Source organism: Aureimonas sp. OT7 (assembly GCF_014844055.1).
GTDB classification, from domain to species: Bacteria; Pseudomonadota; Alphaproteobacteria; order Rhizobiales; family Rhizobiaceae; genus Aureimonas; species Aureimonas altamirensis_A.
On sequence record NZ_CP062167.1, the window covers coordinates 2857412 to 3087534 of the forward strand.

A 230123-nucleotide genomic window follows, 5' to 3' on the forward strand; every position below is an offset into this window, starting at 1 on the left:
AGCGACGTGCCGAAGGCCCTGACGACGGAGCTCGTCGTCTCCACGGGACGGATCGTGGCGCGCCATCTGAAACGCGATTTCGGCATTGCCCAGCCGCGGCTGGCCGTTGCGGGTTTGAACCCCCATGCCGGCGAACAAGGGACGATGGGCCGCGAGGACATCGAGATCGTGGCACCGGCCGTCGAGCGTTTGCGCAAGGATGGGATCACGGTTCACGGGCCGCTCCCCGCCGACACGATGTTCCATGCAGAGGCACGCCGCGCCTATGACGTGGCGCTGTGCATGTATCACGACCAGGCCCTCATTCCGGTCAAGACACTCGGGTTCGACGAGTCCGTCAACGTCACGCTCGGCCTTCCGATCATCCGCACGTCTCCGGACCACGGAACGGCGGCCGCGCTGGCGGGCACCGGGCAGGCGCGGACCGCCAGCTTCATCGCCGCGCTGACGCTGGCAAGCCGCATGGCTGCTATCCGCGCGGGCGGCGACGACGCATGAGCCATATCGACATGCTGCCGCCCCTGCGCGAGGTTCTGGCCACGCACGGCCTGGAGCCTCGCAAGGCCCTCGGCCAGAACTTCCTTCTCGATCTCAACCTGACAGCGCGCATAGCGCGGCAGGCGATGCCTTTGGCCGATGCCACGATCGTCGAGATCGGCCCCGGGCCCGGCGGCCTGACCCGCGCTCTCCTGGCAGAGGGAGCGGCGCATGTGATCGCGGTGGAAAAGGACCGTCGTTGCCTGCCGGCGTTGCAGGCGATCGCCGACGCTTATCCCGGCAGGCTTACGGTCGTACCGGGCGATGCGCTGCAGGTGGACCTGCCCGCGCTGGCAGGCGGCCCCTTCAAGGTAGTGGCGAACCTGCCCTACAATGTCGGCACCCAGATCTTGCTGGATCTGGTGACCACGCAGGCCTGGCCGCCGCAATGGACGTCGCTGACGCTGATGTTCCAGCGCGAAGTCGCCCAACGCATCGTAGCCCGGGAGAACGACGATCACTACGGTCGCCTCGGCGTCCTGTGCGGCTGGCGCACCCAGGCCGAAATCCTGTTCGACGTATCGCCACAGGCTTTCACGCCGCCACCGAAGGTGACCTCGTCGGTGGTGCAGATCACGCCGCGCGCCGAGCCCCTGCCCGTCGATCCGCCGAAGCTGGAGAAGATCACCGCCCTCGCCTTCGGACAGCGGCGCAAGATGCTGCGCCAGAGCCTGAAGGCGGCGGGCGGAGAAAAACTGCTCGACCGGGCTGGCATCGATGCCCGGCGTCGGGCAGAGACCTTGAGCGTGGCGGAATTCGTCACGCTTGCCAATCTGGCCGAAGGTCTTTCGACAGGCTCCTGAGGATGGCTGGCGGTCAGCCGTCCATCAGCTTGTCGGCTTCTTCGAGCAACGCCGCCGTAAAGTCGAACAGCCCGCGCCGCCGAAGGTGACCTCGTCGGTGGTGCAGATCACGCCGCGCGCCGAGCCCCTGCCCGTCGATCTGCCGAAGCTGGAGAAGATCACCGCCCTCGCCTTCGGACAGCGGCGCAAGATGCTGCGCCAGAGCCTGAAGGCGGCGGGCGGAGAAAAACTGCTCGACCGGGCTGGCATCGATGCCCGGCGTCGGGCAGAGACCTTGAGCGTGGCGGAATTCGTCACGCTTGCCAATCTGGCCGAAGGTCTTTCGACAGGCTCCTGAGGATGGCTGGCGGTCAGCCGTCCATCAGCTTGTCGGCTTCTTCGAGCAACGCCGCCGTAAAGTCGAACAGCCCGCGCCGCCGAAGGTGACCTCGTCGGTGGTGCAGATCACGCCGCGCGCCGAGCCCCTGCCCGTCGATCTGCCGAAGCTGGAGAAGATCACCGCCCTCGCCTTCGGACAGCGGCGCAAGATGCCGCGCCAGAGCCTGAAGGCGGCGGGCGGAGAAAAACTGCTCGACCGGGCTGGCATCGATGCCCGGCGTCGGGCAGAGACCTTGAGCGTCGCGGAATTCGTCACGCTTGCCAATCTGGCCGAGGGTCTTTCGACAGGCTCCTGAGGATGGCTGGCGGTCAGCCGTCCATCAGCTTGTCGGCTTCTTCGAGCAACGCCGCCGTAAAGTCGAACAGCCCGGGCCGCCGATCCCGTCGCAGACGTTCGGCATTGACGATCGACAGGACCGCCCCGAAGGCACGGTCCAGGTCGTCGTTGATGACGACATACTCATAGTCGCGCCAACGCTCGATCTCGACCTTCGCATTCCGAAGGCGCATCTGGATCGTCTCGGCGGAATCCTCGGCGCGGCGGTTCAGGCGCGAGCGAAGCTCCGCCATGGAGGGCGGCAGGATGAAGATGGAAACGATATCCGTCTTGGCCTGCTCCTGGAGCTGCCGCGCCCCCTGCCAGTCGATGTCGAAGAGCATGTCGCGCCCCTCCCGCATCGCCTTTTCGGCTGCGTCTCTTGGCGTCCCGTAGAGGTTGCCGTGGACCTCGGCCCATTCCAGCAGCGCGTCGCCCGTCTGCAGGCGGGTAAACTCGTCGCGGCTGATGAAGTGATAATGCACACCGTCGATTTCGCTGGCGCGTCGCGTCCGGGTGGTGACGCTGACCGACAGGGAAAAGCGCGAATCCTGCTCCAGCAGGTTGCGCGCGATCGTGGACTTCCCCGCTCCAGAGGGAGAAGAGATGACGAGCATCAGTCCACGCCGCGCGATGGGCAATGGGGATTCGGTATCGATCAACGGCCTCATTCGATGTTTTGAACCTGCTCTCGGAATTGGTCCACCACGACCTTCAACTGCAATCCGATGGCAGTCAGCGAGGCCGCATTCGATTTCGCGCAGAGCGTATTCGATTCCCGGTTAAATTCCTGTGATAGAAAATCGAGGCGCCGTCCGATTGCGCCGCCTTCGGACAACAAGGCCCGCGCCGCGGCGAGGTGGGCATGCAGCCTGTCCAGTTCCTCGCGGATGTCGGCACGTGTTGCCAGCAGCGCGGCTTCCTGCGCAAGCCTGCCTTCATCCACCGCCGCCGACGCCGACAAAAGCACCTCGACCTGGCTGCGAAGGCGTGCACGGATGGCATCGGCGGTGCGGGCCGGGTCCGCTTCGGCAGCGGCCGCAAGCGCGTCCATTTCATCGAGGCGACGCAGTAGAACGGCGGCGATTTCGGCGCCTTCGGCAGCGCGGGCGGACGCCAGGTCCTTCAGGGCGCCATCCAGCGTCTGGAGCGCAGCCGAAGCCAGCTCCGTCTCGGCCTCCGGGGCCTCCTCGGGTGTCGCATCCAGAACGCCCTTCAACCCAAGCAGTCCATCGGCGGTGGGCGGAGAGGCATGGCCCTCGGTGACGAGCCAGCGTGCTTCCGCCACATAGGCCAACAGCGCCGGGCGGTTGATCGCGCGCTGCGGCGCTGCTGCACCCCGCTGCACCTGCAGCGACATCTGGATATTGCCCCTGGTCAGGTAGGCAGCCGGCTTGCGGCGCGCGTCGAGTTCCAGGCTTTCCAGCCCTGCCGGCAGACGAAGGCGGATATCGAGCGACTTGCCGTTGACGGATCTCAGTTCCGAGACGATGCGCCAGTCGCCGTGGTTCGCCTCGGCGCGGGCAAAGCCCGTCATGCTCGCAACGGGCTTGCCCATGTCGTGCCTTTCCTACTCGACCAGATCGGCGTCCGCGGCGGCGTTTTCGGCCGCGGCGCCCTGCTGGCGCATGAACTCGCGGTAGCGTGCGACGTTGCGGTTGTGATCGGCCAATGTCCGGGCGAAGGCGTGGCCGCCGGTTCCGTCCGCGACGAAATACAGATCGTCGGAGTCCAGCGGGTGCGCCACGGCCTCCAGGGCCGCGCGGCCGGGATTGGCGATCGGGCCGGGGGGCAGACCGTTGATGACGTAGGTGTTGTAGGGGGTGTTGCTCTGGATGTGAGACCGGCGCAGCGGCTCTCCGGGCGGTTTGCCCGCCCCGCCCCAGATACCGTAGATGAAGGTCGGGTCCGACTGCAGGCGCATGCCCTGGCGCAGGCGGTTGATGAACACCGAAGCGACGTGCGGACGCTCCGCGTCGACCCCCGTTTCGCGCTCCACGATGGAGGCAAGGGTTACGAATTCCTCGACCGTGTCGACGGGAAGGCCATCCTGGCGCCCCTGCCATATTTCGTTGACGAGCCGCTCCTGCGCCGCCGACATCTGCGAGATGATGTCGCTGCGGCTTGCCCCACGCGTGAACGTGTAGGTTTCCGGAAGAAGCGTTCCCTCGCCCGGCATCGGCGGCAGATTGCCAACCAGCGTTTCGTCGGCATCGAGGCGCGCGTAGATCTGCGCCACCGTCCAGCCTTCGGGGATCGTCACCGAATGCATGATGGAGCGGCCCGCCTCCAGCTTGTCCATCACGCCGCGCATCGACGTACCGGGCGCAAATGCGTATTCACCGGCCTTCAACTGCGATGCCGCACCTGAAAAACGGACACCGGCCTGGAAAATCAGCGCGTTGGAGACGACACCCGCCGACTGGAGCGAATCCGAGATACTGGAAAGCCCCCCGCCGCGCGGAACCATGACGACCTTTTCCTCGGTCAGCGGGCCCGCACGCTCGAACTGGAATTTGCCCCAGTAGAACAGCGCGGCGCCGCCGATCACCGTGATGACGGCAACGCTCAGGCAGAAATTCAGGAAGACGACGACCGCCCCGCGCGAGCGTTTGGAGCGGCCCTTGAGGCCGCGTCTGGCGTCGACAGGATCGTTCGGCGTGCCGCCCTTCGTCACATCGCTCACGGAATACAGGCCCTCGGGTCGGTGATTGCGGAGATGCGGTCGGTGCTACATCGCCAATATGGCAAAAGACGGATGCCGAAGCGGCCCCACACCCAATGGTTGCGCCGCTTCCGGGAGGCTCCGGCTCAGTCGGTCACGCGCTGCAGGACGAGCGTCGCGTTCGTGCCGCCGAACCCGAACGAATTGGACAAGGCGACATCGATCTTCCGCTCGCGCTTCACATGCGGAACCAGGTCTATCCTGGTTTCGACGGCGGGCGTATCGAGGTTCAAGGTCGGCGGCGCAACATTGTCGCGAATGGCCAGCGTGGCGAAGATGGCCTCGACGGCGCCAGCCGCGCCCAGAAGATGCCCGATGGACGACTTCGTCGACGACATCGAGACATTGGGCGCATGATCGCCCAGCACGCGCTCGACGGCCGCGAGCTCGATCGTGTCGGCCATCGTGGAGGTGCCGTGCGAGTTGATGTAGTCGATCGCGGAGGGCTCCAGCCCGGCCCGCTTGAGAGCGGCGCGCATGCAGCGCTCTGCCCCTTCGCCGTTCTCGGAGGGGGCGGTGATGTGATACGCGTCGCCGGAAAGGCCGTATCCGACCACCTCGGCATAGATCTTCGCGCCGCGCGCCCTGGCATGTTCGTACTCTTCCAGCACGACGATGCCGGCGCCTTCGCCCATGACGAACCCGTCACGGTCCGAATCATAGGGGCGCGACGCCTTTGTGGGTTCGTCGTTCCGGTCGGTGGACAGCGCCTTGCACGCAGCAAAGCCCGCAAGCGCGATGCGGCAGACGGGGGACTCGGTGCCTCCGGCAACCATGACGTCCGCATCGTCCAGGGCAATCAGCCGGGCGGCGTCGCCGATGGCATGCGCGCCCGTCGAGCAGGCGGTGACGACGGAGTGGTTCGGGCCGCGCAGATGATGGCGGATCGACACATGGCCGGACGCGAGATTGATGAGGCGGCCGGGAATGAAGAACGGCGATATGCGGCGCGGACCCTTGTCGCGCAGGGTGTACCCCGCCTCGACGATGCCTTCCAGGCCGCCGATGCCCGAGCCGATCAGAACGCCGGTGCGGACCTGGTCTTCCTCGGACTGCGGAGCCCAGTCCGCGTCCTTCAACGCCTCGTCGGCCGCCGCGACGGCATAGACGATGAAGGGATCCACCTTGCGCTGTTCCTTGGGCTCCATCACCAGATCGGCGTTGAAGGTGCCCTCGGTGCCGTCGCCCAGCGGGATCTGGCAGGCGATCTGGCAGGCCAGATCGTCGACTTCGAAGCTCGTGACGCGGCCCGCGCCGCTCTTGCCGGCCAGAAGACGGCTCCAGCTTTCCTCAACACCGTTGGCCAAGGGCGAAACCATGCCAAGACCGGTTATGACGACACGCCTCATCACGGACCCTTCGATACAGAATGCCGGCCCGGCGAGCGATCAGGCCCGCCGGAAGCCGATATGGATTGAAAAGAAATCAGCCCTGATTCTTTTCGATGAACTTCACGGCGTCGCCGACCGTCAGGATCGTCTCGGCGGCATCGTCCGGAATCTCGACGCCGAACTCTTCCTCGAAAGCCATGACGAGTTCGACCGTGTCCAGGCTGTCGGCGCCGAGGTCGTCGATGAAGCTGGCGTTCTCGGTCACCTTCTCCTGTTCGACGCCAAGATGTTCGACGACGATCTTCTTCACCCGTTCAGCGGTATCGCTCATATTCAATCCTCTAATGAGATGGGTTTCGCCGTTTTCGTTAGACGCCGCCGGACGGTTAATCAAGCGGCCTGACTGCGGAGTGCTGGCGTTTTGGCGTCTCCGGGCCCAAAAAGCTGGGGGCAACCGGGCCGTCGAACCGGCCCGTGCACCCATATCAGATCATGGCCATTCCGCCATTCACATGAATTGTCTGACCCGTAATATAGGCCGCTTCCTCGGACGCGAGGAAAAGCGCGGCCGCCGCGATGTCTTCGGGCGTGCCCATGCGCTTCATGGGAATGGCCCCCATGATCGCATCCTTCTGCTTGTCGTTGAGCTTGCCGGTCATGGCGCTCTCGATGAAGCCGGGCGCGATGCAGTTTACCGTCACGTTGCGCGAGGCGATCTCCTGCGCCAGCGACTTCGAGAAACCGATCATGCCGGCCTTGGCCGCGCAATAGTTGGTCTGGCCGGGATTGCCGGTCACGCCGACGATGGAGGTGATGTTGACGATGCGGCCGTAGCGGCGGCGCATCATCTGGTGCGTCAGGGCGCGCGTGAGTCGAAAGGTCGCGGTCAGGTCGACTTCCAGAACCGCGTCCCAGTCGGCGTCGGACATCCGGACGAAAAGCCCGTCCCGCGTGATTCCCGCATTGTTGACGAGGATATCGACGCCTTCCATCACCGCGTCGGCAACCTCGCCGAGGGCAGTCTGCCCTTCCCGTGTGCCGAGATCGGCCGGCAGCACATGGACCCGGTCGCCGAGATCGCCGGCCAGCTGGTCCAGCTTTTCGCGGCGGGTGCCGTGCAGGCCGACCGTTGCCCCGCGTGCATGCAGGACACGGGCGATCGCCTCGCCGATACCGCCGCTGGCGCCCGTCACCAGGGCCTTGCGGCCAGATAGATCGAACATCGTCACTCTCCCTGCAGCTTCGCCAGCGCCGCATCGATATCGGCCGGAGTGCCGACCGACTGCGCGGCAAGCCGCTTGTCAATTCGCTTCGCAAGGCCCGATAGCACTTTACCGGCACCGACTTCAAACAGCGTGTCGACGCCGTCCTCCGCCAGGAAGGTCATGCTTTCGCGCCAGCGCACCTGCCCGGTCACCTGCTCCACCAGCTGGCTGCGGATGCGCTCGGGGCTGGACGACGGCGCCGCGAGCACATTGGCGATCAGCGGCACACGCGGCTGCACGATCTCGACGCCCAGAAGCGCCTCGGCCATCCGGTCGGCGGCGGGTTGCATCAGTGCGCTGTGGAACGGCGCGGAAACCGCCAGCGCGATGGCCCGCCGCGCGCCGCGCTCGGACGCCAGCGCCATGGCCCGGTCCACCGCGGACTTGTCGCCCGATATGACGAGCTGCCCGCCGCCATTGTCGTTGGCCACCTGCACGCTGCCCTCGCCCGATGCCTCCCGGCAGATCGCGTCCAGCGCGTCGGCCTCCAGCCCCATGATGGCGGCCATGGCCCCCTGGCCCGCCGGCACGGCTGCCTGCATGGCCTCGCCGCGGATGCGCAGCAGGCGCGCCGTCTCGCCGATGCCGATGGAACCCGCCGCGGCCAGCGCCGAATATTCACCGAGGGAATGGCCGGCGACGTAGGATGCCGAAGACAGATCGAAGCCCCGCGCCTCGAGGGCCCGCATCGCGGCCAGCGAAACCGCCATCAGCGCGGGCTGCGCATTGGCCGTCAGCGTCAGCGTTTCCTCCGGCCCCTCGAAGATAAGCCTCGACAGGTTTTCGCCCAGCGCCTCGTCGACCTCGTCGAAGACGGCGCGCGCTTGCGGTACGCTGTCGTAGAGTTCGCGGCCCATGCCGACAGACTGGCTGCCCTGCCCCGGAAATACCAATGCGAGTTTCATGAGAATTATCGTCTCCGGCTTGTGACTGGCCCCGCCCAATCGGGGCAAGCGCGCTTCAAGTCAAGCGACGCCTTGCGGAATGCATCGAAATAGCGTAAGTCGCGGCCCGTCAATGCCCGTTCGTCAGCCGGGGGCTGAACGGAAGGGGCGGCATTCGCATGCCGCTCGGCCTTCGTGCCTACGCTTCCCGTGTCCCCGCTCTCGACCGTCTCACTCGACGCGCCTTTCCATGTTCGGCACTTCGTGGCCGCTTTCAGGGGGAGTCGCAGAGGCTTAGCCGCTGATGCCGGGCAGCGTACGAAAGAGAAACACGGAAAGGCAATCGATATGGCGCTCTACGAGCACGTATTCCTTGCCCGCCAGGATATCAGCAGCCAGCAGGTCGACGCTCTCGTCGAGCAGTATCGTGGCGTGCTGGAAGCCAATGGCGGCAAGGTCGGCAAGGTTGAGAACTGGGGTCTGAAGACCCTGTCTTACCGCATCAAGAAGAATCGCAAGGCGTATTACACGCTCGTCAACATCGACGCCCCGGCAGCCGCCGTGGAAGAGATGGAGCGTCAGATGCGCTTCAACGAAGACATCCTGCGCTACATGACCATCCGCGTCGAGGAGCACGAAGACAGCCCCTCCGCCATGATGCAGAAGCGCGACGACCGCCCCCGCCGCGGTGACCGCGACGGCCGTGACGGCCGTGATGGCGGCGACCGTGGTGGCCGCCCCCGCCGCGAGCGCAATGAGGAGGCCGCATAATGGTCGACATCGCCCAGCTTCCGACCCGTCGCCCGTTCCATCGTCGTCGCAAGTCCGATCCGTTCGCGGCGAGCGATTCGCCGAAGATCGACTACAAGGACGTCCGCCTTCTGCAGCGCTACATTTCCGAGCGCGGCAAGATCGTTCCCTCGCGGATCACGGCCGTTTCGCAGAAGAACCAGCGCGAGCTGGCCCGCGCCATCAAGCGCGCGCGCTTCCTCGGACTTCTTCCTTACGTGCTGAAGTAGGCATTTGCGGGCGGGGCGCTTCCGGCGCCCCGCTTCCCCGCCTCCCCATTCGGCAGGGGCGGCGTGACGAAAAGCCGAGTTGGGGCGCGTGCCCCTAACTGCGAAACGCAGGACAGCGACATGCAGAAACAAGCCCTCCTCGTATCCTTCGCCGCCGGCCTCGCCAGCGCGCTGCTGTTCGCCGGTCTCATCGCGCAGACCCAGGGCGGGGCATTTCTGACGTTTCTCGCACCGCTTCCCATTTTCATAGCCAGCCTGGGCTGGGGCTCGCGCGCCGGCTTCATAGCCGTGGTCGTTGCGGCCCTCGCCGTGATCCTGTCCAGCGGCTCCATGCTCGTCAGCGTACCGCTGGTGGTCGCGATGGCCGGTCCCGCGGCCTGGATCGGGCATCTGGCCGGCCTTGCCCGGCCCGCCGGCCCCGAAGACGCGCGCACCGGCGTACCGCCGCTGGACTGGTATCCCCTGTCGCGTATTCTGATGGGCATATGCCTGATGGCCATCCTGGGCTGTGTCATCCTTGGCTGGATGATCGGCTTCAATGCGCAGGACTTCGGGCCCGAACTTGCCAACGCCTTCACCGCATCGGGCACCTTCAGTACCGAGGACGAGGCCCAGCTCCGCGAGTTGACGGCCCTTGCGGTGCGCATCATCCCCTTCGTCCAGCCGGCTCTGCTGGTCGCCCTTCTAACGTTCATGCTGTATCTGGCCGCCGTCATCACCCGCGCCAGCGGCCGCCTGAACCGGCCCAGGGACGACATCCCCTCGCAGGCGGGCCTGCCGCGCGTCGCGCTGCCGATCTTTGCCGTGGCCCTGGCCGTATCCTTCTTCGGCGGCGTCGTCGGCACCGTGGCCGCCGTCGTCTGCGGCGCCTTCGGCATGGCCTTCACGATGGTCGGCCTTGCCGCCATGCACCGCCGCACACGGACCATGTCCGGCCGGGGGCTGATCCTGTTCAGCGCCTACGCGGCGATATTCCTTCTTTCCATCCCGCTTTTCGCCTTCCTGATCATCGGCCTGGTCGATGTGGCGAAAGCGGGGGCCGAAGACAGACCCTGAACCCTCATTCGACACCCGAAAGGATCATACACATGGAAGTCATCCTGCTCGAGCGCATCGCGCGCCTTGGCCAGCTCGGCGAAACCGTCCGCGTCAAGGACGGCTATGCCCGCAACTATCTTCTGCCCACCGGCCGCGCCCTGCGCTCCAACGAGGCCAACCGCGCGCGCTTCGAGGCCCAGAAGGCCCAGCTGATCGCCCGTAACGAAGAGCGCAAGACGGAAGCGCAGGCGATCGCCAAGGAGCTCGACGGCAAGCGCTTCGTCATCGTCCGCTCTGCCGGCGAGACGGGCCAGCTCTACGGTTCGGTTTCGGCCCGCGACATCGCCGAACTGGTCCGCAACGAAGGTTTCTCGATCAGCCGCAACTCGGTCGAGCTGAACCAGCCGATCAAGCTGATCGGCCTGCATAAGGTCGCGATCGCCCTTCATGCCGAGGTCGAGGCCAGCGTCGAGCTGAACATCGCCCGTTCGCAGGAAGAGGCGGAGCGTCAGGCCCGCGGTGAGACGCTCACCTCCGCCGATGCCATCTACGGTGCCGACGAAGAGGAAGAGATCCTCGAAGAGGGCGAAGAGGAAGCCGGCGAGGACGAAGAAGCCGAGGCCGAGGCCGACGAGCGCGCCTGAGGCGTCATCGCGTGTCCGATTCGGAACCGCACACGCTATCCACAGGAAAGGCCGGACGTTTGTCCGGCCTTTTCCGTATCGGGCATGGGGCTGAAACCCCGCGCCGACAGGCGGTACGCCCTGCGAGGCGGCATAATCGCCGCCATGTTCTCCACATCTGTGGAAAGAAGCTGTATCTGTCCGGTGAAGAAGGAGCATGCCTCCGGCTACGGCAATCGTCATCCCTGGCGAATGGCTTTAGTGTCTGTCCCATCATGATGGTATCGAAGGGGTCCGCGCATGGCCGATGCGGCGCGCAAGCTTGAGCAGGATGGGCTTCCCTACCGGGAGGCACCCTCGAACATCGAGGCCGAACAGGCCCTCCTGGGCGCGATCCTGGTCAACAACGACGCCTATTACATCGTCCACGACTTCCTGAAACCTGACCATTTCTTCGAGCCGCTGCACCGTGAGATCTTCGGCAAGGCGTCCGAGATGATCCGCATGGGCAAGATCGCCAATCCGGTTACGATCAAGACGTTCCTGGCGGCCAACGACAAGGTGGGCGACATTACCGTCGCACAGTATCTTGCGCGGCTGGCGGCGGAGGCCACCACCATCATCAACGCGGCCGATTACGGCCGTGGCATCTACGATCTCGCCTTGCGCCGCTCGCTGATCCGCATCGGCGAGGAGATGGTCAACGACGCATTCGACGCGCCGCTCGACATGGAGCCGAAGAAGCAGATCGAGGAATCGGAGCGCAAGCTGTTCGAGCTGGCCGAAACGGGCCGCTACGACGGCGGCTTCCAGCCGTTCTCCGACGCGATGGCGCTGGCGATCGAAATGGCCGGCGCCGCCAAGGACAGGGATGGCGGCCTTTCGGGCATATCCACCGGCATCCGCGAGATGGACCGGCGGCTGGGCGGCCTGCAGCCCTCCGACCTCGTTATCCTGGCGGGCCGTCCGGCGATGGGCAAGACGTCGCTCGTGACCAACATCGCGTTCAACATCGCCAACGCCTACGAACCCGCCGAGCAGGCGGACGGCTCCTTCAAGGCGAAGAATGGCGGCGTCGTCGCCTTCTTCTCGCTGGAAATGTCGGCCGAGCAGCTGGCCACCCGCATCATCTCCGAGCAGAGCGAGGTCTCCTCGTCCAAGATCCGGCGCGGCAACATTACCGATGCCGAATATGCCAAGCTTGTCGCGTGCACCGAGATGATGCAACGCGCGCCGCTCTACATCGACCAGACCGGCGGCATCTCCATAGCCCAGCTTGCGGCGCGCGCCCGTCGGCTCAAGCGCCAGCGCGGCCTCGACGTGATGGTGATCGACTATGTCCAGCTCATGCAGGGCTCGTCCAAGCGCGCCTCGGAAAACCGCGTGCAGGAAATCACCGAGATCACCACCGGTCTGAAGGCCCTGGCCAAGGAACTTGCGGTGCCGATCATCGCCCTGTCCCAGCTGTCGCGTCAGGTCGAATCCCGGGAAGACAAGCGGCCCCAGCTCTCCGACCTTCGCGAATCCGGTTCCATCGAGCAGGACGCCGACGTGGTGATGTTCGTCTATCGCGACGAGTATTACCTGCAGAACAAGGAGCCAAAGCCCGGCACCGAAGAACACCTGAAGTGGCAGCAGGCGATGAACGATGCGCGTGGCAAGGCGGAAGTCATCATCGCCAAGCAGCGACACGGCCCCACCGGCACCGTACCGCTGGCCTTCCAGGCCGAATTCACGCGCTTCTCGGATCTTGCCGAGGAGTCGCATATGCCCGAACGCTTCGAGTAGCGCCGGAAGACCGAAAGACCATGTCCCTTACCGATACGCCGCGCGCGCCCTTCGTCGAGATCGACTCCTGGGCCCTGAAATCCAACTGGCGCACCCTCGCCATGCTGGCGCCCGATGCGCGAACCGCCGCCGCCGTGAAGGCCGACGGATACGGCCTTGGCGGCGTCATCGCTTCCAAGGCGCTGTTCGGCGCGGGGTGCCGCGATTTCTTCGTGGCCTGGGCCGAAGAAGGCGCCGAGATCCGCGAGGCCATGCCCGGCAAGAACTGTCGCATCTTCGTTCTGCAGGGTCTGGACGGGCACGCGGCGCGGCTGTGCCGCAGCCAGAGGCTGCTGCCGATCCTGTCGACGCCCGAAGACGTCGAACTGTGGACCCGGGGTGGCCAGCCGGAAGATGGCGGGTTGCCCGGCGTCGCGGGGCTGCAACTGGAAACCGGTATGCACCGGCTGGGCCTGACCGATCTGCAAAGCCGCAAGGCCGCCGAGCTTTCCAGGCAGGGCAAGCTGGACCTGGCGCTCGTCATGAGCCACCTCGCCGCCGCGGACGAGCCCGGTTCCGGGCTGGCAGACGAGCAGCTCGACCGCTTCCGGAAACTGGCGAATCGCTTCCCCTTCGTGGCGCGCTCCCTGGCAAACTCCGCCGCCATCCTGCGCGGCCCGCAATTCCACTTCGACCTGACCCGCCCCGGCATCTGCCTCTATGGCGGCCAGACGGCGCTGCACCCGGGCGGCGCGCTGAGGCCCGTTGCCCGCCTGGTCGGGCATGTCCTGCAGGTGGCCGACGTCAAGCGTGGCGAGCATGTGGGCTATGGGGAGGTGGTCAGGCTCAAGCGCCCTGCCCGCATCGCCACGGTGGGCCTCGGCTATGCTGACGGCTATCCGCGTTCGGCCTTCGGCGACGGCGTCGACGGGCAACGCACGGCACCGGCGGTTCACGTCGCAGGGCATCGCGCGCCGATCGTCGGCCGCATTTCCATGGATATGAGCATGGTGGACATTTCCGGCCTTCCGGATGGCGCGGTGCGGCCGGGCAGCGAAGTGGAGTTTTTCGGCCCCAACATCCCGATCGACGATGTGGCGGCCCATGCCGGCACCATCGCCTACGAGCTTCTCACCGGCATCGGCTCGCGCGTGCGCCGAGCCTGGATCTGAGCGAATGGCAAAGGCGAAGATCAGCTTCATCTGCCAGAACTGCGGTGCGGTGTACAATCGCTGGCAGGGCAAGTGCGACGCCTGCGGCGAGTGGAACACCATCGTCGAGGAAAACCAGGCCGGCGGCATCGGCGGCGGCCCTGCCAAGGCAGGGCGGCGGAAAGGCCGCGTCTCGGCGCTGTTCCCCCTGTCCGGAGAGACGGAGGAAGCGCCGCGCATCATATCCGGCATCGCCGAACTGGACCGGGTCACCGGTGGCGGCATCGTGCGCGGCTCGGCGCTTCTGGTGGGCGGCGACCCGGGCATCGGCAAGTCGACCCTGTTGATGCAGGCCGCCGCGGCGCTGGCGCGGCGGGGCCATGGGGTGATCTATGTGTCGGGCGAGGAAGCCGTGGCGCAGGTCCGGCTGCGGGCGCAGCGCCTGCAGGCCGCCGATACCTCGGTGCAGCTGATGGCCGAAACCAATATCGAGGATATCCTCGCCACGCTGTCGGAGGGCGGGCGGCCCGATCTCGTCATCATCGACTCCATCCAGACCATCTGGACCGACACGGCGGATTCCGCCCCCGGCACCGTCACCCAGGTTCGGGCGGCGGCCCAGGCGCTGATCCGCTACGCCAAGTCCACCGGAACCGCGGTCATCCTGGTCGGGCATGTCACCAAGGAAGGTCAGATCGCCGGGCCGCGCGTGGTCGAGCACATGGTGGACGGCGTCCTCTATTTCGAGGGTGAAGGCGGGCATCACTATCGCATCCTGCGGACGGTCAAGAACCGCTTCGGCCCGACCGACGAGATCGGCGTCTTCGAGATGGGCGACGGTGGCCTGCGCGAAGTCCCCAACCCGTCGGAGCTGTTCCTCGGCGAGCGGAACGACAAGGCGCCAGGCGCGGCGGTCTTCGCCGCCATCGAGGGAACGCGTCCGGTGCTGGTGGAGATCCAGGCGCTGGTGGCGCCCTCGCCGCTCGGAACGCCGCGCCGCTCCGTGCTCGGCTGGGACCAGCCGCGCCTTGCCATGGTGCTGGCCGTGCTGGAGGCCCATTGCGGGGTACGCCTGGGCCAGCATGACGTGTATTTGAACGTCGCCGGCGGCTATCGCATCAACGAGCCGGCTGCCGATCTGGCCGTCGCGGCGGCGCTCGTCTCCTCGTTGTCGGGCAGCGCCCTGCCGGCCGATTGCGTGTATTTCGGCGAAGTGAGCCTTTCCGGCGCGGTCCGGCCCGTGGCCCATGCCGGGCAACGGGTCAAGGAGGCGGAAAAGCTGGGGTTCCGCGGCGCCGTGCTGCCGCAATCCGGGCAGGATCCCCAGTCGCCGCGCGGCTTCCGCGTCGCCGAAGTGTCGGCGCTGGCCGATCTTGTCGCCCGCATTGCCAGCGGGCAGGATAAAAGGAATGCTTGATTTTCGCCGCATCCCCGAGTGTAAGACACGCAATGCAACGAGATCGCCGAAAGCATCTCCAGCCGAAGCGGAATCGCTCCGGCGTCGGACAATGCGGCAAACAGAAAATAGAGCATTTCCGGTGACCCCGCATTCACCGACAATGCTTTAGCCAAGGACCGGTATGAACATCACCCTGCTCGACGTCACGCTCGTCGTCATCACCCTCCTTTCGGCGATCCTCGCGATGGTGCGTGGCTTTTCCCGCGAGGTGCTGTCCATCGTCAGCTGGGTGGTGGCCGCAGCCGCCGCATGGTTCTTCTTTCCAAAACTCACGCCCTTCACCGAGCAGTACATTTCCCAGCCGACCGTTGCGATGGGCGTCACGGCGCTGGGAATCTTCCTGATTACGCTGATCGTCGTATCGCTGATCACCATGCATATCGCGGACTTCATCATCGACAGCCGGGTCGGCGCGGTGGACCGGATCCTCGGTTTCCTGTTCGGTGCCGCGCGCGGCGTGCTCCTGATGGTGGTTGCGGTGGTATTCCTGAACTGGCTCAACCCCGATCAGCAGCATCCGCAGATCGCCGATGCGCAATCCAAGCCTTTCCTGGACGATCTCGGCAACCAACTGGTCGGCAGCATGGACGGCCTGGTCGAATACGTGAACCAGCGCCTCGGACCGCCGCCGGCGCCTGAAACGGACATCGGCGGCGCGGAAGCCCCGTCGGAGCAGGCCGAGCCCGGTTCGATCGACGACGCGATCCAGGGCCAGCAGCCACAGCCCAATTGATTTTCGGGCCGGTGTCAGGCACAAGGCTGCTCAAGCGGCTTCGCGGGGGCAGATCGAAGCCGAAGCCGACTCAATTGGAGGGGTAAGCGACCCGACTGGCGCGATGGTTTTCGCGCCGGTTTCATTTTTGTTTCGCGTTTCGCGTGATCGCCCCCATATGGAGGCCAGCCACGCGGTAGAAGCGCGGTATCGGGCCTTCCGTTCGGGAACGAGTTTGACATGGGCGAAACACCTTTCGACGACATCGACGGCGACACTCTCCACGAGGAGTGCGGCGTCTTCGGCATTCTCGGCCATCCTGACGCCGCGACCCTGACGGCGCTGGGCCTTCATGCCCTGCAGCACCGCGGGCAGGAGGCCGCCGGCCTCGTCTGCTTCGACGGCCGACAGTTTCATACCGAAAAGCGCATGGGCCTGGTGGGCGACCATTATACCGACCCCGCCGTGCTGGCGCGCCTGCCCGGCCACATGGCCATTGGCCATGTGCGCTATTCCACCACCGGCGAAACAGCCTTGCGCAACGTGCAGCCGCTGTTTGCCGAACTGGAAGTCGGTGGCATCGCCATTGCCCATAACGGCAATTTCACCAACGGGTTGACGCTGCGCCGCCAGTTGATTGCCGATGGCGCGATCTGCCAGTCCACCTCCGATACCGAAGTCGTCCTGCACCTCATCGCCCGTTCCCGGCAGGTGTCCTCCTCCGACCGGTTCATCGATGCGATCCGCCATGTGGAAGGCGGATATTCGATGCTGGCGCTGACGCGGACCAAGCTGATCGCCGCGCGCGATCCGATCGGCATTCGCCCGCTGGTCATGGGCGAGCTCGATGGAAAGCCGATCTTCTGCTCGGAAACCTGTGCGCTCGATATCATCGGCGCGCGCTACATCCGCGACGTGGAAAACGGCGAGGTCGTCATCTGCGAGATCCAGCCCGATGGCTCTATCTCGGTGGAATCCCGCAAGGCCGAGACCCCCACGCCCGAACGCCTCTGCCTGTTCGAATACGTCTATTTCGCCCGGCCGGATTCGGTCGTCGGCGGCCGCAACGTCTATACGGCGCGCAAGGCGATGGGCGTCAACCTGGCGCGGGAAGCCCCCGTCGAGGCGGATGTGGTGGTGCCGGTGCCCGATGGCGGCACTCCGGCGGCCATCGGCTTCGCGCAGGAAAGCGGCATTCCCTTCGAGCTCGGTATCATCCGGAACCACTATGTGGGCCGCACCTTCATCGAGCCGACCCAGCAGATCCGCGCCTTCGGCGTGAAGCTGAAGCATTCCGCCAACCGGGCGATGATCGAGGGCAAGCGTGTCGTGCTGGTGGACGATTCCATCGTGCGGGGCACCACCTCGGTCAAGATCGTGCAGATGATCCGCGATGCCGGCGCGACGGAAGTGCATATCCGCGTTGCCAGCCCGATGATCTTCTACCCGGATTTCTACGGCATCGACACGCCGGACGCCGAGAAGCTGCTTGCGAACCAGCATGAATCGCTCGAGGCGATGTGCCGCTTCATCGGCGCGGACTCCCTCGCCTTCCTGTCGCTGGATGGCCTCTATCGCGCGGTCGGTGGCGAGGCGCGCAACGATGCTTCCCCGCAGTTCACCGACCATTATTTCACCGGCGACTATCCCACCCGGCTGCGGGACCGCGAGGCGCCGGCCAACAATGTCCATCATCTGGCGGTGATGGCCGGCAACGGCTGACGCTGCGCGCAACCATCTTTCACAGCTTCGGGAATCCGGAATGGCAGGCAGGCTAGACGGGCGTATCGCCCTGGTAACGGGCGCGTCGCGCGGCATCGGCTATTTTCTGGCAAAGCAGCTCGCGGCGGAAGGTGCGCATGTCATCGCAGTGGCGCGCACGGTGGGTGGCCTGGAAGAGCTGGACGACGAAATCAAGTCCGCCGGCGGATCTGCGACCCTGGTTCCGCTGGACCTGACGGACATGGAAGGCATCGACCGGCTTGGGGGAGCCATCTACGACCGGTGGGGCAAGCTGGACGTGCTGGTGCTCAATGCCGGCGCATTGGGCGTGCTGGCGCCCCTCGGCCACATCGAAGCCAAGACCTTCGACAAGACCATGCGCGTCAACGTGGATGCGACATGGCGGATGATCCGCACGACCGATCCGCTCCTGCGCCAGTCCGACGCCGGGCGCGCCATCTTCCTGTCGTCCGGCGCGGCGCATTCGACCAAGGCCTATTGGGGCCTCTACGCCGCCACCAAGGCTGCCGGAGAGGCGATGATCCGCTCCTGGGCAAACGAAACGCGCAGCCTGCCGCTGCGCGTCAACTCGGTAAACCCCGGTGGCACGCGCACGGCCATGCGTGCCCTTGCGATGCCGGGCGAAGATCCCGATACGCTGCCGCGCCCGGCGGACGTGGCGGCGGCCATGCTGCACCTCGCCTTTCCGGACTTGACGCAAACCGGACTTCTGTTCGACGTTCGCCAGAACCGCTTTCTCAACTACCACATGCCCGACTGAGCGCCCTTGGGCCCAACCCGGCAAAGGAGCGCCGGATGGGCCTGCGCCGCAAACTGAAGGTCGAGCCCGGCACACGCCCGCAGCGCGTGCAGGAAAGCCTTGGCATTCGGAGTCAGCATGTGATCACGTGCGGCCGTTGCTGCCATGTTCGGAGAATACAGGCGGCTTCCGTTCGGCGCCGGGCGCCTATGACGGAGCCGTGTGCCAGCCCTACCGCGTGAGGCGGCAACTTGAAATCAATAATCTTATCAAACTACATCGAGCCACGGTTTAGCCCTAACTCGTATATACGGGTATTGCGGAACGACCCTGCAACCTGTATATACAGGTATGCGTATCGTATAGGATGAACCGAAGAGGCAGGCGAACATCGCGAAACACGCGATGGCGATTGGCAGGTTGAACGCGCCACGACGGTTGTCTTCGTCACTCTGGGCAGCGAGGCAATATCCATTGTCTCCATGCGCGCGGCGTCCATGAAGGAAAGGAAGCTCTTATGAGCGGCAAAACCTTTGATGCTAAGCACGCAGCGGAATACGGCTACACCCGCGAGGATTGGGAGTCTGTCGAAAGCCCAGAGGCGAACGACGAGCAGATTTCGCAGGCGCGGATGTTCTCGGAAGCATTTCCGGAGCTGCACAACAGCATTCCACGGAAGCGCGGCCCGTCCAGGACCAAGACGCCCGTTTCCATTCGTTTGGATGACGACCTGGTTGCCAAGCTTCGCTCTTCCGGGCCCGGCTGGCAGGCCCGAGTAAACGATGCATTGCGCAGATGGATCGATGATGCCGCCTAGGCGCATCAGGCCCTTTGCCTGTCTATGGCTACGGATAAGCACCGGATGAGTTGTGTGATGGTACCGCGCACTGCGGCAAGAAGCAGAAAACTTAGACATCATTTTGGTATGTCGTGACTTTGGAGATTGTCGTCTCCCTGCCCTTCCCGCACCTTTCCACGCCGAGAAAGCAGCCCGCAGGCAACTGGCGGACAACTCCAGGCGCCTCGGCGACCTGCCGCAGATGCTGTACGGCGAAGGCCGGCATGCCCTTCTGATCGTGTTGCAGGGCATGGACGCCACCGGCAAGGATGGCACGTGCTGGCATGTCCTGTCGGCGATGAATCCGCAGGGCACAGTCGTCAAGGGGTTCAAGAAACCAACCGCGAAAGAGTCCGGCCGAGCAATTGCGACGCTTCGAGCAGCGGCTGAACGACCCTGCGCGGCATTGGAAGATCAGCGAAGCAGACTAAGCGGAGCGCCCCTACTGGAATGCCTACCAGACGGCTTATGAGGACGCGATGGAGAAATGCTCCACCGATCACGCGCCCTGGTACGTGATCCGTCGGACCTGAAGTGGTTCCGCAACCTGGCGATCTCGCACATCATCGCCAAAACGCTGGACGGGCTGGATATGAAGCTTCCGGCCCCCAGCGTGAATATGGACAGGATCCGCGCCCTCTATCACGAAGCAGCGAAAGCGACGCCTGCGTGAAGCGCGGGCAACCCGATCGTCGCACGCTCAGGGTACCGCTTCGCCGGCGCCCTGGAGCATTTATCGTTCATATGGAACCACTCTGTTTCTCCCGGGGCCGGATGGCCCGCCAGGAAGGCGGCGCAGGCAGTACGGGCAAGTCCGGCTGACGCCGCGGACGTCCGTCCCCGGGAAACCCGAAGGGCCGGCCATTCGAGCCGCCTTCTTCGGCTTGCATCTTGGCCATACACCAGTATGGCCTTCGACACCCACCTCGATTGCGGCCCGAAGCGCCTCCGGCAGAGTGATTCCATATGTACGGGAAACGCTCTAGTGATGCTGCGCTTCCGCCTTGCGGTAGGACCGCACGCCGAAGGGCATCAGCACGTAATAGGCGACCACGGACAGCGTCAGCGTTTCCCAGAAGAAGCTGAGCAGCAGGCCGATATACAGAACCACCACCAGGACGGCCGGCACCACATACTCTCGCCGCACGGGCATTCCGATCGTCTTGCCGGAATAGGTCGGTATGCGGCTTGCCATCAGCAGGCCGACGACGACGAGGTAGACCGACGAGAACGCCGCCGTCACCTGCGGGAAGCCCGTGCCCTCGCCAGTGAAGCCGAGATAGACGGGAAACAGCGCCAGGGCCGCGCCGGCCGGGGCCGGAACGCCGGTGAAGAAGGCGCTCTTCCAGGCGGGCTTGTTCGGCTCGTCCAGCATGGTGTTGAAGCGCGCCAGGCGCAGGGCCGATCCGCTGGCATACAGGAGGGCCGCGATCCAACCCACGGCGCCGGCATCGTGCAACGTATAGGCGTAGAGCAGGAGCGCGGGCGCAACGCCGAAATTGACCACATCGGCCAGCGAGTCCATCTCCGCGCCAAATCGGCTCTGGCCGTTGACGAAACGGGCGATGCGGCCGTCGATCCCGTCCAGGAAGGCTGCGCCGAGCACCAGCACGACGGCCAGCTCGAACCGCCCTTCGAACGCGTAGCGAATGCCCGTCATGCCGGCGCAAATGGACAGGATGGTAATGACGTTGGGAACGATGTGACGGATGGGGATGCGGGAATAATAGCGCGCGCCGCCGAGCATTTCGTCCTGCTTGTCGTGGCCCTTTTGCGTCACTTGCGTCAGTCCCTCCGCGATGGCCAGGTGGCCAGCCTCTCGCCATGCTCGGCAATCACCGTTTCACCCGCGATGGCACGCTGGCCCTCCGCCACGCGCGGCACGGTGCCGTCGGGCAGGTATACATCGAGCCGCGAGCCGAAGCGTATCAGGCCGTAACGCTCGCCGGCCTCCAACGATCCGCCCGCCCGGACAAAACCGACGATGCGCCGCGCGATCGCACCGGCGATCTGCACCACGCCCACATCACCGAAGGGGCCCGCCAGCACCATGGACGAGCGCTCGTTGACCTCGCTGGCCTTGTCCAGCTCGGCATTCTTGAACTGGCCTTCGCGATAGGCGATCCGCAGGATGCCGCCGCGTACCGGCGCGCGGTTGATGTGGCAGTCGAAGACATTCATGAAGATGGAGATACGCAACATCGGCTCATCCCCGAGTTGCAACTCGGCCGGTGGGACGACATGGCCAACCAGCGATACGCGGCCGTCGGCCGGGCTGACGACGATGTGATCAGCCTGCGGCGTGACCCGCTCGGGATCGCGGAAGAAGTAGGCGCACCACACCGTCAAGACCAGGAACAGCCAGAACAGGGGTTCCCAGAGAAGGCCGAGCAGCAAGCCCACGATGAAGAAGCCTGCGATGAAGGGGTAGCCGGCCTTGTGCACCGGCACCAGCGCGTTGCGGATCGACGTCAGGAAGTCCATGGATTGCGTTTCCTTGCATGCGGCAGCGTGGGCAGGGTTTAGAGTTCTTGGCGCTCACGTTCAAGCGGGTCGGCTGGCGCCCGCCGTTCGACGATGCCGAGGGCGTCCGCCTCGCGCGCGCGGCGCAGCGTTTCCTCGGCCTCGCTGGCCTCGCGCTGCATCGTCCACATTTCGGCATAAAGGCCACCCTCGGCCAGCAATGCGCGGTGGGTGCCGCGCTCCACGATCTGCCCGGACCGCAGGACGATGATCTCGTCCGCGTCGACGATGGTGGACAGGCGGTGGGCGATCGTCAGCGTGGTCCGCTCCCGCGAAACGAGGTTCAGCGCGCTCTGGATATCCTGCTCCGTATGGGTATCCAGCGCCGAGGTCGCCTCGTCCAGCACCAGGATCGGCGGTGCCTTCAAGATGGTTCTCGCAATGGCGACACGCTGCTTTTCACCGCCCGAAAGCTTTAACCCGCGCTCTCCGACCATCGTATCGTAGCCGTCCGGCAGGCTTTCGATGAAGTGGTGGATCTGCGCAAGCTCCGCCGCGCGCCGCACCTCGGCCTCGGTGGCATCCACGCGCCCGTAGCGGATGTTGTAGGCGATCGTGTCGTTGAACAGCACCGTATCCTGCGGGACGATGCCGATGGCGGCGCGCAGGCTGTCCTGACGGACCTGTGCGATATCCTGTCCGTCGATGGTGATGCGCCCGGCCGACACGTCGTAGAAGCGAAACAGAAGCCGCGAGATGGTGGACTTGCCCGCCCCGGATGGGCCGACGATCGCGACCGAGCGTCCCGGCGGCACCTCGAAACTGATGCCCTTGAGGATTTCCCGCCCGTGGTCATAGGAAAAGTGCACGTCCTCGAAGCGGATCGCCCCGGTGGCCACCGCCAGCGGCGGCGCATCGGGATCGTCCTGGACTTCCCGGCGCACGGACAGCAGGTTGAACATTTCCTCCATGTCCGTCAGGCCCTGCCGGATTTCACGGTAGACGAAGCCGATGAAGTTGAGCGGAATGGAAAGCTGCATCAGCAGCGCATTGATGAAGACGAAATCCCCCAGCGTCTGCGTGCCGGCCTGCACCTCGCGCGCCGACATCACCATGGCCGCGCCCATGCCGAGCGAGAAGATGACCCCCTGCCCGAAATTGAGCCAGCCCAGCGAGGTCCATGTCTTGGTTGCAGCGCTCTCGTAACGCGCCATGGAGCGGTCGAAACGGTCGGCCTCCATCGTTTCGTTGCCGAAATACTTGACCGTCTCGAAGTTGAGGAGCGAATCGATGGCCTTGGTGTTGGCCTCCGTGTCGCTGTCGTTCATCTCGCGGCGGATGCCGATGCGCCAGTCGCTCGCCTTCACGGTGAACCAGGAATAGGCGACGACGGTCAGGGCGACCACGAGCACGTAGGACGCGCCGTAGGTGACGCCGAAGATGATGGCGGTCAGCAGGAATTCCAGGAGCGTCGGGACCGAATTGAGGATCGTGAAGCGCACGATCGTCTCGATACCCTTGGTGCCCCTTTCGATGATGCGCGACAGGCCGCCGGTGCGCCGCTCCAGGTGGAAGCGCAGGGACAGCGCGTGCATGTGCACGAAAGTCTGATAGGCCAGCCGCCGCACCGCATACTGGCCGACGCGGGCAAACAGGGCGTCGCGCAACTGGTTGAGGCCAACCGATACGACACGTGCCACATTATAGGCCACGACCAGCGTGATCGCGCCGGCAAGCATCAAGGGCAGCCATTCCAGCCCCTGCCGGTCGCCGTCCAGCGCGTCGGTGGCCCATTTGTAGAAGTAGGGCACCCCGACGGTCAGAAGCTTGGCCAGGACAAGGTAGAAACTTGCCCAGAGAACCCGAGCCCGCAGGTCGGGCCGCTCTGCCGGCCACATATAGGGCCAGAGGTTGCGGAGTGTTCGGAAGGTCGCGCCGCTGTCGCCGGAGACGGCAGGCTGCTGTGTATCGCTCAAGGCTGCACTTTCGGGGTCATGATCGAGGGGCGCGCGGACGCGCACCCCCTAAATGGTCTCCCACGGGGGGATTCGCCAGTCCGTCAGCCGCCGGTGGCCTGCGCAGCCTCGTGGGCCGGCATGCGGAAGACCTGCCCGGGATAGATCAGGTCGGGATTTCGGATATGGTCGCCATTGGCGAGGTAGATCACCGTGTAGCGGCTGCCCACGCCATAATTTTCGCGCGATATGCGCCAGAGCGTATCCCCCTTGCGGATGATGACGCGGCCGTCCACCTCCTGCAGCCCGCCCGCCGGCTCTCCGTTGGAGGCAAGCGTCGTATCCGCCTTTTCGGCGGCGGACATGCCCGGCAGCGCCGGCGACGCGGCAACGGCGGCGACATGTTCGCGGTCGGGCCGCTCGAATGGCACTTCGGCGCGCGCCACGACGCTGCCCGCCTTGTCGACGACGTCGGCGCGCACGACATGCGTGCCCACCGGCACGGCCTGCCGGGCGCTGGCCAGAAATTCGCGCTTGGAGCCAATCGGCGCCTCGGCCACGAAAGCGTCGTTCAGGTACAGCCGCACCTTGGAGCCCTTGGCCGCGGTACCCGCGACGTAGATCTGGTCGCCCTCGATCTCGACCGCGCCGATCGCCGGTGCGTTCGGATCGGCTGCCGGTGCTGCCGGTGCCGCGGGCGCCGTAGCGTCCGCCGTGGCCACCTGCGGCGTGGCCGAGGCGACCTGCGGTGCTGGAGCGGCGATCACCCGCGAGGGCGCGTCCGGCTGTTCCAGAAGCACCAGCAACTCGGATTCGCGGCCGGGCATGGGTATGCTGACGATGGCGCTTTCCGCCGAGGCGAGAACCGCCTCGCCTTCGCCCGTCTCCAGGTGGATCTGATGTTCCCCGACCGCAAGCGGCACATCCAGCGTCACCGCGAACTCGCCCTGCGCATTGGTGCGCGCGGTTGCGATCACCCGGCCGGCCGCCACGATCCGCACGACCGTATCCGGCGCGGCGCGGCCCGCCAGTACGGCGGAGCCATCCGGTTCGACGCGCACGACATCGAAGGAGGGAATGTTGGACGATGCCGGCGCGGCGGCTTGCGCCGGCACGCCCGGAGCCGGCGGCGTGGCTGCCGGGGCCTGGCCCGCCAAGGGGGCCGGAGCCTCCGGCGATACCTTGGCAAGGGTAACCTGGCCATTGGGCAGCGCCGCGCGCGTATTGCCGAAATGCAGATAGCCCGCCACGAGGCCGGCGACGCCAACCATGGCCGCTGTCGCGAACAGGACGCCGCTCTTCCGTTTCATAACCACTCCGAAGGCAAGTTTGCTTGCCGCTTGTGGGGAACTTCGTATCGTTCCCCTATTTCTACAAATTGTTGGCTGCCGCAACAAGGCGAATGAGTCCACATCCCTTGGGTGGATGCGACGGCGCGATCGGATGTGATGCATGAGAATGACGCCCGGATGGCTGACGATCGCGCGGTTGGCCCTCATACAGACGGCCATCGGCGCCGTCGTCGTGCTGACGACGTCGACGCTCAACCGGGTCATGGTGGTGGAACTGGCCCTCCCTGCGACGCTGCCGAGCCTGTTGATCGCCGTCTATTACGCCGTTCAGCTCACCCGGCCGCGCTTCGGCCACGGCTCCGATGTGGGCATTCGGCGCACGCCATGGATCGTCGGCGGCGTCGCCCTGCTGGCTGTCGGCGGGGTGGCTGCCGCCGCGGCCACCGGCCTTCTGGAGCATCATCGCCTGCCGGGGCTGGTCCTCGGCATCATGGCCTTCGCAGCCATCGGCGCGGGCGCCGGCGCGGCCGGGACGGCGCTTTTGACACTGACCGCATCGATCGTCTCGCCGGCTGCGCGGGGCCCGGCGGCGACGGCGATGTTCACCATGATGATCGCGGGTTTCGCCCTGACGACAGCGGCGGCGTCCCGGCTGCTGGACCCGTTCTCCACGCTGCGGCTGGTGGCGGTGACGGCCATGGTGGGCGCTCTCGCCTGGCTGGTCGCGCTCCTTTCAGCATGGCGGCTGGAGGACACCTTCCCCGAGGCACGCGCCGATGGCGCGCCATCGCCCTTCCGCCAGGCCCTCGCCGTCGTGTGGGGAGAATCCGGCACCCGGCGCTTCGCACTGTTCGTCTTCGCATCCATGCTCGGCTACAGCGGACAGGACGTCGTGCTGGAACCCTTCGGCGGCCTTGCCTTCGGCCTGACGCTCGCCGAGACCACCCGCCTGTCGGCATGGCAGAATGGCGGCATCTTCTGCGGCATGGTGCTGACGGCCATCGCGGGCGGGCTCCTCGGCCGGCGGTATCCGGGTACGCTGCGCTCCACGGCGATTGTCGGCGCGGTCCTTTCCGCCCTATGCCTTTCGCTCCTGTCGGTCGGGCCGTATGCCGGCATGACGGGGGAAACGATCTTCCCCCTTGCGGCGGTGCTGGGTATCGGCCTTGGCGCCTTCACCATTTCGGCCATCGGCGCGATGATGGCGATGGCCAATGCCGGCGCAGACGGGCGGGCCGGGCTGCGCATGGGTGTCTGGGGCGCGGCGCAGGCCCTGGCCTTCGGGCTCGGCGGCCTCTTGGCCGGCATTTGCGTCGACCTCGTCGCGCTGGCGACGGGCCGGATGGTGGTCGGCTACGGGGTCGTCTTCGCAGGCCAGGCGCTGCTTTTCGCCCTCGCCGCGGTGCAGGCCCGCAAGGCGATCCGGCTGACCGGCGCAACCGCCACCAGCGCCTTCAGGGCATCACGGAGCCGCATCGGCCAGCGACAAACGTGAAGCCCCAGGCAGAAGCGCGGGCTTGACCGCTGCGACAAAACGGTTAGCCCATCGCCATGACGCCGGCGGCGTTCTTTCGTGTTACCCGCAAGGATCCGGACCCTATGCACAAGCCCATCGCCTTCATCGACCTTGCGACCCAGCAGCAGCGCATCCGCGGCAAGATCGACGCCCGCCTTTCCAGAATCATGGATACGGGCGCCTATATTCTGGGTCCCGATGTCCGTGAGCTGGAAGAGGCCCTGTCCGCCTTCGGCGGCATGGACGCCACGCTCGGCTGTGCATCGGGCACCGACGCGCTCCTGCTGCCGCTGATGGCCTGGAACATCGGCCCCGGCGACGCTGTCTTCGTGCCAAGCTTCACATTCGCCGCCACGGCCGAGGTCGTCGCGCTTCTGGGGGCGACGCCCGTCTTCGTGGACGTGCTGCCCGACACCTACAACATGGACCCGGAAAGCCTGGACAGGGCCATCGCCGAAATCCGCGACGCGGGTTTGTTGAAGCCGCGCGCCATCATCGCCGTCGACCTGTTCGGCCAGATCGCCGACTATCCCTCCATCCGCGCGGTCGCCGACACCCACGAGTTGAAGCTCATCTCCGACGCCGCGCAGGGCTTCGGCTCGACGCTGGGCGGGCAGATGGCCGGCGCCTTCGCCGATGTCGTCGCCACCAGCTTCTACCCGGCCAAGCCGCTCGGCTGCTACGGCGATGGCGGGGCCGTGCAGACCAACGATGCGGAGTTGATGGCCGTCATGCGCTCGCTGAGCGTTCATGGCCAGGGCACCGACAGGTACGACAATGTCCGCATCGGAATTACCGGACGGCTCGACACGTTCCAGGCGGCCGTGCTGCTGGAAAAGCTGCCTCTGTTCGCGGAAGAGATCGAAGCCCGGCAGCACGTTGCCGAGCGCTACGCCGCGGGCCTGCACGATCTTGCGATCACCCCGGCGGTGCCGGACGATATCGTCTCCACCTGGGCCCAATATACCATTCGCGTCGCCGACGGCCGGCGCGAAACCTTCATGGCCCGCATGCGCCAGGCCGGCGTGCCGACGGTGATCTACTACGGCAAGCCCCTCCATCGGCAGACGGCCTACCGGCATTTTCCGGCCGAATCCGGCGCATTGCCCGTCAGCGACGCGCTCTCGCAGGACGTCGTGAGCCTGCCGATGCACCCGTATCTGGATCGTGAAACACAGGACCGGATCATCGCGGCCGCGCGCGAGGCGCTCACAACCGCCTGAATCGGCGGCGTTCCGCAGGGCAACATGCCAATTCCGTAACCATCGTCGCGGCGCAGCATCAGGAAAACGGATAAGCGACGCAGATCAGGGGTTGGAAATTTCCCAGACTGCGACATTCTCTGTCCTACCGGCCTGGATGGACAGAGGAGTCGCAGCGCATGCCATTCGACGAGATGCTGGTTGATGATGGCAAGGTGCGCAGCCCTTATGAACGGTTTCAGAAATGGTTTGCCCGGCAGGAGGCCCCCTCGCTGGCAACCAAGGCCGGAGAGGCGGAAAGCTTCTTCCGCCGGACCGGCATCACCTTCAACGTCTACGGAGCGGACGAGGCGGCGGAACGGCTGATCCCGTTCGACATGGTTCCACGGATCATCTCGGGCAGGGAATGGGCCCCCCTGGCCGACGGGATCGAGCAGCGCGTCCAGGCGCTGAACGCCTTCCTGCACGACATCTACCACGATCAGGAAATCGTAAAGGCCGGCGTGGTGCCGGCCCGCCTTATCGAGGGGAATGAAGCCTTTCTTCCGCAGATGGTCGGCTTCAGCCCGCCCGGCGGCGTCTATACCCACATCATCGGCGTCGACATCGTGCGCACCGGCGAGAACGATTTCTACGTCCTGGAGGACAACGCCCGCACCCCTTCGGGCGTGTCCTACATGATCGAGAACCGGGAAACGATGATGCAGATGTTTCCCGAGCTGTTCGCGCAGAACCGCGTGCGCCCGGTGGAAAACTATCCCCGGCATCTGCGCCGCTCTCTGGCGCGCGTCGCGCCGACCGCTTGCGAAGGCCAGGCGCGGATCGCCGTGCTGACACCCGGCATCCACAACTCGGCCTATTACGAACACGCCTTCCTGGCCGACCAGATGGGCGTCGAGCTGGTCGAGGGCGCCGACCTGAAATGCATCGACGGCCGCATCGCGATGCGCACCACCAAGGGCTATCTGCCGATCGACGTGCTGTATCGCCGCGTCGACGACGCCTTCCTGGACCCCCTCGCCTTCAATCCCGATTCGCTGCTGGGCGTGCCGGGCATCATGGACGTGTATCGTAACGGCGGCATCACCATCGCCAACGCGCCAGGCACCGGCATTGCCGACGACAAGGCGATCTACTCCTACATGCCGGATATCGTGAAATTCTATTCGGGCCGGGACGCGATCCTGCACAATGTGCCCACCTGGCGTTGCGCCGAAGAGGACAGCCTCGCCTACGTTCTCGAGCATCTGGAAGAGCTCGTCGTCAAGGAGGTGCACGGCTCGGGCGGCTACGGCATGCTGGTGGGGCCCGCCGCCTCCCGTGCGGAGCGCGAAACCTTTGCGGCCAAGCTGCGGGAGCGGCCGACCAACTATATCGCCCAGCCGACGCTGGCGCTGTCCACCGTGCCCATCCTGACGGAGGCGGGCCTTGCGCCCCGCCACGTGGACCTGCGGCCCTTCGTGCTGGTCAGCGACACGGTCAAGATCATACCCGGCGGGCTCACGCGCGTCGCATTGAAGGAAGGTTCTCTCGTGGTGAATTCCAGCCAGGGCGGCGGCACCAAGGATACCTGGGTGCTGGAGGACTGATCCGATGCCGCTATTGGGACGTACCGCGAACGGGCTCTTCTGGATGCAGCGCTATATCGAGCGCGCCGAAAACACGGCGCGGCTGATCGATGCCGGCCTCAGATTGTCGCTCACCAACCTGTCGGCCGACGCAGACGAGTGGAACTCGGTTCTGGTCACGGCGGGGGTGCTGGACGCCTATCAGGCGCGGCACGATGTGCTCGACCCCGATCTCATCGCCGAATTCATGCTGCGCGATCCGGCGAACCCCTCCAGCATCCTCAACTCGCTCGCCACCGCGCGCACCAACGGGCGCATGGTGCGCACGGCCCTGACGCGCGAGACCTGGGAGGCGCTCAACGAAAGCTGGATGCTGCTGCGCGACCGGCTGTCCCGTCCGATCACCGACCTGCCGGCCCTTCTGGAACTCATCAAGCAGCGTTGCGCGCTGATCCGTGGCTCGTTCTACGGCACGATGCTGCGCAACGAGATCTTCGACTTCTGCAACATCGGGACATTCCTGGAGCGGGCGGACAACACGGCGCGGATCCTGGACGTGAAATACTGGGTGCTGCTGCCGCAGCACTCCTATGTCGGCTCCTCGCTCGACAATTATCAATGGGGCTCGATCCTGCGGTCCGTGTCGGCGCTGCGCTCCTATGCATGGGAATACGACGCCGAATTGAAGGCCGTGGATATTGTCGACTTCCTGATTCTCAACCGGCGCATGCCGCGATCGCTCGCCTATTGCTACCGGCTGATCGAGGAAAGCCTCAGCTATCTGTCGCGCACCTACGGCGAGGCGCATGAATGCGACGAGATCGCCCGGTCCATCGCAAGGCGGCTGGAGGAAACCACCGTCGGCGACATCATCGACGCCGGCCTGCACGAATTCCTGGAATGGTTCATCCTGGAAAACAACCGCCTGTCCGACGAGATCGCCCGGACCTACCGCTTCCATAGCTGATTTTCGTTTGATAACCGTCGATTGCTGGCGTGGCAGCTCTTGTTGTCTTACAATCCGCGATTGTAAGAATTTAAAGTGGTTTGAAATGCTCCGGCCTCAGCCCTTTTAGGCTGGCGGGTCCTTTTTCGGGCTCCCGTAGGCGGATCTGTTACGGATATCCGAATGACCTATTGCGTCGGCCTGCTTCTCGATCAGGGTCTCGTCTTCATGTCGGACACGCGCACCAACGCGGGTGTCGACAACATTTCCACCGTCACCAAGATGAAGATCTGGTCCCGCCCGGGCGACCGCTTCCTGTGCCTTCTGTCCGCCGGCAATCTGGCGACGACCCAGGCGGCGATCTCCCTGCTGGAGGAGCGTGGGCTGCATCCCTCGCAGCGCAACCCGTCGCTGTTCGAGCAGCCCTCCATGTTCCAGACGGCCAAGCTGGTGGGCGAGACGCTCAAGGAGGTCATTTCCTATACGACGCCGTCCGGCCAGCAGGCCGACAGCCGCTTTGCAGGCACCTTCCTGCTGGGCGGCCAGATCAAGGGCGGAGAGCCACGCCTGTTCATGATCTATCCGGAAGGGAATTTCATCGAGGCCGGCGCCGACAACCCCTTCTTCCAGATCGGCGAACACAAATACGGACGCCCGATCATCGTGCGCACCTACGAGCATTCCATGTCGCTGGAAGAGGCCGTCAAGCTGCTTCTGGTGTCATTCGACTCGACCATCAAGTCGAACCTTTCGGTCGGGCTTCCCATCGACCTGCAGACCTACCGGTCCGGGACCCTCGAGGCCGGCTACCACCAGCGATTCGACGAGCGCGACCCCTACTACCAGGCCATATCGGACGGATGGTCCGGGGCCCTCAAGGAAGCGTTCGACCGCCTCCCCCCCTTCCTGCCGGACGAGCCCGTCAGCGGCTGAGGCCCTTGGCGGCGAGTTCGTCCAGATAGGCCTGCCACAGGCGATCCTGGTCGCGCCCGAGTTCGGCCAGATAGCTCCAGGTGAAGATCCCGGTATCGTGCCCGTCATCGAAGACGATGCGGATGGCGTAGTGGCCGACGGGCAGGATGTCCGCAATGGCGACATTGCGCTTTCCACCGACGGTAACCTTCTGTTCCGCGGAATGGCCCTGCACCTCGGCCGAAGGCGAGTGTACGCGCAGCATCTCGGCTGTGAAGGCGTGCTCGGCCCCGTCGGAGCCCGTCACCTTCAGCGTGCGGCGATCACGCGTCACCGCAATCTTCGCTGGCGCCGCAACCTTGTCGCTCATACAACTCTCCGTACCGATCTTGACCATGGGGTAGCGCCCTTCCACATTGCTGACAACAGGCAGGAGAGCAGGAAGCATCGTGACCCCAGCAGCGGCCCTTGTGCCGACCCCGCGCCAGAACGGCAGTATGATCGATCCTTTCGGACGGCAGATTTCCTATCTGCGCGTGTCGGTCACGGACAGGTGCGACCTGCGCTGCGTATACTGCATGTCCGAGCACATGGAGTTCCTGCCGCGCCGCGAGCTGCTGACGCTCGAAGAGCTGGACCGGCTGTGCACGGCCTTCGTCGAGCGCGGCGTGAAGCGACTTCGGCTGACGGGGGGCGAACCGCTGGTGCGCAAGAACGTGATGTCGCTGGTGCGCAGCCTGTCGCGGCACCTCGACAGCGGCGCCCTGTCGGAACTGACGCTGACCACCAACGGCACGCAACTCGCCGCCCATGCCGACGAACTGGCAGCCTGTGGCGTGCGCAGGCTGAACGTATCCCTCGATACGCTCGATGCGGACAAGTTCCGCATGATCACCCGGCGCGGCGACTTCGACCGCGTGATGGATGGCATCGCCGCCGCACGGCGTGCCGGCATCGACGTCAAGATCAACACCGTCGCGCTGAAGAACTTCAATCAGGGCGAGATTCCGGACATGATCCGCTGGGCCCATGGGCTCGGCCTCGGCCTGACCCTCATCGAAACGATGCCGATGGGCGACATCGGTGAGGACCGGACCGACCGGTATCTGCCCTTGTCGATGCTGCGTCACGAGCTTGGCGCCAGGCACGGATTTACCCTGACGGAGTCGAGCCACCGCACCGGTGGACCGTCCCGCTATTTCGATGTGGCCGAAACCGGCGGGCGACTTGGCTTCATAACCCCGATGACGCACAATTTCTGCGAATCCTGCAACCGCGTCCGCATCACCTGCACGGGCACGCTGTACATGTGCCTTGGCCAGGACGATGCGGCCGACCTGCGCGGTGCGCTGCGCGCATCCGAAGGGGATGAGTTGCTTCATCGCGTCATCGACGACGCGATCCTGCGCAAGCCAAAGGGCCATGATTTCGTGATCGACAGGCAGACCCGGCAACCCGCCGTGTCCCGCACCATGTCCGTCACCGGCGGTTGAAGGCACTGCGCCCAATCGCCGCATTTTGCACGCATTCCCGTTACAAGTTTACGTGTTGGAACGCGTGGGGGACACCGCCGTTCTAAAATTCGATGAACGGCCGCCACGCGCGGCTTCGGCCAAATTCCACAAGGGGTTCGTAAGCATGAAGAAGACTTGGAAGCCGGTTCTGGCGCTCGCCGCCGTCGTGATGATCACCGCTGGCTGCACCCAGACCGAACGTACGGTCAGCGGCGCGGCAATCGGCGGCGTCGGTGGCGCGGCAGTCGGCAATGCGGTCGGCGGCGGCACGGGCGCCCTGATCGGGGGCCTCGGCGGCGCAGGTGCTGGCGCGTTGATCGGCCGCAACACCTACTAAGGGTCTTTCCCCTGTCACCCGGGAATGCCGCTGCCCCGCAGCGGCATTTTTTTTGGCTGTGCCTCGTCACGGCCCGAAAAGCGAAGTAAGCCTGATTATCGCCGGGGACTCATGACCAGGGAGGGAGTTCGCGGCGCCTGCTCCATCCGCCTTCCGCGCCAGGTGAACGCGTGTCCATCGCCAGACATACCGTCGAATCGGCAAGCGCTGCGGACAATCTGCGCGCCAGCCTGATGATGATCGGCTCGACGGCGCTCTTTGTCGTCAACGACACGCTGACCAAGATCATCATGAAGGACATGTCGGCCGCCCAGGTCATCGCCATCCGCGGTGCGATGGTCTGCCTGCTTCTGTTCGCCATCGCCTGGCACCGCAAGGCCCTTCCCTCGCTGTCCGCGCTGTCCAACCCGTATCTGATCATCCGCACCCTGGCCGATGCCGGAACCACGTTCCTGTTCATGCTGGCCCTGGCCAATATGCCGATCGCCAACGCCTCGGCCATCTATCAGGCGCTGCCGCTGGTGGTGACCGTCGGTGCCGCGCTCTTTCTCGGCGAGGCCGTAGGCTGGCGGCGCTGGACCGCCACCTTTGTCGGCTTCACTGGCGTCATCATCATCGTGCGTCCCGGCATGGAAGGTTTTTCCATCTATTCCATCGCCGTTCTTTTGTCGGTCGTCACCTCTGCCGCGCGCGATCTGGCCACGCGCCGCATGCCGAAGGGCCTGTCCTCCATAACCGTCGCAGCCATCACGGCGGCAACGATCACGATGCTTGGTGCCGCCTTGACGCCATTCACCGGCGTCGCGTCCGTCACCGCAATGCATTTCGGGCTGATGGCCGCGGCAGCCGTCCTGCTGTCGGCCGGATATGTGGTGATCGTGGCGGCCATGCGCGGCGGCGATGTCGGCTTCGTCGCGCCGTTCCGCTATACGGCGCTTCTCTTCGCCATCATCCTCGGCTACCTGGTCTTCGGCGAATTGCCGGATTTCTGGTCCAGCGTCGGCTCGGTCATCGTGGTCTTGTCGGGTCTCTACACCATCTACCGCGAGCGACGCCGCCGCACGGTGAAGGCAATCAAGGCACAGGTACACTGATGGATACGAGGGCCACACAACAAACGCAGCCGACCACGGCGGCGCCTCCCTTCAAGCCGTCGGTCAGTTTCATCCTTGCGCTCGTGCTGGCCTCCGCGCTGTCGCCGCTGGCCATCAACATCTTCATTCCGTCGATGGCCTCCATTGCGGGGAATCTGAATGCGGCTCCCGGCACCGTGGCGCTGGGCCTTTCGCTGTATCTCGTAACGGTTGCGGCCGTGCAGCTGATCGCCGGCCCCTTGTCCGACCGGTACGGGCGGCGTCCGGTCATGCTGGCCGGCATGGTGCTGTTTCTAGCCGGCACCCTTGTCTGCATCGTCGCCGAAAGCGCCGCGGCCTTCCTGGCCGGCCGGGTCATCCAGGCGGGCAGCGCAACCGGCATCGCCCTGTCGCGCGCTGTCGTGCGCGATCTGTTCCCGCGCGACCGCGCCGCCAGCATGATCGGCTACGTCACGATGGGCCTTGCGGTCGCACCGCTGATCGGGCCGGCACTCGGCGGTATCATGGACAGCCTGCTCGGCTGGCATTCCGTCTTCTGGCTGCTCGTCGTCTTCGGCGTGGTGACCCTGGCGATGATCTGGGCCTACCTGCCGGAAACCGCAAAGGCGACCAGTGCGCCCGTGCGCGCGCAATTCGGCGCTTACCGACTGCTCATCGGATCGCCGGGCTTCTGGCGTTATGCCGGAACGGCGACGCTCGTTTCGGCGGTCTTCTTCACCTTCCTCGGCGGCGCGCCGTTCATCGCTTCCCATCAGCTTGGCATGAGCCCCGCGGGGTACGGCCTGTGGTTCATGGCCTGCTCCATGGGCTACATACTCGGCAACTTCCTCACGGGCCGCCTGTCGGGGCGCCTCGGTCTCGATCGGTTGATGCGGGCCGGCTCCATCATCACCTTCGTGTCGACGCTGCCGCCGCTGGCGCTGTTCCTTTCCGGTCATCTTTCGGCAGCCGCATTGTTTCTGCCGATGCTCTTCGTCGGCCTCGGCAACGGTCTCGCCGTGCCGACCTCGACCGCCGGCGGCGTATCCGTCCGGCCCGAGGCTGCCGGCGCCGCCGCCGGCCTTCTCGGCGCCGTGCAGATCGGCGGCGGCGCCGCGGCTTCCGCCATCGCCTCCAACCTCGCGCATTCGCCGACGGCCGTCGCCGTTGTCATGGCGGGCCTGGGCGCGGCCGGCGTCGTGCTGGCATCGGGGCGGATGCGGACATGACCCTTGCGGGCGCCATCCTTGCCGGCGGCGCGGGCTCACGCATGCAGCCTTCCAGCGTGCCCAAGCCGCTTCTCGAAATCGCCGGAAGGCCGCTTCTGGCTTACGTTGTCGAGCGTCTGGAGGGCCGGGTTCATCCACTGCTCATCAACAGCCCACCCCACGAAGGCTTCGAACGGTTCGGGCTTCACGTGGTACCGGATCTGCGCCTGGAAAGGCTGGGACCCCTGGCCGGGATGGAGGCCGCACATGCGCATCTGTCCACCGGTTATCCACAACCTGGACACATCCTCTTCGCGCCGGCTGACACGCCCTTTCTGCCGGACGATTTCGTAAGCCGGATGACGCGATCTTCGGGGTGCGTGCGGATCGCACGAAGTGGCGGGCGGCTCCATCCGACGGCCTCGCTGTGGCCGATGGACGCGCTGTCCGGGCTCGGCGCCTATCTGGAAACGCCCGGATGCCGCCGCTCCGTGCTCGACTATGCCCATCTGCAGGGTTTCGACGTGGAAGACTTTCCGGCCGGCCATGGCATCGATCCGTTCTTCAACGTCAACCGCCCCGCCGACCTCGATATCGCCAACGCACATCTGATGCCCCCACCGGCCCAATGACCCGGTTGCCATTTGCGACGAAACAGGCAGTATCGCGGAATTATGCGGCACGCTTACAAGTAATGCTGCTCATTGCAACGTCTTAATGAGGTTTCGGGGTATGCACCTTATTCAACGGCTACTCCTGGCCGCCGCGGCTACCGCCATCGTCGCCGGCCCCGCAAGCGCCCAGGAGTCGGATGCCGACAAGACCTGGACGGAAATCCGGATCGGCACCGAGGGCGCCTATCCCCCCTTCAACTTCCTCAACTCCGCCGGTGAACTCGAGGGATTCGACGTCGACATCACCCGCGCGCTCTGCACGCAGATGAAGGTTACCTGCACATTCGTGACGTCCGACTGGGACGGCATCATACCCGCTTTGCAGAACGGGCGCTTCGACGCCATCGTAGCGTCCATGTCGATCACGCCGGAGCGGTCGGAGCAGGTACTCTTCACCAACAAATACTATAACACGCCGGGTGCGATCGCCGTGCCCAAGGACAGCGAGCTGACGGAGGCCACGCCCGAAGCCCTTGCAGGCAAGGCCATAGGCGTGCAGGGCGGCACGACGCACTCGCAGGCGGCTGAATTCTTCTTTCCGGACGCCGATGTGCGCGTGTACCCGACCGCGGAGGAGTACAAGCTCGACATCGAGAACGGCCGAGTCGACGCGGTGATGGACGACATCGTCGTCCTTTCCGAGTGGATCAAGAGCGACGCCGGCGCCTGCTGCAAGGTGCTGGCGCAAATGCCCGTCAACGAAGAAATCTACGGCCCCGGTGCGGGGATCGCGCTGCGCAAGGGCAACGACAAGCTGAAGTCGATGTTCGACGAGGCGATCGTGGCGATCCGCGAGAATGGCGAGTACCAGAAGGTGCAGGCCAAGTATTTCGACTTCGACGTCTACGGCGACTGAGCTGCGGGGTTGCGCCGGGCATGACGTCCGGCGCGACCCTGCCGCCGACATGGTTTCTCCATGAACGACGTTCTTTCCCTGCTTGCCTACGGCGATGCCGGTTGGGGTGACGAGATCCTGTCCGGCGTCGGCATTACCGTTTCGCTGTCGCTGGCCACGCTACCGCTCGGGCTCGGGCTGGGCCTCCTGCTGGCGCTGGCGAAGCGCGCCGAGGACCCGGCCCTGCGCCTGTCGGCCGACATCTACACGACCATCTTCCGTGGCCTGCCCGAGTTGCTGACGCTGTTCCTCGTCTATTACGGCGGACAATCGCTCATTAATACCGCCTTTGGCGCTGCCGGCTTGCCGGCGCTGACAATCTCCAGCTTCGTCGCCGGCATGATCGCGCTGGGCATGGTCTTCTCGGCCTTTGCATCCGAAGTCTTCCTGTCGGCCTTCCAGGCCATACCGGCAGGCCAGGCCGAGGCAGGGCGTTCGCTTGGGCTGCATCGCTTCGCCATCTTCTACAAGATTACCTTTCCGCAGCTTGCCCGCCACGCCCTGCCCGGGCTGTCGAACTGCTGGCAGAACCTCCTCAAGGATACGGCGCTCGTCTCCGTTATCGGCCTTGCCGACATCTTGCGGCAGACCAGCATCGCCGCGCGCGTGACGCGCGAGCCATTCCTGTTCTTCGGGTTGGCCTGCGTCCTGTTCCTCATCCTCACCTTCGTTTCGGGCGCCGGCATCGCGCGGCTCGAGCGGTGGTCCAATCGCGGAGTGGTGGCCCGATGAGCGCATCGACCGTCCGGCAGCGACCGGGCCCCATCGGCATCGCGGCGCTGACGTTCTGGTTTCTGGCAGCGGCCGGCCTCGTCTGGTATCTCTATTCCGCCTACAATCCGACCTTGTTCGAGCGGTATGCCGGGCGCTATCTGGACGGGCTCTGGGTTACGATCCAGTTCGTCTTCATCTCCTTCATCTTCGGCGCGGCGCTCTCGGTACCCATTGCCTTCGGTCGCATCTCCAGAAACCGGATCACCCGCACGCTGGCCTACGGCTTCGTCAGCTTCTTTCGCGGCACCCCCTTCATCGCGCAGATCTTCCTGATCTACTACGGCTTTGCCAGTTTCCGGGGCGCCTTCGAGGCGGTCGGCCTGTGGTGGTTCTTCCGCGATGCGTGGCTCTGCGCCATCTTCGCCATGGTTCTCAACACCGCGGCCTACCAGGCGGAGATATTGCGCGGCGCCATCCGGAGCGTTCCGCATGGCCAATGGGAAGGCGCCAGCTCGCTCGGGCTGTCCAGCACCGTCACCTTTTTCAAGGTGATCCTGCCGCAGGCGCTCATGGTGGCGCTGCGGCCCTATGCCAATGAGCTGATCCTCATGGTGAAAACATCGGCGATCATCGCCATCGTCACGGTCTTCGACCTGTTCGGCGTCACGCGGCGGGCCTACAGCCAGACCTACGATTTCCAGACCTATGTGTGGGCGGCGGTAATCTACCTTCTGATCGTCGAGACGGTGCGCAACCTGACGGTGATCGTGGAAAAGCGGCTGACGCGCCACCTGAAACGCTAGATCGGGCATTAGGCCGTGAAACTGCCTGCCCGGCATGCCATGCTGGCGCAAAGCTGCGAGTCGCATGGGAAGGAACGCATGGCTAAAGTTGCATTCATCGGCCTCGGCGTCATGGGCTACCCGATGGCGGGCCATCTGGCCCAAAAAGGGGGCCACGAGACCGCCGTCTACAACCGCACTGCGGAAAAGGCCCGCAAATGGGCTGACGCCTTCGGCGGCCGCGCCGCCGAGACGCCGCGCGAAGCGGCACAGGGTGCCGATTACGTGTTCATGTGCGTCGGCAACGACGACGATGTCCGCTCCGTCGTCTACGGTCCGGATGGCATCCTTGCGGGTTTGAAAAGCGGCGCGGTCCTGATCGACAATACGACCGCCTCCGCCCATCTTGCCCGCGAGCTTGGCGATGCGGTGGAGAAGGCGGGGGGCCGCTTCCTGGATGCGCCGGTTTCAGGCGGCCAGGCCGGGGCGGAAAACGGCGTCCTGACCGTGATGGTGGGCGGCGACGAGAAGACCTTCGAAGATGCAAGGCCCGTCATCGACGCCTATGCGCGCATGGTCGGGCTGATGGGGCCAGTCGGCTCCGGCCAGCTTGCCAAGATGATGAACCAGATCTGCATTGCCGGCCTTGTCCAGGGCCTGGCCGAGGCGATCCAGTTCGGCCGTAATGCCGGCCTCGACATCGAAAAGGTCGTTTCCGTCATCTCCAAGGGTGCAGCCGGCTCGTGGCAGATGGAAAACCGCCACAAGACGATGATCGAGCAGAAGTACGATTTCGGCTTCGCCGCCGAATGGATGCGAAAGGATCTCGGTATCTGCCTGGAAGAAGCGAAGGCCAACGGCTCTTCGCTTCCGGTAACGGCGCTTATCGACCAGTTCTACGCCGAAGTCATCGGCATGGGCGGTGCGCGGTGGGATACGTCTTCCCTGCTGGCGCGGCTGGAACGGTAGCCGGCGGCGCCTCGCTAGTCGCGCTGCTCCTTGTCGAGGACGAGATAATCGAGGGGCAGTTCGGTCGTGTACTTGATCTGCTCCATCGCGAAGGACGACGACACGTCGCGGATTTCGATTTTGGAGATCAGCTTCTTGTAGAAGGTGTCGTAGGCGGCGATATCGGGCACCACCACGCGCAGCAGGTAGTCGACATCGCCGCTCATGCGATAGAACTCGGCCACCTCCGGAAACTCGGCAACCACCTCCGAGAAGCGCAGCAACCACTCATTGCTGTGCGAGGACGTGCGCACCGAAACGAAAACCGTAACGCGGGCATTCACCTTCTGAGGGTCGAGAATTGCGACGCGGCGGCGGATGACGCCCTCTTCCTCCAGCTTCTGGATGCGGCGCCAGCACGGCGTGGTAGAAAGCCCGACGCGCTTGGCGATATCGGCGACGGCAAGCGTCGCGTCCGCCTGCAGAAGCCGAAGGATTTTCTTGTCGAGCCGATCCATGTTCCGTGCCTTGTCGATGCCATTGGTTGCGTGGGGCGCAAGCCGCCGCAGCAAAGCTTGTGCATGTCCGGTCAACTTTACGCAAGTTGCAGGCGCTTGCGTTTGCACGCGGCGGTCGCGCAACCTACATCTTCAGCCGAGCGTCATGCCATCCAGGAGACCAGTTTGAGGCCGCCCCACCCGTTTGGCTTTCCGGAAACCTGCCGATGAGGAATGGCGGCGTTCTGATGGTGCTCATCGCTCTTCTGGGCATTGGGCTGGCACTTCTGCTCCTGAACACCGATGGCACGATCGCCGGCCTCGGCGAAGATGATTTTGCGCGGCTCGTCTATCTTGGCGCAATCCTGACGGCGGTGGGCGGAACGGTCATCGTGGCTTTTCGCGGACGGTTTGCCGAGGCGGTGCGCAGCGCCCTCCTGTGGGCCATAGCCTTCGTGGTGCTGATCGGCGTCTATGCCTACTCAACCGAATTCCGCTCGATCGGAGAGCGGATGCTCGGTGCCCTGATGCCCGGACGGATCGTTGCAAGCGGCAGCGGTGACAACCTCCAGGTGTCGGTCGGACGGGGCTTCGACAATCACTTCCGCGTCGACGCCACCATCAACGGGGTAGAGCTGCCCGTGCTGGTGGATACCGGTGCAAGCACCGTCGCCCTCGACCGGGATACCGCAAGGCGTGTGGGAATCGATGTCGACGGCCTGTCCTACGATGCACAGGTGCGTACCGCCAACGGCGTGGCGTCCGCCGCCATGGTGCGGCTGGACAGCGTCGCCGTGGGCCCCATCGAACGGCACAACGTGACGGCCATGGTCACCGCGAACGACGCTATCGGCGTCGGCCTGCTGGGCATGAGCTTTCTGGGCCAGCTCGCCTCTGTGGAGTTTCGCGGCGACCGCCTGATCCTGACCGACCGCTAGAGCGTTCGCGGCCAAGGCGGGCCGCCCTGGCGACGGATCGTGGCGCTTGAGCTCATCGGCGACAGACGGACATGGCCTCAGGCCGCAGCCAGTTCCACGCCGGCCATGGCCTCGAAGAGCAGGTCGGGGCCGGCATCGGGGCGAACCGACTGTTCGGACAGGATCTGCCGCCACCGCCGCGCCCCGGGAAGGCCGTTGAAGAGCCCCAGCATGTGGCGCGTGACATGCGAAAGCCGGCCGCCGGCCGCGACATGCGCCCCGGCATACTCCGCCATCTTCCCGACCACCTCGGCCAGCGACGACGAAGGCGCCGGGCTGCCGAACAGAAGCGGATCGACAGTCAGCAGGTCGGCCGGGTTCTGGTAGGCTGCCCGCCCCAGCATCACGCCATCGAGCCCGTCCAGCAGAGACCTGGCCGATGCGACCTGGCCGATGCCGCCATTGATGCCGATGAACCTGTCCGGCAGGCGAGCCTTCAGGCGTTGGACGCGGCCATAATCGAGAGGCGGGATTTCACGATTTTCCTTGGGGCTCAGCCCCTGCAGCCACGCCTTGCGGGCGTGCACCCACAGGCCGTCCGCCCCGGTGGCGAAAACGGCATCGGCCAGTGCATCCAGCGCCGGCTCCGGATCCTGGTCGTCGACGCCGATACGGCATTTGACGGTAACGGGCACGGCCACGGCGCTTTTCATCGCCGCGACGCAGGCGCCGACCAGGGCCGGTTGCAGCATCAGACAGGCGCCGAAGGCCCCGGACTGCACCCTGTCCGACGGGCAACCGACGTTCAGGTTGATTTCGTCATAGCCGAAACCCTCGCCGATCCGCGCCGCCTCAGCCAGCTTGGCCGGGTCCGAGCCGCCAAGCTGCAGCACCACCGGATGCTCCATGGCGTCGAACCCCAGCAACCGCTCACGCGGGCCGTGGATAGCGGCGTCTGCAACGACCATCTCCGTGAACAGCCGCGCATGCGCGCTCATCTGCCGGTGAAAGTACCGGCAATGTCTGTCCGTCCAGTCGATCATGGGTGCGACGGCGAATTTCATAGATATTTCAACAACCTGTTATTTCCTGGTATGCCGAAAGAGTAGGATTGTCGCCATTATTTCGGCAGCCTGGGATCTCCGGTCTCATCTACGTCATCTCAGATGCGAAAAAAGTGTCTGCCTGATGGGATAGACGATAGTTACTATCTTTCGAGGGGCATTCCAGCAAGCTTGCGCTCAGCAGCAACGCGTCATATGTAGGTACTTGCCTACATGGAGGTGCGCCTTGCCTGTTACCACCCTTTCCAGTCGCGAGTTGAATCATGACGTCAGCAGCGCCAAGAAGGCGGCGCAGAGCGGCCCGGTCGTCATCACCGATCGGGGCAAGCCCTCCCATGTCCTGATGACCTACGACGAGTTCAAGCGCCTGACCGGCAAGCGCCGCAGCCTCGTGGAAGCCCTGGCCATGCCTGGTCTGTCGGACATCGACTTCGATCCGCCGCGCGTCGAGATCATACAGCGCCGGGTCGACCTGACGTGAGCTATCTGCTCGACACCAACGTTATTTCCGAACTGCGCAAAATCGGCGACGGCAAAGCCGATGCCAACGTCGTCGCATGGATCGGCGCGGAAGACACGGCAAATTTCTTTATCTCCGCGATTACCATTCTCGAACTGGAGCGCGGACTTCTGGGTGTACAGCGCCGGGACGCCCTGCAAGGTGCGCTTCTGCGCGCTTGGCTCGACAATCATATACGACCGGAGTTTTCTGGACGCATACTGCCCGTTGACGACGAAGTCGCCACGCGCTGCGCGCATCTGCATATCCCCGATCGACGCAACGAGGCCGACGCGCTGATTGCCGCTACGGCACTGGTCCAGGGCTTGCCCGTGGTGACGCGTAATACCCGCGATTTCGAGGGTACAGGCGTTGTTTTGATCGACCCCTGGCGGGGCTGACCAACCCTTGCCCCTCGCTGATCCTTGTCCATGATCCGCAGGTATAGTGCGCAGTGATATCCGCACCGGTGTTTGCCCTCTGTCTCGGCTATTTCTGAACGCTCCCGGTCAATCGAAACCACTCCACGAAATGGCCATGGCATGCGGCCGGAACTGCGCTATCTGCTGCCGCTGGCAACCCATCGGAGCGAGTGCAACCGGCATGGCAAAAGAACAGGGGCAGCCCATCATCGTGTGGCTGCGTCACGATCTGCGGCTCGACGACAACCCGGCCCTTGCGCATGCGGCGGAATCCGGACGCCCCGTCATCCCCCTTTTCATCCTGGCCGACGCGAATGCGCCCGTACGACCCTATGGCAGTGCCCACAAATGGTGGCTGCACCACTCGCTGAAAGAGCTTTCCGCGTCGTTCGGCAAACTGGGATCGCGCCTTGTATTGCGCCGTGGCGATGCCTTCGCGGTGCTGGAGGACATCCTGTCGAAAAGTGGCGCCACCGCAGTCTACATCAACCGTCGCTATGGTCCGGAAGCATCGCGCGTCGATGGCGAGCTGGAATCGCGCTTCAATTGTGTCGACATCCAATGCTTCGAAGCTGCCCTGCTGCACGACCCCGATCAGGTCAAGACGGGAAGCGGTGGATACTACAAGGTCTATACACCCTTCATGAAGTCTGTCAGCGCCGGTCTGCATAGCTATCGGCACCCCATCGATCCGCCGTCCGGGCTGGCGGCGCCCGAACATTTCCCCCTGTCCGAAAGCCTCGATACGTGGGGGCTCCTGCCGACCAATCCGAATTGGGCGAAGGGCTTTCAGTCGGAATGGATCCCCGGCGAAACCGGGGCGCAGGAGCGGCTTTCGTATTTCTGCGATGAGCTGCTTGCCGGTTATGAGGAGGGACGAAACAAGCCGTCCGAAGACCTGACCTCCCGCCTCTCGCCGCATCTCCATTTCGGCGAGGTGTCGGCGCTTCGCGCGCTGACAACGGCCGAGGAAACCGCCCATCGCCGCAAATCCATTCCCGACAACGACCGGCAGACATTCCGCCGCGAACTGATCTGGCGCGATTTCAACCACCATCTGCTTTATCATTTTCAAAATCTTGCAACAGATAACTTCAACCATCGCTTCAACGCCTTGAAATGGCGCGAAGCGACCGGGGACTTGAAGGCGTGGCAAACCGGCCGGACAGGATATCCCATCGTGGATGCCGGCATGCGCCAGCTCTGGCAGATGGGGTGGATGCACAACCGCGTGCGGATGATCGTCGGATCGTTCCTGACGAAGGATCTGCTCATCGACTGGCGGGAGGGCGAAGCCTGGTTCTGGGATACGCTCGTCGATGGGGACGAGGCGAACAACACCTCGCAATGGCAGTGGATCGCGGGCACGGGCGCCGATGCGCAGCCCTTCTTCCGCATCTTCAACCCCATCAAGCAAAGCCAGGATTTCGACCCCGAGGGCGACTACATCCGAAGCTTCGTGCCCGAATTGTCGAAGTTGCCCGCCAAAGCCATCCACGCACCGTGGGAGGCCGATGGCGCCACGCTGGACGAGGCGGGCGTCACGCTGGGCGAAACCTATCCACGGCCGATCGTCGACCATAAGGAGGCGCGCGACCGGGCCAACGCCGCCTTCCAGGCGACCCGGTAACCGGCCGCCGGCCGATACGACGGAAGGCGTTTCGCCAACCTGTCCGATGATCTAGGCTTGCGGCGATTCGAGATACGATGCCGACACACGATCGGAAACCCAAATGGAACGAAACCTTTCCGTCATCGACGCCATCGGCAATACGCCGCTGATCCGGCTGCGGCGCGCCTCCGAGGAGACGGGGTGCGAGATCTGGGGCAAGGCCGAGTTCATGAACCCCGGCCAGTCGATCAAGGATCGGGCGGGCCTGTTCATCATCCGGGATGCCGAAGCCCGGGGCCTGATCCAGCCGGGCGGCATCATCGTGGAAGGCACGGCCGGCAATACCGGCATCGGCCTGACGCTGGTGGCGAACGCGCTTGGCTACCGGACCGTCATCGTGATCCCCGACACGCAGTCGCAGGAAAAGAAGGACGCGCTCCGCCTGATGGGTGCGGAGTTGCTGGAAGTGCCTGCGGTGCCCTACCGCAACCCCAACAACTACGTAAAGATATCCGGCCGGCTCGCCGAGCGGATCGCGCGCAGCCATCCCGATGGTGCCATCTGGGCCAACCAGTTCGACAATGTCGCCAACCGCGACGGCCATATCGTGACGACGGCTGAGGAGATCTGGCAGCAGACCGGCGGCCAGATCGACGGCTTCATCTGCTCTGTCGGAACGGGCGGCACGCTGGCCGGAACCGCGGCCGGCCTCAAGCGGCACTCCGGCCATGTGCGCATCGGCCTCGCGGACCCGATGGGCGCGGCCCTCTACAGCTTCTACAAGGATGGCGAGTTGAAGTCTGAGGGCTCGTCCATCACCGAGGGCATCGGCCAGGGACGCATCACCGCCAATCTCGATGGATTCGAGCCGGATTTCGTCTGCCAGGTGCCGGATGCGGAAGCCCTGCCGATCCTGTTCGATCTCGTGCTGGAGGAAGGGCTGTGCCTCGGCGGATCGTCGGGCATCAACATCGCGGGCGCCATCCGCATGGCGCGGGAGATGGGGCCGGGCCACACCATCGTCACCGTGCTCTGCGATTACGGAAACCGCTATCAGTCGAAGCTGTACAATCCCGACTTCCTGAAAACGAAAGATCTCCCGCAACCGGACTGGATCGACAGGGAGCCGGGCTTCGACATTCCCTTCGAAGCTGCGTGACAGGGGGCGCAAGCGTGAGCCGGTACAGTACAATCCTTTCCCCGCAAGAGTTGGCGGCGGCATCGAGCGCCGGCAAGCTGCGCATCGTCGACGCCTCCTGGTACATGCCGGCGCAGGATCGCGATGCCCGCGCCGAGTTCGAGGCCGCGCATATTCCGGGGGCGGTCTTCTTCGACCAGGATGCCGTCGTCGATCCGCAATCGAGCCTGCCCCATACCCTGCCATCCCCTTCGGTCTTTTCCAAAGCGGCCGGCGCACTGGGCCTGTCTTCCGATGACAGGATCGTCGTCTATGACGGCATCGGCCTCTTCTCCGCCGCACGCGTCTGGTGGATGCTGCGCGTGTTCGGCGCCCGTGACGTTCTCGTTCTGGATGGCGGGCTGCCGGCATGGCTGGCGGCCGGCCTGCCGACAGAGTCCGGCCCGGCCCAGCCCCAGCCGGCGCATTTCGAGGCCAGGGAACCGGGCGACGCGGTCGTCGGTCTCGAGGCGATGCGTCGCATCGTCGAATCCGGATCGCTCCAGATTGCCGATGCGCGCCCCGCCGAACGGTTTTCCGGCAGTGCGCCGGAGCCCCGGGCGGGCGTCCGGTCCGGCCACATGCCCGGCGCGTCTTCCCTGCCCTTCAGCGAGGTGCAGGCAGATGGCCGGCTGAAGGACGAGGCGGCCCTGCGCGCCGCGTTCCGCGATGCGGGCATAGATCCGGACGCGCCGGTTGTCACCACGTGCGGCTCGGGCGTCACGGCGGCCGTCATCAATCTCGCGCTGGAATCACTCGGCAACCGCGGTGCGAAGCTGTATGATGGCTCGTGGACGGAATGGGGCTCGCATTCGGATACGCCCGTGGAGACGGGCCCGGCCGTAACGAGGTGAAGGCGTGACGACAATCAAGACCGAAGTGACGCAGCTTGTGCTGCATTCGCTTCCCGATGCGGAGACCCCGATGCCCGAGCATGCCGGGCGGCTGGACCTTCTTCGCGTGCGGACCATTCCGCTTGCCTTCTACCGCTATCTCTATCGGGTCGGCAGGCCCCACCACTGGACATCGCGCTGTCTTGGCGACAGGGAACTGGCGCGCGAGGTGCATGCGCCCAATGTCCGTTTGCAGGTCCTGTATTGCGATGGAGCGCCCGCCGGCTGGTTCGAGCTCGATGTCGGCCGTGCCCCGCGCCAGACCCGCCTTGTCCACTTCGCCACGATGCCGGAGTTTCGGGGGCGCGGGCTTGCCCGGTACCTTTTGTCCAAGGCCATCACGGCCGGCTTCGAGGACGGGCCGAACGGACTGGTGGTGGAAACCAACACCCTCGACCATCCCGCCGCCCTGCCCCTGTACCGCAAGATGGGCTTCCGTCCGCTGTCGGTGCGCGAGGTTGTAACCATCGCCTTCACCGATCCGGAAGCCGACGGCGACGGCCTCTCCGAGCCGTCCGGCCGTTTCGCGCCAGGGATGGCCTGACGATCGTACGATGGCGCAGGCGGTTATCTCCGGCGATGCTGGCGCCGCACGCGCCAGGCTTCGCATCCTTGCAACGAGCGATCTTCACGCCTGCATCTATCCCTATGACTATTTCGTAGACCGGGAGACGCATTCGGTCGGTCTGGCACGTGCCGCAAGCTGCATCGCGCAGTTGCGCCGCGGCGCGCCCAATTGCCTTCTCTTCGACAATGGCGATTTCCTGCAGGGAAATCCGCTCGGCGATTTCGCCGCCAGGAGCAGCGCGGAACAGGGGTGGCGCCACCCCGTGGTCGAGGCCATGCGGCAACTCGGCTACGACGCGGCGAGCCTCGGCAATCACGAGTTCGACTGGGGCTTGCCGTTCCTTGCGCAGGCCCTGGAAGGTGCCGGGTTTCCCCTCCTGTGCGCAAACCTCCAGTCCGCCGGCACGTTCAGCCCCTTCTGGACCCCTTATGCCATCCTGCACCGGACCCTGGCGCTGGATGGCGGGGGCCATCTCCCGATCCGCATCGGCGTTCTGGGCCTGCTTCCGCCGCAGGTGACGAAGTGGAATGCGCATCACCTGGACGGCGTCGTCGTCAGCCAGGACATCGTGGCCACGGCCTTACAGGTGGTGCCGCGCATGCGGGCCGAAGGCGCCGATCTGGTGATCGCGCTGGCCCATACGGGGATCGATCCTTCGACCGATGGGTCGAGGCAGGAAAACGCGGCACTTGCGCTGGCCTGCGTGGCGGGGATCGACGCGATCATTGCCGGCCATCAGCACTTGCGCCTTCCGGGCAGGGATTTCGCCGGAATTGCCGGCGTCGACGCGGATACCGGCTTCGTCCACGCAATACCCTGCGTCATGCCCGGCTTCGGTGGCTCGGAGGTCGGCGCGATCGACCTTGCCCTGACACATGAGGGCGCCCGCTGGACGGTCGAGGCCGCAGCCGCCCGGCTGCACCCGATCAGTCGCAGGGGCGCGGATGGCGCGATACCGCTGGTGCAAAGCGACCGGGCCGTGCTCCACGCAGCGGCGGCCGCCCATGAGGGCACGCTCGCCTATATCCGCCAGCCCATCGGCAGGACACTGGCGCCGCTTCATTCGTATTTTTCGGTCCTGAAGCCGACACGCGCGCTGCAACTCGTCAGCGAAGCGCAGCTCTGGCATGCCCGAAGAATGATCGCCGGCGGTCCGCTGGACGGGCGGCCTCTGCTGTGCGCGGCATCGCTGTTCAAGGCGGGCGGGCGGGGCGGGCCGGCGAATTACACCGACATCCCAGCCGGGCCACTGGCCATCCGCAACGTGTCGGACCTCTACAGCTACCCCAACGAGTTGCAGATCGTCGATATGTCCGGCGACGAACTCGGCGAATGGCTGGAGATGTCGGCCAGCATATTCTCCACCGTGGCGGCGGACGGGATCGTTCGGCCGCTGCTGCTTCATGGTGCGGCTCCATACAATTTCGACGTCATAGATGGTCTGACCTATCGGATCGACCTGGCGATGCCAGCGCGTTACGACATCGACGGCAAGCTTGCCCCCAGCGGCGCGCGGCGCATCGGCGCGTTGCGGTACATGGACCAGAAGGTTTCGCCGGACCGGCATTTCCTGGTGGTGACGAACAGCTTCCGGGCATCGGGCGGAGGGCACTTTCCCGGACTCGGCATGGACCGCGTGGTCGCATCGTCGCACGAGGCCAACCGCGACGTTCTGGCTGCCTATATCGCCGATCGGGGAACCGTGGAGTGCCATGAGCGCCCGATATGGCGCTTTGCAGAAACCGGCGGCGCGCTCGTGGATTTCGATACCGGGCCCGGTGCCGCGCGCCATCTGCATGAGATCGCCGGCTTTGCACCGGTGGCGCAAGGAACGACAGAAGAAGGCTATGTGCGATACAGGATGACGCTGCCATGATCGCTTCGCACACCGTCAGACGCCGACTTGCCCTGGCGGCCGTTGCCGTTTCGGCAATCATCCTCGGCGCGGCCGCGTTCTGGACACTCGGCCCGCGTGAGCCGGTGGCGCGGACATCCGCGTTTGCCGCCCGGGATATCGGCCCCGACATATCGGCCTGGCTGGCGGCGGGCGAGGCCGACATACCCAACCTTCGCCCCGATGCGGCCAAGGAGATCGTCTGGGCCTATCCGGCATCGCGCGCCAGGACGCCGGTGGCCATCGTCTATATCCATGGTTTCTCAGCCAGCAAGGCCGAGCTGCGTCCCGTGCCGGACATGGTTGCACGGAAGCTCGGCGCCAACCTCTTCTATACGCGGCTGGCCGGGCACGGCCGCAACGAAGCGGCCATGGCGGAGCCGACCGTCGGCGACTGGCTGGACGATCTTTCGGAAGCCGTCGCCGTCGGCCGGCGCATCGGCGAAAAGGTGGTCATCGTCGGCACGTCCACCGGCGGCGCATTGACGACCTATGGCGCCAGCCTGCCGGGCATGCTGGACGGGGTGGCGGGCGTGGTTCTGATATCGCCCAATTTCGCCATTCGCGACTGGCGGAGCTTTCTCCTGACCATGCCGTATGCGCGGCAGATCGTACCCTTCCTGCATGGCGACACCTACGGGGAGGCTCCGCGAAGCCGGCCCGCCGACGAGGCGGCGGAAACCTATGGCTGGACGCGGGGGTTCCCCACCGTGGCACTGCTGCCCATGGCCGCGCTTGCGCAAACGGCAGCGGCCATCGACTTTTCCGCGATCCATATTCCGGCGCTCTTCGTCCTGTCGCCGGCCGACAAGGTGGTGGATGCATCGGTGACGCTGGACGCAGCCGGCCGGTGGGGCGGGCCGCACCAGGTGCTGCAGATCGACGATTCCAACGACCCTTCGCAACACCTCATCGCCGGCGACCTGCGATCGCCGCAAACCAGCCAGCGCGTGGCGGACGCCATCGCCGGCTGGATCGCCGCCCTGCCCTGATCCAACCCGTCAGATCAGGAGGTCGGCGATGACCTGGTTTTCGGTGATGTCCTGATAGCGGATGCCATTGGCCTCGAAGCGCTGCAGCAGGCCGTCGAAGTTCCTGGCGTCCTTCGTCTCGATACCCAGCAGGATCGAACCGAAATCGCGGGCCGACTTTTTCAGGTACTCGAACCTGGCGATATCGTCGTCCGGACCGAGCAGGCCGAGGAAGTCCTTCAGGGCGCCCGGCCTCTGCGCCAGCCGTAGAATGAAGTATTTCTTCAGTCCCTCGAACCGCAAGGCGCGTTCCTTGACGTCCGGCAGGCGCTCGAAATCGAAGTTCCCGCCGGAGACCACCAGGACGACCGTCTTTCCCGCGATGACGTTGCGTAAGGAGCGAAGGGCGTCGATGGACAGTGCGCCAGCCGGCTCGAGCACGATGCCCTCAAGATTGAGCATTTCCAGCATGGTCTGGCAAAGCCGCCCCTCCGGCGACAGGATCACGTGGTCGGCCGGAAAACCGCCCAGAAGTTCGAACGGGAGGGCGCCGATCTCGGCTACGGCCGCACCATCGACGAACCCGTCGATCTGCGGCATCCGCATGCGCCGCCCTTCCGTGAGGCTGGTCTTCAGGCTGGGCGCGCCAAGCGGCTCCACGAAGCGGAAGTCGGGTGCGCCAGGCCCGGCAAAGCAGGACGTCACGCCGGAGGCGAGGCCACCGCCGCCGACCGGCATGACGACCATGTCGGGCAATTCGCCCTTGAGCTGGCGCTCGATCTCCAGCGCGACGCTGGCCTGCCCCTCCACGATGTCCTCATGGTCGAAGGGCGGCACCATGGCGGCGCCGCTGTCCTGCGAGTACCGTTTCGCCGCGGCATAGCAGTCGTCGAAGAAGTCGCCGATCAGCTCGATCTCGATGGCATCGCCGCCGAAGACACGGGTCTTGTCGATCTTCTGCTGCGGCGTGGTGACCGGCATGAAGATGCGCCCCTTCAACCCGAAGTAGCGACAGGCGAAAGCGAAACCCTGCGCATGGTTGCCGGCCGACGCGCAGACGAAGCTGGCGGATGCCTCCCCTGCCTCCAGCCGCTTGCGCATGAAATTGAAGGCACCGCGAATCTTGTAGGAGCGGACCGGAGTGAGATCCTCGCGCTTCAGGTAGATCTTCGCCCCGAACTGCTTGGAAAGATGCTCGTTGCGCTGCAAAGGGGTAGCCGGGAACAGCCGACGCAATGCATCTTCCGCCCTGGCGACGCCTTCCCTGAATGATTGATTGTCCATGGATGATCCGAGTGCTGTCTTTCACTGCGGCCTGTGTACCGCCCGGTCCCTTACGCTCTAAGCCTTCGAAGCCGGACACTCAACCCGTTTCGTCATCCACGAAAAGCGGCACTTTGCGGAAGCTGTCGACATCGATCAGCCCCTGGTCGGATATCCGCAGCGAGGGGATCACGACAAGCGCCAGCAGAGAATGCTGCATGTAGGCATTGTTCAGCGTGCAGCCGGACCGGCGCATCGCTTCCAGAAGGGCGGTTGCCTTCTGGGCGACGATCTCGGCGCGTTCGTCCGACATCAGCCCGGCGATGGGCATTTCCACGAGCGCCTGTTCCTGCCCGTCGGCGTAGAAGACCACGCCGCCGCCGACAGCCCGCAGCCGGTTTGCCGCGAGCGCCATGTTCTCGCGGTCGGTGCCGACGACGATCATGTGGTGGCTGTCATGCGCGACGGTGGAGGCAAGCGCGCAACGCCCCTCGTAGCGGAAGCCGGAGACGAAGGCGTTGGTGACGCCGCCGGTCGCGCGGTGCCGCTCGACCAGGGCAATGTGGGCGACATCCTGTGCCACATCGCTTTCGACCAGTCCGGATACGACGGCAAGGCGCGCCTGTGCCTTGCGTGTCGGCGCCTGGTTTTCCACCACGCCGATGACGCGCGCCGTCACGGAATTCGCGCCGGCCGGCGCCGGTACGGCAAAGTCGTCCGCCGTCACGTCGCGTTTCATGCGCACGGTCTGCCGCGCACTCTCCGGATAGGCGTATGCCGGCAGGTCCTCTACCAGGCGTCCGGCCTCGGCGAGCTTGCGTCCGCCGGCGAACACCATGTCGATCGCCAGTTCGGCAAGGTTGGACACGATCAGGAAGTCGGCCCGGCGACCGGGCGTTATGGAGCCGATCTCACGCTCCAGCCCGAAATGCTCGGCCGTGTTCAGCGTCGCCATCTGAATGGCCGTGACTGGTTTCAACCCCTGCGCGATAGCGTGCCGCACGACGCGGTTCATGTGCCCGTCATGCACCAAGGTTCCGGAGTGGCTGTCATCGGTACACAGGATGAAGTTGCGGCTGTCGAGGCCGAGTTCGGTGATGGCCTTCACCTGCTCGGCCACATCGTACCAGGCCGAACCGAGGCGCAGCATGGCCTTCATGCCCTGCCGCACACGCGCGGCCGCATCCGCCATCCGCGTGCCTTCGTGGTCGTCCTGCGGGCCGCCGGCCACATAGCCATGGAAGGGCAATCCGAGGTCCGGCGAGGCGTAATGCCCGCCGACCGTCTTGCCGGCACGGACCGTGGCCGCGATGCCGCCGACCATGGTCGGATCGTTGGCGGCGACGCCGGGAAAGTTCATCACCTCGCCAAGGCCGATAATGCCCGGCCATGTCATCGCTTCCGCCACGTCGTCCGGCGTGATCGTTGCGCCCGCCAGTTCGAGCCCGGGGGCGGACGGCACGCAGGACGGCATCTGCACATAGACGTTCACCGGCTGGGCCAGCGCCTCGTCATGCATCAGCCGTACGCCCGCAAGGCCAAGAACATTGGCGATCTCGTGCGGGTCGATGAACATGGATGTCGTGCCGTGCGGGATCACGGCGCGGCAAAACTCCGTAACCGTGACCATGCCGCTTTCCACATGCATGTGCGCATCGCAAAGGCCCGGTACGATGTACCGCCCGCCTGCATCCACGATCAGTGTGTGAGGGCCGACGGCATGCGAGGCATCAGGACCGCAATAGGCGAAGCGCCCGCCGCTGACGGCGATATCCGTGGCGGGGATGATCTCGCCCGAATGCACGTTCACCCAGCGTGCGTTGCGCACGACGACGTCGGCGGGGCGACGGCCCATCGCGACATCGACGAGGTCGGACGCCATATCGGCAAAGCTGCGCCGCGTCGAATGGGGCTGGTTGCTGCGATTGCTCGTCATGCGCGCTCCGGATCCTCGATCGAAAGAAACTGGTGCGGGCTGCGGGACTCGAACCCGCACGGGGAGTCCCCGAGAGATTTTAAGTCTCTTGCGTCTACCATTTCGCCAAGCCCGCCGGCCCGCTCCGAGGGCGGCGGGCGAATCCCCTTTCGGAGACGCCCGTCCGACGGAGCTGGACGACAGCGGGATACACCGTCAGGCGAGGCTGTGGCAATCCGGCGTCGGCAATGAGCGCTCAGCCCTCCTGCCCGGCCCCGCGCCTTGCCGCTTCCTTGTTGACCCGGCGCACGGCCTCCGCGAGAAGGCCGGACTTCTGGCGCATGCCGGAGTTGGAGTGGTCGAAGCCGCCTCCGCCGCGCCGCGCTTCCCGCCGAGCCTTGGCCGCCAGAGATTGCGCACGATCGCGCCTTTCGCGCAGGCGCGACAGCAGATTGCGCAGGTCCGCATCCCCGAGGGATCGGATATGCGGGTGACGGGTCTCGGCCACCAACTCGCGTTCCGCAGTGTCCAGAACACGCTCTTCGTCCTTGATACGGGTGCTCAATGCCACCTCCCGTCTGTTGTTGCAGGAAGCCAACCCATGCGGGACAAGCCCGGTTCCTTCACGGCCGCGTCAGATGGAGTGATCGGTCGTTTGCGCGCTCGAACGCGGCGGAACGCTGGATCTAGCAATTAAGGTATGCCGCAAGCCAAGCTTGGTGATCAACAGCTCAGCTTTTGGAGTGCTGCAGCTGCTCGAACCCCAGCATAGGACAACCCGATGGCTAGAAACCGAACTGAAGCGCGATCCAGGTACGCGTCCGACAAAGTGGAGAGAACCGCAATTGGGGCGCTGGCGGCATTGGCTGACTGCGGCTAACGGCATGTTTCGACCCCAACTCAGACTGTACGTCATTTTTCCTAGCTTCCGAAAAGCGGATGTTCTCACCGGACCGCATGCCCGTGTCTTCACCTTCAAGGGTCATCCAGAAGTCGGGTGACGACGTCGAGCAGGATAGTCGCGCCTTTAATCAGGTCAGCGTCGTCGGTATGTTCGTTCGGATTGTGACTGATGCCGCCGCGACTCGGGACAAAGATCATAGCGGTAGGACAGACAAGAGCCATCATCTGCGCGTCGTGCCCGGCGCCAGAGGTCATGCGACGCACTGAATACCCCGATGCATGGACGGAAGCCTCGATTATCTGGACAATGTGGGGATCGAAGGAAACGGGTTCAGATCGAGCCAACCTCTCGAGCGTGATGGCGACTCCCTCTTTTGCCGCGAGCTGATCCAGGTACCCTCGCAGGACCCGCTCCTCTTCGGTGAGCCGGGCCGCGTCCGGATCGCGCAAGTCGACCGTGAACGTCGCTCTTCCGGGAACGACGTTGATAGCGTTCGGGTGAAACTCCATGCAGCCGACCGTCGCCACCGTCGAGGCATCAGCATGCTTGAAGCGATCGGAGAGGAAGGTCACGACGCGAGCGGCCGCTTGTCCCGCGTCACGGCGCATCGACATGGGCGTCGTGCCCGCGTGGTTGGCCACGCCCTCGACCGTCACCCGCTGCCAGGAGATGCCCTGTAGGTTCTCGACCGCGCCGATGGCGATGCCCTCGCGCTCCAGGATTGGCCCCTGTTCGATGTGGAGCTCGACGTAGGCCCGGGGTGTCGGGAACCTGGCCATCCCGCTACCTGCATAGCCGATGCGTGTCAGTTCCTCGCCGAGGACGGTTCCATCGGTTCCTCGCGCGGCCAGCGCCTCGTCCACGTCCATTCTGCCAGCGTAAACCAGCGATCCCATCATGTCGGGCGCGTAGCGGACGCCCTCCTCGTTGGTGAAGGCGGCCACCGCGACGGGCACGGCAGGGCGAACGCCGCTCGCCTGGATCGCCTCGATGACCGACAGCCCCGCCAGGACGCCGTAGCACCCATCTAGGATTCCCGCGTCCGTCACCGTATCGATGTGCGAACCCATCATCACGGGCGCGGAAGGTTCCCCGTTCGCGACGTGCAGGATGGCGAAGATGTTTCCGACGCGGTCGACCTCGACGTCCAACCCGGCCGCTCTTGCCCACTGCACGAACAGGTCCCGCCCGGCCTTGTCCGCGTCCGATACCGCAAGGCGGGAGAGCCTACTTTGTTCGTCGCGGCCGACCCTCCCGAGCTCCCGGAGCCGCGAGACCAAGGTCGCACCGTCGATGCGCATTCCGTCCGTTTCCAGCATGGTCGCCGTCCCCTAGATCAAAGCCGGACGAAGTCGGCGAGACGGCGGTCGCTGCCGAGATCCTGTCGCAGCCTGGACGGCGGGCCATCGAAGACGACCTTGCCGCCCTCCATGAAGATCACGCGGTCGGAGACGTCCAGGGCGAACTTCATCTCGTGCGTCACGACGATCATGGTGCGGCCCGAGCGCGCGAGTTCCGCCATGATCTTGAGGACCTCGCCCACCGTCTCGGGATCGAGCGCGGAGGTCGGCTCGTCGAAGAGAAGGATTGATGGTTGCATAGCAAGGGCGCGGGCGATGGCGACTCGCTGTTGCTGTCCGCCGGAGAGCTGGTGCGGGTATTTGTTCTCGTGCGCCAGCATCCCGACCATTCGGAGCATCGTCCGCGCCTGTGCCGCGATGTCGGCGCGATCGCCACGGCGATGGTGCAACGGTCCGAGCATGACGTTGTCTAGAACGGTCCGGTGGGGGAACAGGTTGAAGTTCTGGAAGACCATGCCGATCTCGAGCATGTCGTCGACCGTGGGACGCATGTTTGCTCCGGCTCGTTCCTCCGTTCCGGCCAGAACGGGTTTCCCGTTCAGGTGCACGATCCCCTGGTCGAGGGTCTCGAGGCCGTTCAACGATCGGATCAGCGTCGTCTTTCCCGACCCCGAGGGACCGATGATCGACACGACCTCGCCGCGGCGGAAATCGAGGTTGAGGTTGTTGAACACGACGTTCTGCCCATAGGCTTTTCCCGCCCGGTCCAGGCGGATCGCATGCCCGGCTCCGCCGCTGTCGCAGGCGGGACGGGAGAACCCGTCCTCGTCCGCGCCCGCGTCCGAGACGTGGGTGAGCGCGGTGACGCGCGACGAGAAGTCCATGCGACGCTCCACGAACTTGAGGAGCAGGTCGAAGACCGTGACGATCAAGACATAATAACAAGCGACTGCCACCATCGTCTCGATAACGAGAAAGTTCTGCGTGTAGTAGCGCTGGCCGACCAACAGAATTTCTGCCAGCGAGATTACGGATACGAGCGACGTCAGTTTGACGATCGACACGAACTCGTTGCCCAGCGCGGGCAGCGCGATCCGCAGTGCCTGGGGGATTACGACGAGTCTCTGCAAGCCTGTCCGAGACAGCCCGAGGACACGCGCGGCCTCGTACTGTCCCTTGCCGACCGAGAGGAGCGCGCCGCGGTGGATCTCGGCCATGTAGGCCGTCTCGCTCAGGACGAGGGCGATCAGCCCGGAGGCGAAGGGGACCGAGAGAAGCCCGCCGAGAGAGGGGAACGCCTGCGGGAGATTGTATACGAAGATCAGGAGGACGAGGAGGGGCAGGCTTCTGAAGAACCAGACGTACGCCGCCGCGATCCATCTCACCGGGGGAAGCGGCGAACGGTCGGCCAGCGCCAACACGAATCCCAGCGTGACCGCAAGGACCCAGGTCGAGACGCTCAGTTCGACCACCAGCAAAGTCGCGTTCCAGAAGTCCCGGCTCCAGAACAGGCCGAGCGTGTAGGTCCAATCGAATTGCATGCTCTCGTTCCCTCATGGTCGCCGTGGCGCCCTCGCGGGACGCCACGGCGGTCGTCGTCAATTGGTCTCGGCGAGGGACTGCGCGACCTCGGCGTCCGAGGGCGTGGCGAGGTTGTACTTAGCGAGGATCGCCTTGTACTCCTTCGAGCCCTTGAACGCCTCGAACTCGTCCTTCAGCCGTTGGAAGAGCGCGTCGTTCCCCTTCTTCACCGCGATGCCCATGACGACGGGGAAGAGGATCTCGCTGGACGTGATCTTGAGCCTGCCCCCGGACGCCAAGACGGCCGCCTTGCTGACGCCAGCGTCGTCGAAGACCACGTCGGCGCCGCGGGAGAGCAGCGCTTGGGCCGCCTCGGCCGAGGTCGCGTACTCTTTGACGTCGATCGGCGAGGACCCGCAGCTCGCCTGCGAGGTCTTCTGTAGTTCGGGCACCCAAGCGGCACCCTTGAGGTTCGCGACGCGCTTGCCACAAAGTTCCTCGGGACGCTGGGGCGCGAAGTCGCTGTCGGCGAGGACCATGAGCGAGCCGCCGGTCTTCGCGTATGGGATGTAGTCGACCACCTTGGCGCGGGCTGCCGTGACGTAGAGCGCGGACGCGATCACGTCGTAGCGGTTCGCCTGGAGCCCGGGGATGAGGTTCGCGAATCGGGTGTCCACGAACTGCGTCTCGACGCCGAGCTTCGGAGCGAGGGCGTCCATGACCTCGGCGTCGAAGCCCTTGGTCACGCCGTTCTCCAGGTAGTCGTAAGGCGGGTACACCTGGTCAGACCCGATCATCAGGGTACCGGAGTTGATGGTCGGCAGGTCCTGCGACTTGGCGTCGGTGATGCCCGCAAGGGACGCGGACAGGACGGAGGCGAGGACCCCCAGTCCCGATGCGGCGAACTTGGCTCTGCGCTTCATGTGTCTTCCTTTCGAGTGGGCGGATCGCCCGGTTGACTGGTTTCCTCCCGCGTTCGTCGTCATCGGATGATCGGCAGCTCCCGCGGCGCCCGCTTGGTCAGGAGACGGGGGCCGTCCCGTGTCACCGCGATGTTCTCCTCGTGGACGATCATCTTGCCCGGCGCGTACTCCATGCCCGGCTCGATGGTCAGCACCATGTCTTCCAGGATCACGGTGCCGTCGCCGAGACGGTGCGAGGGCGGCTCGGTCAGTTGCAGGCCGAGGCCGTGCCCGAGGCGTCCGACATTGTTGCCGATCGCGCCGGCGTCCTCGATGATCCGCGACATCGCGCGGAACACGTCGTCGGTTGTTGCGCCGGGAACGGCCGCGGCGATGCCTGCCTCCGTCGCCAGCCAGAGCGCCTCGTGCACCCGCTTGGCTTCGTCCGCGACGTCGCCGATGGCGTAGTTCCGGTCGAAGTCGCAGAAATAGCCGTCGAAGGTCGATCCCGTATCGATGAACAGGATGTCGCCGTTCTCGAGGGTGCGATCGTGCGGGCCGCAGACGATCTGCGGGACGCCGCCGGGGCCTGAGATGGCCGGCATGAAAGGCGTCGCATCCGCGCCACGACGGGCGATGTCAATGCGAAGCTTGCGCACGGCTTCCCGCTCGCTCTCGCCGACCGAGATCTGTGAGGCCAGCGCCTCGTAGGCGTCACTCGCGATCTGGCAGATGTAGTGGATATGCTCGATCTCCGCCGCCGTCTTCACCATTCGGATCTGCCAGAGGCAGGGCGAGCCGTCGACGATTTCCGATCCGAGACCGTCGCGGAGCTTTAGGAAATCGGAAACGGGCATGCGCAGGGCCATCTCACGCCCCATCTCGGCGCCGACCTTGCCGAACCGCTTCGGCAGGCCGTCGAGGGTGGACCGCAGGAGCGAGATCCCGTCGTCCTCCGGGACGGGTGCGGGCCAGGTGCGGATGTCCTCCATCCAAGTCAACGCCATCTCGGGCGCTCCGATCTCCGGGATCACGGCGATCGGTCGTCCCTCGGCGGGCACGACGACGAACCACGGCCGGGTCGGGCTCTCCCAGAACTGGGAATCGAACCCCGTGAAGTAGCGCACGTTCGGTGGCGAGGTGACGAAGATCGCGTCGAGGCCGCGCTCGTGCATGATGGCTTGCGCGCGTCGCGTGCGCGCCTCGAACTCAGCCGCGGAGAAGCCCCGCTTCGGAAGGATCAGCATGTGGTCGTGACTTTCGTTTGTGGGACGATGGGATAAAGGGGCGAGCCGCAGGTGCGCGTCAGGCTGCCACGAAGCTCTCGGCCGCGGCGCCAACGATGGCTTCGAAGGATGCGGGATCCGTCGCGCCCTCGGTGTTGACGAGAAGGACGCGGCTGGAGGCGTCCAGGCCGACGGAGCGGCGCGCGCCTGCGTCGGCGGCGAGGGCCAGAAGCCCGGCCAGCCCCGCCGCGCCGCTCTCTCCCGCCACGATCGCCTCGGGCGTGCGCAGGGCGAGCCTACGCATCGCCATCCTCGCGTCCTCGTCGGAAACCGTCATGAAAGCGTCCGCGGTCCTTTCCAGGACCCTCCAGGCGATGACGGACGGCGTGTAGCACTCGAGCATGGCCATGATCGTCGGCTCGGTGGGCGCAAACGAGCGCAACTCCCCCGCTCGGGCCGTCGCGAGAAGGCACGCGGCACGATCCGGCTCGACAACGACGGTGCGGACGGAACCGCGGCCGAGGCGTTCGCAGAGGTGGGCGGAGACGCTGGCGGCAAAACCGCCGACCCCGGCTTGCAGGAAGACGTGCGTGGGGGGCGGCAGGTCGTGCCCCGCCACTTGCTGGAGCACCTCGTCCGCCAGGATCGTGTAACCCTGCCCGACCAGCGCGGGGATGCGTTCGTAGCCGGGCCAGGAGGTGTCGGAAACCAGGTTCCAGCCGTTCGCCTTGCTGACCCTTTCCGCTTCCTCGACCGAACGGTCGTAGTTCCCGGAAACGCGGACCACCTCGTCGGACCCGATCGCCGACGCCCTCGCCTCCGTCACCCCTTCATGGACGAAGATCACCGACTTGCATCCAAGGATGCAGGCGCCCGCGGCGACCGACTTGCCGTGGTTGCCGTCGGTTGCGCAGCAAAAGGTGACTTGTCTTGCGAACTCGCGCGCCGTCGGGGTGACGAGCTGCGCGACGGTCACCTCGCCGCCGAGATGGCTCTCCAGCATCTCCTTGAAGATCGTCATGACGGCGTAGGCGCCGCCCAGCGCCTTGAAGCTTCCCATCCCCAGACGCCTGGACTCGTCCTTGAGGTAGACCTCGCCGACACGCGCTTCTGTCGCGATTTCGGGCAGCCGGACAAGGGGCGTGGCACCTGGTCGACGCCAGAGCGCCATGAAAGGCTGGACGGCGGCTGGAGCGTCGGAGCCGAAGAGCCCGCGATCCACGTCTTCCAGGTTTCCGCCGAACGCGTTCTTGAACTGCACTATCATCGCGCATCCCCGTTTATTGGCGAGAAAGTAGGCAATTTCTCGCTGTCTTTGTGCTCGAATTTGCTCTACGTTTTGCAAGAAACGTGCATGGCGAGGCCTCCCCACGAATGAAGAAGCTGGAACAGGCGGCCCTCGATGCGCTCGACCTTAAAATCCTTCGGGCCGATCAAGAGAACAATCTCGTGCCCCAATGGGTGATTGCCGAAGCGGTCGGCCTTTCGCCGCCCGCCGTTGCCCGCCGCTTGCAGAGCCTGCGCGAAAGCGGCGTGATCGCCAAGGACATCGCCGTGGTGGACGGGCACGCCGTCGGCCGTCCGCTGACCATCATCGCCCACGTGACGACCGAGAACGAGCGACTCGACCTTCTCGACGCCATGAAGGAGAGGTTCGCCCGCTGTCCACAGATCCAGCAATGCTACTATGTGACTGGGGAGATGGACTTCATCCTGATTCTCAACGTCACAGACATGGCAGAGTACAACGAACTGACGCGGGAGTTGTTCTTCGACGGCGGCAACGTGAAAAGCTTCCAGACCTGCGTATCAATGCAAAACGTCAAGACCTACGGGGCAATTCCACTGTAGTCTGCGCTAGCAGGTCGGCGCTCGCGTCGCGCTCATTGCGGCACTCGAAAACAATCAGAAAACGTCTGGTACCATTGAGCTGGACAAACCTACCGGCTCGTTTTGTATTGTTCGAGCTGAGTGGCATCAGGGGGCGGGCATTGGGAAACGGTTCGGGAGTGCTCGACCCGAAATCGTCCGTATCCGCCCGTCGAGAGCGTGCATGGTGCCGCCGAAAGCTGGTGGGCCAGCGTTCCCGAACTGCCATTGAAGTCGGGCGAGGTCGCCTTATGAAGGTTGCCGTAGGTGGCTCCCGATGTGCAGGAGCGTCTGCTTCTACATCCGCCGGCCCAAAACCAGACTGTCCCCTTTCCACCCCCATTTCCCCGTTGCCAAAAGTCACAAGATTGGCGCTCGATGATCGGGGCTAACTACAGACGCGGCTCCTGGCCCGGCTTGCGGCCGCGCTTGATCTCGCGCGCGCGCCGTCCGAGGCTGAGAAACGTCGACATCAGCGGCGAGCGCGCCGCTGCCACGGCCTCGCTGGACGGGCTGCGGCGCTGGACCACGCGCGGCGCCGCGGCCAGGCTGGTAAATCCCGGAAACGTCCGCCGAAAGACCTGATAGGCAGCCTCCACCGAGACGGCATCGCCCGCCTGATCGCCCGGGGGCCAGTTGCGCAGGAAAACCGCAAGCTCGATCCCGGCGGCCCGCGATAGGCCGACCACCTGGCACTGCCCGGCCGGTCCGTCCGGTGAAAGAACGCACACCGGCCCGCGCCCGGGCGTCAAACCAGGCGCCTCGCCGAAGAACAGGTCCCAGCCCTGTTGCGAAAGAGAGTGCAGAACCGCGGCGATACGTCCGCGTTCGGCACCCGGAAACACGGCATCGTCCTGGATTATCAGCAACGATCCTCGGCCGGATACCAGGAAAGCGTCCAGGACGTCGCGATGCGCCTGCAACCGGGCTCCGGGCCCCTGCGGCCGGATGCCGGACGGATGTTCAGGGGCGACGGCCTCGTGCACGAGGTCCGGAAGCACTTCCGGCGAAAGGCCCAGCCTGCGGAGCTGGGCCGAAAACTCGCGCCGACGGTCCGCATGCTGCGTCATCGCAATGACGCGGACCATGTCGAATACCCCCGAGACCGGGTTATGTGGCTGCCAGCGCACGCCCGCCGCCTCAGGCCGAGGCCGCCAGCCGCTCAGGCGGGGCACCCTCTTCCGGAAAGTCCTGCTTGAGCGCCAGCGTGGCGGATTGCAAAGCCTGCGCGCGGATGGCGACGACAGGCTCGGAGCCCAGCGCGGCCAGCCTGATGCCCATCTGCCCGCGTCCGGGATGGACCGGTGGCCAGATATCGACCGAGAAATAGCGCGCCGCACTGCGGTCGATATCGCCCCAGAACTGAATCACCATGCCGGCAGGTATCAGGTCCGGCAGCCGCGAGACATCGGCAAGATCGAGGCGATAATCCCGCGAGGGCGTCATCGCCAGAACCACCAGATCGAACGAGCCTTGCGAGACCTCGGCCAGCGAGGGCCTGATGACGACGTCCGCCCCCGCGCCCTGCAGGCCGGTTGCCAGAAGCCCCTTCATTTCGTTGTCGCACAGAAGCAGGCACCGCGCGCCCGCCAGATCGACGCCGGCCTGGGAAATCTGCAGAAGACAAAGCGGGGCAAGATAGTCGGCGACGCCGGATTCGCGGTCCGCAAGGTCGGCGCCCGCGACCTTGAGGTCGTAGGCGTCGCGCTGACGCGCGTCGAGGCCGCCTGAGACCGCCCCCCGGCAATCGAACAGCATGGCCAGAACCGACCTGGATGGCATGAGGCTCAGCAATGCCGGCTTAATGAGCGACGACTGGCGCTCGACAGCCACGATATCGACGCCGGTCGCTATATCGGCCGTCAGCCCCTGCACGAATTCTATCTCGCTGGTCAGCGTTTCCTCGGCATTGAGGCGCCGCAACATCGCTTCCACCTGGGCGCTCCGAACGGTTGCCCGGGCCGGCGCGGCCGCCACGATCCGTCGGGCCCCGGCACGCGCCGCCAGGAGGATCGTGACGAAATCCTCCTCGGTCCGCGCGTCGGTCAGAACGGTGAGGCCGGTAAGGTCAAGCCCGATCGCCGCGATACGCGCGTCGATCACCTCCAGCAGCCGGCCGCTCGTCGAATCTGCCCAGATCATGTTGCTATCGTTTAAATCCGACATTGCCGCCGCCCTGAAAAGTCATTGAAAAATCTGGATAATATTGCGTTACGCATTGATATGGCCGTGCACCGCCTCCCATTTCGGCGACGTCGTCTCGCCTTCGTTTTCCAGAAGGCCCCAGGAGCCCCATTTTCCCGGATCGTACATCGAGGTGTAGAGCACCATCAGGCCACCGCCCGCCGCCTTCCAGCCATCGAGGTAGGTGCGATACAGCTTGCCCATGCGCGGATCGCGGTTGGCCGCGATGAACAGGGCTTCCAGCCGCTCATCGTTTTCCTGGCCGGCGACACCGACGAGATGCTGCCCGGCCTCGTAGGCCGCCAATGGCAGGCCCAGCCTCTTTGCCGTCTCGCTCTGGGCGCGCATCATGTCGCGCGTCCGACCCGCCACGTCCTTCTCCAACTCGGAGAAGAGTCGGTCGAGAGACCATCGCGATACATCCTTCGCGCGTTCGGGCGTGCCGTAGCTGTAGCCGAAATACGGAGCGATCGCGATCAGGTCGGCATTGTCGCGCGCCTGCTGCGACGACAGGACGACGTCGACGGTCCAGGGGTTCTCCGCCTGCCCCGCGAATACGCCCTTGACGCGTTTGGGATCGGCGCCGAAGACGCGGCGGAAGGTGGCGATGACTTCGCTGGAGCGTTGCCCGTGATATTTGAGCTGCGCTTCGAAAGGATCGCTCGACAGGCCGAGGCGCAATCCCTCTTCCCGGGCGTGCGCGGCCTGCTTGAAGATCTCGTTCCAGACCTCGTTGGAATATTCCACATAGAGCGGCAATGCGGGATCGAGCTGGTCGCGCACCAGTTCGGCCATACGTTCCACATATCCGTCGTCGGCCAGATGCGGGATGGTGAACCAGGGCGCGATACCCGTCCGGTTTGCCAGCGCCACCATCGTTTCCACCGGAATGCCACGATCGGCAAGGTCGAACATGCCGGGCTTCGGCCGCTGGTCCCAGCTTTGGAGCGGCGAGTCGTTCGTCTGGCCCCAATCCATGAAACGCAGGGCCTGCATACCCTCCAGGCGGGCAAGGAACGCGTCGCGGAACATCTCGTCGCCGCCGTCCGCCTGCTCGACCAGGCGCAGATTGTGCAGCGGGTTGTCGGGGTCGGTCTCGTACAGGCGTGCGATGACGGGGGCATCGGTCCGGTTGATGCGGATGCGGTCGAAGCCTTCGCCACGGTCCAGCAGCACGGCGCCGCCATAATAGCCGATGCGCCCGCGACCATCGTATCGCACCGTCAGATCGGATTTGAGGTGGCTTCGGTACTTGGTATGGATCAGGAAGGATTCCAGGAACGTGCCGGGCGGGATCATTCGCGGATAGCGATCATCCGTCATGGGCGGCAGCGGGTCGTCCCAGGTAAACGGGGCGTTCACACGCTGCACGCGCCAGCGCGAAGCGCTTGCGGCCAGGTTGGTGAACGGGTGCTCCGTGGTCCAGTACGGCAGGCCGACGAGGTTCAGGCCGAGGCCCGACCCGCGCTCGGCCGCACGCGCCGAGCGCGCGACCTCCACCACGCCCGGAACGGCCAGGGAGGCGGATGCGGCTAAAAGGAAACGGCGTCGATTGAGCATCATCTAGTCTCCGCGGCTTTCCCGGCCTTCGGCCGATGACCGCAAGGCGCTGTGGCGCAGGAAATCCTTGAACAAATGCGGCGGCACATCGTCGGCGCCGCGCCGGAGCGGTCGCCTGACGCGCCGCAGCCCGAAGCCCGAAAGCCAGGCCAGATCGGCGAGCACGGCATAGGTGCGGCCATAATTGGACATGAAGAAATGGCGGCGGGATTCGAACCAGTAGCGGGGGCGGCGCGCCGGCTTCGACGTCCGCCGCGTAACGTTGGTGGATTGGCCGACCAGATGCACGACCCGGCTTTCCGGCACGTGCCAGCACTCCCATCCGGCGCGGGCCGCGCGCAGACAGAAATCCACCTCCTCGTAGTACAGGAAGTAGTCTTCGCTCATCAGGCCGATCTCGGCCAGCATCTCCTGCCGCACCATGAAGCTGGCGCCGCTGACCCAGCCGACCTGCTGTGGCGCATCGCCGGTCGGCTGCACATTGGTGAAGCGTTTCAGGATACGGCTGGCCGGACCGAAGCGGACTTCGCTTTCGAACTCGCCCAGGGGATTGGGAAACCGGAACGCGCAGGACTGCATGGTTCCGTCCGGATCTTCCAGCCGGCTGCCGGCGATGCCGGCGCGCGGATTGGCGTCCATGAAGTCCACCAGGGTGCGAGCGGCACCGGGCCGCACATACGTGTCCGGATTCAGAAGGAGCGTGTATTCCGATGGCTGGCCACTGGCGCGAAGATGCTCGATGCCCCGGTTGTTGGCATAGGCGAAACCGCCATTCACCGTAAGGGGTAGCAGCTCTACCCGGTCGGCCCATGCGCGCTCGCCGATGGCCGCCCCCAGACGGGTGACGGAATCGTCGCCGGATGCGCCATCCACGATAACGATGCGCGTCCCGGCCGGCAGACTGGCGTCATCCAGCAGAGACGTCACGCCGTCGAGGACCAGCCCGGGCGTACGGTAATTTACTATGACGACGCTGAGCTTCATACGGTGCGCCTTCTCCGGTATCGGCCGTTGCAGGAACCAGGGGCCCGATCGATCCGTCGCGAGAACCGGGACGCCGTGGAACGACGGTGGATCGGCGGGCGGAAAACGGGCCCTGTCCTCCGTTATGCAGGACGGGGAGCCCGTTGCGCGACTTGGCCAAACGGGTGAAGCCCTCCTGCCATCGGTGGAATGGCATACCCCATCGACCGTGTTGTGGTGGTGGCAGGCGGTGGCCTAACAATCATTACGACAAATTTTGTATTCGCTCCCGCGCGGGCGTCTTTTCATCAAGGAGCGGCCCGCCATGGGCGAGTCCATTTCAGCCGTCACCTACATCCTTGCCGGCACGCTCGCGATGTTCGCCATTGCGGCCCGGATCGCCACCGGCATCGTCGATCGCGAAACGATACGTGTCTGGATCGGCAGTTGGGTCGCCGCCACGGTGGCCGTCTTCCTGGTGCGCAACTTCTTTGCCTACGGAGCCTGCCTCTTCGTCATCGCCCTCGTCTCGTCCCGGCGGCTGCCGCCCGAAGAACGACCCTTTCTCTTCATCGTCCTGATGTTCACCGCGCCCAATCTGGTGATCCGGATGCCGGGCTTCGCCGGCATCAACACGCTGCTGGACCTCACGCCCCAGCGCATCCTTTCGGCAGCCATCCTGCTTCCGCTGCTGCCTGCCCTGCTGCGGAAGGCCGTTCCGCCGCGACTGAAGATCGTCGATACCCTCGTCGTCTGCTTCGTCCTTCTGATTACGGTGCTGACCTTCCGCCACAGCGAGGCGACCGCTACCGATACGGTGCGACGCCTGATCACCAATGTCCTGGAAATCGGCGTGCCCTACTTCGTCTTCAGCCGCTGCCTGATGACGGTCGGCGATATCCGCAAGGGTTACATGGCCCTCGTGTTCGGAACGCTGTCCTTTCCGGTCATCGGCGTCATCGAATTTCTCCGCCAGTGGCGGCTCTTCAATGTCGTCGCCCAGGGCTGGGGGGCGGAGATGGTGCAATTCTACCTGTTTCGCGACGGTATGCTGCGCTCGGCCGGGCCGGCGATCGAGGCGATTGCCTTCGGCTTCATCTGCATGATCGCCATGGGCTGCATGCTGTCCCTCATGACGCGGGAAAAGCGCACCATGGTCGTGATGGGCATCTTCGCGGCCTTCGCCATCGGCCTCGTCACCAGCCTGTCGCGCGGGCCGTGGGTGGGCGCGGCGATCATGCTCGTCGTCTATCTTCTGGCGCGCCCCAAGGCCGTATCGACCGGGGTGCAGGCCACCCTGCTGGGCGGGCTCGCCCTGGTCCCCGTTCTCATGTCGCCGCTTGGCGACAAGATCATCCGCTACCTGCCCTTCGTCGGCACCGTGGAAAACAACAATGTGGAATATCGCCAGCAGTTGATCGACAATTCGATGGCCATCATCGGCCGGCACCCGATCTTCGGCGCGGCCGAATTCCTGAACGAACCCGAGATGCTGGTGATGCGGCAGGGCCAGGGCATCATCGACGTGGTGAACACCTATGTCGCCCTTGCCCTCGAGTTCGGCCTGCTGACGCTTGCGATCTTCCTTCTCATCTTCGTGCTGACGGGCCTGTCCGTCCTGCCGATGGCGTTCCGCCGCGATGCGTTGGCGGAGCCCGCGCGCCAGTGGCTGGCCATCATGGCGGCGACCATGGTGACGATCGCGACCGTCAGCAGCGTCTCCTACATCCCGTTCATCTACTGGATCATGGCCGGTTTCGGTGTCGGCATGGTGCGCATGTCCACGATGGGCGAAACGGCGGTCGGCGCGATGCCCCACGCAACCGGTTCGCCCGGCATGCAGGGCATGCGCGTCATCGGTACGGGCGCTTATGCACATAGCGGCGCCGCGGCGCCTGCCACTGCCCTTTCCCGCACCAATGACGCTTGAGGCACCAGCATGACGGCAGAAGCTATGGAACGTCCGCTCCGCCGCCGGGTCTCATCCGCCGGTGCCTGGAGCATGGGCCAGTTCGGCGCCTCGCTCGGCGTGCGCATGGTCAGCAACATGATCCTGACACGGTTGCTGCTGCCGGAGGCCTTCGGCGTAATGGCGGTCGTCGGCGTGCTGACGGTCGCGCTGGCATTGTTGTCGGATCTCGGCATCGGCCAGAATGTCATCGTGCACAAGCGAGGCAGCGACCCCACTTTCCTCAACACCGCGTGGACAGTCCAGATCGCGCGTGGCTTCTTCATCTGGAGCCTCGCCATCGTGCTGGCGATCGTCATTTCGGTGCTTGCGCCGCTTGGCGTCTTCGCGCCCGACACGGTCTATGTCGATCCGCGACTGCCGCTCGTGCTGGTGGCCGGCACCTTCGCCGCCGTCCTGCAGGGGCTTGAATCCACCCGCATCCACGAGGCGCGGCGCAACCTTCAACTGCGCCGCCTGACCGAGCTCGAGTTCGGTGCGCAGATGGCGGGTTTCGTCGTTACCCTGGCGCTCGCCTATACCTGGCCGTCGATCTGGGCGCTGGTGCTGGGCGCGCTGTTCGCGGCCTTCATCCGCATGGCGGCAAGCCATCTGGTGCTGCCGGGCCACGCAAACCGCATCGGCTGGGACAGGGATTCCTGGACGGAGATTTTCGGTTTCGGGCGCTGGATCTTCGTATCCTCGCTGATCGGCGTGCTGTTCACCACCGGCGACCGGCTGATCCTCGGGGGCCTCGTGGATGCCCACGTGCTCGGCCTCTACGCCATTGCCGCGCTTCTGCTCAGCGTTTTCCAGACGGCCGTCAACACGCTGGCCGGCACCGTCGCCTTCCCCGCGCTCAGCGAACTGGCACGCACCGATACGGCGGCCTTCCGCAAGAGCTACTTCACCTTCCAGGCCGGCGCCGACGCCGTGCTGGGGCTGTGTGCCGGGGGCCTCTTCGTGACGGGGCCGCTGATCGTCTCGATTCTCTACGATCCGCGCTATGCGGAGTCCGGCACCATGCTGTCGCTTCTGGCCGTCGGCCTCGTCGGCATGAAGTTCTGCGTCACCGAGCAGTGCTACATGGCCACCAAGCGGATGGGCTATTATCTGTGCACGAACGCCATCCGCCTCGTCGTCCTGGTCGTCGGATTGCCGGTCGGCCACTCGCTGTTCGGGCTCGAAGGGGCGCTGGCGGCAATCGTTGCCGCGCAATTCTCGTCGTGGCCGATCGCCTATGCGTTCAAGATCCGTCACAATCTTTTCGACTGGCGTTTCGAAGGGGTGGTCATCCCCGCCGTCGCCCTGGGCCTGCTGCTTGGCTACCTGGTGCTGGCCGGGGCCCGGGCCCTGGGCTGGGCAGCCTGAGGGAACCCAGGCAACTCGGTTACGCACATGCAGAAGGGGCGGCCATGGGCCGCCCCTTCTGCGTTCGATGGGGACCGTGGATACCGGCAGCCAGACGTCGATCCGGTCGAAACGGAGCGCCGCTTGGGTGAAGGCGGCCAGGGCAGCAACGCGATCACGCAGGCGCAGACAAATGCAGAAGGGGCGGCCATGGGCCGCCCCTTCTGCATTCGATCGGGTTCGGGGGATGCCTAGATCGTGCCGGCGACCGGCATAGCCTCGATACGGGAGCCGAAGACGCCGTGCTGGGCGCGGTCGGCGATGACCTGGTTGACGATGCGGGGCGTCACCATGGATGCTTCCTCCGCGTAGGCGTATACGAGGCAGCGGTCGGCAAGGATGTTCATCAGGCGCGGCACGCCCTTCGAGTCCTCGTGGATCATGCGCTTCGCCTCGTTCGAGAAAAGCTCCCGCTCGCAACCCGCCACGCGCAGGCGATGATCGAAGTAGAACATCGCTTCCGTTGCCTGCAGCGCCGGCAGGTTGAAGTCGGAGGACACGCGCTGGGCGAACTGTTCCATGCCCGGCCCCTGAAGCGTGGCCCGCAATTCGGGCTGGCCCACCAGGATCAACTGCATCATCATCTCGTCCGTGTTGACGTTGGAGAGCATGCGCAGCTCTTCCAGCCGCTCGGCATCGAGGTTCTGCGCCTCGTCGACGATCAGCACGACGCGGCCATGCCGCTCGTATTCGGAGGTGACGAACTCTGAATAGCGCTTGTAAAGGCCGGCATAGGAGCCCTCCTCGAAGGGCTGGTTGAAGGCCATCAGGATCCACTGCAACATCGGGCTGTTGTTGCGCGGCGTGTGGCTGATGAGGCCCGTGCGCACATCCGGCCCGAGGCAGCCGAGAAGCTGGCGGATCAGCGTCGTCTTGCCCGAGCCGATGGCCCCGGTGACGACGGTAAAGCCGGCCTGGTTGATGATGCCGTATTCCAGCATCGAGAAGGCCATCTGGTGGTTACGGCTGAAATACAGGAAACGCGGATCCGGGAGGATTGAAAATGGCTTTTCGCGCAATCCGAAATAGGACTCATACATGAAATGGCTCCTTTGGCGGTAGCCGTTGCATTTCGGGCCGCCGGCTTACATGCCGTGCGGCCGCGCCTTGTTCATCAAAACCTGGAGCTTGGCGCCGGCCGGCAGGAACGACTTGCACGTCTCCAGCTCCGAAACGGAGGATTGCCCCACCGCGACAACCAGAAGCACGAGGTCGGCGACCGGCAGAATCTGTGCCGCCTCGTCGCCGACCAGAAGCGGCGGCGTATCCAGCAGCAGCACGTCCGGCCGCAGGTCCCGTTTGACCATGTCCACGAAGGCCGGGATATCGGCATTGTCCGGAGGCGTCAGCATGTTGACGACCGCGCCGCCGGCCCGCACCCGGCGAACCCGGTCGACGATGGTGCTGTCGGCTGCCGCCTTTACCCGTGGCAGGCTCAGCACTTCGGCAAGGCCGCCGGCCTTCGCCTTCGGCTTCAGGTCGATCACCACGATGGTCTGCTTGCGCGCCCGCGCAATGGAGAAGGCCAGATTGGCGCAGGTAACGGTCACGCCGCAGCCGGGCGTCGGCGCCGTGACGGCGACGACCTGCGGAATATCGGCCTTGACGAGGCCCAGAAGATGGTTGCGCAGGACATCGTAGGCGCGTGTCCGCGGCTCCGACTTGTCGAAGGCGATCACGTTGGCTGCGAGCAGCCGGTGCGGCGCGGGCGCATGGGGCTGCACCTCCTTCGCGCCGTCGAGCTGGGCGATACCACCGTCCAGTTGGAACAGAGAGCTGACACGCTGGGCGCGGTGGGCCCTCGCATCGCGCTGGGCGGCGGCTTGCGGCAGCGGAGCCGGTGTCATCGCCGGAAGCGAGCGCGCCCGCTGAAGTGCTTCGGTCACACGATCCATGGAAATTGTCCTCAGGCAACGACGCTGGGCGCGATGGGTTCACGGGGCTGCGGGGAAGCGGGCTGGCCGGTGGCCAGCCCCGCCGCGACGACGAAGATCATGAGAGAGGAGACAAGGCCGACACGGCGCATCAGGCCTTCGCCCCGCGGATGCAGGTCGGGAATGACGACCAGCGACTGCCCTTCCAGGGAGCGGCGCAGATCGAAGGCCCCACGGATGGACTTGTCCATCATGTCGGACAGGTACAGGCAGGCTGCACCGGCGACGCCGGCCGCGACAAGCACCAGAAGCATCATCTTGGTACGGCTGGGCGCACTGGGATAGCGGGGCACCTCGGGCGCCTCCACCACCTGGATCTGGTCGACGTTCTGGTCTTCCTCCAGGCGCAGGCCAACGCGAGCGGTGTCGAGCTTGGCGCGCATGTCTTCCAGGCTGCGCTGGGCGGCCGTGCGGTCGCGCTCCAGCGCCGCCATCTGCGACTCCACCTCCGGCGCGCGGGCGATCGTGGCCTTCAGCCAATCGATACGCGAGGCGAGTTCGCCCTGCTGCTGTACCAGCCCCGCGCGGCGCGGCTTCGACAGTTCGATACGCTCGGAGATCAGGCCCAGCTCCGGCGACAGCGTCGCAGGATCGGTGCCCGCCGTCGCGGCGGCATTGCCGGCGATCTGCGCCTCGAGGGATTCGATGCGCGAGCGCAGGCTGCGGATTTCCGGATGGGCATCCGACATGGCGGACGATTTTGCCGCAAGTTCTCCCTTGAGCTCGTCCAGCTGGCGCTGGCGGGCGGCGCTGGCCGTATCGGCCAGGGGCGCATTCCAGCGGTATTGTGCTTCCAGAAGGCTGATCTCGTCGTCGAGGGCGGCGATCTGGCGGTTCACCTCCGCCAAGTCCTGCTCGCGCGTGTTCAACTCCCCGACGAGGGCCGTGGTCCGGCTGGGCAGCGCGTCGCCGTTCTGCTCCAGGAAATTGCGCCAGGCCGTGTCGCGCTCGGCGAGGCTATCCGAAAGAGCGGCAACCTCGCGCTCCAGGAACTGCGATGTGTCGGCGGCGGTATTGGTGCGGCTCTTGCGGTTCTCGCGGATGATCATGTCCACCAGTTCCGAGGCACCCCGGGCCGACAGTTCCCTGTCGCCGTAGGAGAACCGCAGACGGAAGATCGAGCGACCGGCGAATTGCTGCGATTCCTCGGTGGCCAGCGGGATGATCGATATTTCGCGCCGCACCATCTCGGCCAGGCGTGAATCCGACATCGTCCCCCGGATGTCCGGATACAGGTTCAGGCGATTGACGAAGGCCAGCAACTGGTCACGCGCCAGGACGCGCTGCTCGATGAACTGCAGGCGCTCGGTGCCCACGGTCGAGGCGATCAGGGGGTTCGGGCCCTGGTTGGAGCGAACCTCGATGATGGCTTCCGACGTGTAGGTGCGCGGCAATTGCATGACGACGACGAGGCCGACGAGCACCACCGCGACGGCGGGCAGGATTGCTGTCAGAGGACGGCGCAGGGCCAGTTCCACATAGTATTTGATGGTATTGAGAATATTGTTTTCCATGCCACGCTCCATCGGTGGGAGGCCGCCGTAAGGATGAGAGGTTCGCCGGCGAGGCGTCAGTTACTGCCGCCCGCCTGGGTTCCGTCGATGGACGCAGACCGCTGGCCGTTGCGCTGATAGGCCACGCGCACCAGGTCGCCCGGCCGTAGCAGCGTCGTTTCGGTGGCCGGAACCTCGCTGACGTCGCCGTCCTGCGATCGCATGATCGAGTAGTGTGCCTCGATGCCGCGACGCTCCGAGATTTCGCTGTTCGTGTAGATCGACATGACCCGCTCGTCCTGGATCAGCGCGGCCTTGGCCGACTGGAGCTGGCGCTCATTGTCATGCAGTTCGGCAAGCAGGCGGGCCTGGCGCTCGTTCAGGTAGGTATCCACCCGTGTCTTCTCGGTCAGGTTGGCGCCCTCGAGTGCACTCAGATCGTTCTGTAGCTCGTCGCCCTGCTCCCTCAGCTCGGCAACTTCCGCTTCAAGCTCCAGCTTGGCGGAGGCGTGCGACAGGCCCTTGGCGACCAGCGCCGAGGTGGAGGCCAGGCGCTGGTTGGCCAGGTCGATGCGTCGGTTGACGCTTTCCATGCGTCTGCGGAGCGCTTCGATGCCGGAGTCGCCGAGGGTGCTCAGCTGCGTCTGGGCATTACGCTGCGCATTCACCTCGTCGATGTTGGCCTTGAGCACCTGCCGCTCGCGCTCCACGAGGTTCTGCCGCTCGGTCTCGGACATTTCCGGCAAGGCACCGGCCGGAAGCTCGATGTCCTGGCGCCCTGCCAGTTCGGCGTTCAGCCGCGCGATGCGCAGTGTAGTGTCCGCGATCCGCCGCCGCGTCTCGGCAAGCTGGTTTTCGACGACAAGCGCACGGTCCTGATCGCGCGCTTCCATCGGCGTGCGATAGAGGCCGCCCGCCACCGTAACGGCATGAAGCACCGTCATGGTGGGCCGGTAGGGGAAAGACCCCGGCGCGTCGACATCGCCGACCACGTAGATCATCGGCATGTGCTGGGCGCCGGGCTGCAGCATCACCGAAAGGTTCAGCTCGCCCTTGAAGAAGCCCGCGAGCTTCTGGGACAATTCCTGTTCGAGCTGGTCGACCGTCAGGTCCTGGGCTTCGATCTGGCCGACGAGCGGCAGCGACAGCGTGCCGTCGGGGCTGATGATCGCCTCGCGGTTCATCCGCTCGTCCTGGGCCACCCAGACTTCGAGCGTATCGCCGGGCTGGAGTTTGTAAGGTTCGGCCCTTGCACCGGTTGCCACAACCAGAAGGCAAAGAGACATAATGAAAAGCATCAATCGCATTGGGGCGGCTCCGGGCGAAATGAATTCCCGATGATCGGTCTTGAATGAACTTTATGCAGGCCGGTCGGCTCTTGCCCCCCGCACTGCCTAACAGCTGCGAAACTAATGGAATCGGGGCCCGTTTACCCGTACGCAATTAGCATTAGACACCCCTCCGTCCGGCGCATCCGGAGGCCCGGAACACCTCCACTGACGGACTTCTGGCGGGCGTTGGGACAGGGCATTCTTGCGGCTTGAAGAAAATTGCCGCCGCGCCGTTGCAACTTTGCCGTGCGTCGACTCACAATCCGGACTGTCCGGATAGGTTTCAGGAGACGAACATGAGCGGCCGCGATATCGGTATCGTCGTCATCGGGCGCAATGAAGGCCCGCGCCTTGCCGCCTGCCTGCGCTCGCTTGGCCCACACATCCACAGCACAGTCTATGTGGACTCCGGCTCGACGGACGGAAGCCCCGAGATGGCCGAGGGGATGGGTGCGATCGTCGAGCGGCTGGACATGACGCAGCCCTTCACCGCGGCGCGCGCCCGCAATGCCGGTTGCGCAAGGTTGGCCGCGGCGGCGCCGGGGCTTGGTTATATCCAGTTCGTGGATGGGGACTGCGAGCTTGCCAAAGGCTGGCTCGACGATGCCCGTGCGTTCCTCGACGCACACGACGATGTCGCCATCGTTGCCGGCCGCCGGCGCGAACGCCGCCCGGAAGCCTCCGTCTATAATGCGATGACCGACCGCGAGTGGGATGTGCCCGCCGGCGAGCAGCAGGAATGCGGTGGCGATTTCCTGGTGCGGTTTGAGGCATTCGACGCTGTAGGCGGATTCAACCCGGCCTTGATAGCGGGCGAAGAGCCCGAGTTGTGCGTCAGGCTGCGCGCCGCCGGCTGGCGGGTTTTCCGGATCGCATCGGAGATGACGCGGCACGACGCCGCCATGACGCGCTTTTCCCAATGGTGGCGGCGCAACGTGCGCGGCGGACACGCTTTCGCGGAAGTGGCGCGCATGCACGCAAACTCGCCGCACGGAATATGGAAACGCAGCGTCTCGCGCGCCTGCATCTGGGGTGGCGCCATACCCGCGGCGGCGCTGGCGACGGCCGCCGTGCATCCGGCCGGCCTGCTGTTGCTCGGAATCTATCCTCTGCAGGTTGCCCGCATGGCCCTGCGGCAGGGCGCGGGCCGAGCCGACAACTGGGCGCACGCAACCTTCCTCGTCCTAGGAAAATTTCCCGAGATGCAGGGCGTCGCCAGTTACGAGTGGAACCGGCTTCGCGGGCGCAGGCGGCAACTCATCGAATATAAGTGATGGCCTACGCCTTTGGGGGCACGATGATCGGCCGCCGGGCTCGATTCGACGCGGCGATGCTCGCCACGGGGGGTGCGATGCCATCGCCCGAACCGGCGAAAGCGGTGCGAGCAAGCCCCCAATTACCACCACTGGCATCTTCCGATACGTACAAAATGCAACTTTAGGTTCAATCCCGAACTGAAAGGATAGGTACGGACGGGCACGCATTGGCCCTCTTCTAATGCCGAAGGACAGCTTGTTGCAAAGCCTGCCGCTTGGGATTCTTGCCTCGTTTTCAAAGCCTTGAACAGGCAGGACCCGGGGGCTCTCTCGTGGCGCAATTGCTGAACATGTTTTTTCTGGCGTTGAACGGCGCGCTTGCCGTTCCCACCGTCGTATACGGGACGGAAATCGCCGCCGGTATTCTGGTCAAGCGGAAGCCCAACCAAGCCATCGCCGTGCGGCGTCCCAGCGTCGCGATCGTCGTGCCGGCACATAACGAGGAAGACAATATCGGCGGCACGATCGCCGCGCTTCTTCCCCAGCTCGCAGACGGTGACCGCGTCGTCGTGGTGGCCGATAATTGCGAGGATCGGACGGCCGCCATCGCACGGGCGGCCGGCGTCGAGGTGGTGGAACGATACGATACGCAGAAACGCGGCAAGGGCTATGCGCTCGACGCCGGCGTTGCTCATGTCGCCAAGAACCCCGCCGACTGCCTCGTCATCCTGGATGCGGATTGCCGCCTGTCCGACGGCTCGATCGACATGCTCGCCCGTCAGGTCGCCGAAACCGACAAGCCGGCCCAGGCCGTGTACCTGATGACCGCCCCGAAGGGCGCGCCCATCGAAACCCAGGTCGCGGCCTTCGCCTACGTCATCAAGTGCCTCGCCCGGCCGCTCGGCCTGCGTCGCATGGGACTGCCCAACCAGTTGATGGGCACCGGGATGGCGTTCCCGTGGAAGGCGATCGCAACCGTCGACCTCGCGAACGGGCATCTGACCGAGGATCTGAAGCTCGGCCTGGATCTGGCGGTGGAGGGTTATGCGCCGTTCCTGTGCGAAGACGCCTACGTGACCAGCGAATTCCCCTGCACCGAACAGGGAATACGCTCGCAACGCTCGCGCTGGGAAAACGGCCATCTCTCGATGCTGGGCCGTGCTATCGCGGGCTTCTTCAAGCCGGGCATTCTCCGCCAGCCGGGTGCGCTCGTCCTGTCGCTCGACATGATGGTGCCGCCGCTGACGCTTCTCCTGCTGCTGCTGATGATGATGTTCGGCGTGACGGCGGTGTTCGCCATGATCACCGGCTCCGTGGGCGCTTTTCTTCTGGCGGCCTTCAACCTGGCCGTCGTGTTCGGGGCCTCGCTGGTTGGATGGGCAAGGTACGGACGATCGATCCTTCCGGCACGGGCCTTCGGCCATATCGCCACCTACGCGCTCGGCAAGATCCCGCTTTACGTCAACAAGCTCATCCTGCGCCGCAATGCATCGGGCTGGGTTCGCACAGACCGCAACCGTGCCGAGAGCACGACCCAGGCCCGGCCCTGAGGCCGGACCGCAGGGCCGCGCCCGAAAGGGCGCGTCACCGCAGACCATCGAACCCTTTACCCGTTGACAGCCCCGTCCAGGCGCGAACCGCAGCCGGACGGATGGCCCTACACCGCGAGCCCGACATGGCGCTGATCGAAACCACCCACCTCAAGGTCGCCGCACGGCGGCGACAAGGCCGGACCTTGAACTACGACACCATCGCCACGGTTGCCGCCGTGCTGGATGTCGTGCTCATCGTCGGCAGCAGCATTACCGCGGGGATCGCCTACCACTGGTTGGCCTTCGGCGTCCTCATCGACCCCTCCCCCTGGATCGGCGTCGGCATCACGCTGGCCGCCGCCTTCGTGCTGACGATGAGCGCGGGCGGCCTCTACAAGCCGACCGCGCTTTTGTCTTTCGGCACCCAGTTTCGGGCCATCCTTCTAGCTGGCGTCGGCATCATGGCCTTTCTGGCCAGCGTCGCCTTCTTCCTGAAGATCGGCGAAATCTTCTCGCGCGCTTCCATGCTGGCCTTCATGTTGCTGGCGATGACGGTCCTTACCGTCAGCCGCGTCGTCTGGAGGCGTCGTCTGCACGCGGCCATGGCGCACGGCCTGTTCCAGATGAAGCGCGTGCTTCTGATCTGCGGAGAATCCTTCGACTACGACAAGATGTCTGCGGACGTGGCCCGCTACGGCCTGTCGATCCACCATGTGCTGCGCTGCCCGAACGACGATTTTTCGGCGCTCTCCGGTGCGTTCAGCGCCGGCATCGGTTTTTCGGTCGACGAGGTCATGGTCGCCACTCCTGCCGGCAACCTGCCGATGGTGGATACGCTGCTGACCGAACTGCGTGCCCTGCCCCTGCCGATCAAGCTCGTCGTCAACGACTTTGCAGCGGGGCTGGTCGCGCAGCCGGTGCGCCATATCGGCGACAATATCGCCTTCGAGATCCAGCGGCGGCCGCTGACGCTTGCCGAGCGGGCGATGAAGCGCACCTTCGACATCGTCTTCGCCTCCGCCGCGCTGGCTTTCCTGGCCCCGTTGTTCCTGGTTGTGGCGACCGCGATCAAGATCGACAGTCGCGGCCCGGTCTTCTTCCGTCAGTCCCGGCGCGGCTACAACAACGAGGCGTTCCGCATCGTCAAGTTCCGTTCGATGCGCGTCATGGAAGATGGCGAAACGGTTACGCAGGCGCGGCGCAATGACGACCGGATCACCCGCGTCGGCGCCTTCATCCGGGCCAAGAGCATCGACGAGCTGCCGCAGTTCTGGAATGTCCTGTGCGGCCACATGTCCATTGTCGGCCCCCGCCCCCACGCCGTGGCGCACGACAAGGAATACGACCAGCTCCTGAAGAAATACACGTTCCGTCGCCACGCCAAGCCGGGCCTGACGGGCTGGGCGCAGATCAACGGCTGCCGGGGCGAGACGCCGACGCTGACGCACATGGAAGAGCGGCTGACGCACGACCTTTGGTACATCCACAATTGGTCGTTCCTGCTGGACATCCGCATCATCTTCCGGACCGTCGTGGAAATGATCTCGTCCAAATCGGCCTATTGACGCGGGAGAAGCGGTCAGCGCCCGGCAGCGACCCTTTCGGGTTCCGAGCGGCGGGACACGGCGTCCGCATCGTCCCTCAGGACGAATTCGGGATATCGGTCGCTGATCGCATCCACGATCGCGAGCGTCCCTGAGAGGTGGCGCCGCATCGCCTGCTCGGCCTCGCCCGAACGGTTCCCGGCCTCCACCGCCTGGACGATGGCGCGGTGGTCCTCCAGGACGGCCTGCATCTTGCCGGGCATCGGCAGGTTCAACCGTCGCAACCTGTCGAGGTGGGTCGAGCGCGTACGCATCATGCGCCACAGGCCGAGATTGCCGCTGCGCGCGTACAGGACACGGTGGAAGTCGCGGTCCAATGCATCGAACCGGTCATGGGTCGACGGATCGGCCACCTTGTCCTGCTGCTCCAGAACCCGCGCCAGTTCGGCGGCCGTTTCGGCCGGAGACTCGGCTGCCAGCCGGCGGACCGTCTCCAGTTCCAGCGACAGCCGCAGGAATTGCGCCTGCCGGGCGTGCCCGATGTCGATCCGTGAAACGAGCGTCGCATGCTGCGGAAAGATATCGACGAGCCCCTCCTCCTGCAGCCGCAGAAGCGCATCGCGCACGGGCGTCTGGCTGACGCCGAACTCTTCCTGGATATCGCTCCGGACCAGGAGCGCGCCCGCAACCTCCTCGATATCCCGGCCGTCTTCGCCGGCCTTCTCACCGTCATCGTCATTGGCCTGATCGTCGAGAACGTCGTTTTCCAGACCATCGAACGCCATACGATCCTGAAATGGGGCATGAAGGAATGAGCGACGGACCCGCAAACAACATGACCGGCCGCAGGAAGACGTATTCGCAGTTGCGATCCAGATGGATGGTACCCGACGATCAGCGTTCCTTCGGGCACGGTCCCGCACGATGCAGATGGGCTACGACCCGGCCGACTGGGAAGGCCGGCCGATCATCGCGATCCTCAATACCTGGTCCGATGCCCAACCCTGCCACATGCATTTCAAGGACCGTGTCGAGTGGGTGAAGCGCGGCATCCTCCAGTCCGGAGGATTTCCGATGGAGCTGCCGGCATTGTCGCTGTCGGAAAACTTCGTCAAGCCCACCACCATGCTCTACCGGAACATGCTGGCCATGGAGACGGAAGAGCTCCTGCGCTCGCACCCCGTCGACGGAGCGGTGCTGATGGGCGGCTGCGACAAGACCACGCCGGGCCTCGTCATGGGCGCGGTCTCGATGGGGATACCGTTCATCTATCTTCCGGCCGGACCGATGCTGCGCGGCAAGTATCTCGGCTCCGGCACCGACGGCTTCAAATACTGAGACGAGCGTCGGGCCGGCACCATCAGCAAGGAAGAGTGGACGGGCATCGAGGGCGGGATCGCCCGGTCCTACGGTCATTGCATGACCATGGGCACGGCCTCCACCATGACGGCGATCGCCGAGGCGATGGGCCTGAGCCTGCCCGGCGCATCGTCCATCCCGGCGGCCGATGCCGGCCATCAACGCATGTGACGCAGTGCGGGCGGCGCATCGTCGACATGGTCTGGGAGGATCTGAAGCCAGGTGACATCATCACCGAGGCGGCGGTGCGCAACGCGGTCACCGTCGCGATGGCCACCGGCTGTTCCACCAACGCAATCATACACCTGATCGCCATGGCACGGCGCGCCGGCAGACCGCTGGAGCTTGACGACCTCGACCGGATCGGCCGGACGACACCGGTGATCGCCAACATAAGGCCATCCGGCACGACCTATCTGATGGAGGACTTCTATTACGCCGGGGGCCTGCGCGCGCTCATGAAACAGCTTGGCGACAGGCTGGACGCCTCGGCGATCACGGTGACGGGGCGCCCTCTGGTCGAGGGTCTCGAGACCGTCAGGATCTACAATGAGGACGTCATCCGCCCGCTGTCGAACCCGGTCTACGCGGAAGGCTCGCTCGCCGTCCTGAAAGGCAATCTCTGCCCCGACGGGGCGGTCATCAAGCCGGCAGCCTGCGACCCGAAATTCCACCGGCATTCCGGCCCGGCGCTGGTGGCAAACTCCTATGCGGAACTGAAGGCCATCATCGACGATCCGGATTATCCGATGACTCCGGATACGGTCCTGGTGCTGCGCAATGCCGGCCCGCAAGGGGGACCGGGCATGCCGGAAAGGGGCATGATCCCCATGCCGAAAGCCCTCTTGAAGCTCGGCCTGCGCGATATGGTGCGCCTGTCGGACGCTCGCATGTCGGGCACATCCTTCGGCGCCTGCGCGCTTCATATCGCGCCGGAAGCCTATGTCGGCGGACCGCTGGCGCTCTTGAGGACCGGCGATATCGTGGAGCTGGACATCCCTGCACGCAGGCTCGACATGCCGGTGCCGGACGACGAGCTGGCCCGACGCCGGGCGGCATGGACGCCGCCGGAGCCGCGATACGGCCGCGGATACGGCCTGATGTTCTCCAAGCATATCGAGCAGGCCGACAAGGGCTGCGACTTCGATTTCCTGCGGGCCGATTACGGCGGCCCGACGCCCGAACCCGCCATCAATTGAGGAACACGAGCATGACGACGATGAACCCGGCAACCCGGGAGAAGCTGATGGGCGTTTCGGTGGCGACGCTATGCTCCGCGCTGTACAAGCGCGGATTGCGCAACCAGACGATCCAGGATGTGCGCCCTGTCAAGCCGAAGGGGCGCAACATGGTGGGGCCCGCTTTCACGCTGCGCTACATGCCGGCGCGCGAAGACCGCAACCCCATGAGCGTCTTTCGAAATCCGGAGCACCCGCAACGCCTTGCCATCGAGACATGCCCCGAAGGGTGTGTTCTGGTGATGGACAGCCGCAAGGACGCAAGGGCGGCAAGCGCCGGCGACATCCTCATCACCAGCCTGATGAAGCGCGGCGGCGCCGGCGTGGTGACGGATGGCGGCTTTCGGGACGCCGCAACCATCGGCGAACTCGATATTCCGGCCTATCACAATCGGCCATCCTCCCCCACGAACCTGACCCTGCACGAGGCCATCGACATCGACGTTCCGATCGGCTGCGGCGAAGTTCCGGTCTTTCCGGGCGACATCGTCGTCGGAGACGATGACAGCGTCATTATCATCCCTGCCGAGATCGCGGACGAAGTCGCCGACGAAGCGGTGGAAATGACCGCCTATGAGGATTTCGTGACGGAGCGCGTCAAGCAGGGGCACACGATCATCGGGCTTTATCCGGCGACGGACGAAGCCAACCTGGCGCTCTTTGCGGATTGGCGCGCGAAGGCCGGCCGGTGAATCAGCCGGTTATATCGGCAAAGCCGGTGACGACATGGCCGCCCGCCACGTGCAAGCGGCCATGCCATGTCAGCCCCGCATGGAACGGGCCGACATCGCCCTGCCAGGTCGCCTGGAACGTCCCGCCCGGCATATCCAGCGCTACCTCGAACATCTCGAAGCCGAACAATATCCCGCTTGCCGGATACTGCGCCTTGTAGACGCACTCCTTGGCGCTGAAGATCACGCGGGCGGCAAGCCCGGCTTCGGCCAGCGGCATGGCCGATAGTCTTCCATTCTCCGCAGGCGTCAGAACGGTTTCCCACAGGTCTTGCGGCAGGGGCTCGGCCAATTCGATATCCAGTCCGACAAGGCGGACCCCGTCCGCCTTGCGGCCGAGCGCCACCCCGCACAGCGCGGGCGAATGGCTGATGCTGCCCACGATGCCGTCCGGCCAGCATGGGGATCGGTCCGCGCCGGCCGGAATGGCCGCGGGGGCCTCGCCCAGCGCGGCCAGCGCCCGCCGCGCCAACGCCCGCCCCGTGGCGAATTCGGCCCGGCGCCGATCCACGGCGCGGGCGATGAATGCCTCCTCCAACGGCAGAAGCCCTTCCGCCGTGTATGGCGGAAGGGCTTCTGCAGTGGCGATGGCAGGGCCCAACAGGCCCGGCAGAAAGGTCATCCCGTCTCCCGCACGCGCCCGAACCCGGCGCGCCGTTCGTTCATGGCGTTGCGGCGCATGGCAGCACGATCGGCAACCCGGTTCAAGCGCTCGTCCGCCTTGCTGTCGCCGCCGATATGGGCGGCAAGTCCCCCGGCAGTGGGGAAGCGGAACAGATCGGTGATCGTCAGGGCCGGCGCGATGCCGGCCTTCAACTCGCGGTGCGCCTGCACCGCCAGCAAGGAGTGGCCGCCAAGGGCGAAGAAACTGTCGTTCAGCCCCACGCGCTCGACGCCCAGTATGCGCTGGAAAACCTCCACCACGGCGCGCTGGATGGCATTGTCGGGCGCCTCGTAGGCCGAGGCCGGCTCTGCCGACGCCACTGCTTCCGGCTTCGGCAGCAGCTTGCGATCCACCTTGGCGTTCGGCGTCAGCGGAAATGCCGTCATGGCCACGTAGTGGGCCGGCAACATGTAATCCGGCAGATCGCGCGCAAGCTCGCTCCGCAGCGTCGCGTCCGGCACGGCCTGGCCGTCGAAACGCAGATAGGCAACCAGCCTTATGTCGTCCTTGCGGTCCTCGCGCGCGATCACCACGGCCTCGGCAACGCCCGGAAGCGCGTTCAGCCGCGTCTCGATCTCCCCAAGCTCGATGCGATAACCGCGCACCTTGACCTGATGGTCGGCCCGGCCGAGGAAGTTGAGGACGCCATCGGCCGTCAGGCAGGCGAGATCGCCCGTCCGGTACATGCGCCCCCCCGCGAATGGGTTCGGTACGAAACGCTCCGCCGTCAGGTCGGGACGGTTGAGGTAACCGCGCGTCACGCCGTCGCCGCCGATATAGAGTTCGCCCGGGGTGCCGGTCGGCACGGGTTCGCCCGCATTGTCCAGCACGTAAAGCTGTGTATTGGCGATGGGCCGGCCCAGCGGCACCACGCCGTCCTGCGCCCGCGCCGTCAGGGTGGACGACCAGATGGTGGTTTCGGTCGGCCCGTACATGTTCTCCACGGTGGCGCCGGAGATGGAGCTGAGCTCCTTCACCAGAGAGCCGTGCAGCGCCTCGCCCCCGATGAAGAGGTGGCGTACCGAAGCAAGCGCATTCCGGTTGTCGGCGGAATCCAGGAACATGCGCGCCATGGACGGCGTGCACTGCATATGGGTTACGCCATGGCGGCGGATGAGAGTGGCAAACCCCTCGCCCTCCTCGCCGGCCGGCGCGGCGATGCCGGCGCCCCCGGCCCGATTGCGGGCGACGAGTGCGGCCAACGGCTTGAGGCCCTCCAGGACGGCATCGCTCGCCACGCCGAAATCGATGAGGCAGGCGACGTCGTCGACGCCGATGGCCGAGATCTCGTCCAGCCTCCTGGCGCCGTCCTCGATGGTGCCGAACAGGCCGGAATCTTCGAAGTAGCGCTGGAAGGCGAATTCAAGGATCGCGTCCGTCTCTTCCTCGGTCAGCGAGCGCAGGTCGATATCCATCGCCTGAGCGGCGCCCGCCGGCCGCTTGAACGCCGGGAAGGCCCAGGCATATTGCTTGATCAGGGCGGCGGCGCTTTTCAGGTAGGCCTTCATCGGCCCGCGGGCCATGTCACGCACGCTTTCCCGGGTGTCGCCGATCAGCGTGTGCAGCATCAGCGTGACCTTGTGGTCGTCCGGGTTTCGGCCGCATTCCCGCAACGTATCGCGATAGATGCGGATCTTGCCGGCGAGTTCCTCGATGGACTGGCCGAGAAGATGAGTCAGCACGTTTGCTCCGGCACGCGCCGCCTCGCGGTAGGTGTCCGGGTTGCCGGCGGTGGTGATCCAGACCGGCAGTTCCTTCTGCACCGGGCGCGGCTGCGTGACATAGGAGGCCTTGCCGGCCCCGAAGTCGAACTCCACCGCTTCGCCGCGCCACAACCGGCGCACGGTGTCCACATCGCGCAGCATGGCGCTTTTGTTGTGGGGCGGTGCATTTTCCGGGCGCAGCGCGAAATCCTCGGGCATCCAGCCGGACGCGAAGGCCAGGCCGACGCGCCCGTCGCTCAGATTGTCGAGGACGGCCCATTCTTCCGCCACACGCAGCGGATGGTGCAGCGGCAGCACGCAACTGCCGGCACGGATGGCCAGGTTGCGCGTGATGGAGGCCACGGCCGCACCGGTGACCGCCGGGTTCGGGTACGGTCCGCCGAAGGCATGGAAATGGCGCTCCGGCGTCCAGATCGACTGGAAGCCGTGCTCGTCGGCAAACCGAGCGCCCTCCAGCAGCAGCCGATACTTGGCCGGGCCGACGCCATCGTCGTTGCCCCAGTAGAACAGTCCGAAATCCAGCACCTTGGAGGTGCCGGCCAGGGCCGGCGCGGATGCCTCTTCGCCCTCGCCGCGATAGACGACCACCTTGAAGCCGCGCGCCAGCGTCCAGAACAGCTCCAGCACGGAAATGTCGAAGGACAGGCTGGTGACGGCCAGCCAGACCTTCTGGCCGGCCGCGTCCATGCCCTGGATCCTGTCGTCCATGCCGACATGGAAATTGACGACGTTGCGATGCTCCACCATCACGCCCTTGGGACGGCCGGTGGAGCCGGATGTGAAGATGACATAGGCGAGGTTGTGCGGAGCCACGCCGGACGCCGGCCGCTCGGCCGGCCAGTCGCCCGCCAGCACATCCTCGATGACGAGCGTGCGGACACCGGCCAGAGCTGGCGAGTCCTGCAGCGCGCGCTCCGTCAGGACCACGGGGGCGGCGCTGTCCTCGACCATCATCGCAAGCCGCTCGGCCGGGAAATGCGGGTCCAGCGGCACATAGGCCGAACCGGCCTTGTGGATGGCGAGCGCCCCGGCAACGAGGTCCACCCCACGCTCGACATGCAGCCCGATCAGCACGTCGGGCCCGGCTCCGGCCGCGCGCAGGGCATGGGCGATACGGTTGGCCCGCTCGTCCAGCGCGCGATAGGTCAGCTCGCGGGCGCCGGCGGCGACGGCCGGCGCATCGGGCGTGCGGTCCACCTGAGCCTCGATCATGCCGTGCATCGTGGCCGTACGGTCGTACTGCCGTTCCGATTCGTTCAGCCCGTACAGGATGCGATGGCGCTCTTCCGCCGTCATCAAAGGCAGGTCCCGCATGCGCTGGGCCGCATTGAAGGAGCCGGCCAGGACCGCGACGCGGCCGGCAAGCGCATCGGCCGCCTCATCGGAGATTCGGCGGCGGTCGTAGAACAAGGCGGAGCGGCCGTTGGCGAAGGCAAAGGTAAGCGCCGCACCGGCAACCGGCTCCATGCCGTAGGACAAGGCGACGGAAAGCTCCGCATCGACGGCGCCAGGGGTGCGGGCCGGCAGATCGGCGGCACAGATGCCGCGCGCGAGCAGCGCGACGGCGCGCTGTTCGAAACGCTCGGAGAACGCCGCCGGCGATTCCTCCTCCGAAAGTTGTATGCGCAGCGGCAGGGCTTCGCGGAAGAAGCCCGGGAAGCCGCGCGCGGCCGCAAGCGCGGTTTCGGAAACATGGGCGATGTCGAAGCTCGTCTCCCCCGTCAGCCGGTACAGAAACGCGGCGACGGAGGCCGGCGTGACGCTCGGAGCCAGGGCAAGCGTGCGCACCTCCGCCGGGCCGGACGCGCGGCTGTCGCCCGGAATGTCGAGATCGACCAGCGTTGCGAAGCGATTGCGGAAGAAGCCTTCGTTGGCTGCGGCTTCCTCGCCCGTCGCCAGCAGGCGCTCGGCCTGTCCCTCGCCCATGCGCGGCAGGATCTGCCCGACCGAAAGGACGGAGGCGATCGGCAGCCCCTTGGAGCAGCGCGCCTCGACCCGGATGGGCCGGTCAGCCGTTGCGATCACGGCCGCCGTTCCCTCGATGCCCATGACCGTGCCCGGCACGCCCCGCGATGCGCCATCGACGATGTCGAGCGCGGTTACGGTGAAAATGGTCGTATCGGCAACGATCTTGGGTGTCGCGAGCGGGTTGCGGTAACCGTCTCCGAAGCTGAGGGCGCGGACCATGCGGGAGGCGGCCTCGGCCCCGTCCTCGAAGGCGATCGCGCCAAGGCGCTGCGGCCGCTTCTGCCGCATGAAGAGCTGGCGGTCGGTAAAGTCCTGCGGCACGGGCCGCAGCGATCCGTCCTCGAGGCCCGGCAGCATGTCGGCGAAAGCCGCAAGGCCCGCCTCGAAGCACTTGGTGTTCAGGGTCAGCGCCGAATCGTCGGGGGCAATGTCGAAGTCGGCACGCGCATAGATGCCGCCTTCGTCGATGCCGTCGGTAATCGAATGCCAGGTGATGCCGTGGCTTTCCTCACCGGCCAGCAACGCCCAGCTCGGCGTGTTCAGCCCGGCATATCGGGGCAGCGGACCATCGTGGAAGTTGATGGCGCCGCGGCGGGCGCGCTGCCACACGCTCTGCGGGATCATGCGCAGGTTTGCGATACTGAACAGATAGTCGAAATCCTGCGAAGCCAGCGTCTCGCTGAGGTCGTCCCCCCACTCCAGAACCTTGATGCCGCTGCCCTCGGCCCATTGGCGCACAGGCACCGAGGCGGTCACGATGGCTGCGATGGCGTGGCCGCGCGCCATCAGGCGGCGGGCACATTCGACAAGGAGGGATTCATCCCCGACAAGGACACACTGAAATACGGCCATCGCAATCGGCTCCGAATATACTTTCGAGAAATATCAGGCGGACTATGGCCAAGCTCCGACGGAAAGATCAATTTGCACTTCCGGCGACGTCGGAAGGATGGTGCCGGCGGTAGGCCCTACGCCGGAAGCGGTAGCAATATCCGCAATTTTATCCGTTCGGCATAAGCCCGATCTTTCCAAATGCTATCATGACGCGCATCGCTCGAAGGCTTACCCGTATTGCCAGCGGCGCCGTGACGTTTTCGCCGCGCAATGGATTTTCAAAACATTTGCGGGCGGAGCGACATGGCCAACGAGACGATTTCACCCAACGACATTGCCATCGTCGGCATGGCGCTGCGCGTACCCGGCGCCAGGAACGTGGGAGAGTTCTGGGACAATCTCTGCAACGGGGTGGAATCGATCCGCACCCTCAGCCATGACGAGCTGATCGAGGCAGGAGAATCGCCCGACCGGATTCACCATCCCAATTATGTGCCCCGCGCCGCCGATCTCGACGATATGGAGCAGTTCGACGCGGACTTCTTCGGGCTCAGCCCCAAGGAAGCAGCCATCATGGACCCGCAGCACCGCCAGTTCCTGGAGTGCGCGTGGGAGGCGATGGAGGATGCCGGGCGCACGCCCGACGCCACCGCCGGTCCGGTCGGCGTCTTTGCCGGCTGCGGCATGGGCAGCTACTTCTACTTCAATGTCTGCAGCAACCGGCAGCTGGTGGAAGACACCGGCATGTTCCTCCTGCGTCACACCGGCAACGACAAGGACTTCCTGTCCACCCGCGCATCCTTCACCTTCGATCTGCGCGGCCCCAGCGTGAATGTGCAGACGGCCTGCTCCACCTCGCTCGTCGGCGTACACTATGCCTGCCAGAGCCTGATGAGCGGCGAGTGCGACATGGCGCTGGCCGGCGGCGTGACGATCGAGCTGCCGCACCGGCGCGGCTATACATTCCAGGACGGCGAGATCCTGTCGCCCGATGGCCATTGCCGCGCCTTCGACCATCGCGCCGCGGGCACGGTGTTCGGCAGCGGCGTCGCCATCGTCGCGCTGCGGCGCCTGTCCGACGCCATCGCGGACGGCGACGTCATCCATGCGGTCATCAAGGCCAGCGCCATCAACAATGACGGCGGCACCAAGGCCGGCTACCTGGCCCCCAGCGTATCCGGCCAGGCCGAGGCCATTGTGGAAGCACAGGTTCTGTCGGGGCTGGATGTCGACACGATCGGCTATGTCGAATGCCATGGCACCGGCACCTATCTCGGCGATCCGATCGAGGTGGAGGCGCTGACGCAGGCCTTCCGCCAGGGCACCGACAAAACCGGTTTTTGCCGCATCGGCTCGGTGAAGACCAATATCGGCCATCTCGATACGGCGGCCGGCGTCGTCGGCCTCATCAAGGCCGCCCTGGTCGTCAAGCACGCCATGGTGCCGCCCAGCCTCAACTACGAAAAGCCCAACCCGTCCATTCCCTTCGCCGACAGCCCCTTCGTCGTCAACGACCGGCTGAATGCGTGGACCGATCTGGGTGCCCCCCGGCGCGCCGCCGTCAACTCGCTCGGCGTCGGCGGCACCAACGCCCACGTCATCCTGGAGCAGGCCCCCACCGGCTACGGCGGCGGCCGTCAGGACACTGCCGATAACGACAACGCCCCGCGCCTTCTGCTCTTTTCCGCCCGTAACCGCAAGGCGCTCGATGGTGCCGTCGCACGTTTGTCGGCGCGGCTGAAGGAGGATGCCTCGCTGAGCCTTGCGGACACGGCCTTCACCCTGGCCACCGGCCGCAAGACGTTCGAGCATCGGCGCGTGGTGGCCGTGCGCGGACGCGGCGACGCCATCGAGGTGCTGGGCGATGCCGAAACGCGCCGCGCCTTCACGCATACGGCGCTGGACGCCCCCACCGGCGCGGTCTTCCTGTTCCCCGGCGGCGGCGCGCAGCATACCGGCATGGCGGCGCGCCTTTATGCCGAGGACACGGCTTTCCGCGCCACGGTCGAGGAAGGGCTTGCCGCCCTTGCTCCGGAAGCCGCGCGCGAGATCCGCGCCGCATGGCTTGAGGCGCCTGCCGGCGATACGAAGGCGGCAGAGACGCTTCTGAAACCATCGGTCCAGCTTCCCGCCATCCTTATCATCGAAATCGCCGTCGGCCGGCATTTGATGGCGCATGGCATTCAGCCGCAGGCGCTGATCGGCCATTCGATGGGCGAGAACGCGGCGGCCTGCCTTGCCGGCGTCTTTTCCTTTGCCGATGCCGTGCGCCTGGTGCGGCTGCGCGGCGAACTGTTCGACACCATCGCGCCCGGCGGCATGCTCAGCGTGCCGATGGATCCGGCGGCCCTGAAGGCGCGCCTGCCCGAGGCGCTCGACCTCGCCTCGGTCAACGCACCGCAGTTCTGCGTCGTATCGGGCCTCAACGAGGACCTGGAGGCGTTCCGCCAGTCGCTGGCTGCCGACGGGATCGACGCGACGCGCGTTCCCATCGACATCGCCGCCCATTCCCGGATGCTGGACGCTATCCTGCCGCGCTTCGAGGCCTTCCTGCGGACGATCCGCCTTGGCGCGCCGCGCATCCCCATCGTCTCCAACCTGACCGGAACGTGGCTGACGGACACGGAAGCCACCGACCCGCTCTACTGGTGCCGACATCTGCGCTCCACGGTGCAGTTTGCGCTGGGCATGGGGCTTCTGGCGCAGGACAAGGCCCGCATCTACGTCGAGGTCGGCCCGGGCCGCGCCCTGTCGTCGCTTGCCAAGGCGCAAGGGTCGATCGACGCCAACCAGATCGTCAACGCCCTCCCCCATGCCGACGAGAAGGGCGACGACCGGCTGAGCCTGATGGCCGCGATGGGCCGCCTCTGGGCAACGGGCCTTTCCGGCGACTTCGACCGTCTGTGGACCCAGCCGGGCGCCCGCCGCGTCTCGCTGCCGACCTACGCCTTCCAGCATCGCCGCTACTTCATCGAGGCAGCCGCCCGCGAGCAGCAGGGCTCCGATGCGCCGGCGCTGGTGCGCCAGGAAGACCTGTCGCAATGGGGTTACCGCCCGGTCTGGAAGCGTTCCGTCGCCGATATCGAAAGCGATGGCGAGTTGGCAAAGCGGTTCTGGCTCGTCTTCGAGGACGAAGCCGGCGTCGGCGCCGAGATCACCGGGCGCCTGCGCGCACTCGGACACCGGGTGGCCACGGTGCGGCAGGGCGATAATTTCGGCAAACGTGGCCCGGACTCCTACGTCCTGTGCCCGGAAGGCGACCGGTCGGGCTACGACGCCCTGTTCAGCGGGCTTGCCGCCGACGGCGAACTGCCGACCGAGATCATCCATCTGTGGCTGCTGACGCAGGGCGAAAAGCACCGCCCAGGCTCCAGTTTCTTCCACCGCAACCAGGAATGCGGCTTCTACAGCCTGCTGCATCTGTCGCAGGCGATGGCCGACGCCGGCATCGCCGCCCCGCTGCACCTGACGGTCGCCACCAACGGCATGCAGCGCGTGGGCGACGAGGCACTGCCTTATCCGGACAAGGCCACCGTTCTCGGCCCCTGCCAGGTCCTGCCGAAGGAAATGCCGGGCGTCACCGTCCGCGTCGTCGACTTCGACCTGCCGCGCGCCCCTTCCGGCACCGAAAAGCGCCATGGCCTGTTCGTCCGGGCCAAGACCAAGGCCGTACCTGCATCAGGCACGACACCGGACGATCTCTGGAACGAGCTTCTGGGCGCACCGGCATCGGAAATCGTGGCATGGCGCAAGGGCCTGCGCTGGAGCCGCGGCCATGCGGCGCTGAAGCTGCCCGAGACGGGCGAGGTGCCCTATCGCACCGGCGGCGTCTATCTGTTCACCGGCGGCCATGGCGACCTGGCCCTGGCACTGGCCCGCCAGCTTGTCGAGCGGCACGCGGCGCGTATTGCGCTCGTCGGCCGCCGCGCCCTGCCCGCCCGGGAAGAATGGCCGAGCCTGAAGCACGCTTTGCCCCGGGGCGATCGCCTGCGCAGGCTGATCGAAGCCGTCGAGGCCATGGAGGCCGCGGGCGGAGACGTCCTGTGCCTGTCCGCGGATGTCGGCAACCAGGAAGCGATGACCGCGGCCGTCGAAGAGACCCGCCGCGCCTTCGGGCGCATCGACGGGGTGTTCCATGCCGCCGGCCTCGTCAAGGATGACCTGATCCCGCTGAAGACGCATATGGACATCGAGGAAGTGTTCAGCCCGAAGGTGCTGGGCACCAATGTCCTGGCCGACGTGCTGGACCGCGAGGCACTGGACTTCCTTGTCCTCTTCTCTTCCACCAGCACCGATACGGCCCCGGCCGGACAGGTGGATTACGTTGCCGCCAACGCCTACCTGAACGCCTTTGCCGAGGCCGAGCGCGGCCGCGCCAACCGCAAGACGGTGGCCGTGCACTGGGGCATCTGGGACGAGACCGGCCTGGCGGCGCGCGCCATGGGCCGCGCCCGCGCCGACGGCGGCGGCCAGCCGGTGCGCCACGGCCCGTTCTTCGAGCGGTGGGAAGCCGACGCCGACGGCGTCGACTGGCTGGAGCGGACAGTCTCGCCCGAGCGCGACTGGCTGTTGTCCGAGCATCGGCTGACATCCGGCACGGCGCTTCTGCCGGGCACCGGCTACATCGAACTCATCGTGGAGGCGGCGCGCGAATATGGCCTGCCGTCGCAGCTGACCATATCGGACCTCGTCTTCCTGCGGCCGCTCGACGTGGGCGATGGTGAAGAGAAGACCGTTCGCACCCGTCTGGAAAAGCGCAAGGACGGCTGGCGCGTCACCATCCTGGCGGCGAGTGCCGGAACCGCCTGGCAGCGCCACGCGGAGGCATCGTTGAGCTTCGGCGACGGAAAGGCCGGGATTCTCGACGTTCGCTCCGTCTTCGAGCGCTGCCCGGACCGGCGTGCCGCGCCGGAGGGTGGCTCGCTGGTCGCCGCGCAGGAAGGCCATGTCCGCTTCGGCCCGCGCTGGCGGGTGCTCAAGCAGCTTGGCCTCGGCCAGGGTGAAGCCCTGGCAGAGCTGACGCTGGCGCCCGAAGCCGGCACCGACGCCATGCTGCTGCATCCGGCCCTGATGGACATCGCCACGGGCTGCGCGATGGAGCTGATCCCCGGCTACGGGGAAACGGATGTGCTGTGGGCGCCTGCGTCCTATGGCAGCATCGAGGTTCACGCGGCCCTGCCACGCCAGATCTACAGCCACCTGCGCCTGGCCGACGCCAACGACCTCGGCGAGGGTTATGCCGCCTTCGACGTGACGCTGGCTGGCCCCGACGGCGTCGCCGTCGTGGAAATCGAGCGCTTCATCATCAAGCGCCTCGCCAGCGATACCGGCTTTGCGGGTGGCGAAGCGCCCGCCCCGCTGGTTCCGGCGACGGCCCCATCCCTGTCACCGGCCGTGGCGGCGCTTGCCGCGCAGGTGGCGCAGGGCATTCGGCCAGCGGAAGGGTTCGAGCTTCTGCAAAGGGCACTGGCAACCCAGGAAAGCCAGCCGATCATCTCGTCGATCGACCTGCACGCGCTGATCGCCCGGGCGGCGCAGCCTGCGGCGGAACCGGCCCGTCCGGCACAGCTGTTCGAGCGTCCCGCCTCCGAGCGCGACTACGTCGCGCCGCGCAATTCGGTGGAACGTCGCCTTGCGGCCTTCTGGCGCGAGTTGCTGGGCATCGAGGAGATCGGCGTCGACGACAGTTTCTTCGACATGGGTGGCCATTCCCTGATCGCGGTGCGCCTGTTCCGCATGATCCGCCAGGAATACGGCGTCGACTTCCCCATCTCGGTCCTGTTCGAGGCGCCGACCATCGCGGCCTGCGCGCGGTTGATCGCCGAAAGGACGGGCATCTCCGACGAGGGCCAGGAAGCCGCCGCAACGCCGGGCGCGGGCACGGCGGCAGCCGCCCGCATGACGCATCTGGTGCCCATGCATCCCGGACGCGATTCCAAGGCGACGCCCTTCTTCCTGTGCGCCGGCATGTTCGGCAACATACTCAACCTGCGCCACTTGGCATTGCACCTGGGCGCCGACCGGCCGGTCTACGGACTGCAGGCGCGCGGACTTTACGGGATGGAGGCCCCCCACGAGACGTTCGAGGCGGCGGCCGCCGACATACTGGCGGAAATCCGCATGGTGCAGCCGCATGGACCCTACCTTCTGGGCGGCTTCTCGGGCGGCGGCATCACCGCCTTCGAGATCGCGCGGCAGTTGACGGAAGCCGGAGAGACCGTCGAGCGCCTCATCATGCTGGATACGCCGTTGCCGACGCAGCCGGCGATCAGCCAGCTCGACCGCTTCGACATGAAGCTGCAGGATATCCGGCGCAACAAGCTGTCCTTCGTCTCGCAATGGTGGCGCAACCGCATGCTGTGGGAGAAGGAAAAGCGCGAGCGCGAATCCGCCGCCGCGGGTGAAACTGGTGGCGAGCAGTTCCACAACCATAATATCGAGGCGGCCTTCCGCCGTGCGCTCGAGTTGTACAATGTGCGGCCCTATGGCGGGACGGTGCACCTGTTCCGCCCTGTCCCGGAGGTCGTCTACCGCCTGCGCGACGGCCGCCGTCTGCAGGAGGGCCGGACGATCGTCCTGGACGACAATGGCTGGACCCCGCATGTCGACGAGCTGGTCGTCTCCATCGTCCCGGGAGACCATGATGGAATGGTGCTGGAGCCCTGCGTGCGCGTCCTGGCGCAGCGCATGCGCCAGTGCCTGGCGGAAGCCGAGGCGGCGCGCGGCGGCGATGACGGGATGCTGATGGCGGCGGAGTAATCCGCCGCCTACCCCTAAAGACTCTGTAACGATGCCGTGAAAGTAGAGATTGAAGCGGAGATTATTTTCCAGTTCAATGTGTACGCCTTGAACCGTGTTTTGACCAAGCCTTCCCAACCTGTTGTTTAGATGCGGTTTTGTAGAATTATTTTAACCTATTTACGAGACGGCCCCCGCCTGTTTTCCGGCGTCGGCCTCTTGCCCACTCGGAAAAACCCATATGATCCACGATGATTTCGATGGCCTTGGGACATCCTTTTCCGGCGTTTGCATCGTCGGGGCCGGACCTGTCGGCATTACTTTGGCAGTCGAGCTTGAGCGACTGAAAATTCCTGTCCTGCTGCTGGAGTCGGGCGGCCACCGCCAGTCCGGTTCCATCCAGGCGCTGGCCGAAGCGGACTTCGCGACGCCGGACCGGCACGACGACATGAGCGTGGCGACGGCGCGAGCGCTTGGCGGCACATCCAACCTTTGGGGTGCCCGCTGCGTCATCTACGATCCAGTCGACTTCATTCCGAGGCCGGGGCTGGTGAATGCGAGCTGGCCTATCTCCTATGACGAGATATTCCCCCATTATGCACGGGCATGCCAGATCGCCGATGCGGGCGACGTCGTCTATAGCGCGCCAATTCCCGGCCTGACCTGCCCGGATGACAGTTTCACCTTCGATACGCTGGAGCGCTGGGCCAACGAGCAGAAGCTTCATGTCACCCATCGCAAGCTGCTGGCGCGCAGCCCGCTGATCGACGTCCGGCTGCGCTGCGTCGTCACCGATATCGGCGTTTCGCCCGATGGGCGGGTTCGCGACGTGGAGATCGTGCGGGCCGACGGCGAGGAGCGACGACGCCTTGGCGTGGACAGGCTCGTCATCGCGGCCGGGGGGCTGGAAAGCGCCAGGCTTCTGCTGGCGACGCAGCGCCGCCATGCAAACCTGTTCGGCGGGCCGGACGGCCCTCTCGGCCGCTACTACATGGGGCATCTGATCGGCGAGATCGCCGACATCACCATGGCAACCGGCGATATCGACAAGGCCTTCGACTTCTTCGTTCACGACAGCGGCTCCTATGTCCGCCGTCGCTTCGTGCCCAGCATGGAAACCCAGCTACGCGAGGGCGTTCTGAACACCGCGCTGTGGCCGGTCGTGCCGCCCGTCGCGGATCCGCGGCATGGCAGCCCCATCCTGTCGCTCGTCTACCTGGTGATGGCGCTGGGGCCTGTCGGGCGTCTCGTCGTCGCGGAGGCGATCCGGCGCCGGCACATTCCCGATGCCCCGCGCGAGATCAAGGCGCATCTGCAGAACGTGCTGAAGGGCGCGCCCGAAGCGATGGCCCAGGCGGCCGGATTCCTGATGCGCCGCTATGGCCGGCGCGAGCGCCTGCCGGGCCTGTTCGTGCACAATCGCAATCGCCGCTACGGCCTGTCCTATCATTCGGAACACAGCCCCGATCCGCTCAGCCGGGTCTGGCTGACCGACAAGACCGATGCGCTCGGACTGCCGAGACTTGAGATCGACCTGCGTTTTCCCCGCTCGGACGCTCAATCCGTGGTCAAGGTGCACGACCTGTTCGAGAACTGGCTGGAGACGACGGGCTTCGGACGGATCGATTATCGCATGCCGCGCGAAGAGCGGGTGGCCTCGGTGATGGCGCAGGCACGGCACGGCACGCATCAGATCGGCATGATCCGCATGGGCGCCAACGCCCGCGAAGGTGTCGTCGACGGCAATCTGCGCAGCTTCGACCTGCCAAACCTGTTCGTCACCAGCACGGCGGTACTGCCGACCTCGGGCCAGGCCAACCCCACCTTGACCGCCATGGCCCTGGCCGTACGCCTCGCCGGCCGCCTGTCGGCGGAAAGCGAAGGCAAGGTTACGCCATTTCGCAAGGTGAACATGCGCGGCAGCGTTGCGGCGTAAGCCACGACGCTGCCGGAGCCTTTCGGGTCCTGTCCTTTAGAGCGTTCCCACCCATATGGAACCACTCTGTTTCTGCGAAGGCCGGATGGCCCGCCAGGAAGGCGGCGCAGGCCGTACCGGCGGTACGGGCAAGTCCGGCTGACGCCGCGGACGTCCGCCCCCGGGAAACCCGAAGGGCCGGGGCCATTGGAGCCGCCGTCTTCGGCGTGCATCCTGGCCATACACCAGTATGGCCTTCGACACCCACCTCGATTGCGGCCCGAAGCGCCTCCGGCAGAGTGATTCCATATGTACGGGAAACGCTCTACGCCCTGAACAGCTCGGCGAGGTAACCGGCCTCGCGCGACAGGTCATGGCGCTGGCGGACCAGCGCCTGTCCGCGCCGGCCCATGTCCTCGCACGCGACATCCGGCGTTTCGAGGCAGCGGCGCATCGCATCGGCGGCCTCTTCCACGGAGCCGGCGCCGAAGAGCCAGCCCGTTTCCCCTTCCTTGACGAGTTCGGGGATGGCCGCGATTTCGGTGGCCAGCACGGGCCGCCCGAGCGCATAGGATTCCATGATGACCACCGGGAGGCCCTCGGCAAAGCTCGTCAGGATCATAGCGCGCGCCGCCAGAAGCTGCGCGCGCACCTCCTCGCCGCTGGCCCAGCCGGTTATGCGCACCACGCTCTCCAGCCCCTCCGACCGGATCAGACCGTCGATCTCGCTTCGCAACTCGCCGTCGCCGACGAGAACCAGCTCGAAATCGACGCCCTGGCGGTGCAGGAGGCCGGCCGCCTGCACCAGGATCCAGTGGCCCTTCTGCCCGCCGAGCCGCCCGACGCAGACCAGGCGCCTCGGATGGGAGGGCGGCGGTGGATTGTCGAGGAAATAGTCCGGGTCGAGTCCGCAGCGAACGATCCGTACCTTGCCCCAGTCCTCGAAGGCGGCCCAGCGGAATATCTGGCTGGCGCAGAAATGGCTGATCGCCGCGACGAAGCGGGCGCGCGCCACCTTTTCCCCGAGTTTCATGAAGCGCGGCGCATCGAACTCGTCCGGCCCGTGGACGGTGAAGCTGTACGGAATATCCGACAGGCAGGATGCCAGCATGGCGACTTCCGCCGAGTTGGTCCCGAAATGGGCATGGATATGCGTTACCCCGGACTTTTCAAGATACTCGACGAGCAGGCACGCCTCGGCCAGGGTGATGGCATGGAGTGCGGCGGCCCGGTCGCTGCGCCGCATCATGGCCACCGTCAAACTGATCGCCTGTCCAAACTTTTTCGGCCGCTTGACGGCCAGCCGCATCATCGCGGCGGCCAGCGGGCGCGCCCCGTCCTTCAACAGGTAATAGGTCCGTTGCTGCTCCGCCCTGTCGTCCGGATCGACAAGGTCGGCGTCCCATCCACGCATCGCGGTTCGCACCACCGTCTGGCCAGCGGCTTCCAGTGCCAGGATCTCGCGACGGATGAAGCTGTGGCTCGTCTTGGGATATTGATTGATGAGATACGCGACCTGCATTCCAGAGCACCCGGCTGAAAGACCAAAGACTTGGCGTTACAGCAAGGTATAGCGTCTTTCCGCACGCAAGCCCGCGCGCCTTCGGAATGCTTGCTTCGTCAATTGGTGGTAGGCGCCTCTCAGGCCGCGACGGGCTCGGCTTCGTGCTCGTGCCCGGCAACACCCTGAAGGCCATGGCCGGTCCAGCGGATCATCTCGAAAGTGCCGTCGAACCGCTCTCCGATGGCCGTGCAGCTTTCAACCCAATCGCCGGTATTGATGTAGGCGATGCCGGCACGCTCCGCGATGGCCGCATGATGGATGTGGCCGCAGATCACGCCCTGGCATCCACGCCGCAGCGCCTCGCCGGCCAGCGCATCCTCGAAGGCGCCGATGAAGTTGACGGCGTTCTTGACCTTCAGCTTGGCCCAGGACGATAACGACCAGTAAGGGAAGCCGGCCCAGCGCCGCATGCGGTTGAAGACGTGGTTGACGGCGATTGCCGCGTCATATGCCCAGTCGCCGAGATAGGCGATCAGGCGCGCATTGCGCACCACGACGTCGAATTCGTCGCCATGGATGACCAGGTATCGGCGCCCGTCCGCCGCTTCGAACACGTCGTCGACGCGCACCTCGATTCCGCCGAAATGCTGGCCGGGAAACGGTCGCAGGAACTCGTCGTGATTGCCCGGTATGTAGATGATGCGGCTGCCCTTGCGCGCCTGCCGCAACAGCTTCTGCACCACATCGTTGTGCGAGGCCGGCCAGTGCCAGCTGCGGCGCAGACGCCATCCATCGACGATATCGCCCACCAGGTAGATGGTCGGCGCGGTATGGAAGCGCATGAAGTCTACCAGCAGGTCGGCCTGCGCGGCCTTCGAGCCGAGATGGACGTCGGAAATGAACAGCGTTCGGAACTGCCGCGCGATGGTAGCGGGGGCGACGGTGCCGCCAGGCACGTCCGAGATGGAGTCCATGGGGCTTCGAGCTCCTGTTTCGACTGCTGTGCAGCCAATGCCCGATTCCCATGACATCCATATGATAATGCGGGAAGCCTCCGGTATTCCGGGGATCGATGCCAAACTGTTTCGAACGATCGGGGCACAACAAATGCGTGTAGGAAATGCTCAGACCTTTGCGCGGCGTGCGCCGATGTTCTAGACGAGACTTTCCGCCTCCTGGCGGGGCTGCCCATGCAAAAGCGAGGAACCGATGCCCGGAACAGAAGACATCCAGCCGAACCAGCCGAACCGGGATCTCGACGCACAGGCCTTGTTCTACCATCGGTATCCGCAGCCCGGTAAGCTGGAGATCCGCGCCACCAAGACGCTTGGCAACCAGCGCGATCTGGCGCTGGCCTACTCGCCCGGCGTCGCCGCGCCATGCCTGGAGATCGAAAAGGACGCGTCGCTCGCGGCCGACTACACGGGCAGAGCCAACCTCGTGGCCGTCGTGTCCAACGGAACCGCCGTTCTGGGCCTCGGCGATATCGGGCCGCTGGCGTCCAAGCCGGTGATGGAGGGCAAGGCGGTCCTCTTCAAGAAATTCGCCAATATCGACGTTTTCGACATCGAGGTGGACGCAAGGGAAATCGACCGCCTGGTCGATGTCGTGGCCGCGCTGGAGCCAACCTTCGGCGGCATCAACCTGGAGGACATCAAGGCCCCCGAATGCTTCGAGGTGGAAGAGCGGCTACGGGCCCGCATGGGTATTCCCGTCTTCCATGACGACCAGCATGGAACCGCCATCATCGTCGCGGCCGCCGTGCGCAACGCGCTTCTGCTGGCCGGCAAGGCCATCGAGGACGTGAAGATCGTCACCTCGGGCGCGGGCGCGGCCGCCCTCGCCTGCCTGAACCTTCTCGTATCGCTCGGCGCGCGCAGGGAAAACATCACCTGCACCGATATCGAAGGCGTCGTCTACAAGGGCCGCGAAAAGCGCATGGACCGCTGGATGGAGGTCTATGCCCGCGATACCGAGGCCCGCACGCTGGCCGACGTGATCGGCGGCGCGGACATCTTTCTCGGCCTGTCGGCCGGCGGCATCCTGAAACCGGAGCTGCTCGAGAAGATGGCCGAGCGGCCTCTGGTGATGGCCCTGGCCAACCCCACCCCGGAGGTGATGCCCGACCTGGCGCGGGCCGTGCGCCCGGATGCCATGATCTGCACCGGGCGGTCGGACTTTCCCAACCAGGTCAACAACGTCATCTGCTTTCCCTTCATCTTCCGTGGCGCGCTGGATTGCGGTGCCACCTCGATCAACGAAGAGATGAAGATCGCGGCTGTCGACGCCATCGCGGAGCTGTCGCGGGAGGAGGTGTCCGAAGTGGCCGCCAAGGCCTATGGATCGGAAACACCCGTATTCGGACCCGACTATCTGATCCCCTCGCCCTTCGATCCGCGCCTGATCCTGAAGATCGCGCCGGCCGTGGCGCGTGCCGCCGAAGCGACGGGCGTCGCTTCGCGCCCCATCGCCGACTGGGATGCCTATCTGGACAAGCTCAACCGCTTCGTCTTCCGCTCCGGCCTCATCATGAAGCCGGTGTTCGCGGTGGCACGCAAATCGGGCAAGCGCATCATCTTCTCCGACGGCGAGGACGAGCGCGTGCTGCGCGCCGCCCAGGTGCTGCTGGAGGAAAACATCTGCCAGCCCATCCTGATCGGGCGTCCCAGCGTCCTGCAGACGCGCCTGGAGCGCTTCGGCCTGCGCATCCGTCCCGGCAAGGATTTCGAGGTCGTCAACCCGGAAGACGATCCGCGCTACCGCGATTATGTGGATCACTACTTCTCCAAGGTCGGCCGTCTCGGGGTAAACCCGGACACCGCCCGCACCATCGTACGCACCAACACCACCGTCATCGGCGCGGTTTCGGTGTCCCGCGGCGAGGCCGATGGCCTCATCTGCGGTCTTGCGGGCCGCTTCTCGCGCCATATCCGCGACATCCGCCACGTCATCGGCGCTACGCCCGGCGTCTCCAGGATTTCGGCCCTCAGCCTGCTGATCACGCAATCCGGGCCGCTGTTCTTTGCCGATTCCTACGTGCAGGAAGATCCCTCAGCCGCCGACATCGCGGAGTTCACCCAGCTTGCCGCCAAGGAGCTGGACCGCTTCAACATCGCGCCCAAGGTCGCGCTGGTGTCGCATTCCAACTTCGGCACCGGTGAAACGGAGGATGCGATCAAGCTGCGCGAGGCGCTGGCCATCGTACGGCAGGCCATGCCGGACCTGGAGATCGACGGCGAAATGCACGGCGACGCCGCCCTGTCGGAAGAGCTGCGCAGCCGCGTGATGCCGCAGTCGACGCTGACGGGCGTCGCCAATCTTCTGATCTTCCCGACGCTGGATGCCGCCAACATCACCATGAACGTCGTGAAGGCGATGACGGATTCGCTGCATGTCGGCCCCATTCTTCTGGGTACCAACTCGCCGGCTCACATCCTGACCCCGTCGGCCACCTCGCGGGGCGTGGTCAACATGACGGCCATCGCCGTGGCGGAAGCGGTGCAGAAGCGCGGCTGACGGCCGCGCAAGCCAGGCAAAGGCGGGCGCGCTCGCCTTTGCGGCAGGTCAGGCTGTCAGGGTATGCGCCGCAAGGTGCGGGCATGGCCGATGACCGGCAGAAGCGCCGCCAGCTCGGGGCCGTGGTCCACCCCTGTCAGGGCCAGGCGAAGCGGCATGAACAACGACCGGCCCTTGCGGCCGGTCGCGGCCTTCACCGCGTCGGTCCACCGCCGCCAGGTGTCGCCATCCCAGGGCTCTGCTGGCAACAGCGTAAAAGCCGTTCGCACGAATTCCAGATCCTCGCTCGAAAACGCGATCTGCGATGGCCCGCGATAGACGATGCGCGCCCATTCGGCGGCATCCGGCACCTTGCTGCAATTGCCGCGCACCGCCATCCAGAAGGCTTGTGCATCTTCTGGCGGGACATCGAAGTCTGCAAGCCGCGCCGCGACCGCCTCCACCGGCAACTCATGCGTCAGCTCGGCATTCAGGCGCCCGAGTTCCGCAGGGTCGAACTTCGCGTTGGAGGACGACACTTGCGAAAGGTCGACACGCGCGCCGAGCGCGCCAAGGCTTGGCATCGGCTCGATGGATCCGGATGCGCCGACGAGCACGGCCAGCGAGGCGATCGCCATCGGCTCGAAGCCTTCGTCCCGCAGGGTACGAATGGACAGCGCGCCCGAGCGCTTGGACAGGCCCTCGCCGTCGACCGTCGTCAGAAGATTATGATGGCCGAGCGTCGGCACCGCGTAATCCAGCGCCTCGAAAATCGCGATCTGCACGCCGCTGTTCGTCACATGGTCGTCGCCGCGAATGACATGGGTGATCCCCATCTCGCCGTCATCGACGACGGAAGGAAGCGTGTAGAGATAGGTTCCGTCTTCCCGCACCAGTACAGGGTCCGACAGGGACGCCAGGTCGATCGTCTGGGGCCCCCGCACCAGATCGTCCCAGTGCACCTCGGTGCGCCGCGTCTCGAAGGGGCTCGATTCAAAGTTCGGCAACAGAAAGCGCCAATGCGGGCGGATGCCCCGCGCCTCACAGGCGGCCCGCTCCTCGGCCGTCAGCGCCAGCGCCTCGCGGCCGTAGACGGGGGGCAGGCCCCGCGCCATCAATCGCTTGCGGCGACGCTCCAGCTCATCGGCCGTCTCATAACAGGGGTAAAGCAGCCCGTTCCGGCGCAGCTTCTCGGCGGCGGCGTCATAAAGTTCCAGCCGGTCCGACTGGCGCACCACCTCGTCCGGGTGAATGCCGATCCAGGCAAGATCGCTGGAGATGGCATCGGCATATTCCCGGCGCGATCGTGCGGTATCGGTATCGTCGAAACGCAGAACGAAGCGACCCGGCCCGGCGTCCGGCCGCTCCTTGGCGAACAGCCAGTTGAACAAGGCCGGCCGAAGATTGCCGATGTGGATGTAGCCGGTGGGCGACGGGGCGAAACGAACGATGACACTCATGGCGGGAGCCTTATTCCGCCGCACGGGTGAAAGCAATCAAATGTCCAGGCCGCGCTGCATGATGGGCGCAAGGACGCTGGAGGCGACCACCCATCCCGCCATGGCAAGGCCGCAAGCCGTCAGGACGGCACCAACCACGAATTGCCGCATCGCATGCCGCCGGTCCGGCTCGGCCGCGCGACCGAAGGCCAGCGGCTGCGTTACCTGTCCGAGGTCCGCCCACATCGTCGTCGCTCGTGGCTCACCTGCCCGGATGCGCCGGATCGTCAGAAGAAAGCGGACCAGGAACAGGACGCCGACGACGGTGGCCGCCATGGCGATGTCACCCGCCGGTGGAATGAGCATTGCGAAACTGGCTCCTTGTCTACCGTGACGATAGATGCTTAAGCATCCCGGCGCGGTGGAGCAAGGTGGCGCATACCTTGGGCGACAAAGCGTGACCCATGCGGAGGCATCTTGTACGAAATCCTCGGACTCATAGACCGGTTCGGCTTGATCATCGTCTTCGTCGGCACCTTCTTCGAAGGCGAGGTCTTCGCGATCATCGGCGGCTTTCTGGCCTACAAGGGCAACCACTCGCTGCAACTCATGATGAGCCTCGCCTTCGTCGGCTCGTTCCTGGGCGATCTCGCGGTGTTCCTGTTTGCCCGCTACTTCTCCAACCATCGCTGGGTACAGCGCTGGATCCGCAAGCCGAAATTTGCGAAGGCCCTGCGCCTCGTGGACCGGTTCCACGCCTATTTCGTCATCGTGAACCGCTATGTCTACGGCCTGCGCATGCCGGGCCTGATCGCCCTCGGCTTATCCAGCATCACCGTGCCGCGCTTCCTGATCCTCAACTTCATCGGCGCCGGCCTGTGGGCCTCCATCTTCACGTCGATCGGCTACGTCTTCGGATACTCGATCAGTTCCGTCTTCGCCCGGCTCGAAACCGTCGAGCATGTGGTGCTCTACATCCTCGTGGCGCTCGCCGTCGCGCTGGTGCTGTATCTGGGCTGGCGGCAGTTCGGCCCCATGTGGGCGAAGGGCCGGAGGGAAGGCCCGCCCGTGGCGCGCGTCGGCCATGTCGGCCCGATTACCGACGAAGAGAAGACAGGCCAAAAATAAACCCCCGGAGCAGAGCTCCGAGGGTTTCCCGGGTAGAGCCGTTCGAGGCGTCGGCCGTCAGAAATTGACGGCCGTGCGTGCTTCGCCCTGCTCGTGATGCTTCTTGACCAGTTCGGCGACCAGGAATGCAAGCTCCAGCGCCTGATTGGCATTCAGGCGCGGGTCGCAATGCGTATGGTAGCGATCCGACAGGTCTTCCGCCAGGACGGGCCGTGCCGCGCCACCTGTGCATTCCGTTACGTCCTTGCCGGTCATCTCGACGTGGATGCCGCCGGGGTGCGTACCCTCGGCCTGATGCACGTTGAAGAAGGCCTGCACTTCCGCGAGGATGCGGTCGAAGGGCCGGGTCTTGTAGTCGTTCACGGTAATCGTGTTGCCGTGCATGGGATCGCACGACCACACCACCTTGCGCCCCTCGGCCTCCACGGCGCGGATCAGCTTGGGCAGATGCGCCTCGACCCGCTCATGTCCGAATCGCGTGATCAGCGTCAGCCGGCCTGCCTCGTTCTGCGGGTTGAGGCGGTCGATCAGCCGCAGGAGATCGCTCGGGTCGAGGCTCGGCCCGCATTTAAGGCCGATCGGATTGCGGATGCCGCGGCAATACTCGACATGCGCATTCTCGAGCTGGCGGGTGCGGTCGCCGATCCAGATCATGTGGCCGGACGTGGCATACCACTCGCCGCTGGTCGAATCGACGCGCGTCAGCGCTTCCTCGTAGCCCAGAAGCAGCGCCTCGTGGCTGGTGAAGAAATCCGTTTCGCGCAAAGCGGGATGGTTCTCGGAATTGATGCCGATCGCCCGCATGAAGTTCATCGTTTCGGAGATCCGATCCGCGATCTCACGGTATCGCTCCGCCTGCGGCGAGCCCGACAGGAAGCCGAGCATCCACTGGTGGACGTTGTCGAGGTTGGCGTAACCGCCCTGCGCGAAGGCGCGCAGAAGGTTCAGCGTCGCGGCGGACTGCCGGTACGCCATTTCCTGGCGCTCCGGGCTGGGAATGCGCGAGGCCTCGTCGAATTCGATGCCGTTGATGATGTCTCCGCGGTAGGAAGGTAGCGTCTTGCCGCCCTTGCTCTCGGAATTCGATGAGCGCGGCTTGGCGAACTGGCCCGCAATACGCCCAACCTTGACCACAGGCGAGGAGGCGGCGAAGGTTAGCACGACGGCCATTTGCAGGAACGCGCGGAAGAAGTCGCGGATATTGTCCGCGCCATGCTCGGCGAAGCTTTCGGCACAATCGCCGCCCTGCAGAAGAAAACCACGGCCCTCGGCGACCTCGGCAAGCGAGCGCTTCAGTTTGCGGGCCTCACCTGCAAAAACGAGGGGCGGAAAGCTGGCAAGACGCTTCTCCGTCTCGGCCAAAGCGGCCGGATCCGGATAGTCGGGAACCTGCTCGATGTCCTTCGAGCGCCAGGTTGCCGGTGTCCAATCCTTCGTCATTGCCCCATTCTCCTGCGGAAATCTTACGCATCAAGGTGGCTGTTTAAACACCAATGGTCTGAATTGTCACGGCAAAAAGCCCGTTTCAGGCAGGTGGCAGATGGGTAGCGCCGCGCGCCGAAACAAGCGTATCGAAAAGGGCGGCCTCGCCCTCCTCGAGCTCGACCGGGCGTGGATAACGCGGCGCATGCCTGTCCTGAAGAACCGCCGTGCGGAACCCTTCGGTTTCTTCCACGAAGCGTTCCAGCCCCGCGCGTCCGTACAAGGCGTGGAAGCCCTGCATCACGGCATCCAGGTAGGACTGGAGGATGAAGGCGCCGGCCTCGGACGCCGTCTCCTCGTCGGCAGAGGCCTCGTAGATGAACAGGGGTACATCACCCGCCACCGGGTTTTCCACCGCGATCCTGTCGGCCGTGACGACGCGGCGCATGTAGCCGGCCTCGCGCTCGTCCACCAAGGGCAGGTGATCGGCGAGGTCATAGACGATGACGCCCTGTATCACGAAGTCCTTGGCGGGCCGCACGGACAGGAGCGCCGGCACCGGCTGCGGCCGCGGCAGCCAGAAGCGTCGCCACCCGGCCGCCTCCGCACGCCGGATGCCGAGGAAACGCGTGCGCAGCGTGCGGCGATTGACCAGCGAGCCATATCCGAAATAGGCGACGACCCGCCCCTCGCCGATCAGCGCGGCAAGGTCGGGGTGGTCGTCGTGGATCAGGCTCATGCGTCCTGCACCTCGCCATCGCGCAGGATGTAGCTGGGTGTGTACATGGTCACGAGTTCTTCGGCGGCCGTGGGATGCAGGGCCATGGTGCGGTCGAAGTCGTCCTTCGTCAGCCCGGCCTTCACGCAGATGCCCAGCACCTGCGCCAGTTCGCCTGCATCGGGCCCAAGGATATGCGCGCCGACGACCTTCCTGCTTTCCCCGTCCACCACGAGCTTGGTGATCATCTGCTCGTCGCGGCCGGCCAGGATGTTGCGCATGGGGCGGAACCGTGCCGTATACACCTCGACGGTGCGATACCGCTCCCCGGCCTCGCACTCGGTCAGGCCGGCCGTGCCGATTTCGGGTTGGGAGAAGACGGCCGTCGGCACCGTTTCGATATCCGGCCGGGTCGGCTTGCCCAGAAACTCGGTATCCACAAAGCACATCGCCTCATGAATGGCGACCGGCGTCAACTGAAGGCGGTTGGTGACGTCCCCCAGCGCCCAGACAGACGGCGCGCTCGTGCGGGAATACGCGTCGATCTCGATCGCGCCGAGATGATCCAGCGTTACCCCGGCCTTGTCGCAGCCGAGGTCTTCGGTGTTCGGCTTGCGCCCGACCGCCAGCATGACCTCGTCCGCGTCGAGCCTGTCCCCGCCCTTCAGCACCGCCTCGAAGCGGCAATCGGCCTTCTGGCGCACTTCGACGAGCGTATCCTCGCACCGTATATCGATGCCCTTGCGCTGCATCGCCGCGCTGACCCCGTCGCGCAGATCGTCGTCGAAACCGCCAAGGATCTTCTTGCCGCGATAGACCAGCGTGACATGCGCGCCGAGGCCATGGAAGATATTGGCGAACTCCACCGCGATGTAACCGCCGCCCAGGATGACGATCCGCTCGGGAAGGCGCCTCAGGTGGAACGCCTCGTTGGAGGTGATGCAATGCTCCGCGCCCGGCATGTCGGCGAATGGGTTTGCCCGTCCACCCACGGCGACCAGGATGCGCTCGGCGGTCACCGTCGTATCCGTCTCCAGAAGACGCACCGCGTGCGGCCCTTCGAGGACGGCGCGCGTTTTCAGGATCTCGGCGCCGGCCTTTTCCAGGTTGCGGGTATAGATGTCTTCCAGCCGCTGGATTTCCGCATCCTTGGCGGCAATCAGTGTGGGCCAGTCGAAGCGCGTTTCCCCGACCGACCAGCCGTAGCCGGCGGCGTCTTCGAATTCTTCGGAGAATTTGGAGGCGTAGACGAGAAGCTTCTTCGGGACGCAGCCGCGGATGACGCAGGTGCCACCCATGCGGAATTCTTCCGCGATGGCCACCTTGCGACCCAACGCGGCGGTGCGCCGCGCCGCGCGCACTCCGCCAGAACCGCCACCTATCACGAAGAGATCGTAGTCGTAGCGACTCATCGGGCGCCCTCACTTTGCGGGGACTGGAAGCGGAAGGGGCGCGCCATGGGCGCGCCGCCGAAAGGCCGAAATCGGCGAAGGGTTTACTGGGCCGGCGCGTTGTTGGCCGATGCCGGCGCGAGCTGGCGCATGCCGGCTTCCGCCGACTGGCGCAGATCGCGCACGATGCCGTTGGCCCAGATATCGGCGGCGCCCATCGTTTCGCGGACGGCGGCGGGGCCCTGCGCCAGAAGCTTGCGGCCCGCCTCCGAAGCGTAGAACTGGCCGATCTCGCGCAATTCCTGCTCGGTGAAGATCTTGGCGTAGATGCGGGCGATCTCGTTTTCCAGGTCGGCGCGGCGCGGCGCCAACGCGATCGCGTTGTCGTCGACCATCGTGGAGATTTCCGACTGCAGGTTCGGATTGTTGACGATCAGCTCCGCCTTGATCTGCGTCGCCGCGTTCAACAGGATCTGGTCGAACTGTTCGGTCGTGTCTATGGCGTCGACGGCCTGCCGCGCCGCTGCAAGGTGCGAGGGGCTGATTTCCTGCGCGGAAGCGGGAACGGCCGACAGTATGAGCAGGGCGGCCGCGGCGCACATGGACCGACGCAACTTCAGCTTCAGAACTTTCAAAGTTCCATCTCCATGGATTCGAACATGAGCTGACCGCTCACTAATGAATAAATCGGAGCCGGGGAAGCCCCTTGCGACCGATGGCCCGCCAGGACCTTACCTTTCCAGCACGCGAATACCAGTCTTCGAGGCGAGGACGACCGAAGTCGCCAGTCCGAGGAACAGGCCGTGCTCGACCACGCCCGGCACCGCGTACAATGCGGCAGACAGCGCTTCTGGATCGGGAATGCGGCCAAAAGATGCATCGATGATCAGGTGTCCGCCATCCGTGAAGAACGGCTCCTCCCCGGTCTTCCGCAAGGTCAGCCCGCCGCTGAGCCCGAGAAGCCCGGCGGCCCGCTCGATGGCGAGATAGGTTGCGACGAGCCCGAAGCCGTTCACCTCGATCGGCAGCGGGAACGCGCCCAGCGTCTCGACCTCCTTGGAGGCATCGGCGATCACGATCATGCGGGCGGAGGCCGCCGCCACGATCTTCTCCCGCAGGAGGGCGCCGCCGCCACCCTTGATCAGGCGCAGCGCCGGATCGACCTCGTCGGTGCCGTCGATGGCAAGGTCGAGTTCGGGCGTATCGTCGAGCGTCGTCAGCGGAACACCGGTTTCGCGGCAGAGGCGCGCGGTACGCTCCGACGTCGGTACGCCGACGATCTCAAGGCCCTCACGGACGCGCTCGGCCAGGACGCGCACGAAAGCCTCGGAGGTCGACCCGGAACCGATGCCCAGCCGCATCCCGCCCTCCACATGGGCGAGTGCGGCGCGTGCCGCGTCTTCCTTCAGGCGTGCTGCATCACTCATTTCGCAGTCCTTCGTAGGGTACCGCCTGCGCGGCGAATCCCCGTGCCGGCCACAAGCTGCAAGTAGCCCCCCCGTTTAATGCGTTTGCCGCGGGCGCGGAAGCCACCCTTTGGCCGTGCCTCCGCTTGACGCCACGGCCAAGGCGGGTTTGATGCCCAGATGACCGTTTCGAAAGCTGCGCCAGACGCGCCTCCCCTCGCCATATTCGATCTCGACGGCACGCTGGTGGACACCGCGCCCGACCTGACCGGCAGCCTCAACCATTGCCTGGCGCAGAGGGCGATGGCGCCGGTTACGTTGGATATGGTGCGGCCCTATGCCGGGCACGGCTCCCGCGCGATGCTGACGGCGGCCTATGGCTGGGCCGCCCGTGATCTTGGCGAAGACGAGCTCGAGGAGCAGGTCGCCTGCTTCCTGTCCTTCTACGAGGCCAATATCGCCAGACATTCGCTGCCCTTCCCCGGCGCGGTCGACGCGCTGGACCGGTTGCGGGACGCCGGCTTCGTGCTTGCGGTCTGCACCAACAAGAGCGAGCGGCTGGCGCGGCTGCTGCTCGATTCGATCGGACTTTCGGCGCGTTTCGCGGCGATCGCGGGCTTCGACACTTTCGCGGCGCGAAAGCCGGATGCCATCCATGTCACTGGCACCATCGAACAGGCCGGCGGAAGCCCTGCCCGGTCCGTGATGATCGGCGACACACGGACCGATACGAGCGCGGCCCTCAATGCCGGGATCCCGTCCATCCTGATGGGATTCGGCTATGACGCGAACGCACAGGCGCGGGCCGAGGCAACCCACATCGCCGATGATTACGCGGCCGTCACGCCGGAGCTCGTGCACAAACTGTGGCATGCGCGTGCGATAGCCGGTTGACGGAACCGGCCGGGCCCGACTATATCGGCGCACCTTCGCAGCCGGACACACCGCAACGCTGCATAGGGCGCGTAGCTCAGCGGGAGAGCACCTCGTTCACACCGAGGGGGTCACAGGTTCGATCCCTGTCGCGCCCACCATATTCCGAAGCGATTACAATGGATTCCAACCCCCAGTAACAGCGCCGAACAAGTCCGAACGGAAACTTTCGGCGCTGTTTTCGGCGCAAGCTTCCCGAATATGTCGGCGACGCAGCCCTGCCCGAAAAGCGCGGCGCGACGCTGCGTGTCTGCTTGGGCCCGAACATTTTCCGCCTCGCGGCGTCGCTGCGTCTGCTGGGCGGCCATCAACCCCGGCGCGTGCACGGGTGGAATAGCAATAGTCTAAATTGCGGACGGCGCCACAGCGTCGCCCACACGGGCTTGAACGCCTCTCCGCTCGGCTGGATTCGACTAGGACGGCACGAGCCGCAACTGCAGCATCAGGAACCCCAGAAACAGATGGAATTGTGCCCGGCTGAACCGTCACGTGGCCAACGGCGATGGTCGGTCCCAACACGATGGTCGAAGAAGCAACCCTATCCGGGACGATATCCAGCGCGCCACGAAGAACCGAAGGTTCGGATTGCGTTCGCCATGATTGCTCCATAGAAAAAGCCCGCTCGTAGGCTGGCCGAAGAGTTGTGTGGTAAGGCTTGCTTGATAGAGCGTCACTCAGTTTAGAGCACGATATGTATTCAATTGCGGCACCGGCTCCGGCAAAATTCGGCATGCGCAGTGAAACGTAGGACCGCATACGCGACATGATGTGCTTCTGCGGAATGGATGTGCCGTAGGGCAAAGCGGGCGTAGTTGCGTTCGACCACACTGCGCATGCGAGCCGCTGCCCGACCGAAGGCAACCTTCTGCATATCCAGCGGCAGGCGGCCCATGATGGCAGCGACACGGCCAAAGTCGACAGCATCACTGCGAACCTGGGTCATGGCTTACGGACCATATGGACGACGACTGCCGGCAGCACTTTCACCACACCCTTGATGCCGTCCTTCACCTTGGCTGTGGCTAACATCTCTCGGCGGGCTTGGCAGGGGCGGCAGGGCACGGACGCTACCTTTCCTGTAGTCATCAGCTACATTTCCGTTGATGTCGATGTAGCTATCGGCTACAGAGGCTCATGAAAGAGATCACCTACCGACCCGCCGCAGTCAAAGCCCTTCGCAGGATGCCGGCAAATACGGCCCGGCGCATCGTGGGGAAGATCGAAACCTATGCCGCTGACCCGTCATCGCAGGCCAATAACATCAAGAAGCTTCAGGGCCGGGATGGTATCCGTCTTCGTCTAGGCGACTGGCGTGTTATCATGCAGGACGGTGTAGTCCTCGACGTTCTGAACATCGGCCCGCGTGGCGGGGTCTACGACTGAAAGGAGACCACCATGAATGAGATGGTGACCATCGAGAAGACCGAGTACGAAAGGCTTCTGAACGCTGCCGACGACCTGGCCGACATCATCGCCTACGACCGCGCAATGGGGGATGGAGGGGAATCTATCCCTGCCGAGTTCGTCAAGCGCATGATCGACGGTGAAAGCCCGCTCCGCGTCTATCGCGATCTGCGGGGCCTTACCCAGGCTCAGCTTTCGGAAAGCGCCGGGGTAAACCGAGTCCAGATTGCCGATATCGAGGCAGGCCGAAAGTCCGGGTCAGTCGATACCATCAGGAAGCTTGCCACCGCCTTGTCGGTGTCGATCGATGATTTGGTGTAGACATGCCCGATGACCGCTACACCATGCGCGCGGAAGACGATGGCATGTGGTCTGTCGTCGACTTCTCTGTGAACATTCCCGTTGCGCTCAATGACGTTCGGTCGGTGGTCTGGAAATGCACGAAGCCGACGACTTAGTCGAACTCATGAACGCAATTGAGAGAAAGAAGACACGCTGCAATCAAGTGACGGCAGCTTGGCGCATAGCCCGCGTTTAACCTGACACCCCGGCTCTCGCCTACGTTAGGCACCACTTGATATCGATCGCCAGCCGTTCCCCCCCGCCCGCGTTGTTCCGTGCCCCCTGACGCTCGTAGGGTAAGACTAGCCGATCTCTCGATCTTCCGGCGCGTCTCCTGCCACACGCTGGCTCGGCAGGGCCAATTCCATCTCTTGTCAGGACGGGCAGGTCGCAACTCCTGCCTGGCCTATGGAAGTTGGTGCTTGCCATTGGGCTCGTAGGGGTTAGGCGCAAGGGTTCTTCCACAAACACCGACATGCGTCCCGGACCGTTTCGTAAAGCCCTGCGCTGCTGCGACTTTCAGCGCCGCCGTCTTGATGAGTAATCCGGCTGGGTGCGGATCGTAGAGAGCCGTGCCGGGTCTTGTCTTTCAAATACCGCCTGCTGGGCCACTTGAAGATGAAGGGTCAACACAAGGATCTGCGTACCCAGAGCAGAACTCTTCATCGGCGGTATGCAGGTTATTCCCGCCGTCGTTCACGCCGAGGGGTCACAGGTTCGATCCCTGTCGCGCCCACCATATCCCTCAAGGCCTCTCCGACATTTTACGAGTTGGCCCGCAGGTTCACCGAAGCTGCGTCACTCGAAGCCCCGGGCTCCGAACCTCCCCGGGCAGCCAGATCGACCGTCTAGTGTGCATCTTGACCGCCAACGGTCAGCTTCTTTCGCACGTTGATGTCGTCATCCAGAAATTCGGGCTCGACCTCCGCGCCAACTGCGTCGAAGTACCGGCTAAGAAAATTTCGGAATGACGCCACCAACGCGATATCGGCGATATTGAGATCGGTAAAGCCGACGGTGCGTAACGCGTCGATATCGTCTTGCGTTATCAGCGAGGCGTCCATCGTGATCTGCTCAGAATAAGCAAGCATTGCGACCTGCTGGTCCGTGAGCCCGGCATTACGATAGTCTCTCCAGACAGCCAGTGTCTGATCTCGCCCGATCATGCCGGAAAGCGATCGAAAGTAGACGTGGGAGCAATAGCTGGAAGGTACGTGCTTGGCCGCTATCAGGGTGATGAGCCGAAAGTTGATCAGCCCCAGTGAAAAGTTGTCTCTCATCAAATGCAACAGATGCTCGACTGGTGCCAGAATGTCGGGCCTCGCCGACCAGCACTGGGTCGCCTGCATGACTCGCCCGATTGTCGCGATTTCCCCTGCGTAGATGGACGCGACGTCGCCCGAGGCGTCTTCCGGTTCTATGGTCCGAACGAACATCGTCTCCTCCTTGGCTGTTCGCGGATCGCATTCTCGCTCAAACGCGAGCGACCGGGAAGTTGTGGCAGCCAGTCTGCCAGGAAGCGGAACGATTGGATTTTGACGTGCGTGCGGCATCCCGCACGCTTGTGCCCGTCATCTGTGGCACGGTGTCTTGCCGACGTGGCAATCGCAAATGGACAAGCGCCCGGGGGAGAGCGCTTAATACTGTCCCGCAGATAGAACCGGATGGTTCGGTCAAGGCGAGGATCTGAAATGTACAAGATTGCCGCCGCCATACTTTGTGGCACCTTGCTGGTGTCGATCGGTCTTTTTGTCTGGTCGAATGCGCCTGGGCGGGATCAGCGATCGGATATGGCCACAAATGCGGATGATCTTATCAGTCGTCGATGCTCAATGGGGTCGAAGATCGCCGCCTCCAACAGAGTCAGCGCTACCATTTCCGAGTATCTATCTGGAGTACAGGCGGGAACGACCGTCACCAGAGATGAAGTGGGTGCTCTCATCGAACGGATCACACCCGACGAGATCGGTGTTGAACTTTTCAGGATTTACACTGCCTGCCTGCAAGCCCAGACGGAGGCGATACTTATCGAGAAGGGAGTTGCAGTTCAGGCCGAAGCAAGAGACGCCGACGGCTCCCAGGGGGATGAAACAATCGAGGCGGTATCGCGCATTCGCGTCGATACGCCTCCGGAGCGCCTCGTCCAGATTTTCGGCCAGCCACTGGCCGCCGAAGACCTGCCCGAGGGCACAGCCTACAAGTACCAGCTCGGCACCGATGCTTATGCCGTCGATTACAGGTCGGGAAGCAGGCGGCTGGCGTTAGTCATCGCGACGCCTGACCCGGAGCCATATTTCCATGGCTTGTTTGAGCGGATGTCTCTGGCAGAGACAAAAGGCTGCAGAGGGCCGCTGATGTCGTCGAGCCACCGCCACATCGTCTCGGGCGTTTGCCCAGGCCATCCCGGCAACGGATTTGCAGAGAAAGTCTATTATTTCGCTTCGGTCGACTTCGATGACAACGCCATTTGTAACGATCCAAACGATGCAATACTGCAGACCGCAGACGACTGCCCAAACTTTTTGACTGCACTGCCGTTCGCTGTGGGCATGTCGAGGTCTACAGAGGACCTGGACACCGTGAGCGCCTATTTCGGTGGAGAGCTGCAGTTCGGCTCGACGTTCGAGTGGGAATACTCGACGCCGGCAGACGACGGCGACCAGACCCTGGCAGATCGGTGACCTGGCGAGCACCGGCGGGCAGTGGTGCCACTGCCCTCTCGCTTCACTTCTGGCGGATCGGTCGCCAGGGCCGGCTGACTTTCCGTTCCGATCAGTCTTCCTCCTGGAAAGCCGTATCACGCGTCCGGCGTACCGAAGGCAGGATAACGATGAAGAGAAGAACGGCGGCAGCGACCAACATGACGGCGCTTATGGGCTGGGTCACGAACACCGTGGCATCGCCGCGGGAAAGCAACATGGCCCGGCGCAGATTTTCTTCCATCATCGGTCCGAGGACGAATCCAAGCAAGAGTGGTGCAGGTTCGCAATCCAGCTTTCGGAACAGGTAACCGAGAAGGCCGAACAGCGACATTACATAGATGTCGAAGCTCACATTGTGCAGGCTGAATACCCCGATGACGCAGAACACGAGGATCATCGGAAAAAGGAAATGATACGGCACCGTGATGAGCCGGACCCAGATGCCGATCAACGGAAGGTTGAGAACCAGCAGCATCAGATTGCCGATCCACATCGAAACGATAAGGCCCCAGAACAGGGTGGGCTGCTCGGTGATCACAGACGGACCGGGCTGTATGCCCTGGATGACGAGCGCCCCGATCATCAACGCCATTACGGGATTGGATGGTATTCCCAGCGTCAGCATTGGGATGAAAGAGGTTTGCGCCCCGGCATTGTTGGCGGATTCCGGACCTGCGACGCCTTCTATGGCGCCGTTGCCGAACTCCTGGGGGTGGCGCGAGACGCGCTTCTCGAAGGCGTACGATGCAAACGATGCGAGCATGGCCCCGCCACCGGGCAGGATGCCGAGGACGGACCCCAGAAATGTGCCACGCAGGATGGGGGCGGCGATGCGCTTGAGCTCCTGGCGTGTCGGCATCAGCCCGGTCACCTTCCGGGTCAGAACCGTGCGCGACGCCTCGTTTTGCAGGTTCGCGACGATTTCGCCGATCCCGAAAAGTCCCATGGCGACAATCACGAAATTTATGCCGTCCGCGAGATAGGTGAAGCCGAATGTGAAGCGCGGAAGGCCAGTGTTGACATCCGTTCCGATGACGCCGAACAGAAGCCCCAGCACGATCATGCCGAGCGCATGCAGGAGCGATCCATGTGCCAGCACCACCGAGGCGACCAGCCCAAGCACCATCAGTGAAAAATACTCGGCCGGACCGAACTGAAGTGCGACCGTGGTGAGCGGCGGCGCAAAAAGGGCGACAAGCACTGTCGCAACGGTGCCGGCAAAGAAGGAGCCGATCGCCGCGGTTGCAAGCGCAAGCCCCGCCTTGCCCTTCATCGCCAGTTTGTAGCCGTCCAGGGCCGTCACGACCGAGGCGGATTCGCCAGGCAGGTTGACGAGGATAGCCGTTGTCGATCCTCCGTACTGCGCACCGTAGTAGATGCCGGCAAGCATGATGAGCGAAGCGACAGGCTGCAGGTCGAACGTGATGGGCAGGAGTATCGCGATCGTCGTCAACGGGCCGAGCCCAGGGAGAACGCCGATCGCCGTGCCCAGCAACACTCCGACGAAACAGTAGAAGAGGTTGTCGAGACTGAGGGCAGTTACGATACCAAGTTCCAGGTTGGCCAGGATATCCATTTCGCTCAGCCCTTCAACCATGAGCCGACAAGAGGCATCGGCACACCGAGCGCCTCGATGAAGAGCAGTACGCAGAAGGCAATCAGCGCCACCATGAGAAGCATAGGTTTGATGCCGAGCTTGAAGTGACTGCTCGATGACGCCGATATCAGGATGAGCACTGCCAGAGAGAGCGGCAATCCGAGCCGTGGCAGTAACCAAGCGAACGCGATGACGGCGACCGTCACCAGGGCAAGTGGCTTCCAGGCGATCGGTTCGATCGCTTCGCCATATCGCATGAATGAACGGGCAATTGCCGCTAGGCCAAACATTGCCAGCACGGCGCCCAGTAAGATGGGGAAGTATCCGGGGCCCATTCTGGCGGTTGTGCCGATGGGGTAGCCGCTTGCAATCGCCAGCGCCGAAAGGCCGAATGCGACGTATAGCAGCCCGCCCAAAAATCCTTGCGGGCTCGTATTGCCGGCATGGCGTGTTCCTCCCTCTGTATTTCGTCACCGTGCCCCCCTCAGCCCGCAGTCGGCTTGCGCCCGTTATGTGCCGGTGGGGGGAACTTGAGGCTGCTTCCAGCGCGGTTATGCGCGCGCGTGGCGCGCCAAGGTATCCAGCGTCGCGCGGTCGATCGATATTCCTTCCCGACGTTGCCGCAGGAGGTTCATCATCTCGATCTCGCCGGGCAGGAGGACCGGTGTCGATGGCTCGACCGGAGGCGTGGAGTGGATGATATCGATGAAGTCGCCAATCCGGGATGACAGCCAGGTGTCCGAGCCCAGCCGGCTCGTATCGATCAGGATAAAGAAATGACCCAGGTTTTGCGGCTGATCGGGTGCGTTCACCCACGATTTCACATGAGACAGATATGCCGCTTCGGCAAGCACACCGGCCAGTAGATCGACGATCAGCGCAAGTCCGTAGCCCTTATGGCCGCCAATGGGTTGCAGAAACCCCTCCAGCGCCTCGTTCGGGTTTTCCGTCGGAGCGCCGTTCCGGTCCGTCGCCCAGCTTGCCGGGATCGTTCGCCCTTGTTTGGCGGCGTTGCGTATCTTTGCGCGGGCAACAACGCTCATCGCCATGTCGAGTATGATCGGCGTGCCACCCGGATTGGGAATGCCAAATCCGATCGGACTGTTGCCGAGGCGCGCTTCGCGCCCGCCCCAGGGGGCGATCGTCGTGGTGGCATTGCTGCCGATGAAGCTGGCAAAGCCCGCATTGGCCGCGATATAGCAATATGGGCTCACGGGTCCGAAGTGATTGCTCCCCCTGGCGAAAGCCACGCCGATGCCATTGTCGCGCGCCAGCTCCATCGCGGTTTTCAGCGCGCTCTGCCCCACCAAGGGTCCTATTCCGTTGTTGCCGTTTACTTTCGCCATACCCGGCGCCACCCGTTCGACCTGGATATCCGGCTGCGCCTCGATCCCGCCAATGGACAATCGTTCGCCATAGGACTCGATCCGGGAGGTACCATGGGTAGAGACACCGAACAGGTCCGCAAGCACCAGGATATCGGCCGTGTCGGCGGCGGCGACATCGCTGAGCCCCAGGGCAGTCAATGCCTGCGTCGCCACCCGGTGCAGTTCGGCCTCTGTAATGACGGTCTTTCCCTCGTGGCTTTTCATCTGACGCACTCGTTTCCTATCTGAGAGATTGGCTGCATGGCTCTGCGCGCGCTGCTGCGTGCACGCAGGGCCGGCGCCAGCCGGCGGCGGCGTGGTCGCAACGCGGTCGCCAGTGACCGGTCGAAGGCTGGTGTTTTATTCGGCGTGAAGATCGGCCTTGCGGACGATCTCGCCCCAGCGGGCGCTTTCCGCGGCGATGAACGCTGCGAACTCCTCTGGCGTCGATCCGACGGCGATGCTGGCATCTTCCTTCAGCCGGGCGATGACGGACGGCTGCCGGAGCGCTTCCACCGCAGAGCGATTGAGACGGTCGATCGCGGCCTGCGGCGTGCCGGACGGCGCCAGAAGGCCAAACCATTGCGAGCTTTCGAAACCCGGGTAGCCGATCTCGGCGACTGTCGGCTGGTCGGGCAGGAGAGGAATTCGCTCTGCCGAACCCACCGCGAGCGCGCGCAATGCGCCCGACTTCAGATGTGGCAGGAAAGGCGGAACGCCTGCGGCCGCCGCATCCGTGCGGCCTGCCAGAAGATCGGTGATCTGCGCGCCGGTCCCCTTGTAGGGAATGTGCTGGACATCGATTGCAGCCGCGAGCTTGAGCTGTTCGAAGGCAAGATGGCCGGCGCTTCCATTCCCTGCGGAACCGTAGTTCAGTTCGCCCGGTCTTTCCTTTGCCAGCGCGATGAACTGCTCGAGCGTATCGGCTTCGACGTTTGAATTGACCACGAACAGGATGGGCACCCGCGTCAGCAGGGCGACCGGGGCGAAATCGTTCGAGACGTCGTAGGGCAGGCTCTCCAGCATCGCCGGATTGACCGCCAGCGTGCCGACATGGCCAAGGACCAGCGTATGGCCATCGGGCTTGGCGCCGGCAACCTCCTGCATGGCCACGACACCGGCGGCTCCGGCCAGGTTTTCAACCACAACCTGATGGCCCAGATCCTTCGACATCTCTACCGCCACGGTGCGGGCGATGATGTCCGAGCTTCCACCCGGTCCATACGGGACGACGAGCCGAATGGTATCGTCCGGCTGCCACTCGTCCTGCGCGACGGCCGCGGAATGACCGAGCAGGGACAGTGCGGCTACCACGGCGGCAACAAGAGAGCCGAGGGTCGACCGCGTCCCGGCGCGTAGCTCCGCCTTCCTCATCGATGTGTCGGATCGCATCATTGAACATCCTCCCGGTGCGGCCCAGCGGCCTTCTTCTCATCCTCGACACCATCATTATCGCTGGTGTGCAGGCGCCGAAAAGATTAGTAAACCTAACTTCCGACATGGAGAATGCTTCGCAATGGAAACGCGGTTCCTGGAAAGCTTCGTCGTGTTCACTGAGAGCCGCTCGCTCGTCGAGGCAAGCCGGAAGCTCGCCTTGACGCCGGCCGCGTTGTCGCTGCGCTTCAAGGCCCTGGAGGATGAGCTTGGCTATCCCATCCTGAGCCGGGTCGGGCGGATCGTTCGCCCCACCGCTGCCGGTTTGCGCCTGGCCGAGAAATCGCGAGCCGTCATTCAGCGGACGAGAGATCTGCGCACGCTTGGAGACGACCCCGAGCTCGCGGGGGAGATTCGGCTCGGGGTGGCGTCGAGCGCGGTCGCCGGCGTTCTGTGCAACCTGCTGCTCGACATCGCCAACACATACCCCAAGCTTGAGCTGCTCATCACCAAGGGCAGTTCCGCGGACCTCTACGGCATGCTCGTCGAAGATCGCATCGACGCCGCGCTGATGTTCGAGCCCTCGTTCGACATCTCCAAGGGCCTGGAATGGGCGAGTATCCATTCCGAACGCTATATCGTCATCGCCCCCGCTTCGTTCGGCAAACGAAACGCGCTGGACGTCCTGAATTCCGAGCCGTTCATCCGCTACGATCGCCGTCTGTGGTCGGGCCATATCGCCGCCCTTTACCTCGAACTGAAGGGGATCGTCCCCAGGGACCGCCTCGAGCTCGACGGACTGGAGGCCATCGCGGTTCTAGTCAGCCGCGGCCTGGGCGTATCGCTCGTCCCCGATTGGTCCACGCCTTGGCCGGAGGGTCTCAGCCTTTGCAAGCTTGAGCTTCCAGACGATCGACCATTCCGGACAATGGGCATGATGTGGCCCCGCGCCTCGCGGCGGATGCCGATCATTCAAGCCCTTCTCGCCATGACGACGGGCGCCTTCCGCTGATTTCTTCCCATTCCCTCTGGCGTTCGAGGGCGGTGATGTCGGGATGGTTCCAGGTTTGCCAAGTCGTGCATCATGCAGCCTGTTGCCGCGTGCGCCAGGCGTCCATGCGCGGCTCCAGGCATCCAAGGTGGACGATCTCGAAGGCCAGGGAGGCAGCATCCTCGATCTGTCGACGATCCACGTGGGCGCGTACATCCTGCTTCGTCAGGAGAAGGCGCGTGGGGCCAGTGCGGTCGTCGAAACCGGAGACCATGCGAAACGCCGGAATGCCCGCTTCGGCGAAGTTCGCGTGATCGGAGTTTCTCTGCAGCGGCCGGTGAATGCCAAGCGGAACGCCAGATGCCCGAGATGCCTCGGCCAGCAAGGGTTCGATGCCGGGAAAATCGCTGGTCAGGGCCGTCAGATGGGCTCCGCATCCGACAGTATCGAGATTCACGTTCAGGGCGATCGCATCGCGCTCCCGCTGCGACAATCCGGCGATGTAATGGCGCGAGCCCGTCAGCGCCCATTCCTCGGCATTGAAGAATGCAAGGCGCACGCCCCGCCTGCGCCCCTCCATGCGTCGCACGCGCCCGGCAACGGAAAGGGCAACCGCCAACCCGGTCGCATTGTCCATCGCGCTTTCGGCCAGGTCGTGCCCGTCGATATGCGCGGACAATACGATCCACTCGTCGATGCTGCCCGGCATGTCGAAGAACAGGTTTTCCGCCGTCGCTTCGGTTTCTTCGGTGGCGATCCGCAGGCGGATCGGTTCGCCCTCGTGAGCCGAAAGACGTTCGGCAAGCTCCAGCGAGATGCCGGCCGCCGGTATGCCGGCGCCGTCGGTGCGGCCCGAAGACCCCGTTACCGGAGACTCCCGCAACGGACCGGCAATGAGGAAACCGGCCGCCCCATACTCCTTCGCCCAACCGTATTTCAGGCGGCGATGCACAGTATCGGCAGAAAACATGAGCTCGTGCCGGACAAGGACGATACGGCCGGGAATGCGCCCTGCCCGCGCGGCGAAATCCGCCTCCGTGCCACGCCCCAGATCCACGACTTCCGCCGTCAGCCCCGCCGACGATGTCGGCACCGTACGGACCAGCGGATGGCAGGCGTGACGCGAGCCGTCAGCCAGTTCGAGCGACGCTGCCAGAGCCCTCCATCCGCCATAGGCAAACGACTGGACCATTGGATCGACCCCCGTCGCACGACGCCCCAGCGTCTTCAGGAGAGCGACCGCTTTCGTTTCCGAAGGCGTACCGGTCAACCGTCCTCCGGTGTCGCAGATGGCGTCCAGATCGGCGGATAAATGGGGAAAGGCGCTTGGGGTCTGCGACATGGGCACCGATGGCTCCTTATCTGGACAAGGTCTCATGGATGAGGTTGAGGAAATCCCGCGCCAACTTCGTGGGCTCGCGGTCGCTGCTGACCAGGACGCCTATTTCGTAGGGGATTGCGGGATAAAACGGCCGCACCTCGAAGCCGAGGGGCGCGAACATTTCCGCCGACCACCGGTCGACGATCGAAACGCCTCCACCGGATGCGACGACAGCACAGATCGACGAGAAGAAGTCGACCTCCGCCACTGAATTCAGATATGCGCCGGCATCGGAAAACGCCGCCCGGATCCGGTGGTGGATCAAACGCTCGGACGGCATAGACAGGAAAGGCTCGCCCGAAAGATCGGCAGGTCCGATCGCCTCCAGCCGCGCAAGGGCGTGCCCTTTCGGAACGATGGCGACGCAATCCAGATGATAACGGCGCACGTCGACGCCGGCGATGTCGATGGGCAGCTCGGCGATGCCGATATCGATGGTGGCTGCAGGAAACAGGGCCCGCACCTCCTCCGACGTCCGGTTGATCATCTTTACGGAAACATCCGGCAACGCTACCGTCAGGCGCGCGACCAGAGGCGGCAGAAGAGAGATCGAGGCACTGGGATGGCTGGCCACCACCAGTCGGCCGGCCTGCCCGAGGCGGATCGATTCCGCGATGCGGTCGAGGCGCTCCACCTGGTCCAGGGCGTGCATCACCTCGCGATGAAACGATGCGCCCTCCTGCGTGAGCGCCAGCCTGCCCTTCGTACGGACAAACAATGGAAAGCCGGCCGATGCCTCCAGCCGGGCCATCTGCGCGCTGACGGCCGGTTGCGTGACGCCAAGCACCTCAGCCGCCCTGGTGACAGACCGATTACTGACGACCAGCCGGAATGCTTCGAGAAGTCGCAGATCCATGACCGTATTTTCGGCATAGTGCATAAATTTTGGTTATTGCACTAAACGCCTTTTTCTCCGATGTTTTTCCCAACGATTCTGACATTATGACGGAGACGCGGGATTGTCCATAAATGAGATTTCTACATTGGGGTCCGGGACATCCTCCACCGTCATAGCGGCGGAAGGGATCGGCAAGACTTTCGGTGAGCTGCAAGTTCTGAAGGATGTTTCCCTTCCGGTCCGCCGTGGCGAAGTCGTATGCGTGGTCGGCCCTTCCGGATCGGGCAAGACGACGCTGCTGCGTACGCTGGCCCTCCTGGAAACTCCCACCGCCGGGCGCGTCACCATGGATGGCATCGTCATCAGCGACGGGCTCAACGCTTCAGGCGTGCGCAAGGCGGCGGCCAGGGTGCGGCCCGACATCGGCATGGTGTTCCAGCATTTCAATCTGTGGCCGCACAGGAGCGTCATCGAAAACGTCATCGAGGCGCCCATCCTCGTGCGCAGGATGCGCAGGCAGGACGCGATCGAGCTGGCGATGGAACTGCTCGACAAGGTCGGCCTTGCCGACAAGCACGACGTCTATCCCGGCCGGCTTTCCGGCGGCCAGCAGCAGCGGGTCGCCATCGCCCGTGCCTTGGCCATGCGGCCCCGCATCATGCTGTTCGACGAGGCGACATCGGCGCTCGACCCCGAACTGCGGCACGAAGTGCTGCGGGTCATGCGCCAACTGGCCGAGGACGGAATGACGATGCTGGTCGTTACCCACGAGATGGGTTTCGCGCGCAATGTCGGCTCAAGGATCGTGTTCATGGATGGCGGCACGATCATCGAAGACACCCTCCCCGAAACATTCTTCACCGCGCCCGGCACCGAACGCGCCGTACGCTTTCTTCGACAGCTTCAGGACTAACCCATCAAGGAGCAGGATCATGTGCATGTCGTTCATCCGGCGGTTGGCCACGGCGTTCGTGGCGACCGGCACCCTAGTCGCCGCCCACGCGCCCTCCGCGCTGGCCCAGCAGACCGAGTCCCGCCTGTTTCGCATAACGCAGAGCGGGACGCTGCGCGTCTGCCAGTATCCGCTCTATTATTCGATCTCCTTCCGCAATCCGGCAACGGGCGAGATCGAGGGCATCGACGCCGATCTCTCGAAGGAGCTCGCCAAGGAGTTGAACGCCGAACTGGAGATCGTCGAGTCGAGCTTCGGCACGTTCATCGCCGATCTTCAGGCCGACAAATGCGATATCGGCATGTTCGGCATCGGCGCGACGATGCAGCGCGCGCAGGCGGTGGAGTTCTCCAAACCGTACCTGCAGACCAGCATCTACGCCGTCGTGAAGAAGGACGGCCCGATCAAGAGCTGGAGCGATATCGACAAGGACGGCACCCGCGTCGTGACGACGCTCGGCAGCTATATCGAGCCGTTCATGCGCGATTACCTGAAATCCGCAACCTTTACCGCCATCGCGCCGCCTGCCACGCGCGAGGGCGAGTTGATCGCCAACCGGGCGGATGCGGTGATGACCGACTATCCCACGGCGATCAAGGTGCGCGACGAGTTCGACTGGGCGGAAATCGTAGAGCCCGACGAGCCGCTCCGCGTGACGCCGTATGCCTATGTCGTGCCGCAGGGCGACCAGATCTGGCTGAACTACGTCAACCTCTTCGTCGACACGATCAAGCTCGACGGCCGGTTGGACGCCTTTGCCGAGGCGAACAAGCTCGGGCCGATCGTCGCCCGGTGAATGCGCCCGCCCGGCCGCGGGCAGCGGCCGGGCCTCAACGTGCGGCAGGGCGATCGACCTGTCATCGACTGTCGAAAACCAAAGCTCGGGTAGCGGTCCATGTTCACCTACAGTTTCCGATGGGACATCATCGCAACGAACCTTCCGTTCCTGATGAGCGGACTTCAAACGACGCTGATCGTCTCTGCCCTGACGCTCGTCCTGGCGATGATGGGCGGCCTCGTCCTCGCTTCGCTGGACATGTCGCGCCACTGGCCGCTCAGGGCCATCGGCATCGGCTTCGGCGAGATCGTCAGGAACACGCCCATCCTGGTGCAGTTGCTGTGGGCCTATTACGTGCTGCCCATCGTGTTCGGCATAAACCTTTCGGCGTTCGCGGCGCTCGTCATCGGCCTGTCCATCTACTCGTCGGCATTCATCGGGGAGGTCTACCGCGCCGGCATACAGGCTGTTCCGAAAGGGCATCGGGAAGCGGCACAGGTTCTTGGCATGACACCCTTCCAGTCCTTCCGTCGCATCGTACTGCCGCAGGCGGTCCGGATGACGCTGCCACCGCTTGCCGCCAACTTCGTCCAACTCATCAAATACTCTTCGCTGGGCTCGGTCATATCGGTCACCGAAATCACCCGGCGGGGAATGGAACTCTCCTCCTCGACATTCCGCCCGCTGGAAATCTTCACCTTCATTGCCGTCGTCTACTTCCTGATCTGCTGGCCGCTGGCGATGGCAATCCGCATCTGGGAACGCCGCCTTTCACGGCGCTGATATTCAAGGACTATCGTTCGATGACGTCACGACCGGCAGCCGCGGCTGCGAATCTTGGCCCGCAGACCTTCATGGATCTTCCATTCACCACCGATGCCGCCGGGGCAAAGGTCGCCATTCTCGGATGCCCGTTCGATTGCGGCATCCACCCTTTCCGTGTCGGTTCACGGCAGGGCCCATCCTCGATCCGTCAACAATCGGGGTTGATCCGGCGCTATCATCCCGAGCTCGCCGATTTCGACGTTCCCGCCAGCCTTTCGGCGGTAGACTGCGGCGACGTCGCGTTGACGCCGGCCAGGATGGAAGATTCCTTCGACGCCATCGAGCAGGCGGCTTACGCCATTGTCGAGACAGGCGCCGTATGCGTGGGCCTCGGGGGTGACGGCAGCGTTTCCCTGCCCCTGCTGCGCGCCGCTTCACGCGCCTACCCAGGCCTTGCCGTCATCCATGTCGACAGCCACACCGACGCCTACCCTCCCAACCAGACCTACCCGTTCGACGCTTCGACCCAGTTTACCCACGCCGCACTGGAACAGCGTGTCGGCCCGGGCTCGTCCTACCATCTGGGCCTGCGCGGAACGACCATGGTGCAGGGCGTCCATCGCTATGGGCGCGATCTGGGCTACAACCTCATCACCCTCGCCGAGTTTCTGCAGCGCGGGCAGGCCGATGTCGTCGACCACATCCGCGCCGGCCTCGGCGATCGTCCTGTCTATCTGTCCTGGGACATGGACGTCTTCGACCCGTCCTGCGCCCCGGGTGTCTGTACGCCCGTATGGGGCGGGCTTTCCGCGCGGGAAGGCCTTTCGCTCATCCGGGCCTTCACAGGTCTGAACATTGTCGGCTGCGATATAAACACCGTCTCACCGCCGCAGGATGTGAATGGCATGACCGCCTTCCTTGCGGCGCAGATGGCCTACGAGATGATGCTGCTCGTCGGCGCGCGGGCGGCGCCGGCACAATGACGCGGACATCGCTGCGTTCGCGGCTTGCCACGGCTGCCGCCGCGAATCACGACGACCTTGTACGGGCGACGGCGGCGCTGGTTGCGATCGACAGCCAGACGCCGCCCAGCGATACGCGTGCCATGGTTGAGCATGTGGTCCAGGCGGTCGCGCATATCGAAGGGCTGGAGATCGAGCGTCGGCCGGGGGCCGGCCCGGTCGACAACGTCGTGCTGCGCCTGCGTGGGCATCGGCCGGGGCGACGCGTCATTCTCAGCTGCCATCTCGACACCTATCCTGTCGGTGACATCGCAGGATGGACCGTGCCGCCCCTGTCCGGCGAAGTGCGGGACGGCAGGCTCTACGGGCGGGGTTCCTGCGACATGAAAGGCGGGGTAGCCGCCTCCCTGCGTGTGCTGGAGGTCATGGCCGCGCACCGGAACGAATGGAGCGGTGAACTCGTGGTGGCGCTGGCCGGAGACGAGGAATCGATGGGCGAACAGGGGACGCAGGTTCTGATCGACAGCAGTCCGGCTTGCTCGGATGCTTTGGTGATCGTTCCGGATGTCGGCTCGCCCGGGATCGTGCGCTGCGGCGAAAAGGGCATGGTGTGGCTGCGCCTGACCGCCCATGGCAGCGCCGCGCACGGTGCGCATGTCCATCGTGGCGTCAACGCGATCGACCGGCTGATCGACGCGCTGGCGGCGCTCCGCGGCCTTGCGGCGATGCGGACGCCGGCAGGCCACGAGGCGGTAGCGACCATGCATGCCGCCTTCCGCCTGTCGGAACCCGTGGGCGGCGAGGGCGAGATGGATGTGATGTCCCGCGTTACGGTGAATGTCGGGCGCATCGAGGGCGGGACTTCTCCAAACCTGGTGCCGCAGAATGCCAGCGCGGACGTCGACATACGCATTCCGCTCGGCGTTCAGGTATCGGACGTCGAACGGCAGATCGACGCGATCCTCGTCGGGCGACCCGGCGTGTCGTGCAGTGTCACGCGCCGGTACGAAGCAACCTGGACAAGCCCGGCCCATCCGCTTGTCCGGTACGGGACACGGGCCGCCGAAGAAGTGCTGGGCCGGCCGGTCGTCGCCAATATGCGCGTCGGCGCTTCCGATGCACGGCTCTGGCGCAGGGCGGGCATGGCTACGATCGTGCTCGGCTTGACGCCGCACAATCTTGGCGGTTCGGATGAATGTCTCGACATCGCCGAACTTCCGGTCCTCGCCTCCATACTGGCGCTGACCGTTCATGATTGCCTTGCAGGAGACCCCGTATGCTGACCACCTCTTTCGGCTACAAGGGCGCATTCACCGCCCCGCACCGTATAGCCGCGCTGGCCGGCCAAAAGGTGCTTGCCGAAGGTGGAACGGCCATCGAGGCGATGGTATCGGCTGCGGCGACGATCGCCGTCGTCTATCCCCACATGAACGGCATGGGCGGTGACGGCTTCTGGCTGATCCGAAAGAAAGGTGAAAGGCCGGTCGGCATTTCGGCATGTGGCCGTGCGGCCATGCGCGCGACCCCGCAATGGTATCACGACCGCAATTGCAGCGTCATTCCGCCGCGCGGGGCCCTGGCCGCCGCTACCGTGCCGGGCACCATCGCGGGCTGGGCCAGGGCCCTCGACCTCGTGCCCGAGGGGCGCCGTCTGCCGCTGTCGCGGCTGCTGGCCCCGGCGATCGATTACGCCGCCGAAGGCATCGCCGTCAGCCAGAACCAGGCGGTGACGACCGCGGCGAAGGTCGACGACCTGAAAGATGTGGATGGCTTCGCCGATATCTACCTGCCGGGCGGCGCACTGCCGGCGGCCGGCTCCAGACTGCGGCAGGAGGCGCTCGCCTCCACGCTGCGCCATCTTGCCGAGCATGGTCTGGACAGCTTCTACCGGGGCGCCATTGCCGAAGCCAACGCCCGCTTCCTTGAGCACGCCGGAAGCCCGTTGCAACTGACGGACTTCAACCGCTTCGACGCGGAGCTGGTCGAGCCCCTTTCGGTCACCACGCGGTGGGGCCGCCTGTTCAACATGACGCCGCCCACGCAGGGCGTGTCGGCGCTGATGATCCTGGCCCTGTACGACAGGCTCCTGCAGGATGAGGGCTGCTGCTCGGCGGACCATGTCCATCTGTTGGTAGAAGCGACGAAGCAGGTGTTCATCCTCCGCAATGAGGGCCTCGGCGATCCGGACCACATGGCGGACGCCGCATCGGACTGGCTGGCGGCCGATCGCCTGGACGCCCTGGCGCGCCAGGTGGACCGCAGGAAGGCGCTTGCCTGGCCGCATGTCGCCAGACGCGGCGACACCATCTGGATGGGTGCCGCCGACAGCGAAGGAACCGTTGTCAGCTTCATTCAAAGCGTCTTCTGGGAGTTCGGCTCCGGCCTGACCTCGCCCCAAACGGGCATCCAGTTCCAGAACAGGGGGTCTGCCTTCTCGCTGCATCCCGGGCCTAACCAGCTTCGTCCCGGCGCACGCCCCTTCCATACGCTGAACCCTGCCATGGCCGAGCTTCACGACGGGCGCGTGATGGCCTACGGTACCATGGGCGGCGAAGGACAGCCGCAGACCCAGGCTGCGGTGTTTACCCGTCATGTCCAGCACGGCATGCCGTTGCAGGCCGCCATCACGGCGCCGCGCTGGCTTCTGGGCCGCACCTGGGGAGAGGATAGCACGACGCTGAAACTCGAAGGACGGTTCGATACGCGCACCGTGGAAACGCTGCGCCAGCGCGGCCACGCCACCGAGCTCCTGGCGGATTTCAGCGATGCGATGGGCCATGCGGGCGCAGCCGTCGTGCATCCCGACGGGCTCATCGAAGCGGCAACCGATCCACGATCGGATGGGGCCGCCCTCGCCTTCTGATCATCGCTCGAGGCGCAGCACCGCGATCCCTTCCGGGACCGCCAGCGCGCCGTGGGCAAAGGCGAGATCGCGGCCGTGCCGCCCCTTGCCCTTGCGCGCCCGTTACGCGCTCGTCACGCGCCAGATGACGTCGCCGACGTCGTCCGCCATAAGGACCGCGCCATCGGCCGCCAGCGCCACCCCCACCGGGCGACCGTAGGAATATTTCTCATCCGGTGACAGGAAACCGGTCAGGATGTCACGCGGCATTCCAACGGGCTTGCCGTTCTCGAAGGCAACGAAGGCCAGCTTGTAGCCCGACAGCTTCGAACGGTTCCACGAGCCGTGCTGGCCGATGGCCATGCCGGCGGGAAAGCCGGGCAGAGTTCCTCCCGGAAGCCAGCAAAGCCCGAGCGACGCCGTATGCCCGCCGAGCGCATAATCGGGCTGCGTCGCCGAGGCGACCTTCGCCGGGTCCTGTGGCACGCGATCGTCCACGACGCGGTCCCAGTAGCAGTAAGGCCACCCGTAGAAGGCGCCGTCGCGAACGGAGGTCAGGTAATCGGGGGGCGTTTCATCGCCAAGTCCGTCCCGCTCGTTGACGACCGTCCACAGCAGCCCGCCTTCCGGCTCGAAAGCCATTCCGACGGGGTTGCGCAAGCCGCCCGCATAGATGCGCGACTGATTGGTCGCCAGATCGTATTCGTGGATGCAGGCGCGGTTTTCCTCAGCGGCCATGCCCTCGTCGCCGATATTGCTCAAGGAGCCGACCGCCACATAGAGCTTCGAGCCGTCCTTGCTGGCAATGAGATTGCGCGTCCAGTGCCCGCCCGCAACGAGGTCCATAAGCTTCGTGGGAGGGGCCGTTATCCTGGTGGCACCGGGCACGTACGGGTAAGCCAGCAGGGCATCGCTGGCGCCGACATACAGCGTCCCATCGACAAGCGCGATCCCGAAAGGCTGGCGAACGCCTTCGATGTAGGCGTGGGTTTCCTCGGCCACTCCATCGCCGTCGGCATCGCGCAGCAGTGTGATCCGGTTGGGGCTGTCGCCCGCGGCGCGGGCGCGCTTCATCGTTGCGGACATGGCATGGTCGAAGAGGGAGCGCGGGGCCTCCTGCTCACCCATCGATTCGGCCACCAGGACATCGCCATTCGGCAGGACATGCATATTGCGCGGATGCACCAGCTTCCGTGCGAAGGCATTCACCTTCAACCCAGGGGCGGCAACGGGCTTGTGGTCGCCATCCCATCCCTTTGCCGTCGGCATCTTCAGCGTCGGCACCTTGCCTTGCGGCTTGGCCAGCGGAATAGCGGGGGACACGCCATAGACCGGTGCCGTCGGGCCCTGGCCCGAGTGACGAATGGCGACTGCACATCGCCCTACCAAGGCTACGAATCTGGCAAAGAGGGTGGCCTCGCTCACAAGCGGTGTCCTTTTTCCGGCGTTGTCGGCACTGACATAGACAACAGGATCGTCGCCGTCGCAATGCGGAACAAGACGACGAAGTTCATAGACCCGCTTCGTCGTTATCGCGGACATCGGGGAAGGCACATTCTTCGACTGCCGCCCTGCCCGCATCTTGACGCAGGGTGCGTTTCGGACATTTCGAAACTGAACACGGTGCCTTGACGGGCGCGTGACCGAAAAAAGGGAGGCTGGAATGGCCAGGACTTTTGGAATGGTGCTTGGACTTGGGCTTGCAGCGCTGACGATCACCGGCTGCACGACCAATGAGCGGACGCTGGCAGGCGCCGGCATCGGCGGCGCCGGCGGCGCGCTTGTCGGCAATGCGATCGGCGGCACCGATGGCGCGATCATCGGCGGCCTGGCAGGCGCCGGTGGCGGCGCGCTGATCGGCCGGGCCACCGCCCCGCGCGACGATCGCCGCTATGTCGACGATCGCCGTTACGACCGGCGCGACTATGACCGGCGCGACGATCGGTATTACCGCGACGACCGGTACTACCGGGACGGCCGTCGCTACTGATCCACGGGCCGCGTATCCGCTTTGATGGCGGATCAGCCTTGATGAAATCCTGATCCGTGCCGAAACGCGGAAATTACACCTATGGGGCGCCAGGCTGGGTAGGGCTGAAAGGAGCGAGGGCGCAGTCGCTGCGCCCTCCGATGGCAGGTTCCGCAGTTACTGCCGTCAGCCACGCTTCTCCACAGTTTCTATTTAACGCAGGCTGAAGTTTTAAAATTCATGAGCTTTAAGGGGTTGATTGCATAGCCTCAACGCAGGCTATTGTCAGTCTCTCACTATTTGTTACTTCTGGTTTCTCCCCGCTGCGACTGTCCGGGAAGGCCGATTGCTGTACCTGCACTGCGCCTCTATCGCCATGAGATGGGGAGGCGTCGGATGCGCATACACGTCATCATGTGCGAAAGAGGACGAGACTTTATGAAGCGTGAGGGACGCTTCATTGGTCGACCCGACCTGATCGATTCCCCAGACTTCAAGCAGGCCTACAAATGGCTCGCCGACCGCATGGAGGAACGGATCGGGCCTCCACCCGATGGCGTCCCGCGGTGGCCCGTCTGGGCTTGGCGGCGATGGCAGAAACGCCCGAAGCCCCGTATGGACGATAAGGGCTTCCGCCACTTGCGCGATCATGTCCTCGTCTCGCTCGAAGTTCCCGACGAAACGGTGGTACTGAGCGATTTTAACTCATGGCACGCGCCTCTGAACGATTGGTACCTGGCGGATGAGCGTGCGCGTGATCAAGGCATGGCGGAGGACGAAGCGTTCGAAGCCGATCTGACGGCTGCCGGAATAAGAATGTGCGATCGTCCCTATCCCGAACCATTCAGAAGCAGGGTTCGCAAGAGCTGGCAACGCATTTTCCATGTCGCGGGCAGCGATTATATTCAGGCGACCGCCTGGTTTTTCGATGAAAAGCACGTCGTTGACGAGAACTGGTTCGAGTATCGCTGATCTGCCGATGGCGGCGCATCGACTTGTCTTCGTAGCAAACTTGTAATTAGCATCCCCGTGACGACTGGTTTCATCGTTACGGGGGATGTTCGGCATGTGCAATCATTGCGTAATGGAGGGCGTGAAGCGGTCGATGCTGTCGCGCCGGGCGCTTCTGGGCGGCGCCCTCGTCGCCGGAGCCGCCGCGGCGATGCCGGGCGCATTCCTCCGGCCCGCCCTTGCCCAGGCCCAGGCGCAGGCCGGCCGCGTGGTGGACCTGACGCACACTTATGATTCCGACTTCCCCACCTTCGATGGCAAACCCGGCATCACCTATGAATGGGCGGTCAAGTTCGAGGACAGCGGCTATCAGCTGCACAAGCTGACGATCTTCGAGCATACCGGCACCCACATCGATGCGCCGCTGCACTTCAGCGCCGACGGCACCAGCGTCGATGAACTCGAGCCGCAAAGCCTGGTGGCACCTCTGGTCATCATCGACATCACCGACCGCGCCCGCGAAGAAGCAAACGCCACGGTGGAGGCGGCGGACATCGAAGCGTGGATCAGCGCGAATGGCGACCTGCCCGCAGGCGCGGTCGTGGCGCTGCGGTCCGGCTGGGCGGCGAAGGTCGGCCAGGCCGCCTTCCGTAACGACGAGGCCGGCGCATTCGCCTTTCCGGGTTTTGCCAAATCGGCAACGGATCTGCTTCTGGAGCATGACGTAGCAGCCATCGGCGTCGATACGCTGTCGCTCGATCCCGGCAACTCGGCCGACTTCGCGGTGCATAATTCCTGGTTGCCCGCCGGACGCTACGGCATCGAGGGGCTTGCCAATCTGGAAGAGCTGCCCGTCCTGGGAGCCACCATCGTGGTCGGCGCACCGAAGCACCGTGGGGGCACAGGCGGCCCTGCCCGCGTGCTGGCGCTGGTCTGATGGCGGCCGTTCCGCTTCTGGGCGACAGCGAGGCCGCCCCCGAAGCCCTCGCGGTGTTCGAGGAAATCCGCGCGCGGCGCGGCACGGACTATGTCAACAACTTCTGGCGCGCCCTGGCGCACGATCCGGCGGAGCTCCGCGGTGTCTGGGACAGCATCGACAGGGTGATGGCCGCCGGCGCCCTCGACCCGCTGACCAAGGAACTGATCTATATCGCCGTATCGACGGCCCATGGCTGCGGCTACTGCGTCCATTCGCATACCGCGGGCGCCAGGGCCAAGGGCCTGACGCCCCAGATGCACCGGGAGCTTCTGGCCGTCATCGCGCTGGCCAGCCGGACCAACGCCTTGGCGACGGCACTCGGGGTGCCGGTGGACGAGCGGTTCGACGCCGCGTCCGTTGACCGCCCCTAGACCCGCAAGGCGCGCTGCCGCCCGTAAAGCAGCAGGAGGGCGAGGAGCGTCAGCCCGAAGATGATCTGCCGCGCCCAGACATCGAGATTGAGGGTAATCAGCACGCTTTGAAGAAGCGTCAGTACGATGGCGCCCGCTACAGTGCCGATGTAGCCCCCGGTGCCGCCCGCCAGCGACGTGCCGCCGATGACGACGGCGATGATGGACGGCAGAACATACTGGTTGCCGACGCTGATGAAGCTGGTGCCGGTGTAGCCGATCACGAACAGGCCGGTCAGGCCGGCGAAAAACCCGGACAAGCCGTAGAGCAGGATGCGGACCGCCGGTACGGGAATGCCGGTCAGTGCCGCCGCGCGCTCGTTGGAGCCGATGGCATAGACCGAAAAGCCGAAGCGCGTCCGGCGCAGCATGAACAGCATGAGCACGGCGATGGCGGCCCAGACGAACAGGATGCCCGGAATGCCGAGAATAAGCGGCCTGTTCACGAAGGCGGACAGGGCCGGCGCGGCGCTGCCCGAAGGCACACCCTGCGAATAGACCACCAGCGCACCCTGTATGACGGCCGTCATGCCGAGCGTCATGACCAGCGGCGGAATGCGCAGCAGCGTTACGCCGCAGCCGTTGACGAGGCCGATCAGGAATGGCACGCCGGCCGCGACCAGAATGGCGAACGGTAGCGCGGCATTGCTTCCGTCCATGACGTTTCCGGCCAGAACGGCCCCAAGCGAGATCATCGCGCCGACGGACAGGTCTATCCCTTCCCGGCCCCCGAGGATGACGAGGTTCTGGCCTGCCGCGACGATGCCGAGGATCGCGGCGACGGTGAGCAGGCTGACGATCTGCGAACCGCGTGCGAAGCCGGGTGACAGGATCTCGCCGATGGCCAGAAGGCCGACGGCGGCACAAAGCGCCAGAAACAGCGGATCGGCCAGGATGCTGCGGGCGGAGCGGGTCATGCGGTGCGCCTCGTTACGACGACGCCACCGGCCAGCGCCAGAAGCACGATCAGCCCCTGCACGAGCGTCTGGTATTCGAAGGGCAGCCCGGCGAAGAAGATGACGTTGCCGATCAAGCCCAGCACGAGCGCGCCCAGGATGGAGCCTACCGCGCCGCCCTGCCCGCCCGATAGCGCGGTTCCGCCCAGCACCACCGCAGAGATCGCCGACAGCGCAAGCGCGCCGCCCAGGAGCGGATCGCCCGATGCGGTCTCGCCCGTCAGGCACAGGGCCGCGATTGCCGAGAACAGGCCGGACAGCGCATAGGCCAGGATTCGAAGACGCACCACCGACAGGCCGGTCTGGAAGGCGCCGGCGCGGTTGCCGCCCACGGCCAGCAGATGGGCATGGAAGACGCTGCGCGACAGGATGGCGACGCAGACCGCCGCGGCCGCTAGGATCAGAAGCACGGTCGGCACCCCCAGCACCGTGCCGGAATAGGCCATCCAGTAGGCGTCGGGCACCGGCAGACCGGCTTGCGGCAGCACCCAGATGGCGGCCCCCGCCAAGACGATGCCGGTTGCGAATGTGGTAACGATGGGCTGAAGCCGCAGCACGGAGACCAGCACACCATTGAGCAGCCCGACCAGAAGGCCGGTCGCAAGGCCGGCCGCCATGCCATAGGGAATGGCCTCCGATCCGTTGCCGAGCGCCGCGAAGACCGAAACGGTCACCACGTTGCTGAGTGCGACGATGCTGCCGACCGACAGGTCGATATCGCCGGCCAGGATGACATATGTCTGGCCGATGGCGACGAGGATCAGCGGAAGGAAGGTCGTCAGGTTGGATTGCAGGACGGCCGGCTGGACGAAGGACGGTTGCAGCGCCGTGTTGACCGCCGCCAGCAGCAGAAGGACCGCCAGCGTAATCAGCCAGGGGCGATGGTGAAGCAGCCGTCTCATGCCGCCTCCCCATAGGCGGCGCGCGTCAGGTCCAGCGCCGTCATGCGCGAGCCGGAAAGCTCGGTCACCACGCGGCCGCCGTTGAAGACGAGGCAGCGGTCCGTCTGGTCGAGCACTTCGGAATCCTCCGACGAATAGAACAGGATGGCCGCCCCTTCGTCGGCCAGGCGGCGCATCAGCGCGAACAGGTCCGCCTTGGCGCCGAGGTCGATGCCCTTGGTGGGGTCGTCCAGAAGCAGCAGGCGGGGTTTCGTGGCGAGCCACCGCGCGATGAAGATCTTTTGCTGGTTGCCGCCCGACAGCGAGCCAATGGGTGCGTCCAGGCTGGCATAACGCGTCCCTAGATCGCCGGCGGCGGCCTCGGCGCGCCTGCGCAACGCCTTCCGACGCGGCACCCACGCACCCTCTCGAGCCAGGATGCCGGCAACGGCATTCTCGAAGATGGACCGTCCATGCAGGGCGGCGTCGCGTCCACGATCCCCCGAGACATAGGCGATGCCCCGGCGCACGGCATCGCGTGGCCTGCGGATGGCCTCTTCCACGCCATCCAGCGCCACGGTCCCGCCGAGGGCGGGGTCCGCCCCGAACAGGCTGCGGAGCAAGGCCGATTGCCCCTGCCCCTGCAACCCGGCCAGGCCGACGACCTCGCCCGGCCAGACCTTCAGCGACACGTCGCGGAACCGGCCGGCCGACAGGGCATCCACCGCCAGCAGCGGCTGGCCCGAATGGGTTGCCGCATGAACAGGCCGCTGCGGCAGGACGACATCCCCCACCATATGGTGCACCACGGCGGCGCGATCGGTGGAGGCGACATCCAGCGCCGCCACGCTTTCTCCGTTTCGCATGACGGTGATGCGGTCGCAGACGGCGAAGACTTCGTCCAGCCGGTGCGAGATCATGATGGTGGAGACGCCTTCGCCGCGCTTTGCCCGCAATATGTCGAAAAGCCGTGCCGCCTGCCGTCCATCGAGGGCGGCGGTCGCTTCATCCATGATCATCAGCTTCGGCCGGGTGGCGAAAACCTTGAGGATTTCCACGACCTGCCGCTCGTCGGGGGACAGGTCGGCAACCGTTGCAGATGGGGTCAGGGAGGCGCCGACGACGCCGGCAAAAAGGCCGATCAGCCGATCCGCCTCGCGCCGCAGCGCTGCCCTGTCGACAAAGCCGAAGCGGCGGGGCTCGTGCCCCAGAAAGATGTTGCTCTCGACCGACAGCTGCGGAACGAGGCTCAGCTCCTGATAGAACAGCGACACGCCGGCGCGCTCGGCCTCGCGCGGCGAGGCGAAGGAGCGCTCCTGCCCGTCAATGCGAAGCGTTCCGCCGCTGGGGGCGAGCGCGCCTGCGATAACCTTGCAGAGCGTGCTCTTGCCGCAGCCATTGGCGCCGAGCAAAGCGTGGATCTCGCCGCGCTGGACGATGAGATCACCCTTGACCAGCGCCCTGACCGCGCCGAAGGATTTGGCGACGTGCGTCGCCTCCAGTATGGCCGCCATGAAAGCTCCCTGCCGCGACGGGATCGGGCCGGGGCGTGTCCCGGCCCGTGCGTCCTACTTGAAGAAGGCCTCGGCCTCTTCCGGCGTGACCGTCGCCGTGACCGACCAGTAGCCGGGCTTATCCTCGGCGGACTTCAGGTTTTCGGCAAGGTTGTCGTTATCGACGAAGGGGATCGGAATGTAGATGGCATTGGCGTTCGGGCCGCCGAAGATGCCATCCTTGAACTCCTTGCCCTGCAGGGCCAGAACCGCGACGTTGAGCGCGCTGGCCATGACGCCCGGAGGGTTGACCGACGCTGCCGAATTGAGCTTCTCGCTTTCCCAGCGGGTCATGAAATCCTTGCGGATTTCGCCCGTGGCCGCGATGGAATCCTTCTTGCCCGCGGCCTCGATCGCGCGCCATGCACCATCTGCCATCCCGTCCTGCACCCACACGCCCTGGATATCGGGATAGGTGGCAAGCAGGTTCTGCATCGTCTGCTGGCCCTGCGCCTGGTCCCAGTTGGCATTCGCCTCGTTCAGGACCTTGATATCGGGATGCTGTGCGAAGACCTCGCGATAGCCGGCAACGCGCGCTTCGTTGGCCGGGTTGCCGGCGATGCCGTTGATGGTGACGACATTGCCCTTGCCGCCCAGCGCCTCGGCCAGCCATTCGGCCGATTGCGCCGCCCACGCCTTCTGGTCGATCCCGACATAGATGGCGTCCTTGGATGCAACCTCGGCATCGGTTGCGATCACCAGTATGTCGCGGGCCTTGGCCTGCGCGAAGACCGGGCTGAAGGCCGTGGGGCTGCCCGGATTGATGATGATGGCGTCAACGCCCTGATTGATGAAATTGCGGATGTGGCCGATCTGGCCCTGCACGTCGACATCGCCGCTCTGCACGACGACCTCAACATCCACGCCCTTGTCCTTCCAGGCGGCTGCGGCGGCCTGCGCCTCTTCGATCATCTGGGTTCGCCATTCCGAACCCACGAAGCTGTTGGACAGCCCTATGCGGAATGTCTCCGCATGGGCCACACCTGCCATGAGCGCGCCGAACACGGCGGCGCCGACCAGTTTACCGAGCATGATTTCCTCCCGAGATCTCCCAACTCAGAATGGAAATGTAATCGATAACATCGGCCGATGCAATCAGCTCCGCATGGCTGCGGTGGACCCACGGACGACCAGTTCCACGGACAGGATCGTCTCGGCTTTCGCGTCCCGTCCGGCCAGGAGATCCAGCATCAGGCGCGCCGCGGCGGAGCCGATTTCCTCTCTTTGCTGGCGGATGGTCGTCAGGCCGGGCGTCACATGGGCGGCAAACTCGATATCGTCGAAGCCCACGACCGACAGGTCGTCCGGCACAGTAAGTCCCAGCCGCTGGAGCTCCGCGATGAAGCCGCAGGCCATCTCGTCATTGTCGCAGATCACGGCGGTCGGCCAATCGCGCATCGCCGCGATCCGGTGGGCCGCTGCCCGTCCGCTTTCCAGCGAAAAGTCGCCTGTCAGGCTCCATTGCGGATCGAGCGCAAGATCGTTCGCCGCCAGCCCCGCCTGCAGCCCTTCCGTGCGCGCCTGCGTCAGCCGGTTGTCGGGCGGCCCTTCCAGATGGCCGATATGGCGATGTCCGAGTTTCACCAGATGCTCCACCGCAAGGGATGCGCCACCGGTATTGTCGGCCCTGACGCTCGGCGCATGCAGCCCTTCGATCCACTCGCAGGCCTGCACCACGGGGGGCGCGGCCTCGGCAGTCAGGACGTCCGGGGGGATGGAGCCGTCCAGAACGATCAGTCCGTCGGTCCTGGATCGGCTGGCGAGGTCGAACAGCCTCCCCCTTTCGTCCGGCATGACGCGCGTATCGGCGATCAGGAGGTTCAAGCCCTCGGCCCGCAGCACCGCGCCGATACCGGCGAGAATGCGCGAGAAGAACGGGTTGGCGATGCTGGGCACCAGCGCCAGAACTCCGCCCGTACGGTTTTGCCGCAGGTTGCGCGCGGCAAGATTTACCGTGTAGCCCGACTCCCGGATCGCCCGTTCCACCGTAAGGCGGGTCGCCTCGGACACCAGCGCGGGGTTGGACAGGGTGCGACTGACGGTTGCCGTCGAAACGCCGGCCAGCCGGGCGACGTCCCGCACCCTCGGCGGCTTGCCTGCTTCGCCTGCCCTTGCCTTGCGCACCGTCATGCCCGCTCGCCCCGCCAAAAGCGCGTTAATGCCGAGTTTGCGCTGCTTGTAAAGCAAAACGCGCTGTGCAACCCTTTCATGCAATCGATTACAAAAGCCGCTGTCAATCCGGCTCGCTGCAGGGAGGTTGCAGATGAAGACGCTGAAAGGCCCCGGCCTGTTCCTGGCTCAATTCATCGGGGACGAGGCCCCCTTCGACACGCTCGATGGGCTCGCCGCCTGGGCGGCCGATTGCGGTTATATCGGCCTGCAGGTGCCAACGGGCGACATGCGGCTGATGGATGTCGGCCTGGCTGCCGGGTCGCGCGATTACGCGCAGGAGCTTGCCGGGGGGCTGGCCGCACACGGTACGGTCTTCACGGAGCTATCCGCGCATCTGCAGGGCCAGCTCGTTGCCGTGCATCCGGCCTATGATCTTCTGTTCGACGGGTTTGCCCCAGAGGCCCTGCGCGGCCGGCCGCAGGCGCGTCAGGAGTGGGCGGTGGACCAACTCAAGCAGACGCTTTCCGCTGCGGCCAACCTGGGCCTGCCGGCGATCGCGGCCTTTTCCGGGGCGCTGGCCTGGCCATATGTCTACCCTTGGCCGCAGCGCCCCGCCGGGCTGATCGAGACGGCCTTCGATGAACTGGCCAAGCGCTGGAGACCGATCCTCGACCACGCGGAGGATGTCGGCGTCGATATCTGCTTCGAGATTCACCCCGGAGAAGACCTGCATGATGGCGTCTCCTATGAGATGTTCCTCGAGCGGGTCGGCGGCCACCAGCGGGCCCGCATGCTTTACGATCCGTCCCACTATGTGCTGCAGGGGCTGGATTACCTGCAGAACATCGACATCTATCACGAGCGGATATCGATGTTTCACGTCAAGGATGCCGAGTTCAACCCGACCGGCCGGCAGGGCGTCTACGGCGGATATCAGCCCTGGATCGATCGCGCCGGCCGGTTCCGCAGCCCGGGCGACGGACAGGTGGACTTTACCTCCGTCTTCTCGAAGCTCGCGCAATACGATTTCGACGGCTGGGCGGTCGTCGAGTGGGAGTGCGCCCTCAAGCATCCGGAAGACGGTGCGCGCGAGGGCGCGGCCTTCGTGCGCGATCATATCATCCGCGTCACCGACCGTGCCTTCGACGACTTCGCCGCCGCCGGTACGGACGATGCGCGCAACCGGCAGATCCTCGGTCTCGGGAGGTGACATTGAACACGGATACGACCCCCATCCGCCTCGGCATGGTCGGCGGCGGCAGCGGCGCCTTCATCGGTGGCGTCCACCGCATGGCAGCCAGGCTCGACGGCCATTATACGCTGGTTGCCGGTGCGTTGTCGTCCACACCGGGGAAAGCGCGGGAAAGCGGCCTGGCGCTCGGACTTGCGCCCGACCGAACCTATGACGACTTCCGAAAAATGGCGCAGAGGGAAGCCCGGTTGAAGGACGGTATCGAGGCCGTCGCCATCGTGACGCCCAACCACATGCACCTGCCGGCCGCAACGGAATTTCTGAAGCGCGGCATCCACGTGATCTGCGACAAGCCGCTGACGGGAACGCTTGCCGAGGCGCGGCGCATGCGCGCCGCCGTGGAGCGCACAAACGCCGTGTTCGTGCTGACGCACAATTACTCGGCCTACCCGCTGATCCGTCAGGCGCGCCAGATGATCGCCGAGGGTGCCTTGGGCCGACTGCGCGTGGTGCAGGTGGAGTATGCCCAGAACTGGCTGACCGACAGCGTCGAGAGGACCGGGTCCAAGCAGGCCGAATGGCGCACCGACCCCGAGCGGGCCGGCCTGGGAGGGGCGCTCGGCGACATCGGCACGCATGCCTTTCACCTGGCGTCCTATGTTTCGGGGCTTACCATCGAGCGACTGGCGGCCGACCTCCATTCGTTCGGTGACGGCCGCGCGCTGGACGACAATGCCCATGTCCTCCTGCGGTACGAAGGCGGGGCGCGCGGCATGCTCTGGTGCAGCCAGGTGGCTCCGGGGCACGAGAATGGCTTGCGCCTGCGCCTCTTCGGCGACAAGGGCGGGCTCGACTGGCAGCAGGAGCAGCCGAACGTGCTGCGCCATACAAGGCATGGAGAGGCGACGCGCCTGATCACCCGCAACGGCGCGGGGTCCGATGCCGCGTCCGCTGCGGCGTCGCGGGTGCCGGCCGGGCACCCGGAGGGCTATATCGAGGCGTTCGCCAATATCTACTCGGACGCCGCGGCGCTGATCCGTGCAGCCCAGGGCAAGGGCGAAAAGCCGGCTGCGGCGCTGCCCGGCATCGAGGACGGCGTCGAAGGGGTCGCCTTCGTGGACGCCTGCGTGCGTTCCGCCCGGTCGAACGGCGCCTTCGTCGCGCTGCGCCGCTAATTCAGCCCTAGCCGCCCACCCCCCTCGGCATCGAAAAGATGAATGTCGCTGGGCGCGATGCGGATACCCACGCGATCGCCGGGCTGAAGTTCGACACGCTGCTGCGTCACTACCGTCCAGGATTGCTCCTTCGCCACCAGTCCGAGATGCGTCTCCGCCCCGGTGGGCTCCACGGAGACGACCTCCAGCGCATCGTCCCCATGCACCAGGGCCACCCTGTCCGGCCGCACGCCAAGAACCATGACCCCTTCCCCGGCGGGTACATCCACCGTGACGCCACCACCCGAAAAGACCCCGCCCCGTGCCTGTCCAAGAATGAAATTCATCGTTGGCGATCCGATGAAGCCCGCCACGAACAGGTTGGCCGGATTATCGTACAGCTCCAGCGGCGCGCCGACCTGCTCGATCCGCCCGTCGCGCATGACGACGATCCTGTCCGCCATCGTCATCGCCTCGACCTGGTCATGCGTCACATAGACCGTCGTGATGCCCAGGCGCCGATGCAGCGACTTGATTTCCGCGCGCATCGCGACACGCAGTTTGGCGTCAAGGTTCGACAGCGGCTCGTCGAAAAGGAACACGTCCGGCTCGCGGACGATGGCCCGCCCCATCGCCACGCGCTGGCGCTGCCCTCCGGACAATTGGGACGGGTATCGTTGGAGCAGGCTGTCGAGGCCGAGGATCGAGGCGGCATTCTCGACCTTGCGCTTGCGGGTCGCCTTGTCGTCTCCGGAGAGCATCAGGCCGAAGGCGAGGTTCTCTGCCACGGTCATATGCGGATACAGCGCATAGTTCTGGAAGACCATGGCGATGTTGCGCTCTTTCGGCGACAGGTCGTTAACGACCTCGCCGGCAATGAGCACCGCGCCGGCCGATATGTCCTCCAGGCCGGCAACCATTCGAAGGAGGGTCGACTTCCCGCAGCCGGACGGTCCAACCAGGGCTACGAACTCGCCATCGGCGATATCGACCGATATGCCGTGGACGACGGCGTGGCTGCCGTAGAGTTTCACGACATCCTGTAGTGAAAGACCGGCCATCAGCCTGTAACCTCCGCCTTCTTCAACGCGGCGTCCCATTGTGCGTAGGGACGACGGAAGGTGGGTAGCCGCTGACCGACCGGAGGAAACGCCTCGAACGGCTTGTGAGGCTCTGCCTGGTACCAAAAAGCGACGGAAGACAGATCGTCGGACCGGCGGTTGGCGTGGCCATGCTCTATCGTGGCTCGAAGGGATCGTTGGAAGATGACCGGATCCTCGATATGCCAGCGGTACAGGGTGACGGGCTCGGTCCAGTTCGGGCCCCCGGCGGATATGATGCCGTGATAGGGCGCCGCGTACTCCTGCGTGGGGCACCATGCGGTATTGAAGTAATCCTCCGTGCCTGTGCCGTGAAGCGTCGGCGGCCAGGCGTCGTTGGCGCCCCATGCCGACTCGGGCCTTGGCGATATCCGCGCGCCGGCCGTGCCGAGGCGCGGGTCCAGTCCACGCGGCGTGTCTTCCACGTCGAGCCCCGGTTCCCCGTCGATGAAGAACATGTCGTCCCCCTCACCATACCAGTCCCAGACCTCCGACCGCCGGCGGGAGTAGACCGAAAAGAGAACTCCGACGAAATGCCCATGGCCCTCGGCATCGAGGAAGGTGTAGTTGCCACTCCCGTCGCGGTTCTCGCCCGCAAACAGGACCTGCTCGTTCACCAGGCCCGTCTCGTCTATGCCAGCGGGCCGGGCCTGCCGGTACTGGGCATGGAAGCGGGCCATGTCCGGGCCGATCGTGTCGTGCAGCTCGAGGTCGATATAGTAGTAGAACAGGGCGACGTGCTCGGCCTCGTTCGTGATCTCGAACCGCATGCCGCTGCCGAAGGGCATCGGGAAATAGCAATTGAATGCCTTGCCGTCCTCCGGGCTGGCCTGCATGGGCAGGCTTGCATAGTTCTTCGTACGCGCGTGCCCCATACCGAAGAAGTCGCCGATGGGCACCTCGATCGACGGTTCGCCCTCGCCATCCCACCACGCGCGCAGCACGATCTTGCGCAGGTAGCTTTCGCTCTCGCATGCGATGGTGACCCAGATATGGGTGATGATGCCCGCGCCTGCGTAGTCGGCGATGACCTGGGTCTCGCCGGGCCGGACGTGAAGCCGGTCGTCGTTGCCACCGGTACGGTCATAACTTGAGAAACGGCGGGTCCTGGCGTGGCGCAGCTTTGCCAGGCCCCTTAGGGGCGATAAGCCTGTCTCGGTCATCAGGGTCTCCTGAAAGGCATGGTCGTTACTTGAGACCGCTCGTCTTCATCGAATCCATGATCTGCCGCTGGAAGATCAGGAAGAGCACCAGCGTCGGGATGGCGACGATGGTCGAGCCGGCCATGATGTAGGTCCATGAAGCCGTGTACTGGCTCATGAAGTTGGCGATTCCCACCTGGACGACCCACAGGTCCGGGTCCGAAGCCACCGTCAGCGGCCACAGGAAGGAATTCCAGTTCGCCAGGAAGAAGAGGATGGCCAGCGCCGACAGGATCGGCTTCGAGAGCGGCAGGATGAGCGAACGATAAATCCGCCAGTACCCGGCGCCGTCGACCAGCGCCGCTTCCTCGATCTCGCGGGGGATCGACAGGTAGTACTGCCGCAACAGGAAGATGCCGAAGGCATTGAAGATCGCCGGGACGATCAGGCCGGCATAGCTGTTGAGCATTCCCATGGCTCGCACGATCACGAAGAGCGGCACGATGATGACCGGAAGCGACACGAGCAACGTCGAGAAGATGCCGAGGAAGATGGCCTCGCGACCAGGAAAGCGAAGGCGCGCCAGGGCGTAGCCTGCCATCGAGTGAAAGACCAGTGCGGCCACGGTAACGGTGATCGACACGATCAAGCTGTTGGCCATGTACAACCAGAAGGGAACTTCGGTCAGGACATAGACGAAGTTGGCGACGGTCGGCATATGCGGCAACAGGTTGGACGAGAATGCCTCCGCATCCGACTTGAAGGCGATGGACAGCATCCAGAACAAGGGAAAGAGCGTCAGCACCGCCAGCATTGCGGCGACGGCTGTCCAGGCCATGCGAACCAGTGTGACCTGGGATGCCGATACCAAGCGGGGCCGACGCGCGGTCGGCATATCAAATGGATCAGCCATAGTTGAAGCGCCCCCCGCGCGTCATGACGAAGAACAGGCAGGTCAATCCCATCAGGCCAAGCACCAGGGTCGACGCCATGGCGGCTGCATAGCCGAAGGCGCCGAAGCCGAAAGCCTGCTGGTAGATGTAGATGACAAGGACGGAGGTTGCGTTGGCGGGGCCTCCATGAGTCATTACCCAGATAACGTCGAAGGTCTGCGTGCCAGCGGTTGCCAGAACGACCGATATGAGGACGACGAAGAAGCTGGTCGGGCGAAGCAGCGGCAGCGTCACGTACCAGAACCGTGTCAGCGGCCCTGCCCCATCCACCTTTGCGGCGTCGTAGTATTCCTTGGGGATGTCCTGCAGGCCACCGAGGAAGATGAGCATGTAGTAGCCCATCATGAACCAGACAGTCACGGCGACCACCGTGTAGAGCGCGAAACGCGGATCGCCCAAAAGGGAAATACCGGCTACGCCGAACCATGCAGCCATGCGCGTCGCGATTCCGATCTTGTCGACGACCATGAACTGCCAGACGAGCGCCACGACCACCAGGCTCACCATATGTGGGGCGAAAAACATCGCGCGCAGCACGGCGTTGATCTTTGTGGTCTTCTGCACCAAGAGCGCCAGTCCGAGGCCGCTGGCGTAAAGCAGCGGCACCAGCAGAACGGCATAGAGCAGCGTCAGCCGAACCGCGTTCCAGAACAGCGGGTCGAGCCACATGCGCCGATAATTGGCCAGCCCGACGAAGGCATATGCCCCGAACCCGTCAACGTCGAAGAACCCCAGCACAAGCGCAAGGCCCATCGGTATGCCGAGAAAGAGTAGCAACCCCACGGCATCGGGCATGACGAACAGGTATCCAGCGATCCATTCGCGGTGCCTGGCGGAAAGCCGGGCGCGCGGCGCCCGGCGGGCCTTCGCCACGCCGCCGCCTGATGATACGTTGCTCATGGCAGATCCTCAAACGATCGGCGCGCCTGAATAGGATGCCAGGAAGGCGTCCAGTTGCGCCGAGGCATTGGCGGCTACGGTCGCCGGGTCAGCCCCCGCCAGCTGCGCCTGCTGGATCGCGTCGGAAATGATCTTGTAGGCTTGCGGCGGCACGCGCGGCTCTGCCCTCGTACCGGGGTAGATCTCACGCGAGAAGGTTCCAAAGATGCCGTCCTCGAATGTGGCCCGCCCGGCTTCCAGTGCCGTGTTGCGCGGCGGCATGTCGGATTTGCCCTTGGTGCACCACTGCACGACGCGGTCGATGGACCCGCCATCCATCGACGCGAGCGCCCAGGCGCAGAACTCGGCGGCGACCTCCGGGTTCTTGCCGCGCGCATTGGCGGCGAATGCCCATCCGCCCCCGACCGTCACGTAACTACCATTGGCGGGGGTCGGCAACCGGAAGACTCCGAAGCGAAAGTCCGGCGCCTTCGCCCTGAGCTGCGATATGCCCCAGATGCCGACATTCTGGATCGCGCAATAGCCTGAAGCCAGGTTGGCTATGGTGTCGTTCGCGCCGTTGCCGAGTGCCTGTCGGGGTGAGGCGCCACTGGCGACGGCGTCCTGCCACAGCTTTAACGCCTGCACGGTCGCAGGGGAATCAAACGTGCTTTTTCCATCGCGCTGGATATCGCCGCCGCCCTGCCAGAGAAAAGGATACCATGTGAAGTTCTGGTAGTAGCCCGGCTGCGTCTGGAACAGCAGCCCGTAGCGGTCGGCGGTCGTCAGCCGTTTGCCGATGTCGAGCAGTTCGTACCATGTTTTCGGCACGTCGGCCTCGTTCAGGCCTGCCTCCTCGAAGGCCTGTACGCTGTAGTACATGGCCATGGGCTCGACCTCCATCGGGACGGCATAGACCTTGCCATCGACCATTCGCGAGGCGACCACATTGTCCGGGAAGTCGGCCAGGGCATCCGGCGCGATCGCCGGCGACAGATCCTGCAGGATGCCGCCATTGTAGTATCGCAGGAACTCCCCCGGCGAGAGGAGGAAAAGGTCCGGCCCGTCGCCGGACGCGAAGGACGTCGTCAGCCTTGTGCCGTTGATGTAGTCCTTGTTCGGAACGTACTCGAGCTCGATCTTCTGGTCGTGGCTGTCGTTCCAGTCGGCGATGGTGCGCTCGAACCATTCCACCTGCGATGGCACCGGACCGCCCGCGGCGTAGAATTGCCAGAACGTCAGCGGGGCGCCCGAGGCGCGCGCCACCCTGTTGACGAACGGAAACCCCGATATCGTGGCACTCGCCAGCGCAGCACCACCGGCCGCAAGCACCGTGCGGCGCGATACGCCGCGCCTTATCGTCGAACCGACCTTGTGATCCCGCATCGTTTCCTCCCGATGTTTGTCTGGTTATCCGTCTCGGCGGCTCCCTCCGCGCGAAACGCAGTCTTAGGCACTATCGAAAACCTTGAGCGTACAGGCGAGCGCCTCGCGTCGCGGCGGCCCATCGAAACCGGCCATCCTGTCCAGCAGCATCGCCGAGGCCCGCTCAGCTATGAGGCTCGGGGACACGCCCACCCGCGTCAGGCGCGGCCGGGCATAATCCAGTTGCGGCTGATCGCCGAAGATCGCGAAGGAGATGTCGCGTGGAATTGCGATGCCGCGGTCATGGAGGGCCGCCGACGCACCCATGGCCATCAGGTGATTGGCCACGAATATCGCAGTCGGCATCGCATCCGAATGGTTTGCAAGCAACCAGTCGATCGCATCGGCCCCGGACGGCGCCAGATACGTGCCTTCGTACCGCAGTATGGAACGGCAGTCGGCCCCTCCGGCGCGAAGGCCGCTTTCGAAACCTTCGGCCCGCGCCATCGCTTCGGCGAATTCCGCGGGCCCGGTGATATGCGCCACACGCCGGTGCCCGGCGCGCGCCAGATACAATCCCATCTGATGGCCGCCGTCGCGGTCGTCGATCGCGACACTGTCCACCGCGTTGTTCGGCAGGTCGCCGACGAACACGGTCGGCATGTCGAGATCGAACAAGGCGTCATGCATGCCGTGCAACGAAAAATCCCCGATGATCAGCCCATCGACACGGCGGTTGCGAAGCTGCCGCAGGTAGTCGCGCACATGTTCCTGCGAATGCCCCCCCGGCACGTCGGCGTTGAAGATTAGAAGGTCCAGGCCGGCCGCCTCGAACTCGATCTGCGCCGTGCGCACGAGTTCCGGATAGAAGGGGTTCCGTATATCGGGGATGAACATGGCGACAAGGTTCGTTCGACCGGTACGAAGGCTTTGCGCCTGCGGATTGGGTACGTAGCCCAACTGCGCTATGGCTGCCTCTACCCGCTCGCGCAGGGGTAGCGACACCCGATCGGCATGGTTGATCACGTGCGAGACCGTGGTCCGTGATACACCCGCCAGCTCTGCAACCTTCGATATCGTCGTCATAACCCACTATGACGTGTAAAAAATCGATTTGCAAATCGATTTGCAAAAATTCTTCTGACGATGTCACCGCCTGGGACGGTACTTCAGCCGAGACCTTGAAGGTGGGCGAATGACCTATACAGTCAGCGCCGGCGCACTGCGGGTGCAAGGATTTCGGGAGGAAAATGGAATGGCTGAATCTCTGGACGGCAAGATCGCGGTCATAACAGGGGCGGCATCGGGCATCGGCCTGGCAACGACAGAAGCGCTGCTGGAGCGCGGCGCGCGCGTGGTGATGGTGGACCGCAACGCGGAAAGCCTTCACGAGCTGGCCGGGCGGCTCGGGGGTGATGCGATCCCGCAGGTGACGGACCTGCTCGATGCGGCGAGCTGCAACGCCATGGTGCCGGAAATTCTCGCCAGGGTGCCGCAGATCGACATTCTCTACTGCAATGCCGGCACCTATATCGGCGGCGACCTCACCGAGACGACCTCCGATGCGATCGACAGGATGTTGAACCTCAACATCAATGCGGTGATGAAGAACGTGCACGACGTTGCGCCGCATATGATCGGGCGCAAGACCGGCGATATCGTCGTCACGTCCTCCGTCGCGGGGCACTATCCCACCTGGTGGGAGCCGGTCTACGCATCGTCCAAATGGGCCATGACCTGCTTCGTGCAGACGATGCGCAGGCAGATGATTCCGCACGGTATCCGCGTCGGCCAGGTATCGCCGGGGCCGGTCGTGTCCGCCCTTCTGGCCGACTGGCCGGAGGAAAACCTGCGCAAGGCCAAGGAATCCGGCAGCCTGATCGACCCGTCCGAGGTGGCCGACGCAGTCGTCTACATGCTGACGCGCAAGCGCACCGTGACCATCCGCGACATCCTCGTGCTGCCGACCAATTTCGACCGGGTATAAGCGACGCCGGGTTTCAGATCAGGCCATATTGCCGTGCCTTGTTGCGCAGGAACGGCAGCCCTTGCCCCAGAACCTCTTCACGGTCCGGCGCCACAGGGCGCCAGACCGACAAGGCGCTGGCAATCTGCGGCGGCACGCTGATGAAGCTTTCCATCGCCATGCCGCCCTTGAAGCCGATGGCGGCAAGGGCGGCGAAAACCTCGTCCCACTGTATGGTGTCGCAACCGGGCGTGCCGCGGTCGCTCGCCGACAGGTGGATGTATTTCAAATGGTCACGCGCCTTGAGGATGCCGTTGGCAAGCCCCTTTTCCTCGATATTCATGTGGTAGGTATCGAGATGGATGAAGACGTTGTCCGCGCCGACCTTCTCCACCATGGCTACGGCTTGCTCGGCCGTGTTGAGGATGTGATTTTCGTAGCGGTTCACCGCCTCCAGCCCATACTCCATGCCGAGGCTGGCAGCATAAGCGGCGGCATCGCGCACCACGCGCGCCGTCGCATCGATCTCGGCCACGGTGGGCGGAAAGCCCGTGCGTTGGCCGATGCCACCATAGATCACGCCGCTCATTGCCCTGGCGCCGATGGCATGGGAGCGATCCAGCGCGAGCTTCAGGAAGGCGAGCGCGCCTTCCTGATCGTTCGTCGGCAGCCGATCGAGCGGCATTCCGAGAGAGCAGACACATTCGACATCGTGCTTTTCGAGCAGGCGCTTCGTATGGTCCGTATCGACGCCCTCCGGATCCAGCATGGTGATTTCCAGAAAGTCGATACCGTGGCGGACCGCCTCGGGTATGGCGTACTCCGCCGCCTCCCGGTTCCAATCCATCGCCCACATCGCGGTATGCACGCCAAACCCGCTTACGCTCATTGCCCTGCCCCTCTCCTGTCCCGATCCCGGACATTACATCAGCTCGACGAGTGTGGTGGGCAAGTCCCGTATGCGCTTTCCAGTTGCCTCTGCGCTTTCCAGTTGCATCGAAGCGGGACATGATGGTTGGACAGGCTCCAGACCAGGGCGGCCGCCGGGCCTTGCGAAAAGCTACTGCTTGAAAATGAAAATGACGCCGACCGCGCTGTAGGCTGCCACGTAGAGCCAGATCACCGCAGCAAGACGCCGTGCGTTCGCGCCATCGACATGTTTGCGCAACCGTCCGTAAAGGCTGATATCCAACATACCGAGCGGCACCGATACGGCAAGCGCCGCGCCGACGCATTCCGCGCAGAGAACCGGCGCGTCGCCTGAAGATTGGCCAGAACAAGAAGCGTTACCGGCACGTGGATGAGATAGAGGGCATAGCTGTAATCCCCGAGCCGCTCTGCGGCCCAGCCGAAACTGCCGCGCTTCGGCTCCTCTGACGATACGCCATACACCATCACGACAAGGATGACCGCGGCAAGCGAGCCGACAATGCGGCCGCAGGCAAGGTCGACCGACATGGTCGTTGCGTCCAGACCCAGGGCGATCACCGCCCAGATCGGTTGCACCCGCCCCTGCCGCAGGATCGTCGGCATCAGCAATCCCCCGGCAGCAAGAACGCCCGCAGCAGCGTGGGCGACAAGGTACCACCCATCTCATCCGTGTCGAAAATCGAAGCAGCGCCGATCGCGGCAAGCCATGCGATTGAGAACGGAACAACGAACCTTGCGCCTGTTGCCACCGCCAGCAGAAACAGGATGACGTAGAAGAAGACCTCAAGAACGAGGGTCCATTCGATATTGAGCTCGAACACGACCCGCGTGCCGACGAGCGCCAACGACATTGCCCGGCCATCGGCATCGAGCTCGCCTGTCCGAATATTCGCGATGACGACGAAAACCAAAATGAACAACGGGTGGATGAGCACCAGCCGGTGCGCCAGAAAGAGCGTCGGAGGCGTTTGAGTAGGTCCGCCATCAAAGGCGCCGGAGATCACAAGGAAAATCGCAACCCCGAGGCGACCGAATTTTCCGTCGAGGATGCCGGCAAACCGGGGATCGTCGAACTTGAAGGCGATGTAATGCTATATACGATAGATCGCCACGGCCAGCGCGGCCAGCGCGCGCATCCATTGAATGTTGACGTTTCTATGCTTTGCGCGGCTGATGGTTTGCACGTCGTCTCTCCTGCTCGGTGAGACGATAGAGTGAACTTATCATCAGTGGTTTAAGATACTTGGCGCTGGGCCGCAGAAATTCCCCACGCCAAAAGCGCGGATGCGCGAGCCGCATCCGTTGCTTCGACATAGCAGCGCAACTCCGGAGCGTTGCCGGATGCGCGGAAATGCACCACGGAACCGTCAGCCAGAACGAAGCGGACACCGTCTATCGCATCGATACCGATGGTTCCGCCCTGTTCGGCAAACAGCGCCGCCGCGAAGGCTTCGTCCGCACCTAGGCGTGTGAGGAAGGCTGCGCTTTTTTCCGGGGCCACATTTTCCAGCCTGTCCGCCAGGGCATGGCCAGGCGAAAGGGCGTCCACGGCGTGCCGAAGCGATCCGCCTTTAGCCCGCGCCTCTGCCAATGCGGCGATGATCGGCAGGACTGCGTCCCGCGTCGGAAGCGCGGGCAAGGTCTGCCCGGCACGGGTAAGATCGCTCCCCAGCAGCACGCCGCCATTTGCCTCAAAACCGAGTACGTGCGGCAGATTGTCTGCGCGGAGCTGTTCCATGCCCTCGATCACGTAAGGGGACCCGACACGCGTCCTCAGCACCCGCTGCGCAACGCCCGACCGTTCGACGGCGGTGCTGGAGGTGACCGGCGTCACGATGGCGTCGATGTCGAGATGCATGGCGGTCATCAGGCCGAGCAGATCGCCGCGAACGAAGTTTCCGTGTCCGTCGGCGACCAGCGGTCGATCACCGTCGCCGTCAGTGGATACAATCGCGTCGAACCGGCCTTCTTGCGCCCAACCTTGGACAAGCATGATATCGCGCGGATGGTGCGCTTCCGTATCGATCGGAATGAAGTGCTCCGACCGCCCAAGCGAAACGACCTTTGCGCCGAGAGCCCCGATCAGCTCGACAAGAGTATCGCGACCGACGGCGCTCTGCTGATAGATGCCGACCCGCAGCCCGGCCAACGCGCCCGTGCCGAAGAACGCGCGGTATCGATCCAGATAGGCTTGCACCACGTCCACGGTCGCAAACTCGCACTTCGCCGGCTCTACGAACGGGCCGGCGTCGGTGTAGGCGGAGCGTATGGCCGCCTCGTGCGCCTTCGTGATCTCTCCCGACGGGAGATAGAATTTCAGTCCGTTGCGATCTTCGGGAATGTGGCTTCCCGTCACCATGATCGCCGGGCACCCGCGCGCCATGGCAGCCATGGCGAGCGCCGGGGTCGGAAGGGTTCCGGCATCCAGCGGCCGCCAACCGGCAGCACATGCCCCGACCGCGCAGTCGCCCGCGATGGCGGGGCTGCTATCGCGAAGATCCCGTCCGATCAGAACTTCCCCGGCCGGCCTGGTGTCGACGATGCTCAGGAAGGCCGACGTCCATCGGCGCGCGGCAACACCCTGAATATCCACGACCAGTCCGCGCAGCCCGCTTGTCCCGAATTTGAGATCGCTTGCAGCCATGGCCATCAGGTCCGTGCGTACACGTCGTCGAGCCGCACGATGTCATCCTCGCCGGTATAGCTGCCAACCTGGACCTCAATGATGCGAAGATCGATCTTGCCCGGATTGCGAAGCCGGTGCACGCAGCCGATCGGCAGATAGGCGGCCTCGTTTTCATGATAGTAGCGGACGGTATCGTCGATGGTGACCTCGGCCGTCCCACGCACGACGATCCAGTGCTCGGCGCGATGGTAGTGGCGCTGCAGAGATAGCGTCCCGCCCGCCTTTACGCAGATATGCTTGACCTGGAACCGGTCGCCGATGTCGATGCGCTGGTACCACCCCCAGGGGCGGTGAATCCGCAGGTGGTCCGTCGCCTCGCCGAAACCCTCGCTACGTAACTGGGTGACAAGGTCCTTGACCTTGGAAGCCTGGTCCTTGGAAGCGACAAGCACCGCATCGGGCGTCGTCACCACCACCACACCGTCGAGCCCAACGACCGTCGTCAGATGGCCATCCGACATCACCAGGCTGTTCGTTACGCCGATCGTGGAAACAGGGCCTTCGATGACGTTGCCTGCATCATCGTGCTTCTTGACGTCGTAGACGGAGTCCCAGGCGCCGATATCGGACCAGCCGAAGCTCGCCTTCACCACGCCGGCACGATCGGTCTTTTCCATGATCGCATAATCGATGGAAATCTTCGGCGACTTGGCAAAGCTTTCGGCGTCCAGACGCAGAAAGTCGAGATCGCGCTTGCCCCCCGCGACGGCGGCGGACGCAGCCTTGATTATTTCCGGGCAACGCTGCTCCATTTCCGCGATCATCGCATCCGACCGGAACAGAAAGTTTCCGCTGTTCCAAAGGAGACCGTCCGAAACGTAGCGCGCCGCCGTCTCGGCGTCGGGCTTTTCGACGAAGCGATCGACGACGAAGCTTCTGTCAGAGGCAAGGGCGGTGCCGGCCGCGATATACCCATAACCCGAAGCCGGGAACGTCGGCACGATGCCGATCGTCATGATCTTGCCGCCGGCCGCCTGCGAAGCGGCGATCGTGCAATCGTGAACAAAAGCCGCATCGCCGTCGATGACATGATCGCCGGCGAGGACGAGGCAAAGCGAGCCGGCCTGCCGCGCCTCTACCATGACGGCGGCAACGGCCACTGCGGCGGCGGAGTCGCGTCGCTCCGGCTCGAGAACGATTTCGCCCTGCACGCCCAGCGAGCGCATCTGCTCTGCCACGACGAACCTGAAGTCGTTGGACGTTATGATGATCGGCTGATTGAAGTTTGGCCCCGTTATCCGTGTCAGGGTGCCCTGAAAGGTAGAATGGCCGTCATCCATGATCGCGATGAACTGCTTGGGCATCGTTTCACGGGAAATCGGCCACAGCCGCGTTCCGGCACCGCCGACCATGATGACGGGAGTGATCTTCGTTTCCAGGCCGCCATCAGGATCCATCTCATGCTCCAAATGCCTGTCGCGCAGCGACAAGCGATATCAAGGCTCGGAACCGGGTGATTATGTGCTTTCCGTTCGCAGATCAACTCGGAGTCCAGACCGGCGCGGCAACAGCTTGCCCGGATTCATGACCCCGTCCGGGTCCAGCGCGGACTTGATCGCGTGCATGGCCTGGATTTCAGCCGGGCTGCGCGAAAAGCCGAGCCAGTCGCGCTTCAGCGTTCCGATGCCATGCTCTGCCGAAACGGAGCCGCCTTCCCGGCGCACGCGCTCGTAAACCAGATCGTCCAGGGCGTGGGCGGTACCCGCGTCCATCGCGTCGCGATGCAGGATCAGGTGCAGGTTGCCGTCACCCATATGGCCAAAGAAAAGGCTCCGTGTGCCGGGGAAGGCATTTTCGATGGCGGCGGCCATGCCGTCGACGAAGGTCGGCATCGCCTGCAGCTCGACGCTGACGTCGAAGTTCATCAGGCCCGGCAGCGCGTCGTCGAGCCCCGCCGCCTCGCGGACCGCCCAGAATGCCCGGGCATCGGCACAGGAACGCGCCATCAGCGCGTCCTCGACAAGTCCCTCCTCGAAGGCGGTGGCCAGAAGCGCTTCCAGGGGCTGCTCGGCCTCTATGAGGACGCAGACAGCCGGCGTAGCGTCGAAGGGGCGCGTCTTCGCCAGCCGGCACCCGATATCGTAATAGGCCGGCCACAAGGCTTCGTACGCGGATACCGTCACCGCCGAGCGGGCCGCAGCCAGCAGCGCGGTTGCCGCCGTGGCATCCGGCAAGGCGCATAACGCCGTATAGGTTTCCGCGGGTTTCGGCCACAGACGGAAGACCGCGCGCGTGACGACGCCGAGCGTCCCCTCCGAGCCGACGAACAGGCTTTTCAGATCATAGCCCGTATTGTCCTTCAACTGGCCACCCAGATGCGACAGCACCGTGCCGTCGGCCAGCACCACCTCCAGCCCCAGCACGTTGCTCCGCGTGGTGCCGTAGCGAATGACCCGCGGCCCGCCGGCATTGGTGGCCACAAGGCCGCCGATCTGGCAGGAGCCGCGCGCTCCGTAGTCGATGGGGAATACGAAACCGGCGTCCTCGGCCGCCTCCTGCGCGACGGCCAGAACGGTGCCGGCGCGCACGCACATCGTTGCAGCCTGCCGGTCCACGGCCTCCACGCCATGGAAGCGCGCCAGCGACACCGCCACGTCGCCCGGTGACGGATTGGCGCCGCCGGCAAGGCCCGTCATGCCGCCCTGTGGTACGATGCGAAGCTTATGCCGATGGCAGATCGCCATCGCCCGCGATAGCTGGTCCACACTTGCCGGCCGCAGAAGCGCGGCGGGCAGATGGTGGCCGGTGCGGCTTTCATCGGTGCGCGACGCCGCCGGGACATCCGGACCGGCCAGGCAGCCGGCCGGCCCCAGGCAGGTGAGCAGTTCGTCGAGCGCCTCCCGCATACGGTCAGGCAATCGCCATCAGGCTGGCATTGCCGCCGGCGGCTGCCGTGTTGATGCTGGTCGAACGCTCCTCGATCAGCCATTCCAGGCGATAGAACCCGCCCTCGGCGATCTGTGCCGAAGTCATCGCCTGCACGAGGGCGATACCGCCGTCCTTTTCGGTCAGGCGTCGCTGCAAATTGGCGACGCGCTCCGCGCTGCCCTCGACCAGAACGGCGGCGATGTCGGCGGGGATCGCACCGTCCTTCAAAAGCGTGGGCTGCAGATCCAACGGCAGGCGGTCGAGTGCGAACCGGTCGAAATCGCGCGCCGGAATCGCAACGGAATTGCCCGTTGCCAGCGCCGCGCCCATCTGCACCGCGAGCCCCTCTTCCGTCTCCGCCAGAAGCAGCACCCGCCCGCGCGGATGGATTTCATAGACGTTCCGCTCGCCCACAGGGCCCGGCAGTTCGGTCGAATAGCCGAGAAGCGATTCCTCGGCCTGCGCGCGGACCTTGTCGGCGGCCGCCGCCTGTCCGATCTGGACGAGCCAGTTGGCATAGTCGCTCAGGCGCGCCGGCGCCTTTCCCCGGAAGACCGGCTCCGGCTGCGCCGCCAGAAGCCGGCGAAGGTAAAGCGGCCCGCCCGCCTTGGGCCCCGTACCGGACAGGCCCCGTCCGCCGAAGGGCTGCACCCCGACGACCGCCCCGATGACGTTGCGGTTGACATAGACGTTGCCGACCCTGATGCGGCCGAGAACCGTCTCGATGGTCTCGTCGATGCGCGTATGCAAACCGAAGGTGAGCCCGTATCCCGTTGCGTTAATCGCCTCGATCAGCGGAGCCAGGTCGGCACGGCGGTAGCGAACGACATGCAGGACGGGCCCGAACACCTCGCGCTTGACGGCCGCGATATCGTCGATCTCGACGATGGTGGGCGCCACGAAGGTTCCGTGCCCGGTCTCCGGCGGCAGGGTCTGGCGGCTGACCGGGTAGCCCTTGTTCCGCATGGCTTCCACATGCGCCTCGATGGTCTTGCGCGCCTCGTCGGTGATGACGGGGCCGATGTCGGACGACAGGCGGTCGGTGCGCCCGATCGCCAGTTCGTCCAGGGCGCCGCGCAGCATGGCGAGGGTGCGGTCGGCAGCCTCTTCCTGCATGCAGAGAATGCGCAGGGCCGAGCATCGCTGGCCGGCACTGTCGAAGGCCGAGGCGACGACATCCCCTACGACCTGCTCGGTCAGCGCCGAGGAATCGACGATCATCGCATTCTGGCCGCCCGTCTCGGCAATCAGAGGCGCGATGCGCCCATCCGGCGTGCGGCGCCCAGCCAGGCTGGCCTCGATCAGCCGGGCGACGTCCGTGGACCCGGTGAACATGACGCCGGACACGTCCGGGGCGGCAGTCAGCGCCGCGCCGACATCACCTGCGCCGGGCGTGAAGATCAGGGCATCGTCCGGCACGCCCGCCGAATGCATCAGGCGCACCGCCTCTGCCGCCACGAGGGGCGTTTCCTCGGCCGGCTTGGCCAGAACGGCATTGCCTGCGGCCAGGGCTGCCGCCACTTGCCCGGTGAAGATGGCCAACGGAAAGTTCCAAGGGCTGATGCAGGCGATGACGCCCAGGGGCCGGCACGCCGCGTGCGATCCCAGGTCGCGGATCTCGGCGGCGTAATAGCGCAGGAAGTCCACCGCCTCACGCAGTTCCGCCACGGCGTTGGGCAGGCTCTTGCCCGCCTCCCGCACGGTGATGCCGAGCAGGCGCGCGGTATTCTCCTCGAACAGCTCCGCCGCACGATCGAGTATGGCGGCGCGCTCGTCGGCCGAGCGGGCCGCCCAGGCGCTTGCGCCGGCGCACGCGCGCTGGACGAGAACTCCGATCCTGCCGGGATCGACCGTCTCGACGGTGCCGACCACCTCGCGGCGATCCGCCGGGTTGGCAACCGCCTGCAGACTGCCGGTGCCGGCGCCATGCGGCGCACGCGCCGTCCAGCTTTCCGAGGCGCTGGCCCTCAAGCCGTCACCCAGCGTCGCCAGCACCGTTTCGTCGGCGAGATCCACGCCGCTGGAGTTTATCCGCCGTTCCCCGTACAGCCGGCCCGGCAGCAGGATGGCCGGGTTGGTGCTGCCGAGCGGTTCGATGGCGAAAGCGGCATCGACGGGGTCGGCCACCAGCTCGTCGACGGGCACCGCCTCGTCGGCGATCCGGTTGACGAAGGACGAGTTGGCGCCGTTTTCCAGAAGGCGCCGCACCAGATAGGCCAGAAGCGTTTCGTGCGTGCCGACCGGCGCGTAGATCCGACAGGGCCGGTCCAGCCGCTCCGGACCGACGACTTCCTCGTAAAGCGCTTCGCCCATTCCGTGCAGGCACTGGAATTCATACTGGCCGCGAATATAGCTCGCCGGATCGGCCATCATGTAGATGGTGGCCAGCGTCTGCGCATTGTGGGTCGCGAACTGCGGGAAGATCGCATCCGGCGCGGCCAGCAGCCGCCGGGCGCATGCGATATAGGCGACATCGGTATGCACCTTGCGCGTATACACCGGAAAGTCGGCAAAGCCGTCCACCTGGGCGCGCTTGATCTCCGCGTCCCAGTACGCGCCCTTGACCAGCCGCACCATGAGACGATGGCCGCTGCGCCGCCCCAGATCCACCAGCCAGTCGATGACGAGGGGGCAGCGCTTGCCATAGGCCTGCACGACGAAGCCGATGCCGTCCCAGCCGTCCAAGGCGGGTTCGAAAGCCAGCCTTTCGAGCAGGTCGAGCGAAATCTCGAGCCTGTCGGCCTCCTCCGCGTCGATGTTGAGGCCGATGTCGTAGCGCCGGCACAGAAGGGCCAGTGCCGCCAGGCGCGGGTACAGCTCCGCCATCACGCGTTCGGCCTTGGCGCGTGCATAGCGCGGATGCAGGGCCGACAATTTGATGGAGATGCCTGGCCCTTCCTGCACGCCCTTGCCGCCAGAGGCCGCACCGATGGCGTGGATGGCCTTTTCGTACTCGGCGAGGTAGCGCGCCGCATCGGCCGCCGTCATGGCGGCTTCGCCCAGCATGTCGTAGGAGTAGCGAAAGCCCTTGCGCTCCATCGAGCGGCTGCGCTTCAGCGCCTCCTCGATGGTCTCGCCGCGCACGAACTGCTCGCCCATCAGGCGCATGGCGATATCCAGCCCCTGCCGGATGACGGGCTCGCCGAAGCGGCCGACAAGCCGCGTCAGCGCCCGCGACAGGCCGGCCTCGCTGACGGTCGCCGTCAGCCTGCCGGTTACCAGGAGGCCCCATGTTGCCGCGTTGACGAAGAGCGAGTTGTCGTCGTCGATATGGGCGCGCCAATCTCCCCTGGATATCTTGTCGCGGATGAGCGCGTCCCGTGTCGCCTTGTCGGGAATGCGCAGCAACGCCTCCGCAAGGCACATCAGGGCGATGCCCTCCTGGCTGGACAGCGAATACTCGTGGATGAGGCCGGGGACGCCGCTGTTGCTCGCCTTGGCGCGCAGGCCGCGAACCAGTCGCCCGGCAAGGGCGCGGATATGGTCGGCGGTGTCGGGCGCCTGCCGCGCGGCATCCAGCAATGGTGGCAGGCACTCCGGTTCCGGCCGGCGGGTCGCCTGCGTTATGGCGCGCCGCAAGGGCGTATCGGCCGTCACCTGCGCATCGAAGGCGCCGAACGGCTGGGGTTGCACCGCTTGATCGATCCGGTTGGCTACGCTCATCTCTGTCTCCAAGGAGCGCACGCCGCGCCCACTGCCGATACTCAATTAGTCGGCCGACAGGCGGACTTGAATGCTGATCTTTCGCAATAATGCCGAATTATATTCGGCGAAAGCGCCATCGGACCGCAGTGACCTACCTATAATTGAGACTCCAGCGGCAGCCAGCCCACCACCGTGGCCAGGATCCGGCGGCCAAGCCCGGCCTCGGGCTCCTGCGTCAACTGGACGGGAACCCCCGATTCCGTCGCGTTCCATATCAGGCCCCCGTCGGCATCCAGCGTGACGCGATAGCTCATCGCCGGCGATATCTCCTCCGCGAAGATGCGATCCATTTCGCCAACGAGTGCCGGCACCGCGAAGAGTACGCCCATCTCCGTGTTCAGGGAAACGGAGCGCGGATCGAAATTCAGCGAGCCGACGAAGCCCGCCGTTCCATCGCTTGTGAAAGCCTTGGTATGCAGGCTCGCCTGACTGGAGCCGCGCAGGCTGATCCCGCCGGAGGCGGCGGTCGGCTTCAGCTCGAACAGGCTCACGCCGCTTCGCAGCAGCGGCTTCCGGTAGGGCGCATACCCGCCATGCACCGCGGCGACATCGGTGGCGGCCAGCGAATTGGTCAGCACCGTCACGTCGACGCCCTTCTCCACCAGCCGCGCGAAAAAGCGCGTGCCCTCGTCGCCCGGAATGAAGTAGGGGGACGAGATGTTGAGCTGCCGCTCGCTGGACGCCAGCAGCGGCACCAGTTCCTCCAGCAGTGCATTGCGGCCGCTTTTGCCAGCGGCCTTTTCGGCAGGGTCGGACACAAGCCTTGCCTCCTGCGTCCAGTGCACGTCGGCGTCGTCGAACAGCGACGCGACCGTGAGGCGCTCGCGCAGCCGCTTTATATACGGGTTGGCGGGAGCGGTTTCCGCCAGCCGGTGGAACGCCTGACGCAGTCCGTCCAGTGGCGGCGTCTCCCGTTCGGCCAGGGCCCGCACCGGCAGCGCCAGACCGCTGTTCCAGTACTCGTCGAAGATCACTTCCGCCTGGCCGGCCATTTCGCCGATGGCGATGATGTCCAGATCTCGGAAGTTCGACGCCTCCGCCGCATCGAAATACTCGTCGCCGATGTTCCTGCCGCCCACGATCGCGATCTGACCATCCGCGATCCAGGCCTTGTTGTGCATGCGCCGGTTCACGCTCACCATGCGCAACGCCATCTCGAGGCCACGAATGATCGGATTCTCGCGGGCATGGGTGGGGTTGAACAGGCGCACCTCGATCAGCGGATGGCTGTCGACCGCCAGGAACGTCCTGTCGGACAGGGATACGCCGATATCGTCGAGCAGCAGGCGTACGCGCACGCCCCTATCCGCCGCCGCCAGCGCCTCGCGCAGGATGAGACGGCCGGTCAGGTCGTCGTTCCAGATATAATACATGAGGTCCAGGCTGCGCCCCGCGATGCGTGCGGACAAGGCGCGCGCGGCGAACGCATCGAGGTTGGACGATACGAGCACGAGCCCGCTTTCCGCATCGTGGCCCTTGCGCAGCCCATCCATATAGGCGTCCAGCACCGTCGGCGCCCCGTCGCGGGACAAAGCGTGGCTGGGCGCGCCTCGCGCGCCTTCCGCGAAGCGGCCGAAGGCGTAGGCGGCAACCACGGAAGCCGCGGCGAACACCAGAAGGACGACAAGCGCGATGGCCAGAAAACGCATCATGAAACGATGACATCCGAATATCGCCCCATGAGGCGGAATGCCGCATGGGACGGAAGTCTTGTTAGGGCCGTTTCAACGAAGTCCAGCGCAAACTGCTGTCGCGTCTACGCCTTTGTCATGATTGCCAGCCTTTCATGCCTCAGTTATCGCATAAGGAACAAAAGGCAACGGCGTTCCACCCTACGTGAAGGGTTGAATCCGCACACGATTCTCGATTACAGTCAGCTATAAGATTTCGTTCAAAATATTAATATTAACGTTTATACCGATCTGGAGTTTTGACGGTGCATTTGTCCGGCCCTCCGAAGGATGCCGAACCTGTCGGTCCCGCATTGTCCGCGGAGCCGATGACACCTGAGCTGCGGTCTCACGTTCTTCAGTTGGTCGCCACGGCACGCATGCTCGGCAAGGCCGAGATGATCTGCGAGATCGATGCCGATGCCGACCCCTCCGTTCGGATCGAGTTCCAGCGTCGTTTGCAGCAGGCGCAGCGCGATCTGGAAGCCGCCATAATGGAACGGAGCGACAGCGCCCATTTCACCCTGCCGCCCTCGATCGCCCCGGCCGTGAACCGGCCCACCCGGCCGCAGGAACCGCAAGCCGTGGCCAAAAAGGGCGCGTCCTACAACGATTGGGATGAAGACCGGCAGCGTTTTGGATCCGTCCCCGCCGTCATGGCGCTACTGGTCGCCCTGGGCCTGTTCGCGCATTGGGCCTATGGTGGCTCCTTCGGCGCGTCCGACACGTTTCAGTATTATGTCGCGCGCGAACGTTGCCTTGCGGTCTCGGACGCCATTCTGGACCTGCGCAACGGCCGCCCGCAGAGACTGCCGGGCGACCTGCCCTCCCTGCAGCGGGAGGAAGCCGGCTGCGCGTCGCGCAACATGTACGCGGCGACCTGGAAATAGGCCTCCGTCTCCGGATCAGTGAGCCAGCAGAAGCGGTATCGGGCTGTCGTTCAGGAGCGCGCTCGTGACGCCGCCCAGAACGGCCTGCTGCATGCGGGAATGCGCATAGGCGCCCATCACCAGAAGCTCCGCCCCCTCATCCAGCGCGTGGTTGCGCAACGCATCGGCGACATTGCGGCGCGCCGCGGTCAACACCGTCTCGGAAGCCGCGACCCCATGGGCCGATAGATAACCGACCAGCTTTTCGGCGGGCTGGATGTTGGAGACGTCCTTTTCTCCACGCACGGTGACAACCTGGACCTCATCGGCCAGGTGCAGCATGGGCAGCGCTTCGCGCACAGCGCGCACCGCCGGTACGCTGCCATCCCAGGCGACGAGCACCTTCGACGGCAGCTTGCCGGCGCTTGCGGCTGGAACGCGGATGACCGGCCGGCCGCTGCGGAACAACAGCGCCTCCACGATCTCGCGTTCGTCGCGCAGGCTGCTGCCGCCGGCATCGACCACCACGACGTCCTGCAACTGGGCGCGCAGGGCCGCACGACCCACCAGAGCGAGAAAATCGAGTGAGATGAGCTGCGTTTCCGGGTGGATGCCCGCCTGCCGCGCCGCGCCAGCCGCCAGGTCCATGCTGGCATGCGCCCGCGCTTCCAGCTTGCGCGTCTGCTCGGCCAGCATCTGGCCCGGCATGTCGGTGACCAGGCTGTACGGAATCCAGGCCGGTTGCGGCGACAGGAAATCGATGGTCAGGCGCCCCTCGAAATGACTGGTGATGGCGATGGCCATCGCCGTTGCCGGGCTGGCAGCGTTGCGGGCGTCCGCCTCGGGCAGAAGCGTGAGCATGACGGTCTTGTAGGCAGGCGACATGAACTGGTTTCCTGTTGTTGCGAAAGGGATCATTCCCGTCCGGGTCCGGTTTTGCCGAGGAGCATTTTTTCAACTTCCAGTATCAGCAGCAACGCGATGCCGACGAAAAGGATCAGCGCCCCGTCCGCGACGGGCACCGGTGCGCTGGCAAACAGCGTGTGCATGACCGGAAGGTAGGTGAATGCGAACTGCGCAAGCGTAACCGCCGCCAGCGCGAGCAGAAGTACAGGGGTGCCGAGGATGCCGCGCAGGCTGATCGAGCCCTGGTGCAGGTAGCGCACATTGAAGAGGTAGAAGATCTCCATCACCACGAGCTGGTTGACCACCATGGTCCGGGCGGTATCGACGCCGAGGCCGCGCCAGAGCGCCCAGTTGAAGATGAAGAACACCCCGACCGTGAAGAGCAGCGATACGAAGCAGATCCTCCACACGAGAAACCGCGACAGGAGGGCTGTTCCGGCCGGGCGGGGCGGGCGATCCATCACGCGCGGCTCCGGCGGCTCGAAGGCCAGCACGAGGCCGAGCGTGATGGTGAGGATCATGTTGATCCACAAGATCTGCGCCGGCGTCATCGGCAGCGTCGCGCCGACGAACAGGGCGACGACGACGGCCAGCACCTCGCCGCCATTGGTGGGCAGCGTCCAGGCGATCACCTTGCGGATGTTGTCGTAGACGGTGCGCCCCTCCCGCACGGCCGCCACGATGGAGGCGAAATCGTCGTTCGCCAGCACCATCTCCGCCGCTTCCTTGGCGGCTTCCGTACCTTTGCGGCCCATGGCCACGCCGACATCGGCCTGCTTGAGAGACGGAGCGTCATTGACGCCGTCCCCCGTCATGGCGACGACCTGCCCGTTGGACTGCAGGGCGCGGACGATACGCAGCTTGTGTTCCGGATTGGTCCGCGCAAAGACGCTGACCGACCGCGCCACGGCCGGAAGATCGGCTTCGGCCACGGCATCCAGCTCGGCCCCCGTCATCGCCTTCGGGTCGTCTGCCAGGCGCAGTTGCCGTGCGATGGCGGCTGCCGTCTCCTTGTGGTCGCCAGTGATCATCTTGACGGTGATACCGGCCGTGCGGCAATCGGCGATGGCTGTGATGGCCTCGTCGCGGGGCGGATCGATCAGGCCGACGACGCCCACGAATGTCAGCCCTTCGCCCAGCTGCTCCATGGAAAGGGCCGTCTCCGCCGCGGCAGCAGGCCGGGCCGCAAAGCCGAGCACGCGTTCGCCCCGCGAGGCCGCCTTGGCGATCTCGCTTTCCCACCGCGCGGTATCCGCGCCGGCGGCCATCGCCAGCAGCCGCTCCGGCGCGCCCTTCACGAACACCCAGCGCTCCGCGTCCGGCCCGGCATGCAGGGTCGCCATGAAGCGATGCTCCGCATCGAAGGGGATCGTGTCCAGCCGTTTCCATGCGGCAAGACCTTCGGGCGTCAGGCCCGCCTTGCGCGCCAGCGCCAGGAGCGCGCCTTCCATGGGGTCGCCGAGTACGCGCCAGTCGCCCTCGCCATGGACCAGTTCGGCATCGTTGCAGAGCGCCGCGCAGTAGAGAAGAAGGTCGGTCTCGCCTTCGGGTAGCGGCGCCGCCGCGACGAAACCCTCCCCCACCCGCCCGTCCGGCCGATACCCCGCCCCCTCCACGGCAGCCACCAGACCCGGGGTGACAAGGTGACGCGCGGTCATCTCGTTGCGGGTGAGCGTACCGGTCTTGTCCGAGCAGATAACGGACGTCGCGCCGAGCGTTTCCACCGCCGGCAGGCGGCGCACGATGGCGTGGCGGGCCGCCATGCGCTGGACGCCGATGGCCAAGGTGATGGTTATGACGGCAGGGAGCCCCTCAGGCACCACGCCCACCGCCAGCGAAACCACGACCATCAGCGCATCCACCGCGCTGTAGCCTCGTGCCAGCGTGGCAAAGGCGAACAGCAGCGCCGAGAGGGCCAGCGCGAAATAGGTGAACAGCGTGCCGAAACGATTGATCTGGCGCAGCAGCGGCGTCTGCAGGGTTTCGACCGCCCCCATCAGGGCGCTGATCCGGCCGATCTCCGTGCGACCGCCAGTCCCGACGACGACGGCGCGCGCCTGCCCCGTCGCCATCAGCGTTCCGGAGTAGAGCATGGAGGCGCGGTCACCCAGCGCGGCGGCGTCCACCACGGGCTCGGCGGATTTCTGCGCCGGGACGGATTCGCCCGTCAGCACCGCTTCATCGGCGAGCGCGGCGCGCGCTTCGATGATGCGCAGGTCGGCCGGTACCTTGTCTCCGGCTTCCAGCAGCACGATGTCGCCCGGCACGAGGTCGGCCACCGCCAGCTCGGTCCGCCTACCGTCCCGCAGGGCAAAGGCGTGCGGCGCGACCATATCGCGGATCGCGTCCAGCGCGTGCTCCGCCTTGCCTTCCTGAACGAAGCCGATGACGGCATTGATCATGACGACGGCCACGATCACGGCGCCGTCAATGACGTGGTTGAGCGCAAAGGCTGCGAGCGACGCTGCCAGCAGGAAATAGATCAGCACATTGTTGAACTGGGCCAGAAAGCGCATGGCCGGGTGCTTGCGGCGTCGCTCCGGCAGACGGTTCGGGCCATGAAGGGCCAGACGCTCGCGCGCCTCCTCGCCCGTCAGGCCGTCGGCCCGGGTGGCGAGAGCGCTCATGACGTCGGCAACGGACATCGCATAAGCGCGGTCGAGCGCGGTTTCCGGTGCGCCGGCATCTGGCCTGTTGGTCATTTCCGCGCTCCCGTTTCTGATGTTTGCGAACCCACGGTTGCTTGATGAACGATTCGGAGCAAGCAGGAATTGATCGAAATCAAAAATGCATGGGCTGGCCAACGTTTGCGGGAAGGCGTAACATGCGTTACGGATAACTTGTACTCGTTCCAATCCATGTCATATGTGTGGGACGGTCCGGCACGATCGAGCGGCAGCGGCCAGCCGAGCCGGAAAGACGTCAAGCAGAGGAAACAGGGAAATGCCCCCATATCGCTCACGCACGACCACGCACGGCCGCAACATGGCCGGTGCCCGTGGCCTGTGGCGCGCCACCGGCATGAAGGACAGCGATTTCGGCAAGCCGATCATCGCGGTGGTCAACTCGTTCACGCAGTTCGTGCCGGGGCATGTACACCTGAAGGATCTTGGCCAGCTGGTCGCGCGGGAGATCGAGCTGGCCGGCGGCGTCGCCAAGGAGTTCAACACCATCGCGGTGGATGACGGCATCGCGATGGGTCATGACGGGATGCTCTATTCGCTGCCCTCGCGCGAGTTGATCGCCGACAGCGTCGAATACATGGTGAACGCCCATTGCGCGGACGCCATGGTGTGCATTTCCAACTGCGACAAGATTACGCCCGGCATGCTGATGGCGGCCATGCGGCTGAACATCCCCGTCGTCTTCGTGTCCGGCGGCCCGATGGAAGCCGGCAAGGTGACCTGGGAAGGCACCGACAAGAAGCTCGACCTGGTCGACGCCATGGTGGCGGCCGCTGACGACCGCATCTCCGACGAGGAGGTACAGGCGATCGAACGGTCGGCCTGCCCCACCTGCGGGTCCTGCTCGGGCATGTTCACCGCCAATTCCATGAACTGCCTGACGGAGGCGCTCGGGCTTTCGCTGCCGGGCAACGGCTCGACGCTGGCCACGCACGCCGACCGGCGTCGTCTTTTCGTCGAGGCCGGCCATCTCGTGGTGGACCTGGCGCGCCGGTATTACGAACAGGACGATGCGTCCGTCCTGCCGCGCTCCATCGCCACTTTCGCCGCCTTCGAGAATGCGATGACGCTGGACATCGCCATGGGCGGCTCGACCAACACCGTCCTGCACCTCCTGGCGGCGGCACACGAGGCAGAAGTGGACTTCACCATGGAGGACATCGACCGCCTGTCGCGGCGGGTGCCCGTCCTGTGCAAGGTGGCTCCAGCCGTCGCCAACGTCCACATGGAGGATGTGCACCACGCCGGCGGCATCATGGGCATTCTCGGTGAGCTGGATCGCGGCGGCCTGCTGGATACCAGCGTCGGCTGCGTCCATGCCGAAAGCATGGCCGACGCGCTCGACCGCTGGGACGTCATCCGGACCGAAAGCCGCTCCGTCAGCGAATTCTTCCGCGCCGCGCCGGGCGGCGTGCCGACGCAGGTGGCCTTCAGCCAGGATCGGCGCTTCGCCGATCTGGATGTCGACCGCCAGAAGGGCGTCATCCGCAACGTCGAGCATGCCTATTCGCGGGATGGCGGCCTGGCGGTGTTGTACGGCAACCTCGCCGAGTACGGCTGTATCGTCAAAACCGCGGGCGTGGATGACAGCATCCTGACGTTCCATGGCACGGCGCGCATCTTCGAAAGCCAGGACGCAGCGGTCTACGGCATCCTCAACAACCAGGTTCAGGCCGGCGACGTGGTACTGATCCGCTATGAAGGCCCGCGCGGCGGCCCCGGCATGCAGGAAATGCTCTATCCGACGAGCTACCTGAAGTCGAAGGGCCTCGGCAAGGCTTGCGCACTGGTGACGGACGGACGCTTCTCGGGTGGCTCTTCCGGCCTGTCGATCGGCCATGTCTCGCCCGAGGCGGCGGAAGGCGGCACGATCGGTCTCGTGCAGGACGGGGACCGGATCGAAATCGACATCCCCAACCGCCGCATCCATCTGGCCGTGGCCGACGACGAACTGGCGCGTCGCCGCGTCGAACAGGAAAAGCATGGCTGGCAGCCGGCCGAGCCGCGCAAACGCCGTGTCACGGCGGCGCTGCGGGCCTATGCCTCCATGACGACGAGCGCGGCCAAGGGGGCCGTTCGCAACATCTGATCGGACGGGTGGCGGCGCATCGCGCGCCGCCGCCCGCTTTGCACGATCAGATCCTGAAATGCCGCAACTGCCGCCCACCATCCTTCAGGTGAAGATAGGCACCGTCGAATTGCGCCATGGCCCGCAGCTTGGGCCAGTCCGCGATGACCGCCTCCTTGTTGTGGAACAGGACGATATTCTGCGATTTCAGGTCCTGGAGCACACGGTTCACGTGCACGACCGACAGGCCCACGGCATCGCTGAGGTCTGATTGGGTGAGCGGAAAGGGAATGCGTCCCGCCTCTGCCAGGCCGACATTTTCCAGCCTTACTGCGAGTTCACACAGAAGATGGCATATGCGGCGCGGCCCCGGCCTGCGGCCGACATTGACGATCCATTCCCGGAACATCGACCCGTCGATCAGCGTGTCCCGCCACAACAGGTTGGCAAGGTGGGGATGCCGTCGCACCCACTGGCGGAATATCGAATGGGGCACGAGCCCGAGCTGGCAGGGTGTCGCCGCTGCAAGGCTGTGATCCATCACATCGACATGGAGGCTGTAGAAATCCGGAAAGTCGCCGGGGGTGTGGAAGGACATGATCTGTCGCTTGCCGTCGACGAGAATCTTGTACCGGCAGGCGAGGCCCGCGATAATGACGCAGCAGTGGCGAGGGCTGGAGCCTTCTTCGGCGATGAGATGACCGGCCCCGACATTCATGACGGTCATTTCCAGCGAGGCAATCGCCGCCTCGTCCTCCGGCAGGAGATTGCCGATCCCGGACAGCTTCCGCGCCAGCATCTGGGCACCCGACGGTTGGTAAAGCATATGCATCCAGTCCTCTCCGCATGCGACACGAAGCCCCGGAAATTACGTACCGTTACCGTGGCGACCTCGTCATGTGGCCCCTTCGATGAATATTACATCCCTTGAAGACCGGAACCAGAAGCTTAAGGCCGCGACCAACATACCGCTTTTTGCGCCGTTAAGGATACGCCTTTTGACGGAGCGCATCATATATCCTAGCGAATATACACCGGCCGGTAGATCACGATCGGCTCATTCATATCCCGCAGCATCTGGCGTCTGTCTGCCTGCCTCGAGAGGTCGATGCGCTGCAGGCATGCCGCGTAGGCGTCGGTGCCGCGCCGGAACCCGTAATCGGAGCATTGTGCCTCGTCGGCGGCGCGCAGCTCTTCGGGGGTCAGAGTCCGGCAGCCCGCCGGAACCGCCGAGAGGAGCAGAAGCGGCACAAGAACGGCTTTGAAGGGAATGGGCATGGCTGTCGGTCGTCCTCCGCAAGACGTTCCGACACTGCACCCGCTGCCGGCCGGCGGCAAGCCCGCCGCAACGGATCAGCCCGCGTCGCTGCCGCGCTCCGTCCCCACCGAAACGCCGCCGGCATCCTCCAGCGCGCGCGAAAGCTCCGGCGCGGCCCGCCTCCGCAGGATGGCAAGCGCCGCAACGGCCAGCGGAAGCAGCCCCTCGCCGCCAGCATCGGCGTGGCGCTGGATGTCGTCCCGCATGCGCGGCGTCCAGAACGCGGCCAGATGGTCGGCCATTCCGAGCGCGCCCGGCTCGTGGCCCTGGCTTTCGAAGAAGCGCGCGATCTGGTTGGCCATGCGGACCAGCGTATCCAGCGTATCGGCGCGCCCGCTCATTCCGCAGGCTCCGCCGGCACGATCCTGCGGCTGCGGTTCGCAAGGGCCTCGTACCGCTCCTGCCAGTCGCTGGGGCCGTTGGACAGCGACACCTGAACCGCCGTCACCTTGTATTCGGGGCAGTTGGTGGCCCAGTCGGAATAGTCCGTCGTCACCACATTGGCCTGTGTGAGCGGATGGTGGAACGTCGTGTAGACGACGCCCGGCGCGACCCTGTCGGTGATGCGCGCGCGCAGGGCCGTTTCCCCTGCCCGGCTGGCGACACGCACGAAATCGCGGTCCTTGATGCCGCGCTCCTCCGCATCGTGCGGGTGGATCTCGAGCAGGTCCTCTTCGTGCCAGCGGACATTCTCGGTGCGTCGCGTCTGCGCGCCGACATTATACTGGCTGAGGGTGCGCCCGGTGGTCAGCAATAGCGGATAGCGGGGGCCGGTCCGCTCGTCCGTGGGCACGTATTCCGTCAGCACGAACAGGCCCTTGCCGCGTACGAAGCCATCCATGTGCATGGTCGGCGTGCCGTCCGGGGCCGCCTCGTTGACCGGCCATTGCAGGGAGCCGGCCTGATCCAGCCGGTCGTATGTCACGCCGCGGAACGTCGGCGTGAGGGCGGCGATCTCGTCCATGATTTCCGATGGATGGTCGTAGGACATATGATAGCCCAGCGCATTGGACAGCATCTGGGTGATCTCCCAGTCGGCGTACCCGTTGCGCGGGGCCATGACGCGGCGCACACGTTGTATGCGCCGCTCCGCATTGGTGAATGTGCCGTCCTTCTCCAGGAAGGTCGACCCGGGCAGGAAGACATGCGCGTGGACGGCCGTCTCGTTGAGAAACAGGTCCTGCACGACGACGCATTCCATCGCATCGAGCCCGGCTGCGACATGGCGGGTATTGGGGTCGGACTGGAGGATGTCCTCGCCCTGGATGTAGATTCCCTTGAAGCGGCCGGCGACGGCTTCGTCGAGCATGTTGGGAATGCGCAGGCCCGGCTCCCCGTCGAGGCGTACGCCCCACGCCTCTTCGAACAGGCCGCGTGCAGCGCCGTCCGACACATGCCGGTAGCCCGAAAGCTCGTGCGGGAAGGAGCCCATGTCGCAGGCCCCCTGCACATTGTTCTGGCCGCGCAACGGATTGACGCCGCTGCCTGGCTTGCCGACGTTGCCGGTGGCCATCGCGAGATTGGCGATGGCCATCACCGTAGTCGAACCCTGGCTGTGCTCGGTCACGCCGAGTCCGTAGTAGATGGCGGCATTGCCGCCCGTTGCGTACAGGCGCGCCGCCTGGCGCACGTCGGCCGCCGGCACGCCGGTACGGCCTTCCACGGCTTCGGGGGAATGGCGATCCTGCGCAACGAAGGCCGCCCACTCGGCGAAGGCATCCAGGTCGCAGCGATTGCGGATATAATCCTCGTCGACAAGGCCCTCAGTCACGATCACATGGGCCATCGCCGTCAGCATCGCGACGTTGGTGCCGGGGCGCAGCGGCAGGTGGAAAGCGGCCTCCACATGCGGTGTCCGCACAAGATCGATGCGGCGTGGATCCACAACGATCAGCTTGCCGCCCTGCCGCAGCCGGCGCTTCATGCGGGAGCCGAAGACGGGGTGGCCGTCGGTCGGGTTGGCGCCGATCACCATGATGACGTCGGCATGGTCGACGGAATCGAAATCCTGGGTGCCGGCGGACGTGCCGAAGGTCGTCTTCAGGCCGTAGCCGGTGGGAGAGTGGCAGACGCGCGCGCACGTATCGACATTGTTGTTGCCGAACCCTGCGCGCACCAGCTTCTGCACCAGGAACGTCTCCTCGTTGGTGCAGCGCGACGAGGTGATGCCGCCGACGCTTCCCGCCCCGTGCGTCGCCTGGATGCGCCGGAATTCGGAAGCGGCATAGGCGATCGCCTCATCCCAGCTCACCTCCCGCCACGGATCGGCCGTCGAGGCGCGGATCATCGGCGTGGTGATCCGCTCCCGGTGGTTGGCGTAGCCCCAGGCGAAGCGTCCCTTGACGCAGGAATGACCGTGATTGGCCTTGCCGTCCTTCCACGGCACCATGCGGACCAGCTCTTCGCCGCGCATTTCGGCCTTGAAGGTGCAACCGACCCCACAATAGGCGCAGGTCGTGATCGCCGAATGCTCGGGTTGGCCGATCTCGATGACCTTGCGCTCGGTCAGCGTGGCGGTCGGGCAGGCCTGTACGCAGGCGCCGCACGAAACGCATTCCGACGAGAAGAAATCCTGCGACTGGCTCGGCGATACCCGGCTGTCGAAGCCGCGCCCGGCTATGGTGAGCGCGAATGTGCCCTGCACTTCCTCGCAGGCGCGCACGCAGCGCGAACATACGATGCACTTGGACGGATCGTAGGTGAAATAGGGGTTGGATTCGTCCTTGGGCATATAGGCGAAATTATCCGCCTCGCCGTTACGCGCCTTGACATGGTTGGCGCCGTCATACCCGTATCGAACCTCGCGCAGACCGACGGCCCCGGCCATGTCCTGCAGCTCGCAATCGCCGTTGGCCGCGCATGTCAGGCAGTCCAGCGGGTGATCCGAGATATAGAGCTCCATCACCCCCTTGCGCAGCGTCTTCAGGCGCTCGGTCTGGGTGCGCACGACCATGCCTTCGGCAACCGGCGTCGTGCAGGAGGCCGGCGTGCCCATCCGGCCATCCACCTCCACCAGGCACAGCCGGCACGAGCCGAATGGCTCGAGACTGTCGGTCGCGCACAGTTTCGGGATGGCGGTCCCCATCTCGGAGGCCGCCCGCATGATCGAGGTTCCTGCGGCCGCCGTCACGCGGACGCCGTCGATCGTCAGGGAAACGGTCTGGCCCGATGCGCTGGGCGGAGTGCCGAAATCCTTTTCGCGGATCAGGGACATAAGGTCGCCTCCTCTGCCGTCAACGGGCCGCTTCCAGCGATGCCGGCAAGGCCCGCAGGGTCAGGTCGAAATCTTCTGGAAAATGGGTCATCGCGCTGGACACCGGATACGGCGTGAAGCCGCCGAGCGCGCAGAGCGAGCCGAATTTCATGGTCTGGCACAGGTCCGCCAGGAGGCCGAGATCGGCACCCACCGGCGCCAGCGTCTGCCGCGCGGCAAGGATGCGGTCCATTACCTCCTGCCCGCGCACCGCGCCGATGCGGCAGGGGGTGCATTTGCCGCAACTTTCCACCGCGCAGAATTCCAGCGCGAAGCGGGCCATCCGCGCCATGTCGACCGTATCGTCGAAAACGGTGATGCCACCATGCCCGATCAGCCCGTCCTTTGCGGCGAAGGCCTCGTAATCGAAGGGCGTATCGAACAGATGCGGCGGGAAGTATGCGCCCAGGGGTCCGCCCACCTGCACGGCGCGCACCGGCCGCCCGCTGGCCGTACCGCCGCCCACGCCAAGCACCAGTTCGCCGAGCGTTATGCCGAAGGGCACCTCGTAAAGGCCGCCATACCGGATATTGCCGGCAAGCTGCACCGGCATCGTCCCGCGCGAGCGGCCGACGCCCATGGCGTTGTAGCTTTCGGGCCCTTCGGCAAACAGCGCCGGCACGGTCGCCAGGCTCAGCACGTTATTGATGACGGTCGGCTTGCCGAACAGGCCCTGCAATGCCGGTAGCGGCGGCTTGGCCCGGACGATCCCCCGTTTGCCTTCCAGCGAGTTGAGCAGCGCCGTTTCCTCGCCGCAGACATAGGCCCCGGCCCCGACCCTGACTTCCATGTCGAAGGCGATGCCGAACCCGTGGATATCCGGGCCAAGCCAGCCGGCCCGGCGGCTTTGCACGATGGCGCGTTCCATCGCAGCGATGGCGTGGGGGTATTCGGAGCGGATGTAGATGTAGCCGTACCGGGCGCCCACGGTGGCGCCGCAGATCGCCATGCCCTCCACCATGCGGAAGGGGTCGCCCTCCATCAGCATCCTGTCGGCAAAGGTGCCGCTGTCGCCCTCGTCGGCGTTGCAGACGACGAATTTCTCGTCGCCATCGGCCTTGAAAACGGTTTCCCACTTGATGCCGGTCGGAAAACCGGCTCCGCCGCGACCGCGCAGGCCGGAAGCCTTCACCGTATCGACGCGCTGCTGCGGTGGCATCGCCAGCGCCGCCTTCAGCCCGGTCCAGCCGCCATGCGCCGCATAATCGGCTTCGGAACACGGATCGACGATCCCGCACAGGGCAAAGGTGCTGCGCACCTGCCCTTTCAGGAACGGGTGATCCTCCGGCCGACCAATGCACAAGGCGTGCTCCGCTCCATCGAAGACGCCGGCTTCCACGAGCCCCGCCACATCCTCCGGCGCGACCGGCCCATAACCGATGCGGCCGTTCGGCGTTTCCACCTCGATCAGCGGCTCCAGGAAATGCGCCCCGCGCGATCCGTTGCGGATCAGGACCACGTCGATACCCAGCCCATGGGCGGCCTCGACAAGGCGCCGGGCGATCTCGTCGGCGCCGACGCAGACGGCGGCGGCATCACCGGGCACGAACAGCTTGCGGCTCATAGACCGGCCTCCACCAACAAGGTAGCCAGCCGCTCCGGCGTCAGCCGCGCGTGCACCTGTCCGTCCACCATGGCCGCCGGCGACAGCGAACACAGGCCGAGGCAGTACACGGGCTCCAGCGTCACGGCGCCATCACCGCCGGTCGCGTGCATCGGTATGCCGAGTTGCCGCTCGGCGGCCTCGGCCAGGGCATCGGCCCCCCGAGACTTGCAGGCTTCCGCGACGCAGAGCCGGACGACATGCCGGCCGGCGGGCCGGCGGCGGAAATCGTGATAGAAGGTGACCACACCATGCACTTCGGCCCGCGACAGGTTGAGCGCATCGGCGATTGCCGGCACCATTGCATCGTCGACGAAACCGAATTCGCCGACTACATCGTGCAGTATGGGCAGCAGCGCACCCTTGCGACCGGCATGGGCGGCGAGTATCTCCGCCAGCCTCCCGGCGTCGTAACCGCCGTTGCCACCTACCCTGTCCAGCATTGCGCACTCCTCCTGCGGGACGGAAGAGTCGATCCAAATTTAGAACCAGTCAAATAGTCGCCATCACTGGTTGATAGACGATGTCTATCAGGACGGCCCGAGCATGTCGGCCAGGGCCTGGCGCAGGTGGGCCGACCTTCCGCATGACAGCGCGATCCGCGCCATCACCGAGCTTGGATGGCGGTTGGGCACGACCAGGCCGACGGGCTGCGGCCGCGCCGGCGGATCGAGCGGCATCGTGGCGATGGCGGGATCGCACGCAATCGTCCGTGCGTAGGTCTGCGGCAGGATGCAGGAGAACTCTCCAACCCGCACCATCGACAGGAGGGCGGCATAGGAATTGGCCATGGCCGCCGGCCGGACGTCGAGGCCGATGCCGGCCAGATGGGCGTCGAGGATACGGCGGTTCTGCATGTCGGGCGCCAGAAGACACAGGGGCGTCGCGACCGCCTCCGCCCAGCCGATCGCGGCGCGCCCGGCCAACGCCCCCCCGGCCGGCGTCGCGAAGATATAGGTCTCGCGGTATAGCGTGGCCGATATCACGTCGGGCAGCGGCTCGTTGTCGAGATAGGTCATGCCGACGTCGATCTCGTAGCCGGCGAGCGCACGGTCGATCTCGCGGGAGGTCAATGCGTGAATCTGCACCGCAACCGCCGAATGCAGGCTGCGCAAGGCCGCGACGAAGGCTCCGCAGACCGGCATGGCCGCCGGGATGATGCCGAGCCTCATCAGCCCCGTCACATCGCCGCCGGGCGGCGTCTCCGTCGCATCGCGCAGGCCCGAAACGTCGGCCAGGAGCTGTTGCGCCCATGGCAGCGCGGCCTCGCCCTCCGTCGTCAGGCCGGCAAAACGCCGGTCTCTCAACACAAGGCGCACACCGAGTTCGTCTTCGAGGGCGCCGATCCCGGCGGACAAGGTGGGCTGGGTCACGCCGCAGGCAGCCGCCGCCCGGCCGAAATGCCGCTCGCGCGCCAGCGCGACGAAATATTCGATAGTCCGGATCTGCATGCGCCCTCCCGCCGAGCGCATATGGCACGAAGCGTGGAAGCACCGTCAACAGGCATGGGCGTTTCACAAGCGCCGCGCGGTATTACGTTTGGGCGGACGGAATACGCCAGAGGACGACGAGGATGACACAGACAGGACCGGACAGCTTCATCCACCGATACAGCCCGGGGCAGGACGAAGCCCGCCGCCCCTTGCTGCTGCTGCACGGCACAGGCGGAAACGAGGAAGACCTTATCGATCTCGGCCAGACGGTATCGCCCGGCTCGGCCCTGTTGTCTCCACGCGGCAAGGTTAATGAAAATGGCATGCCGCGCTTTTTCCGCCGACTGGCCGAAGGCGTCTTCGACGAGGAGGACGTGAAGTTTCGCGCCAACGAACTGGCCGACTTCGTGGCGGAGTCGCGCCTGGCCTACGGGCTGGATACGCCGATCGCCTTCGGCTTTTCCAACGGCGCCAACATAGCGTCGGCGCTTCTGCTGCTGCGTCCGGAGGCGCTTGCCGGGGCGGTGCTGCTGCGGGCCATGGTGCCTTTGCAAAAGATGCCCTCGCCGGATCTTTCGAGCAAGCGGATCCTGATGCTGTCGGGCGCCATGGACCCGATCGTCCCGGCCGCCAACGCGGCGATGCTGGCGGAGCACCTCAAGGCTTGCGGAGCCGATGTCACCTACCGAAACCTCCCGGCCTCGCACGGGCTGACGCAGGCGGACCTTCGCCATTCGGCGGAGTTCCTCGCCCTTTGACTTGAAGGCACGATAGCTTACGAAAGGGGCTGCGCAGATTCGAGCCGGGGGCAGGTCTCATTCCAAGCTTCGCATTCCTTGCATCCGATACGCCGGAAGCGCAGTCGGCCTTGGCGCGGCTGACCGCGCTTTACGACGGCGCCCCGGCCGACGATGCCGACGTGATCGTGGCACTGGGCGGCGACGGTTTCATGCTTCAGGTGCTGCACCGCTACATGAACAGCGGCAAGGCCATCTACGGCATGAACCGGGGCACGGTCGGCTTCCTGATGAATGCCTACCGCGAGGAAGGGCTGGAAGCGCGCCTTGCCGTCGCGCTTCGCAGCACGATCCACCCGCTCCGCATGATTGCAAGCGACAAGACCGGGCAGGATTACGAGGCACTGGCCATCAACGAGGTGGCGCTGTTCCGCCAGTCCTTCCAGATCGCGCGGCTTCGCATCTCCATCGACGGCAAGGTCCGGCTGGACGAGCTTGCCTGCGACGGCGTCATGGTGGCCACGGCCACAGGCTCCACGGCCTACAACCTGTCGGCCGGCGGGCCCATCATCCCCATCGATGCGCCCCTGCTGGCGCTGACACCCGTGAGCCCGTTCCGCCCGCGGCGCTGGCGCGGCGCGGTGCTGCACAACCGGCAGACGGTGGAAATCGAGGTGCTGGAACCGGAGAAGCGGCCCGTCAACGCCGTGGCCGACCATTTCGAGGTCAAGTCCATCCTGCGTATCCGCATAAACGAGGAGCGCGGCTCCAGCTGCGCGATCCTGTTCGACCGCGACCACAGCTGGGACGAGCGCATCCTGGCGGAGCAGTTTCGCTACTAGTCGAGGTCGCTGGCGTCGGGCGCCTTGGGCCGGAACATCTCGAACACCTCGCGCGTCACGGCATAGTCCATGTAGCCGAGGCGCGATAAAGGCGCGGCCAGCGCCATGTCGATCCGCCCATCGCGGATCAGCGCGTCGTCGAGATGGATGCCGACAACCTGCCCGATCACGACGACGTTGCCGGAATGCCCACCGTCGATATCGCGCGGGTGAAACCACTCGGTCACCCGGCACTCCAGCGCGGCAGGGCTTTCGGCGACGCGCGGCGCCGAGACGAGGCGACACGGCGCCTCTGTCAGCCCGGAGAAGGAAAATTCACTCGTGCCGCGCGGCGCCGGTGCCGAACTGCGGTTCAGCGCTTCGGCCAGCTGCTCCGTCGCGAAGTTGCAGACGAATTCGCCGCTTTCGATCGCGAAGGTGGCAGAGTCCTTCATGCCGCCAGACGAGAACATGACCAGCTTGGGCTTGTCCGAAATGGCGTTGAAGAAGCTGTAGGGCGACAGGTTCACCGCGCCGCCGCGTGACCGGGTGGAGATCCAGCCGATGGGACGCGGCGACACGATGGCCTTGAAGGGGTCGTGCGCAAGGCCGTGGCGATTGTCGGACGTCTCGTAGAACATGGCGTCTCAGCCCTTTGCCAGCGTAACGATCTCGGACAGTTCGGGGCGCGGACGCTCCGACCGCTCGTCCGCCGGGGTCCCCACATAAAGAAACCCGGCGATTTTTTCGTCCGGGGAAACCCCAAGCGCCGCCTTGGCCCGGTCGTCATAGGCGGGCCACTCCGTCAGCCAGGTGGCGGCGTAGCCATGCGCGCCCATCGCATGGATCACGTTCATGGTCAGCGCGCCGGCCGACAATACCTGCTCCCATTCCGGTATCTTGAAATGCGGGGCCGCTCTGGACACCACGACGACGACGAGCGGCGCGCGGGTGAAGCGGTCCAGCTCGAAGGCGCGGCGCGCCTCCGAGAGCGGGCCTTCGTTGCTCTCGGCGATGTCGGCCATCGCCTTGCCCAGGGTGGCGGCGGCATCGCCACGGATGAGAATCAGCCGCCATGGAGCAAGCTTGCCGTGATCGGGCACGCGGACCGCAAGTCGCAGGATCTGGTCGAGTTCCTCGCCCTCGGGCGCCGGGGCCTTGATATCGGGGATCGAGATCGAACGCCGCGTCGCCAGATGGTGCTTCAGTTCGGTCATCGTCGTCGATCTTCCTCTGCCATCATCACTTTTCGGCCCGATTTCAAGGCGCACCTTGCGCCGCGACCGGATCGTCAGCCATATCGGGGCGACGAAACTTTGCCAATGCGAAATGGGATGAAGGGCTACGCGTGAGAAAGTCGAGTGCCATGTTGCTTGTCGCGCTCGCGATGGCGTCGTCGAATGCGTTTGCGCAAGGCGGCCCGCCCCCGGGCGGTGGCGGCGACGACGACAGCGGCGGCGCCTATGCCTCTCCCTCGGGCATTCCTGACGCAATGCAGAACGAGCGGCTCGGCATTCCCTTCGGCAACGGGCGCGGCCCGCAGGACCGGATCGAGCTGCCGATGCCAGCCGACGGCCTATCCTCCTATGCGGTGCCCAACCTTCCCGCGATTCCCGGCGATATCCTGCCGCAGCTCAATGACACTGCGCGCAACGGCGCACTGACGTTCAACGCACTCATGGGCGAGGATGGCGCGGCCATTCCAAACGGCCTGGTCTGGCGCCTGTTCTCCACCCGCCTCAACCGGGAAGGCAAGCTGCAACTCGTCGGCATCCAGCGGGGTGGCAGCGTCCAGTTCAACGTACCGACGGGCTCCTACCTGCTGCATGTCGGATACGGCCGCGCCGGGGTTACCAAGCGCATCGACTTCGATGGCAGGAGTTTGACGGATACCGTCGTGCTGGAGGCCGGCGGATTGCGGCTCAGTGCCACCGCCGGCAACGGCGAGGCGATCACCTCCAAGCTCCTTACCTTCGACATCTATACGCAGGGGCCTACCGCGCAGGACCGACGGTTGGTGGCCGAGGACGTCGCTCCGGGAACCGTGGTGCGGTTGAACGCCGGCGATTATCACGTCGTTTCCAACTACGGGGCGGTCAACGCGGTGGCACGCGCGGACATCAAGGTGGAAACCGGACGCGTCACCGACGCACGGCTGACGCAGCGTGCGGCCGAGGTGACGCTGAAGCTGGTGCGCGAGGCCGGGGGCGAAGCGCTTGCCGATACCGCCTGGTCCATCTCGTCATCGCAGGGCGACCTCATCCGCGAGAATGTCGGCGCGTTCGCGTCCATGGTGCTGGCCGAGGGCGAATACCTCATCGTCGCCAAGAACAAGGACCGCATCTACCAGCGCGTCTACAATGTCGCGGCCGGCCGGAACGAAGAGGTCGAGCTGGTGGCCAACGGCACCGCTACGCCCCAGCCGGCGGCCGACGGCAGCGGCGACGAGATATCCGCCGGCCCGGTGCCGAGCTTCGAGGAGTTGGGAGGGGAAGCGGCGGCAGAGACCGAGGGCGACGTGTCGGGCGATGCCGATCTGGGCTCCGGCGACTGACTACCGCGCCACGCCTGCCCGGACGCCGAAGCCCGCTATATCGCAGAGCATGCCATGCGCCTTCGCGGCGTCTGCCCCGGCCGAAAGGCAGGATGCCATGGCCTCCCCGGCCTTGCGCTGGAACTCCGGATAGCCGGGGTAGCGCGGCCGCGTCCATGCCGTCTCCATCGACGAGTAAGAGCCCGACTGGAACCCATTGAAGATACGGTCTATTTCTGGATCGTCCCATTCCGCGCGCGCGGCAGCCTGCCCATGGTGATGGCCGATCCGGCGATGGACGATGCCAAGCTCCAGTGCATGCCGAATGAAGGCCAGCGCCATATCCCTGTCGGACGCCGAGGCAGACAGGCCGAGCGCGGTTCCGCCGATGGTGGAGCCGGCGTGATAAGGCGCATCGAGGCCGGCGAAAGGCGCAAAGCCGAGGCGACGACGCATGTCTGCCTCGCCATAGGTGGCATATCCATACACGGCCGGCGTGTAGACGATATCGTCGCGCGCGATCATCTGTTCATGCAGGTCGATGCTGTTCCAGCCATGCGCCTCCGGCGGGCAAAGCCGGATCAACTCATCCATCGCCTGGTACGCCCTGGCGAAGGACGCCTCCGGTATCTCCAGGAGCGCGTCATCATCCGCGCGCACCGGCTGGCCGATATTGGCCATGTACGACAGGATGGACATGAAGGCGTGCGGCGTCTGGAGGGCCGTTCCCAACCATAGGCCCGATCCACGCGCCAGCCGCCCGAGCTGCAGAACGTCGGCATGGCTTTCGGGCACCCGGCCGCCGATCCGTTCCAGAAGGTCGGGGCGGTATGCGGCATTCTGCGTCGCCCCATCGATGGGTGCACCCCAGACATGCTCTCGATACCGGTAGGTTGCGAGGCTCGGACCGATGTAAAGGTTTGCCCGGTCGTCTCCGAGGAGATCGGCAAGAGGGGCTTCCAGCGGTTCGAAGCATCCAGAGGCGGCGATGCGCCCGCAGAAGGGGTGGTCGAAGATGACGATGTCGTATTGCGCGGCCACGCCTTCGATGCCCTGATGCTCGAAATCGCTGAGCGGCCTTTCGACCTGGGCCACGTCCGCGCCGGGGTATCGTTCGGTGAAGCTGCGGATCGCCTCGGCGATGGGGGCCAGGGCCCGCCGGTTGCTCCAATTGAGGATTCGAACGCTCATGCGGCAAGCGCCTCCCGGCGCGTCACGATGTGGATATGACTGGCGAAGAGCGCCACTGAATCGTCCTTCTTCAACACCTCGACATTCTCGATCACGAGCCCCTGGTCGGGGCGCTTGTGGTCCCGCTTCTCGGTGATCGTGGTTCGGACCCTGATCGTATCGTTGATGAAGACGGGCCGGACGAAACGCAGCCTGTCATAGCCGTACGACATGCTGTGCGGATTGATGACGCTGGCGGCCATCCCGATGCCGACGCTGAACACCAGCGTGCCATGCGCGATCCTCTGCCTGAACGGCTGCGTTGCGCACCAGTCGGCATCCATGTGGTGGGGGAAGAAGTCGCCGGTCTGCCCGGCATGCAGTACGATGTCCGCTTCCGTGATGGTGCGTCCGCTTGTCAGGGTCGTTTCGCCGACCAGGTAGTCCTCGAAATATCGCTCGACGATCATTTGCACTCCTCCGCCATACGCATGCTGTCCAGTATCTCCTTGTTGTGCTCGCCAACCTTCGGCGCGCCGCGCCCGGACGTGAGGATCCGGCCATCTACGCGGATGGGACAGCGCGTGGTGCGCAGTGTCGCCCCCGTGTTGGTGCTGACCTGCTGGACCATGCCGAGCGATTTGAAACCCTCGTGCGAGACAAGTTCCGGCCAGCTCATCACAGGGGCGCACCAGATGTCGGCGGGCTCCAGCACGGCCAGCCACTCGGCGGTGGACCGTGTGGCGATGTGGCGGGAAATGATCGCCTTGATCTCGTCGCGGCCGTCGAACCAGGTGGCCGGCGCATGATAGGGCTCCAGTTCCGGCGCCTCGATCAGGCCGGCCAGCTTGTCGATGGGGTTCATGGCGATGGCCAGGAAACCGTCGCGCGTCGGATAGATGCCGTATGGCGCGCTCAGATAGGCACTGGCGCTGCCGATGCTGCCGCGCACCGGCGCCTTTTCGCCATCGTTCAGGAAGGTACTGAAGAACTCGAACTGGAGATCCAGGATGGACTCCATCAGGCTGACATCGATACGACCGCCCCGCCCGCTGACGCCGCGCCGCACCAGCGCGGCGAGTATCCCCTGGACGAGGTGGGTGCCCGTCATCATGTCGGCCACGGCGACGCCGGTGGCGACGGGCGGCTCGCTGGCATTGCCCGACATCCAGGCAAGGCCCGACATGGCCTGCACCAGAAGATCCTGCCCGGGCTTGCCGCGCCAGGGCCCGGCATCTCCGTAGCCCGAGACCGAGGCATAGACGAGCGCGGGATTGATCGTGCGCACGTCCTCGTATCCGAGACCGAGGCGCTCCATGACGCCGGGCCTGAAGTTCTGGATCATGACGTCGGCCGTCTTCAGCAGCGTCCGGAGCCGGGCCATATCGTCAGGATTCTTCAGGTCGGCGGCAAGGCTTCGCTTGTTGCGGTTGATGGTGTGAAACAGGGTACTGTCGCCGTCGATCCGCAAGTTCGAGACATAGAGCCGCCGGCTGAGGTCGCCGCCGTCCGGGCGTTCGACCTTGATGACGTCGGCTCCGAGATCGGCCAGCCGCAGCGAGGCCGAGGGCCCGGCCAGGAACTGGCTGAAATCCAGGACCGTGATCCCGGCGAGCGGCAGGTCAGCCGCCTCCCCGTTCGAAGTGGAGTTTCTGTTCAGCATCATTGTCTCGTTGCGCTCAGGGCATCATCAGGTTTGGCAAGGTGAGCGAGATGGCCGGCACAAGGGTCAGCAGCACGAGCACCACCAGCAGCGCGGCCAGCAGCGGCAGCGAATGGCGGAAGGCCGATGAAACCGGAATGCGCAACACGCTGCTTGCCGTGAAGGTCAGCGTTCCGACCGGCGGCGTTACGCCGCCGAGCGTCAGGTTGAACACGGTGACGATGCCGAAGTGGATCGGGTCTATGCCCAGCGAAACCGCCACCGGCGCAAGGATCGGCGTCAGCAGGATGATGGCCGCCGTGCCCTCGATGAACATGCCGATCGCCAGGAAGATCAGGTTGACGATCAGGAAGAAAACCAGCGAATCGTCGGTCGTCGCGATCAGGGCTGCGGCGATCTGCGTCGGGACCTGTTCCCAGACCATGTAGTAGCCGAAGGCGGAAGCCCCGCAGATGATCAGCATCACGATGGAAATGGTGGTCACCGTATCGCGGATGATCTCCGGAACCTGCGCCAGGCTCAACTCGCGATGGGCGAAGATGCCGACACCGATCGCGTAGAGAACGGCGATGGCGCCTGCCTCCGTCGGGGTGAAGACACCGTATCTGAGGCCGATGACGATGAAGAGCGGCAGGGTCAGCGCCCAGATGGCCTCGCGGAATGCGGTCCAGAGTTGACGGCCGGACACCATGTGGGTCCGTTCCGGGCGATAGCCGCGACGCTTGGAGACGAGGTAGATGGCGATCATCAGCGCAACGGCGACCACCAGCCCCGGCACGATGCCCGCGATGAATAGACGCCCGATCGAGACATTGGCCATGAACGCGTAGACGATCAGGCCGATGCCGGGCGGTATCATCGCCACGATGACCGACGAGCAGGCGACGGTCGCGGCGGCAAAGCCAGCCGGATAGCCCCGGCGTATCATCGTGGGCCCCAGCATCTTGGACAGCATGGCGGCGTCGGCATTTGCCGAGGCCGTCAGGCCGCCCATCATCGTCGCCAGGATAACGCTGACCTGGGCGAGCCCGCCCGTGAAGTGGCCGACGAACGCGTCGGCAAGGGCAAGGAGCCGGCGGGTAATGCCGGCCGCGTTCATGATGCTGCCGGCAAGCACGAAGAAGGGGAGCGCGAGCAGCGGGAAAGACTCGGTGCTGGACACGATCCGTTGCGCGAACAGGTCGATTGGCAGCGCGCCGCCCAGCTGGAAGAACAGAAGGCTTGCCGCGATCAGCGAGAAAGCCACCGGTACGCTCATGACGAGAAGTCCGAGCATCAATGCCATGGGCCAGAGGATCATGTGTTTGCCCCCTGCCTCAACGTCCGCACCGACGAGACGGCATGACGCAGCGTCATCAGGGCGAAACCGCAGGCCGCGGCTGCGTATATGATGGCTTGCGGCAGGCGCAGGACCGTGGTGGGCACATCCGTCGTGGACAGGGTCAGGCGCGTCGCCAGAACCGTCATCGTCAGAAGGGTGGCAAAGACGATCGTGGCTGCCGCGATCCGCAGGATACGGGATGCCATGGCCGGCAACAGGTCCACGAACGCGTCGATGGCGATGTGCCCGCCGCGCCGGAAGGCGGCGGCAGCGCCGACGAAGACTGCCCAGGCAAAGCAGATGGCCGAAAGCTCGCTCGTCCAGTTGGCGGGACGCTCCAGCGCGTAGCGGGTCAGCACGCCCCAACTGACCGATGCGACAACGATCGCGAGGGCCACGGATGCGATGATTTCCTCGATATAGAGGGTAGGTTTTTCGGCAAGGGCGACCGCCGGCCGGCCCGTTGACAGCTCCGACATGTTGAATACCTCGGCAATGAAGAGTGGATTTGCGGGCTCAGTGGGAAAGAACCGTGCGAACCTCGTCGTAAATGCCGGGACTCCAGTCCGGAAACGCCGCGTAAACCTTGGCCGTCGCCTGTCTGAACGCGGCGATGTCGACGTCGTCGATGATCTCGACGCCGGATTGACGTAGATCCTCGATCAGCTTCTCGTCGTTGGCGATGGTCGTTTCCGTCATCATGCGGCCCGCGGCTTCCGCCTCTTCGACGAGAATCTGTTGAAGATCGGGCTCCAGGCCGTCAAACGTCCGCTCGTTCATGACGAGGCCGAGATAGGCGCTGAAATGCCTGGTCATCGACAGGGTCTGGCGTTGCTCGGTCAGGCGCGCACCGACGATGGACCCCAGCGGCGCCTCCACCGCCTCGACGACGTTCTGCGACAGCGCGCTGTAGACCTCGCTCCACGGCAGGGGCGTGCCCCGCGCATCCAGCGCCGCAAAGGTTTCGACCCAGATCGGATTGGGCGCGATCCGCATGGTGACGCCATGCAGGTCGGCCGGCGCGCGGAAAGGCTTGGCGCCCAGCATGTGCCGATTGCCGAAGAAGTAGTTGAAGGCCAGTGGACGGAACCCGGCCTCCTCCGCCTTCGCTTTCAGGCCCTCGTACCATTCGCTGTCCAGGATGCGCTGGAAATCGGCGGGGTCGTCGAGCAGGTAGGGCCCGTTCATCACGCCGAAATCCGGGACGTAGTCCGACATGAAGCCGGGGTCGGCTACCTGTATGATCGGCGCTCCCTGGCGGACCTGCTCATAGATTTCGCGGTTGATGCCAAGTTGCTCCGACGGGAAGACCTGGATGCGGAGCCTGCCATCACTGCGCTCCGTCACCTTTTCGGCGAACTGCGTAACGGCGGCGTGTATCGGCTCGCTCGGCGAAAGCGCATGCGCAACGCGCAATGTTGTCTGGGCCATCGCCCCGCCCGGCGCCATAAGGCAAATAGACGTGGCCAATGCGGCCCCGATCGTGAATTTCATTGGAAACCTCCCAGGATCGCAGATACGCCATTCCTCCAACGGCAACGATCTGCGATTTTCATATTTGTCAGGTGATTTTTATTTATGAAAATGGAGCTGTCAATGGCGGATGACGAGAATGGAGGCCCGGGGCGCGCGCCGGCATTGGAAAAGGGACTAGATATCCTGGAATTGCTGGCCTCCCAGAAAGACGGCCTGCTGCAGAAAGAGGTGGCCGGACTGACGGGACGGTCGGCCAGCGAGATTTTCCGCGTGCTCGGCGTGCTGGAACGACGTGGCTATATCGCGCGGGATGCGGGCAGCGGCCGGTACTGGCTGACGCTGAAGCTGTTCGAGCTTGGAAACGTCCATCCGCCGCTGCGCCGTATGCTTGAGGTGGCAACGCCGCTGATGGAGACGTTTGCGACAGGTTCGGGCTGCTCCTGCCATCTCGTCATCCGGCACAATGACGGCCTCATGGTCATCGCCCATGCGCAGCCGGACGCCCAGTTGATGGGCTGGACCGTCAAGGTCGGCGCTTACTTTCCACTCTCGGTCCGCTACGCTTCCGCGCGGATGATCGCTGCCTTCCAGCATGACGAAACGCGCGAAAGACTGCTGTCCATGATGCTCGACCCGGGCGAGGACCCCTCCGATCTGCGCCGAAGACTGGCGCGCCTTCGGGAAGACGGCTTCGAGATGCATCAAAGCGGCATCGCGCCCGGCGTCACCGATATAAGCTGCCCGGTGCTGAATCATCTCGGCGTCGCCGCAGCGGCCTTGACGGCACCCATCGTGGACGGGCTCATTCCGCCCGACAGGCAGAAAGTATCCGTGCTGCCGGCCCTGCTTGCGACGGCGGCGGAATTGTCGGCGCGCCTTGGCGCGCCCCGGTCGCAGCCGACGACATGACGATCCAGCGCATCGGACTGCCGCTCGCACGGCGCATGGCCTTGGCGGCACAGGGCTTCGGACAGCCCCGCCCGGACGCCATCCATCAGGGGCACCTGCGCCGCGTACTGGACAGGCTGGCCCTGCACCAGATCGACAGCGTCAACGTGCTGGCGCGCGCCCATTATTTGCCCGCATTCTCGCGCCTCGGCGCCTATGACCGCGCGCATTTCGACCGCGCCGCCTGGGGCCCCCGCCGGCAGCGCCGCGTTTTCGAGTACTGGGCGCACGAAGCCTCGCTGCTGCCCATGGACCTGTTTCCCCTGTTGCGCTGGAGGATGGAGCGCGCCGATCGCGGCATGGCTGGCTACAAGGGCCTGCGCCTGTTCGCCGGAGAGCGGCGGGCCGAGGCCATGGCGCTTTTGGACCGCATCCGGACCGGGGGTCCGATGGCGGCGTCCGAGTTCGAGTCCAGCCGCACCGGCTGGTGGGAATGGAGCGAGTCCAAGCGCATACTGGAATGGCTGTTCTATGCCGGCCATATCACCACCGCCACGCGGCGGCGCAGCTTCGAACGCGTCTACGACCTGACCGAAAGGGTCATTCCACAAGCGGTCATGGCGGTGCCGCCGGTGCCGGAGGCAGAAGCGCATCGCGCGCTGATCCTGCGGTCGGCCAAGGCGCTGGGGATCGCAACCGCGGCCGAGCTGCGGGATTACTTTCGGCTCGGGCCGGCAGAAACACGCACGGCCATCTCCGAACTGGTCGAGGATGGGGCCCTGTTGCCTGCGGCGGTGGATGGTTGGCCACTCGCCTACATCCATCCGGAAGCCCGCAAGCCGCGCCGCATCGATGCGGCGGCACTGCTGGCGCCCTTCGATCCGATCGTGTGGGAACGCGCGCGGGCGGAACGCCTGTTCGGCTTCCGCTATCGAATCGAAATCTACGTGCCCGCCGAACAAAGGCAGCACGGCTATTACGTGCTGCCGTTCCTGCTCGGCGATACGCTCGTTGCCCGCGTCGACCTCAAGGCAGACCGGCAGGCCCGCCTTCTGCGTGTCCATGCGATCCACCTCGAGCAGGGCGCACCGGCCGGCACCATCGAAGCGCTGGAAACCGAATTGTCGGCCCTTGCCGGATGGCTGGATCTGGGCGCCGTGACGCAACCCGACATCGTGGATCACGAATGACGGGCCGCATCGGCCGCCTCAGGCGGCGCGCTCGCGCTTGAGGTCAGGCGGAACCGCCTCTTCCGCCAGTTGGGCAAGCGCTTCTTCCAGCGGCAAAGACTGCTGGTCGCGGGAGCCCAGACGACGCAGGTTGACGGTGTTCTCCTCCGCCTCGCGGCGTCCGCAGACGAGGATCACGGGCACCTTGGCCACCGAATGCTCGCGGACCTTGTAGTTGATCTTCTCGTTCCGCAGGTCGGTCTCGACATGAAGCCCGGCGCGGCGGAAACGCTGCGCCACCTCGCGGGCATAATCGTCGGCCTCGTCCGTAATGGTTGCCACCACAACCTGCACTGGTGCCAGCCACAGCGGGAAATGCCCGGCGAAATTCTCGATCAGGATGCCAAGGAAGCGCTCCATCGACCCGCAAACGGCGCGATGAATCATCACCGGCTGTCGCTTCTCGGACGACTGGTCGATGTAGAACGCTCCGAACCGCTCCGGCAGATTGAAATCGACCTGGGTCGTGCCGCATTGCCAGTCACGCCCGATGGCGTCCTTCAACGTATACTCGAACTTCGGGCCGTAAAACGCGCCCTCACCTTCAAGAATACCTGTCTTTATGCGGCCGCCGGACTGCATCCGGATGGTTTCCAGCACCTCGCCCATCACGCCTTCGGCGCGGTCCCACAGCGCATCGGAGCCGACGCGCTTTTCAGGACGCGTCGACAATTTGACGACGACCTCCTCGAAGCCGAAATCGCGGTAGACCGACAGGATCAGATCGTTGATCCGCAGGCACTCGGCCGCAAGCTGCTCGTCGGTGCAGAAGACGTGCGCATCATCCTGCGTGAAGCCGCGCACCCGCATCAGCCCATGCAACGCGCCGGACGGCTCATAGCGGTGGACGGAGCCGAATTCGGCAAGCCGGATAGGAAGTTCGCGATAAGACTTGAGGCCATGCTTGAAGATCATCACATGGCCGGGACAGTTCATCGGCTTGAGCGCGAAGACCCGGTCGTCGTCCGAGTCCTCGTCGGCCACGGTGACCGCGAACATGTTGTTGCGATACCAGCCCCAATGGCCCGACGTCTCCCACAGGGAATGGTCCAGAACCTGCGGTGCGTTCACCTCTTCGTAGGTACCGGCAAGCCGCCTGCGCATATAGGCGACCAGCGTCTGGAAGATGCGCCAGCCCTTGCCGTGCCAGAAGACGACGCCCGGCCCCTCCTCCTGGAAATGGAACAGATCCATCTCCCGGCCGAGGCGCCGATGGTCGCGCTTCTCGGCCTCTTCCAGCATGTGAAGATAGGCTTTCAGCTCTTCCGCCGTGGCCCAGGCCGTCCCGTAGATGCGCGTCAGCATCGGGTTGTTGGAATCGCCGCGCCAATAGGCCCCGGCCACCTTCATCAGCTTGAAGTTCTCGCCGATCTGGCCGGTGGACGCCATGTGCGGCCCGCGGCACAGGTCGAACCAGTCGCCCTGGCTGTAGATCTTCAGATCCTGTCCCTCGGGGATGGCGTCGACGAGCTCGACCTTGAACGCCTCACCCTTGTCGGCAAACACCCGGCGTGCCTTGTCGCGCGTCCAGACCTGCTTGGTGAAGGGGGCGTTGCGGCGGATGATCTCCACCATCTTCTTCTCGATGACCGGCAGGTCTTCCGGCGTGAAAGGCGTGTCGCGCGCGAAGTCGTAGTAGAAGCCGTTCTCGATCACCGGGCCGATCGTCACCTGCGTGCCGGGCCACAGTTCCTGGACGGCCTCGGCCATGACATGCGCCGCGTCGTGGCGGATGAGCTCCAAGGCGCGCGGGTCTTCCCGCGTGATGATTTCCAGCGTACCGCCCTGCCCGACGGCGTCGGAAAGATCGCGCAGCTCGCCATCGAGCGCGTAGGCAACGGCCTTTTTTGCCAGTGACTTGGAGATGCCCGCCGCGATGTCCGCGCCGGTCGTCTCCGGGGCGTACTGGCGTATGGAACCATCGGGAAATTGCAGGTCGATCATGTCATGTCCTTTCCGCTCACCCCCGCCTACCATGCGGGAAAGCTTATCGATCGATAGCCGGCCACCGACGGGCCGGACCGCCGCCTTCTAGCCCATCGTCGCGCAAACGGGAATGCTTTAGCGATGGCGGCACGGCGTGGCGACATCGTCCGGCACGGGATCGTGGCCTGCCTTGCCAAAGGGGCCGCAGCGCGACACCCTTCGTGCCGACAGCCAGCCGCCGCGCCAGAGGCCATGCCGCGCAATGGCCTCGTAGGCATATTCGGAGCATGTCGGAATGTGGCGGCAGTGCCCGCCCACCAATGGCGAAAACGTCAGCTGGTATAGGCGCACAAACCCCATGCCGAAGAGCCGGCCGGGCGTCTTGCGGTACGGTCCGTCATAATTGCGCCCGCGGGCCGCAGCCATGGCTCAGGCGGCCCGTTCGCGCGCTTCGATCTCGTCGAGGGCGGTGACGACAGCGTCGAAGGTCAGCATGGTCGAGGCATGGCGCGCCCTGTAATCCTTGACCGGCTCCAGAAAGCGCAGTTCCGCGAACCGACCCTCCGGGGGCGGCGCACCCTCGCTCAGCATCGCCCGCATGGCCTGCCTGACGGATCGAAGCTCGGCCGGCGTCGCGCCGACGATCACCTTAGCCATGATGGCCGAGGATGCCTGGCCGAGCGCGCAGGCACGGACCTCATGGGCGAAATCGGACACGACGCCGCCCTCCAGACAGACATCCACGGTTACCGTAGAGCCGCACAGGCGCGAATGCACCGTCGCACTGGCGTCGGGGGCCGGCAGCCGGCCGATACGTCCGATATTGCCGGCCAGTTCCAGGATGCGGGTATTGTAGACATCGTCGATCATCGGGCACCATCTGAGCGGATACATCCGCGCGTTGAGCATCTACCCATCCGCGGATCGAATCCGTATATAGGAGTGAAGCCGCGCTTCCAAAAGCCGAAGATGACAAGACGCGGCGGTCAAGGGTTGAGGAATGGACGCCACCGTCAGAAAGTTTCCCGGGCCGACGGGCCAGGACAGCCCCCCGCGCCCCACGCGCGAGGAGGCGGAAGCCGCCGTCCAGACCCTGATCCGCTGGGCCGGTGACGATCCGCGCCGCGAGGGGCTTGTCGATACGCCGCAACGTGTGGTGCGTGCCTATGAAGAGATCTTCGGCGGCTACGGCATCGATCCGGCCGATGTCCTGTCGCGCACCTTCGAGGAGGTGTCCGGCTACGACGACATGGTGCTGGTGCGCGATATCGACTTCGTCTCGCATTGCGAGCATCACATGGTGCCGATCATCGGCAAGGCGCATGTGGCCTATTTCCCGGATGGGCGCGTTCTCGGCCTGTCCAAGGTGGCCCGCGTCGTCGACCTGTATGCGCGCCGCCTGCAGACGCAGGAAACCATGACCGAGGAAATCGCGGCCATCATCGACGGCGCACTCGCCCCGCGCGGGGTTGCCGTCCTGATCGAGGCGGAGCACATGTGCATGTCGATGCGCGGCATCCGCAGCAAGGGCTCCATAACCACGACCAGCTCGTTCTACGGTGTGTTCAAGGACGACAAATCCGAACGCGACCGCTTCCTGTCCATGATCCTGAACCGATGAGCGACACCACCATCGACCTTGAGGAAGGCGCGCGGCTGATGCCGCGCTTCGACGAAGCCGGCCTGATTACGGCGGTGGTGACGGACGGCGACAGCGGCGACGTACTCATGCTGGCGCACATGAACCGCGAGGCGCTGGACCTGTCCGTCGCCACCGGGATCGCGCATTACTGGAGCCGCTCGCGCAAGACATTGTGGAAGAAGGGCGAGACGTCCGGCGCGCTGCAGACCATTCTGGAGATGCGGATCGACTGCGATCAGGATGCCGTCTGGCTGAAAGTGCGCGTCGCCCGGCCGGAGGAAACCTGCCACACAGGCCGCACGTCCTGCTTCTACCGGCGCATCGAACTCGGCAAGCCGTCCGGGCAGTTGACGGAGGTCATCGCCAAGAGTTTCGGCGCCTGACCGGATCGAGGATTCCGTTCGGCGGTGCGATGATCTAGTCTGGGTTCCGAAACGGCCGGAAGGTCGGCGGAATCAGATGGTCTTGCATGTTCCAGCGCGTCTTCAAGCGTAACGAACCCTTCCGGGGCGGCCTCGAACCCATCGCCGTACAGGAGCGCGCCCGCAATGGCGTGGCGCTGGCTCTCGGCGGCGGCGCGGCGCGCGGATGGGCGCATATCGGCGTCCTGCGCGCACTGGACGAGGCACGCATACCGATCAGCATGATCGCCGGCACGTCCATCGGCGCACTCGTCGGCGGGTGCTACCTGGCCGGCAAGCTCGATGCGCTGGAAGACTTCGCCTGCTCCCTCACCCGGCGCGGCATCATCCGCTTTCTGGATTTCAGCATCAGCGGCGCGGGGCTGATCGGCGGCATGCGGCTGAACCGCAGACTGGTCGAGGCCCTGTCCGACACGTCGATAGAGGCTCTTCCCAAACGCCTCGTCTGCGTGGCGACCGAAGCGCGCACCGGTCACGAAGTCTGGATCGACTCAGGCTCGCTCGTCACCGGCATGCGCGCTTCCTACGCTCTTCCCGGCGTGTTCCTGCCGGTGGAGTGCGGTGGCCGGATGCTGATGGACGGGGCCCTCGTCAACCCTGTGCCCGTTGCCGTCTGCCGCGCCTACGAGGAGCCGTTGGTGGTGGCCGTGAACCTGAACTACGACCTGTTCGGGCGGGCCGCCGTACTGCGGCTGCGCGCCGGCGCCGACAAGGGCGGCGACGATACCCCGCGCGACGAGGATATCCGGCGCGACAAGGTGGGCATCGCCCGTTCCATGGTGGATGCGTTCGGCATCATCCAGGATCGCATATCGCGCGCCCGGCTGGCCGGCGACCCGCCGGACCTGTCGCTGCACCCCCGCGTACGGGATATCGGCATGTCGGAGTTTTTCCGCGCGCGCGAGGCGATAGACCTCGGCTATGCCGAGGCGCAGCGGCAATTGCCGGAAATCGCCCGGCTGGCGGAAAGTCTGCCCCGGCGCTGACAGGGCCGGGGCGACGCCGCTTCAACCGGCGGCGGTGTGGATATAGGCGCGCATGTCCTCGGCCTCGCGCTCGGCATCCTCGATCCGGCGCTTGACCACGTCGCCGATGGAGATGACCCCCACCAGCACGCCATCCTCGCAAACCGGCAGGTGGCGAAAGCGCCCGCGCGTCATGAGGTCCATCACCTCGTCCACGGTCATCTCTTCCCGCGCCGTCACCACCTTGGTCGTCATCACGTCGGCCACCTTGCGCGCCAAGGCTTCCGGGCCGTCGCGGCCGATGATACGAACGACATCCCGCTCGGAAAGGATGCCAGCCACCCGCCCGCCCTCGGACAGGGCCACGAGCGCACCGATACGCCGCTCCGATAAAATCGCCACGGCGTCCGACACCGCGACATCCGGGCTGATCGTTTCGACCGCCCGCCCCTTCGATTCCAGTATCTGCCTGACCGTCATCGTCTCCTCCGCAATGATCTCTTTGCGTGGATGGTGCGCCAGGTGCGGTCTTTCGGCAAGACGCGGCGTCGATCAATGGCGCGTGTTGCGCCAGGGAACAGGGTCGAAAAAGCCGAAGGTGAAAAAGCCGAGGGCGAAGCCGCCGAGATGCGCTTCCCAGGCTACGGATGCGCCACCGCCGACAAAGTCTATGGAGCCGATGGCGATATTCGTGGCGAAGAAGATGAGCGCGAATATGAGGACGGTACGGTTGGACAGCGACTGCGCGACCGTCATACGCGGCGCAAGCGCGATCGCACCCGAGGTCAGTTGGCCCGGCGCCCCCAGCGCAAATCGACACGCCCCGCCCATCAATGCCGAAACGACGCCCGATGCACCGATCATCGGCTGCAGCAGGTCTGGATTCATGATGTAGAACAGCGCTGCGCCCCCCAGTGCACCGGCCAGCGAGAACAGGATGAAGCGGCCGTTGCCCAGACGCCGCGCCACGGGCGTGCCGAATGCGACGAGCCACAGGGCATTGGCGCCGAGATGGCCCCAACTGCCGTGCAGGAAGGCATGGGTGAACGGCGCCCACAGATCCGACCCGGCCGGCCGCGACAGGCATTCGGGTATCGGCAGCGAGTAGCAGGCCGGAATCAGCGCAAAGTCGAGCAACACCCTGAAGTCCGAATCCTCGCTCAGGATGTTCATCCTGACGAGGTGGATGGCCGCCAGGATCGCGATCGTGGCCAGCACGATGCCCGGTATGTTGAAGGCCGGCGGATTGGATGGCCGTACGGGCCGATACTCTGGCGTCACGCGGGAGGTGTCCTTGAAGGAGCGGATAAACCTTTGATAAAGCCTGTTTTCACCGCCATCCAGATTATTTCATGGCGAAAGCGGCCCTTTCAGGGGGGTTATCCCCCGCCTCCATTAACCCGGGCATCATGCGCCGTTAAGCGACCTTGCACCCGAATTTACGATTGCCGGATCCGCACGCCTTTGGACAGGTTAACGCCGGCGCCGCCCCGGCGCATGTCCCCATTAACGTTTGGCCCGGCAATTGCGGGAACGGCGCCGGCGGCTGGAAACCTGTTTGAATTCGCACTCTTTTAAGCTTGCGGGGACGTTACCGACGCCGCTGAAATGCATTGAAACGGCTTCAGGCGGCCGCAAGCACGAGGTCTGAACGGCCCGCCACGGATTTGAGACAGATTGTCTCCTGCGTCTTGGAAAGCCGGTAAAACGGCGCTGCCATTGTCATTCCCGAAGACGGGAGACATGGCCGTGAACAAGTTTCTGACCATCAGCACTGTGGCAATCGGGTTCGTTCTCGGGGTGTTTACCGCCCCCGCCAAGGCAGACATGCCGGTAACCGGACCGACCAGCCAGCCGGTCGGCCATTACGTGTTCTGCCAGTCCTATCCCGAGCAATGCCAGCCGAACCGGCAAATTCGGCTGACCCGCATGGACGACGCCACGTGGCGCCTGATCGTAGAGGTGAACAACACCGTCAACACGGCGATCACGCCGAAGACCGATCTGGAAATGCACGGCGTGCCGGAGCTCTGGTCCTACCCGACCACCGAGGGTGACTGCGAGGACTTCGCGCTTCTCAAGCAGTACATGCTTGAAAAGGCCGGCCTGCCGCGCTCTTCCCTTCTCATCACCGTCGTCCAGCAGCCGAACGGCGAAGGCCATGCCGTACTGACCGTGCGTACCGACGCCGGCGACTACGTCCTCGACAATCTCGACGAGCGTGTGCTGCGCTGGACCGATACGCCCTACCGTTTCCTGAAGCGTCAGGCGGAAGCGAATTCCGGCAAGTGGGCCGGCATCGCCGACGACCGCGACATGATGCTGGTTGGCAGCGTGCGCTGACCATCGACCGCAATGAAAAGGGCCGCCGCGATGCCGCGGCGGCCCTTTTCGGTTTCGAGGTATCCGATCAGGCGGATCAATCTTCCAGATCGATATCCAGGATCGTCATGGTGAAATGGTACGAGAGCTCGCCCTCGTCCGTATCCTTGGCGATCAGGCCGGCGAACTCGTCGTTGACATAGACTTCCGCGGTATCGCCGCTTTTCTTCGGCAGCGCCCGCACTTCGATGTCGCCACCCTTGAAGGTCTTCTTCAGGTAGGATTCGAGCTTTCTGATCTCATCACCCTTCACGGGCATCTCCTTGATTGTTCGGTCCGCCTATGCGGACGGATTTCATGTTGGGCAGCCTACCGGGGCCGAGGCAATGACGCCCCGCCAGGCAACGAACTAGCCGTCGCAGCCGGTGCACTGGTCCATGCTGCGCGCCGGCTCGGGGCAGCCGGATGTCCCGATGATCTTTGCCGGCACGCCCGCCACCGTGGAGTTGGGCGGGACTTCCTTCAGGACGACGGATCCCGCCGCTATGCGCGAGCAGCGGCCGATTTCGATGTTGCCGAGGATCTTGGCCCCAGCGCCGATGAGGACGCCATCGCCGATCTTGGGATGGCGGTCGCCGAATTCCTTGCCCGTTCCGCCCAGCGTCACATCCTGCAGGATAGAGACATTGTCGCCGATCCGCGCCGTGAAGCCCACCACGAGGCCCGTGGCATGATCCAGAAAGATGCCGCGGCCCATGTGCATGGCCGGGTGGATGTCGGTCTGGAAAACGGAAGACGAGCGCGACTGCAGATACAGGGCGAAATCGCGCCGGCCCTGATGCCACAGCCAGTGCGCCAGCCGGTGCGTCTGGATCGCGTGGAAGCCCTTGAAATACAATAGAGGCTCGACATACCGCTCGCAGGCCGGGTCGCGGTCGAAGACGGCCTGCAGGTCGATGCGGAGCGTATCGGCAAACGTGGCCTCGGCAGCCGCCATCTGGCCGAATGCCTGCACGATCAGCGCGGCCGGCACGTCCGGATGGCCGAGGCGAGAGGCGACGCGGTGCGCCAGCGCCGTTTCCAGCGTATCGTGGTTCAGGATCGTCGCGTAGATGAAACCGCTGAGGGCAGGTTCGCTTTCGCCGATGGCCAGCGCTTCGTCGCGGATGCCCAGCCAGATCGGGTCGACAGCCTGGAGGCGCTCGCGTGTCTTATTGCCGATGACGCTCATAAAAGCTCCTGCATGCCCTCAACGCCGGTTCAGAGATAGATAGTCTGGCGCGCGGTCCACGTCAGCCCGGATGCTTCAATTAAACGAGGAAGCATCGGGCGTGAACCCGCGTTCGCCGAGAAAGCGCAGGACCGCCGCCTTGAAGGTGCGGTCTCCCACCGCAAGCATATGGTCCCGGCCCTCGATCGCAAGGGCTTCGGCATCCGGCATCAACTGCGCCAGCTTCTCGGCCGATCCGGCGATATCGTCTTTCGTGCCGACGGCGATCAGCGTGGGCACGTCGAGCGCGGCGATCGCCTCTTGCGGTGGTTCCTGCCTGTTGGCCTGGATGCAGGCGGCCAGCGCCAGCCTGTCGCTGCGCGTCCTGTCGGCGAAGCTGCGGAACATGCGGCCGCGTTCATGCGTGACATCGTCGAGCGACGGGGCCAGCAATGCCTCGGCGATCGGGTCCCAGTCGCCGACGCCTTCCACGAGGCCGTAGCCGAGGCCGCCCAGGATAAGTGCCGCGACACGGGGCCGATGCTCCAGCGCGGCGAATACAGAAATGCGCGCACCCATGGAATAGCCGAACCATACCGCCTTCTTCAGCGATAGATGATCCAGAAGGGCTATGGAGTCGCCCGCCATGACGGGAGGCGTATACAGGGCGGAATCGTGCGGCTTGTCGCTGGCGCCATGGCCGCGATGATCGAGGGCGACGACGCGGTAGCCGGCATCGCCGAGGGTCTGGATCCAGCCCGGCTCCACCCAGTTGACGCGTGCCGACGAAGCAAACCCGTGCACGAGCAGGATCGGCAGGCCGTCGCGCGGCCCTTCGTCAAGATAGGCGATTTTCAATCCATCGTTCTCGAAGGTTTCCATGCCGCGTTCCCGTGCCGATCCTGCCTGCCTGTTACCCCACCCGCTTCGCAAAAGGCTACCCCCGGCGCGATATAATCGAAGCATTGCCTTACCGGGCCCCTTTCCAATATGGTCCGCGCCGACGCGACACGCAGAATGAACGGAGACGGTCTCATGGCCGCGCACGCAACGCCCCATTTCCAGAACGACGCCGGACACGCCACAATCGAGATCGGCGTGAAGGAATTCATGTGCGTCGGCGCGACGGCACCCTTCGACCATCCCCACGTCTATCTCGACATGGGCGACGAGACCGAAAAGGTCTGCCCATACTGCTCGACGCTGTATCGCTTCAACGCCGCCCTGCATTACGACGAAACGGTGCCGGCGGGGTGCTACTATGAGGATCCGCGCGCGCGCGCTGCCTGAGGCCTTGCGCGACATCGCCATCGTCGGAGCCGGCGTCGCCGGGCTGACGACAGCCCTGTGCCTCGCCCGCGCCGGCTTTCGCGTTCGCATCTTCGAGCGCGCCGCAGCGGCCCAGCCGGTCGGTGCCGGTATCCAGCTTTCGCCCAATGCGCTGCGGGTCATGGCCCGGCTCGGCTGCCTGGAGGCGCTGGCGGCGCGTGGTACGCTTGCCGCGGCGGTAACGTTGCGTGACGGGCGTACCGGCCGCGCCCTGGCCGAGGTGCCGGTGCAGGCCGCCGATGGCACGCCCTATCTGTCCATCCATCGCGCCGACCTGCATTCCGTGCTGCTGGACGCGGCCCTCGGCAATGACGCGATCACCTTGAGCTTCGGCCACACCTTGACGGAGGTGCGCGAAACCGAGGCCGGGGTGCTCCTGGCCTTCGGGGCGGACGCACATAAGTTCGCGCTTGTGGTGGCGGCCGACGGCGTCCATTCCGCCGTCGCCTCGGGCCTCGGCTTTGCGCCGCCCGGGCTTTCCCCCTACGCGGCCTGGCGGTTTCTGCGGCCTGCCGGCAAAGGCGAGGCCGGCGGCATAGCAGCCTGGCTGGACGCGCGCTGGCACGCGGTAGCCTACCCTGTCCACGCCGGAGACTTGCTCAACCTCGTCGTCATCGCGCGCACCGATTTCGTGGCGCCGGACGACAGCTCCCCCGCCCGATTGGCGGGCGCCCTGTCGCCTCATGCCGCCCCCGGCCTTGTCGATATCATCCGGGACGGCACCTTCGTCGGCTGCTGGCCCATGTCCGCCGTTCCGGCAACGCGCCCCTACACGACGGGCGACCGCATCGTGCTTGTCGGCGACGCAGCGCACGGCATGCTGCCTTTCGCGGCGCAAGGCGCGGCCATGGGCATCGAGGATGCGGCCGTGCTGGCCGCCTGCCTTGCCGATGGCGCGCCTGCTCCTCTGGAACGCTACGAGGCGCTTCGGCGGCCACGCATTGCCAGGGTGTTGAAACGGGTACGCTTCCACGACCGGATCTACCACCTGCCGCGCCCGTTCTCGCTGGCGCGCGATGCGGTCATGCGCCTGACGCCGCCGGCCCGGCTGGCGGCATCGCTGTCATGGCTCTACGACTGGACGCCACCCGAATTGACCGGGTCCGCCTTTGAAACAACGTAAAGAAACGCTAGCTGACAGTCGACCGGGCGCGCCTTGCGGCACGAAGAACTGCGAGGCAATGCACCCGACATCTGCAAGGGACAGATAGGAAAAGGTCGATCCGTGTCGAAAATCAAAGAGGCCGCCCGCCTGGCCTGTATCGGAGCGCTCGTGACGTCGACGGCGCTTGCCGGCCCGCTGTCCGCGATGGCTCAGGAGCCCGCGCCCGAAACGCAGCAGGAAGTGCCACCACCACCGGAGCCTGAGCCGCAACCGGCGCCCCCGATCGAGGAGCCGCCGACCGAAGCGCCGGCCGAGGTTACCCCGCCGCCACCGGCCGAAGAGCCGGCGCCGCCTCCGGTGGAGGAGCCTGCACCCCAGCCCGAACCCGAGCCGCAGCCCGAACCTCGACCCGAGCCCATTCCGCAACCGCCGGTCGAAGTGCCCCCCGCGCCGGCCGAGGAGATCGCCCCGCCGGCAGAGGAGACCCCTCCTCCCGCCCCGGTGGAAGAGCCGGCCCCCGTAGAGCCCGCTCCGGCAGAACCCGTTCCTGCCGAGCCTGCGCCTGCGCCTCCCTCGCCCGTGCCGCCCGCCTCCGAGACGCGGGCGGACCCCAACGCCGCCGTCGGAAACCCGGAAGACCTGCCCGTCGACCAGGGGACCGAGAGCGACGTCCCGCCGCAACCGGAAGAGACGGCCCCGCCAGCGTCGACGCCCCCGGAGCCCGCCCCGGACGCAGCGCCGGCACCCGACGGCGCAACCGAACCAGTACCTGTTCCGCCATCGCAGCCGACACCGCCGCCGGGCGTCGAAGCGCCCGCGCCGGAAGCGGCCGCCCCGCCGCCGCCCCCGGCCGAGGCCGCGCCGCCGGCAGAGCAGCCGCAGCCTGTCGATGCGGCGATCCAGACCGCACCCGTCGCGCCCGGAGAGATCGACGCCAGCGATGCCCGTGTGCAACGCCTGGTCGAGCCCGTGCAGATCCAGCCGATCACACGGCAGGCCGGCCAGCGGATCGAGGCCGCGCCGCAGCCGCAGTTGCCGCCGGACGTCGAAATCGTGGAGCGATCGGGCAACCGCGATATCCTGACCATCGTCGGAGCGGGCCTTGCCGGCGCGGCGGCCGGCGCCGCGGCCTCCTACTTCATTCGCCCGGACGACCGGCAGCGATTGCAGCGCGATTCCCGCGATTATTACGTGGAGCAGCTTCCACACGGAATGACGCGTGAAACGGTGGTCCGCGACAATGGCGTGCAGGTGGTGACCATTACGAACGCATATGGCGACGTTATCCAGCGCTCGCGCATCAGCCCCGACGGGCGCGAGGACGTCCTGTTCTACGATCCTTACGCCGAAGACGACAAGCGCGCCGGCTATGCCTATGACGCGGGAGCGGACCTGCCGCCGCTGCGCGTCGCCATCCCGCGTGACCGCTACATCGTGGATGTGATGCAGCCCGACGAAGACCTCTATTACGATACGATCGTCGCCCCGCCGGTCGAGACGGTGGAGCGCATCTACTCGATAGACGAGGTACGGCGCTCGGCCCGTATTCGCGACAAGGTACGGCGTATCGATCTGGCGACGATCAACTTCGCGTTCGGCTCTGCCGATATCGAGCAGGACGAGGTGCAAAATCTGCAGGCCCTGGCCGACGCCGTTGCGAGGGTGATCGAGGAGAACCCCTCGGAATCCTTCCTGCTGGAGGGCCATACGGACGCGGTGGGCAGCAACATTGCCAACCTTGCGCTATCGGATCGCCGCGCGGAATCCGTTGCGGTAGCGCTGACCGAGTATTTCGGCATCCCGCCGGAAAACCTGATCACACAGGGCTATGGCGAGGAGCAGTTGAAGGTCGAGACGCAGGAGCCCAACCGGGAAAACCGTCGCGTCACGCTTCGGCGCATAACCCCGCTGGTCAAGCCGGTGGTCACCAGCCAGCGATGAATGCCAGGGGGGCCGCCCCGGCGGCCCCTTTTCCCCAACTGTCTCTCCGCCTCAACGGGCGGCTGGCGCGTGATCTTCCTGGGCAGGAGGCGTCCTGTCGGATGCCAGGAAGTTTCCGAGCGGCTGCAGGCTGTCCACATAGTTGGCGAGAATCTTCACGCCCACCATGATCGGCACCGCCAGGAACATGCCGGTCACACCCCAGATCCAGCCCCAGAAGGCCACGGACAGAAACACGGCGGCGGCATTCATCTCCAGCCGCCGACCGACGATCATCGGCGTCAGGAACTGCCCTTCCAGCGAGGTGCAGGCAAGGTAGACCAGCACGGGGATCAACGCCACGGTCACATCGCCGAATTCCGCCAACGCGATGACGCCCACCAACGCCATGCCAACGATCGCGCCGATATAGGGAATGAAATTCAGGACGGTGGCCAGAGCGCCGAAAACGGCCGGGGTCGGCATGTTGACCAGCCACAGGCTGAATCCCACGGCGACGCCCAGCCCGATATTTATGAGCGTGATCGTGAACAGGTAGCGTGACAGCTCCTTCTCGATCTCATGCGCGATGGAGAGCGCCCGCTTCTTGTCCGAGAAGGTCGGCATGGACTGGACCAGTTTCTGGTGGAACAGGTCCCCCGATGCCAGAAGGAAGAACAGGAAGATCAGGGCGAAGCCGATGCCCGCCAGCATCTGCGGCGCGCTGTTGGCAGCCGTGTCCAGCAGCGTGGGCGAGCGCACCACCACTTCGCGCGGCTCGTCCTCCGGCGGTCCCTGGACCTCGTCCTGCGGCACCGTGATGGCAGTTGCGTCCTCCGCGCCACCGCGCAGGCGCGTGAGCCTGGAAAACTGCTCCCGGACAGACGACACCTCGCGGTCCACGGCCTGCGCATAGGTCGGAGCGTTGCGCACGATCTGCGTCAGGGGATCGCTGAGGGCGTAAAACATCGCCGTCAGGCCGACCAGAGTACCGAGAACCAGGAAGATCGCGGTGATCGGCTCGGGCACCTTGAGCCGACGCCGGAAGAAGCGGACGATGGGGCTGAGCACCAGGGCGAACAGAAGCGCGAACACGACCGGCAGGATGAAGCTTGCCGTCAGGTACAGCATGCCCCCGAAGAGAATGAGGAAGATGCCGATGACGGCCCAACGAGGTCCGACCTGAACGGTCTGCTTGGTGACGAGCCCGATATTCGGGGCGACAATCGTCTTGCCCTCGTCTGTAGACCTGTCGTCTGCCATCGTAGTCCCACCCCTCGATCTGGTGAGCTAACGTGTCGCAGGCATGGTCGTTCCGCCGGCAGCGGACTCCGGCCCCGCCGGATGCAAAAGGGGCGGCGCGATGCGCCACCCCTTGGGGAATTCCAGGGTTGCCGTTTGGCTTAATGCAGGATCTGCGACAGGAAAAGCCTGGTGCGCTCGTGCTGCGGATTGCGGAAGAACTCTTCCGGCACGTTCTGCTCCACGATCTGGCCGGCATCCATGAAGATGACGCGATCGGCGACCTGGCGTGCGAAGCCCATTTCATGCGTGACGCAGATCATGGTCATGCCCTCTTCCGCCAGGCCCACCATGACGTCCAGCACTTCCTTGATCATCTCCGGATCGAGCGCCGAGGTCGGCTCGTCGAACAGCATGACCTTGGGGTTCATGCAGAGCGAGCGGGCGATGGCCACGCGCTGCTGCTGGCCGCCCGAAAGCTGGCCCGGATATTTATGCGCCTGATCCGGGATCTTGACCCGGGTCAGATAGTGCATCGCGATTTCCTCGGCCTTGGCCTTCGGCATCTTGCGCACCCAGATCGGGGCAAGGGTGCAGTTTTCCAGGATCGTCAGATGCGGGAACAGGTTGAAGTGCTGGAACACCATGCCAACCTCGCGACGCACCACGTCGATCTTCTTGAGGTCGTTGGTCAGCTCGACATTGTCGACGATGATCTGGCCCTTCTGGTGTTCTTCCAGCCGGTTGATGCAACGGATCATCGTGGACTTGCCGGAACCGGATGGACCGCAGACGACGATACGCTCGCCTGTACGGACCTTCAGGTTGATGTCGCGCAGTACATGGAACTCGCCGTACCACTTGTTGACGTTGATGAGTTCGATGGCGGTTTCGCCAGTCTTGGTGGCCACCTTGGCCGCTGTTTCAACGCTCATGCCGAAACTCCGAGATATTGGGGGAAGGCCGGCGGCCGCGGGGGCGACCGCCGTGGGATCGATCATTCGGCTAGTGCTTGTGGCCTGTACTCAGGCGCCCTTCCATGTAGATGGAGTAGCGCGACATGGCGAAGCAGAACAACCAGAAAACGAAACCGGCAAAGACCAGGCCCGTGGCCGGCGTGGATGGGGTGATCCAGGCCGGGTCGTTGAAGCCGCGCCGGACCGTACCGAGCAGATCTGCGATACCGATGATGTAAACCAGGCTCGTATCCTTGAACAGGCCGATGAAGGTGTTCACGATACCGGGGATCACCAGCCGCAATGCCTGCGGCAGGATAATCATCCGCATCTTCTGCCAGTAGGTCAGCGCCATTGCGTCGGCGCCTTCATACTGGCCCTTCGGAATGGCCTGGAGCCCGCCGCGGATCACTTCCGCCATGTAGGCGGCAGAGAACAGGGCGACACCCACCAGGACACGCAGGAGCTGGTTGAAGCTCGTTCCCGCCGGCATGAACAGCGGCAACATGAAGTTGGCCATGAACAGCACGGTGATCAGCGGAACGCCGCGCCAGAACTCGATGAAGATCACCGAGAGCAGCCGCACCGCCGGCATGGACGAAACCCGACCGAGCGCCAGCAGGATACCGATGGGCAGCGATGCGACGATGCCGACAACCGCCACCACCAGTGTCACCAGCAGGCCGCCCCAGAGGTTCGTGGGAACATGGGACAGGCCGAAATGCGTGGTCAGCACCAGCGTGAGGGCTGCCGCCACGATGGGCGGTACGATCAGGGAAACAGCAGCAGACTTGCGCTCCGCCGTCGCGGCCGTCGCCGCCAACGCCAACAGGTTCGCACCCAGCGCGGCAAACAGTGCGACCGCCGACAATTGCGAGAACCGGAAGGTCAGGATGGAGACTCGGCCGGAACTGAGGACATAGTTGGCAAAGATGGCCACCAGCGAAACCGCCAGCAGCACCTTTGCCGCCTTCATCATCACGTGCCGGTTGACGAGCGGGCTCTTCGCAACGGCCTGCGCCACGGCGATAGCCGCCGCGATAAGGAAGAAGAGCGCGATCGCGCCGCCGCCGAGGGTGAAACGGCCGCCCGTCAGCAGGACGAGCGCCACTGGCGGCAGCACCGCGAGCAGCAGCACGGCGGTCAGCTTCTTGAACGGCACGCGCGGAATGGCGACGGCGACAAGAAGCACGGCGAAAGCAGCGAACACCAGGTCGACGCGCCAACGCTGGTCCACCGGATAGAGGCCGTAGACGAACTGGCTGAATCGTGCCCGGATGAAGGCCCAGCAGGCACCCACCGCCTGTCCATCCTGCGCAAGACAGGCCGTACGGTCCTGCCCGGTGAAGACGGCGGTGGCGAAGCCCCACTGATAGATGTTCCAGGCAAGCCAGGCGACGAACAGCGACAGAACGATGGTCAGCACGCTATCGAACGGGGTGGCGAACAGATGCGTGCGTGTCCAGCCGAAAACGCCCCTTTCGCTGCCCGGCGGCGGCAGGGCCGCCTTCGGTTCGCGGGCGACATATGCGGAAACTTGTTCTTCCATGCGGTCATTTCCCCCGATCGAAGAACTGAAGATGATTGCGGTTCATGGGGGTTCCTCAGCGTTCGACCAGCCGCATGCGACGGTTGAACCAGTTCATCAGGATGGACACGGTGAGGCTCAGTCCGAGATAGACCGTCATCCAGATCATCACGACCTCGATAGACTGGCCCGACTGGTTGAGAACGGTCGATCCGACGGCAACGAGATCGGGATAGCCGATCGCAAGGCCCAGCGACGAATTCTTGGTCAGGTTGAGATACTGGCTCGTCAGCGGCGGGATGATGACCCGCAGCGCCTGGGGCACGATCACCAGACGCAGCGCCAGATTGCGGCGCAGCCCAAGCGAAGCCGCGGCCTCGCTTTGCCCCTTGGATACGGCCAGCACGCCGGCACGTACGATTTCGGCGATGAAGGACGCCGTATAGAAGGACAGTGCGAGGAAGATGGCCAGGAATTCCGGCCGGATCTGGAAGCCGCCGGTCAGGTTGAAAGTGCCTCGCGTCGGCGTTTCCAGCGTTGCCGGCATGCCGGTTGCAAGGAAGACGGCCAGAGGCAGGGCGACGATCAGGCCGAGCGCGATGGGCCATAGCTTGCGGCGCTTGCCCGTCTTCATCTGTTGAGCGCGGAATACCCGGCCCAGGATGAACGTCAGCGCGATGCCGACCAGCAGCGCCACACCCGTCATCCAGGCGAGATCGCCCCAGAGGGCAATGGGTGTCTGCAGGCCCCGGTTAGAGAGGTAGACCTCACCCGGGAACTCGATGGCCTGGCGCGGCAGCGGCAGCACAGCCAGCACGCCGAAATACCAGAACAGGATCACCAGCAGCGGCGGGATGTTGCGGAAGATCTCGACATAGGCCGTCGCCATGCTGCGCACGACGAAATTGTGAGACAGCCGGCCCAGTCCGACGATGAAACCCAAAATCGTCGCGAAGACGATGCCGGTCCCCGCGACGATGAGCGTGTTGACGAGACCAACCAGCAGCGCGTGGCCGTAGGTGGAATCGCTCGTATAGCCGATCGGCACCTGGGAGATGTCGAAGCCGGCCCTCCCCTCGAGGAAGCCGAAGCCGGAGGCGATGTTGGCTGAGCGAAGGTTGGTTGCGGTGTTGTGGACGATCCACCAGCCGAACGCGAAAATGGCGCCGACGAGCAGAACCTGGATAACCAGGCCTCGCACCGTGGGATTTGTCCAAAGGCTTTCGCGAGCCTCAGCGGATTTCAACGACTGTGTGTCTGCCGTCATGAGGTTCCGTCAAATTTTTAAAGCGAAATCAAGAAACCGCGGACCTCAAGGGCCCGCGGTCGATTGGTATTGCGATAATTCAGCGAACGGGCGGCGCGTACTGCAAGCCGCCATTCGTCCACAGCGCGTTCTGGCCACGGGCGATACCCAGCGGCGAACCCGCGCCGACATTGCGCTCGAACATTTCGCCATAGTTGCCGACAGCCTTGATGGCCTGGGCGGCCCAGTCGGCCGGAAGGCCGGCATCGGCGCCGAACGTGCCTTCCGTACCGAGAAGGCGACGAATCTCGACGTTGTCGGAGCTCTTCATCTCTTCGACATTGGCCTGGGTGATGCCGAACTCTTCGGCGTTCAGCAGGGCGAAGTGAACCCACTTCACGATGTCGAACCACTGCGGGTCACCCTGGCGCACAGCCGGGCCGAGCGGCTCCTTGGAGATGATTTCCGGCAGCACGATATGCTCGTCCGGGTTGCCGAGCTCGAGACGCGACGCATAGAGGCCGGAGGCATCCGTGGTCAGCGCATCGCAGCGGCCGCTGTCGTAGGCGGCGTTGACGTCGGCCTGCGACTCGATGACGACCGGGTTGTATTCAAGGTTATTGGCACGGAAATAGTCCGCGAGGTTCAGCTCGGTGGTGGTGCCGCTCTGCACGCAGACCGTGGCGCCCGAAAGCTGCAGCGCCGAATTGACGCCGAGCGCCTCGCGCACCATGAAGCCCTGGCCGTCATAATAGTTGACGCCGGCGAAATCCAGGCCGAGCGCCGTATCGCGGCTCATGGTCCAGGTGGTGTTGCGGGCCAGAACGTCGACTTCGTTGTTCTGCAAGGCCGGGAAACGCTGCACGGCCGAGAGCGGCGTGAAGGTTACCTTGGTGCCGTCGCCGAAGATGGCGGCGGCGATAGCCCGGCAGTAATCGACATCGAGGCCGGCCCATTCGCCGTCATCCTTCTGATAGCCGAAACCCGGAAGGCCGGTGTTGACGCCGCAGCGTACCGCACCACGCTCCTTGGTGGCCGCGAGCGTCTGTGCGGATGCGGTCCCCGCCGCGACACCCAGTGCCGAGAGGCAGAGGGCGGCAGTCAGAAGCTTCAATTTCATAGAACACCTTCCGTTTGAATATGAACGTATCGAAATCATTGCCGACTATAAGGCCACGCGCTATCCACGCCATGACTTCGACTGGCGGCAATCACATGCGATAAAAATTGGCAGGTCAAGCTTCAGCCGCATTTTTTGCACGAGCGAAAGGTGTACTCGGAATTACTGCCCGTTCCGCGATCAAAAGGACGTAAACTTGAGCAACTATCAGAAGTCCTCAACACATAATCGTCATCTGCACACGCAAGCCGCGCATTCCGGGTGGGATCCGGGGACCCATGATGGCTTCATCCATCCCCCTGTCGTGCATGCTTCCACGGTGCTGTTTCCAGACACCGAAACCATGCGCAAGGGCACGCAACGTTATACTTACGGGCTTCGCGGCACACCGACCACCGAGGCGCTCGAGAAGGCGCTGGACGTCATGGAGGGCTCTGCGGGAACGATCCTCGTGCCATCCGGCCTGGCCGCCATCACCGTACCCCTTCTGGCGTTCCTTGGCGCGGGGGATCATCTACTTTGCGTAGATTCCGTTTATGGACCGACGCGCCGCTTCTGCACACAGATGCTGCAGCGCACAGGTGTGGATATCACCTACTTCCACCCGGACGACGACCTCGAATCGCACATGCGGCCCGAGACGCGGGTCGTCTTTCTTGAGGCGCCCGGCTCCAACACGTTCGAAATGCTCGACGTGGCGCGCGCCTGCGAAATCGCCCATGCGGGCGGTGCCGTGACGATGATGGACAACACCTGGGCGACGCCCATGTATTTCCAGCCTCTGCAACACGGGGTGGACCTCTCGATCCACGCTTTGACCAAGTATCCGGCCGGCCATTCCGACGTGATGCTGGGCAGCGTCTCGGCCACGCGGGAAACCTACGGGCGCCTTCGCGAGGCGCAGATGGCCCTCGGCGTCAATGCGGCCCCCGACGATGCCTATCTGACGCTGCGGGGCCTGCGCACCATGCCCACCCGGATCGAGCGGCACGGCCGCTCCGCGCTGGACATCGCACAATGGCTGGAAGGGCATCCGGGCGTCGCCCGGGTTCTTCATCCGGCCCTCCCCTCATTCGCCGGCCATGCCCTCTACGAGCGGCAGTTCACGGGCTCGACCGGGCTCTTCTCGATCGTCCTGGACGGCGGCGGCGACCGGGAGGCCGCGGCCTTCCTGGATGCCTTGCGGATTTTCGGACTTGGCTATTCCTGGGGCGGCTTCGAGAGCCTGGCGCTCCAGCCGGACCTGTCCGACCGCGTCGCCGCCAAGGCGCCGGCCGAAGGGCCGGTCATCCGGTTGCAGATCGGCCTGGAGGATGTCTCGGACCTCAAGGAGGATATCGAGCGCGGTTTCGCCGCAGTGGAGGCGTTGCACGCCTGACATTCGGCGTCGCCCCGCGTCACGACCGGTGACGCGGGGCGATATCCTGCTTCATCTTTTCGAATTGCTTGCGCAGTTTATCCGGCGGCTGGCGCGGCTTGAGGTCGATTCCACCGGACAGGCTTTCAGCGATCGCTTCCAGCGCCGTCATGCGGGCGTAACGCTTGTCGTTTGCCGGCACGAGAACCCATGGCGCATCCGGGGCACCCGTCCGCGCCAGCATGTCGTTGACGGCATCCTCATACTCGTACCATCTGTCGCGATTGCGGAAATCCTCGTAGCTCAGTTTCCATCGCTTCAGCGGATCCTCCATGCGATCCCGGAAGCGCACGTACTGCTCGTCGGCAGTGATATAAAGAAAGATCTTCACGATGCGGATGCCGTCATCGGTCAGCGACCGCTCGAAGGCGACGATCTCGTCATAGGCGCGCCGCCATTCGGCCTCGGTGGCGTAGCCCTCGACGCGCTCGACCAGAACCCGGCCGTACCAGGAACGGTCGAAGACGGCGATGCCGCCCTTCGACGGCAGCTTTTCCCAGAAGCGCGCCATATAGTGACGCTGCTTGTCGGCCTCGGACGGTGCGGAGATCGGCCATACCTTGAAACCGCGCGGATCCATCACGGCCGACATCCGCCTGATGGTGCCGCCCTTGCCGGCGGCATCCCACCCTTCGAAGACGACGACGGCGCTGTCGCCCGTGTTCAGGTACGCCTGCTGTATCCGTACCAGGGTTTTCTGCACAGCCTTCTTGCGATGCGCGTACGCTGCCTTGTCGAGATGCTGCCCCATGTCCAGACGGTCCAGTCGGGGCACACCCGCCGCGGTGGAAATGGTTGCGTCCATGCCGTATCCCCGAAAAAATAGAGCGGCACGAGGCCGCTCTTAAAGTCTGGCTGGAGTATCAGGTCACGAAACCCGACGGTTCTAAAACGCATATCCGACGATTTGGTTGCTGCATGGGCGATCGCAATGAGATCGCAACCAAGCGTGACCTGCGACGTTTAGGACCGGAACGCCTACCGGCGTGGCGGGGGCTCGTAGCTGCCCGACAAAAGACCAAAGCCAGGCGCAGGAGATTATGCATGTTCCGCGACAAGCCCACGGCCTATGACAGGCTGACGGATGCCCTCAGTGATATCGGTGACCGGATCGCTGATCTCGAAAGTCAGATAGCCGACCGGGTCAACCCCAAGCCGAGTACGTTCGAGCGGCTCAAGCGCGAGGTCGCCCGCCTGCCCGGCCTGCCGCAGCAGCGGAGCCGCTGGGATTTCCTCTCCAACCTGCATCTGCCGAGCGCCGACGAAGCGCGCAATCAACTCGACCGCGCCCAGCGCTCGTTGCGTTCCGGCGCACACGAGGTGGGCGATCACATGCGGGAAGGTGCGGGAACGCTCCGTTCCTACCTGCCGGCAATCACGCCGGCGCTGGGCAGCCTTCGCCTCCCAGCCGCATCGGATATCAAGGCGCTGCGCCGCCGCCACCGCCCGCAGGGCCTGCTGGACCATGTCCGCAACAATCCCGGCCTGTCGACGGCCGTGGTGGTGGGTGGCGTCGTGCTTGCCGCGGGCGCGGCGCTGTATGCCAGCAACAAGATCGCCGAGCACGCGGAAGAGCCCGACTACGACGTCGTGCGGAAGGAAGGCGACATCGAGATCCGCGACTATGAGGCCATGCTCGTTGCCGAGACGGTCAAGGGTGGCTACCACGAGAAGGCGCGCCGCCTCGGTTTCGAGGCGCTCTACAACTTCATCCGTGCCCACAACAGGTCCGGCAAGAAGATCGCCATGACGACGCCGGTCCTGCAGCAATTGTCCGAGGGCGACGGCAAGGCCAAGGGCTGGGCGATCCGCTTCATCATGCCGAGCAAGTACTCCAAGTCGAGCCTGCCGGCTCCGGAGACGGACGATGTGCGCATCGAGGAAGTGCCGGCACGCCGGATGGTGGCGATCCGCTTCGGGGGCGTGTTCAACGCCTCGCTCGCCAGCAAGAAGCTGATGGCACTCTACAACTATCTTGCCGACGAGAACCTCAAGCAGAAGGGCGACCCGGTCTACGCCTTCTACAACCCGCCCTGGACCCCGGGTTTCCTGCGCCGGAACGAGATCCTGATCGAAGTCGAATCCTGATGGTAGCATGATACCACTCCTTGTGGTTTCATAATACCTCATAGCGAAACCCCCGGCTTTCCGGGGGTTTCGCGCGCTTAAAGCCGGTCGAAATTTGCAGGTGGCGCCTTGATTGTCGCCGAGTTTGCCGTTATGGGATGCGTCGAAAGCGGCCGATCGGTCGCCTTTTTCGTGTGTTGGGGATGTCCCCGGCCTCCGAACGCACCTTTCCAAAGGGCATTGAGATGAAAACCTTCTCGCAAAAGAACGAGACGGTCGAGAAGAAGTGGATCCTGATCGACGCCGAAGGGCTTGTCGTAGGCCGCCTCGCGTCGCTCGTCGCACTCCGCCTTCGTGGCAAGCATAAGCCGACCTTCACCCCGCACATCGACGATGGCGACAATGTCATCATCGTCAACGCCGACAAGGTGGTGTTCACGGGCAAGAAGTTCCAGGACAAGACCTACTACTGGCACACCGGCTATGCCGGCGGCATCAAGGAGCGCAAGGCGCGCGAGATCCTCGAAGGTCGCTTCCCCGAGCGCGTGCTCGAGAAAGCCGTCGAGCGCATGCTGCCGCGTGGCCCGCTTGGCCGCCGCCAGTTGAAGAACCTGCGCGTCTACGCCGGCGCGGAACATCCGCATACGGCCCAGACGCCTGAAACGCTGGATGTCAAGGCGCTCAACGCCAAGAACACGAGGGCTGCATAATGGCCGATCTGAATTCCCTCCAGGATCTCGGTGCCAGCCCGGCCGCGCAGCCGGAAGCGCCCGTCCATGTCCAGAAGCTGGACGCCCAGGGCCGCGCCTATGCGACCGGCAAGCGCAAGGATGCGGTTGCCCGCGTATGGGTCAAGCCGGGCAGCGGCAAGATCACCATCAACAACCGCGACTTCTCGGAATACTTCGCCCGTCCGGTGCTGCAGATGGTGCTGCGTCAGCCCATCGTCGCGGCAGCGCGCGATGGCCAGTTCGACGTCGTCGCCACGGTTGCCGGCGGCGGTCTTTCCGGCCAGGCCGGTGCCGTGCGCCACGGTATCTCGCGCGCCCTCACCTACTACGAGCCGGGCCTGCGCTCGGTTCTCAAGAAGGGTGGCTTCCTGACGCGCGACAGCCGTACGGTCGAGCGCAAGAAGTACGGCAAGGCCAAGGCCCGTCGTTCGTTCCAGTTCTCGAAGCGCTGACATTCTCGCGTTTCATTTCGAACTTACGAGGGCCGCAGGAAACTGCGGCCCTTTTCTTTTCTGCGAGCGGAGTATCGCCATGGCTGGAAAATCGATCGACCACGCGTTCACCGCCTCCGGCAATACCGGTGCGGCATCCGACCCGACCTATGCGGGTGTGCCCTCGTTTCTGCGTCGCCGCTTCACCAAGGACGTATCGGGCACCGACGTTACCGTCTGGGGCATCCCGTTCGACAGCGCGGTCTCGAACCGGCCCGGCGCACGCTTCGGGCCGGCAGCCATCCGCCGCGCTTCGACGATCTTCGACAATGACCCGCAATATCCCTTCGGCATCGACCTGTTCGAGCGGATGAGCGTTGTCGATTACGGTGATTGCCTGCTCGATTATCGCCTGCCGGAAACCGCGCATGACACGATCCGCGCGGAGGCGTCCACGCTTGTCGCGCAAACCGGTTTCCTGTTGACGCTTGGCGGCGACCACTCGATCACGTGGCCGCTGCTGCGGGCTCATGCGGACGCTTACGGCCCCCTCGGGTTGATCCATTTCGACGCGCACCAGGATACATGGCCCATCGCCATCGCGGCGGATGGCACGCAACGCGTCGACCACGGCTCGTTCCTGATCGCGGCGGTCGGGGCCGGCATCGTCGATCCGCAGCGGTCCATCCAGGTGGGCATCCGCACCCATGCGCCTGAAAGCTGCGGCATCGAGATCATCCATGGCGACGCGCTGGACGAGATGAGCGCCGCCGAGATTGCCGCGCGCATCACGGCACGGACCGGTTCAGGCCCCTCTTACCTGACATTCGACATAGACTGCCTGGACGTGGCTTTCGCACCGGGCACGGGAACGCCCGTGGCCGGCGGACCCTCCAGCGCGCGGATGCTGTCGGTGCTGCGCAAGCTCGGCCACCTGCCCATCGTCGGTGCGGACGTGGTCGAGGTGTCTCCGCCCTACGACCACGCGGACATGACCTCGATTGCTGCCGCCACGGTGGCTATGTATATGCTCGGCCTGAGGGCCGAAAAGCTCGAAAGCGGAGTAAGGCAGGCATGAAACCGCGCATCTTCATCGACGGCGAACACGGCACGACGGGCCTTCAGATACGCGCACGTCTGGCCCGCCGCGACGATATCGAGCTGACGTCCATTCCCGAGGCGGAGCGGCGCAATGCCGACCTGCGCGAGGAGATGCTGCATGCGGCCGATATCGCGATACTGTGCCTTCCCGACGATGCCTCGCGGGACGTGGTCGCCCTTCTGGGCGGCAATAGTTCGACGCGGCTGATCGATACCAGCACCGCGTTTCGCACCGCCGAAGGGTGGGTCTACGGCTTTGCGGAACTCGAGCCGGAACAGGCCGGGCGCATCCGGGAAGCCCGCTTCGTCGCCAACCCGGGCTGCTACCCGACAGGGGCGATCGCGCTGTTGCGTCCGCTGCGGGACGCCGGCCTGCTGCCGGCCGACTATCCCGTTTCGGTCAATGCGGTGTCCGGCTATACGGGCGGCGGCAAGCAGATGATCGCCCAGATGGAAGACCCGACGCGGGAGGACGCCATCACCGCCCCGCATTTCCTGTACGGGCTGGACCTGCAACACAAGCACCTCCCCGAAATGCGGACTTATGGACGGCTGCCCAGGGACCCGATCTTCGCGCCGTCGGTGGGGCGTTTCGCGCAGGGCATGCTGGTGCAGGTGCCGTTGCACCTGGCGGGCGTCTCACCGGAAACCATCCATGCGGCGCTGGCCGAGCATTACGAGGGCCAGGACATCGTAACGGTGGCGTCGCTGACCGAAAGCGCGGGCGCAAAACGGCTGGACCCGACGGAACTGGCGGGCACCGACCGTATGAAGCTGCATGTCTTCGCATCGAAGGACGCAAGCCGCGTCAACCTCGTGGCGCTTCTGGACAATCTCGGCAAAGGGGCTTCCGGCGCCGCCGTCCAGAACATGGATCTGATGCTGGCCGCCTGATCAGGCGGCCCTGGCGCCTTCGGGCGCCCCGACGCGCGGAAACATCGGCCGCGCGTGAACCACGGAAAGCGTAAGCACGCCGATTGCCCCGGCCTGGTGCAGCAAGGCCCATTCGATGGGGACGTGCAGCAGAAGCGTTGCAATGCCAAGGCCCGCCTGTGCCACAACGGCGCCCACCAGCCAGAGCGCCCCCAGCGAATAATGGGCGGACGGCGCTGCGCGCAGGCAGCGCACGGCATGGATGATCACCACCGTCAGGAGCAGGTAGGCGCCCAGCCGGTGGAAGAACTGGACCGCTTTCACGTTCTCGAAGAAATTGTGCCAGACGGGCTGCATCGAGAACAGGCCGGACGGCACAACCGCGCCATCCATCAGCGGCCAGGTATTATAGGCAAGGCCCGCATTGAGGCCGGCGACGAGCCCGCCCAGATAGATCTGGAACAGGCAGAGGAACACGATGGCCAGTGCCATGCGCCGGCTGCCGCGCGACGGGGCGGCATCGGGCCGCAAGGGACGCAGTCCCTCGGCAACCCAAAGGGTCGCGATGAAGATGATGCAGGCGGTGGTCAGATGAACCGCCAGTCGGTACTGGCTGACGTCGGTCCGCTCGGTCAGGCCGGAGGCGACCATCCACCATCCGATGGCGCCCTGAAGGCCACCCAGCGCGAGAATGCCGAGAAGACGAGGCTTGAGGCGGCTTTCGAGCCGGCCCGTGACCCAGAAGAAGGCGAGCCCGAGCGCGAAGACGACGCCGACGCCCCGCGCCAGAAAGCGATGCGCCCATTCCCACCAGAAGATCGTCTTGAACGCATCCAGGCTCATGCCCCGGTTGACAAGCTGGTATTGCGGTATCTGGCGATAGAGGTCGAACTCTTCCTGCCATTCGGCGGCGGACAATGGCGGGATAATGCCGTGAATGGGCTTCCATTCGGTGATGGAAAGCCCGGATTCGGTCAATCGCGTCGCGCCGCCCACCACCACCAGGGCGAATACCATCGCGGCAGCCAGATAAAGCCAGAGCCGGATTGCCCGGTTGGAGCCCTTCGTTCCGGCGCGTGTGCCGGCCGGCTGCCGTGAGATAAGCTGCGTGTCGACCATGGGGATGCCATTCCAGATACGGTGTCGCACATCCGGCCTTGCGTCCGGCGTACAAAGCGATCATTTGGACCCAAATCGATGATGCCGCAAGCGGGCCCTCCGGAGCCCCGGTCAAAATGCGGTCAACACAGGATCGCCGAATGCCCATCCGCCTGAAAAAACTGATCGGCACCGTGCTCCTGATCGTCATCGTGATCCTGTACGCGATCGTCGCCACCGCAATCGCCTCCGCCACGCTGGCCAATGCGAGCGGCTGGGTGCAGCTTCTCTACTTCCTGTTGACCGGTCTTGTCTGGATCCTGCCTGCGATGGTCATCATCAAGTGGATGGAGACGCCGCCGCGCCGCTGACGACTTAGCGTTTGGTTAACCATGATGAGACTATGGTTAACCAAGAATTGTGATCGGCGGATGAGATGGCACGTTTCGGTGGATTGGCTGCGGCATTCTGCGCGTCTTCGCTGGCCACTGCCTGCACGACGTATCAGCCACCCGCCCCGGCCTTCCACCCTGCCCTGACCGGCGAGCATTATGTCGATTCCGGCGACCGGCTTCGCATCACCGTCTATGGCGAAGACGATCTTTCCAGCCAGTACGCCGTGGACCAGGCCGGTTATCTTTCGATGCCGCTGATCGGCAACGTTCCGGCGCGCGGGCAGACGACCAGCCAATTGCAGGGCGCGATCGAAGCGCGGTTCCGCGACGGCTTCCTGCTGCACCCAAGCGTCGCGGTCGAGGTGACGGAGTATCGCCCCGTCTTCGTCATGGGCAGCGTCGGCGGGCCGGGCCGCCATGCCTTTCTGCCGGGGATGACGGTACAGAACGCCATCGCCGCCGCCGGCGGCTTCGCCCCCTCGGCCGACCAGGCGAGCGTGGATCTGACGCGGGCGGTGAACGGGCAGGTCATGACAGGCCGTGTCCTGATTACCGACCCCGTCATTCCAGGCGACACGATCATGGTGCGCGACCGGTTCTGAGCATCGCGGCAGCCAGGGGCCGCCGCGATGCAGGATGGTCAGAGAAGGCCGCGGCCGGCCAGGCGAGCGTGGATCTGACGCGGGCGGTGAACGGGCAGGTCATGACAGGCCGTGTCCTGATTACAGACCCCGTCATTCCAGGCGACACGATCATGGTGCGCGACCGGTTCTGAGCATCGCGGCAGCCAGGGGCCGCCGCGATGCAGGATGGTCAGAGAAGGCCGCGGCCGGCCAGGCGAGCGTGGATCTGACGCGGGCGGTGAACGGGCAGGTCATGACAGGCCGTGTCCTGATTACAGACCCCGTCATTCCAGGCGACACGATCATGGTGCGCGACCGGTTCTGAGCATCGCGGCAGCCAGGGGCCGCCGCGATGCAGGATGGTCAGAGAAGGCCGCGGCCGGCCAGGTTGCGCATCAGATGGCTGACGCCGAAGGTCCAAGGCTCGCAGGCATCCGTCGCGCGGATTTCATTGACGAGCGTGCCGAGGCGCGGCGAATGGATGGCGACGATATCGCCCTCCTTATGCGTGAAGCCCTGCCCTGCGACGTCGCGATCATCCGTCGGAGCGAACAGGGTGCCGAGGAACAGGACAAGGCCATCGGGATAGGCGTGATGGCTGTTGAGCGCCTGTGCTGCCAAATCGGCAGGATCGCGGCTGATCTTGTCCATCAGCGAGAAGCCCGACAGGACATAGCCTTCCCGGCCTTCCACCGTCAGGTCCAGGCGCGCGTTGCGGATATCGTCCAGCGTGAAATCCGCATCGAAGAAGCGGATCACCGGGCCGATCGCACAGCTTGCATTGTTGTCCTTGGCCTTCGACAGCAGCAGCGCCGAACGCCCCTCGAAATCGCGCAGGTTGACGTCGTTGCCGAGCGTGGCGCCGACGACCGTCCCTGCCGAGGCGATCACCAGCACGATTTCCGGCTCCGGATTGTTCCAGGCCGAATCCGGGCGTACGCCCGCGAGCTGGTTGGAGCCGACCGACGACAGGATCTGCGCCTTGGTGAAGATCTCGGCATCGGGGCCGATGCCGACTTCCAGATACTGGCTCCAGGCACCTTTTTCGGTCAGGACGCGCTTCAGCTCCATCGCTTCCGGGGAGCCGGGCTTCAACGCCTGCAGGTCGTCGCCGATCAGGCGGCCGACCTCCTCGCGGATGGAGCGGGCTGCCGTGGGGTCGCCCTTGGCGCGCTCCTCGATAACGCGTTCCAGCATCGATACGGCGAAGGTGACGCCGGCCGCCTTGACGGCCTGAAGGTCGATCGGAGCGATCAGCCACGGCCGCGACGCGTCCCGCGTATCGGGATGGGCGTTGGCGAGGATGTCCTCGAACTGCCCGACAGTCTCGCCGGCGGCGGCGCGCAGGGCGGCCGCCGGGTCCTGGCTTTCGCACAGGTCGCGCATGGTGGCGTAGGTGGCGGATATATCCACCACCGCGCCGTCGCGGATCGCCGCGACGCATGGGCCGATGCCCGGCCGCCATATACGCGCGGCCAGCGCGGCCGCGCCGGCATCCTGCGGCAGCGGTGACAGGCCGGCTGCGCCGTCAGCCATTGTAGGCCACCACGGCCTGCTCCTGCCGGCCGAGCCCTTCGATGCCGAGAGCCACCGTTTCGCCGGCCTTGAGATAGCGCGGCGGCTTCTTGCCCATGCCGACACCGGGAGGGGTTCCGGTGGTGATGACGTCGCCGGCTTCGAGCTTCATGAACTTCGAGAGATAGGCAATGATGTGTGCGATCGTGAAGATCATGGTCGAGGTATTGCCCGTCTGCATACGCTGGCCGTCGACGTCCAGCCACATATCGAGCTTCTGCGGGTCTGAGATCTCGTCACGCGTGACCAGCCATGGGCCGAGCGGTCCGAATGTCGGCGCGCTCTTGCCCTTGGTCCACTGGCCGCCGCGCTCGATCTGCCATGCCCGTTCGGACACGTCGTTGCAGATCGTGTAACCGGCGACATGCGACAGCGCCTCGGCTTCCGATACATTGTACGCATCCTTGCCGATCACGACGGCGATCTCGACTTCCCAGTCGGTCTTCTCGGAGCCGGCCGGCACGACCACGGGGTCGAAGGGACCGCTGAGCGACGAGGGCGACTTGTTGAACACGATCGGCTCTTCCGGGATCGGCAGGTTCGACTCGTGCGCATGGTCGACGTAGTTGAGGCCGATGCACAGGAAGTTGCCGGCACGCGGCACCACCGCGCCAAGGCGTGCACCCTCGGGCGCTGCCGGCAGCGAAGCCAGGTCGGCAGCGCGGAGCTTGTCCAGCGCGGCATCGGAAAGGTTGTCCGGCGTGAAGTCGGTAACGATGGACGAGACATCGCGGATGACACCGTCATCACCGAGGATGCCGGGCTTTTCCTGGCCGGCCGGGCCGAAGCGTACGAGTTTCATCGAAAATAATCCCTCTTTTCCCTGGGCGCGCGCAGCGCCGCACCTGCTTACCACAGGACACGCCCGCCGTAACACAGGTTACGGACGGGCGACAGGCCTATTTGCCCCAGCTCAGCGCCAGCGGCTGCACTTCGCGGGCAAGTTCCAGCAGGCCCTCGCGCGTGGCGGGGTGGATCTGCTCCATCGGATGGCGCACGCGGTCGCAGCCGATGACGCCGCCCGCCTGCATGACGGTCTTGGCCGCGCGCAGGCCGCACTGCCGGTTTTCGTAGTTCACCAGCGGCAGCACGTGCGCATAGGCCTTGGCCGCCTCGGCACGGTTGCCGGCACGGTGATGATCGAAGACGGGGCGCAGAAGATCGGGCAGCAGCGCGCTCGACATGGTGCCGGTGGCTCCGGCGTCGAGGTCCGCCATCATCGTGATCGCCTCCTCGCCGTCGAACGGCCCCTCGATCACCTCGCCGCCGGCCTCGATGAGGGCGCGCAACTTGGCGGCGGCCTGCGGCGTCTCGATCTTGAAGTAGCGGACCAGCTCCAGCTCGCGGGCCATGCGCACCAGGAACGGCACCGAAAGCGTAACGCCCGACAGCGGCGCATCCTGCACCATGACCGGAATCCCGGCCGCTTCGGACACACGCTGGAAATGCTCGAAGATGTGCTTTTCGTCGGCGCGCAGCGCGGCGCCGTGATAGGGCGGCATCATCATCAGGATGGCAGCGCCCTGCTCCGCGGCGCTCCTGGCCCTGGCGGCCGCGATGTCCGTGGAGAAATGGCTGCACGTCACCATGACCGGCACCCGGCCCGCCACATGCTCCAGGCACAGCCGGGTCAGCGTCTCCCGCTCCTCGTCCGACAACAGGAACTGCTCGGAATAGTTGGCAAGGATGCAGATGCCGTCGACACCCTGGTCGATCATGCAATCCATGACACGGCGCTGGCCTTCCAGGTCGAGCGCGCCGTCCTGAAGAAACGGCGTCGGTGCGACCGGGAACAGCCCGGTGAACGGCTGGCGCGCGGTAGAACTCATTCTCAATTCCCCTCCCTGGGATCGTGCCTCGTAAGGCGCGTTGCTGCGGGCGGCCCGCGCCTTCACACCCCGAAAGGGCGCTTTAGCGCGGTCCGTCCGCCTTGCAAAGCGAAAAGTATGATTAATCGAGCATATCGGCCGGCAGGCTCTGGCCGAAATACTTCTCGTAGATGGCGTTCAGCTTGCCGTTATGCAGGTTGGTGCCGACCCATTCGTCCAGGTAAGCCTTGAACGCGTCGTCGTTCTTGCGCAGGCCGATGGCCATGGGATAGGCGGCCATCTCGAGCTTCACTTCCATGTCGAGGCCGGGGTTCTGCTGGGCCAGCGCCTGCGCCGTCGAAAGCGCGGCGGCGAACAGCTCCTGCTGGCCTGTCGCGACGGCGGTCGTGGCGGTGGCCTCGTCCTCGTATCGCACGATATTGGCGTCGGACCCGGATTCCTTGACGGTGCGTGTCAGCTCGATATCGGCCGTGGTGCCGCGGGCGACGGCGATGGACTGCCCGGCCAGCCCCGCGGCGTCGGCGATCTCCATCGAAGCCGGCGCGGCGATGACCACCGGGATCACGCCGTAGGGGCGCGAGTAATCGATGACCTTCTTGCGCTCCTCGGTAATGGAGAAGGAGGCGATCACGGCATCGACGCGGTTCGAGATCAGGAAGGGCACGCGGTTTGCGCCGGAAACGGCGACGACTTCGAGCGCGACCCCAAGGTCTTCCGCCAGCAGCTTGGCCGTCTCGACATCGGAGCCGGTCTGCTGCGCCGTGCCGTCGAGCATGCCGTAGGGCGGATGGCCGAGATCGATCGCGACGACGATGCGGCCGCGCGACTTGATATCCGCCAACGTGTCGGCGCTGGCCGAAGCCGCGAGGGCCCCGAGGGTTACGCCGAGCGCCAGTGCGCCGGCCAGAAACTTCTTCATCATGTGGTCTCTCCCTGAAATCGACCTTGTGGTTCGATGGATGACGGCGACGATCACAGACCGTTGCCGATAAATTGCCGCAGCTCCTCCGTCTGCGGATTGGCGAGCATGCCGCCGGAGCCCGTCTCCCAGACCTTGCCCTGGTGCATGAACACGACGAGGTCGGCGACCTTCTGCGCGAACGCCATTTCATGGGTGACGAGCACCATCGTCATGCCTTCGGACGCCAGGCGCGCGATAACGCGAAGCACCTCGCCCGTCAGCTCGGGGTCGAGCGCCGAGGTCACCTCGTCGAACAGCATCAGGCGCGGCCGCATGGCCAGCGAACGGGCGATGGCGACGCGCTGCTGCTGTCCGCCGGACAGCTGCTCGGGATAGGCCTGGGCCTTGTCGGACAGCCCGACTTCGGCCAGCACCTCGGCCGCCAGCGCTCGGACGGCCTCGCCCTTGACACCGTTGACCTTGCGCGGCGCCAGCGTGACGTTCTGCTCGACCGTCAGGTGCGGGAAGAGATTGTAGCTCTGGAAGACGATCCCGACATCCTTGCGCAGATCGCGCAGGTCGAAGTCGTTGCCGTGCAGGCCGCGGCCGCAGACGGTCAACTCTCCAGAGTTGATCTTCTCGAGCCCGTTGATGCAGCGTAACGCCGTGCTCTTGCCCGACCCGCTCCGGCCGATCAGCGCAACCACCTGGCCGGGTTTCACGTCGAGGGTGATGCCCTTCAGGACTTCGAGCGAGCCGAAGCTTTTTCTGACGTCGCTGAACCGCACGAGCGGTGCCGACGGATCGGTCATGGGGTCTGCCCTTTGGAAAAGTGTCGATGCGTTCATGGATCAGGCCTCCGAACGGTTCAGGCGGCGCTCGAAGCGGCGGGCGTAGACCGAGAGCGGATAGCAAACCGCGAAGTACAGGAGCGCCGCGAAGGTGAAGACGACGAAGGGCTGCAACGTCGCATTGTTAAGGATCTTGGCCGAGTAGGTCAGGTCGAAGAAGCCGATGACCACCGAATAGGAGGTGTTCTTCACGATCTGCACGAGAAAGCCGACCGTGGGCGGCACGGCGATGCGCAACGCCTGCGGAAGGATCACGTAGACGAAGCGCTGGGTGCTTGTCAGGGCAAGGCACTCGCCGGCCTCCCACTGCGTTTTCGGCACGGAGAGGATGCAGCCTTTCCAGATTTCGCCGAGATAGGCGCTGGAATAGAGCGTCATGGCGATGCCCGCCGACACCAGGGCCGAGAGCGAATAGCCGTAGATGCTGAGGCCGAAATAGACCACGAACATGATGACGGGCAGCGGGATCCCCTGGATGAGCTGCACATAGAGGCTGAAGGCCCGCGAAACCCAGCGATTGCGGGCGCTGCGCCCCAGCGCCACCGGAAGGCCGACGATGGTGCCGCCGACGAAGCCGAGCAGCGACAGCAGGATGGTCCAGCCGGCGCCCTGGATGAGAAACCAGTATTGTGGAAAAGTCAGGCCGAGCAACACGGGTCGCGCCTCCTCAAAGCGGGGTCTTCAGTTTGCGCAGGCGCGGGAACGCTGCCTGCGCCACGCCGTGCAGCAACAGCCGCAGCGCCGATGCGAGCGCCAGATAGACGACGGCGATGACGAGGTAGACCTCGAAGCCGCGGAAGGTGAACGACTGGATCTGGTAGGCAACGCCCGTCAGCTCGTTCGCGGAGATCTGCGACATGATCGAGGTGGCCAGCATCATCAGGATGAACTGGCTGACCAGCGCGGGATACACGCGCTCCACGGCCTGCGGCAGCTGCACGTTGAAGAACATCTGGCTGCGTGACATGGCAAGGCAGGAGGCGGCCTCAAGCTGCCCGCGCGGAATGGACTGGAAGCCCGCGCGCATGATCTCGGCCGTATAGGCCCCGACATTGATGACCAGCGCTATGACGGCGGCATTGAATGGCCCGATCCGCGCACCCAGCACGGCCAGCCCGAAGAACAGCCAGAACACCTGGATGACCAGCGGCGTGTTGCGGATGCCTTCGACATAGATGGTCACGATGCGGCGCGCCCATGCCGGACCGGACAGCCGCGCGACGGCGGCTGCGGTGCCGAGGACGAAGCCGGGCACGATGGAGACGAGCGTCATCCAGGCCGTCTGCTGGATCCCCAGCCAGATGTCGGGCATGTATTCCCGCAAAAACGAGAAGTCGAATTCATAAGACATGAGAGCCCCCGCCCTGCGGAAGACTTCCGCAAGGTAATCTCACTACTGGACTATGCGTGTGCGTTGTGTGCCGCCGGGCCTTGTACCCGTGACCTTAAGCCGCCTCGACTATCGACACGTGCTTTACTCCTCCCGAATTCACTTGCATGGCGCGAGTGAATAAACTTGACTTCGGGACGGCTATCATAGAATGGCTATTGCGTGCAATGACCAATTTTATAACCAGGTGACGTGATGTCCGAAGCGATCGACACGATTGTCCCAACGATCCTCTTGAACCCGAAAGACAATGTGACGGTTGCGCGCGAGGCGCTGGAAGCCGGCGTCGCGCTTGGGGCGGGCATCGCCACGCTCGACGCCGTGCCCAGCGGCCACAAGGTCGCCATCCGCGCCATCGCCGCCGGCGAACCGGTACTGAAATACGGACAGGTGATCGGCATCGCCTCCCGCGATATTCGCCCGGGCGAGCACGTCCATCTGCAGAACCTCGCCATGCAGGAATCCAACGCCGCCCACGACTTTGCGGCGGACGCGCGGGAGACCCCGCTCCTGCCCGAGGCCGAGCGCCGGACGTTCGAGGGCTACCTGCGCGCGGACGGCCAGGTGGGCACGCGGAACTACATCGGCATCATTTCGTCCGTGAACTGCTCGGCCACCGTTTCGCGCGCCATCGCCGATCACTTCAACCGCGGTGGCGGGCTGGCCGGCTTCGACAATGTCGACGGGGTCGTCGCGCTGACGCACGGCACCGGCTGCGCCATCAACATGCAGACAGAGGGATACCAGTTCCTCATCCGCACCTTGAGCGGGTATGCGCGCAACCCCAATTTCGGCGGCATCCTGATGATCGGTCTCGGATGCGAGACGAACCAGATTTCCTTCATCACCGAAAAATACGGCCTCGATGAAGGGCCGTTGTTGCGCACGATGACGATCCAGCAGTTGGGCGGCACGCGCAAGACCGTCGAGATCGCCTCCGGGATCATCCGCGAGATGCTGCCCGAGGTGAATGCCGCAAAGCGCACGCCGCAACCGGTCTCCAAGCTCAAGGTGGCGTTGCAGTGCGGCGGCTCGGACGGGTATTCCGGCATCTCGGCCAACCCGGCACTCGGCTATGCGGCGGATCTGATCGTTCAGAACGGTGGTACGGCGGTCCTGAGCGAGACGCCGGAAATCTACGGCGCCGAACATCTGCTCACCCGGCGCGCCGTATCCCAGGCGGTCGCGCAGAAGTTGATGGACCGAATCGATTGGTGGCGTGACTATACGGCGCGCCACGGGGCCGAGCTGAACAACAACCCGTCGCATGGCAACAAGGCAGGCGGCTTGACCACGATTCTCGAAAAATCCCTGGGCGCGGTGGCCAAGGGCGGCACGATGCCGCTCGAGGCGGTCTACGAATATGCCGAGATCATCGACAGGACGGGCTTCGTCTTCATGGATACGCCGGGCTACGACCCCGTCGCCGTCACCGGGCAGGTGGCCGGCGGCTGCCAGGTCGTCGTCTTCACCACGGGGCGTGGCTCCGTGTCCGGGTTCAAGCCGGCGCCATGTATCAAGGTCGCCACCAATAACGACATGTACGAGCATATGAGCGACGACATGGACGTGAACTGCGGGGGCATCGTCACCGGCGAGGATACGATCGAGGCCGCCGGCCGCCGCATCTTCGAGAAGGTGCTGGCGGTGGCGTCCGGCGACAAGCCGCTCAGCGAGATCTACGACTACGGCGACAATGAATTCGTGCCGTGGCAGCTCGGCGCCGTGACCTGACCCGATGAGCATGGCGGCGGAGGCGGCAGGAACAGGCAGACGGCCGGCCTATGCTCGGATCTGTGAGGCCGTGCGCACGGGCATCGAGCGCGGTACCCTGCCGGCCGGCGCCGTGCTTCTGGAAGGGCCGCTGGCCGAATTGTTCAATTCCAGCCGGTCCCCGGTGAAGCAGGCGCTTGCGCAGCTCGAGTCCGAGGGGCTTCTGTCACGCTTCCAGGGCCGTGGCCTGATGGTGAGCGGGGCGGACCGCCCCCTGCGCCTGGAACTGACGCAGGAGCATCTGGCCATCGGAGAGGACAGGCTCGCCGATGAACGCACCAACACAGCAGACATCTACTACTACGAGGTCGAACGCGAGATCCTGAAGCGCTCGCTGTTCGGCCGGTTCCGTGTCAACGAACTGGCGCTGGCCCGGCATTACGGCGTCGGCCGCACTGTGGCGCGTGAGATTCTGTTGAAGGCGCAACTGGCGGGCATCGTCACCAAGGGCGAGAAGGCCCATTGGTGGATCGTTCCTCTCAACGAGGAGCGGCTGCGCAACCTGTACCAGCTTCGGGAACTGCTGGAACCGGTGGCATTGCAGGCGGCCGCGTCTCACCTTCCGGCCGACGCCCTCGAAGCGATCCAGAATAGGCTCGATAGCGCCATGCAGCGCTTTCCCAACCTTGGCATCGCCGAGCTCGACCAGTTGGAGAAGGATCTCCACACCGACTGCCTCTCATTCTGCCCCAACCGGGAAATTCTGGAGGCATTGGGCCGCAGCCGCGCCTCCATCATCTCCGGCAAGCATATGCAGAGCATTCTCATGCGGACGCCGCGGACGGACGCATTCCTGGACGAGCATTCGGCCGTCGTGACCTGGCTGGCCAAGGGCCGGCCGGCGGAGGCGGCGGACGCGCTTCTGAACCATCTGGTGATCTCGCGCGAGAAGGGCGTCGAGCGCCTCGCCGAATTTCACCGGCGGTTCAGCGCGACGGCGGTTGACTACATCGTCGATTGACCGCATTCACGCTGCGGTAATGAAAAGTCATATTATTGCGGGAGGGGACATGAACAGGATCGACCTTCAAGGGCGGGTGGCCATCGTCACGGGTGGGGCGCGCGGCCTCGGCGCGGCGACGGCGCGCCGCTTCATCGACAGCGGGGCAAGGGTGGCCATCTGGGACATCGATGCCGCCGCCATCGAAGAGGCCGTCGCCATGCTGGGCGACGGTGCCGAGGGCCGGGTCGTGGAACTGACGGACGACGAGGCCGTCAGGGATGCTGCCGAGGCGCTGGAGCGCGAGGCCGGCAGCGTGGATATCCTGGTCAACAATGCCGGCATCACCGGGGGCAACGGCAAGACCTGGGAGCTGGCCCCCGATGTCTGGCGCAAGGTGATCGAGGTCAACCTCGTGGCGCCATACCTCACCAGCCGTGCCGTGGTGCCCGGCATGGTCCGGCGCGGCTATGGCCGCATCGTCAACATTGCCTCCATCGCCGGCAAGGAGGGCAACCCCAACGCCTCGCACTACTCGGCCTCCAAGGCCGGGCTGATCGGCCTGACGAAATCGCTGGCCAAGGAACTCGCCGGCAGTGGCGTCATCGTCAACGCGGTCACGCCGGCGGCGGCACGCACACCGATCTTCGACCAGATGAGCCAGGAGCATATCGACTACATGCTCTCCAAGATTCCCCTCGCCCGGTTCCTGGAGCCATCGGAAGCGGCCGCGATGATCGCCTGGCTTGCCTCGGAGGAGTGCTCGTTCTCGACCGGGGCGGTCTTCGACCTTTCGGGCGGGCGCGCCGTCTATTGAGCAGGTCCCGCCGAAGCGGAAACGCTTCGGCGTCGGGCAATGCGCCAGGCAGGAGACGAGAGCCTCTTCGGTGAACCCGGGTTCACCTTGATGCCCTAACCGAAATAGACGCAGATGCGCCGGCCGCCGATGATCTCGACCGGGATCTCCATGTCGTAGATTTTGGCGAGGGCTTCCGTCGTGATCAGCTGCGAGGGAGGCCCCTGCATCGCCAGTCGGCCATCGCGCATGGCGACGATGTGGTCGGCATAGCAGGAGGCGAAGTTGATGTCGTGCAGCACCACGACGACCGTCTTGCCGAGCTTGTCGGCGGCGTTGCGCAGCAATTGCATCATCGCCACGGCATGCTTCATGTCGAGATTGTTGAGCGGCTCGTCCAGAAGCACGTAGTCGGTGTCCTGCGCCAGCACCATGGCTACGAATGCCCGCTGCCGCTGGCCGCCGGACAATTCGTCGAGGAACCGTTCGGAAAGATCCCCAAGGTTCAAGAAGCCGATCGCCTCGTCCACCTTGGCGGCGTCGGCGGCCGTCAGCCGCCCCTTCGAATGCGGATATCGCCCGAACGAGACGAGATCGCGCACCGTCAGGCGCATGGCGATCTGGTTGTCCTGCCGGAGGATCGACAGCCGCTTCGCCAGGACGTCGCCCGGCGTACCGGATACGTCCAGCCCGCCCACCGTCACGACTCCCGAGCTCATCGGCGTCAGCCGCGCGACCATCGACAGGAAGGTGGATTTACCTGCGCCATTGGGACCGATAATGGCCGTCACGCCGCCGGCCGGTATCCGCAGCGACACCCCGTCGACCACGAGCACGTCGCCGTAGGCCTTGGTGAGTTGTCCCGTTTCGATCATCGGGCGGCACCCCGCAAGAGCATGATGATGAACATGATTCCACCGGCGAACTCGATGACGATGCTGAGCGCCGTATCGAAGGCGAAAAGGCGTTCCACGATCATCTGTCCGCCGACGAGGCAGATGATGGATATCAGCACGGCCGCCGGCACGACGTGCCGATGACGGTGCGAGGGCATGGCGAGGTAGGCCAGATTGGCCACCAGCAGGCCGAAGAAGGTGACGGGGCCGACGAGCGCCGTGGACGTCGCCACCAGCAGGGCGACGCACAGGAGAACGCCGCGCACCGCCCGGCGATGATCGACGCCAAGGCCGATGCTGGCATCGCGGCCAAGCGCCAGAACATCCAGGACCGGGAGGTTGCGCAGAGCGAACAGGGACACGACGGCCAGCGCGATCGCGGCGATGCCCAGCAATTGCGGGTCGACCGTATTGAAACTGGCGAAAAGGCGATCCTGCAGCACCACGAACTCGTTCGGGTCCATCAGCCGCTGCATGAGCCCCGACAGGCTGCGAAAAAACACGCCGAAGACGACGCCGACCAGTAGCATCAGATGCAGGCTGCGCATGCCGCCCGAGAAGAGCAGCCTGTAGAGCAGGATGGAAAAGCCCGCCATCACCGCCACCTGCACCAGGAAGAGCAGGCGCGGATCCAGCCCCGACAGCGCTATGGCGCCGAAAAAGAACAGGATGCAGGTCTGGATCAGCACGAACAGCGAATCGAACCCCATGATGGAGGGGGTGAGGATTCGATTGTTGGTGACCGTCTGGAACAGGACCGTCGAAATCGAGACCGCCGCGGCAACGATCACCAGGGCGGCAAGGCGCATGCCGCGGTACGGCAGCACGAAGCTCCAGCTTCCGCGCGCACCGAGCGTCAGGAAAAGGATGACGCACATGACGGCCCCCGCCCCCATGAGGGACAGGACCAGGGCCGGCGAAACGCGCCGGCTCGTCAGCGGCTCAGCCAAGGCGCTTCCTGTCCTTCAGCAGCAGAAACAGGAACAGGCCCGACCCGAGGACACCGACGATGGTGCCGAGAGGTACCTCGTAAGGTGCTCGAATCGTCCGGCCGACGATGTCGCAGACGAGCACGAAGAGCGCCCCCGTCAGGGCCACCCAGGGCAGGCCACGGCGGACATTGTCGCCGACGGCCATGGAGACCAGGTTGGGCACGATCAGTCCCAGAAACGGGATGGAGCCCACCGTGACGACGACGACGGCCGTTACCAGCGAGACGATGGTGAGGCCGAGCGCCAGCACGCGGCCGTAATGCAGGCCAAGATTGGTCGTGAAACTGCGGCCAAGGCCCGCCACCGTGAATCGGTCGGCGGCGACATAGGCCGCCACGGTCAGGGCCAGGGCCAGCCAGAGCAATTCGTAACGCCCGCGCAGCACGCCCGAGAAATCACCCATCGTCCACGCGCCGAGCGACTGCATGAGATCGTAGCGGTAGGCGAAGAAGGTCGTTCCGGCATTGATGACCCCGCCCAGCATGATGCCAACCAGCGGCACCACGAGGGTCGAGCGATGCGGAATGCGACTGAGGATCGCCATGAACAGCGCCGTGCCGGCCAGGGCGAACAGGCTGGCCACCAGCATTTTGCCCATGACGGGCAAGGCCGGCGCAAAGATCAGGACCACGAGCAGGCCGAGGCTGGCCGACTCGACCGTGCCGGCCGTCGACGGCTCGACGAAGCGGTTGCGTGCCAGCATCTGCATCAACAAGCCGGCCACCGCCATCGCCGCACCCGCCAGCAGCAGCGACAGGGTGCGCGGCAGGCGGCTGACGGCCAGGATCTCCAGGGCAGCCGCGTCTGCCCGGCCGGTCAGGACATCGAGGGCCGATACCTCGCTGACGCCGATGAACAGGCTGGCGGCGGCCAGAAGGGCCACCGCCAGCATCATGCAGGGGAGAAGATATCGCTGCATCGCGAGTTCACGCGCGGCGCCCGAGGCGCCATGCGTATAGCCGGGTTATTGCCCGGACTTGTCCAGCGCCTGCGTGATCTGGTCGACATTCTGCTGCATCGCCTGCAGGCCGCCACCGATGAGGTACCAGTTGGCCGGCGTCAGATAGACGACCTGACCATCCTTCCAGGCTTTCGTTCCGCCGACGAGTTCGTTGTCAAGCATGGCGGCGGCTGCGCCCCGCCCGATGGCGGCGTCGCGGTCGATGACGAAGAGCCAGTCCGGGTTCGTCTCGGCGATATACTCGAACGAGATCGCCTCGCCATGGTTGGCCACGGCAAGGTTGGGATCGGCGGGCTGGAAGCCGAAGGTGTCGTGCAGCACACCGAAGCGCGAGCCCTTGCCATAAGCGCTCATCTTGTTGCCCGTCGTCAGCACGATCAGCGCGCTGCCGGCCTTGTCCGCCTTGGCGCGGAGCCCCTCGATGGAGGCATCCAGCTTTTCGAGCGCCGTGTCTGCCTGCGCCTCTTTGCCGAATACCGTCGCGAGCGTCTTCACGTTCTTCTCGGCGCTGGCGACGAAGTGCTGCTGGTCGACCGTCATGTCCAGCGTCGGGGCGATGGCCGACAGCGCCTCCGCCTTCGGGCCCGAGCGGCCGCCGACGATGATGAGGTCCGGCTGCAAGGCGTTGACCGCCTCCAAGTCCGGCTCGAACAGCGATCCGACCTTCTCGACCTCGGCGAAGGGCTGCAGGTAATCCGGCAGGGCAACCTGCGGCACGCCCGCAACCTCGACGCCGAGCGCACCCAGCGTATCCAGGCTTGCCATATCGAACACCACCACCGTCTGCGGCTTCAGCGGGACCTCCTGGGTGCCGCGGGCATCTTCCACCGAAACCGTCTCCTGCGCCTTGGCGCCGGCGGCGAAGCTCATCGCGCAGGCGGCCAGAAGGCCGGCGAGCAGAGGGGTGGACAGGCGACGGGATTGCGGCTGCACGGTGGAGGCTCCTTCAATTCAGGGTCGAATCTAACGGCACCTTTAAAATTATGATTTAGAAATTCAAGATTAAATCTTCGTGATGTCGGAAGGATTTTTCGGCGTCGCGGCGGTATTGAGGGCAAATGCCCGCCCAGGGCGCACGCGGCAAAAGCCGCTTTCTTGTATCGCAGGGGCAAATCGCCGACATTGGCCATGGTTTTTGGAAGGCGTATCGAAATGGCGGCAGGCACGGACGACATGCGACAGGAACGGGAACGCCCACAGCGCATGGGCGACCTTTCGACCCTGCCCGTCTTCTTCGACCTGTCCGGCAAGCGCGTCATCATGGCCGGCGGCTCCGATGCGGCGGCCTGGAAGGCGGAGTTACTGGCGGCCGCAGGCGCCGCCGTAAAGTTGCACGCCAGGGATGACGAGCTGTCCGAAGAGATGCGCTCGGTGCTGGAGGCCAGCTTCGAGCGCGGCAGCATCGAGCATGTCGGGCGCGGATGGTCCGATGCCGACTTCGACGGGACGGCGCTGGCCGTCGCCGATTGCGAGACCGAAGCCGAGGCCGAACGCTTCGCGGCGGCGGCCCATCGCGCCGGAGTGCCCGTCAACGTCATCGACAAGCCCGCCTACTGCCAGTTCCGCTTCGGCACCATCGTCAACCGCTCGCCGGTGGTCGTCGGCATTTCGACCGATGGCGCGGCCCCGATCCTGGGCCAGGCGATCCGCCGGCGGATCGAAACGCTGCTGCCGCTGTCCCTGACCGGGTGGGCGCGCCTTGCCACGCGGCTGCGCGGCGCGGTGATGGACAGCCTGATGCCCGGCCCGCAACGCCGCTCCTTCTGGGAGCGGTTCTCCGACAACGCGTTCACGCGGAAGGCCCCTGACGATGCGGCCGAGGCGGAAGCGCGCGGCTGGGTCGACGAACTTGCCCGGTCACCATCGGCCGGCGGGCGGGTCACCCTCGTCGGCGCCGGCCCCGGCGAGGCCGAGTTGCTGACGCTCAAGGCGGTACGCGCCCTTCAGGCGGCGGATGTGATCCTGTTCGATGACCTCGTGTCCGACGATATTCTGGAATTGGCGCGCCGTGAGGCCAAGCGCATGCTGGTCGGCAAGCGCGCCTCGCGCGATTCCTGCCGGCAGGAAGACATCAACCGCATGATGATCCAGTTCGCCAAGGCCGGTAAGCACGTCGTGCGGCTGAAGAGCGGCGATGTCTCCATCTTCGGCCGTGCGGGCGAAGAGATCGCGGAGTTGCGGCAGGAGGGCATTCCGGTGCGGATCGTGCCCGGAATAACCGCCGCCTCCGCGCTGGCCGCGGGCTTCGGTGTTTCGCTGACGCACCGCGACTGCGCGCAGCAGGTGCGCTTCGTGACGGCGCACTCTCGAAAGGGGGGCCTGCCGGAAGACCTCGACTGGAATGCGCTGGCCGACGACAACGCCACGACGATCTTCTACATGGGGGGTCGCATGGCGCCCCGCATTTCCGAAAGGCTGATCGCGGAGGGCCTGCCGGCCGAGACACCGGTTGCCGTGGCCGCGAACCTGTCGCGCGAGGACGAGACACGGGGTGTCGGCACGCTTGCCGGCCTCGGCGCTCTGGTGGACCGGGTCGGTGTCGACCGTCCGATTCTGATCGGCGTCGGACGGGTATTTTCCGAATGCGAGGCCAACGTTACCGAAGGCTACGAGCCGGTGGGCATGTCCCGCCTGCCCGCCCGCGTCGCCTGAGCCGACCTCAGATATAGTCGGACGGTTCCTTCTGCCGGTAGCCGTGATGCGCCTTTAGCGTATCCAGCACCTCGACGGCGGCGCGCGCGATAGGCGTACCCGGCGGGAAGATCGCCGCAGCGCCGAAGTCGCGAAGCGCCTGCTCGTCCTGCGGCGGGATGACGCCGCCCACCACGATCATGATGTCCGGTCGCCCACGCCGCGCAAGCGCCTGCCGCAGTTCCGGCACGAGCGTCAGGTGTCCGGCTGCCAGCGACGAAACCCCGACGACATGGACATCCTCGTCGATAGCCTGCTCGGCAACCTCGTCCGGAGTGGCGAACAGCGGGCCGATGACGACGCCGAAACCAAGGTCGGCGAAGGCCGATGCGATCACCTTCTGGCCCCGATCGTGCCCATCCTGCCCCATCTTGGCCACCAGGATGCGCGGCGCGGAGCCTTCAAGCTCCCGGAAATCCTCCACAAGCGCCGTTGCGCGCACCGTCGCCGCGTCCGGCTCTCCGAATGCCCGGGCATAGACACCGCTGTTGACCTGAATGTCGGCCCGATGGCGGCTCCATGCCTGTTCGAGAGCTTCCGAAATTTCGCCCACCGTCGCCTTAGCGCGAGCCGCCACGACCGCCAGTTCCAGGAGGTTGCCCCGCCCGCGCGCCGCCTCGGTGAGCGCCGCCAGGGCCTGGGCCACGTCCGCCTCCACGCGCTCGGCGCGAAGCCGCCGGAGCTTGTCGATCTGGCGGGCGCGCACGGCCGAATTATCGACCTTGAGCACCTCGATCTCCTGCTCCTCGCTCACGACATGCCGGTTTACGCCGACGACAGTCTGGTGGCCGGAATCGATCCGGGCCTGCGTGCGCGCGGCGGCTTCCTCGATCCGCAGCTTCGGCACGCCGCTTTCGATGGCGCGTGCCATCCCGCCGAGCGACTCCACCTCGTCTATATGCGCCATGGCCCTTTGCGCGAGGTCCTGCGTCAGGCGTTCGACATAGGCCGAACCGCCCCACGGGTCGATGATGCGCGTCGTGCCGCTTTCCAGTTGCAGAAGAAGCTGGGTGTTGCGCGCGATCCGCGCCGAGAAGTCGGTCGGCAACGCCAGGGCCTCGTCCAGCGAGTTGGTGTGCAGCGACTGGGTATGCCCCTGCGTCGCGGCCATCGCCTCGATTGTCGTCCGCGTGACGTTGTTGAACACGTCCTGCGCGGTCAGCGACCAGCCCGACGTCTGGCAGTGCGCGCGCAGCGCCAGCGATTTCTCGTTTTTGGGATCGAACTGCGAGACGAGCCGGCTCCATAGCAGCCGTCCGGCGCGTAGCTTTGCCACCTCCATGAAGAAGTTCATGCCGACGGCCCAGAAGAAGGACAGGCGGGGCGCGAAGGAATCGACCGGCAGGCCGGCGGCGATGCCGGCGCGGATGTATTCGACCCCATCGGCCAGCGTGTAGGCCAGCTCCAGATCGGCCGTCGCGCCGGCTTCCTGCATGTGATAGCCGGAAATGGATATGGAGTTGAACTTCGGCATATGCCGCGAGGTATAGGCGAAGATATCGGAAACGATCCGCATCGACCCGGCCGGCGGGTAGATATAGGTATTGCGGACCATGAACTCCTTCAAAATGTCGTTCTGGATCGTTCCGGACAGCTTCCCAGGCGGAACGCCCTGCTCTTCCCCGGCCACGATGTACAGCGCGAGGATCGGCAGGACGGCGCCGTTCATCGTCATCGATACGCTCATCCTGTCGAGCGGGATGCCGTCGAACAGGGTGCGCATGTCGTAGATGGAATCGATGGCGACGCCCGCCATGCCGACATCGCCGGCGACGCGTGGATGATCGCTGTCGTAGCCGCGATGCGTCGCAAGGTCGAAGGCCACGGACAGGCCCTTCTGCCCGGCCTCGAGGTTGCGCCGGTAGAAGGCGTTGGACTCTTCCGCCGTGGAGAACCCCGCATACTGCCGGATCGTCCATGGCTGGTTCACGTACATCGTCGGATAGGGACCGCGCAGAAAGGGCGGCATGCCCGGATAGCCGTCCACGGCCTCCAGCCCGGCGCGGTCGTCCGCGCCGTAGCACGGCTTGACCTCGATACCCTCGGGCGTGTTCCAGACACGCCCTCCCCCGGCGTCATCGGGCGTCGGGTAGCGGCGGGACAGTTTGGAAAAATCCGGAATGGAGGTCATGCCGCGGTCTCCCCGGCTTCGAAGGCTGCGGCATCGCGGAAAGCATCGAAGGCAAACGCGCCGCGGGGGGACGGGAGGGTGGCGGACGGGCGCTCGCGGGCATCGGGGTAATGCGTCACGCCCAATATGGCCGCACGCCCCTCGGCGATGGCCGCGGCCCTGTGCTCCCGCGTGCGCGCCAGCGCGGCCGCCCAGGAGCCGTCGTCGCATGCCGCAGCAAGGCCCCCCGCCGATTCGAGGTGCTGAAAGGCCCGCCAGCCGGCGTCGGCGAGCTCGTCCGTCAAGCGTTCGAAGGCTCCTGTTCCCGCCGCCGGATCGGCGACCGCCGCCAGATGGCTTTCATCCCTAAGGATGATCTGCAGATTGCGCGCCATGCGGCGCGCGAAGGCATCCGGCAGGCCGGACGCCAGCGTATGCGGCAGGACGCAGACCGTATCCGCGCCGCCGACGGCGGCGGCAAATACGGCAAGGGTGTTGCGCAGCATGTTGGTGGGTACGTCCTGCCGGGTCAGCATCCGGAACGATGTTTCCGCATC

204 protein-coding genes, 2 tRNA genes and 6 pseudogenes (2 of these 212 running past the window's edge) are annotated in these 230123 nt (G+C 65.1%); 97 read left to right on the forward strand and 115 right to left on the reverse strand.

Going from position 1 to position 230123, the window contains the following annotated elements:
- The 4 genes and pseudogenes from pdxA to IGS74_RS13650 all read left to right on the forward strand — a co-directional run.
- On the forward strand, window positions 1–498 hold the 3' portion of the coding sequence (gene pdxA / locus IGS74_RS13635; RefSeq protein WP_192386847.1) for a 4-hydroxythreonine-4-phosphate dehydrogenase PdxA. 543 nt of this gene lie to the left of the window's left edge; 498 of the gene's 1041 nt are visible here — the last part of the coding sequence; its start codon lies off the left edge, out of view; it ends in the stop codon at window positions 496–498.
- A gap of 11 nt (window positions 499–509) precedes the next feature.
- On the forward strand, window positions 510–1340 hold the full coding sequence (gene rsmA, locus IGS74_RS13640; protein ID WP_348641896.1) for a 16S rRNA (adenine(1518)-N(6)/adenine(1519)-N(6))-dimethyltransferase RsmA: 831 nt from the start codon (window positions 510–512) through the stop codon (window positions 1338–1340).
- A 76-nt stretch (window positions 1341–1416) separates the two neighbouring features.
- Window positions 1417–1677: pseudogene (locus IGS74_RS13645) on the forward strand (rRNA adenine N-6-methyltransferase family protein); the annotation flags it as partial.
- Window positions 1678–1753: 76 nt separating this feature from the next.
- A pseudogene (locus IGS74_RS13650) lies at window positions 1754–2014 on the forward strand (rRNA adenine N-6-methyltransferase family protein); the annotation flags it as partial.
- Window positions 2015–2027: 13 nt separating this feature from the next.
- On the opposite strand, the gene gmk reads toward IGS74_RS13650, so the two are convergent.
- The 7 genes from gmk to fabD all read right to left on the reverse strand — a co-directional run bounded on the left by gmk (window position 2028) and on the right by fabD (window position 8260).
- Window positions 2028–2705 carry a guanylate kinase gene (gene gmk, locus IGS74_RS13655; RefSeq protein ID WP_039193447.1) on the reverse strand — a complete coding sequence of 226 codons (678 nt, stop codon included), beginning with the start codon at window positions 2703–2705 and terminating at the stop codon, window positions 2028–2030.
- Complete coding sequence (locus IGS74_RS13660; protein WP_246722560.1) at window positions 2702–3592, reverse strand: YicC/YloC family endoribonuclease; 891 nt, start codon at window positions 3590–3592, stop codon at window positions 2702–2704. Before IGS74_RS13660 ends, gmk begins: the two co-directional genes overlap by 4 nt.
- A 12-nt stretch (window positions 3593–3604) precedes the next feature.
- On the reverse strand, window positions 3605–4720 hold the full coding sequence (mltG, locus tag IGS74_RS13665; protein ID WP_245283029.1) for an endolytic transglycosylase MltG: 1116 nt from the start codon (window positions 4718–4720) through the stop codon (window positions 3605–3607).
- 125 nt (window positions 4721–4845) lie between these two features.
- The gene (gene fabF / locus IGS74_RS13670) at window positions 4846–6108 is read right to left on the reverse strand and encodes a beta-ketoacyl-ACP synthase II (RefSeq protein ID WP_192386853.1); all 1263 of its coding nucleotides are present in this window, start codon (window positions 6106–6108) and stop codon (window positions 4846–4848) included.
- A gap of 76 nt (window positions 6109–6184) precedes the next feature.
- Window positions 6185–6421, reverse strand: a complete 237-nt coding sequence (locus IGS74_RS13675; protein WP_039193436.1) for an acyl carrier protein — start codon at window positions 6419–6421, stop codon at window positions 6185–6187.
- A 154-nt stretch (window positions 6422–6575) separates the two neighbouring features.
- Window positions 6576–7313, reverse strand: a complete 738-nt coding sequence (gene fabG, locus IGS74_RS13680) for a 3-oxoacyl-[acyl-carrier-protein] reductase (RefSeq protein WP_192386854.1) — start codon at window positions 7311–7313, stop codon at window positions 6576–6578.
- Between the two features lie 2 nt (window positions 7314–7315).
- A complete protein-coding gene (gene fabD, locus IGS74_RS13685) occupies window positions 7316–8260 on the reverse strand; it encodes an ACP S-malonyltransferase (protein ID WP_192386855.1) in 945 nt (314 codons plus the stop codon).
- A gap of 327 nt (window positions 8261–8587) precedes the next feature.
- Between fabD and rpsF the strand changes: the two genes are divergently transcribed.
- From rpsF to IGS74_RS20075, 12 genes are all read left to right on the forward strand, one after another.
- The gene (rpsF, locus tag IGS74_RS13690; protein WP_039193426.1) at window positions 8588–9010 is read left to right on the forward strand and encodes a 30S ribosomal protein S6; all 423 of its coding nucleotides are present in this window, start codon (window positions 8588–8590) and stop codon (window positions 9008–9010) included.
- The gene (gene rpsR / locus IGS74_RS13695; RefSeq protein ID WP_039193423.1) at window positions 9010–9258 is read left to right on the forward strand and encodes a 30S ribosomal protein S18; all 249 of its coding nucleotides are present in this window, start codon (window positions 9010–9012) and stop codon (window positions 9256–9258) included. The genes rpsF and rpsR overlap by 1 nt, the downstream gene beginning before the upstream one ends.
- Window positions 9259–9378: 120 nt before the next feature.
- Window positions 9379–10314, forward strand: a complete 936-nt coding sequence (locus IGS74_RS13700) for a DUF2232 domain-containing protein (protein WP_039193421.1) — start codon at window positions 9379–9381, stop codon at window positions 10312–10314.
- 32 nt (window positions 10315–10346) lie between these two features.
- Complete coding sequence (rplI, locus tag IGS74_RS13705; protein ID WP_192386856.1) at window positions 10347–10940, forward strand: 50S ribosomal protein L9; 594 nt, start codon at window positions 10347–10349, stop codon at window positions 10938–10940.
- Window positions 10941–11219: 279 nt separating this feature from the next.
- Window positions 11220–12707, forward strand: a complete 1488-nt coding sequence (locus IGS74_RS13710; protein WP_039193417.1) for a replicative DNA helicase — start codon at window positions 11220–11222, stop codon at window positions 12705–12707.
- A 20-nt stretch (window positions 12708–12727) separates the two neighbouring features.
- On the forward strand, window positions 12728–13858 hold the full coding sequence (gene alr / locus IGS74_RS13715; RefSeq protein WP_192386857.1) for an alanine racemase: 1131 nt from the start codon (window positions 12728–12730) through the stop codon (window positions 13856–13858).
- A 4-nt stretch (window positions 13859–13862) separates the two neighbouring features.
- Window positions 13863–15254: a DNA repair protein RadA gene (gene radA, locus IGS74_RS13720; RefSeq protein WP_192386858.1), complete on the forward strand. Its 1392-nt coding sequence runs from the start codon at window positions 13863–13865 to the stop codon at window positions 15252–15254.
- 163 nt (window positions 15255–15417) lie between these two features.
- Complete coding sequence (locus IGS74_RS13725) at window positions 15418–16029, forward strand: CvpA family protein (RefSeq protein WP_192386860.1); 612 nt, start codon at window positions 15418–15420, stop codon at window positions 16027–16029.
- A 219-nt stretch (window positions 16030–16248) separates the two neighbouring features.
- Window positions 16249–17730 (forward strand): amidophosphoribosyltransferase, encoded by a 1482-nt coding sequence (gene purF, locus IGS74_RS13730; protein WP_192386862.1) that lies wholly within the window; start codon window positions 16249–16251, stop codon window positions 17728–17730.
- 40 nt (window positions 17731–17770) lie between these two features.
- Entirely contained in the window at window positions 17771–18511 is a 741-nt protein-coding gene (locus tag IGS74_RS13735) for an SDR family NAD(P)-dependent oxidoreductase (protein ID WP_039193404.1), read from the forward strand.
- A 496-nt stretch (window positions 18512–19007) separates the two neighbouring features.
- On the forward strand, window positions 19008–19307 hold the full coding sequence (locus IGS74_RS13740) for a BrnA antitoxin family protein (RefSeq protein ID WP_060601637.1): 300 nt from the start codon (window positions 19008–19010) through the stop codon (window positions 19305–19307).
- Between the two features lie 508 nt (window positions 19308–19815).
- The gene (locus IGS74_RS20075) at window positions 19816–20001 is read left to right on the forward strand and encodes a hypothetical protein (RefSeq protein WP_206688169.1); all 186 of its coding nucleotides are present in this window, start codon (window positions 19816–19818) and stop codon (window positions 19999–20001) included.
- Between the two features lie 309 nt (window positions 20002–20310).
- Here the strand turns inward: IGS74_RS20075 and pssA are convergent, their stop codons facing one another.
- The 4 genes and pseudogenes from pssA to IGS74_RS13765 all read right to left on the reverse strand — a co-directional run bounded on the left by pssA (window position 20311) and on the right by IGS74_RS13765 (window position 25056).
- Window positions 20311–21075, reverse strand: a complete 765-nt coding sequence (gene pssA / locus IGS74_RS13750; RefSeq protein WP_192391799.1) for a CDP-diacylglycerol--serine O-phosphatidyltransferase — start codon at window positions 21073–21075, stop codon at window positions 20311–20313.
- Between the two features lie 38 nt (window positions 21076–21113).
- Window positions 21114–21815: pseudogene (locus tag IGS74_RS13755) on the reverse strand (phosphatidylserine decarboxylase); the annotation flags it as partial.
- 35 nt (window positions 21816–21850) lie between these two features.
- On the reverse strand, window positions 21851–23689 hold the full coding sequence (locus tag IGS74_RS13760) for an ABC transporter ATP-binding protein/permease (protein WP_192391800.1): 1839 nt from the start codon (window positions 23687–23689) through the stop codon (window positions 21851–21853).
- A gap of 161 nt (window positions 23690–23850) precedes the next feature.
- Complete coding sequence (locus tag IGS74_RS13765; RefSeq protein WP_192386864.1) at window positions 23851–25056, reverse strand: LysM peptidoglycan-binding domain-containing protein; 1206 nt, start codon at window positions 25054–25056, stop codon at window positions 23851–23853.
- A gap of 142 nt (window positions 25057–25198) precedes the next feature.
- On the opposite strand from IGS74_RS13765, the gene IGS74_RS13770 reads away from it, so the two are divergent.
- From IGS74_RS13770 to IGS74_RS13790, 5 genes are all read left to right on the forward strand, one after another.
- Window positions 25199–26533, forward strand: coding sequence for a BCD family MFS transporter (locus tag IGS74_RS13770; protein WP_192386866.1), 1335 nt, complete (start codon window positions 25199–25201; stop codon window positions 26531–26533).
- Window positions 26534–26637: 104 nt separating this feature from the next.
- Entirely contained in the window at window positions 26638–27777 is a 1140-nt protein-coding gene (locus IGS74_RS13775; RefSeq protein ID WP_192386868.1) for a DegT/DnrJ/EryC1/StrS aminotransferase family protein, read from the forward strand.
- Window positions 27778–27950: 173 nt separating this feature from the next.
- Window positions 27951–29345, forward strand: coding sequence for a circularly permuted type 2 ATP-grasp protein (locus tag IGS74_RS13780; RefSeq protein ID WP_192391801.1), 1395 nt, complete (start codon window positions 27951–27953; stop codon window positions 29343–29345).
- A 4-nt stretch (window positions 29346–29349) separates the two neighbouring features.
- Window positions 29350–30291, forward strand: a complete 942-nt coding sequence (locus tag IGS74_RS13785; RefSeq protein WP_192386870.1) for an alpha-E domain-containing protein — start codon at window positions 29350–29352, stop codon at window positions 30289–30291.
- A gap of 162 nt (window positions 30292–30453) precedes the next feature.
- The gene (locus IGS74_RS13790; protein ID WP_039193390.1) at window positions 30454–31203 is read left to right on the forward strand and encodes a proteasome-type protease; all 750 of its coding nucleotides are present in this window, start codon (window positions 30454–30456) and stop codon (window positions 31201–31203) included.
- Here IGS74_RS13790 and IGS74_RS13795 read toward each other — a convergent pair.
- The gene (locus tag IGS74_RS13795) at window positions 31193–31552 is read right to left on the reverse strand and encodes a DUF971 domain-containing protein (protein ID WP_192386872.1); all 360 of its coding nucleotides are present in this window, start codon (window positions 31550–31552) and stop codon (window positions 31193–31195) included. The genes IGS74_RS13790 and IGS74_RS13795 overlap by 11 nt on opposite strands.
- 127 nt (window positions 31553–31679) lie before the next feature.
- Here IGS74_RS13795 and moaA point away from each other — a divergent pair, with 127 nt between their 5' ends.
- The 9 genes from moaA (at window position 31680) to IGS74_RS13840 (ending at window position 39348) form a co-directional block, all read left to right on the forward strand.
- Complete coding sequence (gene moaA, locus IGS74_RS13800; protein ID WP_192391802.1) at window positions 31680–32675, forward strand: GTP 3',8-cyclase MoaA; 996 nt, start codon at window positions 31680–31682, stop codon at window positions 32673–32675.
- 145 nt (window positions 32676–32820) lie between these two features.
- Window positions 32821–33033 carry a YMGG-like glycine zipper-containing protein gene (locus IGS74_RS13805; protein ID WP_039193382.1) on the forward strand — a complete coding sequence of 71 codons (213 nt, stop codon included), beginning with the start codon at window positions 32821–32823 and terminating at the stop codon, window positions 33031–33033.
- Between the two features lie 170 nt (window positions 33034–33203).
- Window positions 33204–34127 carry a DMT family transporter gene (locus IGS74_RS13810; RefSeq protein ID WP_246722562.1) on the forward strand — a complete coding sequence of 308 codons (924 nt, stop codon included), beginning with the start codon at window positions 33204–33206 and terminating at the stop codon, window positions 34125–34127.
- A complete protein-coding gene (locus IGS74_RS13815; RefSeq protein ID WP_192386874.1) occupies window positions 34127–35335 on the forward strand; it encodes a multidrug effflux MFS transporter in 1209 nt (402 codons plus the stop codon). The genes IGS74_RS13810 and IGS74_RS13815 overlap by 1 nt, the downstream gene beginning before the upstream one ends.
- Entirely contained in the window at window positions 35332–35946 is a 615-nt protein-coding gene (locus IGS74_RS13820; RefSeq protein ID WP_192386876.1) for an NTP transferase domain-containing protein, read from the forward strand. The genes IGS74_RS13815 and IGS74_RS13820 overlap by 4 nt, the downstream gene beginning before the upstream one ends.
- 100 nt (window positions 35947–36046) lie before the next feature.
- Window positions 36047–36844 (forward strand): ABC transporter substrate-binding protein, encoded by a 798-nt coding sequence (locus tag IGS74_RS13825; protein ID WP_192386878.1) that lies wholly within the window; start codon window positions 36047–36049, stop codon window positions 36842–36844.
- 60 nt (window positions 36845–36904) lie between these two features.
- A complete protein-coding gene (locus IGS74_RS13830; RefSeq protein ID WP_192386880.1) occupies window positions 36905–37615 on the forward strand; it encodes an ABC transporter permease subunit in 711 nt (236 codons plus the stop codon).
- Complete coding sequence (locus IGS74_RS13835) at window positions 37612–38400, forward strand: ABC transporter permease (RefSeq protein WP_192386881.1); 789 nt, start codon at window positions 37612–37614, stop codon at window positions 38398–38400. The genes IGS74_RS13830 and IGS74_RS13835 overlap by 4 nt, the downstream gene beginning before the upstream one ends.
- A gap of 78 nt (window positions 38401–38478) precedes the next feature.
- Entirely contained in the window at window positions 38479–39348 is an 870-nt protein-coding gene (locus IGS74_RS13840) for an NAD(P)-dependent oxidoreductase (RefSeq protein ID WP_039193364.1), read from the forward strand.
- A 14-nt stretch (window positions 39349–39362) separates the two neighbouring features.
- Here the strand turns inward: IGS74_RS13840 and IGS74_RS13845 are convergent, their stop codons facing one another.
- A complete protein-coding gene (locus tag IGS74_RS13845; protein WP_039194291.1) occupies window positions 39363–39845 on the reverse strand; it encodes an Lrp/AsnC family transcriptional regulator in 483 nt (160 codons plus the stop codon).
- 206 nt (window positions 39846–40051) lie between these two features.
- Between IGS74_RS13845 and IGS74_RS13850 the strand changes: the two genes are divergently transcribed.
- Window positions 40052–40762 carry a TIGR02281 family clan AA aspartic protease gene (locus IGS74_RS13850; protein WP_192386883.1) on the forward strand — a complete coding sequence of 237 codons (711 nt, stop codon included), beginning with the start codon at window positions 40052–40054 and terminating at the stop codon, window positions 40760–40762.
- A gap of 77 nt (window positions 40763–40839) precedes the next feature.
- Here the strand turns inward: IGS74_RS13850 and dusA are convergent, their stop codons facing one another.
- On the reverse strand, window positions 40840–41805 hold the full coding sequence (gene dusA / locus IGS74_RS13855) for a tRNA dihydrouridine(20/20a) synthase DusA (RefSeq protein WP_192386885.1): 966 nt from the start codon (window positions 41803–41805) through the stop codon (window positions 40840–40842).
- A gap of 226 nt (window positions 41806–42031) precedes the next feature.
- Between dusA and IGS74_RS13860 the strand changes: the two genes are divergently transcribed.
- The 8 genes from IGS74_RS13860 (at window position 42032) to IGS74_RS13895 (ending at window position 49862) form a co-directional block, all read left to right on the forward strand.
- Window positions 42032–42286: a type II toxin-antitoxin system Phd/YefM family antitoxin gene (locus IGS74_RS13860; RefSeq protein WP_192386887.1), complete on the forward strand. Its 255-nt coding sequence runs from the start codon at window positions 42032–42034 to the stop codon at window positions 42284–42286.
- Window positions 42283–42705 carry a type II toxin-antitoxin system VapC family toxin gene (locus IGS74_RS13865; RefSeq protein ID WP_192386889.1) on the forward strand — a complete coding sequence of 141 codons (423 nt, stop codon included), beginning with the start codon at window positions 42283–42285 and terminating at the stop codon, window positions 42703–42705. The genes IGS74_RS13860 and IGS74_RS13865 overlap by 4 nt, the downstream gene beginning before the upstream one ends.
- A 202-nt stretch (window positions 42706–42907) precedes the next feature.
- Window positions 42908–44356: a deoxyribodipyrimidine photo-lyase gene (locus IGS74_RS13870; RefSeq protein WP_192386891.1), complete on the forward strand. Its 1449-nt coding sequence runs from the start codon at window positions 42908–42910 to the stop codon at window positions 44354–44356.
- A 103-nt stretch (window positions 44357–44459) separates the two neighbouring features.
- Window positions 44460–45497: a cysteine synthase A gene (locus IGS74_RS13875; protein WP_192386893.1), complete on the forward strand. Its 1038-nt coding sequence runs from the start codon at window positions 44460–44462 to the stop codon at window positions 45495–45497.
- Window positions 45498–45529: 32 nt separating this feature from the next.
- Complete coding sequence (gene sseA / locus IGS74_RS13880) at window positions 45530–46369, forward strand: 3-mercaptopyruvate sulfurtransferase (protein ID WP_246723153.1); 840 nt, start codon at window positions 45530–45532, stop codon at window positions 46367–46369.
- A gap of 4 nt (window positions 46370–46373) precedes the next feature.
- Window positions 46374–46952 (forward strand): GNAT family N-acetyltransferase, encoded by a 579-nt coding sequence (locus IGS74_RS13885; protein WP_192386897.1) that lies wholly within the window; start codon window positions 46374–46376, stop codon window positions 46950–46952.
- A 10-nt stretch (window positions 46953–46962) separates the two neighbouring features.
- Window positions 46963–48852 (forward strand): bifunctional 2',3'-cyclic-nucleotide 2'-phosphodiesterase/3'-nucleotidase, encoded by a 1890-nt coding sequence (locus IGS74_RS13890; RefSeq protein WP_192386899.1) that lies wholly within the window; start codon window positions 46963–46965, stop codon window positions 48850–48852.
- The gene (locus IGS74_RS13895; RefSeq protein ID WP_192386901.1) at window positions 48849–49862 is read left to right on the forward strand and encodes an alpha/beta fold hydrolase; all 1014 of its coding nucleotides are present in this window, start codon (window positions 48849–48851) and stop codon (window positions 49860–49862) included. The genes IGS74_RS13890 and IGS74_RS13895 overlap by 4 nt, the downstream gene beginning before the upstream one ends.
- Before the next feature lie 9 nt (window positions 49863–49871).
- Here the strand turns inward: IGS74_RS13895 and ilvA are convergent, their stop codons facing one another.
- The 9 genes from ilvA to IGS74_RS13940 all read right to left on the reverse strand — a co-directional run bounded on the left by ilvA (window position 49872) and on the right by IGS74_RS13940 (window position 60140).
- On the reverse strand, window positions 49872–51125 hold the full coding sequence (gene ilvA / locus IGS74_RS13900) for a threonine ammonia-lyase IlvA (protein ID WP_192386903.1): 1254 nt from the start codon (window positions 51123–51125) through the stop codon (window positions 49872–49874).
- Between the two features lie 79 nt (window positions 51126–51204).
- Window positions 51205–53040, reverse strand: coding sequence for an adenine deaminase (gene ade, locus IGS74_RS13905; RefSeq protein ID WP_246722564.1), 1836 nt, complete (start codon window positions 53038–53040; stop codon window positions 51205–51207).
- Between the two features lie 30 nt (window positions 53041–53070).
- Window positions 53071–53155: transfer RNA gene (locus IGS74_RS13910), tRNA-Leu, on the reverse strand.
- 120 nt (window positions 53156–53275) lie between these two features.
- Entirely contained in the window at window positions 53276–53584 is a 309-nt protein-coding gene (locus tag IGS74_RS13915) for a hypothetical protein (RefSeq protein ID WP_052194833.1), read from the reverse strand.
- 410 nt (window positions 53585–53994) lie between these two features.
- Window positions 53995–55242, reverse strand: coding sequence for a Zn-dependent hydrolase (locus tag IGS74_RS13920; protein ID WP_192386904.1), 1248 nt, complete (start codon window positions 55240–55242; stop codon window positions 53995–53997).
- Window positions 55243–55259: 17 nt separating this feature from the next.
- Window positions 55260–56765, reverse strand: a complete 1506-nt coding sequence (locus IGS74_RS13925; RefSeq protein WP_192386905.1) for an amino acid ABC transporter permease/ATP-binding protein — start codon at window positions 56763–56765, stop codon at window positions 55260–55262.
- A 57-nt stretch (window positions 56766–56822) separates the two neighbouring features.
- Entirely contained in the window at window positions 56823–57668 is an 846-nt protein-coding gene (locus tag IGS74_RS13930; RefSeq protein ID WP_246722566.1) for a transporter substrate-binding domain-containing protein, read from the reverse strand.
- Between the two features lie 59 nt (window positions 57669–57727).
- Entirely contained in the window at window positions 57728–58894 is a 1167-nt protein-coding gene (locus tag IGS74_RS13935; RefSeq protein WP_192386906.1) for a Xaa-Pro peptidase family protein, read from the reverse strand.
- Window positions 58895–58952: 58 nt separating this feature from the next.
- Window positions 58953–60140 (reverse strand): diaminopropionate ammonia-lyase, encoded by a 1188-nt coding sequence (locus IGS74_RS13940; protein ID WP_192386907.1) that lies wholly within the window; start codon window positions 60138–60140, stop codon window positions 58953–58955.
- Window positions 60141–60247: 107 nt separating this feature from the next.
- Between IGS74_RS13940 and IGS74_RS13945 the strand changes: the two genes are divergently transcribed.
- The gene (locus tag IGS74_RS13945; protein WP_192386908.1) at window positions 60248–60724 is read left to right on the forward strand and encodes an Lrp/AsnC family transcriptional regulator; all 477 of its coding nucleotides are present in this window, start codon (window positions 60248–60250) and stop codon (window positions 60722–60724) included.
- A 410-nt stretch (window positions 60725–61134) separates the two neighbouring features.
- Here the strand turns inward: IGS74_RS13945 and IGS74_RS13950 are convergent, their stop codons facing one another.
- From IGS74_RS13950 to IGS74_RS13965, 4 genes are all read right to left on the reverse strand, one after another.
- A complete protein-coding gene (locus IGS74_RS13950; RefSeq protein WP_192386909.1) occupies window positions 61135–61830 on the reverse strand; it encodes a hypothetical protein in 696 nt (231 codons plus the stop codon).
- A 52-nt stretch (window positions 61831–61882) separates the two neighbouring features.
- Window positions 61883–62884 carry a hypothetical protein gene (locus tag IGS74_RS13955; RefSeq protein WP_192386911.1) on the reverse strand — a complete coding sequence of 334 codons (1002 nt, stop codon included), beginning with the start codon at window positions 62882–62884 and terminating at the stop codon, window positions 61883–61885.
- Between the two features lie 69 nt (window positions 62885–62953).
- Window positions 62954–64489, reverse strand: coding sequence for a hypothetical protein (locus IGS74_RS13960; RefSeq protein ID WP_246722567.1), 1536 nt, complete (start codon window positions 64487–64489; stop codon window positions 62954–62956).
- Window positions 64490–65470, reverse strand: coding sequence for a glycosyltransferase family 2 protein (locus IGS74_RS13965; protein ID WP_192386913.1), 981 nt, complete (start codon window positions 65468–65470; stop codon window positions 64490–64492). It abuts the gene before it with no gap.
- Window positions 65471–65774: 304 nt separating this feature from the next.
- Here IGS74_RS13965 and IGS74_RS13970 point away from each other — a divergent pair, with 304 nt between their 5' ends.
- Entirely contained in the window at window positions 65775–67379 is a 1605-nt protein-coding gene (locus IGS74_RS13970; RefSeq protein WP_192386916.1) for an O-antigen ligase family protein, read from the forward strand.
- A gap of 9 nt (window positions 67380–67388) precedes the next feature.
- A complete protein-coding gene (locus tag IGS74_RS13975; protein WP_192386918.1) occupies window positions 67389–68768 on the forward strand; it encodes an oligosaccharide flippase family protein in 1380 nt (459 codons plus the stop codon).
- Between the two features lie 230 nt (window positions 68769–68998).
- On the opposite strand, the gene IGS74_RS13980 is transcribed toward IGS74_RS13975, so the two are convergent.
- The 4 genes from IGS74_RS13980 to IGS74_RS13995 are packed head-to-tail and all read right to left on the reverse strand — an operon-like array spanning window position 68999 to window position 73520.
- Window positions 68999–69847, reverse strand: a complete 849-nt coding sequence (locus tag IGS74_RS13980) for an AAA family ATPase (protein ID WP_192386920.1) — start codon at window positions 69845–69847, stop codon at window positions 68999–69001.
- A 45-nt stretch (window positions 69848–69892) separates the two neighbouring features.
- Window positions 69893–70702, reverse strand: a complete 810-nt coding sequence (locus IGS74_RS13985) for a hypothetical protein (RefSeq protein ID WP_192386922.1) — start codon at window positions 70700–70702, stop codon at window positions 69893–69895.
- Between the two features lie 11 nt (window positions 70703–70713).
- Window positions 70714–72255 carry a hypothetical protein gene (locus IGS74_RS13990; protein ID WP_192386924.1) on the reverse strand — a complete coding sequence of 514 codons (1542 nt, stop codon included), beginning with the start codon at window positions 72253–72255 and terminating at the stop codon, window positions 70714–70716.
- A gap of 56 nt (window positions 72256–72311) precedes the next feature.
- Complete coding sequence (locus tag IGS74_RS13995) at window positions 72312–73520, reverse strand: polysaccharide biosynthesis/export family protein (RefSeq protein ID WP_192386926.1); 1209 nt, start codon at window positions 73518–73520, stop codon at window positions 72312–72314.
- Between the two features lie 341 nt (window positions 73521–73861).
- Between IGS74_RS13995 and IGS74_RS14000 the strand changes: the two genes are divergently transcribed.
- The 3 genes from IGS74_RS14000 (at window position 73862) to IGS74_RS20080 (ending at window position 77918) form a co-directional block, all read left to right on the forward strand.
- Entirely contained in the window at window positions 73862–74839 is a 978-nt protein-coding gene (locus IGS74_RS14000) for a glycosyltransferase (RefSeq protein ID WP_192386928.1), read from the forward strand.
- Between the two features lie 314 nt (window positions 74840–75153).
- Window positions 75154–76371 carry a glycosyltransferase gene (locus IGS74_RS14005; RefSeq protein ID WP_192386930.1) on the forward strand — a complete coding sequence of 406 codons (1218 nt, stop codon included), beginning with the start codon at window positions 75154–75156 and terminating at the stop codon, window positions 76369–76371.
- Window positions 76372–76496: 125 nt separating this feature from the next.
- On the forward strand, window positions 76497–77918 hold the full coding sequence (locus tag IGS74_RS20080) for an undecaprenyl-phosphate glucose phosphotransferase (RefSeq protein WP_039193307.1): 1422 nt from the start codon (window positions 76497–76499) through the stop codon (window positions 77916–77918).
- Between the two features lie 14 nt (window positions 77919–77932).
- On the opposite strand, the pseudogene IGS74_RS14015 reads toward IGS74_RS20080, so the two are convergent.
- Window positions 77933–78556 (reverse strand): annotated as a pseudogene (locus IGS74_RS14015) (GntR family transcriptional regulator); the annotation flags it as partial.
- Between the two features lie 24 nt (window positions 78557–78580).
- On the opposite strand from IGS74_RS14015, the pseudogene IGS74_RS20485 reads away from it, so the two are divergent.
- The 3 genes and pseudogenes from IGS74_RS20485 to IGS74_RS14025 form a co-directional block, all read left to right on the forward strand.
- Window positions 78581–78712: pseudogene (locus IGS74_RS20485) on the forward strand (ABC transporter permease); the annotation flags it as partial.
- 20 nt (window positions 78713–78732) lie between these two features.
- Window positions 78733–80455: pseudogene (gene araD / locus IGS74_RS14020) on the forward strand (L-arabinonate dehydratase).
- 20 nt (window positions 80456–80475) lie between these two features.
- Window positions 80476–81186, forward strand: coding sequence for a ribonuclease activity regulator RraA (locus IGS74_RS14025; RefSeq protein WP_192391808.1), 711 nt, complete (start codon window positions 80476–80478; stop codon window positions 81184–81186).
- Between the two features lies 1 nt (window position 81187).
- Here IGS74_RS14025 and IGS74_RS14030 read toward each other — a convergent pair whose 3' ends face one another.
- Window positions 81188–81847: a 4'-phosphopantetheinyl transferase superfamily protein gene (locus IGS74_RS14030; protein ID WP_192386934.1), complete on the reverse strand. Its 660-nt coding sequence runs from the start codon at window positions 81845–81847 to the stop codon at window positions 81188–81190.
- Window positions 81844–86433, reverse strand: a complete 4590-nt coding sequence (locus IGS74_RS14035) for a MupA/Atu3671 family FMN-dependent luciferase-like monooxygenase (protein ID WP_192386936.1) — start codon at window positions 86431–86433, stop codon at window positions 81844–81846. Before IGS74_RS14035 ends, IGS74_RS14030 begins: the two co-directional genes overlap by 4 nt.
- A gap of 285 nt (window positions 86434–86718) precedes the next feature.
- Between IGS74_RS14035 and IGS74_RS14040 the strand changes: the two genes are divergently transcribed.
- Complete coding sequence (locus tag IGS74_RS14040) at window positions 86719–93174, forward strand: type I polyketide synthase (protein WP_192386939.1); 6456 nt, start codon at window positions 86719–86721, stop codon at window positions 93172–93174.
- Window positions 93175–93394: 220 nt separating this feature from the next.
- Window positions 93395–95089 (forward strand): GMC family oxidoreductase, encoded by a 1695-nt coding sequence (locus IGS74_RS14045; protein ID WP_192386941.1) that lies wholly within the window; start codon window positions 93395–93397, stop codon window positions 95087–95089.
- Between the two features lie 304 nt (window positions 95090–95393).
- On the opposite strand, the gene IGS74_RS14050 is transcribed toward IGS74_RS14045, so the two are convergent.
- Together IGS74_RS14050 and IGS74_RS14055 are read right to left on the reverse strand one after the other, a co-directional pair.
- Window positions 95394–96590 (reverse strand): glycosyltransferase family 4 protein, encoded by a 1197-nt coding sequence (locus IGS74_RS14050; RefSeq protein WP_192386943.1) that lies wholly within the window; start codon window positions 96588–96590, stop codon window positions 95394–95396.
- Window positions 96591–96709: 119 nt separating this feature from the next.
- Window positions 96710–97546 carry a UDP-2,3-diacylglucosamine diphosphatase gene (locus tag IGS74_RS14055; RefSeq protein ID WP_052194825.1) on the reverse strand — a complete coding sequence of 279 codons (837 nt, stop codon included), beginning with the start codon at window positions 97544–97546 and terminating at the stop codon, window positions 96710–96712.
- A 235-nt stretch (window positions 97547–97781) separates the two neighbouring features.
- Here IGS74_RS14055 and IGS74_RS14060 point away from each other — a divergent pair, with 235 nt between their 5' ends.
- Complete coding sequence (locus IGS74_RS14060; protein ID WP_039193295.1) at window positions 97782–100088, forward strand: NADP-dependent malic enzyme; 2307 nt, start codon at window positions 97782–97784, stop codon at window positions 100086–100088.
- Between the two features lie 56 nt (window positions 100089–100144).
- On the opposite strand, the gene gltX is transcribed toward IGS74_RS14060, so the two are convergent.
- Together gltX and IGS74_RS14070 are read right to left on the reverse strand one after the other, a co-directional pair.
- Entirely contained in the window at window positions 100145–101527 is a 1383-nt protein-coding gene (gene gltX / locus IGS74_RS14065) for a glutamate--tRNA ligase (protein ID WP_192386945.1), read from the reverse strand.
- A 36-nt stretch (window positions 101528–101563) separates the two neighbouring features.
- The gene (locus tag IGS74_RS14070) at window positions 101564–101872 is read right to left on the reverse strand and encodes a hypothetical protein (protein ID WP_192386947.1); all 309 of its coding nucleotides are present in this window, start codon (window positions 101870–101872) and stop codon (window positions 101564–101566) included.
- A 111-nt stretch (window positions 101873–101983) separates the two neighbouring features.
- Between IGS74_RS14070 and IGS74_RS14075 the strand changes: the two genes are divergently transcribed.
- Window positions 101984–102634: a DedA family protein gene (locus IGS74_RS14075; RefSeq protein ID WP_192386949.1), complete on the forward strand. Its 651-nt coding sequence runs from the start codon at window positions 101984–101986 to the stop codon at window positions 102632–102634.
- Window positions 102635–102691: 57 nt separating this feature from the next.
- Here IGS74_RS14075 and IGS74_RS14080 read toward each other — a convergent pair whose 3' ends face one another.
- The 5 genes from IGS74_RS14080 to rpiA form a co-directional block, all read right to left on the reverse strand.
- Window positions 102692–104074, reverse strand: a complete 1383-nt coding sequence (locus IGS74_RS14080) for a 3-deoxy-7-phosphoheptulonate synthase class II (RefSeq protein WP_039193289.1) — start codon at window positions 104072–104074, stop codon at window positions 102692–102694.
- Window positions 104075–104159: 85 nt separating this feature from the next.
- Window positions 104160–104795 (reverse strand): gamma-glutamylcyclotransferase family protein, encoded by a 636-nt coding sequence (locus tag IGS74_RS14085; RefSeq protein WP_192386951.1) that lies wholly within the window; start codon window positions 104793–104795, stop codon window positions 104160–104162.
- Entirely contained in the window at window positions 104792–106186 is a 1395-nt protein-coding gene (gene gor / locus IGS74_RS14090) for a glutathione-disulfide reductase (RefSeq protein WP_192386952.1), read from the reverse strand. Before gor ends, IGS74_RS14085 begins: the two co-directional genes overlap by 4 nt.
- A gap of 83 nt (window positions 106187–106269) precedes the next feature.
- Window positions 106270–106800 carry a DUF2059 domain-containing protein gene (locus IGS74_RS14095; RefSeq protein ID WP_245283026.1) on the reverse strand — a complete coding sequence of 177 codons (531 nt, stop codon included), beginning with the start codon at window positions 106798–106800 and terminating at the stop codon, window positions 106270–106272.
- 96 nt (window positions 106801–106896) lie between these two features.
- The gene (gene rpiA, locus IGS74_RS14100) at window positions 106897–107592 is read right to left on the reverse strand and encodes a ribose-5-phosphate isomerase RpiA (RefSeq protein WP_039193277.1); all 696 of its coding nucleotides are present in this window, start codon (window positions 107590–107592) and stop codon (window positions 106897–106899) included.
- A gap of 159 nt (window positions 107593–107751) precedes the next feature.
- On the opposite strand from rpiA, the gene IGS74_RS14105 reads away from it, so the two are divergent.
- The 4 genes from IGS74_RS14105 to IGS74_RS14120 all read left to right on the forward strand — a co-directional run bounded on the left by IGS74_RS14105 (window position 107752) and on the right by IGS74_RS14120 (window position 110229).
- On the forward strand, window positions 107752–108465 hold the full coding sequence (locus IGS74_RS14105) for an HAD hydrolase-like protein (RefSeq protein ID WP_192386954.1): 714 nt from the start codon (window positions 107752–107754) through the stop codon (window positions 108463–108465).
- A 65-nt stretch (window positions 108466–108530) separates the two neighbouring features.
- A tRNA-Val gene (locus tag IGS74_RS14110) sits at window positions 108531–108605 on the forward strand.
- Between the two features lie 1033 nt (window positions 108606–109638).
- Window positions 109639–109887: a type II toxin-antitoxin system RelE/ParE family toxin gene (locus IGS74_RS14115; RefSeq protein ID WP_192386956.1), complete on the forward strand. Its 249-nt coding sequence runs from the start codon at window positions 109639–109641 to the stop codon at window positions 109885–109887.
- A 12-nt stretch (window positions 109888–109899) separates the two neighbouring features.
- Entirely contained in the window at window positions 109900–110229 is a 330-nt protein-coding gene (locus IGS74_RS14120) for a helix-turn-helix transcriptional regulator (protein ID WP_192386958.1), read from the forward strand.
- A gap of 869 nt (window positions 110230–111098) precedes the next feature.
- On the opposite strand, the gene IGS74_RS14125 is transcribed toward IGS74_RS14120, so the two are convergent.
- Window positions 111099–111686: an alkylhydroperoxidase gene (locus IGS74_RS14125; protein ID WP_192386960.1), complete on the reverse strand. Its 588-nt coding sequence runs from the start codon at window positions 111684–111686 to the stop codon at window positions 111099–111101.
- Window positions 111687–111941: 255 nt separating this feature from the next.
- Here IGS74_RS14125 and IGS74_RS14130 point away from each other — a divergent pair, with 255 nt between their 5' ends.
- Window positions 111942–112931, forward strand: coding sequence for a hypothetical protein (locus tag IGS74_RS14130; RefSeq protein WP_192386962.1), 990 nt, complete (start codon window positions 111942–111944; stop codon window positions 112929–112931).
- Window positions 112932–113022: 91 nt separating this feature from the next.
- On the opposite strand, the gene IGS74_RS14135 is transcribed toward IGS74_RS14130, so the two are convergent.
- The 4 genes from IGS74_RS14135 to IGS74_RS14150 all read right to left on the reverse strand — a co-directional run bounded on the left by IGS74_RS14135 (window position 113023) and on the right by IGS74_RS14150 (window position 117311).
- A complete protein-coding gene (locus tag IGS74_RS14135) occupies window positions 113023–114528 on the reverse strand; it encodes a tripartite tricarboxylate transporter permease (protein WP_192386964.1) in 1506 nt (501 codons plus the stop codon).
- A gap of 5 nt (window positions 114529–114533) precedes the next feature.
- A complete protein-coding gene (locus IGS74_RS14140; protein ID WP_192386966.1) occupies window positions 114534–114965 on the reverse strand; it encodes a tripartite tricarboxylate transporter TctB family protein in 432 nt (143 codons plus the stop codon).
- Between the two features lie 135 nt (window positions 114966–115100).
- Window positions 115101–116141 (reverse strand): Ldh family oxidoreductase, encoded by a 1041-nt coding sequence (locus IGS74_RS14145; RefSeq protein ID WP_192386968.1) that lies wholly within the window; start codon window positions 116139–116141, stop codon window positions 115101–115103.
- A gap of 135 nt (window positions 116142–116276) precedes the next feature.
- Entirely contained in the window at window positions 116277–117311 is a 1035-nt protein-coding gene (locus tag IGS74_RS14150; protein WP_206688170.1) for a tripartite tricarboxylate transporter substrate binding protein, read from the reverse strand.
- A gap of 121 nt (window positions 117312–117432) precedes the next feature.
- Here IGS74_RS14150 and IGS74_RS14155 point away from each other — a divergent pair, with 121 nt between their 5' ends.
- Window positions 117433–118302 (forward strand): LysR substrate-binding domain-containing protein, encoded by an 870-nt coding sequence (locus IGS74_RS14155; protein WP_192386970.1) that lies wholly within the window; start codon window positions 117433–117435, stop codon window positions 118300–118302.
- Window positions 118303–118372: 70 nt separating this feature from the next.
- Here the strand turns inward: IGS74_RS14155 and IGS74_RS14160 are convergent, their stop codons facing one another.
- Complete coding sequence (locus IGS74_RS14160) at window positions 118373–119623, reverse strand: M28 family metallopeptidase (RefSeq protein ID WP_192386972.1); 1251 nt, start codon at window positions 119621–119623, stop codon at window positions 118373–118375.
- 16 nt (window positions 119624–119639) lie between these two features.
- Entirely contained in the window at window positions 119640–120518 is an 879-nt protein-coding gene (locus tag IGS74_RS14165; protein WP_192386974.1) for a LysR family transcriptional regulator, read from the reverse strand.
- Window positions 120519–120627: 109 nt separating this feature from the next.
- On the opposite strand from IGS74_RS14165, the gene IGS74_RS14170 reads away from it, so the two are divergent.
- The 6 genes from IGS74_RS14170 (at window position 120628) to IGS74_RS14195 (ending at window position 126820) form a co-directional block, all read left to right on the forward strand.
- Window positions 120628–121413 (forward strand): amino acid ABC transporter ATP-binding protein, encoded by a 786-nt coding sequence (locus tag IGS74_RS14170; RefSeq protein WP_281413067.1) that lies wholly within the window; start codon window positions 120628–120630, stop codon window positions 121411–121413.
- Between the two features lie 19 nt (window positions 121414–121432).
- Window positions 121433–122248: an ABC transporter substrate-binding protein gene (locus tag IGS74_RS14175; protein ID WP_039193259.1), complete on the forward strand. Its 816-nt coding sequence runs from the start codon at window positions 121433–121435 to the stop codon at window positions 122246–122248.
- Between the two features lie 99 nt (window positions 122249–122347).
- On the forward strand, window positions 122348–123013 hold the full coding sequence (locus tag IGS74_RS14180) for an amino acid ABC transporter permease (protein WP_039193257.1): 666 nt from the start codon (window positions 122348–122350) through the stop codon (window positions 123011–123013).
- Window positions 123014–123084: 71 nt separating this feature from the next.
- Entirely contained in the window at window positions 123085–123978 is an 894-nt protein-coding gene (gene speB / locus IGS74_RS14185; protein ID WP_192386976.1) for an agmatinase, read from the forward strand.
- On the forward strand, window positions 123975–125240 hold the full coding sequence (locus tag IGS74_RS14190) for a M20/M25/M40 family metallo-hydrolase (RefSeq protein WP_192386979.1): 1266 nt from the start codon (window positions 123975–123977) through the stop codon (window positions 125238–125240). The genes speB (IGS74_RS14185) and IGS74_RS14190 overlap by 4 nt, the downstream gene beginning before the upstream one ends.
- A complete protein-coding gene (locus IGS74_RS14195; RefSeq protein WP_192386981.1) occupies window positions 125234–126820 on the forward strand; it encodes a gamma-glutamyltransferase family protein in 1587 nt (528 codons plus the stop codon). Before IGS74_RS14190 ends, IGS74_RS14195 begins: the two co-directional genes overlap by 7 nt.
- Before the next feature lie 102 nt (window positions 126821–126922).
- Here the strand turns inward: IGS74_RS14195 and IGS74_RS14200 are convergent, their stop codons facing one another.
- Window positions 126923–128224 (reverse strand): sorbosone dehydrogenase family protein, encoded by a 1302-nt coding sequence (locus IGS74_RS14200; RefSeq protein WP_192386983.1) that lies wholly within the window; start codon window positions 128222–128224, stop codon window positions 126923–126925.
- A 238-nt stretch (window positions 128225–128462) separates the two neighbouring features.
- Here IGS74_RS14200 and IGS74_RS20305 point away from each other — a divergent pair, with 238 nt between their 5' ends.
- From IGS74_RS20305 to IGS74_RS14220, 4 genes are all read left to right on the forward strand, one after another.
- Entirely contained in the window at window positions 128463–128789 is a 327-nt protein-coding gene (locus IGS74_RS20305) for a hypothetical protein (protein WP_192386986.1), read from the forward strand.
- Between the two features lie 417 nt (window positions 128790–129206).
- Window positions 129207–129740 (forward strand): DUF3841 domain-containing protein, encoded by a 534-nt coding sequence (locus IGS74_RS14210; RefSeq protein WP_192386988.1) that lies wholly within the window; start codon window positions 129207–129209, stop codon window positions 129738–129740.
- Between the two features lie 94 nt (window positions 129741–129834).
- A complete protein-coding gene (locus IGS74_RS14215) occupies window positions 129835–130656 on the forward strand; it encodes a cyclase family protein (RefSeq protein ID WP_192386990.1) in 822 nt (273 codons plus the stop codon).
- Window positions 130656–131069, forward strand: a complete 414-nt coding sequence (locus IGS74_RS14220) for a carboxymuconolactone decarboxylase family protein (RefSeq protein ID WP_192386992.1) — start codon at window positions 130656–130658, stop codon at window positions 131067–131069. Before IGS74_RS14215 ends, IGS74_RS14220 begins: the two co-directional genes overlap by 1 nt.
- On the opposite strand, the gene IGS74_RS14225 is transcribed toward IGS74_RS14220, so the two are convergent.
- The 5 genes from IGS74_RS14225 to IGS74_RS14245 all read right to left on the reverse strand — a co-directional run bounded on the left by IGS74_RS14225 (window position 131066) and on the right by IGS74_RS14245 (window position 136628).
- On the reverse strand, window positions 131066–132025 hold the full coding sequence (locus IGS74_RS14225) for an ABC transporter permease (protein WP_192386994.1): 960 nt from the start codon (window positions 132023–132025) through the stop codon (window positions 131066–131068). The genes IGS74_RS14220 and IGS74_RS14225 overlap by 4 nt on opposite strands.
- A complete protein-coding gene (locus tag IGS74_RS14230; RefSeq protein WP_192386996.1) occupies window positions 132022–132966 on the reverse strand; it encodes an ABC transporter permease in 945 nt (314 codons plus the stop codon). Before IGS74_RS14230 ends, IGS74_RS14225 begins: the two co-directional genes overlap by 4 nt.
- Complete coding sequence (locus tag IGS74_RS14235; protein WP_192386998.1) at window positions 132963–134459, reverse strand: sugar ABC transporter ATP-binding protein; 1497 nt, start codon at window positions 134457–134459, stop codon at window positions 132963–132965. Before IGS74_RS14235 ends, IGS74_RS14230 begins: the two co-directional genes overlap by 4 nt.
- A gap of 54 nt (window positions 134460–134513) precedes the next feature.
- Window positions 134514–135488, reverse strand: coding sequence for a substrate-binding domain-containing protein (locus IGS74_RS14240; RefSeq protein ID WP_246723155.1), 975 nt, complete (start codon window positions 135486–135488; stop codon window positions 134514–134516).
- A 105-nt stretch (window positions 135489–135593) separates the two neighbouring features.
- Window positions 135594–136628, reverse strand: coding sequence for a LacI family DNA-binding transcriptional regulator (locus IGS74_RS14245; RefSeq protein WP_192387002.1), 1035 nt, complete (start codon window positions 136626–136628; stop codon window positions 135594–135596).
- Window positions 136629–136761: 133 nt separating this feature from the next.
- On the opposite strand from IGS74_RS14245, the gene IGS74_RS14250 reads away from it, so the two are divergent.
- Both IGS74_RS14250 and IGS74_RS14255 read left to right on the forward strand, forming a co-directional pair.
- Window positions 136762–137820, forward strand: coding sequence for a sugar phosphate isomerase/epimerase (locus IGS74_RS14250; protein ID WP_192387004.1), 1059 nt, complete (start codon window positions 136762–136764; stop codon window positions 137818–137820).
- A 35-nt stretch (window positions 137821–137855) separates the two neighbouring features.
- Window positions 137856–138977, forward strand: a complete 1122-nt coding sequence (locus IGS74_RS14255; RefSeq protein ID WP_192391811.1) for a Gfo/Idh/MocA family oxidoreductase — start codon at window positions 137856–137858, stop codon at window positions 138975–138977.
- Here IGS74_RS14255 and ugpC read toward each other — a convergent pair.
- From ugpC to IGS74_RS14285, 6 genes are all read right to left on the reverse strand, one after another.
- Entirely contained in the window at window positions 138974–140017 is a 1044-nt protein-coding gene (ugpC, locus tag IGS74_RS14260) for a sn-glycerol-3-phosphate ABC transporter ATP-binding protein UgpC (protein ID WP_192387006.1), read from the reverse strand. The two genes, IGS74_RS14255 and ugpC, sit on opposite strands and share 4 nt — an antisense overlap.
- On the reverse strand, window positions 140017–141219 hold the full coding sequence (locus tag IGS74_RS14265; protein WP_192387008.1) for a glycoside hydrolase family 172 protein: 1203 nt from the start codon (window positions 141217–141219) through the stop codon (window positions 140017–140019). The genes ugpC and IGS74_RS14265 overlap by 1 nt, the downstream gene beginning before the upstream one ends.
- 25 nt (window positions 141220–141244) lie before the next feature.
- A complete protein-coding gene (locus IGS74_RS14270; protein WP_246722569.1) occupies window positions 141245–142036 on the reverse strand; it encodes a carbohydrate ABC transporter permease in 792 nt (263 codons plus the stop codon).
- A 67-nt stretch (window positions 142037–142103) separates the two neighbouring features.
- Window positions 142104–143051, reverse strand: a complete 948-nt coding sequence (locus IGS74_RS14275; RefSeq protein WP_192387010.1) for a sugar ABC transporter permease — start codon at window positions 143049–143051, stop codon at window positions 142104–142106.
- A 9-nt stretch (window positions 143052–143060) separates the two neighbouring features.
- Window positions 143061–144416, reverse strand: a complete 1356-nt coding sequence (locus IGS74_RS14280; protein WP_192387012.1) for a sugar ABC transporter substrate-binding protein — start codon at window positions 144414–144416, stop codon at window positions 143061–143063.
- Window positions 144417–144479: 63 nt separating this feature from the next.
- A complete protein-coding gene (locus tag IGS74_RS14285) occupies window positions 144480–145481 on the reverse strand; it encodes a LacI family DNA-binding transcriptional regulator (protein ID WP_192387014.1) in 1002 nt (333 codons plus the stop codon).
- 169 nt (window positions 145482–145650) lie between these two features.
- Between IGS74_RS14285 and IGS74_RS14290 the strand changes: the two genes are divergently transcribed.
- A complete protein-coding gene (locus IGS74_RS14290; protein WP_192387016.1) occupies window positions 145651–146382 on the forward strand; it encodes an SDR family oxidoreductase in 732 nt (243 codons plus the stop codon).
- A gap of 13 nt (window positions 146383–146395) precedes the next feature.
- Here the strand turns inward: IGS74_RS14290 and IGS74_RS14295 are convergent, their stop codons facing one another.
- The 8 genes from IGS74_RS14295 to IGS74_RS14330 form a co-directional block, all read right to left on the reverse strand.
- Window positions 146396–147250 (reverse strand): sugar phosphate isomerase/epimerase, encoded by an 855-nt coding sequence (locus tag IGS74_RS14295; protein ID WP_192387018.1) that lies wholly within the window; start codon window positions 147248–147250, stop codon window positions 146396–146398.
- Window positions 147251–147480: 230 nt separating this feature from the next.
- Entirely contained in the window at window positions 147481–147894 is a 414-nt protein-coding gene (locus IGS74_RS14300; protein ID WP_192387020.1) for a hypothetical protein, read from the reverse strand.
- Window positions 147894–148295, reverse strand: a complete 402-nt coding sequence (locus IGS74_RS14305) for a hypothetical protein (RefSeq protein ID WP_192387022.1) — start codon at window positions 148293–148295, stop codon at window positions 147894–147896. Before IGS74_RS14305 ends, IGS74_RS14300 begins: the two co-directional genes overlap by 1 nt.
- Before the next feature lie 230 nt (window positions 148296–148525).
- Window positions 148526–149935 carry a phosphomannomutase gene (locus tag IGS74_RS14310; RefSeq protein WP_192387024.1) on the reverse strand — a complete coding sequence of 470 codons (1410 nt, stop codon included), beginning with the start codon at window positions 149933–149935 and terminating at the stop codon, window positions 148526–148528.
- A gap of 5 nt (window positions 149936–149940) precedes the next feature.
- Window positions 149941–151374, reverse strand: coding sequence for a mannose-1-phosphate guanylyltransferase/mannose-6-phosphate isomerase (locus IGS74_RS14315; protein ID WP_192387026.1), 1434 nt, complete (start codon window positions 151372–151374; stop codon window positions 149941–149943).
- A 60-nt stretch (window positions 151375–151434) separates the two neighbouring features.
- The gene (locus tag IGS74_RS14320; protein ID WP_246722571.1) at window positions 151435–152835 is read right to left on the reverse strand and encodes an FAD-binding oxidoreductase; all 1401 of its coding nucleotides are present in this window, start codon (window positions 152833–152835) and stop codon (window positions 151435–151437) included.
- Window positions 152828–156508: a trifunctional transcriptional regulator/proline dehydrogenase/L-glutamate gamma-semialdehyde dehydrogenase gene (putA, locus tag IGS74_RS14325; protein ID WP_192387028.1), complete on the reverse strand. Its 3681-nt coding sequence runs from the start codon at window positions 156506–156508 to the stop codon at window positions 152828–152830. Before putA ends, IGS74_RS14320 begins: the two co-directional genes overlap by 8 nt.
- A gap of 137 nt (window positions 156509–156645) precedes the next feature.
- Window positions 156646–158202, reverse strand: coding sequence for a phospholipase D family protein (locus IGS74_RS14330; protein WP_246722575.1), 1557 nt, complete (start codon window positions 158200–158202; stop codon window positions 156646–156648).
- A gap of 347 nt (window positions 158203–158549) precedes the next feature.
- On the opposite strand from IGS74_RS14330, the gene IGS74_RS14335 reads away from it, so the two are divergent.
- Entirely contained in the window at window positions 158550–159110 is a 561-nt protein-coding gene (locus IGS74_RS14335) for a hypothetical protein (protein ID WP_192387030.1), read from the forward strand.
- Window positions 159111–159125: 15 nt separating this feature from the next.
- Here the strand turns inward: IGS74_RS14335 and IGS74_RS14340 are convergent, their stop codons facing one another.
- Window positions 159126–159974, reverse strand: a complete 849-nt coding sequence (locus IGS74_RS14340) for a universal stress protein (protein ID WP_192387032.1) — start codon at window positions 159972–159974, stop codon at window positions 159126–159128.
- 29 nt (window positions 159975–160003) lie between these two features.
- A complete protein-coding gene (locus IGS74_RS14345; RefSeq protein WP_192391815.1) occupies window positions 160004–162640 on the reverse strand; it encodes an HAD-IC family P-type ATPase in 2637 nt (878 codons plus the stop codon).
- Window positions 162641–162938: 298 nt separating this feature from the next.
- Here IGS74_RS14345 and ilvD point away from each other — a divergent pair, with 298 nt between their 5' ends.
- Window positions 162939–164768, forward strand: coding sequence for a dihydroxy-acid dehydratase (ilvD, locus tag IGS74_RS14350; RefSeq protein WP_039193200.1), 1830 nt, complete (start codon window positions 162939–162941; stop codon window positions 164766–164768).
- A gap of 46 nt (window positions 164769–164814) precedes the next feature.
- Here ilvD and IGS74_RS14355 read toward each other — a convergent pair whose 3' ends face one another.
- The 7 genes from IGS74_RS14355 to IGS74_RS14385 all read right to left on the reverse strand — a co-directional run bounded on the left by IGS74_RS14355 (window position 164815) and on the right by IGS74_RS14385 (window position 172372).
- Window positions 164815–165579, reverse strand: coding sequence for a Crp/Fnr family transcriptional regulator (locus tag IGS74_RS14355; RefSeq protein ID WP_039193198.1), 765 nt, complete (start codon window positions 165577–165579; stop codon window positions 164815–164817).
- 188 nt (window positions 165580–165767) lie between these two features.
- Window positions 165768–166025, reverse strand: a complete 258-nt coding sequence (locus tag IGS74_RS14360; protein WP_192387034.1) for a hypothetical protein — start codon at window positions 166023–166025, stop codon at window positions 165768–165770.
- A gap of 75 nt (window positions 166026–166100) precedes the next feature.
- A complete protein-coding gene (locus tag IGS74_RS14365; protein ID WP_192387036.1) occupies window positions 166101–166406 on the reverse strand; it encodes a formate dehydrogenase subunit delta in 306 nt (101 codons plus the stop codon).
- Window positions 166403–169279: a formate dehydrogenase subunit alpha gene (gene fdhF, locus IGS74_RS14370; RefSeq protein WP_192387038.1), complete on the reverse strand. Its 2877-nt coding sequence runs from the start codon at window positions 169277–169279 to the stop codon at window positions 166403–166405. Before fdhF ends, IGS74_RS14365 begins: the two co-directional genes overlap by 4 nt.
- A gap of 19 nt (window positions 169280–169298) precedes the next feature.
- Window positions 169299–170882 carry a formate dehydrogenase beta subunit gene (locus IGS74_RS14375; RefSeq protein WP_192387040.1) on the reverse strand — a complete coding sequence of 528 codons (1584 nt, stop codon included), beginning with the start codon at window positions 170880–170882 and terminating at the stop codon, window positions 169299–169301.
- A complete protein-coding gene (locus tag IGS74_RS14380; RefSeq protein WP_192387042.1) occupies window positions 170879–171364 on the reverse strand; it encodes a formate dehydrogenase subunit gamma in 486 nt (161 codons plus the stop codon). Before IGS74_RS14380 ends, IGS74_RS14375 begins: the two co-directional genes overlap by 4 nt.
- An 87-nt stretch (window positions 171365–171451) precedes the next feature.
- The gene (locus tag IGS74_RS14385) at window positions 171452–172372 is read right to left on the reverse strand and encodes a LysR family transcriptional regulator (RefSeq protein ID WP_192387044.1); all 921 of its coding nucleotides are present in this window, start codon (window positions 172370–172372) and stop codon (window positions 171452–171454) included.
- Window positions 172373–172494: 122 nt separating this feature from the next.
- Here IGS74_RS14385 and IGS74_RS14390 point away from each other — a divergent pair, with 122 nt between their 5' ends.
- Both IGS74_RS14390 and IGS74_RS14395 read left to right on the forward strand, forming a co-directional pair.
- Complete coding sequence (locus IGS74_RS14390; RefSeq protein WP_192387046.1) at window positions 172495–173112, forward strand: alpha/beta hydrolase; 618 nt, start codon at window positions 172495–172497, stop codon at window positions 173110–173112.
- Between the two features lie 59 nt (window positions 173113–173171).
- Window positions 173172–173933 (forward strand): NAD kinase, encoded by a 762-nt coding sequence (locus IGS74_RS14395; RefSeq protein WP_192391816.1) that lies wholly within the window; start codon window positions 173172–173174, stop codon window positions 173931–173933.
- Here IGS74_RS14395 and IGS74_RS14400 read toward each other — a convergent pair.
- Both IGS74_RS14400 and IGS74_RS14405 read right to left on the reverse strand, forming a co-directional pair.
- Window positions 173930–174553: a flavin reductase family protein gene (locus tag IGS74_RS14400; protein ID WP_192387048.1), complete on the reverse strand. Its 624-nt coding sequence runs from the start codon at window positions 174551–174553 to the stop codon at window positions 173930–173932. The genes IGS74_RS14395 and IGS74_RS14400 overlap by 4 nt on opposite strands.
- Window positions 174554–174559: 6 nt before the next feature.
- Complete coding sequence (locus IGS74_RS14405) at window positions 174560–175129, reverse strand: nitroreductase (protein ID WP_039194215.1); 570 nt, start codon at window positions 175127–175129, stop codon at window positions 174560–174562.
- A 131-nt stretch (window positions 175130–175260) separates the two neighbouring features.
- Between IGS74_RS14405 and IGS74_RS14410 the strand changes: the two genes are divergently transcribed.
- On the forward strand, window positions 175261–176466 hold the full coding sequence (locus IGS74_RS14410; protein WP_192387050.1) for a hypothetical protein: 1206 nt from the start codon (window positions 175261–175263) through the stop codon (window positions 176464–176466).
- On the opposite strand, the gene IGS74_RS14415 is transcribed toward IGS74_RS14410, so the two are convergent.
- From IGS74_RS14415 to IGS74_RS14440, 6 genes are read right to left on the reverse strand one after another with little or no spacing between them, the layout of a single operon-like run.
- Entirely contained in the window at window positions 176467–177636 is a 1170-nt protein-coding gene (locus IGS74_RS14415) for an extracellular solute-binding protein (RefSeq protein ID WP_192387052.1), read from the reverse strand.
- Window positions 177633–178085, reverse strand: coding sequence for a MaoC/PaaZ C-terminal domain-containing protein (locus tag IGS74_RS14420; RefSeq protein ID WP_192387054.1), 453 nt, complete (start codon window positions 178083–178085; stop codon window positions 177633–177635). Before IGS74_RS14420 ends, IGS74_RS14415 begins: the two co-directional genes overlap by 4 nt.
- The gene (locus tag IGS74_RS14425; RefSeq protein ID WP_192387056.1) at window positions 178082–179278 is read right to left on the reverse strand and encodes a CaiB/BaiF CoA-transferase family protein; all 1197 of its coding nucleotides are present in this window, start codon (window positions 179276–179278) and stop codon (window positions 178082–178084) included. Before IGS74_RS14425 ends, IGS74_RS14420 begins: the two co-directional genes overlap by 4 nt.
- Window positions 179279–179294: 16 nt before the next feature.
- Complete coding sequence (locus tag IGS74_RS14430; protein WP_192387058.1) at window positions 179295–180578, reverse strand: TRAP transporter large permease; 1284 nt, start codon at window positions 180576–180578, stop codon at window positions 179295–179297.
- Window positions 180575–181078 carry a TRAP transporter small permease gene (locus IGS74_RS14435; RefSeq protein ID WP_192387060.1) on the reverse strand — a complete coding sequence of 168 codons (504 nt, stop codon included), beginning with the start codon at window positions 181076–181078 and terminating at the stop codon, window positions 180575–180577. Before IGS74_RS14435 ends, IGS74_RS14430 begins: the two co-directional genes overlap by 4 nt.
- A gap of 37 nt (window positions 181079–181115) precedes the next feature.
- On the reverse strand, window positions 181116–182030 hold the full coding sequence (locus IGS74_RS14440; RefSeq protein ID WP_192387062.1) for a C4-dicarboxylate TRAP transporter substrate-binding protein: 915 nt from the start codon (window positions 182028–182030) through the stop codon (window positions 181116–181118).
- A gap of 165 nt (window positions 182031–182195) precedes the next feature.
- Between IGS74_RS14440 and IGS74_RS14445 the strand changes: the two genes are divergently transcribed.
- Complete coding sequence (locus IGS74_RS14445) at window positions 182196–182984, forward strand: IclR family transcriptional regulator (RefSeq protein ID WP_192387064.1); 789 nt, start codon at window positions 182196–182198, stop codon at window positions 182982–182984.
- On the forward strand, window positions 182981–184153 hold the full coding sequence (locus IGS74_RS14450) for a crosslink repair DNA glycosylase YcaQ family protein (RefSeq protein WP_192387066.1): 1173 nt from the start codon (window positions 182981–182983) through the stop codon (window positions 184151–184153). The genes IGS74_RS14445 and IGS74_RS14450 overlap by 4 nt, the downstream gene beginning before the upstream one ends.
- A gap of 18 nt (window positions 184154–184171) precedes the next feature.
- Here the strand turns inward: IGS74_RS14450 and thrS are convergent, their stop codons facing one another.
- The 3 genes from thrS to IGS74_RS14465 all read right to left on the reverse strand — a co-directional run bounded on the left by thrS (window position 184172) and on the right by IGS74_RS14465 (window position 186988).
- Window positions 184172–186136 (reverse strand): threonine--tRNA ligase, encoded by a 1965-nt coding sequence (gene thrS / locus IGS74_RS14455; protein ID WP_192387068.1) that lies wholly within the window; start codon window positions 186134–186136, stop codon window positions 184172–184174.
- Between the two features lie 117 nt (window positions 186137–186253).
- A complete protein-coding gene (yidD, locus tag IGS74_RS14460; protein ID WP_039193165.1) occupies window positions 186254–186544 on the reverse strand; it encodes a membrane protein insertion efficiency factor YidD in 291 nt (96 codons plus the stop codon).
- 3 nt (window positions 186545–186547) lie between these two features.
- Window positions 186548–186988, reverse strand: a complete 441-nt coding sequence (locus IGS74_RS14465) for an iron-sulfur cluster assembly scaffold protein (protein WP_192391817.1) — start codon at window positions 186986–186988, stop codon at window positions 186548–186550.
- Between the two features lie 130 nt (window positions 186989–187118).
- Between IGS74_RS14465 and folE the strand changes: the two genes are divergently transcribed.
- The 3 genes from folE to IGS74_RS14480 all read left to right on the forward strand — a co-directional run bounded on the left by folE (window position 187119) and on the right by IGS74_RS14480 (window position 189168).
- Window positions 187119–187739, forward strand: coding sequence for a GTP cyclohydrolase I FolE (gene folE, locus IGS74_RS14470; protein ID WP_039193159.1), 621 nt, complete (start codon window positions 187119–187121; stop codon window positions 187737–187739).
- Window positions 187736–188143, forward strand: coding sequence for a phosphoribosyl-AMP cyclohydrolase (gene hisI, locus IGS74_RS14475; RefSeq protein WP_192387070.1), 408 nt, complete (start codon window positions 187736–187738; stop codon window positions 188141–188143). The genes folE and hisI overlap by 4 nt, the downstream gene beginning before the upstream one ends.
- Before the next feature lie 86 nt (window positions 188144–188229).
- Window positions 188230–189168, forward strand: a complete 939-nt coding sequence (locus tag IGS74_RS14480) for a patatin-like phospholipase family protein (RefSeq protein WP_192387072.1) — start codon at window positions 188230–188232, stop codon at window positions 189166–189168.
- Window positions 189169–189189: 21 nt separating this feature from the next.
- Here IGS74_RS14480 and IGS74_RS14485 read toward each other — a convergent pair whose 3' ends face one another.
- Window positions 189190–189627: a CBS domain-containing protein gene (locus IGS74_RS14485; RefSeq protein ID WP_192387074.1), complete on the reverse strand. Its 438-nt coding sequence runs from the start codon at window positions 189625–189627 to the stop codon at window positions 189190–189192.
- 72 nt (window positions 189628–189699) lie between these two features.
- Complete coding sequence (locus IGS74_RS14490; RefSeq protein WP_246722579.1) at window positions 189700–190428, reverse strand: rhomboid family intramembrane serine protease; 729 nt, start codon at window positions 190426–190428, stop codon at window positions 189700–189702.
- Between the two features lie 462 nt (window positions 190429–190890).
- On the opposite strand from IGS74_RS14490, the gene IGS74_RS14495 reads away from it, so the two are divergent.
- Complete coding sequence (locus tag IGS74_RS14495) at window positions 190891–191490, forward strand: transglutaminase-like cysteine peptidase (protein ID WP_039193136.1); 600 nt, start codon at window positions 190891–190893, stop codon at window positions 191488–191490.
- A 76-nt stretch (window positions 191491–191566) separates the two neighbouring features.
- On the opposite strand, the gene IGS74_RS14500 is transcribed toward IGS74_RS14495, so the two are convergent.
- From IGS74_RS14500 to IGS74_RS14510, 3 genes are all read right to left on the reverse strand, one after another.
- On the reverse strand, window positions 191567–191782 hold the full coding sequence (locus IGS74_RS14500; RefSeq protein ID WP_039194193.1) for a DUF3126 family protein: 216 nt from the start codon (window positions 191780–191782) through the stop codon (window positions 191567–191569).
- A 96-nt stretch (window positions 191783–191878) separates the two neighbouring features.
- The gene (cysE, locus tag IGS74_RS14505) at window positions 191879–192700 is read right to left on the reverse strand and encodes a serine O-acetyltransferase (protein WP_039193133.1); all 822 of its coding nucleotides are present in this window, start codon (window positions 192698–192700) and stop codon (window positions 191879–191881) included.
- A 75-nt stretch (window positions 192701–192775) separates the two neighbouring features.
- Window positions 192776–193561, reverse strand: a complete 786-nt coding sequence (locus IGS74_RS14510) for an alpha/beta hydrolase (RefSeq protein ID WP_192387076.1) — start codon at window positions 193559–193561, stop codon at window positions 192776–192778.
- Window positions 193562–193714: 153 nt separating this feature from the next.
- Between IGS74_RS14510 and IGS74_RS14515 the strand changes: the two genes are divergently transcribed.
- The 3 genes from IGS74_RS14515 to IGS74_RS14525 all read left to right on the forward strand — a co-directional run bounded on the left by IGS74_RS14515 (window position 193715) and on the right by IGS74_RS14525 (window position 197054).
- The gene (locus tag IGS74_RS14515) at window positions 193715–193969 is read left to right on the forward strand and encodes a zinc-finger domain-containing protein (RefSeq protein WP_039194190.1); all 255 of its coding nucleotides are present in this window, start codon (window positions 193715–193717) and stop codon (window positions 193967–193969) included.
- Window positions 193941–195131: an FAD-dependent oxidoreductase gene (locus tag IGS74_RS14520; RefSeq protein WP_192387078.1), complete on the forward strand. Its 1191-nt coding sequence runs from the start codon at window positions 193941–193943 to the stop codon at window positions 195129–195131. Before IGS74_RS14515 ends, IGS74_RS14520 begins: the two co-directional genes overlap by 29 nt.
- A 102-nt stretch (window positions 195132–195233) precedes the next feature.
- Window positions 195234–197054 (forward strand): OmpA family protein, encoded by a 1821-nt coding sequence (locus IGS74_RS14525; protein ID WP_246722581.1) that lies wholly within the window; start codon window positions 195234–195236, stop codon window positions 197052–197054.
- A gap of 51 nt (window positions 197055–197105) precedes the next feature.
- Here IGS74_RS14525 and IGS74_RS14530 read toward each other — a convergent pair whose 3' ends face one another.
- From IGS74_RS14530 to IGS74_RS14550, 5 genes are all read right to left on the reverse strand, one after another.
- Window positions 197106–198296 carry an AI-2E family transporter gene (locus IGS74_RS14530; RefSeq protein WP_192387080.1) on the reverse strand — a complete coding sequence of 397 codons (1191 nt, stop codon included), beginning with the start codon at window positions 198294–198296 and terminating at the stop codon, window positions 197106–197108.
- Between the two features lie 140 nt (window positions 198297–198436).
- The gene (locus IGS74_RS14535; RefSeq protein WP_192387082.1) at window positions 198437–199210 is read right to left on the reverse strand and encodes an amino acid ABC transporter ATP-binding protein; all 774 of its coding nucleotides are present in this window, start codon (window positions 199208–199210) and stop codon (window positions 198437–198439) included.
- Between the two features lie 70 nt (window positions 199211–199280).
- Window positions 199281–200780 carry an amino acid ABC transporter permease gene (locus IGS74_RS14540; RefSeq protein ID WP_192387084.1) on the reverse strand — a complete coding sequence of 500 codons (1500 nt, stop codon included), beginning with the start codon at window positions 200778–200780 and terminating at the stop codon, window positions 199281–199283.
- Between the two features lie 55 nt (window positions 200781–200835).
- Window positions 200836–202026: an amino acid ABC transporter permease gene (locus tag IGS74_RS14545; RefSeq protein WP_192387086.1), complete on the reverse strand. Its 1191-nt coding sequence runs from the start codon at window positions 202024–202026 to the stop codon at window positions 200836–200838.
- Between the two features lie 79 nt (window positions 202027–202105).
- Entirely contained in the window at window positions 202106–203125 is a 1020-nt protein-coding gene (locus IGS74_RS14550) for an amino acid ABC transporter substrate-binding protein (protein ID WP_192387088.1), read from the reverse strand.
- A gap of 235 nt (window positions 203126–203360) precedes the next feature.
- On the opposite strand from IGS74_RS14550, the gene metC reads away from it, so the two are divergent.
- The gene (metC, locus tag IGS74_RS14555) at window positions 203361–204503 is read left to right on the forward strand and encodes a cystathionine beta-lyase (protein WP_192391820.1); all 1143 of its coding nucleotides are present in this window, start codon (window positions 203361–203363) and stop codon (window positions 204501–204503) included.
- 19 nt (window positions 204504–204522) lie between these two features.
- On the opposite strand, the gene IGS74_RS14560 is transcribed toward metC, so the two are convergent.
- Window positions 204523–205347: a polyphosphate kinase gene (locus IGS74_RS14560; protein ID WP_192387090.1), complete on the reverse strand. Its 825-nt coding sequence runs from the start codon at window positions 205345–205347 to the stop codon at window positions 204523–204525.
- Window positions 205348–205586: 239 nt separating this feature from the next.
- Between IGS74_RS14560 and IGS74_RS14565 the strand changes: the two genes are divergently transcribed.
- From IGS74_RS14565 to argC, 5 genes are all read left to right on the forward strand, one after another.
- The gene (locus IGS74_RS14565; protein ID WP_192387092.1) at window positions 205587–206630 is read left to right on the forward strand and encodes a heme-binding protein; all 1044 of its coding nucleotides are present in this window, start codon (window positions 205587–205589) and stop codon (window positions 206628–206630) included.
- A 224-nt stretch (window positions 206631–206854) separates the two neighbouring features.
- Window positions 206855–207319, forward strand: coding sequence for a 50S ribosomal protein L13 (gene rplM, locus IGS74_RS14570; protein ID WP_039196146.1), 465 nt, complete (start codon window positions 206855–206857; stop codon window positions 207317–207319).
- Window positions 207319–207792: a 30S ribosomal protein S9 gene (rpsI, locus tag IGS74_RS14575; RefSeq protein ID WP_039196071.1), complete on the forward strand. Its 474-nt coding sequence runs from the start codon at window positions 207319–207321 to the stop codon at window positions 207790–207792. The genes rplM and rpsI overlap by 1 nt, the downstream gene beginning before the upstream one ends.
- Before the next feature lie 79 nt (window positions 207793–207871).
- Window positions 207872–208849 carry an agmatinase gene (speB, locus tag IGS74_RS14580; RefSeq protein ID WP_192387094.1) on the forward strand — a complete coding sequence of 326 codons (978 nt, stop codon included), beginning with the start codon at window positions 207872–207874 and terminating at the stop codon, window positions 208847–208849.
- A complete protein-coding gene (gene argC, locus IGS74_RS14585) occupies window positions 208846–209766 on the forward strand; it encodes an N-acetyl-gamma-glutamyl-phosphate reductase (protein ID WP_192387096.1) in 921 nt (306 codons plus the stop codon). The genes speB (IGS74_RS14580) and argC overlap by 4 nt, the downstream gene beginning before the upstream one ends.
- On the opposite strand, the gene IGS74_RS14590 is transcribed toward argC, so the two are convergent.
- Complete coding sequence (locus IGS74_RS14590) at window positions 209767–210864, reverse strand: COX15/CtaA family protein (protein ID WP_039196077.1); 1098 nt, start codon at window positions 210862–210864, stop codon at window positions 209767–209769.
- Window positions 210865–211004: 140 nt separating this feature from the next.
- On the opposite strand from IGS74_RS14590, the gene IGS74_RS14595 reads away from it, so the two are divergent.
- On the forward strand, window positions 211005–211214 hold the full coding sequence (locus IGS74_RS14595) for a DUF2842 domain-containing protein (RefSeq protein WP_039196080.1): 210 nt from the start codon (window positions 211005–211007) through the stop codon (window positions 211212–211214).
- Window positions 211215–211279: 65 nt separating this feature from the next.
- Window positions 211280–211840 (forward strand): polysaccharide biosynthesis/export family protein, encoded by a 561-nt coding sequence (locus IGS74_RS14600; protein WP_192387098.1) that lies wholly within the window; start codon window positions 211280–211282, stop codon window positions 211838–211840.
- Between the two features lie 384 nt (window positions 211841–212224).
- Here IGS74_RS14600 and IGS74_RS14605 read toward each other — a convergent pair whose 3' ends face one another.
- From IGS74_RS14605 to IGS74_RS14635, 7 genes are all read right to left on the reverse strand, one after another.
- Complete coding sequence (locus IGS74_RS14605; RefSeq protein WP_192387100.1) at window positions 212225–213397, reverse strand: fumarylacetoacetate hydrolase family protein; 1173 nt, start codon at window positions 213395–213397, stop codon at window positions 212225–212227.
- Window positions 213390–214238: a fumarylacetoacetate hydrolase family protein gene (locus tag IGS74_RS14610; RefSeq protein WP_039196086.1), complete on the reverse strand. Its 849-nt coding sequence runs from the start codon at window positions 214236–214238 to the stop codon at window positions 213390–213392. Before IGS74_RS14610 ends, IGS74_RS14605 begins: the two co-directional genes overlap by 8 nt.
- A 97-nt stretch (window positions 214239–214335) precedes the next feature.
- Window positions 214336–215265: a dihydrodipicolinate synthase family protein gene (locus IGS74_RS14615; RefSeq protein ID WP_039196089.1), complete on the reverse strand. Its 930-nt coding sequence runs from the start codon at window positions 215263–215265 to the stop codon at window positions 214336–214338.
- 121 nt (window positions 215266–215386) lie between these two features.
- Window positions 215387–216187, reverse strand: coding sequence for a transporter substrate-binding domain-containing protein (locus tag IGS74_RS14620; RefSeq protein ID WP_192387102.1), 801 nt, complete (start codon window positions 216185–216187; stop codon window positions 215387–215389).
- 50 nt (window positions 216188–216237) lie between these two features.
- Complete coding sequence (locus IGS74_RS14625; protein ID WP_192391821.1) at window positions 216238–216978, reverse strand: amino acid ABC transporter ATP-binding protein; 741 nt, start codon at window positions 216976–216978, stop codon at window positions 216238–216240.
- 39 nt (window positions 216979–217017) lie between these two features.
- Window positions 217018–217668, reverse strand: coding sequence for an amino acid ABC transporter permease (locus IGS74_RS14630; RefSeq protein ID WP_192387104.1), 651 nt, complete (start codon window positions 217666–217668; stop codon window positions 217018–217020).
- Between the two features lie 16 nt (window positions 217669–217684).
- Window positions 217685–218368: an amino acid ABC transporter permease gene (locus IGS74_RS14635; protein ID WP_039196097.1), complete on the reverse strand. Its 684-nt coding sequence runs from the start codon at window positions 218366–218368 to the stop codon at window positions 217685–217687.
- A gap of 234 nt (window positions 218369–218602) precedes the next feature.
- Here IGS74_RS14635 and IGS74_RS14640 point away from each other — a divergent pair, with 234 nt between their 5' ends.
- The 3 genes from IGS74_RS14640 to IGS74_RS14650 are packed head-to-tail and all read left to right on the forward strand — an operon-like array spanning window position 218603 to window position 221937.
- Window positions 218603–220141, forward strand: coding sequence for an altronate dehydratase family protein (locus IGS74_RS14640; protein ID WP_192387106.1), 1539 nt, complete (start codon window positions 218603–218605; stop codon window positions 220139–220141).
- A gap of 10 nt (window positions 220142–220151) precedes the next feature.
- On the forward strand, window positions 220152–221141 hold the full coding sequence (locus IGS74_RS14645) for a GntR family transcriptional regulator (protein ID WP_281413068.1): 990 nt from the start codon (window positions 220152–220154) through the stop codon (window positions 221139–221141).
- A 49-nt stretch (window positions 221142–221190) separates the two neighbouring features.
- Entirely contained in the window at window positions 221191–221937 is a 747-nt protein-coding gene (locus IGS74_RS14650; RefSeq protein ID WP_192387110.1) for an SDR family NAD(P)-dependent oxidoreductase, read from the forward strand.
- A gap of 95 nt (window positions 221938–222032) precedes the next feature.
- On the opposite strand, the gene IGS74_RS14655 is transcribed toward IGS74_RS14650, so the two are convergent.
- From IGS74_RS14655 to IGS74_RS14670, 4 genes are read right to left on the reverse strand one after another with little or no spacing between them, the layout of a single operon-like run.
- Entirely contained in the window at window positions 222033–222791 is a 759-nt protein-coding gene (locus tag IGS74_RS14655) for an ABC transporter ATP-binding protein (RefSeq protein WP_192387112.1), read from the reverse strand.
- The gene (locus IGS74_RS14660) at window positions 222788–223708 is read right to left on the reverse strand and encodes an iron chelate uptake ABC transporter family permease subunit (protein ID WP_192391822.1); all 921 of its coding nucleotides are present in this window, start codon (window positions 223706–223708) and stop codon (window positions 222788–222790) included. Before IGS74_RS14660 ends, IGS74_RS14655 begins: the two co-directional genes overlap by 4 nt.
- Before the next feature lie 46 nt (window positions 223709–223754).
- Complete coding sequence (locus tag IGS74_RS14665) at window positions 223755–224723, reverse strand: iron chelate uptake ABC transporter family permease subunit (RefSeq protein WP_192387114.1); 969 nt, start codon at window positions 224721–224723, stop codon at window positions 223755–223757.
- 45 nt (window positions 224724–224768) lie between these two features.
- Window positions 224769–225716, reverse strand: a complete 948-nt coding sequence (locus tag IGS74_RS14670) for a siderophore ABC transporter substrate-binding protein (RefSeq protein WP_246723156.1) — start codon at window positions 225714–225716, stop codon at window positions 224769–224771.
- Window positions 225717–225917: 201 nt separating this feature from the next.
- On the opposite strand from IGS74_RS14670, the gene cysG reads away from it, so the two are divergent.
- A complete protein-coding gene (cysG, locus tag IGS74_RS14675; protein WP_246722584.1) occupies window positions 225918–227417 on the forward strand; it encodes a siroheme synthase CysG in 1500 nt (499 codons plus the stop codon).
- A gap of 7 nt (window positions 227418–227424) precedes the next feature.
- Here the strand turns inward: cysG and scpA are convergent, their stop codons facing one another.
- Together scpA and IGS74_RS14685 are read right to left on the reverse strand one after the other, a co-directional pair.
- A complete protein-coding gene (gene scpA, locus IGS74_RS14680) occupies window positions 227425–229587 on the reverse strand; it encodes a methylmalonyl-CoA mutase (protein WP_192387116.1) in 2163 nt (720 codons plus the stop codon).
- Window positions 229584–230123: the end of a methylmalonyl-CoA mutase family protein gene (locus tag IGS74_RS14685; RefSeq protein WP_192387118.1), read on the reverse strand. It continues 807 nt past the right edge of the window; only the last 540 of its 1347 coding nucleotides appear in the window; the start codon falls outside the window, past its right edge — the gene reads right to left on this strand; it ends in the stop codon at window positions 229584–229586. Before IGS74_RS14685 ends, scpA begins: the two co-directional genes overlap by 4 nt.

Bases quoted from the DNA above. Each gene is read 5' to 3' on its own strand.
- rsmA (WP_348641896.1), top strand. From the start codon at position 510: ATGCTGCCGCCCCTGCGCGAGGTTCTGGCCACGCACGGCCTGGAGCCT.
- gmk (WP_039193447.1), bottom strand. From the start codon at position 2,705: ATGAGGCCGTTGATCGATACCGAATCCCCATTGCCCATCGCGCGGCGT.
- IGS74_RS13660 (WP_246722560.1), bottom strand. From the start codon at position 3,592: ATGGGCAAGCCCGTTGCGAGCATGACGGGCTTTGCCCGCGCCGAGGCG.
- fabF (WP_192386853.1), bottom strand. From the start codon at position 6,108: ATGAGGCGTGTCGTCATAACCGGTCTTGGCATGGTTTCGCCCTTGGCC.
- IGS74_RS13675 (WP_039193436.1), bottom strand. From the start codon at position 6,421: ATGAGCGATACCGCTGAACGGGTGAAGAAGATCGTCGTCGAACATCTT.
- fabG (WP_192386854.1), bottom strand. From the start codon at position 7,313: ATGTTCGATCTATCTGGCCGCAAGGCCCTGGTGACGGGCGCCAGCGGC.
- fabD (WP_192386855.1), bottom strand. From the start codon at position 8,260: ATGAAACTCGCATTGGTATTTCCGGGGCAGGGCAGCCAGTCTGTCGGC.
- rpsF (WP_039193426.1), top strand. From the start codon at position 8,588: ATGGCGCTCTACGAGCACGTATTCCTTGCCCGCCAGGATATCAGCAGC.
- rpsR (WP_039193423.1), top strand. From the start codon at position 9,010: ATGGTCGACATCGCCCAGCTTCCGACCCGTCGCCCGTTCCATCGTCGT.
- IGS74_RS13700 (WP_039193421.1), top strand. From the start codon at position 9,379: ATGCAGAAACAAGCCCTCCTCGTATCCTTCGCCGCCGGCCTCGCCAGC.
- rplI (WP_192386856.1), top strand. From the start codon at position 10,347: ATGGAAGTCATCCTGCTCGAGCGCATCGCGCGCCTTGGCCAGCTCGGC.
- IGS74_RS13710 (WP_039193417.1), top strand. From the start codon at position 11,220: ATGGCCGATGCGGCGCGCAAGCTTGAGCAGGATGGGCTTCCCTACCGG.
- alr (WP_192386857.1), top strand. From the start codon at position 12,728: ATGTCCCTTACCGATACGCCGCGCGCGCCCTTCGTCGAGATCGACTCC.
- radA (WP_192386858.1), top strand. From the start codon at position 13,863: ATGGCAAAGGCGAAGATCAGCTTCATCTGCCAGAACTGCGGTGCGGTG.
- IGS74_RS13725 (WP_192386860.1), top strand. From the start codon at position 15,418: ATGAACATCACCCTGCTCGACGTCACGCTCGTCGTCATCACCCTCCTT.
- purF (WP_192386862.1), top strand. From the start codon at position 16,249: ATGGGCGAAACACCTTTCGACGACATCGACGGCGACACTCTCCACGAG.
- IGS74_RS13735 (WP_039193404.1), top strand. From the start codon at position 17,771: ATGGCAGGCAGGCTAGACGGGCGTATCGCCCTGGTAACGGGCGCGTCG.
- IGS74_RS13740 (WP_060601637.1), top strand. From the start codon at position 19,008: ATGAGCGGCAAAACCTTTGATGCTAAGCACGCAGCGGAATACGGCTAC.
- IGS74_RS20075 (WP_206688169.1), top strand. From the start codon at position 19,816: ATGCTCCACCGATCACGCGCCCTGGTACGTGATCCGTCGGACCTGAAG.
- pssA (WP_192391799.1), bottom strand. From the start codon at position 21,075: ATGCTCGGCGGCGCGCGCTATTATTCCCGCATCCCCATCCGTCACATC.
- IGS74_RS13760 (WP_192391800.1), bottom strand. From the start codon at position 23,689: ATGTGGCCGGCAGAGCGGCCCGACCTGCGGGCTCGGGTTCTCTGGGCA.
- IGS74_RS13765 (WP_192386864.1), bottom strand. From the start codon at position 25,056: ATGAAACGGAAGAGCGGCGTCCTGTTCGCGACAGCGGCCATGGTTGGC.
- IGS74_RS13770 (WP_192386866.1), top strand. From the start codon at position 25,199: ATGAGAATGACGCCCGGATGGCTGACGATCGCGCGGTTGGCCCTCATA.
- IGS74_RS13775 (WP_192386868.1), top strand. From the start codon at position 26,638: ATGCACAAGCCCATCGCCTTCATCGACCTTGCGACCCAGCAGCAGCGC.
- IGS74_RS13780 (WP_192391801.1), top strand. From the start codon at position 27,951: ATGCTGGTTGATGATGGCAAGGTGCGCAGCCCTTATGAACGGTTTCAG.
- IGS74_RS13785 (WP_192386870.1), top strand. From the start codon at position 29,350: ATGCCGCTATTGGGACGTACCGCGAACGGGCTCTTCTGGATGCAGCGC.
- IGS74_RS13790 (WP_039193390.1), top strand. From the start codon at position 30,454: ATGACCTATTGCGTCGGCCTGCTTCTCGATCAGGGTCTCGTCTTCATG.
- IGS74_RS13795 (WP_192386872.1), bottom strand. From the start codon at position 31,552: ATGAGCGACAAGGTTGCGGCGCCAGCGAAGATTGCGGTGACGCGTGAT.
- moaA (WP_192391802.1), top strand. From the start codon at position 31,680: ATGATCGATCCTTTCGGACGGCAGATTTCCTATCTGCGCGTGTCGGTC.
- IGS74_RS13805 (WP_039193382.1), top strand. From the start codon at position 32,821: ATGAAGAAGACTTGGAAGCCGGTTCTGGCGCTCGCCGCCGTCGTGATG.
- IGS74_RS13815 (WP_192386874.1), top strand. From the start codon at position 34,127: ATGGATACGAGGGCCACACAACAAACGCAGCCGACCACGGCGGCGCCT.
- IGS74_RS13820 (WP_192386876.1), top strand. From the start codon at position 35,332: ATGACCCTTGCGGGCGCCATCCTTGCCGGCGGCGCGGGCTCACGCATG.
- IGS74_RS13825 (WP_192386878.1), top strand. From the start codon at position 36,047: ATGCACCTTATTCAACGGCTACTCCTGGCCGCCGCGGCTACCGCCATC.
- IGS74_RS13830 (WP_192386880.1), top strand. From the start codon at position 36,905: ATGAACGACGTTCTTTCCCTGCTTGCCTACGGCGATGCCGGTTGGGGT.
- IGS74_RS13835 (WP_192386881.1), top strand. From the start codon at position 37,612: ATGAGCGCATCGACCGTCCGGCAGCGACCGGGCCCCATCGGCATCGCG.
- IGS74_RS13840 (WP_039193364.1), top strand. From the start codon at position 38,479: ATGGCTAAAGTTGCATTCATCGGCCTCGGCGTCATGGGCTACCCGATG.
- IGS74_RS13845 (WP_039194291.1), bottom strand. From the start codon at position 39,845: ATGGATCGGCTCGACAAGAAAATCCTTCGGCTTCTGCAGGCGGACGCG.
- IGS74_RS13850 (WP_192386883.1), top strand. From the start codon at position 40,052: ATGAGGAATGGCGGCGTTCTGATGGTGCTCATCGCTCTTCTGGGCATT.
- dusA (WP_192386885.1), bottom strand. From the start codon at position 41,805: ATGAAATTCGCCGTCGCACCCATGATCGACTGGACGGACAGACATTGC.
- IGS74_RS13870 (WP_192386891.1), top strand. From the start codon at position 42,908: ATGGCAAAAGAACAGGGGCAGCCCATCATCGTGTGGCTGCGTCACGAT.
- IGS74_RS13875 (WP_192386893.1), top strand. From the start codon at position 44,460: ATGGAACGAAACCTTTCCGTCATCGACGCCATCGGCAATACGCCGCTG.
- IGS74_RS13890 (WP_192386899.1), top strand. From the start codon at position 46,963: ATGGCGCAGGCGGTTATCTCCGGCGATGCTGGCGCCGCACGCGCCAGG.
- IGS74_RS13895 (WP_192386901.1), top strand. From the start codon at position 48,849: ATGATCGCTTCGCACACCGTCAGACGCCGACTTGCCCTGGCGGCCGTT.
- ilvA (WP_192386903.1), bottom strand. From the start codon at position 51,125: ATGGACAATCAATCATTCAGGGAAGGCGTCGCCAGGGCGGAAGATGCA.
- ade (WP_246722564.1), bottom strand. From the start codon at position 53,040: ATGACGAGCAATCGCAGCAACCAGCCCCATTCGACGCGGCGCAGCTTT.
- IGS74_RS13920 (WP_192386904.1), bottom strand. From the start codon at position 55,242: ATGCTGGAAACGGACGGAATGCGCATCGACGGTGCGACCTTGGTCTCG.
- IGS74_RS13925 (WP_192386905.1), bottom strand. From the start codon at position 56,765: ATGCAATTCGATTGGACCTACACGCTCGGCCTGTTCTGGAGCCGGGAC.
- IGS74_RS13930 (WP_246722566.1), bottom strand. From the start codon at position 57,668: ATGAAGCGCAGAGCCAAGTTCGCCGCATCGGGACTGGGGGTCCTCGCC.
- IGS74_RS13935 (WP_192386906.1), bottom strand. From the start codon at position 58,894: ATGCTGATCCTTCCGAAGCGGGGCTTCTCCGCGGCTGAGTTCGAGGCG.
- IGS74_RS13940 (WP_192386907.1), bottom strand. From the start codon at position 60,140: ATGATAGTGCAGTTCAAGAACGCGTTCGGCGGAAACCTGGAAGACGTG.
- IGS74_RS13945 (WP_192386908.1), top strand. From the start codon at position 60,248: ATGAAGAAGCTGGAACAGGCGGCCCTCGATGCGCTCGACCTTAAAATC.
- IGS74_RS13950 (WP_192386909.1), bottom strand. From the start codon at position 61,830: ATGGTCCGCGTCATTGCGATGACGCAGCATGCGGACCGTCGGCGCGAG.
- IGS74_RS13955 (WP_192386911.1), bottom strand. From the start codon at position 62,884: ATGATCTGGGCAGATTCGACGAGCGGCCGGCTGCTGGAGGTGATCGAC.
- IGS74_RS13960 (WP_246722567.1), bottom strand. From the start codon at position 64,489: ATGATGCTCAATCGACGCCGTTTCCTTTTAGCCGCATCCGCCTCCCTG.
- IGS74_RS13965 (WP_192386913.1), bottom strand. From the start codon at position 65,470: ATGAAGCTCAGCGTCGTCATAGTAAATTACCGTACGCCCGGGCTGGTC.
- IGS74_RS13970 (WP_192386916.1), top strand. From the start codon at position 65,775: ATGGGCGAGTCCATTTCAGCCGTCACCTACATCCTTGCCGGCACGCTC.
- IGS74_RS13975 (WP_192386918.1), top strand. From the start codon at position 67,389: ATGACGGCAGAAGCTATGGAACGTCCGCTCCGCCGCCGGGTCTCATCC.
- IGS74_RS13980 (WP_192386920.1), bottom strand. From the start codon at position 69,847: ATGTATGAGTCCTATTTCGGATTGCGCGAAAAGCCATTTTCAATCCTC.
- IGS74_RS13985 (WP_192386922.1), bottom strand. From the start codon at position 70,702: ATGGATCGTGTGACCGAAGCACTTCAGCGGGCGCGCTCGCTTCCGGCG.
- IGS74_RS13990 (WP_192386924.1), bottom strand. From the start codon at position 72,255: ATGGAAAACAATATTCTCAATACCATCAAATACTATGTGGAACTGGCC.
- IGS74_RS13995 (WP_192386926.1), bottom strand. From the start codon at position 73,520: ATGTCTCTTTGCCTTCTGGTTGTGGCAACCGGTGCAAGGGCCGAACCT.
- IGS74_RS14000 (WP_192386928.1), top strand. From the start codon at position 73,862: ATGAGCGGCCGCGATATCGGTATCGTCGTCATCGGGCGCAATGAAGGC.
- IGS74_RS20080 (WP_039193307.1), top strand. From the start codon at position 76,497: ATGGCGCTGATCGAAACCACCCACCTCAAGGTCGCCGCACGGCGGCGA.
- IGS74_RS14025 (WP_192391808.1), top strand. From the start codon at position 80,476: ATGAACCCGGCAACCCGGGAGAAGCTGATGGGCGTTTCGGTGGCGACG.
- IGS74_RS14030 (WP_192386934.1), bottom strand. From the start codon at position 81,847: ATGACCTTTCTGCCGGGCCTGTTGGGCCCTGCCATCGCCACTGCAGAA.
- IGS74_RS14035 (WP_192386936.1), bottom strand. From the start codon at position 86,433: ATGGCCGTATTTCAGTGTGTCCTTGTCGGGGATGAATCCCTCCTTGTC.
- IGS74_RS14040 (WP_192386939.1), top strand. From the start codon at position 86,719: ATGGCCAACGAGACGATTTCACCCAACGACATTGCCATCGTCGGCATG.
- IGS74_RS14045 (WP_192386941.1), top strand. From the start codon at position 93,395: ATGATCCACGATGATTTCGATGGCCTTGGGACATCCTTTTCCGGCGTT.
- IGS74_RS14050 (WP_192386943.1), bottom strand. From the start codon at position 96,590: ATGCAGGTCGCGTATCTCATCAATCAATATCCCAAGACGAGCCACAGC.
- IGS74_RS14055 (WP_052194825.1), bottom strand. From the start codon at position 97,546: ATGGACTCCATCTCGGACGTGCCTGGCGGCACCGTCGCCCCCGCTACC.
- IGS74_RS14060 (WP_039193295.1), top strand. From the start codon at position 97,782: ATGCCCGGAACAGAAGACATCCAGCCGAACCAGCCGAACCGGGATCTC.
- gltX (WP_192386945.1), bottom strand. From the start codon at position 101,527: ATGAGTGTCATCGTTCGTTTCGCCCCGTCGCCCACCGGCTACATCCAC.
- IGS74_RS14070 (WP_192386947.1), bottom strand. From the start codon at position 101,872: ATGCTCATTCCACCGGCGGGTGACATCGCCATGGCGGCCACCGTCGTC.
- IGS74_RS14080 (WP_039193289.1), bottom strand. From the start codon at position 104,074: ATGACGAAGGATTGGACACCGGCAACCTGGCGCTCGAAGGACATCGAG.
- IGS74_RS14085 (WP_192386951.1), bottom strand. From the start codon at position 104,795: ATGAGCCTGATCCACGACGACCACCCCGACCTTGCCGCGCTGATCGGC.
- gor (WP_192386952.1), bottom strand. From the start codon at position 106,186: ATGAGTCGCTACGACTACGATCTCTTCGTGATAGGTGGCGGTTCTGGC.
- rpiA (WP_039193277.1), bottom strand. From the start codon at position 107,592: ATGAGTGATGCAGCACGCCTGAAGGAAGACGCGGCACGCGCCGCACTC.
- IGS74_RS14105 (WP_192386954.1), top strand. From the start codon at position 107,752: ATGACCGTTTCGAAAGCTGCGCCAGACGCGCCTCCCCTCGCCATATTC.
- IGS74_RS14115 (WP_192386956.1), top strand. From the start codon at position 109,639: ATGAAAGAGATCACCTACCGACCCGCCGCAGTCAAAGCCCTTCGCAGG.
- IGS74_RS14120 (WP_192386958.1), top strand. From the start codon at position 109,900: ATGAATGAGATGGTGACCATCGAGAAGACCGAGTACGAAAGGCTTCTG.
- IGS74_RS14125 (WP_192386960.1), bottom strand. From the start codon at position 111,686: ATGTTCGTTCGGACCATAGAACCGGAAGACGCCTCGGGCGACGTCGCG.
- IGS74_RS14130 (WP_192386962.1), top strand. From the start codon at position 111,942: ATGTACAAGATTGCCGCCGCCATACTTTGTGGCACCTTGCTGGTGTCG.
- IGS74_RS14135 (WP_192386964.1), bottom strand. From the start codon at position 114,528: ATGGATATCCTGGCCAACCTGGAACTTGGTATCGTAACTGCCCTCAGT.
- IGS74_RS14145 (WP_192386968.1), bottom strand. From the start codon at position 116,141: ATGAAAAGCCACGAGGGAAAGACCGTCATTACAGAGGCCGAACTGCAC.
- IGS74_RS14150 (WP_206688170.1), bottom strand. From the start codon at position 117,311: ATGATGCGATCCGACACATCGATGAGGAAGGCGGAGCTACGCGCCGGG.
- IGS74_RS14155 (WP_192386970.1), top strand. From the start codon at position 117,433: ATGGAAACGCGGTTCCTGGAAAGCTTCGTCGTGTTCACTGAGAGCCGC.
- IGS74_RS14160 (WP_192386972.1), bottom strand. From the start codon at position 119,623: ATGTCGCAGACCCCAAGCGCCTTTCCCCATTTATCCGCCGATCTGGAC.
- IGS74_RS14165 (WP_192386974.1), bottom strand. From the start codon at position 120,518: ATGGATCTGCGACTTCTCGAAGCATTCCGGCTGGTCGTCAGTAATCGG.
- IGS74_RS14175 (WP_039193259.1), top strand. From the start codon at position 121,433: ATGTGCATGTCGTTCATCCGGCGGTTGGCCACGGCGTTCGTGGCGACC.
- IGS74_RS14180 (WP_039193257.1), top strand. From the start codon at position 122,348: ATGTTCACCTACAGTTTCCGATGGGACATCATCGCAACGAACCTTCCG.
- speB (WP_192386976.1), top strand. From the start codon at position 123,085: ATGGATCTTCCATTCACCACCGATGCCGCCGGGGCAAAGGTCGCCATT.
- IGS74_RS14190 (WP_192386979.1), top strand. From the start codon at position 123,975: ATGACGCGGACATCGCTGCGTTCGCGGCTTGCCACGGCTGCCGCCGCG.
- IGS74_RS14195 (WP_192386981.1), top strand. From the start codon at position 125,234: ATGCTGACCACCTCTTTCGGCTACAAGGGCGCATTCACCGCCCCGCAC.
- IGS74_RS20305 (WP_192386986.1), top strand. From the start codon at position 128,463: ATGGCCAGGACTTTTGGAATGGTGCTTGGACTTGGGCTTGCAGCGCTG.
- IGS74_RS14210 (WP_192386988.1), top strand. From the start codon at position 129,207: ATGAAGCGTGAGGGACGCTTCATTGGTCGACCCGACCTGATCGATTCC.
- IGS74_RS14215 (WP_192386990.1), top strand. From the start codon at position 129,835: ATGTGCAATCATTGCGTAATGGAGGGCGTGAAGCGGTCGATGCTGTCG.
- IGS74_RS14220 (WP_192386992.1), top strand. From the start codon at position 130,656: ATGGCGGCCGTTCCGCTTCTGGGCGACAGCGAGGCCGCCCCCGAAGCC.
- IGS74_RS14225 (WP_192386994.1), bottom strand. From the start codon at position 132,025: ATGACCCGCTCCGCCCGCAGCATCCTGGCCGATCCGCTGTTTCTGGCG.
- IGS74_RS14230 (WP_192386996.1), bottom strand. From the start codon at position 132,966: ATGAGACGGCTGCTTCACCATCGCCCCTGGCTGATTACGCTGGCGGTC.
- IGS74_RS14235 (WP_192386998.1), bottom strand. From the start codon at position 134,459: ATGGCGGCCATACTGGAGGCGACGCACGTCGCCAAATCCTTCGGCGCG.
- IGS74_RS14240 (WP_246723155.1), bottom strand. From the start codon at position 135,488: ATGGCAGGTGTGGCCCATGCGGAGACATTCCGCATAGGGCTGTCCAAC.
- IGS74_RS14245 (WP_192387002.1), bottom strand. From the start codon at position 136,628: ATGACGGTGCGCAAGGCAAGGGCAGGCGAAGCAGGCAAGCCGCCGAGG.
- IGS74_RS14250 (WP_192387004.1), top strand. From the start codon at position 136,762: ATGAAGACGCTGAAAGGCCCCGGCCTGTTCCTGGCTCAATTCATCGGG.
- IGS74_RS14255 (WP_192391811.1), top strand. From the start codon at position 137,856: ATGGTCGGCGGCGGCAGCGGCGCCTTCATCGGTGGCGTCCACCGCATG.
- ugpC (WP_192387006.1), bottom strand. From the start codon at position 140,017: ATGGCCGGTCTTTCACTACAGGATGTCGTGAAACTCTACGGCAGCCAC.
- IGS74_RS14265 (WP_192387008.1), bottom strand. From the start codon at position 141,219: ATGACCGAGACAGGCTTATCGCCCCTAAGGGGCCTGGCAAAGCTGCGC.
- IGS74_RS14270 (WP_246722569.1), bottom strand. From the start codon at position 142,036: ATGGCCTGGACAGCCGTCGCCGCAATGCTGGCGGTGCTGACGCTCTTT.
- IGS74_RS14275 (WP_192387010.1), bottom strand. From the start codon at position 143,051: ATGAGCAACGTATCATCAGGCGGCGGCGTGGCGAAGGCCCGCCGGGCG.
- IGS74_RS14280 (WP_192387012.1), bottom strand. From the start codon at position 144,416: ATGCGGGATCACAAGGTCGGTTCGACGATAAGGCGCGGCGTATCGCGC.
- IGS74_RS14285 (WP_192387014.1), bottom strand. From the start codon at position 145,481: ATGACGACGATATCGAAGGTTGCAGAGCTGGCGGGTGTATCACGGACC.
- IGS74_RS14290 (WP_192387016.1), top strand. From the start codon at position 145,651: ATGGCTGAATCTCTGGACGGCAAGATCGCGGTCATAACAGGGGCGGCA.
- IGS74_RS14295 (WP_192387018.1), bottom strand. From the start codon at position 147,250: ATGAGCGTAAGCGGGTTTGGCGTGCATACCGCGATGTGGGCGATGGAT.
- IGS74_RS14300 (WP_192387020.1), bottom strand. From the start codon at position 147,894: ATGCCGACGATCCTGCGGCAGGGGCGGGTGCAACCGATCTGGGCGGTG.
- IGS74_RS14310 (WP_192387024.1), bottom strand. From the start codon at position 149,935: ATGGCTGCAAGCGATCTCAAATTCGGGACAAGCGGGCTGCGCGGACTG.
- IGS74_RS14315 (WP_192387026.1), bottom strand. From the start codon at position 151,374: ATGGATCCTGATGGCGGCCTGGAAACGAAGATCACTCCCGTCATCATG.
- putA (WP_192387028.1), bottom strand. From the start codon at position 156,508: ATGAGCGTAGCCAACCGGATCGATCAAGCGGTGCAACCCCAGCCGTTC.
- IGS74_RS14330 (WP_246722575.1), bottom strand. From the start codon at position 158,202: ATGATGCGTTTTCTGGCCATCGCGCTTGTCGTCCTTCTGGTGTTCGCC.
- IGS74_RS14335 (WP_192387030.1), top strand. From the start codon at position 158,550: ATGACACCTGAGCTGCGGTCTCACGTTCTTCAGTTGGTCGCCACGGCA.
- IGS74_RS14340 (WP_192387032.1), bottom strand. From the start codon at position 159,974: ATGTCGCCTGCCTACAAGACCGTCATGCTCACGCTTCTGCCCGAGGCG.
- IGS74_RS14345 (WP_192391815.1), bottom strand. From the start codon at position 162,640: ATGTCCGTTGCCGACGTCATGAGCGCTCTCGCCACCCGGGCCGACGGC.
- ilvD (WP_039193200.1), top strand. From the start codon at position 162,939: ATGCCCCCATATCGCTCACGCACGACCACGCACGGCCGCAACATGGCC.
- IGS74_RS14355 (WP_039193198.1), bottom strand. From the start codon at position 165,579: ATGCATATGCTTTACCAACCGTCGGGTGCCCAGATGCTGGCGCGGAAG.
- IGS74_RS14360 (WP_192387034.1), bottom strand. From the start codon at position 166,025: ATGCCCATTCCCTTCAAAGCCGTTCTTGTGCCGCTTCTGCTCCTCTCG.
- IGS74_RS14365 (WP_192387036.1), bottom strand. From the start codon at position 166,406: ATGAGCGGGCGCGCCGATACGCTGGATACGCTGGTCCGCATGGCCAAC.
- fdhF (WP_192387038.1), bottom strand. From the start codon at position 169,279: ATGTCCCTGATCCGCGAAAAGGATTTCGGCACTCCGCCCAGCGCATCG.
- IGS74_RS14375 (WP_192387040.1), bottom strand. From the start codon at position 170,882: ATGAGCCGCAAGCTGTTCGTGCCCGGTGATGCCGCCGCCGTCTGCGTC.
- IGS74_RS14380 (WP_192387042.1), bottom strand. From the start codon at position 171,364: ATGCTGGACAGGGTAGGTGGCAACGGCGGTTACGACGCCGGGAGGCTG.
- IGS74_RS14385 (WP_192387044.1), bottom strand. From the start codon at position 172,372: ATGCAGATCCGGACTATCGAATATTTCGTCGCGCTGGCGCGCGAGCGG.
- IGS74_RS14390 (WP_192387046.1), top strand. From the start codon at position 172,495: ATGACACAGACAGGACCGGACAGCTTCATCCACCGATACAGCCCGGGG.
- IGS74_RS14400 (WP_192387048.1), bottom strand. From the start codon at position 174,553: ATGTTCTACGAGACGTCCGACAATCGCCACGGCCTTGCGCACGACCCC.
- IGS74_RS14405 (WP_039194215.1), bottom strand. From the start codon at position 175,129: ATGACCGAACTGAAGCACCATCTGGCGACGCGGCGTTCGATCTCGATC.
- IGS74_RS14415 (WP_192387052.1), bottom strand. From the start codon at position 177,636: ATGAGCGTTCGAATCCTCAATTGGAGCAACCGGCGGGCCCTGGCCCCC.
- IGS74_RS14420 (WP_192387054.1), bottom strand. From the start codon at position 178,085: ATGATCGTCGAGCGATATTTCGAGGACTACCTGGTCGGCGAAACGACC.
- IGS74_RS14425 (WP_192387056.1), bottom strand. From the start codon at position 179,278: ATGCTGAACAGAAACTCCACTTCGAACGGGGAGGCGGCTGACCTGCCG.
- IGS74_RS14430 (WP_192387058.1), bottom strand. From the start codon at position 180,578: ATGATCCTCTGGCCCATGGCATTGATGCTCGGACTTCTCGTCATGAGC.
- IGS74_RS14435 (WP_192387060.1), bottom strand. From the start codon at position 181,078: ATGTCGGAGCTGTCAACGGGCCGGCCGGCGGTCGCCCTTGCCGAAAAA.
- IGS74_RS14440 (WP_192387062.1), bottom strand. From the start codon at position 182,030: ATGGCCCAGACAACATTGCGCGTTGCGCATGCGCTTTCGCCGAGCGAG.
- IGS74_RS14445 (WP_192387064.1), top strand. From the start codon at position 182,196: ATGGCGGATGACGAGAATGGAGGCCCGGGGCGCGCGCCGGCATTGGAA.
- IGS74_RS14450 (WP_192387066.1), top strand. From the start codon at position 182,981: ATGACGATCCAGCGCATCGGACTGCCGCTCGCACGGCGCATGGCCTTG.
- thrS (WP_192387068.1), bottom strand. From the start codon at position 186,136: ATGATCGACCTGCAATTTCCCGATGGTTCCATACGCCAGTACGCCCCG.
- yidD (WP_039193165.1), bottom strand. From the start codon at position 186,544: ATGGCTGCGGCCCGCGGGCGCAATTATGACGGACCGTACCGCAAGACG.
- IGS74_RS14465 (WP_192391817.1), bottom strand. From the start codon at position 186,988: ATGATCGACGATGTCTACAATACCCGCATCCTGGAACTGGCCGGCAAT.
- folE (WP_039193159.1), top strand. From the start codon at position 187,119: ATGGACGCCACCGTCAGAAAGTTTCCCGGGCCGACGGGCCAGGACAGC.
- hisI (WP_192387070.1), top strand. From the start codon at position 187,736: ATGAGCGACACCACCATCGACCTTGAGGAAGGCGCGCGGCTGATGCCG.
- IGS74_RS14480 (WP_192387072.1), top strand. From the start codon at position 188,230: ATGTTCCAGCGCGTCTTCAAGCGTAACGAACCCTTCCGGGGCGGCCTC.
- IGS74_RS14485 (WP_192387074.1), bottom strand. From the start codon at position 189,627: ATGACGGTCAGGCAGATACTGGAATCGAAGGGGCGGGCGGTCGAAACG.
- IGS74_RS14495 (WP_039193136.1), top strand. From the start codon at position 190,891: ATGGCCGTGAACAAGTTTCTGACCATCAGCACTGTGGCAATCGGGTTC.
- cysE (WP_039193133.1), bottom strand. From the start codon at position 192,700: ATGAGCGTCATCGGCAATAAGACACGCGAGCGCCTCCAGGCTGTCGAC.
- IGS74_RS14510 (WP_192387076.1), bottom strand. From the start codon at position 193,561: ATGGAAACCTTCGAGAACGATGGATTGAAAATCGCCTATCTTGACGAA.
- IGS74_RS14515 (WP_039194190.1), top strand. From the start codon at position 193,715: ATGGCCGCGCACGCAACGCCCCATTTCCAGAACGACGCCGGACACGCC.
- IGS74_RS14520 (WP_192387078.1), top strand. From the start codon at position 193,941: ATGAGGATCCGCGCGCGCGCGCTGCCTGAGGCCTTGCGCGACATCGCC.
- IGS74_RS14530 (WP_192387080.1), bottom strand. From the start codon at position 198,296: ATGGCAGACGACAGGTCTACAGACGAGGGCAAGACGATTGTCGCCCCG.
- IGS74_RS14535 (WP_192387082.1), bottom strand. From the start codon at position 199,210: ATGAGCGTTGAAACAGCGGCCAAGGTGGCCACCAAGACTGGCGAAACC.
- IGS74_RS14540 (WP_192387084.1), bottom strand. From the start codon at position 200,780: ATGGAAGAACAAGTTTCCGCATATGTCGCCCGCGAACCGAAGGCGGCC.
- IGS74_RS14545 (WP_192387086.1), bottom strand. From the start codon at position 202,026: ATGACGGCAGACACACAGTCGTTGAAATCCGCTGAGGCTCGCGAAAGC.
- IGS74_RS14550 (WP_192387088.1), bottom strand. From the start codon at position 203,125: ATGAAATTGAAGCTTCTGACTGCCGCCCTCTGCCTCTCGGCACTGGGT.
- IGS74_RS14560 (WP_192387090.1), bottom strand. From the start codon at position 205,347: ATGGACGCAACCATTTCCACCGCGGCGGGTGTGCCCCGACTGGACCGT.
- IGS74_RS14565 (WP_192387092.1), top strand. From the start codon at position 205,587: ATGTTCCGCGACAAGCCCACGGCCTATGACAGGCTGACGGATGCCCTC.
- rplM (WP_039196146.1), top strand. From the start codon at position 206,855: ATGAAAACCTTCTCGCAAAAGAACGAGACGGTCGAGAAGAAGTGGATC.
- rpsI (WP_039196071.1), top strand. From the start codon at position 207,319: ATGGCCGATCTGAATTCCCTCCAGGATCTCGGTGCCAGCCCGGCCGCG.
- speB (WP_192387094.1), top strand. From the start codon at position 207,872: ATGGCTGGAAAATCGATCGACCACGCGTTCACCGCCTCCGGCAATACC.
- argC (WP_192387096.1), top strand. From the start codon at position 208,846: ATGAAACCGCGCATCTTCATCGACGGCGAACACGGCACGACGGGCCTT.
- IGS74_RS14590 (WP_039196077.1), bottom strand. From the start codon at position 210,864: ATGGTCGACACGCAGCTTATCTCACGGCAGCCGGCCGGCACACGCGCC.
- IGS74_RS14595 (WP_039196080.1), top strand. From the start codon at position 211,005: ATGCCCATCCGCCTGAAAAAACTGATCGGCACCGTGCTCCTGATCGTC.
- IGS74_RS14600 (WP_192387098.1), top strand. From the start codon at position 211,280: ATGGCACGTTTCGGTGGATTGGCTGCGGCATTCTGCGCGTCTTCGCTG.
- IGS74_RS14605 (WP_192387100.1), bottom strand. From the start codon at position 213,397: ATGGCTGACGGCGCAGCCGGCCTGTCACCGCTGCCGCAGGATGCCGGC.
- IGS74_RS14610 (WP_039196086.1), bottom strand. From the start codon at position 214,238: ATGAAACTCGTACGCTTCGGCCCGGCCGGCCAGGAAAAGCCCGGCATC.
- IGS74_RS14615 (WP_039196089.1), bottom strand. From the start codon at position 215,265: ATGAGTTCTACCGCGCGCCAGCCGTTCACCGGGCTGTTCCCGGTCGCA.
- IGS74_RS14620 (WP_192387102.1), bottom strand. From the start codon at position 216,187: ATGATGAAGAAGTTTCTGGCCGGCGCACTGGCGCTCGGCGTAACCCTC.
- IGS74_RS14625 (WP_192391821.1), bottom strand. From the start codon at position 216,978: ATGACCGATCCGTCGGCACCGCTCGTGCGGTTCAGCGACGTCAGAAAA.
- IGS74_RS14635 (WP_039196097.1), bottom strand. From the start codon at position 218,368: ATGTCTTATGAATTCGACTTCTCGTTTTTGCGGGAATACATGCCCGAC.
- IGS74_RS14640 (WP_192387106.1), top strand. From the start codon at position 218,603: ATGTCCGAAGCGATCGACACGATTGTCCCAACGATCCTCTTGAACCCG.
- IGS74_RS14645 (WP_281413068.1), top strand. From the start codon at position 220,152: ATGGCGGCGGAGGCGGCAGGAACAGGCAGACGGCCGGCCTATGCTCGG.
- IGS74_RS14650 (WP_192387110.1), top strand. From the start codon at position 221,191: ATGAACAGGATCGACCTTCAAGGGCGGGTGGCCATCGTCACGGGTGGG.
- IGS74_RS14655 (WP_192387112.1), bottom strand. From the start codon at position 222,791: ATGATCGAAACGGGACAACTCACCAAGGCCTACGGCGACGTGCTCGTG.
- IGS74_RS14660 (WP_192391822.1), bottom strand. From the start codon at position 223,708: ATGGGGGCGGGGGCCGTCATGTGCGTCATCCTTTTCCTGACGCTCGGT.
- IGS74_RS14665 (WP_192387114.1), bottom strand. From the start codon at position 224,723: ATGCAGCGATATCTTCTCCCCTGCATGATGCTGGCGGTGGCCCTTCTG.
- cysG (WP_246722584.1), top strand. From the start codon at position 225,918: ATGGCGGCAGGCACGGACGACATGCGACAGGAACGGGAACGCCCACAG.
- scpA (WP_192387116.1), bottom strand. From the start codon at position 229,587: ATGACCTCCATTCCGGATTTTTCCAAACTGTCCCGCCGCTACCCGACG.